Origin of the sequence: Pseudoduganella aquatica (assembly GCF_020865585.1) — a bacterium.
GTDB lineage: Bacteria > Pseudomonadota > Gammaproteobacteria > Burkholderiales > Burkholderiaceae_D > Rugamonas > Rugamonas aquatica_A.
This window is the reverse complement of the sequence record NZ_CP086370.1, coordinates 2,732,776-2,959,945: the sequence shown is the minus strand read 5'-3', so window position 1 is coordinate 2,959,945 and position 227,170 is coordinate 2,732,776. Positions and strand designations below refer to the sequence as shown.

At 65.2% G+C, this 227,170-nt stretch carries 205 protein-coding genes and 10 tRNA genes (2 of these 215 running past the window's edge); 107 read left to right on the top strand and 108 right to left on the bottom strand.

Annotated elements, in window-relative coordinates; genetic code table 11:
• Window positions 1-758, top strand: partial view of a DUF4955 domain-containing protein gene (locus KT882_RS13185; protein ID WP_161072082.1) — the final stretch only. The gene continues 862 nt to the left of window position 1, outside the view; only the last 758 of its 1,620 coding nucleotides appear in the window; the start codon falls outside the window, past its left edge; it ends in the stop codon at window positions 756-758.
• A gap of 8 nt (window positions 759-766) precedes the next feature.
• Here the strand turns inward: KT882_RS13185 and KT882_RS13180 are convergent, their stop codons facing one another.
• From KT882_RS13180 to KT882_RS13170, 3 genes are all read right to left on the bottom strand, one after another.
• A complete protein-coding gene (locus KT882_RS13180; RefSeq protein ID WP_228896091.1) occupies window positions 767-1,213 on the bottom strand; it encodes an acyl-CoA thioesterase in 447 nt (148 codons plus the stop codon).
• A gap of 19 nt (window positions 1,214-1,232) precedes the next feature.
• Window positions 1,233-2,360 (bottom strand): acyltransferase family protein, encoded by a 1,128-nt coding sequence (locus KT882_RS13175; protein ID WP_161072084.1) that lies wholly within the window; start codon window positions 2,358-2,360, stop codon window positions 1,233-1,235.
• Between the two features lie 119 nt (window positions 2,361-2,479).
• On the bottom strand, window positions 2,480-3,301 hold the full coding sequence (locus KT882_RS13170; protein WP_161072085.1) for an IclR family transcriptional regulator domain-containing protein: 822 nt from the start codon (window positions 3,299-3,301) through the stop codon (window positions 2,480-2,482).
• A 174-nt stretch (window positions 3,302-3,475) separates the two neighbouring features.
• Between KT882_RS13170 and KT882_RS13165 the strand changes: the two genes are divergently transcribed.
• The 3 genes from KT882_RS13165 to pcaF are packed head-to-tail and all read left to right on the top strand — an operon-like array spanning window position 3,476 to window position 5,996.
• Window positions 3,476-4,141, top strand: coding sequence for a 3-oxoacid CoA-transferase subunit A (locus KT882_RS13165; RefSeq protein WP_107870255.1), 666 nt, complete (start codon window positions 3,476-3,478; stop codon window positions 4,139-4,141).
• On the top strand, window positions 4,141-4,782 hold the full coding sequence (locus KT882_RS13160; RefSeq protein WP_228896624.1) for a CoA transferase subunit B: 642 nt from the start codon (window positions 4,141-4,143) through the stop codon (window positions 4,780-4,782). Before KT882_RS13165 ends, KT882_RS13160 begins: the two co-directional genes overlap by 1 nt.
• A gap of 11 nt (window positions 4,783-4,793) precedes the next feature.
• On the top strand, window positions 4,794-5,996 hold the full coding sequence (gene pcaF / locus KT882_RS13155) for a 3-oxoadipyl-CoA thiolase (RefSeq protein WP_161072086.1): 1,203 nt from the start codon (window positions 4,794-4,796) through the stop codon (window positions 5,994-5,996).
• Window positions 5,997-6,160: 164 nt separating this feature from the next.
• Here pcaF and KT882_RS13150 read toward each other — a convergent pair.
• From KT882_RS13150 to cysS, 9 genes are all read right to left on the bottom strand, one after another.
• Window positions 6,161-6,253 (bottom strand) — tRNA-Ser (locus tag KT882_RS13150).
• Window positions 6,254-6,339: 86 nt separating this feature from the next.
• A complete protein-coding gene (locus KT882_RS13145) occupies window positions 6,340-10,239 on the bottom strand; it encodes a beta-galactosidase (RefSeq protein WP_228896089.1) in 3,900 nt (1,299 codons plus the stop codon).
• Between the two features lie 256 nt (window positions 10,240-10,495).
• Window positions 10,496-10,936 carry a KGG domain-containing protein gene (locus tag KT882_RS13140; protein ID WP_228896087.1) on the bottom strand — a complete coding sequence of 147 codons (441 nt, stop codon included), beginning with the start codon at window positions 10,934-10,936 and terminating at the stop codon, window positions 10,496-10,498.
• Window positions 10,937-11,280: 344 nt separating this feature from the next.
• Window positions 11,281-11,373: transfer RNA gene (locus KT882_RS13135), tRNA-Ser, on the bottom strand.
• A gap of 110 nt (window positions 11,374-11,483) precedes the next feature.
• Complete coding sequence (locus tag KT882_RS13130; RefSeq protein ID WP_161072088.1) at window positions 11,484-12,731, bottom strand: aspartate kinase; 1,248 nt, start codon at window positions 12,729-12,731, stop codon at window positions 11,484-11,486.
• Window positions 12,732-12,873: 142 nt separating this feature from the next.
• Window positions 12,874-14,262 carry a tRNA lysidine(34) synthetase TilS gene (tilS, locus tag KT882_RS13125; RefSeq protein WP_161072089.1) on the bottom strand — a complete coding sequence of 463 codons (1,389 nt, stop codon included), beginning with the start codon at window positions 14,260-14,262 and terminating at the stop codon, window positions 12,874-12,876.
• A gap of 117 nt (window positions 14,263-14,379) precedes the next feature.
• Window positions 14,380-15,354: an acetyl-CoA carboxylase carboxyltransferase subunit alpha gene (locus KT882_RS13120; protein WP_161072090.1), complete on the bottom strand. Its 975-nt coding sequence runs from the start codon at window positions 15,352-15,354 to the stop codon at window positions 14,380-14,382.
• A gap of 69 nt (window positions 15,355-15,423) precedes the next feature.
• The gene (locus tag KT882_RS13115) at window positions 15,424-16,083 is read right to left on the bottom strand and encodes a DNA-3-methyladenine glycosylase family protein (RefSeq protein ID WP_161072091.1); all 660 of its coding nucleotides are present in this window, start codon (window positions 16,081-16,083) and stop codon (window positions 15,424-15,426) included.
• The gene (gene cysS / locus KT882_RS13110) at window positions 16,083-17,489 is read right to left on the bottom strand and encodes a cysteine--tRNA ligase (RefSeq protein WP_228896086.1); all 1,407 of its coding nucleotides are present in this window, start codon (window positions 17,487-17,489) and stop codon (window positions 16,083-16,085) included. Before cysS ends, KT882_RS13115 begins: the two co-directional genes overlap by 1 nt.
• Before the next feature lie 240 nt (window positions 17,490-17,729).
• Here cysS and KT882_RS13105 point away from each other — a divergent pair, with 240 nt between their 5' ends.
• The 6 genes from KT882_RS13105 to KT882_RS13080 all read left to right on the top strand — a co-directional run bounded on the left by KT882_RS13105 (window position 17,730) and on the right by KT882_RS13080 (window position 22,171).
• The gene (locus KT882_RS13105) at window positions 17,730-18,344 is read left to right on the top strand and encodes a peptidylprolyl isomerase (RefSeq protein ID WP_187358671.1); all 615 of its coding nucleotides are present in this window, start codon (window positions 17,730-17,732) and stop codon (window positions 18,342-18,344) included.
• A 74-nt stretch (window positions 18,345-18,418) separates the two neighbouring features.
• Window positions 18,419-18,910 carry a peptidylprolyl isomerase gene (locus KT882_RS13100; RefSeq protein WP_161072093.1) on the top strand — a complete coding sequence of 164 codons (492 nt, stop codon included), beginning with the start codon at window positions 18,419-18,421 and terminating at the stop codon, window positions 18,908-18,910.
• Window positions 18,911-18,924: 14 nt separating this feature from the next.
• Entirely contained in the window at window positions 18,925-19,692 is a 768-nt protein-coding gene (locus tag KT882_RS13095; protein ID WP_228896084.1) for a UDP-2,3-diacylglucosamine diphosphatase, read from the top strand.
• Between the two features lie 84 nt (window positions 19,693-19,776).
• Window positions 19,777-20,523 carry a substrate-binding periplasmic protein gene (locus tag KT882_RS13090; protein WP_161072095.1) on the top strand — a complete coding sequence of 249 codons (747 nt, stop codon included), beginning with the start codon at window positions 19,777-19,779 and terminating at the stop codon, window positions 20,521-20,523.
• A 120-nt stretch (window positions 20,524-20,643) separates the two neighbouring features.
• Window positions 20,644-20,886, top strand: coding sequence for a hypothetical protein (locus KT882_RS13085; protein ID WP_161072096.1), 243 nt, complete (start codon window positions 20,644-20,646; stop codon window positions 20,884-20,886).
• 7 nt (window positions 20,887-20,893) lie between these two features.
• Window positions 20,894-22,171: a hypothetical protein gene (locus KT882_RS13080; protein ID WP_161072097.1), complete on the top strand. Its 1,278-nt coding sequence runs from the start codon at window positions 20,894-20,896 to the stop codon at window positions 22,169-22,171.
• Between the two features lie 10 nt (window positions 22,172-22,181).
• On the opposite strand, the gene gudD is transcribed toward KT882_RS13080, so the two are convergent.
• Window positions 22,182-23,513: a glucarate dehydratase gene (gene gudD / locus KT882_RS13075; protein WP_228896082.1), complete on the bottom strand. Its 1,332-nt coding sequence runs from the start codon at window positions 23,511-23,513 to the stop codon at window positions 22,182-22,184.
• Window positions 23,514-23,599: 86 nt separating this feature from the next.
• Here gudD and KT882_RS13070 point away from each other — a divergent pair, with 86 nt between their 5' ends.
• A complete protein-coding gene (locus KT882_RS13070) occupies window positions 23,600-24,652 on the top strand; it encodes a LacI family DNA-binding transcriptional regulator (RefSeq protein WP_161072099.1) in 1,053 nt (350 codons plus the stop codon).
• Window positions 24,653-24,748: 96 nt separating this feature from the next.
• On the opposite strand, the gene KT882_RS13065 is transcribed toward KT882_RS13070, so the two are convergent.
• The 4 genes from KT882_RS13065 to KT882_RS13050 form a co-directional block, all read right to left on the bottom strand.
• Complete coding sequence (locus KT882_RS13065; RefSeq protein WP_228896080.1) at window positions 24,749-25,327, bottom strand: DinB family protein; 579 nt, start codon at window positions 25,325-25,327, stop codon at window positions 24,749-24,751.
• Window positions 25,324-25,647 (bottom strand): toll/interleukin-1 receptor domain-containing protein, encoded by a 324-nt coding sequence (locus KT882_RS13060; protein ID WP_228896078.1) that lies wholly within the window; start codon window positions 25,645-25,647, stop codon window positions 25,324-25,326. The genes KT882_RS13065 and KT882_RS13060 overlap by 4 nt, the downstream gene beginning before the upstream one ends.
• Before the next feature lie 146 nt (window positions 25,648-25,793).
• Window positions 25,794-26,486 carry a hypothetical protein gene (locus tag KT882_RS13055; protein ID WP_321170358.1) on the bottom strand — a complete coding sequence of 231 codons (693 nt, stop codon included), beginning with the start codon at window positions 26,484-26,486 and terminating at the stop codon, window positions 25,794-25,796.
• 134 nt (window positions 26,487-26,620) lie between these two features.
• Window positions 26,621-27,190, bottom strand: coding sequence for a DUF1439 domain-containing protein (locus KT882_RS13050; RefSeq protein WP_161072102.1), 570 nt, complete (start codon window positions 27,188-27,190; stop codon window positions 26,621-26,623).
• Window positions 27,191-27,264: 74 nt separating this feature from the next.
• Between KT882_RS13050 and KT882_RS13045 the strand changes: the two genes are divergently transcribed.
• The 4 genes from KT882_RS13045 (at window position 27,265) to KT882_RS13030 (ending at window position 30,255) form a co-directional block, all read left to right on the top strand.
• Window positions 27,265-27,987, top strand: a complete 723-nt coding sequence (locus KT882_RS13045; RefSeq protein WP_161072103.1) for a DUF72 domain-containing protein — start codon at window positions 27,265-27,267, stop codon at window positions 27,985-27,987.
• Between the two features lie 92 nt (window positions 27,988-28,079).
• The gene (locus KT882_RS13040) at window positions 28,080-28,454 is read left to right on the top strand and encodes a GntR family transcriptional regulator (protein ID WP_161072104.1); all 375 of its coding nucleotides are present in this window, start codon (window positions 28,080-28,082) and stop codon (window positions 28,452-28,454) included.
• Entirely contained in the window at window positions 28,451-29,308 is an 858-nt protein-coding gene (locus tag KT882_RS13035) for an ABC transporter ATP-binding protein (protein ID WP_228896074.1), read from the top strand. Before KT882_RS13040 ends, KT882_RS13035 begins: the two co-directional genes overlap by 4 nt.
• Window positions 29,305-30,255: a hypothetical protein gene (locus KT882_RS13030; protein ID WP_228896073.1), complete on the top strand. Its 951-nt coding sequence runs from the start codon at window positions 29,305-29,307 to the stop codon at window positions 30,253-30,255. Before KT882_RS13035 ends, KT882_RS13030 begins: the two co-directional genes overlap by 4 nt.
• Before the next feature lie 75 nt (window positions 30,256-30,330).
• On the opposite strand, the gene KT882_RS13025 is transcribed toward KT882_RS13030, so the two are convergent.
• Window positions 30,331-31,083: an AraC family transcriptional regulator gene (locus KT882_RS13025; protein WP_161072107.1), complete on the bottom strand. Its 753-nt coding sequence runs from the start codon at window positions 31,081-31,083 to the stop codon at window positions 30,331-30,333.
• A gap of 112 nt (window positions 31,084-31,195) precedes the next feature.
• On the opposite strand from KT882_RS13025, the gene KT882_RS13020 reads away from it, so the two are divergent.
• The 6 genes from KT882_RS13020 (at window position 31,196) to KT882_RS12995 (ending at window position 37,555) form a co-directional block, all read left to right on the top strand.
• A complete protein-coding gene (locus KT882_RS13020) occupies window positions 31,196-32,128 on the top strand; it encodes a 4-hydroxyproline epimerase (protein ID WP_161072202.1) in 933 nt (310 codons plus the stop codon).
• On the top strand, window positions 32,125-33,258 hold the full coding sequence (locus KT882_RS13015; RefSeq protein WP_371869346.1) for an NAD(P)/FAD-dependent oxidoreductase: 1,134 nt from the start codon (window positions 32,125-32,127) through the stop codon (window positions 33,256-33,258). The genes KT882_RS13020 and KT882_RS13015 overlap by 4 nt, the downstream gene beginning before the upstream one ends.
• Window positions 33,251-33,526 carry a (2Fe-2S)-binding protein gene (locus KT882_RS13010; RefSeq protein WP_161072109.1) on the top strand — a complete coding sequence of 92 codons (276 nt, stop codon included), beginning with the start codon at window positions 33,251-33,253 and terminating at the stop codon, window positions 33,524-33,526. The genes KT882_RS13015 and KT882_RS13010 overlap by 8 nt, the downstream gene beginning before the upstream one ends.
• Entirely contained in the window at window positions 33,523-34,788 is a 1,266-nt protein-coding gene (locus tag KT882_RS13005) for an FAD-dependent oxidoreductase (protein ID WP_161072110.1), read from the top strand. Before KT882_RS13010 ends, KT882_RS13005 begins: the two co-directional genes overlap by 4 nt.
• Window positions 34,789-34,803: 15 nt before the next feature.
• Window positions 34,804-35,715, top strand: a complete 912-nt coding sequence (locus KT882_RS13000; RefSeq protein WP_228896070.1) for a dihydrodipicolinate synthase family protein — start codon at window positions 34,804-34,806, stop codon at window positions 35,713-35,715.
• A 157-nt stretch (window positions 35,716-35,872) separates the two neighbouring features.
• Entirely contained in the window at window positions 35,873-37,555 is a 1,683-nt protein-coding gene (locus KT882_RS12995; protein WP_228896068.1) for a PQQ-dependent sugar dehydrogenase, read from the top strand.
• A 1-nt stretch (window position 37,556) separates the two neighbouring features.
• On the opposite strand, the gene KT882_RS12990 is transcribed toward KT882_RS12995, so the two are convergent.
• Both KT882_RS12990 and KT882_RS12985 read right to left on the bottom strand, forming a co-directional pair.
• Window positions 37,557-39,482 carry a methyl-accepting chemotaxis protein gene (locus tag KT882_RS12990; RefSeq protein WP_228896066.1) on the bottom strand — a complete coding sequence of 642 codons (1,926 nt, stop codon included), beginning with the start codon at window positions 39,480-39,482 and terminating at the stop codon, window positions 37,557-37,559.
• Window positions 39,483-39,574: 92 nt separating this feature from the next.
• Window positions 39,575-40,486, bottom strand: coding sequence for a LysR family transcriptional regulator (locus KT882_RS12985; protein ID WP_161072114.1), 912 nt, complete (start codon window positions 40,484-40,486; stop codon window positions 39,575-39,577).
• Between the two features lie 125 nt (window positions 40,487-40,611).
• Between KT882_RS12985 and gcl the strand changes: the two genes are divergently transcribed.
• From gcl to pyk, 5 genes are all read left to right on the top strand, one after another.
• A complete protein-coding gene (gene gcl / locus KT882_RS12980; RefSeq protein ID WP_161072115.1) occupies window positions 40,612-42,354 on the top strand; it encodes a glyoxylate carboligase in 1,743 nt (580 codons plus the stop codon).
• 10 nt (window positions 42,355-42,364) lie between these two features.
• A complete protein-coding gene (gene hyi, locus KT882_RS12975) occupies window positions 42,365-43,144 on the top strand; it encodes a hydroxypyruvate isomerase (RefSeq protein ID WP_161072116.1) in 780 nt (259 codons plus the stop codon).
• Between the two features lie 25 nt (window positions 43,145-43,169).
• Window positions 43,170-44,057, top strand: a complete 888-nt coding sequence (locus tag KT882_RS12970) for a 2-hydroxy-3-oxopropionate reductase (protein ID WP_161072117.1) — start codon at window positions 43,170-43,172, stop codon at window positions 44,055-44,057.
• A gap of 110 nt (window positions 44,058-44,167) precedes the next feature.
• Window positions 44,168-45,436: a glycerate kinase type-2 family protein gene (locus tag KT882_RS12965; RefSeq protein ID WP_228896063.1), complete on the top strand. Its 1,269-nt coding sequence runs from the start codon at window positions 44,168-44,170 to the stop codon at window positions 45,434-45,436.
• A 12-nt stretch (window positions 45,437-45,448) separates the two neighbouring features.
• A complete protein-coding gene (gene pyk, locus KT882_RS12960) occupies window positions 45,449-46,870 on the top strand; it encodes a pyruvate kinase (protein ID WP_161072119.1) in 1,422 nt (473 codons plus the stop codon).
• Between the two features lie 90 nt (window positions 46,871-46,960).
• On the opposite strand, the gene guaD is transcribed toward pyk, so the two are convergent.
• Window positions 46,961-48,274 carry a guanine deaminase gene (guaD, locus tag KT882_RS12955; RefSeq protein WP_228896061.1) on the bottom strand — a complete coding sequence of 438 codons (1,314 nt, stop codon included), beginning with the start codon at window positions 48,272-48,274 and terminating at the stop codon, window positions 46,961-46,963.
• Window positions 48,275-48,458: 184 nt separating this feature from the next.
• Here guaD and purF point away from each other — a divergent pair, with 184 nt between their 5' ends.
• Window positions 48,459-49,862: an amidophosphoribosyltransferase gene (purF, locus tag KT882_RS12950; RefSeq protein ID WP_228896059.1), complete on the top strand. Its 1,404-nt coding sequence runs from the start codon at window positions 48,459-48,461 to the stop codon at window positions 49,860-49,862.
• Here purF and uraH read toward each other — a convergent pair.
• Window positions 49,859-50,212: a hydroxyisourate hydrolase gene (gene uraH / locus KT882_RS12945; protein WP_161072122.1), complete on the bottom strand. Its 354-nt coding sequence runs from the start codon at window positions 50,210-50,212 to the stop codon at window positions 49,859-49,861. The genes purF and uraH overlap by 4 nt on opposite strands.
• A gap of 153 nt (window positions 50,213-50,365) precedes the next feature.
• Between uraH and KT882_RS12940 the strand changes: the two genes are divergently transcribed.
• The 5 genes from KT882_RS12940 to KT882_RS30650 all read left to right on the top strand — a co-directional run bounded on the left by KT882_RS12940 (window position 50,366) and on the right by KT882_RS30650 (window position 52,955).
• Window positions 50,366-51,187 (top strand): outer envelope protein, encoded by an 822-nt coding sequence (locus KT882_RS12940; RefSeq protein WP_407682038.1) that lies wholly within the window; start codon window positions 50,366-50,368, stop codon window positions 51,185-51,187.
• Between the two features lie 109 nt (window positions 51,188-51,296).
• Window positions 51,297-51,902, top strand: coding sequence for a YdeI/OmpD-associated family protein (locus KT882_RS12935; protein WP_228896058.1), 606 nt, complete (start codon window positions 51,297-51,299; stop codon window positions 51,900-51,902).
• A complete protein-coding gene (locus KT882_RS12930) occupies window positions 51,896-52,486 on the top strand; it encodes a GNAT family N-acetyltransferase (RefSeq protein ID WP_228896055.1) in 591 nt (196 codons plus the stop codon). The genes KT882_RS12935 and KT882_RS12930 overlap by 7 nt, the downstream gene beginning before the upstream one ends.
• A gap of 25 nt (window positions 52,487-52,511) precedes the next feature.
• Window positions 52,512-52,775 (top strand): hypothetical protein, encoded by a 264-nt coding sequence (locus KT882_RS12925; protein WP_228896054.1) that lies wholly within the window; start codon window positions 52,512-52,514, stop codon window positions 52,773-52,775.
• 48 nt (window positions 52,776-52,823) lie between these two features.
• A complete protein-coding gene (locus tag KT882_RS30650; RefSeq protein ID WP_260048707.1) occupies window positions 52,824-52,955 on the top strand; it encodes a hypothetical protein in 132 nt (43 codons plus the stop codon).
• 65 nt (window positions 52,956-53,020) lie between these two features.
• Here KT882_RS30650 and KT882_RS12920 read toward each other — a convergent pair whose 3' ends face one another.
• Window positions 53,021-53,338 (bottom strand): DUF6624 domain-containing protein, encoded by a 318-nt coding sequence (locus KT882_RS12920; RefSeq protein ID WP_228896052.1) that lies wholly within the window; start codon window positions 53,336-53,338, stop codon window positions 53,021-53,023.
• Window positions 53,339-53,460: 122 nt separating this feature from the next.
• Here KT882_RS12920 and KT882_RS12915 point away from each other — a divergent pair, with 122 nt between their 5' ends.
• Entirely contained in the window at window positions 53,461-54,000 is a 540-nt protein-coding gene (locus KT882_RS12915) for a cyanophycin synthetase family protein (RefSeq protein WP_228896050.1), read from the top strand.
• Here KT882_RS12915 and KT882_RS12910 read toward each other — a convergent pair.
• The gene (locus tag KT882_RS12910) at window positions 53,997-55,631 is read right to left on the bottom strand and encodes an HAL/PAL/TAL family ammonia-lyase (RefSeq protein WP_161072127.1); all 1,635 of its coding nucleotides are present in this window, start codon (window positions 55,629-55,631) and stop codon (window positions 53,997-53,999) included. The genes KT882_RS12915 and KT882_RS12910 overlap by 4 nt on opposite strands.
• Before the next feature lie 24 nt (window positions 55,632-55,655).
• Window positions 55,656-56,909 (bottom strand): urate hydroxylase PuuD, encoded by a 1,254-nt coding sequence (locus KT882_RS12905; RefSeq protein WP_161072128.1) that lies wholly within the window; start codon window positions 56,907-56,909, stop codon window positions 55,656-55,658.
• Window positions 56,910-57,213: 304 nt separating this feature from the next.
• Here KT882_RS12905 and KT882_RS12900 point away from each other — a divergent pair, with 304 nt between their 5' ends.
• From KT882_RS12900 to xdhB, 4 genes are all read left to right on the top strand, one after another.
• The gene (locus tag KT882_RS12900) at window positions 57,214-58,149 is read left to right on the top strand and encodes a LysR family transcriptional regulator (RefSeq protein WP_161072129.1); all 936 of its coding nucleotides are present in this window, start codon (window positions 57,214-57,216) and stop codon (window positions 58,147-58,149) included.
• A gap of 112 nt (window positions 58,150-58,261) precedes the next feature.
• Window positions 58,262-59,563 carry an NCS2 family permease gene (locus KT882_RS12895; protein WP_161072130.1) on the top strand — a complete coding sequence of 434 codons (1,302 nt, stop codon included), beginning with the start codon at window positions 58,262-58,264 and terminating at the stop codon, window positions 59,561-59,563.
• A gap of 12 nt (window positions 59,564-59,575) precedes the next feature.
• Window positions 59,576-61,063: a xanthine dehydrogenase small subunit gene (xdhA, locus tag KT882_RS12890; RefSeq protein ID WP_228896043.1), complete on the top strand. Its 1,488-nt coding sequence runs from the start codon at window positions 59,576-59,578 to the stop codon at window positions 61,061-61,063.
• Window positions 61,060-63,414, top strand: coding sequence for a xanthine dehydrogenase molybdopterin binding subunit (xdhB, locus tag KT882_RS12885; RefSeq protein ID WP_228896041.1), 2,355 nt, complete (start codon window positions 61,060-61,062; stop codon window positions 63,412-63,414). Before xdhA ends, xdhB begins: the two co-directional genes overlap by 4 nt.
• On the opposite strand, the gene KT882_RS12880 is transcribed toward xdhB, so the two are convergent.
• Both KT882_RS12880 and KT882_RS12875 read right to left on the bottom strand, forming a co-directional pair.
• Window positions 63,415-63,795 (bottom strand): carboxymuconolactone decarboxylase family protein, encoded by a 381-nt coding sequence (locus KT882_RS12880; RefSeq protein ID WP_161072133.1) that lies wholly within the window; start codon window positions 63,793-63,795, stop codon window positions 63,415-63,417.
• Window positions 63,776-64,189: a MerR family transcriptional regulator gene (locus KT882_RS12875; protein WP_161072134.1), complete on the bottom strand. Its 414-nt coding sequence runs from the start codon at window positions 64,187-64,189 to the stop codon at window positions 63,776-63,778. Before KT882_RS12875 ends, KT882_RS12880 begins: the two co-directional genes overlap by 20 nt.
• 186 nt (window positions 64,190-64,375) lie before the next feature.
• On the opposite strand from KT882_RS12875, the gene KT882_RS12870 reads away from it, so the two are divergent.
• Window positions 64,376-64,762 (top strand): BPSL0067 family protein, encoded by a 387-nt coding sequence (locus tag KT882_RS12870; protein ID WP_228896039.1) that lies wholly within the window; start codon window positions 64,376-64,378, stop codon window positions 64,760-64,762.
• A gap of 3 nt (window positions 64,763-64,765) precedes the next feature.
• Window positions 64,766-65,224, top strand: coding sequence for an STY0301 family protein (locus KT882_RS12865; RefSeq protein WP_161072136.1), 459 nt, complete (start codon window positions 64,766-64,768; stop codon window positions 65,222-65,224).
• 17 nt (window positions 65,225-65,241) lie between these two features.
• On the opposite strand, the gene KT882_RS12860 is transcribed toward KT882_RS12865, so the two are convergent.
• The 4 genes from KT882_RS12860 to KT882_RS12845 all read right to left on the bottom strand — a co-directional run bounded on the left by KT882_RS12860 (window position 65,242) and on the right by KT882_RS12845 (window position 69,731).
• The gene (locus tag KT882_RS12860) at window positions 65,242-65,919 is read right to left on the bottom strand and encodes a YceH family protein (protein WP_161072137.1); all 678 of its coding nucleotides are present in this window, start codon (window positions 65,917-65,919) and stop codon (window positions 65,242-65,244) included.
• Window positions 65,920-65,970: 51 nt separating this feature from the next.
• Complete coding sequence (locus KT882_RS12855; RefSeq protein ID WP_228896037.1) at window positions 65,971-67,242, bottom strand: glycerate kinase type-2 family protein; 1,272 nt, start codon at window positions 67,240-67,242, stop codon at window positions 65,971-65,973.
• Complete coding sequence (locus KT882_RS12850) at window positions 67,235-68,599, bottom strand: dicarboxylate/amino acid:cation symporter (RefSeq protein ID WP_161072139.1); 1,365 nt, start codon at window positions 68,597-68,599, stop codon at window positions 67,235-67,237. Before KT882_RS12850 ends, KT882_RS12855 begins: the two co-directional genes overlap by 8 nt.
• A 67-nt stretch (window positions 68,600-68,666) precedes the next feature.
• On the bottom strand, window positions 68,667-69,731 hold the full coding sequence (locus tag KT882_RS12845; protein ID WP_161072140.1) for a tartrate dehydrogenase: 1,065 nt from the start codon (window positions 69,729-69,731) through the stop codon (window positions 68,667-68,669).
• Window positions 69,732-69,845: 114 nt separating this feature from the next.
• Here KT882_RS12845 and KT882_RS12840 point away from each other — a divergent pair, with 114 nt between their 5' ends.
• On the top strand, window positions 69,846-70,763 hold the full coding sequence (locus KT882_RS12840) for a LysR substrate-binding domain-containing protein (RefSeq protein WP_161072141.1): 918 nt from the start codon (window positions 69,846-69,848) through the stop codon (window positions 70,761-70,763).
• Here KT882_RS12840 and cysE read toward each other — a convergent pair whose 3' ends face one another.
• The 3 genes from cysE to rnr all read right to left on the bottom strand — a co-directional run bounded on the left by cysE (window position 70,764) and on the right by rnr (window position 74,887).
• Window positions 70,764-71,507 (bottom strand): serine O-acetyltransferase, encoded by a 744-nt coding sequence (cysE, locus tag KT882_RS12835; RefSeq protein WP_228896035.1) that lies wholly within the window; start codon window positions 71,505-71,507, stop codon window positions 70,764-70,766. It lies immediately after the preceding gene.
• A gap of 109 nt (window positions 71,508-71,616) precedes the next feature.
• On the bottom strand, window positions 71,617-72,363 hold the full coding sequence (gene rlmB / locus KT882_RS12830) for a 23S rRNA (guanosine(2251)-2'-O)-methyltransferase RlmB (RefSeq protein ID WP_057155534.1): 747 nt from the start codon (window positions 72,361-72,363) through the stop codon (window positions 71,617-71,619).
• A gap of 52 nt (window positions 72,364-72,415) precedes the next feature.
• Window positions 72,416-74,887 (bottom strand): ribonuclease R, encoded by a 2,472-nt coding sequence (gene rnr, locus KT882_RS12825; protein ID WP_228896033.1) that lies wholly within the window; start codon window positions 74,885-74,887, stop codon window positions 72,416-72,418.
• A gap of 332 nt (window positions 74,888-75,219) precedes the next feature.
• Between rnr and KT882_RS12820 the strand changes: the two genes are divergently transcribed.
• The 7 genes from KT882_RS12820 (at window position 75,220) to KT882_RS12790 (ending at window position 78,434) form a co-directional block, all read left to right on the top strand.
• Window positions 75,220-75,304 (top strand) — tRNA-Leu (locus KT882_RS12820).
• A gap of 98 nt (window positions 75,305-75,402) precedes the next feature.
• The gene (locus KT882_RS12815; protein WP_267478652.1) at window positions 75,403-76,107 is read left to right on the top strand and encodes an NF038122 family metalloprotease; all 705 of its coding nucleotides are present in this window, start codon (window positions 75,403-75,405) and stop codon (window positions 76,105-76,107) included.
• 78 nt (window positions 76,108-76,185) lie between these two features.
• Window positions 76,186-76,270, top strand: a tRNA-Leu gene (locus KT882_RS12810).
• Window positions 76,271-76,424: 154 nt separating this feature from the next.
• Window positions 76,425-76,509, top strand: a tRNA-Leu gene (locus tag KT882_RS12805).
• Window positions 76,510-76,547: 38 nt separating this feature from the next.
• Window positions 76,548-76,632, top strand: a tRNA-Leu gene (locus KT882_RS12800).
• Window positions 76,633-76,747: 115 nt separating this feature from the next.
• Window positions 76,748-78,277, top strand: a complete 1,530-nt coding sequence (locus KT882_RS12795) for a S41 family peptidase (protein ID WP_161072145.1) — start codon at window positions 76,748-76,750, stop codon at window positions 78,275-78,277.
• Between the two features lie 72 nt (window positions 78,278-78,349).
• Window positions 78,350-78,434 (top strand) — tRNA-Leu (locus tag KT882_RS12790).
• Between the two features lie 54 nt (window positions 78,435-78,488).
• On the opposite strand, the gene KT882_RS12785 is transcribed toward KT882_RS12790, so the two are convergent.
• Window positions 78,489-79,340, bottom strand: coding sequence for an SDR family oxidoreductase (locus tag KT882_RS12785; RefSeq protein WP_161072204.1), 852 nt, complete (start codon window positions 79,338-79,340; stop codon window positions 78,489-78,491).
• Between the two features lie 99 nt (window positions 79,341-79,439).
• On the opposite strand from KT882_RS12785, the gene KT882_RS12780 reads away from it, so the two are divergent.
• From KT882_RS12780 to KT882_RS12755, 6 genes are all read left to right on the top strand, one after another.
• Window positions 79,440-79,850 (top strand): winged helix-turn-helix transcriptional regulator, encoded by a 411-nt coding sequence (locus KT882_RS12780; RefSeq protein WP_161072146.1) that lies wholly within the window; start codon window positions 79,440-79,442, stop codon window positions 79,848-79,850.
• A 93-nt stretch (window positions 79,851-79,943) separates the two neighbouring features.
• Window positions 79,944-81,818: a hybrid sensor histidine kinase/response regulator gene (locus tag KT882_RS12775; protein ID WP_187358674.1), complete on the top strand. Its 1,875-nt coding sequence runs from the start codon at window positions 79,944-79,946 to the stop codon at window positions 81,816-81,818.
• 8 nt (window positions 81,819-81,826) lie between these two features.
• Entirely contained in the window at window positions 81,827-82,021 is a 195-nt protein-coding gene (locus KT882_RS12770; RefSeq protein ID WP_161072147.1) for a hypothetical protein, read from the top strand.
• A gap of 71 nt (window positions 82,022-82,092) precedes the next feature.
• Window positions 82,093-82,632 carry a phasin family protein gene (locus tag KT882_RS12765; protein ID WP_161072148.1) on the top strand — a complete coding sequence of 180 codons (540 nt, stop codon included), beginning with the start codon at window positions 82,093-82,095 and terminating at the stop codon, window positions 82,630-82,632.
• Window positions 82,633-82,732: 100 nt separating this feature from the next.
• Window positions 82,733-84,376, top strand: coding sequence for a VRR-NUC domain-containing protein (locus tag KT882_RS12760; RefSeq protein WP_228896031.1), 1,644 nt, complete (start codon window positions 82,733-82,735; stop codon window positions 84,374-84,376).
• Complete coding sequence (locus KT882_RS12755) at window positions 84,373-86,640, top strand: helicase C-terminal domain-containing protein (protein ID WP_228896029.1); 2,268 nt, start codon at window positions 84,373-84,375, stop codon at window positions 86,638-86,640. Before KT882_RS12760 ends, KT882_RS12755 begins: the two co-directional genes overlap by 4 nt.
• 4 nt (window positions 86,641-86,644) lie before the next feature.
• Here the strand turns inward: KT882_RS12755 and KT882_RS12750 are convergent, their stop codons facing one another.
• The 7 genes from KT882_RS12750 to KT882_RS12720 all read right to left on the bottom strand — a co-directional run bounded on the left by KT882_RS12750 (window position 86,645) and on the right by KT882_RS12720 (window position 91,698).
• Window positions 86,645-87,280: a hypothetical protein gene (locus KT882_RS12750; RefSeq protein WP_228896027.1), complete on the bottom strand. Its 636-nt coding sequence runs from the start codon at window positions 87,278-87,280 to the stop codon at window positions 86,645-86,647.
• Window positions 87,277-88,029 (bottom strand): LytR/AlgR family response regulator transcription factor, encoded by a 753-nt coding sequence (locus tag KT882_RS12745; RefSeq protein ID WP_161072152.1) that lies wholly within the window; start codon window positions 88,027-88,029, stop codon window positions 87,277-87,279. The genes KT882_RS12750 and KT882_RS12745 overlap by 4 nt, the downstream gene beginning before the upstream one ends.
• Window positions 88,030-88,031: 2 nt before the next feature.
• Complete coding sequence (locus KT882_RS12740) at window positions 88,032-89,108, bottom strand: sensor histidine kinase (protein WP_161072153.1); 1,077 nt, start codon at window positions 89,106-89,108, stop codon at window positions 88,032-88,034.
• A gap of 15 nt (window positions 89,109-89,123) precedes the next feature.
• Window positions 89,124-89,843: a LiaF transmembrane domain-containing protein gene (locus KT882_RS12735; protein WP_228896025.1), complete on the bottom strand. Its 720-nt coding sequence runs from the start codon at window positions 89,841-89,843 to the stop codon at window positions 89,124-89,126.
• Window positions 89,830-90,204 carry a LiaI-LiaF-like domain-containing protein gene (locus KT882_RS12730; protein ID WP_161072154.1) on the bottom strand — a complete coding sequence of 125 codons (375 nt, stop codon included), beginning with the start codon at window positions 90,202-90,204 and terminating at the stop codon, window positions 89,830-89,832. The genes KT882_RS12735 and KT882_RS12730 overlap by 14 nt, the downstream gene beginning before the upstream one ends.
• A gap of 194 nt (window positions 90,205-90,398) precedes the next feature.
• Complete coding sequence (locus KT882_RS12725; RefSeq protein ID WP_187358675.1) at window positions 90,399-90,560, bottom strand: hypothetical protein; 162 nt, start codon at window positions 90,558-90,560, stop codon at window positions 90,399-90,401.
• A 256-nt stretch (window positions 90,561-90,816) separates the two neighbouring features.
• Window positions 90,817-91,698 (bottom strand): LysR family transcriptional regulator, encoded by an 882-nt coding sequence (locus tag KT882_RS12720; protein WP_161072155.1) that lies wholly within the window; start codon window positions 91,696-91,698, stop codon window positions 90,817-90,819.
• A gap of 121 nt (window positions 91,699-91,819) precedes the next feature.
• Between KT882_RS12720 and KT882_RS12715 the strand changes: the two genes are divergently transcribed.
• The 3 genes from KT882_RS12715 (at window position 91,820) to KT882_RS12705 (ending at window position 94,883) form a co-directional block, all read left to right on the top strand.
• Complete coding sequence (locus KT882_RS12715) at window positions 91,820-92,356, top strand: FxDxF family PEP-CTERM protein (protein ID WP_161072156.1); 537 nt, start codon at window positions 91,820-91,822, stop codon at window positions 92,354-92,356.
• A 110-nt stretch (window positions 92,357-92,466) separates the two neighbouring features.
• The gene (locus tag KT882_RS12710; protein ID WP_407682047.1) at window positions 92,467-93,510 is read left to right on the top strand and encodes a type II asparaginase; all 1,044 of its coding nucleotides are present in this window, start codon (window positions 92,467-92,469) and stop codon (window positions 93,508-93,510) included.
• Between the two features lie 251 nt (window positions 93,511-93,761).
• The gene (locus KT882_RS12705; RefSeq protein ID WP_228896021.1) at window positions 93,762-94,883 is read left to right on the top strand and encodes an HFCD family protein; all 1,122 of its coding nucleotides are present in this window, start codon (window positions 93,762-93,764) and stop codon (window positions 94,881-94,883) included.
• Window positions 94,884-94,890: 7 nt separating this feature from the next.
• On the opposite strand, the gene KT882_RS12700 is transcribed toward KT882_RS12705, so the two are convergent.
• The 6 genes from KT882_RS12700 to KT882_RS12675 all read right to left on the bottom strand — a co-directional run bounded on the left by KT882_RS12700 (window position 94,891) and on the right by KT882_RS12675 (window position 100,211).
• Window positions 94,891-94,967, bottom strand: a tRNA-Arg gene (locus KT882_RS12700).
• Window positions 94,968-95,047: 80 nt separating this feature from the next.
• Window positions 95,048-95,124, bottom strand: a tRNA-Pro gene (locus tag KT882_RS12695).
• Between the two features lie 71 nt (window positions 95,125-95,195).
• Window positions 95,196-96,545 (bottom strand): phosphoglucosamine mutase, encoded by a 1,350-nt coding sequence (glmM, locus tag KT882_RS12690; protein WP_161072159.1) that lies wholly within the window; start codon window positions 96,543-96,545, stop codon window positions 95,196-95,198.
• A gap of 17 nt (window positions 96,546-96,562) precedes the next feature.
• Complete coding sequence (gene folP / locus KT882_RS12685; RefSeq protein ID WP_161072160.1) at window positions 96,563-97,396, bottom strand: dihydropteroate synthase; 834 nt, start codon at window positions 97,394-97,396, stop codon at window positions 96,563-96,565.
• Window positions 97,397-97,470: 74 nt separating this feature from the next.
• Window positions 97,471-99,354: an ATP-dependent zinc metalloprotease FtsH gene (gene ftsH / locus KT882_RS12680; RefSeq protein ID WP_161072161.1), complete on the bottom strand. Its 1,884-nt coding sequence runs from the start codon at window positions 99,352-99,354 to the stop codon at window positions 97,471-97,473.
• Window positions 99,355-99,542: 188 nt separating this feature from the next.
• Window positions 99,543-100,211 carry an RlmE family RNA methyltransferase gene (locus tag KT882_RS12675; protein WP_161072162.1) on the bottom strand — a complete coding sequence of 223 codons (669 nt, stop codon included), beginning with the start codon at window positions 100,209-100,211 and terminating at the stop codon, window positions 99,543-99,545.
• A gap of 43 nt (window positions 100,212-100,254) precedes the next feature.
• Between KT882_RS12675 and KT882_RS12670 the strand changes: the two genes are divergently transcribed.
• Entirely contained in the window at window positions 100,255-100,722 is a 468-nt protein-coding gene (locus KT882_RS12670) for a YhbY family RNA-binding protein (protein WP_161072163.1), read from the top strand.
• Between the two features lie 111 nt (window positions 100,723-100,833).
• On the opposite strand, the gene KT882_RS12665 is transcribed toward KT882_RS12670, so the two are convergent.
• The 4 genes from KT882_RS12665 to carA all read right to left on the bottom strand — a co-directional run bounded on the left by KT882_RS12665 (window position 100,834) and on the right by carA (window position 106,242).
• The gene (locus tag KT882_RS12665) at window positions 100,834-101,286 is read right to left on the bottom strand and encodes a DUF4149 domain-containing protein (protein WP_161072164.1); all 453 of its coding nucleotides are present in this window, start codon (window positions 101,284-101,286) and stop codon (window positions 100,834-100,836) included.
• A complete protein-coding gene (gene greA, locus KT882_RS12660) occupies window positions 101,286-101,762 on the bottom strand; it encodes a transcription elongation factor GreA (RefSeq protein ID WP_132137431.1) in 477 nt (158 codons plus the stop codon). Before greA ends, KT882_RS12665 begins: the two co-directional genes overlap by 1 nt.
• Before the next feature lie 96 nt (window positions 101,763-101,858).
• Window positions 101,859-105,077, bottom strand: coding sequence for a carbamoyl-phosphate synthase large subunit (carB, locus tag KT882_RS12655; RefSeq protein WP_228896019.1), 3,219 nt, complete (start codon window positions 105,075-105,077; stop codon window positions 101,859-101,861).
• Window positions 105,078-105,081: 4 nt separating this feature from the next.
• Window positions 105,082-106,242, bottom strand: coding sequence for a glutamine-hydrolyzing carbamoyl-phosphate synthase small subunit (carA, locus tag KT882_RS12650; protein ID WP_161072166.1), 1,161 nt, complete (start codon window positions 106,240-106,242; stop codon window positions 105,082-105,084).
• Window positions 106,243-106,488: 246 nt separating this feature from the next.
• On the opposite strand from carA, the gene KT882_RS12645 reads away from it, so the two are divergent.
• Entirely contained in the window at window positions 106,489-107,676 is a 1,188-nt protein-coding gene (locus KT882_RS12645) for a DUF4351 domain-containing protein (protein WP_228896017.1), read from the top strand.
• A 77-nt stretch (window positions 107,677-107,753) separates the two neighbouring features.
• Here KT882_RS12645 and KT882_RS12640 read toward each other — a convergent pair whose 3' ends face one another.
• The 9 genes from KT882_RS12640 to pstS all read right to left on the bottom strand — a co-directional run bounded on the left by KT882_RS12640 (window position 107,754) and on the right by pstS (window position 115,797).
• Window positions 107,754-108,158 carry a heme-binding protein gene (locus tag KT882_RS12640; protein ID WP_161072168.1) on the bottom strand — a complete coding sequence of 135 codons (405 nt, stop codon included), beginning with the start codon at window positions 108,156-108,158 and terminating at the stop codon, window positions 107,754-107,756.
• Between the two features lie 33 nt (window positions 108,159-108,191).
• Window positions 108,192-109,175 (bottom strand): patatin-like phospholipase family protein, encoded by a 984-nt coding sequence (locus KT882_RS12635; RefSeq protein WP_161072169.1) that lies wholly within the window; start codon window positions 109,173-109,175, stop codon window positions 108,192-108,194.
• Window positions 109,176-109,245: 70 nt separating this feature from the next.
• Window positions 109,246-110,523 carry a phosphate regulon sensor histidine kinase PhoR gene (gene phoR / locus KT882_RS12630; protein ID WP_161072170.1) on the bottom strand — a complete coding sequence of 426 codons (1,278 nt, stop codon included), beginning with the start codon at window positions 110,521-110,523 and terminating at the stop codon, window positions 109,246-109,248.
• A gap of 4 nt (window positions 110,524-110,527) precedes the next feature.
• Window positions 110,528-111,217 carry a phosphate regulon transcriptional regulator PhoB gene (phoB, locus tag KT882_RS12625; protein WP_161072171.1) on the bottom strand — a complete coding sequence of 230 codons (690 nt, stop codon included), beginning with the start codon at window positions 111,215-111,217 and terminating at the stop codon, window positions 110,528-110,530.
• 9 nt (window positions 111,218-111,226) lie between these two features.
• The gene (gene phoU / locus KT882_RS12620; RefSeq protein WP_228896015.1) at window positions 111,227-111,931 is read right to left on the bottom strand and encodes a phosphate signaling complex protein PhoU; all 705 of its coding nucleotides are present in this window, start codon (window positions 111,929-111,931) and stop codon (window positions 111,227-111,229) included.
• Window positions 111,932-111,959: 28 nt separating this feature from the next.
• On the bottom strand, window positions 111,960-112,760 hold the full coding sequence (gene pstB / locus KT882_RS12615; RefSeq protein WP_161072172.1) for a phosphate ABC transporter ATP-binding protein PstB: 801 nt from the start codon (window positions 112,758-112,760) through the stop codon (window positions 111,960-111,962).
• An 18-nt stretch (window positions 112,761-112,778) separates the two neighbouring features.
• A complete protein-coding gene (gene pstA / locus KT882_RS12610; protein WP_228896010.1) occupies window positions 112,779-113,642 on the bottom strand; it encodes a phosphate ABC transporter permease PstA in 864 nt (287 codons plus the stop codon).
• Window positions 113,639-114,607, bottom strand: coding sequence for a phosphate ABC transporter permease subunit PstC (pstC, locus tag KT882_RS12605; protein WP_228896008.1), 969 nt, complete (start codon window positions 114,605-114,607; stop codon window positions 113,639-113,641). The genes pstA and pstC overlap by 4 nt, the downstream gene beginning before the upstream one ends.
• Before the next feature lie 152 nt (window positions 114,608-114,759).
• Entirely contained in the window at window positions 114,760-115,797 is a 1,038-nt protein-coding gene (gene pstS / locus KT882_RS12600; protein ID WP_407682037.1) for a phosphate ABC transporter substrate-binding protein PstS, read from the bottom strand.
• Window positions 115,798-116,074: 277 nt separating this feature from the next.
• Here pstS and ppk1 point away from each other — a divergent pair, with 277 nt between their 5' ends.
• Together ppk1 and sixA are read left to right on the top strand one after the other, a co-directional pair.
• Window positions 116,075-118,174 (top strand): polyphosphate kinase 1, encoded by a 2,100-nt coding sequence (gene ppk1 / locus KT882_RS12595; RefSeq protein WP_228896004.1) that lies wholly within the window; start codon window positions 116,075-116,077, stop codon window positions 118,172-118,174.
• 19 nt (window positions 118,175-118,193) lie between these two features.
• A complete protein-coding gene (sixA, locus tag KT882_RS12590) occupies window positions 118,194-118,661 on the top strand; it encodes a phosphohistidine phosphatase SixA (RefSeq protein ID WP_161072207.1) in 468 nt (155 codons plus the stop codon).
• Between the two features lie 269 nt (window positions 118,662-118,930).
• Here the strand turns inward: sixA and KT882_RS12585 are convergent, their stop codons facing one another.
• From KT882_RS12585 to alr, 5 genes are all read right to left on the bottom strand, one after another.
• Window positions 118,931-120,049: a polyamine ABC transporter substrate-binding protein gene (locus KT882_RS12585; RefSeq protein ID WP_228896003.1), complete on the bottom strand. Its 1,119-nt coding sequence runs from the start codon at window positions 120,047-120,049 to the stop codon at window positions 118,931-118,933.
• 110 nt (window positions 120,050-120,159) lie between these two features.
• Window positions 120,160-121,566 (bottom strand): flagellar filament capping protein FliD, encoded by a 1,407-nt coding sequence (gene fliD, locus KT882_RS12580; RefSeq protein WP_228896002.1) that lies wholly within the window; start codon window positions 121,564-121,566, stop codon window positions 120,160-120,162.
• Between the two features lie 75 nt (window positions 121,567-121,641).
• Window positions 121,642-121,962 (bottom strand): PilZ domain-containing protein, encoded by a 321-nt coding sequence (locus KT882_RS12575; protein WP_161072179.1) that lies wholly within the window; start codon window positions 121,960-121,962, stop codon window positions 121,642-121,644.
• 147 nt (window positions 121,963-122,109) lie between these two features.
• Complete coding sequence (gene radA, locus KT882_RS12570) at window positions 122,110-123,489, bottom strand: DNA repair protein RadA (protein ID WP_161072180.1); 1,380 nt, start codon at window positions 123,487-123,489, stop codon at window positions 122,110-122,112.
• A 2-nt stretch (window positions 123,490-123,491) separates the two neighbouring features.
• Window positions 123,492-124,589, bottom strand: coding sequence for an alanine racemase (gene alr / locus KT882_RS12565; protein ID WP_161072181.1), 1,098 nt, complete (start codon window positions 124,587-124,589; stop codon window positions 123,492-123,494).
• Between the two features lie 228 nt (window positions 124,590-124,817).
• Between alr and lplT the strand changes: the two genes are divergently transcribed.
• A complete protein-coding gene (gene lplT / locus KT882_RS12560; protein ID WP_161072182.1) occupies window positions 124,818-126,080 on the top strand; it encodes a lysophospholipid transporter LplT in 1,263 nt (420 codons plus the stop codon).
• A gap of 3 nt (window positions 126,081-126,083) precedes the next feature.
• Here the strand turns inward: lplT and KT882_RS12555 are convergent, their stop codons facing one another.
• From KT882_RS12555 to tsaB, 4 genes are read right to left on the bottom strand one after another with little or no spacing between them, the layout of a single operon-like run.
• Entirely contained in the window at window positions 126,084-127,193 is a 1,110-nt protein-coding gene (locus tag KT882_RS12555) for a DUF1853 family protein (protein WP_228895999.1), read from the bottom strand.
• On the bottom strand, window positions 127,177-128,208 hold the full coding sequence (locus KT882_RS12550) for a uracil-DNA glycosylase (RefSeq protein ID WP_161072184.1): 1,032 nt from the start codon (window positions 128,206-128,208) through the stop codon (window positions 127,177-127,179). Before KT882_RS12550 ends, KT882_RS12555 begins: the two co-directional genes overlap by 17 nt.
• On the bottom strand, window positions 128,205-128,675 hold the full coding sequence (rimI, locus tag KT882_RS12545) for a ribosomal protein S18-alanine N-acetyltransferase (RefSeq protein WP_228895998.1): 471 nt from the start codon (window positions 128,673-128,675) through the stop codon (window positions 128,205-128,207). The genes KT882_RS12550 and rimI overlap by 4 nt, the downstream gene beginning before the upstream one ends.
• The gene (gene tsaB, locus KT882_RS12540) at window positions 128,672-129,385 is read right to left on the bottom strand and encodes a tRNA (adenosine(37)-N6)-threonylcarbamoyltransferase complex dimerization subunit type 1 TsaB (protein WP_228895996.1); all 714 of its coding nucleotides are present in this window, start codon (window positions 129,383-129,385) and stop codon (window positions 128,672-128,674) included. Before tsaB ends, rimI begins: the two co-directional genes overlap by 4 nt.
• A 76-nt stretch (window positions 129,386-129,461) precedes the next feature.
• Between tsaB and KT882_RS12535 the strand changes: the two genes are divergently transcribed.
• The gene (locus KT882_RS12535; RefSeq protein ID WP_228895995.1) at window positions 129,462-129,887 is read left to right on the top strand and encodes a thioredoxin family protein; all 426 of its coding nucleotides are present in this window, start codon (window positions 129,462-129,464) and stop codon (window positions 129,885-129,887) included.
• Window positions 129,888-129,893: 6 nt separating this feature from the next.
• Here the strand turns inward: KT882_RS12535 and KT882_RS12530 are convergent, their stop codons facing one another.
• The gene (locus KT882_RS12530; protein ID WP_228895993.1) at window positions 129,894-132,155 is read right to left on the bottom strand and encodes a xanthine dehydrogenase family protein molybdopterin-binding subunit; all 2,262 of its coding nucleotides are present in this window, start codon (window positions 132,153-132,155) and stop codon (window positions 129,894-129,896) included.
• Window positions 132,156-132,183: 28 nt separating this feature from the next.
• The gene (locus KT882_RS12525; protein WP_228895992.1) at window positions 132,184-135,303 is read right to left on the bottom strand and encodes an EAL domain-containing protein; all 3,120 of its coding nucleotides are present in this window, start codon (window positions 135,301-135,303) and stop codon (window positions 132,184-132,186) included.
• Window positions 135,304-135,479: 176 nt separating this feature from the next.
• Between KT882_RS12525 and KT882_RS12520 the strand changes: the two genes are divergently transcribed.
• Complete coding sequence (locus KT882_RS12520) at window positions 135,480-135,986, top strand: DUF1993 domain-containing protein (protein ID WP_161072190.1); 507 nt, start codon at window positions 135,480-135,482, stop codon at window positions 135,984-135,986.
• Window positions 135,987-135,995: 9 nt separating this feature from the next.
• Here the strand turns inward: KT882_RS12520 and KT882_RS12515 are convergent, their stop codons facing one another.
• On the bottom strand, window positions 135,996-136,217 hold the full coding sequence (locus KT882_RS12515; protein WP_161072208.1) for a DUF1289 domain-containing protein: 222 nt from the start codon (window positions 136,215-136,217) through the stop codon (window positions 135,996-135,998).
• Window positions 136,218-136,237: 20 nt separating this feature from the next.
• Window positions 136,238-136,813: a DUF1415 domain-containing protein gene (locus tag KT882_RS12510; RefSeq protein ID WP_161072191.1), complete on the bottom strand. Its 576-nt coding sequence runs from the start codon at window positions 136,811-136,813 to the stop codon at window positions 136,238-136,240.
• Window positions 136,814-137,031: 218 nt separating this feature from the next.
• Here KT882_RS12510 and KT882_RS12505 point away from each other — a divergent pair, with 218 nt between their 5' ends.
• The 4 genes from KT882_RS12505 (at window position 137,032) to KT882_RS12490 (ending at window position 141,049) form a co-directional block, all read left to right on the top strand.
• Entirely contained in the window at window positions 137,032-138,420 is a 1,389-nt protein-coding gene (locus KT882_RS12505) for a transglycosylase SLT domain-containing protein (protein WP_161072192.1), read from the top strand.
• 247 nt (window positions 138,421-138,667) lie between these two features.
• On the top strand, window positions 138,668-139,459 hold the full coding sequence (gene fabI / locus KT882_RS12500; protein ID WP_161072193.1) for an enoyl-ACP reductase FabI: 792 nt from the start codon (window positions 138,668-138,670) through the stop codon (window positions 139,457-139,459).
• A gap of 19 nt (window positions 139,460-139,478) precedes the next feature.
• On the top strand, window positions 139,479-140,024 hold the full coding sequence (locus KT882_RS12495) for a sigma-70 family RNA polymerase sigma factor (protein WP_228895991.1): 546 nt from the start codon (window positions 139,479-139,481) through the stop codon (window positions 140,022-140,024).
• The gene (locus KT882_RS12490) at window positions 140,021-141,049 is read left to right on the top strand and encodes a hypothetical protein (protein ID WP_228895990.1); all 1,029 of its coding nucleotides are present in this window, start codon (window positions 140,021-140,023) and stop codon (window positions 141,047-141,049) included. The genes KT882_RS12495 and KT882_RS12490 overlap by 4 nt, the downstream gene beginning before the upstream one ends.
• Before the next feature lie 7 nt (window positions 141,050-141,056).
• On the opposite strand, the gene KT882_RS12485 is transcribed toward KT882_RS12490, so the two are convergent.
• Together KT882_RS12485 and KT882_RS12480 are read right to left on the bottom strand one after the other, a co-directional pair.
• Entirely contained in the window at window positions 141,057-144,083 is a 3,027-nt protein-coding gene (locus tag KT882_RS12485) for a VIT domain-containing protein (RefSeq protein WP_228895989.1), read from the bottom strand.
• A 117-nt stretch (window positions 144,084-144,200) separates the two neighbouring features.
• Window positions 144,201-145,340 carry a helix-turn-helix transcriptional regulator gene (locus KT882_RS12480; RefSeq protein WP_228895988.1) on the bottom strand — a complete coding sequence of 380 codons (1,140 nt, stop codon included), beginning with the start codon at window positions 145,338-145,340 and terminating at the stop codon, window positions 144,201-144,203.
• A gap of 378 nt (window positions 145,341-145,718) precedes the next feature.
• Between KT882_RS12480 and KT882_RS12475 the strand changes: the two genes are divergently transcribed.
• From KT882_RS12475 to KT882_RS12460, 4 genes are all read left to right on the top strand, one after another.
• The gene (locus KT882_RS12475) at window positions 145,719-147,179 is read left to right on the top strand and encodes a DEAD/DEAH box helicase (RefSeq protein ID WP_161074031.1); all 1,461 of its coding nucleotides are present in this window, start codon (window positions 145,719-145,721) and stop codon (window positions 147,177-147,179) included.
• Window positions 147,180-147,382: 203 nt separating this feature from the next.
• Window positions 147,383-147,835: a MarR family winged helix-turn-helix transcriptional regulator gene (locus KT882_RS12470; protein WP_161074030.1), complete on the top strand. Its 453-nt coding sequence runs from the start codon at window positions 147,383-147,385 to the stop codon at window positions 147,833-147,835.
• Window positions 147,836-147,845: 10 nt separating this feature from the next.
• A complete protein-coding gene (locus KT882_RS12465; RefSeq protein ID WP_228895987.1) occupies window positions 147,846-149,180 on the top strand; it encodes an MFS transporter in 1,335 nt (444 codons plus the stop codon).
• A 125-nt stretch (window positions 149,181-149,305) separates the two neighbouring features.
• Window positions 149,306-150,154, top strand: coding sequence for an outer envelope protein (locus KT882_RS12460; protein WP_228895986.1), 849 nt, complete (start codon window positions 149,306-149,308; stop codon window positions 150,152-150,154).
• On the opposite strand, the gene KT882_RS12455 is transcribed toward KT882_RS12460, so the two are convergent.
• From KT882_RS12455 to KT882_RS12445, 3 genes are read right to left on the bottom strand one after another with little or no spacing between them, the layout of a single operon-like run.
• On the bottom strand, window positions 150,155-151,462 hold the full coding sequence (locus tag KT882_RS12455) for a glycerate kinase type-2 family protein (RefSeq protein WP_228895984.1): 1,308 nt from the start codon (window positions 151,460-151,462) through the stop codon (window positions 150,155-150,157).
• An 8-nt stretch (window positions 151,463-151,470) separates the two neighbouring features.
• On the bottom strand, window positions 151,471-152,367 hold the full coding sequence (glxR, locus tag KT882_RS12450) for a 2-hydroxy-3-oxopropionate reductase (RefSeq protein WP_161074027.1): 897 nt from the start codon (window positions 152,365-152,367) through the stop codon (window positions 151,471-151,473).
• A 27-nt stretch (window positions 152,368-152,394) separates the two neighbouring features.
• The gene (locus KT882_RS12445; protein WP_161074026.1) at window positions 152,395-153,165 is read right to left on the bottom strand and encodes an aldolase/citrate lyase family protein; all 771 of its coding nucleotides are present in this window, start codon (window positions 153,163-153,165) and stop codon (window positions 152,395-152,397) included.
• A 145-nt stretch (window positions 153,166-153,310) separates the two neighbouring features.
• Between KT882_RS12445 and KT882_RS12440 the strand changes: the two genes are divergently transcribed.
• The 4 genes from KT882_RS12440 (at window position 153,311) to KT882_RS12425 (ending at window position 158,026) form a co-directional block, all read left to right on the top strand.
• Complete coding sequence (locus KT882_RS12440) at window positions 153,311-154,273, top strand: LysR family transcriptional regulator (protein WP_161074025.1); 963 nt, start codon at window positions 153,311-153,313, stop codon at window positions 154,271-154,273.
• Between the two features lie 161 nt (window positions 154,274-154,434).
• Window positions 154,435-155,721 carry a Glu/Leu/Phe/Val family dehydrogenase gene (locus tag KT882_RS12435; protein ID WP_161074024.1) on the top strand — a complete coding sequence of 429 codons (1,287 nt, stop codon included), beginning with the start codon at window positions 154,435-154,437 and terminating at the stop codon, window positions 155,719-155,721.
• An 82-nt stretch (window positions 155,722-155,803) separates the two neighbouring features.
• Window positions 155,804-157,036 carry a malic enzyme-like NAD(P)-binding protein gene (locus KT882_RS12430; protein WP_321170357.1) on the top strand — a complete coding sequence of 411 codons (1,233 nt, stop codon included), beginning with the start codon at window positions 155,804-155,806 and terminating at the stop codon, window positions 157,034-157,036.
• Between the two features lie 210 nt (window positions 157,037-157,246).
• Complete coding sequence (locus tag KT882_RS12425) at window positions 157,247-158,026, top strand: glycosyltransferase family 2 protein (protein ID WP_161074022.1); 780 nt, start codon at window positions 157,247-157,249, stop codon at window positions 158,024-158,026.
• A 4-nt stretch (window positions 158,027-158,030) separates the two neighbouring features.
• Here the strand turns inward: KT882_RS12425 and senA are convergent, their stop codons facing one another.
• Window positions 158,031-159,242, bottom strand: a complete 1,212-nt coding sequence (senA, locus tag KT882_RS12420) for a selenoneine synthase SenA (RefSeq protein WP_228895982.1) — start codon at window positions 159,240-159,242, stop codon at window positions 158,031-158,033.
• Between the two features lie 89 nt (window positions 159,243-159,331).
• Here senA and selD point away from each other — a divergent pair, with 89 nt between their 5' ends.
• From selD to KT882_RS12380, 8 genes are all read left to right on the top strand, one after another.
• Window positions 159,332-160,375 (top strand): selenide, water dikinase SelD, encoded by a 1,044-nt coding sequence (selD, locus tag KT882_RS12415; protein WP_228895981.1) that lies wholly within the window; start codon window positions 159,332-159,334, stop codon window positions 160,373-160,375.
• Window positions 160,376-160,535: 160 nt separating this feature from the next.
• The gene (locus KT882_RS12410) at window positions 160,536-160,802 is read left to right on the top strand and encodes a class I SAM-dependent methyltransferase (protein WP_228895978.1); all 267 of its coding nucleotides are present in this window, start codon (window positions 160,536-160,538) and stop codon (window positions 160,800-160,802) included.
• A gap of 131 nt (window positions 160,803-160,933) precedes the next feature.
• Entirely contained in the window at window positions 160,934-161,218 is a 285-nt protein-coding gene (locus tag KT882_RS12405) for an acyl carrier protein (RefSeq protein ID WP_161074019.1), read from the top strand.
• Complete coding sequence (locus tag KT882_RS12400) at window positions 161,215-161,892, top strand: SDR family NAD(P)-dependent oxidoreductase (protein ID WP_161074018.1); 678 nt, start codon at window positions 161,215-161,217, stop codon at window positions 161,890-161,892. Before KT882_RS12405 ends, KT882_RS12400 begins: the two co-directional genes overlap by 4 nt.
• Complete coding sequence (locus tag KT882_RS12395; RefSeq protein WP_161074017.1) at window positions 161,892-163,187, top strand: class I adenylate-forming enzyme family protein; 1,296 nt, start codon at window positions 161,892-161,894, stop codon at window positions 163,185-163,187. The genes KT882_RS12400 and KT882_RS12395 overlap by 1 nt, the downstream gene beginning before the upstream one ends.
• Window positions 163,187-163,810, top strand: coding sequence for an acetyltransferase (locus tag KT882_RS12390; RefSeq protein ID WP_161074016.1), 624 nt, complete (start codon window positions 163,187-163,189; stop codon window positions 163,808-163,810). Before KT882_RS12395 ends, KT882_RS12390 begins: the two co-directional genes overlap by 1 nt.
• Entirely contained in the window at window positions 163,810-165,801 is a 1,992-nt protein-coding gene (locus KT882_RS12385; protein WP_161074015.1) for a glycosyltransferase family 4 protein, read from the top strand. Before KT882_RS12390 ends, KT882_RS12385 begins: the two co-directional genes overlap by 1 nt.
• A gap of 48 nt (window positions 165,802-165,849) precedes the next feature.
• On the top strand, window positions 165,850-166,995 hold the full coding sequence (locus KT882_RS12380; RefSeq protein ID WP_161074037.1) for a DegT/DnrJ/EryC1/StrS family aminotransferase: 1,146 nt from the start codon (window positions 165,850-165,852) through the stop codon (window positions 166,993-166,995).
• A gap of 18 nt (window positions 166,996-167,013) precedes the next feature.
• On the opposite strand, the gene KT882_RS12375 is transcribed toward KT882_RS12380, so the two are convergent.
• The 3 genes from KT882_RS12375 to KT882_RS12365 all read right to left on the bottom strand — a co-directional run bounded on the left by KT882_RS12375 (window position 167,014) and on the right by KT882_RS12365 (window position 170,970).
• Window positions 167,014-168,339, bottom strand: a complete 1,326-nt coding sequence (locus KT882_RS12375; RefSeq protein ID WP_161074014.1) for a glycosyltransferase — start codon at window positions 168,337-168,339, stop codon at window positions 167,014-167,016.
• A gap of 105 nt (window positions 168,340-168,444) precedes the next feature.
• A complete protein-coding gene (locus KT882_RS12370; RefSeq protein ID WP_228895973.1) occupies window positions 168,445-170,100 on the bottom strand; it encodes a glycosyltransferase family 4 protein in 1,656 nt (551 codons plus the stop codon).
• A 48-nt stretch (window positions 170,101-170,148) separates the two neighbouring features.
• Complete coding sequence (locus tag KT882_RS12365) at window positions 170,149-170,970, bottom strand: glycosyltransferase family 2 protein (protein ID WP_161074012.1); 822 nt, start codon at window positions 170,968-170,970, stop codon at window positions 170,149-170,151.
• A 486-nt stretch (window positions 170,971-171,456) separates the two neighbouring features.
• Between KT882_RS12365 and leuA the strand changes: the two genes are divergently transcribed.
• The 3 genes from leuA to KT882_RS12350 all read left to right on the top strand — a co-directional run bounded on the left by leuA (window position 171,457) and on the right by KT882_RS12350 (window position 175,373).
• The gene (gene leuA, locus KT882_RS12360) at window positions 171,457-173,157 is read left to right on the top strand and encodes a 2-isopropylmalate synthase (RefSeq protein ID WP_161074011.1); all 1,701 of its coding nucleotides are present in this window, start codon (window positions 171,457-171,459) and stop codon (window positions 173,155-173,157) included.
• Between the two features lie 69 nt (window positions 173,158-173,226).
• Entirely contained in the window at window positions 173,227-173,688 is a 462-nt protein-coding gene (locus KT882_RS12355; protein ID WP_228895971.1) for a hypothetical protein, read from the top strand.
• An 89-nt stretch (window positions 173,689-173,777) separates the two neighbouring features.
• Complete coding sequence (locus tag KT882_RS12350) at window positions 173,778-175,373, top strand: methyl-accepting chemotaxis protein (RefSeq protein WP_161074009.1); 1,596 nt, start codon at window positions 173,778-173,780, stop codon at window positions 175,371-175,373.
• Between the two features lie 107 nt (window positions 175,374-175,480).
• Here KT882_RS12350 and egtB read toward each other — a convergent pair whose 3' ends face one another.
• Together egtB and egtD are read right to left on the bottom strand one after the other, a co-directional pair.
• Complete coding sequence (gene egtB / locus KT882_RS12345) at window positions 175,481-176,689, bottom strand: ergothioneine biosynthesis protein EgtB (protein WP_228895968.1); 1,209 nt, start codon at window positions 176,687-176,689, stop codon at window positions 175,481-175,483.
• A gap of 24 nt (window positions 176,690-176,713) precedes the next feature.
• Window positions 176,714-177,730, bottom strand: a complete 1,017-nt coding sequence (gene egtD / locus KT882_RS12340) for an L-histidine N(alpha)-methyltransferase (protein ID WP_228895966.1) — start codon at window positions 177,728-177,730, stop codon at window positions 176,714-176,716.
• Window positions 177,731-177,893: 163 nt separating this feature from the next.
• On the opposite strand from egtD, the gene KT882_RS12335 reads away from it, so the two are divergent.
• From KT882_RS12335 to KT882_RS12290, 10 genes are all read left to right on the top strand, one after another.
• Window positions 177,894-178,760, top strand: a complete 867-nt coding sequence (locus KT882_RS12335; RefSeq protein ID WP_161074006.1) for a putative selenate ABC transporter substrate-binding protein — start codon at window positions 177,894-177,896, stop codon at window positions 178,758-178,760.
• A gap of 10 nt (window positions 178,761-178,770) precedes the next feature.
• Window positions 178,771-179,601 carry a phosphonate ABC transporter ATP-binding protein gene (locus KT882_RS12330; protein ID WP_228895964.1) on the top strand — a complete coding sequence of 277 codons (831 nt, stop codon included), beginning with the start codon at window positions 178,771-178,773 and terminating at the stop codon, window positions 179,599-179,601.
• A gap of 8 nt (window positions 179,602-179,609) precedes the next feature.
• Window positions 179,610-180,464, top strand: a complete 855-nt coding sequence (locus KT882_RS12325) for a PhnE/PtxC family ABC transporter permease (RefSeq protein ID WP_161074004.1) — start codon at window positions 179,610-179,612, stop codon at window positions 180,462-180,464.
• On the top strand, window positions 180,461-181,276 hold the full coding sequence (gene phnE / locus KT882_RS12320) for a phosphonate ABC transporter, permease protein PhnE (RefSeq protein ID WP_371869379.1): 816 nt from the start codon (window positions 180,461-180,463) through the stop codon (window positions 181,274-181,276). The genes KT882_RS12325 and phnE overlap by 4 nt, the downstream gene beginning before the upstream one ends.
• Before the next feature lie 6 nt (window positions 181,277-181,282).
• Window positions 181,283-181,966 carry an ABC transporter ATP-binding protein gene (locus KT882_RS12315; RefSeq protein ID WP_228895962.1) on the top strand — a complete coding sequence of 228 codons (684 nt, stop codon included), beginning with the start codon at window positions 181,283-181,285 and terminating at the stop codon, window positions 181,964-181,966.
• 171 nt (window positions 181,967-182,137) lie between these two features.
• Entirely contained in the window at window positions 182,138-182,425 is a 288-nt protein-coding gene (locus tag KT882_RS12310) for a hypothetical protein (RefSeq protein ID WP_056404796.1), read from the top strand.
• Between the two features lie 131 nt (window positions 182,426-182,556).
• Window positions 182,557-183,993 (top strand): hypothetical protein, encoded by a 1,437-nt coding sequence (locus tag KT882_RS12305; protein WP_161074002.1) that lies wholly within the window; start codon window positions 182,557-182,559, stop codon window positions 183,991-183,993.
• Entirely contained in the window at window positions 183,990-185,885 is a 1,896-nt protein-coding gene (locus KT882_RS12300) for a phospholipase D-like domain-containing protein (protein WP_228895960.1), read from the top strand. The genes KT882_RS12305 and KT882_RS12300 overlap by 4 nt, the downstream gene beginning before the upstream one ends.
• A complete protein-coding gene (locus KT882_RS12295; RefSeq protein WP_228895957.1) occupies window positions 185,878-188,619 on the top strand; it encodes a DEAD/DEAH box helicase in 2,742 nt (913 codons plus the stop codon). Before KT882_RS12300 ends, KT882_RS12295 begins: the two co-directional genes overlap by 8 nt.
• Before the next feature lie 93 nt (window positions 188,620-188,712).
• Complete coding sequence (locus KT882_RS12290; RefSeq protein ID WP_228895955.1) at window positions 188,713-190,278, top strand: methyl-accepting chemotaxis protein; 1,566 nt, start codon at window positions 188,713-188,715, stop codon at window positions 190,276-190,278.
• Here KT882_RS12290 and KT882_RS12285 read toward each other — a convergent pair.
• The 11 genes from KT882_RS12285 to KT882_RS12235 form a co-directional block, all read right to left on the bottom strand.
• Window positions 190,262-190,825, bottom strand: coding sequence for a TetR/AcrR family transcriptional regulator (locus KT882_RS12285; RefSeq protein WP_161073998.1), 564 nt, complete (start codon window positions 190,823-190,825; stop codon window positions 190,262-190,264). The two genes, KT882_RS12290 and KT882_RS12285, sit on opposite strands and share 17 nt — an antisense overlap.
• Before the next feature lie 16 nt (window positions 190,826-190,841).
• Window positions 190,842-191,312, bottom strand: coding sequence for a nuclear transport factor 2 family protein (locus tag KT882_RS12280; RefSeq protein ID WP_161073997.1), 471 nt, complete (start codon window positions 191,310-191,312; stop codon window positions 190,842-190,844).
• Window positions 191,313-191,380: 68 nt separating this feature from the next.
• Window positions 191,381-191,872 carry a molybdenum cofactor synthesis domain-containing protein gene (locus KT882_RS12275; RefSeq protein WP_228895954.1) on the bottom strand — a complete coding sequence of 164 codons (492 nt, stop codon included), beginning with the start codon at window positions 191,870-191,872 and terminating at the stop codon, window positions 191,381-191,383.
• A gap of 2 nt (window positions 191,873-191,874) precedes the next feature.
• Complete coding sequence (locus KT882_RS12270; protein ID WP_161073996.1) at window positions 191,875-192,633, bottom strand: GNAT family N-acetyltransferase; 759 nt, start codon at window positions 192,631-192,633, stop codon at window positions 191,875-191,877.
• A 94-nt stretch (window positions 192,634-192,727) separates the two neighbouring features.
• Window positions 192,728-193,342: a hypothetical protein gene (locus KT882_RS12265; RefSeq protein ID WP_228895951.1), complete on the bottom strand. Its 615-nt coding sequence runs from the start codon at window positions 193,340-193,342 to the stop codon at window positions 192,728-192,730.
• 38 nt (window positions 193,343-193,380) lie between these two features.
• Entirely contained in the window at window positions 193,381-194,520 is a 1,140-nt protein-coding gene (locus KT882_RS12260) for a response regulator (RefSeq protein ID WP_161073994.1), read from the bottom strand.
• 7 nt (window positions 194,521-194,527) lie between these two features.
• Entirely contained in the window at window positions 194,528-197,713 is a 3,186-nt protein-coding gene (locus KT882_RS12255; protein ID WP_228895949.1) for a hybrid sensor histidine kinase/response regulator, read from the bottom strand.
• On the bottom strand, window positions 197,713-198,537 hold the full coding sequence (locus tag KT882_RS12250) for a substrate-binding periplasmic protein (protein WP_228895947.1): 825 nt from the start codon (window positions 198,535-198,537) through the stop codon (window positions 197,713-197,715). The genes KT882_RS12255 and KT882_RS12250 overlap by 1 nt, the downstream gene beginning before the upstream one ends.
• 2 nt (window positions 198,538-198,539) lie before the next feature.
• Window positions 198,540-199,994, bottom strand: a complete 1,455-nt coding sequence (locus KT882_RS12245) for a Ppx/GppA phosphatase family protein (RefSeq protein ID WP_161073992.1) — start codon at window positions 199,992-199,994, stop codon at window positions 198,540-198,542.
• 147 nt (window positions 199,995-200,141) lie between these two features.
• Complete coding sequence (locus tag KT882_RS12240) at window positions 200,142-201,305, bottom strand: GGDEF domain-containing protein (protein ID WP_161073991.1); 1,164 nt, start codon at window positions 201,303-201,305, stop codon at window positions 200,142-200,144.
• A gap of 33 nt (window positions 201,306-201,338) precedes the next feature.
• Window positions 201,339-201,614 carry a hypothetical protein gene (locus KT882_RS12235; protein ID WP_161073990.1) on the bottom strand — a complete coding sequence of 92 codons (276 nt, stop codon included), beginning with the start codon at window positions 201,612-201,614 and terminating at the stop codon, window positions 201,339-201,341.
• 149 nt (window positions 201,615-201,763) lie between these two features.
• Between KT882_RS12235 and KT882_RS12230 the strand changes: the two genes are divergently transcribed.
• Both KT882_RS12230 and KT882_RS12225 read left to right on the top strand, forming a co-directional pair.
• Window positions 201,764-202,555 carry a spermine/spermidine synthase domain-containing protein gene (locus tag KT882_RS12230; RefSeq protein ID WP_228895945.1) on the top strand — a complete coding sequence of 264 codons (792 nt, stop codon included), beginning with the start codon at window positions 201,764-201,766 and terminating at the stop codon, window positions 202,553-202,555.
• 125 nt (window positions 202,556-202,680) lie between these two features.
• A complete protein-coding gene (locus KT882_RS12225) occupies window positions 202,681-205,548 on the top strand; it encodes a bifunctional diguanylate cyclase/phosphodiesterase (RefSeq protein ID WP_228895943.1) in 2,868 nt (955 codons plus the stop codon).
• A 41-nt stretch (window positions 205,549-205,589) separates the two neighbouring features.
• On the opposite strand, the gene KT882_RS12220 is transcribed toward KT882_RS12225, so the two are convergent.
• From KT882_RS12220 to KT882_RS12205, 4 genes are all read right to left on the bottom strand, one after another.
• A complete protein-coding gene (locus tag KT882_RS12220) occupies window positions 205,590-206,054 on the bottom strand; it encodes an acyl-CoA thioesterase (protein WP_161073987.1) in 465 nt (154 codons plus the stop codon).
• Window positions 206,055-206,087: 33 nt separating this feature from the next.
• Window positions 206,088-206,456 (bottom strand): hypothetical protein, encoded by a 369-nt coding sequence (locus KT882_RS12215; protein WP_161073986.1) that lies wholly within the window; start codon window positions 206,454-206,456, stop codon window positions 206,088-206,090.
• 111 nt (window positions 206,457-206,567) lie between these two features.
• Window positions 206,568-206,717, bottom strand: coding sequence for a hypothetical protein (locus tag KT882_RS12210; RefSeq protein ID WP_187358784.1), 150 nt, complete (start codon window positions 206,715-206,717; stop codon window positions 206,568-206,570).
• Between the two features lie 157 nt (window positions 206,718-206,874).
• Window positions 206,875-207,027 (bottom strand): hypothetical protein, encoded by a 153-nt coding sequence (locus tag KT882_RS12205; protein WP_187358783.1) that lies wholly within the window; start codon window positions 207,025-207,027, stop codon window positions 206,875-206,877.
• Between the two features lie 134 nt (window positions 207,028-207,161).
• Here KT882_RS12205 and KT882_RS12200 point away from each other — a divergent pair, with 134 nt between their 5' ends.
• From KT882_RS12200 to KT882_RS12175, 6 genes are all read left to right on the top strand, one after another.
• Window positions 207,162-208,019 carry an FAS1-like dehydratase domain-containing protein gene (locus KT882_RS12200; protein ID WP_228895941.1) on the top strand — a complete coding sequence of 286 codons (858 nt, stop codon included), beginning with the start codon at window positions 207,162-207,164 and terminating at the stop codon, window positions 208,017-208,019.
• A 13-nt stretch (window positions 208,020-208,032) separates the two neighbouring features.
• Complete coding sequence (locus KT882_RS12195; protein WP_161073984.1) at window positions 208,033-209,193, top strand: acyl-CoA dehydrogenase family protein; 1,161 nt, start codon at window positions 208,033-208,035, stop codon at window positions 209,191-209,193.
• Between the two features lie 10 nt (window positions 209,194-209,203).
• Complete coding sequence (locus KT882_RS12190; RefSeq protein WP_161073983.1) at window positions 209,204-210,382, top strand: CaiB/BaiF CoA transferase family protein; 1,179 nt, start codon at window positions 209,204-209,206, stop codon at window positions 210,380-210,382.
• Between the two features lie 118 nt (window positions 210,383-210,500).
• Window positions 210,501-211,856, top strand: coding sequence for an MmgE/PrpD family protein (locus KT882_RS12185; RefSeq protein ID WP_228895939.1), 1,356 nt, complete (start codon window positions 210,501-210,503; stop codon window positions 211,854-211,856).
• Window positions 211,853-212,713: an HpcH/HpaI aldolase/citrate lyase family protein gene (locus KT882_RS12180; RefSeq protein ID WP_228895937.1), complete on the top strand. Its 861-nt coding sequence runs from the start codon at window positions 211,853-211,855 to the stop codon at window positions 212,711-212,713. Before KT882_RS12185 ends, KT882_RS12180 begins: the two co-directional genes overlap by 4 nt.
• 45 nt (window positions 212,714-212,758) lie before the next feature.
• Window positions 212,759-213,757 (top strand): TRAP transporter substrate-binding protein, encoded by a 999-nt coding sequence (locus KT882_RS12175; RefSeq protein ID WP_161073980.1) that lies wholly within the window; start codon window positions 212,759-212,761, stop codon window positions 213,755-213,757.
• A 40-nt stretch (window positions 213,758-213,797) separates the two neighbouring features.
• On the opposite strand, the gene KT882_RS12170 is transcribed toward KT882_RS12175, so the two are convergent.
• From KT882_RS12170 to KT882_RS12145, 6 genes are all read right to left on the bottom strand, one after another.
• On the bottom strand, window positions 213,798-214,730 hold the full coding sequence (locus KT882_RS12170; protein ID WP_228895935.1) for a LysR family transcriptional regulator: 933 nt from the start codon (window positions 214,728-214,730) through the stop codon (window positions 213,798-213,800).
• 35 nt (window positions 214,731-214,765) lie between these two features.
• A complete protein-coding gene (locus KT882_RS12165; RefSeq protein WP_161073978.1) occupies window positions 214,766-216,439 on the bottom strand; it encodes a glycoside hydrolase family 30 protein in 1,674 nt (557 codons plus the stop codon).
• Window positions 216,440-216,443: 4 nt separating this feature from the next.
• Window positions 216,444-217,169 (bottom strand): SIMPL domain-containing protein, encoded by a 726-nt coding sequence (locus KT882_RS12160; RefSeq protein WP_228895934.1) that lies wholly within the window; start codon window positions 217,167-217,169, stop codon window positions 216,444-216,446.
• Window positions 217,170-217,241: 72 nt separating this feature from the next.
• Window positions 217,242-219,119 carry a hybrid sensor histidine kinase/response regulator gene (locus KT882_RS12155; RefSeq protein WP_228895932.1) on the bottom strand — a complete coding sequence of 626 codons (1,878 nt, stop codon included), beginning with the start codon at window positions 219,117-219,119 and terminating at the stop codon, window positions 217,242-217,244.
• Complete coding sequence (locus KT882_RS12150; protein WP_228895931.1) at window positions 219,119-219,760, bottom strand: YfiR family protein; 642 nt, start codon at window positions 219,758-219,760, stop codon at window positions 219,119-219,121. The genes KT882_RS12155 and KT882_RS12150 overlap by 1 nt, the downstream gene beginning before the upstream one ends.
• The gene (locus KT882_RS12145; protein WP_228895929.1) at window positions 219,748-221,667 is read right to left on the bottom strand and encodes a TonB-dependent receptor plug domain-containing protein; all 1,920 of its coding nucleotides are present in this window, start codon (window positions 221,665-221,667) and stop codon (window positions 219,748-219,750) included. Before KT882_RS12145 ends, KT882_RS12150 begins: the two co-directional genes overlap by 13 nt.
• A 552-nt stretch (window positions 221,668-222,219) precedes the next feature.
• On the opposite strand from KT882_RS12145, the gene KT882_RS12140 reads away from it, so the two are divergent.
• Both KT882_RS12140 and KT882_RS12135 read left to right on the top strand, forming a co-directional pair.
• Window positions 222,220-224,001: an ABC transporter permease gene (locus tag KT882_RS12140; RefSeq protein ID WP_228895927.1), complete on the top strand. Its 1,782-nt coding sequence runs from the start codon at window positions 222,220-222,222 to the stop codon at window positions 223,999-224,001.
• Between the two features lie 10 nt (window positions 224,002-224,011).
• Entirely contained in the window at window positions 224,012-225,322 is a 1,311-nt protein-coding gene (locus tag KT882_RS12135) for an ABC transporter ATP-binding protein (protein WP_161073972.1), read from the top strand.
• A 138-nt stretch (window positions 225,323-225,460) separates the two neighbouring features.
• Here the strand turns inward: KT882_RS12135 and KT882_RS12130 are convergent.
• Both KT882_RS12130 and KT882_RS12125 read right to left on the bottom strand, forming a co-directional pair.
• Window positions 225,461-225,550, bottom strand: a tRNA-Ser gene (locus tag KT882_RS12130).
• 61 nt (window positions 225,551-225,611) lie between these two features.
• Window positions 225,612-226,745 (bottom strand): FAD-dependent monooxygenase, encoded by a 1,134-nt coding sequence (locus KT882_RS12125; RefSeq protein WP_228895925.1) that lies wholly within the window; start codon window positions 226,743-226,745, stop codon window positions 225,612-225,614.
• Window positions 226,746-226,853: 108 nt separating this feature from the next.
• On the opposite strand from KT882_RS12125, the gene KT882_RS12120 reads away from it, so the two are divergent.
• A protein-coding gene (locus KT882_RS12120) for an IclR family transcriptional regulator (protein WP_161073970.1) crosses the window boundary here: on the top strand, window positions 226,854-227,170 show its 5' portion. 439 nt of this gene lie beyond the right edge of the window; the window shows 317 of its 756 coding nt (coding positions 1-317); it begins with the start codon at window positions 226,854-226,856; its stop codon lies beyond the right edge, outside the window.

Below are 227,170 nucleotides of genomic sequence, written 5' to 3'. Positions count from 1 at the left end.
ATCACGACTCCGGTTTCTGCGGCGTCGAACTGGATCAAACCGTCCACTCCTGGGTGCGCGGCAATCAGTTCGAGAACGTGACGCAGCCGGCAGTCATCCACGCCGGGGCGGCCAACACGATAATGCTGAACACCATTGCCGGCAATAGCGGCCACCTCAGCTTTGCCGCCACGTTTTCCACCTACAGCCTGATCGGACTGAACCTTGATGTCACGGCGGAGGGCCAGTGGCACGGGGTCGGCGCCTCGCACCAGTCCGCCGGCTCGGTCTTCTGGCGGAATATAGCGCCGGCCTCGCGCGGCATCGATTCCCACGCCAACTTCCCGCGCCACACGCTGTTTGATGCGATTGAGAGCCGTGGCATGTGGGGTTCGGGCGGCAATTATGCCGATCTGCCCAACCATCTGGCGGGGCTGGTTATCTGGAATTTCCACCAGACCGGGCAGCTGGAACGTGGCGAGAGCCGCATCCTGGACCTGTGGAGTCTGCCTGACTCGGACGCGAAGCAGTACGGTCCATACACGGCGGTCAATCCGGTTCTGGTCGGCTATGTCGGGCCGTATTCCGATGTGAACAGCGCGAACATGCGGCTGGTGGAAAGCATGGGCCGCCACGTCGCGCCCGAATCGCTCTACGAGGCGATGCTGGAGAAGCGGCTAGGCCGGCTCCCGGCCTGGCTGTTGTCCGCCAAGCGAGAATGGGCGGCGCTGCTCAAGGCCAGGCTGGGCCGGGACAACCCGGCGCTTGGCGGGCAGTAAGCCAGCCGCTAGGGCGCGTCCGCCTGGCCCACCATGGCGGGCAGATAGATGGCGCTGAACTCGGGCGGGAAGCGGCGCGCGCGGCCGGCGCTGATGTCCACGCAGATCAGTTCCCAGCGGCCGCGCAGCACGGTGGCCTGGTCGCTGTTGCGTATCAGCTGGAAGCGGCGCTCCATGGTCATCTTGCCGTCGCTGGCGGTAAGCCAGGTGCCCAGGGTGAGCGGCTCGCCCAGGCGCGTGGCCTGCAGGTAGTCGTAGGAGGCGCTGCGGATGGCCATGGCGCGGTCGAGGCGGTGGTAGTCGGCCAGCGCCAGCCCCAGGGCTTCCGAATGGGACCAGCCTATCGCCTCGCACCAGCGCACGTAGACGGCGTTGTTGGTGTGCTGCAGGCCGTCGATGTCCTGCTCCTGCGGCTGCAGCGGTAAGGTGTAGGCTTGCGGATAGTCCCAGGGCACGGATGCTTTCCTCTTTCAGTTAGGCCGGTACTGGGCGCGCGCCGAGATGCTGCACCGCCAGTGTAACCACGCGGCCCAGCGGCACTTCCACCCAGCGGTGGAACACGGCGCCCGCCGCCAGGCTTCCGCTCCACGCGATCAGCATGCCCGCTGCCTGCCAGTAAGGTTCGGCCGGCGCGTAGCGGGTGAAGGCCGCGTTCACGATCAGGCAGACCGGAAAGTGTATCAGGAATACCGAGTACGACGTCCGCGCCAGCGCGTTGACCGCCTGCCATGCGCGGCCGGCGTCTGCTGCCAGCCTGGCGCGGCCGAAGGCGAACAGCACGCAGGCCACGGCCAGCGCCACGGCGATGCGGATGCGGAAGTCCAGCACCAGCGCGGCCAGCGTAGGCAGCACGAGGACGGCCAGCAGCAGGGCCACCGCGCCGGGTTTGCGCCTGGCGTCGCTGGCCCACCAGGCCAGCACGCCGAGGCCGTAGCTGCCGAAGAAGTACGGCGCCCAGTTGTCCCAGCTGCTGTCCAGGTTGAAATGCAGCAGCGAGCTGCTGACGGCGGCGAGCATCACGGCGGGCATCAACCATGGGCGCTGGCCGCCGCCGGCCAGGCGGCCGGCCAGCCACAGCATCAGCACCATGGCGGCGTAGAGCTGGAAGTCGATGGCCACATACCAGGCGCCGGCCGACAGGGCTTCGTAACCGAGCACGCCGTGCAGCAGCAAGGCGTGCGCGCCGAGCTGGCCGAAAGTGGGCGGCGCGGAAATGGAGTCGTGCGTCATCCAGGCGCCGGCCACCACGTTGGCGCCGGCGGCCAGCAGTGTGGCGGCCAGGAAGGGCGGCGCCAGCTTTGCGTAGCGGCGCCAGATGGTGTTCAGCGGCGCGGCCACGCCGGGGCGGCCGGAAGGCGACAGCGATTTGGCGGCCAGGAAGCCGCCTGCCACGAGGAAGACCTGCACGGCGATGCGCGCGTGGTCGGTGAGCCAGGCCATCAGTTCAGGCGCCAGCGCACTCACGTGGCCGGACATGGGGCCGTAGAAGGCCAGGTGGTGCAGCACAATCAGCTGCGCCGCGCCGGCTTTCAACAGGTTGATCAGGCCGAATTGTGCGGGGGCCGTGCCCGCACTCCCCTGGCGTGCTGCTACTGCATTCATTACCATCCCTTGCTTGCGTTTGTTTTCCTACAATGCTTCTACACGCAAGACAAGCTGGCGGTAATATTGCGGACCGGGCGGTATGATAGCCGAACTTGGGCGAGGCGGTCGTCTGATTGCTACGGCAGCAGCACCGACAGCTCGCCGGCGCCCTCCCGCAGCACCGGCAAGAATGTCTCGATCATCCGGGCCGCGCTGACACGGCTGGCCTGCACGCCCACGTTCAGCGCCGCCAGCACATTGCCCGACGCGCCGCGCACCGGCACCGCCAGCGAGCGCAGGCCCTCCTCCAGTTCCTGGTCGTTCAGCGCGTAGCCCGCGACGCGCACTTCATCAAGTATGGTGCGCAGCCGCGCGGCCGACACCACGGTCTTGTCCGTATAGGCCTTCAGCTTCACGCGCGCCAGGTAGGCGTCCAGTTCCTCCGGCGCCAGCTGCGCCAGCATCACCCTGCCCAGCGAGGTGCAATACGCCGGCAGCCGGCTGCCGGTGTTGAGCGACACAGACATGATGCGCGACGTGGCCGAACGCGCCACGTACAGGATCTCGTCCTCCTGCAGCACCGCCAGCGAGCACGATTCATTCAGCGTGCGGCTGATGCGGTTCAGATAAGGCGCGGTCGATACCGTCAGCGGCGTGGAGGACAAATAGGAGTAGCCCAGCGTCAGCACCTTGGACTGCAGCGTGAACTGGTTGCCGTCCGCCTCCGCGTAGCCCAGCGCGCACAGGGTATGCAGGCAGCGCCGCACTGCGGCGCGCGAGATGCCGGTGCGGTGGCTGATCTGGGCAATGGTCAGGCTGCGGCGCTGGTCGCTGAAGGCGCGCAGCACAGACAGGCCGCGCGCCAGCGACGTCATGAAATCGGGACTGGTCAGCGCATCGATTTCCTCGGCCTCGCTCACGCGTTCCGGCGCTTCCAGGCTGGCGGGGGTTTTAGGCATGCAGGCGCGCTCCGTGAAAAGTCGTTCGATTACCGCACAGCTTCGTTTCCAGCCGGTTGCCCGGTAAATCAGGGCTGGATACACTGAACTGGTAGCAAATTCGGCCAATTGTTCGATTATCGCACACAGGCCTGGACCCAACAAGCGCGGCGCTCCGCCGCTGGAAAGCATATCGTGATCAACAAAATCTCTCCCTCGCTGCAGGCCGCGGTGGCCGACATCGGCGACGGCGCCACGGTGATGATAGGCGGCTTCGGCAACGCCGGCATGCCCTCGGCGCTGATCGACGCGCTGATCGAACAAGGCGCGCGCGAACTCACCATCGTCAACAACAACGCCGGCAACGGCGACACCGGCCTGGCCGCCCTGCTGGCCGCAGGCCGCGTGCGCAAGATCATCTGCTCCTTCCCGCGCCAGGCCGACTCGCACCATTTCGACGCCCTGTACCGCGCCGGCAAGGTGGAACTGGAACTGACCCCGCAAGGCAACCTGGCCGAGCGCATCCGCGCCGCCGGCGCCGGCATCGGCGGCTTCTTCTCCCCCACCGGCTACGGCACCCTGCTGGCCGAGGGCAAGGAAACCCGCGAAATCAACGGCCGCATGTACGTGCTGGAGTCGCCCATCCATGCCGACTTCGCGCTCATCAAGGCGCTGCGCGGCGACCGCTGGGGCAACCTGGTGTACCGCAAGGCGGCCCGCAATTTCGGCCCCATCATGGCCATGGCGGCCAAGACCACCATCGCCCAGGTGCGCGACGTGGTGGCGCTGGGCGAACTCGATCCCGAAGTGATCATCACGCCCGGCATTTTCGTCCAGCGCGTGGTAAAGGAGGCAGCATGATGAACCGTTACAGCCGCGACCAGATCGCCGCCCGCGTGGCGCAGGACATTCCCGAAGGCGCTTACGTCAACCTGGGCATCGGCCTGCCGACCAAGGTGGCCAACTACCTGCCCGCCGAGCGCGAAGTATTCCTGCATAGCGAGAACGGCCTGCTGGGCATGGGGCCCGCACCCGCCGAGGGCGAGGAAGACGAAGACCTGATCAACGCCGGCAAGCAGCCGGTGACCCTGCTGACCGGCGGCGCCTACTTCCACCACGGCGATTCGTTCGCCATGATGCGCGGCGGGCACCTCGACATCTGCGTGCTGGGCGCGTTCCAGGTGGCGGCCAATGGCGACCTGGCCAACTGGCACACCGGCGCGCCGGATGCGATCCCCGCCGTCGGCGGCGCGATGGACCTGGCGATAGGCGCCAAGCAGGTGTTCGTGATGATGGACCACCAGACCAAGACCGGCGAGAGCAAGATCGTGGCGCAATGCAGCTACCCGCTCACCGGCGTGGGCTGCGTGAACCGCATCTACACCGACCTGGCGGTGCTGGACGTGACCCCGCAGGGCCTGCGCGTGCTGGAAATGGCGCCCGGCCTGAGCTTTGAAGAACTGCAGGCAGCAACGGCCGCGCCGCTGCTGCAAGGCGAATGAAGGAGACAAGCATGAACGATGCATACATCTGCGACGCGGTGCGCACCCCGATAGGCCGCTACGGCGGCGCGCTGAAGGACGTGCGCGCCGACGACCTGGGCGCCATCCCCCTGCGCGAACTGATGCGCCGCCACCCGGACCTGCCCTGGGACCTGGTGGACGATGTGATCTACGGCTGCGCCAACCAGGCCGGCGAGGACAATCGCAACGTGGCGCGCATGTCCTCGCTGCTGGCCGGCCTGCCGGTTGAAGTGCCCGGCACCACCGTCAACCGCCTGTGCGGCTCGGGCATGGACGCCGTGGGCACGGCGGCGCGCGCCATCCAGTCCGGCGCTGCGTCCCTGATGATCGCCGGCGGCGTGGAGTCGATGACGCGCGCGCCCTTCGTCATGGGCAAGGCGGATACGGCCTTCAGCCGCAACGCGTCGCTGCAGGACACGACCATGGGCTGGCGCTTTATCAACAAGGCGCTGAAGGAAGCCTACGGCGTGGAGACCATGCCGGAGACGGCGGAGAACGTGGCGCAGGACTACGGCATCAGCCGCGCGGACCAGGATGCGTTTGCGCTGGCGAGCCAGAACAAGACGGCGGTGGCCATCGCCGAGGGCATTTTCGAGCGCGAGATTGTGCCGGTGACGCTGCCGCAAAAGAAAGGCGATCCGATCGTCTTCAGCCAGGACGAGCACCCGCGCGCCACCACGCCGGAAGCGCTGGCGAAGCTGAAAGGCGTGGTGCGGCCGGATGGCAGTGTCACGGCAGGCAATGCGTCGGGCATCAATGACGGCGCCTGCGCGCTGCTGCTGGCGAGCGCGGAAGCGGCGCGGGAGCACGGCCTGAAGCCGCTGGCCCGCGTGGTGGGCATGGCCACCGCCGGCGTGGCGCCGCGCGTGATGGGCATCGGGCCGGTGCCTGCGGTGCGCAAGCTGCTGCGACAGACCGGACTGACGCTGGAGCAGATGGATTTGATCGAGCTGAATGAGGCGTTTGCTGCGCAGGGGCTGGCGGTGCTGCGCGAGCTGGGCTTGCGCGATGATGATACGCGCGTGAATCCGAACGGCGGCGCGATTGCGCTGGGCCACCCGCTGGGGATGAGCGGGGCGAGGCTGGTGACGACGGCTACTTACCAGCTGCATCGTACTGGCGGCAGGTATGCGCTGTGTACCATGTGTATTGGAGTGGGACAGGGAATTGCCATCCTGATTGAGCGGGTGTGATGCGTGCGTCGCGCGCCCACGGCGCGCGGGGCTGCGCGCGGAGCGCGCAGCAGATGGGCGATTCGGAGAGGGCTGGGCCGGTAGGCCCAGCCCTTCGAATCCCACCGGCTCCGTCCGAACAAATAAAAACGGGCTCCCGCAGGGGAGCCCGTTTTTATTTGTTCTGGCGGAGACGGTGGGATTCGAACCCACGATACAGGTATAAGCCGTATGCATCCTTAGCAGGGATGTGCCTTCGGCCACTCGGCCACGTCTCCTAGCTGATTACTCAACTATTGCCTTCCCTTCCACGTTGCCGCTTCAGTTCGGACGAGCGTTATAGTACTGGCCCGCCGCGATTTGGTCAAGGCCGCGCGCCGGGCATTATTTCAAGCGGCACGCCGCCGCGCGCGGTGCGCAGGTTGACCAGCTTGACCGGCTCCAGCGCGTTCTCCGCCTTGCCGTCCGTGGTCACGGCCAGCGCAACGGTGTTCTGCCCGTTCGGGTTCAGTATCCCCGGCGGGATGATGAAAGTGCGCTGCGGACCGACGTTGGCGGCAAACTGCCCCATATTCCAGCCGTTGACGAAGATCAGCGCGCGGTTGCTGCGCTCCGAACGCGGCTTGCCGGCGTCGCCAAAGGCCAGGCCCAGCTGCACGTCATGCCCTTTCGGCAGGTCCAGCGCGAAGCTGGTGCGCAGCCAGTAGGTGCCGGCCGCCGGCGGCGCGTCCGTAGGCTGCGCCGCTTGCCAGCCGTCCTGCTTGCCCGGCAGATGCCAGCCCTGGCGCTCGCCGTACAGGCCGCCGTTGTTGAGCGGGCCGCGCACCGTGTCGGGATTCGCTTCCCCGCCCTGGTTGCCCTGGATGCGCCACGCGATAGGCACGGCGAAGCGGTTGCCGCCGCGCGAGGTCAGCGAGGCCGAGATCAGGCCGCGCGCTTCGCGGTGGTAGTCGTCCGCCATCAGGTTCCAGTTGTGCGAGTTGTTGCGCACCATGACGGAAATGACGTGCTCGCCCGGCTTCAGGTCCGCGAAAGAGAACTTCACGCTGTCGGTGGTTTCGGGAAAGGAGCGGCCCGTGTCCATCTCGTCCTGGCCGAGGAATTTGCCATCGACCCAGACCTGGATCAGGCCTGCCCCGCCGGCGCCGTAGAACAGCTCCAGTTGGTTGGCTTTGGTCGCGCCCACCTTGACGCGGCCGCGATACCACACGTCGCCGTGATGGAAGCCGTAGTCGCTCATGCTCAGCGTGGGCTGGCCGCGTTCCGGCATGGTCCAGGTCTGCGCGGCGGAGGCGCGGCTGTCGGCCTTCACCCACTGGCTGTCGTCGAAACCGGGCTGCGCTTCCGGGCTGTCCATGCGGCGCGTCCACTTCTGCGCGGCCAGGCTCGGCAAGGAGACAGTCTCCGGACCGCGCACGGCGCTGGTCTTGATGCTGCCGTCCGGCTGCGCGCTCACGCTCAGCGCCACGCCGTTGAACGTAACGGCCGACGCGTCCGCGCCCCAGATTTCCAGCGCGCTATCTTTAGTGGTATCGCCCTCCAGCGCCAGCTTGCCGCCGTCCAGCTTGGCCGAGCGCACCAGCGCCGGGGTCAGTTCCAGCATCACGCCATGCGGCGTGTCCTGGCGCCACATATTGAAGCTGGTTTTCTCGTCCGCCAGCAACAGCAGCATGGGTGCGCGCCCGCCGCCGCTGATGCGCACGCGCGCCAGGCCGTCATGCATGTATGACAGTTTGAGGTCGCCCTTGGCGGCGTCGAACACGGAGCCAACCTGGCCGGACAGCACCTCGACCTTGGGTGCGGACGCGTAGCGCAGCACGGTCTCGCCCGCTTCCTTGTCGCGGCCATGCAGCAGCACGATGTCGCGCTCGCCATTGCGGAAGTGGGTCTGGATTTCGGAATTCGAGTACACCAGGTGCTGGCGTTCCATGGCGTAGGAAGCCAGCAGCAGCTTGCCGTCCTGGCCGTTGATGCGCACCGGGATCTGGTAGCTGCCGTCCTTGGTGGCCAGCTCGAAGCTGGCGCTGTCGTCCGTCAGCGCGTCCGATGGACTGTGCACGGCGAACAGGACATGCGTGCCCGATTTCGGATTGACGTTGTGGTAGACCTTGAGCTTGGCGTTGCTGGTCTTCAGCTCCGGCCCCTTGTCCATCTCGGCCAGCGCCTGCTCCGCCGCCTGCACGAACATGCCCTGCTGCTTGAGCGCATAGGCTTTCTCGCGCAGGCCGCGGTCCTCGGAAATGGCCGCGCCGTAGTCGTAGGACGTGTACACCACCGGCCCGGCCAGCCAGCCCCAGGAGGTGCCGCCGAAGGTCATGTAGATGTTGTGGATGGTGATGCGGTTGATCAGGTTGGTGCCGTAGAACACGCGCTGGTAGCCCTTGCCCTGGCGCTGCGCGGTGCAATCGTAGGTGCCGTTCGAGCCCCAGTAGTCGAACCAGCCGCCGCCCAGTTCTGCGGCGAAGCCCGGCGTCTTGGGCGAGGTCAGCGCGCCGGACTTGGGACCGGGCTTGCCGTGCATGCCCCAGTCGGGCGCCTTGTTGGGGCCGGACGGATCCGCGAAGACATTGCAGGTGCCGCCCGGGTAGCCGTCGAAGGCATACAGCTCGGTCGGGCCGGAATTGGCCCACGGCGCAGTGGAGCCCTTCGGCGCCCAGTCCGGCAGGCGGCCTGCCGCGTTGTGGAAGAACGGCACGGTGATGCCGTCGGCGCGCGCCTTCTGCGCCAGGTGCTCCATGTGCCGCACATGCTTGGGCTCGACCTTGCCCAGCTCGTTTTCCAGCTGGTAGGCGACCACATTGCCGCCGCCCGTGGTGGCCTGGTGGCGCGCGATGATGGCGTTAATCTGCGTCATCCACTCGTCGGTGGCGGCGGTGTAGACCGGATCGTCGGTGCGCGCCTCGGCGCGGTTGCGGAACATCCAGCCGGGGTAGCCGCCGCCGGTCAGCTCGGCGTTCACGTAAGGACCGGTGCGGGCGATGATGTACATGCCCTCTTCCTCGGCAATCTGCAGCGCGCGCTCGACGTTGCGCACGCTGGAGAAGTCGTACACGCCCTGCTCCGGCGAGTGGTAGCCCCAGTCGAAGTAAAACGCCACGCCGTTGAAGCCGGACGCCTTCATCTTCTGGATCACGTCGCGCCACAGCGAAGGATTGGGCAGTCGGAAGGGATGGACTTCGCCCGACCATACCACCACGCGCTTGCCGTCCACCATCAGCGAATGCTCGTCCCAGCTGATCTGCTTGGGCTGGCCTTTGGGCTTGGTGGCCTGGGCATAGGCTTGCGCATCCTCGGCCAGCACGGTGAAGTGGCGCGCCACGGTGGAGACGCCGCCGACTTCCTTCTTCGGCGTCCAGCTGGCGAAATTGTCCTGGCTGTCCGAGTACCAGGAGCGCTTGCTGGCGCTGTCGCCGAAGTAGATGCGCCAGCCGCCGCCCGGCAGCTTGACCAGCGCCGGGGCTTCCTTGCCCGCGCCCCAGCCGGCCCAGTCGCCTTTGTTCTGCACCGCCCACGGCCCCGCGAGGGAGCCTGCGGTGGCCAGTTCGATAAAGCCGCTTTGCTGGTTGCGCGCGAAGGCGGCGTAGCCCTCGCCGCTTGCGACCACGAAGGTGTCCGCATAGCCTTGCAGGCCTTGCAGTGGCTTGGGTGCGGACCACTGGCTGAAGTCGGCGTTCGGCTCCACGATATAGGTGCTGAACGCGCCCTTGGCGCCATCCTTGGACAGCGACACGGCCACCTTCAGGCTGCCGTCCTTGTCGCGCACCCACTCCGGCGCAGAGACGCTGCTCACGCCCGGCAGCGCAATGCCCGCCTCGCGCATGGGCTCCCAGTTTTTCAGATCCCGCGAACGCGTAATGCCGAAGGCCGCGCCATCCTGGCCGCTGGTGTAGACGACGTAGTAGTAGCCGTCCGTATGGCGGACGATGGACGGATCGCGCAGCAGGCGCTGCGGCGCCGTGTAGGTCTCGGAGGCGAGCGTGGCGAAGCTGGCGCCGTCCGGCGACGAGAACACGCTGAGGCTGTTCTGCGAGCCCGCCGTAAAGCTGGACATCAGGTAGACCTGCTGGTTCTGTCCGGCGCTGGCCTTGCTCTTGGCCTCGGCAGCCTTCAGCGCCGCGTCGGACGCCTGCGGTATGCCCAGCTCCTGCGCCATGCCGGGGCCGGCCAGCGTACCGCAGGCGACGGCAACGGCGGCGGCGAGCCTGCCGAGATAAGGGACACGCGGCTGGGTGGCGCGGCGGCGGGCTTTGTTCGTCTGGACCAAGGTTGACTCCTACTTTTATTATCGGGACGTTCGCCCGACATCCTAATGCGCGCAGCAGCGCGGCAGGCGTCAACAATGTGATTGTTTGGGAAGCGGAATTAATCTCGGCAAGCGAGGGGAAAGCCCGCGTCCGGACTGTGGACGCGGGAAGTGCGGAAGTGGCCCCTGCAGCACGTGAAATTCGGCACTACGGGCCAGGATGCAAGGCCGGGCTGCGCGCCAGGCTGGCGGTGCGCAGGCGGGCTAGGCCAGCGGCTCAGGTCCGGTCGTTCTTGTGGCTTTGGCGGCCGGCCTCGGCATGCTGCTCGGGCGTGCCGCCGCGCGTGCCCGTGCTGCCCTGGCTGCTGCCCTGCGTGCTGCCCTTGCTGCCGCTGCGGCTGCCGCTGGACTCGTCCTCGTCGCTGCCGCTGCGGGAACCGCTACGGCTGCCGCTTTGCTGGTTGCCGTCGTTCTTGTGGCTCATGCTGCCGGCTTTGCGCGCTTCTTCCGAGGTGAACTCGTGCGCAGTGCCTGCGGCGTGCGCGGCACGGCCGCCTTCGGCCGCGATTTCACGCTGGCGGTCCGGGTCCATGGAGGCGAAGCCACGGTTGCTGGTGTCGCCGCTCTGGCTGCTTCCCTGGCTGCCGGACTGCTTGCTGCTGCTTTGATCGCTGCTTTGTTTGCTGCCTTGGTTGCTGCCTTGATTCGAGCTTGCCATGATGGTCTCCTGTTTGGAACGTTTGTGGAGTGATCATGGTAGGCGGCTGCGGGCATTTTCGCGTCGGCCACCGTAGGGTGCTTTTGTAGGATGTGACTGGCTTTGTTGGACCGGGATTTAATGCGGGGTGTGACTGGAATTACTCGACCGTTGGGTGGCGCTGCGCGTGCTTGTTAGATGACGCTTGCGTCGCGCGCCCTCGGCGCGCGGTGCTGCCGCGCAGCGGCAGCAGATGGGCGATTCGGAGAGGGTTTGCGCGGCACGCGCAAACCCTTCGAATCCCACCGTCTCCGTCCGAACAAATAAAAACGGGCTCCCGCAGGGGAGCCCGTTTTTATTTGTTCTGGCGGAGACGGTGGGATTCGAACCCACGATACAGGTATAAGCCGTATGCATCCTTAGCAGGGATGTGCCTTCGGCCACTCGGCCACGTCTCCTAGCTGATTACTCAACTATTTGCCTTCTCCTCTACGTTGCCGCTTCGGATCAGACGAGCGCTATATTAATGGCCCGCCCCTCGTTTGGTCAAGGAAACGGGCCATCTTTTTTACTCTTTTTCCAGTTCGAACGCTTTGTGCAGCGCGCGCACGGCCAGTTCCATGTACTTTTCGTCGATCAGCACCGAAATCTTGATCTCGGAAGTCGAAATCATCATGATGTTGATGTTTTCTTCGGACAAGGTGCGGAACATCTGCGAGGCTACGCCGACGTGCGAACGCATGCCTACGCCGACCACGGAGATCTTCGATACCTTGGCGTCGCCCACCAGGGTGCTGTAGCCGATTTCGGCTTTCTGGCCTTCGAGCACGTCGATGGCTTTCTGGTATTCGCCGCGCGAAACGGTGAAGGTGAAGTCGGTTTTGCCGTCCACGGACTGATTCTGGATGATCATGTCCACTTCGATATTGGCGTCGGCCACCGGGCCGAGGATGTGGTAGGCCACGCCCGGACGGTCTGGCACGCCCAGCACGGTGATTTTGGCTTCATCGCGGTTGAAGGCGATGCCGGAGATGACTGCTTGTTCCATGTTGGTGTCTTCCTCAAACGAAATCAGGGTGCCGGAGTTGGCTTCGGTCTCGAGATCCATCAGCGGATCGGTCAGCGACGACAGCACGCGCGTCGGCACGCGGTAGTTGCCCGCGAATTCCACGGAGCGCGTCTGCAGCACTTTCGAGCCCAGCGAGGCCAGTTCCAGCATTTCTTCGAACGTGATCGCCTTCAGGCGGCGCGCTTCCGAGACCACGCGCGGGTCGGTGGTGTAGACGCCGTCCACGTCGGTGTAGATCAGGCATTCGGCTGCCTTCAGCGCGGCGGCGATCGCCACGGCGGAGGTGTCCGAGCCGCCACGGCCCAGCGTGGCGATGTTGTCGTTGTCATCCACGCCCTGGAAGCCGGTGATGATGACGATCTTGCCGCCGTCGAGGTCTTTGCGCACGCGCACGTCGTCGATGGACTGGATGCGGGCCTTGGTGAAGGCGGAGTCGGTTTTAATCGCCACTTGCCAGCCGGCGTAGGACACCGCGTCCTTGCCGATCGCTTGCAGCGCCATCGACAGCAAGCCCACGGAGACCTGCTCGCCGGTGGAGGCAATCATGTCCAGTTCACGCGGGTCGGGCGGGTTTTGAATTTCCTTTGCCATCGCAATCAGACGGTTGGTCTCGCCGGACATGGCCGACGGCACTACAACGATCTGGTGTCCTGCGTCGTGCCATTTGGCGACGCGGCGCGCGACGTTCTTGATGCGGTCGGTCGATCCCATCGACGTTCCGCCATATTTGTGAACGATTAAAGCCATAACAGTGATGTTTCCGCTCGAAGATTGAAAAAAGGGAGGGCTTGTTACTCTACATGTTGCAGTGCGAAACGACAAGCCAAAAAAGTTATGACGTCATACAGTATTGGCATATGGACATACTAAATCGCCGCAGTACCGACTTTTATTTGGCTTCCCAGCGGAATACCACCCTTTCGCCTGCCCCCTGCCCTATTTGCTGGCAGTCCATGCCGATACCGGCGGCGAACAGCAATTGTGCGGGCGTTTTCACCACCGGCAGGCGGCCGCGCTCCCAGGCCGGGATGCCCAGCGTCTGGTAGTGGTATTTCAGGGCGCGCGTGGGGCGGTTGCCGGCGGGTTTCAGGCGCTCGCCGCCGCGGCGGAACTCGATGGTGAGGTACTGGCCACGCAGCCAGGCGCCGTCCAGGCCCGCTTCGGCCCGCTCGATGTGCAGCACGCCGCCGTAGTCCGGGAAGTCCAGCGAGGCTTCGCCGTTCCAGCGGAAGTCCTGGCCGGGGGTGTCGTCGAACTGGTCTTCGCGGGTGCCGGCGATCTCGGGCAGCTTGGGGATCAGGTGCAGGCGGTCGCGGTGGCGGCGCACGTCCACTTCGGGGTGCACCACCAGCATTTGCGTGTCGTGCCGCGCTTCCAGCAGCTGCACCAGCATTTCGGACAGCCAGGCGGTGGACGGCATGCTCAGGCCGCGCAGCGCGAACCAGTGGCGCAGCAGGTTGCAGGCGCGGTCTGTGCTCATTTCGCGCAGCTTGGCCACCTGCAGGCAGTCGCCGTCCAAGGCGGCGGCCAGGTCCTGCTCGGCCAGCTCGTTCAGCAGGCGCTGGGCGGACTGCGCGTGCTGCGCGCTGCGCGCGAAGCGCTCCTGGAAGCCGGGGAAGTACTGCGCCAGCGCGGGCATGACGGTGTGGCGCAGCGCGTTGCGGGCGTAGCGCGGGTCGTCGTTCGACTCGTCTTCGATGTGGCTGATGCCGTGTGCGGCGGCGTAGGCTTCCAACTGCTTGCGCGAGGCCGGCAGCAAGGGGCGCATCATGACCAGGTCCGGATTGGCCAGCAGCTCGGGCGCGGTGTTGGCCGCGTCCATGCCGGACAGGCCGGCGGTGCCGGAGCCGCGCAGCAGCTGCAACAGCACGGTTTCGGCCTGGTCGTCCTGGTGGTGGGCGGTGAGCAGCAGGTTCACGCCGTGTTCCGCGCACATGGCGCCCAGGGCGGCGTAGCGGGCCTTGCGCGCGGCCGCTTCGGTGCCGCTCTTGCGCACGTTTTCCAGCGTGATGCGGCGCGCTTCAAAGCTCACGCCCAGGGCGGCGCATTGCTGCTCGCAGTGCGCCAGCCAGGCGTCCGCGTTGGGGCTGATGCCGTGATGGACGTGGAAGGCGTACAGCGCAATGCCCTGCGCCGCCGCGTGCGCGTGGGCCAGGTGCAGCAGCGCCGAGGAATCAAGGCCGCCGCTCAGGGCGATGGCGATGCGGCCGCCGTGCCGGGCGGAGGCCAGCGCCTCGGTGTAGATGCTGGCGAGGGTGGCGGTTTGCTGCTTTTTCATGGGGACTCCGGATGACAAACGGGGACAGGCGCTGGCGCGGCTGTCCCCTTTTTTGAACCACAGGCGAAAAACCGGGGTCAGACCCGTTGGCTCCGACCCCGGCATTTTGCACTGGTTTTATTCTTGCGGCGTGGTTTCCTTGAACTTGCCGTAGCCCATCAGCTTCTCGTGGCGGGCGGCGATCAGGTCCTTGGTTTTGACGCCGTGGAACTGGCGCAGCGAGTCGGCCAGGGCGCGCTTGAGCATGGTGGCCATGGCTTTCGGGTCGCGGTGGGCGCCGCCCAGCGGCTCGGAGACGATCTTGTCGATCAGGCCGATGGCTTTCAGGCGGTGCGCGGTCAGGCCCAGGGCTTCGGCGGCGTCGGCCGCGCGTTCGCTGGTCTTCCACAGGATGGAGGCGCAGCCTTCCGGCGAGATCACCGAGTAGGTGGCGTATTGCAGCATCAGCACCTGGTCGCCCACGGCGATCGCCAGCGCGCCGCCGGAGCCGCCTTCGCCGATGATGGTGGCGATCAGCGGCACTTTCAGTTCCGCCATCACGTACAGGTTGTGGCCGATGGCTTCGGACTGGCCGCGCTCTTCGGCGTCGATGCCGGGGAACGCGCCCGGGGTGTCGACGAAGGTGAAGATGGGCAGGTTGAACTTCTCGGCCAGCTTCATCAGGCGCATGGCCTTGCGGTAGCCTTCCGGCTTGGGCATGCCGAAGTTGCGCATGGCGCGTTCTTTGGTGTCGCGGCCCTTCTGGTGGCCGATCACCATGCAAGCCTGGCCGTTGAAGCGCGCCAGGCCGCCGACGATGGACTGGTCGTCCGCATAGGTGCGGTCGCCGTGCAGTTCATGGAAGTCGGTGAAGATTTCGTTCACATAATCCATGGTGTATGGACGCTGCGGGTGGCGCGCGATCTGCGCCACTTGCCAGGGGGTCAGCTTGGCGTAGATGTCTTTGGTCAGCTGCTGGCTCTTCTTGGCCAGGCGGTCGATCTCCTCGGAGATGTCGACTGCCGAATCGTCTTGCACGAAACGCAGTTCTTCAATTTTGGAATCGAGTTCCGCAATCGGTTGCTCAAAATTGAGGAAAGTTGTCTTGGTCATTGTACCTCCGTGTTGTAACCCGGACGGCGGGCGGCCCGTGGGCCAGCCTCGCGCAGGGCGAATTTTTCGCTATTCTACCGGAACCGGGTCCAGACTACGCCATAAATACCAGGTGGCGACGGTCCGATAGGGTTCCCAGTTGGCCGAGACTTCGCGCGCATCGCTGCGGGAAACCGGCTCGCCGGAGAAGTAGTTCTGGCTGATGCCCTGGATCAGACCGGGGTCGTCCAGCGGCAAAACATTGGGACGGAGCAGATTAAATATCAAAAACATCTCCGCTGTCCAGCGGGTGATGCCGCGTATCTGCACCAGTTCGGCGATGACGGCTTCGTCATCCATCTGGTCCCACTGGCTGGCGTGGACCTTCTTGGTCTTGAAGTTGTCGGCCAGGTCCAGGATGTATTCGGTCTTGCGCTTGGACAGGCCGCAGGCGGACAGCTCCTCGGCGCCGGCCTTGAGCACGGCGGCCGGGGTGAATTTCGGGCAGGCCGCCAGCAGCTTCTGCCAGGCGGCAGCGGCGGCCTTGGGCGTGACCTGCTGCTTGACGATGGAGCGGGCCAGGGTCGTGAACGGGTCGTCGTGGCCGACCAGGTGCAGGTCGCCAAACTGCGGGATGAGCTTTTTCATGATGCGGTCGCGCTTCATGAGCTCCTGCTTGGCTTCTTCCCAGTACGGCGGCACTGCTACCGCTGGGGACTGCGCCCCCATCATGTCCGTGGCCTTCACCATTATGCGCGGCGCCAGTTGGTGCTGCCGTCAGGCTTGTCTTCGAGGACGATGCCTTCGGCCAGCAGCTCGGCGCGGATCTGGTCCGACAGCGCGAAGTCGCGCGCCTTCTTGGCGGCGGCGCGCGCGGCGATGCGCTGCTCGATGGCGGCGGCGTCGCCGCCGCTGGTCATGTCTATGCCCACGCCCGCCTGCAGGAAGGCCTGCGGCGCGCGTTCCAGCAGGCCCAGTACGGCGGCCAGTGCTTTCAGCTGGCGCGCCACGGCGGGCGATTTGGATTTATTCAGTTCCGTGGCCAGGTCGAACAGCACCGACACGGCCATGGGCGTGTTGAAGTCGTCGTCCATGGCTTCGGCGAAGCGCTTGGCGTTGGCTTCGGTCCAGTCCAGGGGCTGGCCGTCGCCCGCATCGGCTTGCACGCCGTCCAGCGCCGTGTACAAGCGCGTCAGCGCGCCCTTGGCGTCGTCCAGGTGGGCGTCCGAGTAGTTCAGCGGGCTGCGGTAGTGGGCGCGCAGGATGAAGAAGCGCACCACTTCGGCGTCGTACTTTTTCAGCACGTCGCGGATGGTGAAGAAGTTGCCCAGCGATTTGGACATCTTCTCGTTGTCCACGCGCACAAAGCCGTTGTGGATCCAGTAGTTGGCCAGCGCGTGGCCGTGCGCGCCTTCCGACTGCGCGATCTCGTTCTCGTGGTGCGGGAACTGCAGGTCCGCGCCGCCGCCGTGGATGTCGAACTGCTCGCCCAGCAGCGCCGAGCACATGGCCGAGCACTCGATATGCCAGCCCGGACGGCCCTTGCCCCACTTGGAGTCCCACTTCACTTCTTCCGGCTCGGATTCCTTGGAGGCTTTCCACAGCACGAAGTCCAGCGGATCGCGCTTGCCGGTGTTGACGTCCACGCGCTCGCCGGCGCGCAAGTCGTCCAGCGACTTGCCCGACAGCTTGCCGTAGCCTTCGAAATTGCGCACGGCGTAGTTCACGTCGCCGTCCTCGCCCTGATAGGCCAGGTCTTTCGCCTCCAGCTTTTCGATCAGCGCCAGCATCTGCGGCACGTATTCGGTGGCGCGCGGCACCAGCGTCGGCGGCTGGATGCCCAGCGCGGCGGTGTCCTCGTCCATGTACTTGGTGAAGCGCGAGGTGAGCTGGCCTATGGTCTCGCCGTTTTCAACCGCGCGCTTGATGATCTTGTCGTCGATGTCCGTGATGTTGCGGGCGTAGGTGACTTCGTAGCCGGATGCCTTCAGCCAGCGGTAGACCACGTCGAACGCCATCATCATGCGGCCGTGGCCGATGTGGCAGTAGTCGTAGATCGTCATGCCGCAAACATACATGCGGACCTTGCCCGCTTCCATCGGTACGAATGTTTGCTTGTCGCGTGCCAGCGTGTTGTAAATCTTTAAATTGCTCATCGGACTCTTGCGTTTTTGTTAAGTGCAAGCCAGCCGGACAATACGAGAACCGGGCGCGGGCACTTCTGGTGCCGCACCGGGCTCTCAAGCATTTCCGTGGAGACTGACCGACCCTCGGTATCTTGTTGTTCTAGTTTGCTAGAATGAAACGTCAACGCTTAGTATAGCATTGATAAAAACCGGACTGCCCCGATCTTGGACTGGTTTTAACAGAACATCCACAAAAAAAGGACCGACCCTATGCAAGACACCAAGACCCTGCTGGCAAAATTCATGAGCCTGTTCGCCGGCGTGGCCCTGTCCGGCGCCGTGGCCGCCGCGCCCGCCGCCCCCAACCTGACGCCCCAGGTCTCGCTGAAAACCACCGAAGGCGAGATCGTGCTGGAGCTGAACCAGGAAAAAGCGCCCAAGTCCGTGGCCAACTTCCTGTCCTACGTGAAAAGCGGCCATTACAAGGGCACCATCTTCCACCGCGTGATCGACGGCTTCATGATACAGGCCGGCGGCTACACCGTGGACCTGAAGGGCAAGCCGACCCGCCCGCCCGTGGTGAGCGAATCGCAGAACGGCCTGAAGAATGAAACCTATAGCGTGGCCATGGCCCGCACCGGCAACCCGAACTCGGCCACCGCCCAGTTCTTCATCAACGTGGTGGACAACACCGGCCTGGACTACCCCGGCCAGGACGGCTTCGGCTACACCGTGTTCGGCAAGGTGGTGAAGGGCCAGGAGGTGGTGGACAAGATCAAGGGCGTGCTGGTGGACGACAAGGGCATCTTCCAGAATATCCCGGTCAAACCCATCGTGATCACGTCCGCCACGGTACTGAAAACGCCGGTCGCCGCGACGCAGTAAAATAGCGCTTTGGCCGCGCCTGATGTATAGTCCCGGCCCTGTACAGAACACACATAACTACCTCAAGGAAAATCATGACCAAAATCGTCATCACCACCAACCTGGGCAAGATCACCGCTGAGCTGGATGCTGAAAAAGCGCCGAAAACGGTTGAGAACTTCCTGGCCTACATGAACGCCGGCCACTACAGCAACACCATCTTCCACCGCGTGATTGACGGTTTCATGATCCAGGGCGGCGGTTTCGAGCCAGGCATGAAGCAGAAGCCGGCCGACACCACCGTGGAAAACGAAGCCAAGAACGGCCTGAAAAACGAGCCCTACACCCTGGCCATGGCCCGCACCTCGGCGCCGCACTCGGCATCGGCCCAGTTCTTCATCAACGTGAAGAACAACTCCTTCCTGGACTACCCAGGCCAGGACGGCTGGGGCTACGCCGTGTTCGGTAAAGTGACCGAAGGCACCGAAGTCGTCGACGCGATGAAAAAAGTGAAAACCACCCGCAGCGGCATGTTCGCCGACGTGCCAGTGGAAGACATCATCATCGAGAAAGTCGAAGCTGTTTAATTAAGCACCACCCGATGCAGGCCGACGACACCAAGCGCATTCGCGCCCTTTTCATCTCCGACCTGCATCTGCAGCCGGCCCAGCCCGCCATCACGGCGGCCTTCCATGCCTTCATGGAACAGCAGGCGCCGGCTGCCGACGCCCTTTACCTGCTCGGCGACCTGTTCGAGTACTGGGCCGGCGACGACGACCTCGCCGAACCTTTCCATCGAGAAATTACCGCAGCCATCCGCCGTGTCAGCGATGCGGGTGTGGCCGTCTACTGGATAGCGGGCAACCGCGACTTCCTGGCGGGCGACGGCTTTGCCGCCGCTTCCGGCGCCACCATCCTGCCCGAGACCTGGGTGGCCGACATTGCCGGCCTGCGCGTGGTGCTGCTGCACGGCGACGCCCAGTGCACCGACGACGTGAAATACATGGAATTCCGCGCCCAGGTGCGCCAGCCCGCGTGGCAGCAGCAATTCCTGGCCATGCCGCTGGCGCAGCGCAAGGCCATCATCGCCGGCCTGCGCGACAACAGCCGCAAGGCCCACGGCGAGAAGTCCTACGAGATCATGGACGTGACGCCGCAGGCGATTGCGGACATCTTCGACCAGACCGGCGCCACCGTCATGATCCACGGCCATACGCACCGCCCTGCCCTGCACGATGTGGACGGCAAGCGCCGCTACGTGCTGCCCGACTGGGAGCCTGCGGCCACGCCGCCGCGCGGCGGCTGGATCGCCATCGGCGCCGATGGCGCCGTCACGCGCCACCAGCTGGATGGGGCCTTTATCGGCTGATGCCACCCGTTGCCTACTTTTTGTTACATGTTAGAACCAAGCCAGCGCGTATAATCTTTTCATCAATGTGAAATCGCAGTCCCGATGAAATTTGCTTTACTACTGGCCACGCCCTTGCAGCTGGCTGCAACGCTGGCCTTCGCCGCGCCGCCCATTACGGTCGCCTGGTCGGAGAAGCCGCCCTATTACTACATTGAAGACGGCATGGACAAAGGCTTCATGCTGGCTTATGGCAAAACCGTGTTTGCCGCAGCGGGCATCGACGCGTCTTTTGTGCGCGAACCGCAAAAACGCATCTGGTCACGCTTCCGCACCGGCACGCGCAACTACTGCTCCATTGGCTGGTACCACCTGGCGGAACGCACCGCCATCGCGCAATACTCGCTGCCGATCTACACCGACCCAAGCCAGATGGTGCTGATCGCGCCCAAGTCCGTGGCGCAAGTGCAAGCGCACGCCACGCTGGCGTCCATGCTGGCCGACCCCACGCTGACGCTGGGCCTGCTGGACGGTTCGTCCTACGGCGCGGAGCTGGACGCGCGCATCAAGGACAGCGCCAACCGCAAGATGCTCAGCAGCGTGAACAGCGTGGGCATGATGCAGATGGTGGCGGCGGACCGCGTGTCCTACATGCTGTCCGACCGCACCGACTGGAACTACACGCGCATCCGCCACCGCAGCCTGGACAACGTGGTGCAGTATGAGGTGCCGGACGTGCCGCCCGGCCTCAAGCGCCATATCGTGTGCAGCAAAGACATCCCCGCCGCCACGATGGAAAAGCTGAACCAGGCCATCCGCATTACGCCCAAGCCGGTTCCGCAGGAACGATAGCCGCCGCGCCGGCCTTGGGCTGTGGTTTTTTTGACAATCATAATCGCAGCAATTTACATGCAGCCTTTTTTGCAGCAGTATTGGATATCTTATTGATAACAAAATCAAGAAAGGTATCCCATGTCGCTGTTCGCCCTCATCATCGACGATGAATATAGCCACTCTCCCACCCCGCGCCTGATCGTAACCGGCCCTACGGCGGCGTCGGTGCAGGGCGCCGGGCAGCAGTTCGACCCGTATGCCCCCTATACAAAAATTATCAAGACCGACTTCGCCATCACCCAGCAGCAGGCGGTGACGCTGACGAGCACCGTCAACAACCAGCCTGTTCCTGCACACGTCTGCAAGCTCACCGCGCTCTGAGGGAAATATGAAACAGACAACACTGTGCGCAGCGGCAGCGCTGCTGGTGGCCGGCTGCACTCCGTCGATTGAATACGGCCGCCGCTCGGTCAACGAGCCGGCCTTCCCCGTGATTTACGCCAAGCCAAAGGTCATCATCGGCTCCAGCGCCCAGCCGCCGGACAAGGGCGAGAGCGCAGCGCCGGCCGGCGGGGACGGCTCGCCCGTCAAGGCGCGCATTGACTACAGCAATATGGCGATCGAGGACGTGGCCAAGCTGCGCAAGGCGTTTGACGACGAGGCGCCGGAACCCAAATTCAATGGCAACCGGACGGTGTTCAAGCGCACGCTGGTCGCCGCCATCACGAAAGGCGAGTACCGGCCAGCCGACCGCTTCGTGAATTTCCGCCTGCGCATCACGCCGGACAATTTTGAATTCGTCGATTACAAAAGCACGGCGACCGACTACAGCGTGGTCAATATCGAAAAGCTGTCGCTGGAGAAGTCCAATAGCGCGGGCCTCGAGCTGGTTGGCGGCAAGCCGGTGGAGGCAACCATCAAGGCCGGCACCGCGCGCACCTTGACGGAAAGCGGCGACGTGTCCGTCCGTGTGGAGAACACCACCACCAATATCGACTACAGAACGCTGGACATTTACCGCGAGGCGGAGCGCGGCATCGATTTGTCCGGAAATACCCTGGTGAACGTGAGCGTGACCTCGCAGCGCCAGTTCAACGCGACCCAGACCGATGTCGACTATATCGCCACCGCGCTGAAGCTGACCGACAAAGGCAAGCTGCTTCCGCCGGCGCAGGCCGAGATTAAAACCTCGTTCCTGCAATACCTCAAGCCTCGGGACCTGACGGCAAAAATATCGTTCGACTACGTTATCCGGCGCGTGGCGGTGCGCGCCAATGAATACTCCGAGCACAACCAGACCGCGTACTACGAACTTGGCAATTGCACCCAGTCCAAGGCCGTGATCGTCCGCGCCCGCGATCTGGACATTCCGCGCTGGAGCATCGCCGCCAGGTACCCCGGCCAGGGCAGGACCGTTGTCCAGCTCCAGAATGCGTTTGGCGCCTTCCCGCTGGCATTTACCGACTACGTCAAAGCCAGGCAGCTCATGGACTGGATGCGGCTTCAAAGAGCGCGCAGCGCAGGCGAGCAACAGTTCGTTTTAGACGGCCTGGCCGGCGGCGCGCCCCCCGGCGTCTATCCCGATCTGAGCATCGTCGCGTCCAGCGAGGTCTGGACGGATGCCGCCGAAGGCGCATGGGATTGCAGTACCCGGACCGTCCAGTAAACCGGCAAATTCAACGCACGAAGCTCGGGCGCTTGTTGTCGAACTTCCAGCCGGGGAAGTAGAACTGCATGGCCACCGCGTCGTCGCGCGCGCCCAGGCCCATGCCGAGATAGGTCTGGTGCGCCGCTTCGATGGCGTCCATATCCACTTCCACGCCCAGGCCGGCCTTGGCCGGCACGCTGATCTGGCCACCCTGGATTTGCAGCGGTGCCTTGGTCAGGCGCTGGCCGTCCTGCCAGATCCAGTGCGTGTCGATGGCGGTGATGTTGCCCGGCGCCGCAGCGGCGACATGGGTGAACATGGCCAGCGAAATGTCGAAGTGGTTGTTCGAATGCGAGCCCCAGGTCAGGCCCCACTCATTGCACATCTGCGCCACGCGCACGGAACCCTGCATGGTCCAGAAATGCGGATCGGCCAGCGGAATGTCCACCGATTGCAGCTGGATGGAGTGGCCCATTTCGCGCCAGTCGGTGGCGATCATATTGGTGGCGGTGCGCAGGCCGGTGGCGCGGCGGAACTCGGCCATCACTTCGCGGCCGGAGTAGCCGTTCTCGGCGCCGCACGGGTCTTCCGCGTAGGCCAGCACGTGGTGCTGGTCGCGGCACAGGCGGATCGCGTCCTTGAGCGACCAGGCGCCGTTCGGGTCCAGGGTGATGCGCGCGTCCGGGAAGCGCTCGGCCAGCGCCGTCACCGCCTCGATCTCCTCCTCGCCGCGCAGCACGCCGCCCTTCAGCTTGAAGTCCTTGAAGCCATAGCGCGCATAGGCCGCTTCGGCCAGCGCCACCACCGCTTCCGGCGTCATCGCCTTCTCGTGGCGCAGGCGCAGCCAGTCGTCCGCCGCATCCGGCTCGCTGTTGTAAGGCAGGTCGGTCACGGTGCGGTCGCCCACGTAGAACAGATAGCCCAGCACCGGCACTACACCGCGCTGCTGGCCGTCGCCCAGCAAGGCGCACATCGGCACGTTCAGGAACTGGCCCAGCAGGTCCAGCAACGCCGATTCCAGCGCGGTGACGGCGTGGATGGCAATGCGCAGGTCGAAGGTCTGCAGGCCGCGGCCGGCCGAGTCGCGCTCGGCGAAGGCGGTGCGCGCGGCGTTCAGGACGGCTTTGTAGTTGCCGATGGATTGTCCCACCACCATGGCCTGCGCGTCTTCCAGCGTCTTGCGGATCGCCTCGCCGCCCGGCACCTCACCCACGCCGGTGTTGCCGGCGCTGTCCGTGATCAGCACGATATTGCGGGTGAAATATGGGCCGTGCGCGCCGCTCAGGTTGAGCAGCATGCCGTCGCGGCCTGCCACGGGAATGACGCGCATGGCTGTGACCACTGGGGTGGAATTCTGCATCTTTGCCTCCAAATGATTGAAAATGATATATAGTTCCAAGTACTTACATCAAATCCTACCATAATTAAGCGGAGTCGTCGTACAACATGCAAAAAGACCTGCCGGAACTTCGATTGCTGACCACCCCCACCGCGCAGCTGCAAGTGAGCGGCGCCACGCTGGTGGACGTGGCCAGGGTGGCGGGCGTGTCGCCCATCACGGTGTCGCGCGCGCTGAACCAGCCACACCTGGTGCGCCCCAACACGCTGGCCAAGGTGCAGGCGGCGGTGCAGGAAACCGGCTACGCCAAGAATATGCAGCCCGGCGCGCTGGCGTCCAGCCGCAGCAAGCTGGTGGCGCTGGTGCTGCCCACCATCTCCAACCAGATCTTTGCCGACATGGTGCAAGGCACGAGCGACACGCTGACCGAAGCGGGATACCAGCTGCTGCTGGGCTTTTCGGGCTATGAGGAATGGCGCGAGGAGATACTGGTGGAGACCATATTGAGCCGTCGCCCGGACGGCATCATCCTGACCGGCACCCTGCACACCGACAGCACGCGCCGCCGCCTGCAGCAGGCCGGCACGCCGGTGGTGGAAACCTGGGACATGACGGCCTCGCCTATCGACACGGTGATCGGCTTTTCGCACGAGGAAGTGGGCCATGCGACGGCAACCCATCTGCTGCAGCGCGGGCGCAAGCGCTTCGCCATCCTCACCGCGGGCGACCCGCGCGCCGCGCGCCGCAACCAGGGCCTGCAAGTGGCGCTGGCCAAGCAAGGCATCAGCGTGATGGCCACGCATACGGCGGCGGTGCCGGGCACCTTGCCTGCGGGGCGCGAAGGCGCGGCGCGGCTGCTGGACGCGCATCCGGACCTCGACGCCATTGTCTGCAGCTCGGACAACCTGGCGCACGGCGCCCTGATCGAGGCGGGCAGCCGGGGCCTGGACGTGCCGGGCAAGCTGGCGGTGATGGGCTTTGGCGACCTGAATTTTTCCAGCCACACCGTTCCTCCGCTGTCCACGGTGCGGGTGGACGGCGCGCGCATCGGCGCGGCGGCGGCGCAGGCCATACTCGAGCGCCTGGACGGCGCGGCCAAAGCGCAGCCTGCGCGCTCCGTCAATACGGGCTTTGAACTGATACAGCGCGGCAGCAGCTAACTCGCCGCGCGCGACACAGGCCGCAATGACCGGCCCCGATCCGGGGAGCGGTCGAACGCGGTAATGGTGATGCTCATGGCCAGTCTCCTCGGGGGATCAGCCCCATATCATTTTTTCGGTCCAGCCCAGCTCAGCAAAGTCCTGTGCGCGCTCGTCCGCTTCGCCGGCGCTGAAGAACTCGTCGAGCTGCGGCGGCGCCACGTGCGTGCCGGACAGCATGGCGTGCACCTGGCCGCGATGGTGGGTCTGGTGCTGGAACACATGCGCCAGCAGGCGGTAGCGTTTGTCGCGTTGAATCGAGCCTGTGCGCATGATGGTCACCACGCGGCCCAGCTCATCATCCTTGAGCTGCCGGCAGTACTCAATCAGGCGCCGGTCCGCGTCCTTCTGCGCGGCGCGCAATTCGGCGCAAGTGCCGCAAGGCTCGTCGCGCTCAAAGAAACTCAGGTAGTTCGGATGCGGCTCCGCGCCGCGCATCTCCCGTTCCAGCGCATCGATGTAAAACCAGTCCACGGTGAGGATGTGGTTCAGCGTTGCCTTGATCGACGGAAAAAAGCTGGTGCGCCTGGCCTCGAATTCCTCCTGGCTCAATTGCGCGCAGGCTTTCAGCAGGCGGTGATTGGCCCAGGCGTTGTTGTACGCCTCGGTCAGCAGATGGTGGGACAGTGTCGTCATGTCGCATCTTTGTTAAGCAGCGCCCGCTGATGCCGGAGCACAGATACATCAACAGGAATGATGGGGTGCCTCAGAAAACGCCCCAGCGCTAGTTCCAGCCTCACCCAGGGCGACTGCTGTACGGAAGGGGAAACAACCAGCACCACAGCACGGCTGCGCAACAGCGCCCAAAGTACAGCGAGCTGCTGGCATCTGAGGCGGGGCGCCTCAATGGCGTGAATAAAAGGACTGCCTATTCCAGCCAAGTGACGATGCAGCCCTGCAAGCAGTTCGGCAGTAACCAGGCCATCGCGCAATGTGTAGCTTACGAAGATCCTCATATTGCATACCCTGCTATGCCACTGAATCAAGAAACCAAAAACAGATTGGAATGACGAACCCTGCTATAAAAAACGCCCGGTCCAAAGCACCATCAGTCAGTTTAACAAGCAACGCCAGAATTGATCAATTCGTAGCGGATTGCGTATCAGGAACCATAAGCGGACTTCAGGCGGCGGATCATGTCGGCGTTCAGTTCGCGGTTGTGGCGGCTCCAGCGCTGCATGACGCGCTCCAGTTCGGGGCGCAGCATGGTGGCCATCGACGTGTCGCCGACCGACATGGCCCAGATGGCGTATTCGGCGCGCACATTGAAGCTGCCGAAGCGCTTCAGCGCGTCTTCGAAGGCGGCTTTGGCTTCGTCCTTGCGGCCGCTGGCGCCCAGCGCCTGCGCCCGCAGCAGCGCCACTTCTTCGGCGCGGAAGCCGCTATCGGTCCGGGCGATGAATTCGAGGTGGGCGATGGCTTCGGCTACCCGGCCGCAGGCCAGGTTGGCGCGCGCGGCGCCACGGCGGATTTCCAGGTCGTTGCCGAAGGCGCCGGACAGGCAGGCGTCGTACGTGGCGGCGGCGTCCGACGCGGCGCCCGCCTCAAGCTGGGCCTGCGCCAGGCGCATCTGGTTCTGCGCGGTGGGCGTGTATTCGAAGGCGGCGCGCGCTTCGCGCAGTTCGCGGCCGGGATCGAGCGTGCGCGCCGCTGCGGCAACGGCCCTGCGCGCGCCGTGCTCAAGCCGCGAATTGGGCAGGTAGATGGCGAGGAAGTAGACCACGCTGCCCAGCAGCGGGAAAGAGAACAGCACAAACAGCCAGTACATCTGCTGCCCGGAGCGGACGGCGTGCACGGCGAAATACAGAGCGATCAGTACGTGGATTCCAACACCAATAAACGGCATAGCAAAACCTCGGTGAACAAAAGGCTGCATTATGGCTGCAACTGGCGGGCCGAATGTACGCGCTTTGTCACAGCCCCGCTTCTTTATTTAACCGGTTCCAGCATCACCACCAAAGAACCCGGCGTGGTGCGGATGCCGGTGGCCACAAACTGCACGCCTGCGTAGCGCAGGTCTTCCGGCTTGAAGCTGTACAGCGGCACGTCACGTATCAGCTTGTCGGCCAGGATGTTGCCCGCGCCGGTGATCTGGCGCTGCTGCGACTCGGCCATGCCGTCGATGGCGAAACGGTCCACCTGCGCGTCGCTGAGGAAAACCGCGTTGCGCACATTATCCACCACCAGCCTTCCGGACAGCGCAATGTTGCCGCGCCACGTCTGCCGCACCAGTATCGGCGATACGCTCAGCTCGGCCGACAACGCCACGCGGTCGTTCTGCCCCACGCTGCTCAGTTGGGGATTGCTGAGCTGGACGTCAAACACGCCCAGTACGCGGTGGTGCACGGGGAAGCGCTGGCCCAGGTTTTTCTGCAGCCGCTCCAGCGGCAATTCAAACTGGCGCGGGCCTATCATGCCGGCGCAGGAAGCCAGCAGGCCGGCTGCCAGGGAGGCGGCCAGCACGGCGAGCAGGCGGCGGCGTTGCGGATGTAATGTCATTGCTTGTCCTGTAAAGCGGGCGACATGCTGCGCCCGGGTGCCGTAGAGTGTATTTCATCTACGGCGGAGGCGCTATGGCATTGGCACGAATCGGATGCGCGGGCTGGTCCATACCCAAGGCTGCGGGCGCCGCCTTCCCCGGCGAGGGCAGCCATTTGCAGCGCTATGCCGCCGTGCTGAACGCCGCCGAAATCAACTCGTCGTTCTACCGCCCGCACCAGCCGCAGACCTATGAACGCTGGGCCGCCAGCGTGCCGGACAGCTTCCGCTTCGCCGTCAAGGCGCCCAAGCGCATGACGCACGAGCTGCGCCTGCAAGACTGCGCCGAAGCCATGCGGCAGTTCGCCGCCGAAACAACCGGCCTGGGAGAAAAGCTGGGCTGCGTGCTGGTGCAGTTGCCGCCCAGCCTCCAGCTCGACGCAGCCACCGCAACCGGCTTCTTCGCACTGGTCCGGGAAAATTTCGGCTGCATGATCGCGTGCGAAGCGCGCCACCCAAGCTGGTTCGGCGACGAGGCCACGGCCCTGCTGCAGGCCGCGCAAGTGACCCGCGTGATCGCCGATCCGCCCAAGGGCCAGCCCGGGCCGCACGTGGCCACCACCGGCGCCACCTATGCGCGCCTGCACGGCAGCCCGCGCATCTACTACTCGTCCTACGAAGACAGTTTCCTGGACCAGGCCGCCGCCAGCCTGGCCGGCCGCGTGGGCGACGGCCGTGACGCGTGGTGCATCTTCGACAACACCGCCTCCGGCGCCGCCGCCGCCAACGCCGTCGCCCTGCTGCAACGCCTGTCCTGAAGCCATGCAAAAAAAACACTTGCGGCGCGCAAATCTAGTGTTATAGTTCACTACAACACCACTTCATCACATCACCTACGGAGGACGCATGTATGTGGAATGACAACGCGCCGATCTATCGCCAGCTCAAGGAGCGGGTGCTCGGCATGATGCTGGACGGCTTGCTCAAGCCGGGCGACGCCCTGCCCTCAGTACGGCAGATCGCCGCCGATTACCAATTGAATCCAATTACCGTATCCAAGGCCTACCAGGAACTGGTGGACGAGAGCCTGGTTGAAAAGCGAAGGGGGTTAGGCATGTACGTTACCGAAGGCGCGCACGAAAAACTGCTGGCAACCGAACGCGACCGTTTTGTACGCGAAGAATGGCCCGCCATGGTGGAGCGCATCCGCCGCCTGGGGCTGGACCTGGAGCAGCTGCTGCGCGCCGCCGCCCAGCCGGGCACGCCGCCGGGAGCATCGGCATGAGCGCCTTGATCACCGCGCGCAACCTGAGCAAGCGCTATGGAAAAAAACTGGCGCTGGACCAGGCCAGCTTCGAGATCCAGGCGGGCCGCATCATCGGCCTGATCGGTCCCAACGGCTCGGGCAAGACCACTACCCTGAAAGCCATCCTCGGCCTGACCCGGTATGAAGGCGAACTGTCCGTGCTGGGCATGAATCCGAGCACGCAGCGCGACGCGCTGATGAACGAGGTGTGCTTCATCGCCGACGTGGCCATCCTGCCGCGCTGGCTGAAGGTGACGGACGCCATCGACTTCGTGGAAGGCGTGCACCCGCGCTTCAACCGCGCCAAGGCGGAGCGCTACCTGGCGCACACCAAGCTGGAGCCGGAGATGAAGGTCAAGGCCATGTCCAAGGGCATGATCGTGCAGCTGCACCTGGCGCTGGTGATGGCCATCGACGCCAAGCTGCTGGTGCTGGACGAGCCCACGCTGGGCCTGGACATCCTGTACCGCAAGCAGTTCTACCAGAATCTGCTGGAGGACTACTTCGACGAGAACAAGACCATCATCATCACCACGCACCAGATCGAGGAAGTGGAAAACATCCTGACCGACCTGATGTTCATCCGCGACGGCAAGATCACGCTGGCGGCGTCGATGGAGGAAATCGGCGACCGCTACACGGAGGTGATGGTGGAGCCGCAGTACATCACCGCCGCCACCGCGCTGGCGCCGATGACACAGCGCAACGTGTTCGGCAAGGCCGTGATGCTGTTCGACGGCGCCTCGCGCACGCAGCTTGAAAAATTCGGCGAGATCCGCACCCCGAGCGTCGCGGACCTGTTTGTCGCCACCATGAAAGGGAGCTACGAATGAAAACGATGAAATGGCTGATCAAGCGCGAGCTGTGGGAGCACAAGGGCATGGTGCTGTGGGCGCCGGCCGTGGTGGCGGGCCTGATCGCGCTGATGACGCTGGGCGGCCTGCTCATGGGCCGCAACGTGAGCTTCGGCGGCGAAGGCGGCGGCAAATTGAGCGTGGAGCTGGGCGGCCAGGCGCGCGACACGGTGGTGGCCATGATCGCCGAGTTCTACACGCTGGCCGCGATGCCTATACTGGTGATGCTGGGCTTCCTGGTGTTCTTCTATTGCCTCGGTGCCCTGCACGATGACCGCCGCGACCGCAGCCTGCTGTTCTGGAAATCGCTGCCGGTGTCGGACCTGACGACGGTGCTGTCCAAGGTGGCCCTGGCGCTGGTGGTGCTGCCGCTGGTGGCGGCGCTGGTCGGCATCATCCTGTCGCTGGCCATTGTGCTGATGGCAGGCGCCAGCATGGCGCTGCATGGGCTGAACATGTTTGGTCCGGTCGTGTCGTCGGCCAGCTTCTACCTGTCGCCGCTGCGCCTTCTGGGCCTGCTGCCGGTGTACATGCTGTGGGCGCTGCCGACCGTCGGCTGGCTGCTGCTGGTGTCGAGCTGGGCGCGTTCGAAGGTATTCCTGTGGGCCGTGGGCGCACCGCTGGTCACTGCGGCGCTGATCGCGTGGACCAACAAGATCTTCGCACTGGGCATGCCGCAGGGCTGGTTCATGGAGCACATCGTCAGCCGCATCCTGCTGGGCGTGGCGCCGGGTTCGTGGTTCATGTTCAGCAAGGTCAATCCGCAAACCCTGGTGCGCGAAGGCGAAAACCATATCCAGGCGGCGGACCTGTTCTCGGCCTCGTGGGGCACGCTGGGCAATCCGGCGCTGTGGGTGGGCGTGGCGGCCGGCGTGGCCATGATCGCCGGCGCCGTGTGGCTGCGACGCTGGCGCGAGGAAGGCTGAGGCACTGGCGGGTTACGCTGCGCTAACCCGCCCTACGCAATGCCGAACGATATTGGCGGAACTGCGTAGGGCGGGTTAGGCGCCAGCCGTAACCCGCCGGTACTGAGTCGGCGTCACGCCCACGGTGGCGCGGAACTGCCGGGTGAAAGCGCTATGGTCTCCATAGCCGCAAGCCAGGGCAATCTCCGCCACGCTGCCCTCCCCGGCCAGCATGCGCGATGCCGCGTCCAGCCGGGTCTTGATAATCACCTGGCGCGGCGTGAGCTGGTAAATGCGCAGGAAATACCGCTCCAGCTGCGCCACCGACATATTCGCGGTGCGCGCCAGCTCCGGCAGCGGCAAGGGCTGGTCATAGCGCTCCTGTATCAGCCGCGCCGCCGCCGCCACCTTGTGGTAGGCCGAATTCTTCCTGTCCTCCATCGCCAGATCGCGTGAAATGCCGGTCAGGCCCACGATGGCGCCGGACGCGTCGCGCAAGGCCGTCTTGCGCGTCAGGCACCAGCCTGGATCCCGGTTCGGATACAGGTGCAGCTCCAGCTGGTCCGCGATCTCGGCGCCGCCCGCCAGCACCGCCTCGTCCTGCGCCAGATAGTTCTGGCCGAACGGCCGCGCAAACACTTCTGCCGACGTCCGGCCCAGCAGCGCATCCTTGTGCTTCAAGCCGCAGCGCTTCACCAGGGTCTGGTTCACCACCACGTAGCGTCCTTGCGCGTCCTTGACAAAGAACACCACGTCTGGCAGCGCGTCGAACAGCGGCTCGGCAAAGAACACGTCGGCGATATGCGCGCCCAGAGCCAGGCGGGCGCCCCCTTTTTTCGCAGTAGCCATGGCCGCATTCTCGCACGGCGCGCCTGCGCCGCGCAGCGATTGTGCCGATTTCGTCATCTTTGATGCGCAACGCCTGCAAGACGGCTGGCTGGCGAAAGCCTATCATTTCAGCATGAAAACCATCTCCATTATCGACTCCCACACGGGCGGCGAACCCACCCGCCTGGTCACCGCCGGCGGGCCGGAACTCGGCAGCGGGCCTTTGCATGAGCGCCTGGAACTGCTGCGCCGCGAACACGACAATTTCCGCTCCGCCGTGGTGTGCGAGCCGCGCGGATCGGACGTGCTGGTGGGCGCGCTGCTGTGCGAGCCGCACGCGGCCGATTGTGCAGCAGGCGTCATCTTCTTCAACAACGTGGGCTACCTCGGCATGTGCGGCCACGGCACCATAGGCCTGGTGGCGACGCTGGCCTACATGGGCCGCATCGGCGTGGGCGTGCACCGTATCGATACGCCTGTGGGAGTGGTGGAGGCGGAACTGCATGCGGACGGCAGCGTCACCGTGCAAAACGTGGCGGCCTGCCGCGCGCAGCACGCGGTGACGGTGCAGGTGCCCGGCCACGGCAGCGTGACCGGGGACGTGGCCTGGGGCGGCAACTGGTTCTTCCTGGTGGCGGACCACGGGCTGGAACTGCAGGTGTCCAACGCGGGCGCGCTGACGGCGTTCACGTCCGCCGTGCGCCAGGCACTGGTTGCGGCCGGCGTGACCGGCGACGGCGGCGCGGAGATCGACCATATTGAGCTGTTCGCCGCCTCGCGCAACGGCGCGGACAGCCAGAACTTCGTGCTCTGCCCCGGAAACGCCTATGACCGCTCGCCTTGCGGCACCGGCACCAGCGCCAAGCTGGCCTGCCTGGCGGCCGACGGCAAGCTGGCCGAAGGCGCCATCTGGCGGCAGGAAAGCATCGTCGGCAGCGTGTTCGAAGGCTCGTACCGCCTCGCCGGCGGCAAGCTGATACCGAGCATACGCGGCCAGGCCTGGGTGAACTCGCAGGCCACGCTGATACTCGATCCGTCGGACCCGCTGGTATGGGGCATACGGTGACATCTCCCTCTCCCGACGTGCTGATTATCGGCGGCGGCATCATAGGCGCCGCCTGTGCCGACGCCCTGTCCGCGCGCGGCTTGCGCGTGACCGTGGTGGAGCAGGACGTGGTGGGCTCCGGCGCCACGGCGGCGGGCATGGGACACCTCGTGGTCATGGACGACAACGAAGCGGAACTGGCGCTGTCCGCATGGTCGCTGGAGCTGTGGCGCGAGTTCGTGGCCGAGCATCCGGAACGGCACGAATACAGCCGGTGCGGCACCATCTGGGTGGCCGCTGACGACGAAGAAATGGCCGCAGCGCGCGTCAAGGCAAAGACCTTGACGGCGCATGGCCTTTCCTGCGCCATGCTGGACGCGGTCAGCCTGTACGAGCGGGAACCGCAGTTGCGGCCCGGCCTCGCAGGCGGCCTGCTGGTCAACGGCGACGGCCTGGTGTATCCGCCCAAGAGCGCGCGCCTGCTGATGGACCGCGCCGTGGCGCGCGGCGCGGCGCTTGTGAACGGCAGCGTCCACCACGTCAATGCAGACGGCAGCGTGGTTTTGGCGGACGGAACCCGTTTGCATCCCGGCCGCGTGCTGGTTGCGGCAGGTTCGCGCTCCGCCGCGCTGGTGCCGGAACTGCCGGTGCAGCCGAAGAAAGGCCACGTAGCCATCACTGACCGCTATCCCGGCTTTATCCGGCACCAGCTGGTGGAACTCGGCTACATCAAGAGCGCCCACGCGGCCAGCGGCGACTCGGTGGCCTTCAACCTGCAGCCCCGCCCCACGGGCCAGATCCTGATCGGTTCCTCGCGCCAGTTCGGCACCACCGATCCCGCAGTGGAACACGCCATGATGGCGCGCATGCTGCGTCACGCAGCAACCTTCACACCTGCGCTGGCCAATATGAACGTGCTGCGCTGCTGGACCGGCTTGCGCGCGGCGAGCCCGGACGGCCTGCCCATTATCGGCCCCCACCCGGCCCGCGCCGGCCTGTGGCTGGCTACCGGCCATGAAGGCTTGGGCATCACCACCTCGCTGGCCACGGCCCAGTTGGTGGCGGCGCAGATGTGCGGCGAAGCGGCAGCGATTCCGCACATGCCCTATCTACCCAGCCGCTTTTCGCAGATGAGGCATGCCCATGGCTGAGCCGATTTCCCTCACCATCGACGGGCAGAAGACAGAGGCGCCGGCGGGCGCCACCGTCATCGCCGCCATCGCCATGGCCGCCAATGTGCATGCGCCGGCCGTTACGCGCCGCTCCGTCAGCGGCATGCTGCGCGGGCCTTTGTGCGGCATGGGCGTGTGCCATGAATGCCGCGTCACCATCAATGGCCGCCAGCACCAGCTCTCCTGCCAGACGCTGTGCGAACCCGGCATGGTGGTGGAAACAGCACTCGCCCGGAGCGCCGCATGAAACAGCTGTTCGACGTCCTCATTATCGGCGCCGGCCCGGCAGGCCTGGCGGCGGCCCATGCGGCGGCCATGCATGCGCCCGATGCGGCCATCTGCATCGTGGACGACAATCCGCTGAGCGGCGGCCAGATCTGGCGCGGCGGCGCGGACAAGCAGCGGGACTACCGCGCCCGCAAGCTGTCGCGCGAGCTGCTGGCCGCTCCCAACGTGACCTTCATGTCCCAGTCCCGCGTGCTGTACGCGCCCGGGCCGGGCCAGTTGCTGGTGCAGTCGCCCGGCGGCGCAGCCACGCTGTGCTACCAGCGCCTGATCCTCGCCACCGGCGCACGCGAACTGCTGCTGCCCTTCCCCGGCTGGACACTGCCGGGCGTAACCGGCGCTGGCGGACTGCAGGCATTGGCCAAGGGCGGCTATCCCTTGGCGGGCAAGCGCGTCGTGGTCGCAGGCTCCGGTCCGCTGCTGCTGGCGGTTGCCGCAACGCTGGTAAAGCAAGGCGCCCACGTGGAAGCCATTGTCGAGCAGGCGCCCTTGTTCCGCCTGGCGCGCTTTGCGGCTGGGCTGCTGGCCACGCCGTCCAAGATCGCCCAGGCGCTGCGGCTGAAAGGCCGCCTGAGCGGCGTCCCCTACTACTACGACAGCTATGTCAGCTCCGCCGCAGGCGACGGCGGCCTGCAAAGCGTAAAGCTGATGTGCCGCGAAGGCACGTCCATGACCATCGCCTGCGACTACCTCGCCTGCGGCTACGGCCTCGTTCCGAGCCCGGAACTGGCCATGGCGCTGGGCTGCGATGCCGGCCCTGCCACGCAGGCCGCGACGGTGGACGAATACCAGCAAACCAGCATGCCCGGCATCTACTGCGCCGGCGAAGGAACCGGAGCGGGCGGCGTGGACAAGGCGCTGGCGGAAGGCCGCATCGCCGGCCTGGCCGCCATCGGCCGCGAAGACCTGGCCCGGCGCCACTTCCGCCGCCGAGCGCGCTGGCAAGCCTTTGCACAGCGCCTCGCGCGCGCCTTCGCCCTGCGCCCCGAGATTGCGGCACTGGCGGACGACGCCACCATCGTTTGCCGCTGCGAGGACGTTTGTCACGGCGAACTGCGCCAGCACGGCAGCTGGCGCAGCGCCAAGCTGCATAAGCGCTGCGGCATGGGTCCATGCCAGGGACGCATCTGCGGCAACGCCACCGCCACGCTGTACGGCTGGCGGCCCGATTCGGTACGCGTTCCGATCACACCGGCACGCGTCGATAGCATCATCCACTCATAACCTCAGGAGATCAGCATGAGCGCAGCAAAATGGCAGGGCATATTCCCGGCAGTGACCACCAAATTCCACGCCAACGAGGAGCTGGACCACGCCGAGATGGAAAAGCATTTCGAGTTCCAGATCCAGAACGGCGTGCACGGCATGGTCACCTGCGGCTCGCTGGGTGAAGCCAGCACGCTGTCGCTGGAGGAAAAGCTGGCCGTGGCGAAAACCGCCGTGAAGGTATCCAACGGCCGCGTGCCGGTGCTGGCCAATGTGTCCGAAACCCGCACCACCAACGCCATCCGCTACGTGGAGCAGGCGCGCGAACTGGGTGTGGACGGCTTCATGGTCATGCCTTCGGTGCTGTACGCGGCAGACGCGCGCGAAGCGAAGGACAACCTGCGCACCATCGCCACTGCCGCCAAGCTGCCCATCATGGTCTACAACAACCCTGTGACCTACAAGGTGGACCTGACGCCGGAAGACTTCCAGGAACTGGCGGACTGCGAGCACATCGTCGCCATCAAGGAATCGACCGACAATATCCGCCGCATCACCGACCTGCGCAACGCCGTGGGCACGCGCTACCAGCTGTTCATGGGCGTGGACGACCTGTCCTTTGAAGGCCTCGCCGTGGGCGCGGACGGCCTGCTGGCCGGCCTGGTGGTGGCCTTCCCGGCCGAAACCGTGGCGCTGTACAAATTGATGAAGGCCAAGCGCTACGACGAAGCGCTGGCGCTGTATCAGTGGTTCATGCCGCTGCTGCACCTGGACGTCTCCACCAAGCTGGTACAAAACCTGAAGCTGGTGGAAGCGCTGGTCGGCGTGGGCAACGAGATGGTGCGCCGTCCGCGCCAGCCGCTGCAAGGCTCCGAACGCGCCAAGGTCACCGCCATCGTGCAGCAGGCGCTAGCCACGCGTCCGGACCTGAGCCGCCTGTTCTGAGCGCGGCCCCAGGCTTTTAATCATATTATTGACTAAAGAAAGCCGGGAGATAGGCGAGACAACTGAACTGTGAAATGATGTTTGCCCATACCGTAACGGAGCCAGGCAAGCCATGCATTCACACACCACAACCAGACTCGCCTTCTCTGTCCTCGGCATGGCACTGGCAACAGCCGCCCATGCCGCAGGCCCCAGCGCTGCCGACGGCAAGCGTATTTTCCAGAACAACTGCGCCATGTGCCACACCGCGTCGCCCGACATGGCCACGCTGGCCGGGCCGCCGCTGTTCAATGTGGTGGGACGCAAGGCCGCAGGCGTGCCGGGGTTTGCCTATTCCAATGCCCTGTCCGCCCTGGGCGCGAAAGGCGGCCACTGGACCGCGCGGGAATTGGACCTGTTCCTGAATGACCCCGCCGCTTACGTCCCCGGCACCACCATGCCCGTCGCCGTGGCGCAGCCGGATGACCGCCGCGCGCTGCTGGCCTATCTCGCTTCCGCGAAGGGCAAGGCGGTAGCGGCAAAGGCTGCGCCGGCAGCCTCAGCGCCGCCCCAGGCGGCAGCCGCCGCCGGGGAGGAACACTGGAGCGACGACAAGCCCGGACGCATGCACGAAGTGCGCGTGGCCGACCTGCCGCCGCCATTTGCCAGCGCCAGCGCCGGCAACAGTCCCCGCAACGTTCCCCGTCCCGAAGGCGCGCTGCCGTCGGTGCCTGAGAATTTCAGCGCCAGCCTGTGGGCCACCGATCCGGACCGGGGCCGCGTGATGGCGAAGGCGCCTAACGGCGATATCTTCATTTCCTCGACCACCAAGCGACTCATCAAGGTATTCCGTTCGTCGACCGGAGAAAAGGCGGACACGGTGACCGTGTTCGCGTCCAAGCTGGACCGCCCTTTCGGCTTCGCCTTCTGGCCCGTGGGACCGAATCCGCGATACCTGTACGTGGCTAACGTGAACTCCATCGTGCGCTTCCCCTACCGCAACGGCGACCTTGTGGCCAGCGGCGAGCCGGAAGTAGTGGTGCCTACCCTGACGGCGGAAACCGGCAGCCATTCGTCGCGCACCCTGGTGTTCTCGGCCGACAGCAAGACCATGTACCTGTCCATCGGCTCGGCCTCGAATGTGGCCGAAGGCATAGGCGCCACGCCGCCGGAGCCGCTGGCGCAATGGGAAGCCAAGCACGGGTTGGGCGCCGCCTGGGGTACGGAGCTCGACCGCGCGCTGGTGCTGGCGTTCGACGCGGACGGCAAGAACAAGCGCACCCACGCCACCGGCTTGCGCAACTGCGTGGGCATGTATCTGCATCCGCGCACCGGCGAACTGCTGTGCAGCGTGAACGAGCGCGATATGCTGGGTGATAACCTGCCGCCGGACTATCTGACGCGCGTAAAGGGCGGCGCCCACTACGGCTGGCCGTGGCACTACATCGGCGGCCACGAGGAACCGCGCCTGCAAAGACAGCGGCCCGACTTGAAAGCCAAAGTCACCGCACCCGACCTGCTGCTCACCGCGCATTCCGCGCCGCTCGGCATGGTGATGTACCAGGCTCCGGCCGCAGCCCGCGCGGCCTTCCCTGCCGCCTACGACGGCGACCTGTTCCTCGCCCTGCATGGATCGTGGAACCGCGCCACGCGTACGGGCTCGAAAGTCGTGCGCGTGTTCATGAAGAACGGCGTGCCCACCGGGCAGTACCAGGACTTCATGACGGGATTTGTCATCAGCGACAAGGAAGTGTGGGGACGGCCGTCGTCCGTGATGGTACAGAACGACGGCTCGCTGCTGGTGGACGACGACGTGACGGGCGAGATCTGGCGGGTAGCTCCCAAGTCCGCGCCGAAATAAGCTAGCGCAGCGCCAGCGCGCTGCTCGGAGCCCCCCCGTGCGAGCGCGTGGCGCCGGCTTCGTCCAGCTTGAAGATGCCCACCACCTGATCCAGCATCGCCGCCTGCTCCTGCAGCGACTGCGCGGCGGCGGCGGCCTGCTCGACCAGCGCGGCGTTCTGCTGCGTGGCGTCGTCCATCTGGATAATGGACTGGTTGACCTGGCCGATGCCGTCGCTCTGTTCGTGGCTGGCCGACGTGATCTCCACCATCAGCGTGGCGACGTGCTGCACCGACGCCACGATCTCGGTCATGGCGGCGCCCGCCGTGTCGGCCAGCTTGCCGCCCGCCTCCACCTTGGCCACCGAATCAACGATCAGCTCCTTGATCTCCTTGGCCGCAGCGGCCGAGCGCTGCGCCAGGTTGCGCACTTCGGACGCCACCACCGCAAACCCGCGCCCCTGCTCGCCCGCGCGCGCCGCTTCCACCGCCGCGTTCAAGGCCAGGATATTGGTCTGGAAGGCGATCCCGTCGATAACGCCGATAATGTCCGACATCTTGCGCGAGCTGGCCGTAATCTCGCCCATCATGTCCACCACCTGCGTCACCACCGTGCCGCCCTTGACCGCTGCGGACGTGGTGGCCGACACCAGCTTGTTGGCCTCCTCCGCGTTGGCGGTGTTCTGCTTGACGGTGGACGTGAGCTGCTCCATCGCGGCGGCGGTTTCCTCCAGGTTGGACGCCTGGTGCTCGGTGCGCGCGGACAGGTCGAAATTGCCGGTGGCGATTTCGCTCGAAGCAGTGCTGATCAGCTGCGTGCTGTCGCGCACCTTGAGGATGGTGCCGTTCAGCGACGACACGAAGCGGTTGAACGCCGACGCCAGCGCGCCGATTTCGTCCTCCGACTCCACCGGCATGCGGCGGCTCAAGTCGCCGTCGCCGCTGGCGATATCGCCCAGCATTTCGGCGGCGCGCATCACCGGCGCGGCGATGGCCCGGGCGATCAGGTAGATGGCGAACAGGCCTATGCCGCCGCCCACCAGCGCCGCAATCAGCGAGGAAATGGTGGCCGAGCGCACAATATTGCCCAATACTTCATGTTCCGGCACTTCCGCCAGCACGTACAGGTTCAGCTCCGGAATGAAGGAGGACGCCACAAACTGCGTGCCTTCCGCGCTCTTGTAGGTGGCGTGCGCAAACTTCTCGCCGTTCAGCAGCGTCTTGCTCAGCTCCGGCGTGAAGCCCGGCACGTCCTTCAGCAGATGCTTGCCGTCCCCCAGCGCGGGATTGCGGTGCACCACCACCGTGCCGTTCGCGCGCACCAGGTAGACAAAGCCGGACTTGCCCAGCTTGTAGGCGCGCACGGCCTGCGCCAGCGAATTCACGCTCAGTCCCAGGCCCGCCACACCCAGCTTGCCGCCGCCCGTCTGCACGCGGGTGTTGATGAACAACATATAGCTGTCGGCGCTGACGTCCTTGTCCAGGTCCAGCGTGTAGGCCTTGCCGCTGTTGAGGAAGTCGTAGAACCACTGGTCGCTGGCCTTGTCCTTGCCCAGCGTGCGGTCATAGCCCTTGTCGGTGAAATACTTGCCGGTGCCGTGCGACACCCAGAACACCGTGGCCGCCTGGTTCTTTGCCTTCAGCTGCGCGGCCTCCTTTTGCCAACCCGCCACGCCCTCGTCCGGCGCGCCCGCCTCCTCCCAGCCATGCAGGAAGGTGTTGTTGGCCAGCGTCAGCGACACCGACAGCGGCTGCGCAATCTGGCGCTGGATGTCGTTGCGGATTTCGCCGATCTGCGCGGGCAGCTCCTGCTCCACCACGCGCTCCCGGCTGTTCTTGCTGCTCATGACGATGCTGAGCGTGGACGAGATGATAATGAACAGCAGCAGGCATAGCCCCATGCTCAGCATCAGTTTATTTTTGATCGACAGCCGGCGCAGCAAAAGCATAAGAACTCCCCAAAAGGTATTGTGGATGCCGTCTGGCGCGGCACTCTGTCGCAGTGTACCCATAAGCGGAACACGGCCGGAACTATTTTCCCTTATCTGTTGCGCGTCCAATACCCAGGTTGCGCATATACCTCTTTTAACTCATCTATAAAGAAACGTATCTTGGCAGGCAGGTGCCTTTGCTGTAGATAGACGGCCATGATGTCGTAGTCCGGCAGGGCGAAATCGTCCAGCACCGTGATCAGGCTGCCCTCGGCCAGCTGCGCCTGGATCTCCCAGGTGGAGCGCCACGCCAGCCCCAGGCCCTCGCACGCCCAGCGGTGCAGCAGTTCGCCATCGTTGCAATCCAGGTTGCCCTGCACCCGTATCGTCACCGGCTTGCCGCCCTGCTGGAAATACCAGCCGCGCTGCTGGCCGCCCTGCAGGTTGAAGGCCAGGCAGTTGTGGTGCGCCAGGTCGTCCAGCGTGCGCGGAATGCCATGGCGGTCGAAATAATCCGGCGTGCCGCAGACCACCCGGCGGTTCTTGGCCAGCTTCACCGCCACGAAACTCGGATCGATCACGCCGCCGATGCGAATGCCCAGGTCATAGCCCTCGCGCACCAGGTCTATCACCTGGTCGGTCAGGTTGAAGGACACCTGCACTTCCGGGTTGGCCGCCAAAAACGCCGGCGCATGCGGCGCCACGTGCTGGCGGCCGAACGACGCCGGCGCGGACACGATCAGGTGGCCCGTGGCCTTGTGCCGTCCCTCCGAAATATTCCGCTCCGCCACCTCGAAATCAGACAGCAGCTTGCGGCAGTCGTCGAGGAAGACATTGCCCTGTTCCGTGAGCGTGAGATGGCGCGTGGTGCGGTGCATCAGCTTCACGCCCAGGCGCTTTTCCAGCGCGTCTATGCGCCGCCCCAGCATCACCGGCGTGATGTTCTGCACCAGCGCCGCGCGCGCCAGGCTGCCCTTCTCCACCACCGCCACGAAGGCTTCGATTTGTTTGAGTTTATCCATGAATTCATTATTCCATACTCAGGGTATCGAATAAACCGATATTTTGTTGTCTTATCAAGCGCATGGATCGCCTATAGCATACAAAACATCAACAACGGTATTGCACATAACTCGAGGAGAACACCATGGCAAAGATGACGGCAGCCGAAGCGGCGGTCCATGTCCTGCAAAAAGAAGGCATCACGGTCGCATTCGGCGTGCCCGGCGCGGCCATCAATCCGCTGTATGCGGCGCTGAAGAAGAACGGCAGCATCAAGCACATCCTGGGCCGCCACGTGGAAGGCGCCTCGCACATGGCTGAAGGATACACCCGCGCCGCAGCCGGCAATATCGGCGTCTGCATCGGCACCTCCGGCCCTGCCGGCACCGACATGATCACCGGCCTGTACTCGGCCCAGGCGGACTCGATTCCCATCCTGTGCATCACCGGCCAGGCGCCGCGCGCCCGCCTGCACAAGGAAGACTTCCAGGCCGTGGACATTTCCTCCATCGCCAAGCCAGTCACCAAGATGGCCACCACCGTGCTGGAACCGGCCCAGGTGCCGCGCGTATTCCAGCAAGCCTTCCACCTGATGCGCTCCGGCCGTCCAGGTCCTGTGCTGATCGACTTGCCCTTCGACGTGATGATGGCGCAGATTGAATTCGATCCCGAAACCTACACCCCGATGGAAGTGTACAAACCGCGCGCCTCCCGCGCCCAGGTTGAAAAAGCGCTGGGCATGCTGAACGACGCGGACAAGCCTCTGATCACCGCCGGCGGCGGCATCATCAACGCCAACGCGTCCGCGCTGCTGCAGGAGTTCGCCGAAATCATCAACGTGCCGGTGATCCCGACGCTGATGGGCTGGGGCACCATCCCCGACGACCACCCGCTGATGGCGGGCATGGCCGGCTTGCAGACCTCGCACCGCTACGGCAACGCCACCGTGCTGGCCTCCGACTTCATGATAGGCATCGGCAACCGCTGGGCCAACCGCCACACCGGCTCGGTGGACGTGTTCACCGCCGACCGCACCTTCGTCCACGTGGACATCGAACCGACCCAGATCGGCCGCGTGTTCGGCCCGGACCTGGGCATCGTCTCCGACGCGGGCTACGCGCTGGAACTGTTCGTGGAAGTGGCCAAGGAGTGGAAGGCGGCGGGCAAGCTGAAAGACCGCACCGGCTGGGTACACCAATGCCAGGAACGCAAGCGCACCATGCTGCGCAAGACCCACTACGACGAAGTGCCGGTCAAGCCGCTGCGCGTGTACGAGGAAATGAACAACTACTTCGGCCGCAACACGCGCTACGTGTCCGCCATCGGCCTGTCGCAGATCGCCGCCGCGCAGTTCCTGCACGTGTACCAGCCGCGCAACTGGATCAACTGCGGCCAGGCAGGCCCGCTGGGCTGGACCATCCCCGCCGCGCTGGGCGTGCGCGCCGCCGATCCGACCACCGACATCGTGGCCATCTCGGGCGACTACGACTTCCAGTTCCTGATCGAAGAACTGGCCGTGGGCGCGCAGTTCAAGCTGCCCTACATCCACGTGCTGGTGAATAACAGCTACCTGGGCCTGATCCGCCAGTCGCAGCGCGGCTTCGACATGGACTTCTGCGTGCAGCTGGCCTTCGAAAACGTGAACGCGCCGGAACTGAACGGCTACGGCGTGGACCACGTGGCCGTGGTGGAAGGCCTGGGCTGCAAGGCCATCCGCGTGCACAAGCCGGACGACATCATCCCCGCGTTCGAAAAAGCGCGGGAACTGATGGCGCAGTTCAGCGTGCCGGTGGTGGTGGAGATCATCCTGGAACGCGTGACCAATATCGCCATGGGCACTGAGATCAACGCCATCAATGAATTCAACGACATCCTGGATGTCGCGTAAGGAGCACAACATGCCTAAATTCGCCGCCAACCTGACCATGCTGTTCAACGAGCTGCATTTCCTGGACCGCTTCGGCGCCGCCTCGCGCGCCGGCTTCAAGGGCGTGGAGTTCCTGTTCCCCTACGACTTCGAGGCGGACCAGCTGGCCGAAAAGCTGCACCAGTACCAGCTCGAGATGGTGCTGCACAACCTGCCGGCCGGCCAGTGGGCGGCGGGCGAACGCGGCATCGCCTGCCTGCCGGACCGCGTGGGCGAGTTCGAGCAGGGCGTGGAGAACGCGCTGCGCTACGCCAAGGTGCTCGGCACGCGGCGCATCAACTGCCTGGTGGGCATCCTGCCATCCAACGTGGAGCGCGCCAAGGCGCAGGACACGCTGGTGCGCAACCTGAAGTTCGCGGCCGCCGCGCTGAAGAAGGCCGGCATTCCGCTGCTGATCGAGCCTATCAACACCTTCGATATTCCGGGCTTCTTCCTGTCGGGCACCCGCCAGGGCCTGGAACTGATCGAAGCCGTGGGCTCGGACAACCTGTTCCTGCAGTACGACATCTACCACATGCAGCGCATGGAGGGCGAACTGGCCAACACCATCAAGGCCAACCAGTCCGTCATCAAGCATATCCAGCTGGCCGACAATCCGGGCCGCTTCGAGCCAGGCACCGGCGAGATCAACTACCGCTACCTGCTGAACTACCTGGACCAGATCGGCTACGACGGCTGGGTGGGCTGCGAATACAAGCCGCAAAACGGCACGGAAGAAGGCCTGGGCTGGATCCAGAAGCTGGCAGCATAACTACTAACTATCAAGGAGAATCAACATGGCAAACCTCGGATTCATCGGCCTGGGCATCATGGGCGCCCCTATGGCGGGCCATCTGCAAGCCGGCGGCCACAAGCTCTATCTGCACGACATCAAAAACCCGCCCGCCAACCTGATCGACGGCGGCGCCACCGTGTGCACCTCGGCCGCCGAAGTGGCCAAGCGCGCCGACATCATCTTCCTGATGGTGCCAGACACCCCGCACGTGGAAGAAGCGCTGTTCGCCGACAACGGCGTGGCCGCTGGCCTCACGGCAGGCAAGATCGTGGTCGACATGAGCTCCATCTCGCCCATCGCCACCAAGGAATTCGCCAAGAAGATCAACAAGAAAAGCTGCGCCTACCTGGACGCTCCGGTGTCGGGCGGCGAAGTGGGCGCCAAGGCGGCGTCCCTGACCATCATGGTCGGCGGCCCTGCCGAGGCCTTCGACACCGTCAAGCCGCTGTTCGAAATGATGGGCAAGAACATCACCCTGGTCGGCGGCAACGGCGACGGCCAGACCACCAAGGTGGCCAACCAGATCATCGTGGCGCTGAACATCCAGGCCGTGGCCGAAGCGCTGCTGTTCGCCTCCAAGGCCGGCGCGGACCCGGCCAAGGTGCGCGAAGCGCTGATGGGCGGCTTTGCCTCGTCGCGCATCCTGGAAGTGCACGGCGAACGCATGGTCAAGCGCGCATTCAACCCGGGCTTCCGCATCCAGCTGCACCAGAAAGACCTGAACCTGGCGCTGCAAGGGGCCAAGCAGCTGGGCGTATCGCTGCCCAACACCGCCAACACCCAGGAACTGATGAACGCCTGCGCCGCCAACGGCCTGTCCGGCCTCGACCACTCCGCGCTGTGCCAGGCCATCGAGCTGATGTCCAACCACAAGATAGCGCAGGGTTGACGCAACGCCATCGACGTCACGGTTGCGTAAAGCATCGTAGGGCGGGTTAGGCCGCAGGCCGTAACCCGCCGGCTCCACCGTTTCAGCATCAACGAAGAAAGAACCCCATCATGTCCGTCCCAGACCCTCGCCAGTTCTTGCTCGACCTGTACAACGCAGCCATCAGCGCCGTCCACCCGCGCACGCTGCTGTCCGAATTCCTGCCCCAGCCTCCCGCCAACGGCAAAACCCTCGTCATCGGCGCAGGCAAAGGCGCGGCAGCGATGGCGGAAGCGGTCGAACGCAACTGGAACGGCCCCTTATCCGGCCTGGTGGTCACCCGCTACGGCCACGGCGCCAAGACCGAACATATCGAAGTCGTGGAAGCCTCCCACCCCGTCCCCGACGAAGCCGGCCAAAAAGCCGCCGCGCGCATGCTGGACATGGTGCAAGACCTCACCGAAAACGACCTGGTGCTCTGCCTGATCTCCGGCGGCGGCTCCGCCTTGCTCGCCCTGCCCGCAGAAGGCATCACGCTGGCCGAAAAACAGGCCCTGAACAAAGCCCTGCTGCGCAGCGGCGCCGCCATCGGCGAAATGAACTGCGTGCGCAAGCACCTCTCCGCCATCAAGGGCGGCCGCCTGGCGCTGGCCTGCGGCAAGGCGCGCGTGGTCACCCTGCTGATCTCCGACGTGCCCGGCGACGACCCGCGCGTGATCGCCAGCGGCCCCACGCTGCCCGACGCCACCACCAGCGCCCAGGCCCTCGCCATCCTGCGCAAATACAAGATCGACATTCCACAAAGCGTGCACGCCCATCTGGAATCGCCCGCCAGCGAAACGCCCAAGCCGGGCGACGCCCGCTTCGAGCGCAATAGCCACCACGTCATCGCCACCGCGCAGGACGCGCTGGAAGCAGCCGCCGACAAAGCCCGCGACGCCGGCATCACGCCCTACATCCTGTCCGACGGCATAGAAGGCGAAGCGCGCGACATCGGCCTGATGCATGCCGCGCTGGCGCGCCAGGTCATCGCGCGCGGCCAGCCGTTCGAGCGGCCCTGCGTCATCCTCTCCGGCGGCGAAACCACGGTCACGGTGCGCGGCAACGGGCGCGGCGGCCGCAACGTCGAATTCCTGCTCAGCCTCGCCCTGGCGCTGGAGGGGGCGTCCGGCGTGCACGCCATCGCCTGCGACACCGACGGCATCGACGGCTCGGAAGACAACGCCGGCGCCCTCTACGCGCCCACCACGCTGGCCCGCGCCGAAGCCCTGGGCGTGAGCGGCAAGGCGCACCTGGCCAACAACGACGGCTACAGCTTCTTCAGCGCGCTGGATGACCTGGTGGTGAGCGGCCCGACCCGCACCAACGTCAACGACTTCCGCGCCATCCTCATCCTTTGAAAGAGACCAACTATGCGCCGTGAACGCAAAGCCAAAATAGTGGCCACCCTGGGGCCAGCCAGCTCCGAACGCAGCACCATCCAGGCGCTGTTCGAAGCGGGCGCCGACGTCTTCCGCTTCAACTTCAGCCACGGCAGCCACGCCGACCACCAGCGCCGCCACGCCCTCGTGCGTGAAATTGAAAAAGACCTCGGCCGCCCCATCGCCATACTGGCCGACCTGCAGGGCCCCAAGCTGCGCATCGGCCAGTTCAGCGGCGGCAAGGTGAACGTGAGCGCCGGCGCCGAATTCGTGCTGGACCAGAATCCGGACCAGGGCGACGCCACGCGCGTCTGCCTGCCCCACCCCGAACTGTTCGCCGCCGTCACGGCCGGCCAATCGCTGCTGCTGGACGACGGCAAGATCCGCCTGGAAGTGCTGGCCAGCAGCGACACCGCCATCCGCACGCGCGTGGTTAACAGCGGCGTGCTGTCCGACCGCAAAGGCGTCAACGTGCCGGACGCCGTGCTGCCCATCCCCGCGCTCACCACCAAGGACAGGCAAGACCTCGAATTCGCGCTCGACCTGGGCGTGGACTGGATCGCCCTGTCCTTCGTGCAGCGGCCGGAAGACGTGAAGGAAGCGCAAGCCATCGTGAACGGGCGCGCAGGCGTGCTGTCCAAGCTGGAAAAGCCGGCCGCGCTGGACCGGCTTGAAGAAATCGTCGCCGCATCGGACGCCGTGATGGTGGCGCGCGGAGACCTCGGCGTGGAACTGCCGCCCGAGCGCGTTCCCGGCGTGCAGAAGCGCATCGTGCGCATGTGCCGCAAGCACGGCAAGCCGGTGGTGGTCGCCACGCAGATGCTCGAATCCATGATCAGCGCGCCGGTGCCAACGCGGGCCGAAGCCTCCGACGTGGCCAACGCCGTGTATGAAGGCGCGGACGCGGTCATGCTCTCGGCCGAATCGGCCAGCGGCGCCTACCCTGTGCAGGCGGTCGCCCTCATGCACCGCATCATCTCCGAAGTGGAACGCGACCCCTACTACCAGGCCCTGATCGACGCCCAGCACGAAGCGCCGCTGCCCAACAAGGGCGATGCCATCTGCGCCGCGCTGCGCGACGTTACGCAAATCATCGGCGTGGTGGCGACGGTGACCTACACCACGTCCGGCCACAGCAGCCTGCGCGCCGCGCGCGAACGGCCGGCGGCGCCCATCGTGAGCATCACACCTAACCGCGACACGGCGCGCCGCCTGGCGCTGGCCTGGGGCGTGCACAGCACGGTCAGCCCCGACGTCCACAGCGTGGACGAGATGGTAGCGGCAGCCTGCCGCATCGCCCTGCGCGAAGGTTTCGTCAAACCAGGCGACCAGATCGCCATCGCCGCCGGCACCCCGTTCGGCCAGCCCGGCACCACCAACCTCCTCCGCCTCGCCGAAATCTGGCCGCAATAGCCTTTCCGCACACCAAAAAGCACCAAAAAGGGGTCAGGGTTAATTATTTAATTAACCCTGACCCCTTTTTTTGGGTTGCTGCAATGGCGCCTATTCGCCGCGCTGGTGGACTTGCTTGCCGGCTGCGTAGGTGGCGCTGATGGCGCGGTCGTCGCCCAGCATGGCCAGCGCGAACAGCAGTTCTTCGAGGCTGTCGGTGCGCGTGGTGCGGCGCTCGAGCAGCGGCGTGGCTTTCGGGTCGAGCACGATGAAGTCGGCTTCGGCGCCATGCGCGAAATTGCCTACCGTGCCTTCGAGCTGCATGCTGCGCGCGCCGCCCAGCGTGGCAAGGTAGAACATGCGCAGCGCGGGCATGTAGGTGCCTCCCATGCGCGCAACCTTGTAGGTTTCGTTCATTGTCTGCAACATGGAGAAGGAGGTGCCGGCGCCCACGTCGGTGGCCAGCGACAGCGCGACCTGCGCTTTGTCCGCGCCGGCGAAGTCGAACAGGCCGCTGCCCAGGAACAGGTTGGATGTGGCGCACATCGATACGGCCGCGCCGGTGGCGGCCATGCGCGCGCGGTCTTCGTTGTCGAGCCAGATGCAGTGCGCGTACATGGAGCGCGGACGCAGCATGCCGTATTGGTCGTATACGTCCAGGTAGCTGCGCGCTTTCGGGAACAGGGACTGCACCCAGGCCACTTCGTCGGTGTTTTCGGCGACGTGGGTCTGCACGTAGGTGTCCGGGTAGGCTTGCGCCAGTTCGCCCGCCAGCTGCAGCTGCGCTTCGGTCGACGTGGGGGCGAAGCGCGGCGTGATGGCGTACATATTGCGGCCCTTGTTGTGCCAGCGCTTGATCAGTTCTTCGCTGTCGCGCGCGCCGCTTTCCGCGGTGTCCTGCAGGAAGCCGGGGCAGTTCCGGTCCATCATCACTTTGCCCGCCGCCATGCGCAGGTTGCGCTGCTCGCTGGCGCCGAAGAAGGCATCCACCGATTCGGGGTGCACGGTGCAATAGACCATGGCGGTGGTGGTGCCGCAGCGCAGCAGCTCGCCGAGGAAGAAGTCGGCCACGCTGCGCGCATGCTCGGGGTCCTCAAAGCGGCGCTCGGTCGGGAAGGTGTAGCTGTCCAGCCACGGCAATAGCCCCGGCGCGGGCGAGGCGATCATGTCGGTCTGCGGGTAGTGGATGTGCGTGTCGATAAAGCCGGGCATGATGATCTTGCCGCGATAGTCGCGCACCAGGGCGCCTTCCGGCAGCGTGGACTTCAGTTTGTCGTAGTCGCCTGCGGTTTTGACGCGGCCGTCCTCCAGCACCAGCAGGCCGTCTTCGTGCCAGTGGTGGGCCTGCTCGCTAAGCGCGGGGTCGGCCGTGAAGTGCAGGATGCTGGCGCGGAAGGCCTTTGGTGTCGTCTCGTTTTTGTTCATGATTGCGTAGTAGTTAAATGATAGGCGGCAGGGCTGGACGAACTCCGGCCTTATGCCATGACAGGCTATCAGCCGCTTTGCGCGGAGTCATATCTCCGTCCTTATGGCCGCTATGTGCGCGGCGGCGGCCTGCGCGAAGGCCTTGCGCGGTACTGTCTCGCTTGTATTTTCGAGGAGTCCGACCATGTGTGGCATCGTCGGCGTGCTTGCGCGCGCCCCTGCAAATCAAACCATTTACGATGCGCTGCTGTTGCTGCAGCATCGCGGCCAGCAGGCCGCAGGCATCGCTACCGATAGCGACAGCGTCTTCGCCATGCACAAGGCGAACGGCCTGGTGACGGACGTTTTCCGGACCAGGAATATGCGTTCGCTGCGCGGCAGCGCGGGCATAGGACATTGCAGCTGCGCCGCTTACGGGCCTTCTTGCGACGAGGAGGCGCAGCCGTTCTACGTGAACGCGCCGTTCGGCATCACGCTGGCGCACAACGGCTGGCTTTCCAATGGCGATGCCTTGCGCGCCGAGCTGTCCCTGGCCGGCAGGCGGCATATGAACACGGCGTCCGATGCGGAAGTGCTGCTGAACGTGCTGGCCCACGAGCTGCATGTGGCCTGCCGGGGCATGGACTTCACCGCCGAGGCATTGTTTGAGGCCGTTGGCGCCCTGCAGTCCCGCGTGCAGGGCTCCTATGCGGTAGTAGCGCTGATCGCAGGCCGGGGCCTGCTGGCCTTCCGCGATCCGCAGGGTGTGCGTCCGCTGTGCCTAGGCATGCAGCCGCCGGACGATGGCGCGGGGGTGATGGTGGCCAGCGAGTCCGTGGCGCTGGACGGCATGGGCTACAGCTTCGTGCGCGACATCGCTCCCGGCGAGGCGGTCTTCATCAACGCAGCGGGCGAACTGGAGGCGCGCCAGCTGGCGGGCGATGCCGCAGCGCGTCCCTGCGCTTTCGAGTTCGTCAGCCTGGCGCGGCCTGATTCGGTGATCGATGGCGCCTCGGTCTACGCGGCGCGGCTGAAGCTGGGGGAACTGCTGGCTGGGCAGGTATGCAGCGAACTCGATGCCGCCGCCCTGGACGTGGTGATGCCGGTGGACGACATCTCCCGTCCAGCCGCCATCCAGCTAGCGCTCAAGCTTGGTGTCAAATACCGCGAAGGTTTTATTCAGAACCGCTATCCGGGCCGCAGCTTTGACTTGCCTGCCGGCGCGGCGCGGCGCGCGCCCGGCCTGCGGCTGAACGCCATCGCAGCGGAGTTCAAGGACAAGCGCGTGCTGCTGGTGGAGGACGCCATTGTGGACGGCGCCAGCAGCCGCGAAATCGTGGAGCTGGCGCGCAGCGCAGGTGCAAGCTATGTGGCGTTGGCGTCCACCGCGCCGCCCGTGCTGCAGCCCAAGGCCTACGGCGTGGACTGGCCGGCGCGCCGCAAGCCCGCCGCGCTGGGCCGCACGCGCGAGGAGATGCGCAGCGCCGTCACGGCGGACGCGCTGGTATTCCAGACCCTGCCCGCCTTGAAGGCCGCCATCGCCGGCGCGTCCCCGGCCTTGCAGCGGCTGGAGACGTCGTGCTTCGATGCGCCCCAGGCTGATACTTAGCTGCCGCGATACGTCGAGTAGGCCCACGGCGACACCACGATAGGCACGTGGTAGTTCTGGGCCGCATCCGCAATGCCGAAGGCGATCACCACTTCGTCGATAAAGCGCGGCTCCGGCAAGGCGACGCCTTGCGCAGCAAAGTAGTCGCCTGCGCCGAACACCAGCTCGTATTTGCCGGTCTTGACCTCGTCGCCAAGCAGCAAAGGCTGTTCGCAGCGGCCGTCCTGGTTGGTGGTGTCGGTTTTTATCAACACCTTCGCGCCGCCGTCCACGCGGTACAGCTTCACCTGTACCCCCGCGCCGGGTTTGCCCTGCGTGATGTCCAAAACGTGTGTACTCAGCTTGCCCATGATGTCTCGCTTTCTAAATTGGATTGAAACAGGAACTCCTGTCTGAAAATCATATACGGCACAGGACTGTCGGATATATGCGGCGGCGGATAACAACCATGACCCCGGCGGACATAATCGGGCCTCCAATACAATAAAAGAGGGAGACGCAATATGAACGCATTCCGAGTAAGCGCCGCAGCCGCAGTGGCGGTGCTGGCTTTCGCCACGGGCATGCAGCAGGCCAGCGCGGCCGACTGGAGCGACACGTCGATAGGCTACCGCTACGGCACCCGCTACGCCGAGCCGTATAACAGCAAGGACATCGACAAGCACATCCTGAATTTCACCCACGCCAGTGCCTACAAATACGGCAGCAACTACGTGAACGTGGACTTGCTGAACTCGGACGGCAACGACGCCAACGCGCAGGAGGCCTACATCCTGTACCGCCACACGCTGGACATCGGCAAACTAAGCGGCAAGGAATTCAAATTAGGTCCGGTGCGGGGCCTGGGTGCGACGGCAGGTTTTGACTGGAACACCAAGAACGACCACAGCTACGATTCAAAGAAGCGCATGCTGGTGGCCGGTCCCACGCTGATGCTGGACGTGCCGGGCTTCCTCAACGTGAGCCTGCTGGCTGTGTGGGAAAGCAACCAGCCTATCGGCATTGCCAGCCGCTATACCTACGATACGCACGCCTTGTTGAACGCATCCTGGGGCATCCCGCTCGGCAATTCCGGCTGGGCTTTTGAGGGCTACGCCAACTGGCTGGGCCAAAAAGGCAAGAACGAATTCGGCGGCCCGACCGCGCCGGAAGTGAACATCGACGCGCAGGTGATGTACGACGTCAGCGGCGCCGCCGGCCTGAAGCCGAATACGCTGCGGGTAGGCCTGGAATACCAGTACTGGCGCAACAAATTCGGCACCCCGCACAACGTTCCCGGCGCCACCGCCAAAACGCCCATGATCCGCGCTGAGTACCATTTCTAAGCCAATACGCAACAAGCCAGCCGGTCCGGCGGGACTGGCTGGCCTTCAGGCTGGACTAGCAGCACACGCTTGGTTATATTGCTCATACTGAAAGTCACCGAGAGCTGCCATGCCTACCCTGGACCCGCGCATAGACGCCTATATCGCCAAATCCGCTGAATTCGCCCAGCCCATACTGGAGCATCTGCGTGCCGTCGTGCATGCGGCTTGTCCGGATGTGGAGGAGACCATGAAGTGGAGCTTCCCGCATTTCCAGTACAACGGCATGTTGTGCAGCATGGCCTCGTTCAAGGCGCATTGCGCGTTCGGGTTCTGGAAGGGCGAGCTGCTGGTGGCGGAGGCGGATGCGAAGACCCAGGAGGCCATGGGCCAGTTCGGGCGCATCACCGCCATCAAGGATCTGCCGTCGAAGAAGACGCTGGAATCGTATATCAAGAAGGCCATGAAGCTGAACGACGACGGTGTGAAGGCGCCCGCGCGCGCCAAGCCCGCCACGCCGCGCGAGCTGGTGGTGCCGGAATATCTGACGGCGGCGCTGGCGCAGCAGCAGCCGGCGCTGGACCATTTCAACGCCTTCAGCACCAGCAAGAAGCGCGACTACGTGGAGTGGATGGAGGAAGCCAGGACCGAGGCCACGCGCTTGCGCCGGCTGGAGCAGGCTGTCGAGTGGATCGCCGAGGGCAAGGCGCGCAACTGGAAGTACGGAAAATGCTGACCGCTGCGCAACGCGCCGCGTATGGCGCCTCCGTGGCCGAAGCCTTGGCCGAAGATCCGTTCTATGTCACGGTATGCGTGGCCGGCGGCGTGCAGCAGCTGCTGCCGCGCTACGTTGAACTGGCGCTGATCGAGGGCGAGCAGGCCGGGCGTGTCGATCTCACGGACCCAGAGGACAGCGGGGCGGCCATCTGGAGCGTACCGGGCGACGTGGAATGCAAGGCGGCAGCTTACGCCGCGCGCGAACGCGAGCTGGCCGTACTGCTGGGCGAGCAAGGCTTTGCCAACTTCCAGGCCATCGTGGCGAATATGGAGGCCAATCTGGCGCCGCATGGGCTGGCGTCGGCCTGGTACTTGTCCATCGCCGGCATCAGGCCGGACGCGCAAGGCGGCGGCATGGGCACGCGCCTGTTGGCCCACGGCCTGAACGCGGCCGACCAGGCCGGCGCCGTAAGCTTCCTGGAGACCTTCAACGAACGCAGCCTGCCCTTCTACCGGCGCCAGGGCTACGAGGTGGCGGCACAGTACTTCGAGCCCGTCACCGGCGCCGATTACTGGCTGATGACCCGCCCGCCGCGCACCTGAGCGCGGATCGCGCTACAATAGTCCCATGCTGAAAATCCGCTTCTTCCTGCTGATGCTGTTCTTCGCGATCCAGACCGCACTGGCTGGCGCCGCGCCGATACGCACCTGCTGCGATGAGGCCTGCCCGCCCACGATGTGCGCCGCCATGGGCTGCCTGCCGGCCGTGCAGCCCATGATCGCAGCAGCGTTGCCGCCATTGCCGCAGCCCGCAGCCGGCACGGATTTTCCTGAATCGGCCAGCATCGATCTTCCCTTGCCGTTAAAAGAGGTCTGGACGCCGCCGGATTGAACCCGGTCCCGCTCCCAAAACCACTTTTAAACTGATCAAGGAAATATTATGAAATCCATCGCTATCAAAGTCGCTGCAGCCGCAGCCCTGCTGGCCACTTCCGCCGTTGCCTTCGCCGCCAATATGGACTGCTGCGCGAGCATCGAATGCTGCCTGAAGATGCTGGCCTGCTGCCTGTAAGCCGCTAGCACGTTAAGAAACGGGCCGGTACTGTAAAGTGCCGGCCCGTTTTGCATTGCGGTCAGCTAGTTCGTTTTGCCTGCACAATCGGCCGGGATCATGTGCTTGCGGCCTTCAGCTTCGTATTCCTCCAGGCTGGGCATGCCAAGAGCCTGCCGGCGGCGGTTCACCTGCTCGCGGCTATCGACAGGCCGCATGATGAGCGTGCAGCGGTCCGGCATGGTGAACTGCGTGCCGTATTCCTGCGGCCTGCCCTCCGCTACGGCAATGCGGTCCGCCAGATAAGCCAGGTCGCGCGGCGCGGCCGCCCCCTTCCTGACCGCTGCCTCCAGCAAGTCCCTGGCGGCGCGCTGGAAATCCCGGTCCTGGTCCGCGTGCGGCACAAGCAGTCATGCGTGAGATGGCGTGTCAGTGTGGTCTTACATGAGAACAGGAATGCGCCGATTGAGGGAAGCGGCCGGGGCTTGCATAATGTGGCCTGCTTTAGTTTTCCAAGGTTTATGCAATGAAGATCATCGATCAACGCTTTCTGTCCCGTCAAAACCGCTATTCCAACCACCCCTGCCTGCTCAGCATACTTGAACTGGATGACGCTGCCGCATCTCCGGCGGACGTGCGCTCGACCGCGACGAAACTGAAGGGCGTGCTGGGAAATTTGCCGGGACTGGAGCGGCTGATCAATGTCATAGGGCCGGCTGGCGCCGAGACGGCGCCAGCCGGACATTTTCAACTGGCGCGCCTGATCCAGGCGGTCACGCTGGAGCTGCAGCGGCTGGCGGGCAGCGATGTGATGGTGGGCTTTGTGGGCGCGCTGCCTCGCATGCCGGGGCGCTATCGCCTGGTGCTGCCTTACCGGATGGAGCGCATCGCTGCGGCGGCTGTGAATGCGGCGCTGGATGTGGTGAATGCTGCGCGCGCCGGGCGCAAGGTGGACCTGGCGGAGGTGATGGCGCAGTTGCGGGCTGCGGGGGAACGGCGGGTTACTGCAAGGGCTGCGCCCTTGCCTAACCCGCCCTACGCGGTTTACACATCCAAGACGTCTTAGACGAATTCGCCGATCTTGTTCGTCACCGCCTCGCGCACGGAGCCGCTGGTGACGAAGGAATGGGCCACCTGGATGTCGTTGTGGAACCAGCGGTCGCCGTCCAGGCACGCAGGGATCTGCTTGCGGATCTCGTCATAGGCGGCTTGCGTGCCTTCGCCCAGCTGGAAGCCTGGCAGCAGGTCTTCCGTCATAGTGAGGGCCTGCGCTGCCAGCAGCATTTCCACGCCGATGATGTACTGGGTGTTTTGCACCACCGTCGCCGCCTTGCGCGCGCACCACGTCGAGTTGGAGATGTGGTCTTCGCTATTCCCTTTCGACGGTATGCTGTCCACGCTGCCCGGCATGCTCAGGGTGCGGTTTTCCATCACCAGTGAGCTGAGCGAGCATTGCACCACAGGGTAGCCGGTGTTCACGCCACGAATGCCGCTCATCAGGTTGCGCGGCAGGCCCCAGGACAGGGTGGGGTCGATCAGGCGCGCCACGCGGCGCTCGCAGATGCTGCCCAGGTCCGTCACCGCCATCGCCAGCAGGTCCATCGCCTGCGCCAGGTACTGGCCGTGGAAATTCCCGCCCGAGATGATTTCGAAACCGCCGCCGTCCTTGCCGAAGATGAGCGGGTTGTCGGTGGCCGAGTTGATCTCGTTTTTCACGATGGTGTCGATGTAGTCCAGCGCGTCGAACACGGGGCCGTACACTTGCGGCGTGCAGCGCAGCGAGTACACGTCCTGGATGCGGGCGGTGTACGGGATGTCGGTGCGGCGCAGCTCGTCCGGGAACTGCACGGCGCGCGCTTCGTGCGTGGTGCGGGTGGAGCCCTTGAGCAGCTTGCGCACCACTTTCGCGGTCTTGATCTGGCCGGGATGCGGGCGCGCCTGCTGGATGCGCGGGTCGAAAGCGGCCATTTCGGCGCGCATGGCTTCCAGCGTCAAGCCCAGGGACAGGCAGGCGTCGGTCAGCAGGTTGCGCGCATCGGCGGCGGCCAGCACGGCCACGGCCAGGGAGGCGGTGCAGCCGTTGATCAGGGCCGAGGCGTCTTTCGCTTTCAGGTCGAACTTCACCGGCCCGATTTCGGAACGGGTGATGGCTTCCGGCGCGGACATGCGTTTGCCGCCGTACATCACCTCCGCTTCGTCGAAGCCGGCGATGGCGGCTGCCAGATAGGCCAGCGGCGCCAGGTCGCCCGAGGCGCCGACGGAACCCTTCTGCGGCATGATGGGGTGGATACCGGCGTTGATGAAGGCCAGCAGGCGGTCCACCACTTCCACGCGCGGCGCCGAGTAGTTGGAGGCGAAGGCATTTGCGCGCAGCAGCATGGTGGCGCGGCTCACCTCTTCCGAAAACGGCTCGCCAATGCCGCCGCTGTGGGCCATGATGAGCTGCGTCTGGAACAGTTCAATATGCTCGACCTTGATGCGGGTGTCCTTCAGCAGTCCCACGCCGGTGTTAAAGCTGTACATCATGGGCGCTTCGTCGTGCATCCAGGTGGATTCGATGTAGTCGCGGCTTTCCTTCAGCGCGGCGCGCGAGGACGCGGCCAACGCCACCTGGGCGTATTGGCCTTGCTGGGCGCGCGCCACGGCGAGCACCTGCTCCGCAGTGAGGTTGAAGCCGTCGATGGTTACGGTAGTCATGTCAGTTTTCCTTCTTGTATGCGGTCAGTTGGCGCCGGATTCAAACCAGGTGCCCAGCAGCTGGCGTTCGGCGTCCGTCATTTGCGTCATGTTCGCCAGCGGCATGTCCTTGTTCTGCACGGCGCGCTGGTAGATCTTGGCAGCGTGCTGCTTGATCTGGTCCGGCGTATCGAGCATCACGCCGCCCGGAGGCGATGCGAAGCCGGCCTGCGTCGGCGTGGCCGAGTGGCACGATGCGCAACGCGCAGTGACCACTTGCTGGACGGCCGTGATGTCGTGGCCAGAACGGGCAATGTCGGCTGCGGATGGCGCGGCGGCGTGGCTGTCGGCTGCCTGCGCTGCAATGGCCTTGCGCGGTGCGGGAGCGATGGCGATCGCCACGGCCACCAACAGGATCACGCCCGCCACAGGGAAGCCCAGCGACACGCGGCCAGCATGGCGCAGGTTGAAGAAGTGGCGTATCAGCACGCCGGCCGCCATGATGGCGCCCAGTATCAGCCAGCTGTAAGAGTGGCTGTAGGTCATGGCGTAGTGGTTGCTGATCATGATCAGCAGCACCGGCAGCGTGAAGTAGTTGTTGTGCACCGAACGCACTTTGGCGCGCTTGCCATAGACAGGGTCGGGCGACTGGCCCTTCTCCATCGCTTCCACCAGCTTGCGCTGGCCGGGGATGATCACGAACAGCACGTTACCGACCATCATGGTGCCTATCATGGCGCCCACGTGGATGTAGGCGGCGCGGCCGCTCAGCGTGTGCGTGAGCACGTAGGCCGCAGCCACGATCAGCACGAACAGCACGGAGCCCAGCACGGCGGGCTTTTCGCCCAGCGGCGACTTGCACAGCAGGTCGTAGACGATCCAGCCGCCGGCCAGCGTGCCCAGGCCCACGGCCACGGCTTGCAGGGAGGACAGGTCGGCCACGTTCTTGTCGATCATCATCGCCGAGGCGTTGAAGTAGTAGACGATGAACAGCATCGCAAAGCCGCTCAGCCAGGTCGCATACGCCTCCCATTTGAACCAGTGCAGGTCGGACGGCAGTTCCGCCGGCGCCACCAGGTATTTTTGCGGGTTGTAGAAACCGCCGCCATGCACGGCCCACAGTTCACCCGACACGCCGGCCTTGGCCAGCGGGCTGCCGGGCTTGGGCGGCCGGATCGAGTTGTCCAGCCAGACGAAGTAAAACGACGCGCCGATCCACGCTATGCCGGTAATCAAATGCAGCCAGCGCACCAGCAGATTCAACCACTCCACCCCATACGATCCGAATAAAGCTTCCATGAATTTTCCAATTAGTCTGTTCATCTGCCTCTGGCGGGCACTTCAGATGAGCGAGGCTGTCACCTCCGGAACGATCGTTATCCTGCCGCCGCTACGATCGTGATGGCATCGAAGCCATCAACCTGCCCCCGGCCATGGAAGGTGTCTCCTCTCTTGCCGGGATGATGGAACGATAGCCGTACCGGGCGCGCGAGTCCTGCGTTTGCACATATAACTTGCATACGTTTTGAGGTATAGCTGTTACGGCCCCGGATATGCGACTCTGTTATGCATAAGTTCAAATATCCAACCATGGGAGACCGATATGTCACGCTTGCCAGACCACCTGGACATCCACCTGATCCGCATTCTTTACCTGCTGCTATGCGAGAAAAACGTTTCGCGCGTGGCGCTGAAACTGAATCAGCCGCAGCCCTCCATTTCCGCCTCGCTGCGCAAGCTGCGCGAGCTGACGGGCGATCCGCTGCTGGTGCGCGGCGGACGCGGCATGGTGCCCACGCAACACGGCGAGAGCCTGCTCAAGCCGGCCAAGCGCATCCTCGATGAAACCGAAAACCTGTTCAGTCCCAAGACGGCCTTCGTGCCGCAGGAGGAAGCGCGCACCTTCCACATCGCCGCGCCGGACTATATGAACACGCAGTTCTTCACCGAGGTGATTGCGCGCGTGCGGCGCGAGTCGCCCAAGAGCCGGCTGGTGATCCACGCGCTGGGGCCGGACGCCGACTATGTGCGCCTGCTGTCGGACGGCGAGCTGGATCTGGTGGTGGCCAACTGGGACGAGCCGCCGCACCACCTGCACATCTCCAAGCTGTTCGACGATCCGATTGTGTGCCTGATGCGCGCCAACAGCGCCTACGCGCGCCGCACGCCCAAGGACGGTATGACGATGGAGGATTATCTGAGCCTGCCGCACGCGGCGCCGGCGCAGATCCTGCCTGGCTACCACGGCAACATCGACGCCTTCCTGGAGCAGCAGAATATGGAACGCAATATTGTGGTGGAATCAGCACACTTCCGCATGCTGCCCTACATCGTGGCGCAGACCGATCTGGTGCTCACTGCGGGCCAGCAGTTCGCCAGTTTTTACGAAAATACGCTGGGGCTGAAGTCCTACAAGGTGCCCGTGAAGTTCCCGCCACTGCGCTTCTACCAGCTATGGCACGAGCGCGCGCACCACGCCACCGAGCACAAATGGTTGCGCGCACAAGTCAGCACGGCGGCGCGGCTGCTGGTGAAGTAGGAATAGATGATATCTCCCTGGCGATATGACTCCGGCCGCGCGCCGCACTAATATCAAAATGCCACGTCTGTGCCACGTCTGGCGTATAAAAACTAAACCCGAGACAAACATCATGAACTTCCTGGATAACTACTTCAAGTTGAGTGAGAACGGCAGCAACGTTCGCACCGAGGTGCTGGCCGGCCTCACCACCTTCCTGACGATGGCTTACATCATCTTCGTCAACCCTTCCATCCTCGGCGACGCCGGCATGCCCAAGGACTCGGTCTTTGTGGCTACCTGCGTGGCTGCGGCCGTGGGCACGCTCATCATGGGCCTGTACGCCAATTTCCCTATCGGCCTGGCGCCGGGCATGGGCTTGAACGCCTACTTCGCCTACGGCGTGGTGAAAGGCATGGGCTTCCCATGGGAGGCGGCGCTGGGCGCGGTGTTCATTTCGGGCTGCTGCTTCCTGGTGGTGAGCCTGCTGCGCGTGCGCGAGAAGATCATGAACGCCATCCCCGCCTCGCTGCGCACCGCCATTCCGGCCGGCGTGGGCCTGTTCCTGGCGCTGATCTCGCTGAAGAATTCCGGCATCGTCGTCTCCAGCCCCGCCACCTTCGTCACCATGGGCAATCTGCACGAACCGGCGCCCATCCTGGCCATCGTCGGTTTCCTGGTGATCGTCGCGCTGGACCGCCTGAAAGTCACCGGCGCCCTTCTGATCGGCATCATGACCGTGACGGTGCTGAGCTTCTTCTTTGCCGGGAACCAGTTCCACGGCGTAGTGTCCGCACCGCCGTCGATCGAGCCTACCCTGTTCAAGCTGGACATCATGGGCGCCATCTCGCACGGTCTGCTCAACGTGGTGCTGGTGTTCTTCCTGGTTGAACTGTTCGACGCCACCGGCACCCTGATGGGCGTGGCGCAGCGCGCCGGCCTGATGAAGGACGGCAAACTGCCGCCCGCCATGAACAAGGCCCTGCTGGCCGACTCCGGCGCCATCATCGCCGGTTCCGTGATGGGCACCTCGAGCACCACCGCCTTTATCGAAAGCGCCGCCGGCGTGCAAGCGGGCGGCCGCACCGGCCTCACCGCCGTCACCGTAGCCGTACTGTTCCTGCTGGCGCTGTTCATTGCGCCGCTGGCCGGCGTGGTGCCGCAATACGCCACCGCCCCTGCCCTGTTCTTCGTCGCCTGCCTGATGCTGCGCGAGCTGGCCGAGATCAACTGGAGCGAAACCACGGAAAGCATTCCCGCCGTGATCACCGCGCTGGTGATGCCGTTCACCTACTCCATCGCCAACGGCCTGGCGCTGGGCTTTATCAGCTACGCCGCACTGAAACTGCTGACCGGCAAGCACAAGGAAGTCAGCGGCATGATCTGGGGCATCGCAGGCGTGTTCCTGTTCAAGACTATTTATATCGCAGGTTGAAGGAGTAGCACCATGTCTCACCCGATTCGTTTTTACTACCAGGGGCGCGTGCAGGAAGTCGCTTCGGCATCGCCCACCCGCACGCTGCTTCAGCATTTGCGCGAAGACCAGCACTGCACCGGCACCAAGGAAGGCTGTGCCGAAGGCGACTGCGGCGCCTGCACCGTCGTCATCGGCTCGCTGGTGGACGGTGAACTGGAAATGCGCAACGTTAACTCGTGCATCCAGTTCCTGCCCACGCTGGACGGCAAGGCCGTGTTCTCGGTGGAGGACCTGAAGCAGAAGGACGGCGGCCTGCACCCGGTGCAGGAAGCACTGGTCGAATGCCACGGTTCGCAATGCGGCTTCTGTACGCCGGGCTTCGCCATGTCCTTGTGGAGCTTGTACCTGAAACAGGAGAGCCAAGCGGAACCCCTGTGCCGAAAACAAATCGACGAGACCCTGTCCGGTAACCTGTGCCGCTGCACGGGCTACCGCCCCATTATCGGCGCCGCGCACCGCATGGGCGAACTGCCCGCCGTGCATTTCGACCGGGAGGCACTGGTGGCCGCCCTGCGCGGCCTGCAACGCGACACCATGTTCAGCTACACCCACGACGGCCAGACCTTCCACGCGCCGCGCACCCTGGCCGAGCTGGCCGAACTGCGCGCCGCCAAGCCCACCGCCACCATCCTGGCCGGTTCCACCGACGTGGGCCTGTGGGTGACCAAGCAGATGCGCAACCTGGGCGACGTGATCTACGTGCGCCAGGTGCAGGAGCTGCACCAGCTGGGCATGGTGGACGGCATGCTGGAAATCGGCGCGGCCGTGTCGCTGGACGACGCCTACCGTTCCGTGGGCGACTTGTACAAGAACGCCTCGCTGCATGAACTATGGCAGCGCTTCGCCTCGCAGCCCATCCGCAGCACCGGCACGCTGGGCGGCAGCGTGGCCAACGGTTCGCCCATCGGCGACTCCGCGCCCTGGCTCATCGTGCTGGGCGCCGAGATTGTGCTGAACGGCTCGCAAGGCCGCCGCAGCATGCTGCTGCAGGACTTCTATCTGGACTACATGAAGAAGAACTGGCAGCCGGGCGAGTTCGTCGAAGCCGTGCGCGTGCCGCTGCCGCAGCCAAAGCAGCAGTTCCGCACCTACAAGCTGGCCAAGCGCTACGACCAGGATATTTCCGCCGTCGCCGCCGCCTACTGCATCACACTGGAGGACGGCGTGGTGCGCAACGCGCACATCGCCTACGGCGGCATGGCAGCCACTTCCAGGCGTGCTCCGCTCGCGGAAGCCGCCATCAACGGCAAGCCGTGGAATGAAGACACGCTGAAAGCAGGCATGGCAGCGCTGGCGCAGGACTACACGCCGCTGACCGACATGCGCGCCACGGCCAGCTACCGCATGAAGACCGCGCAGAACCTGCTGCGCCGCTTCTGGCTCGAATCGCGTCCCGACGACGCGCTGCCGGCCACCTCGATCAACGCGTTTGCATACAAAGAAAGGACCGCCGCATGAACAGCAAATCGGAAGCGTTCATGACTATCGGCGCAGCCCAGGGCTGGGCCGAAGTCGGCCAGAACCACCCGCACGAATCGGCCATCCTGCACGTGCTGGGCGAAGCTACCTACACCGACGACATCCCCGAGGCGCAAGGCACGCTGCACGCCGCGCTGGGCTTGTCGCCGAAAGCGCACGCGCGCATCTTGTCCATCAACCTGGAGCCGGTGAAAGCCATGCCGGGCGTGGTGGCCGTCTACACCTACAAGGACATACCCGGCACCAATGACTGCGGCCCGATTATCCACGACGATCCGATCCTGGCAGAGGAAAAGGTTGAATACGTGGGCCAGCCCATCTTTATCGTGGTGGCGGAAAGCCACGACCAGGCGCGCCACGCCGCGCGTAAGGCCGACATCCAGTACGAGGAACTGCCCGCCATCCTGACGCCGGAAGCGGCGCGCGACGCCGAGTCCTTCGTGGTGCCGCCCATGCGCCTCACGCGCGGCGACGCCAAGGCTGCGTTCGAGCGCTCCAAGCACATACTGAAGGGCAAACTGCACGTGGGCGGCCAGGAGCAGTTCTACCTGGAGGGCCAGATCTCGTATGCCCTGCCGAAGGAAGCGGGCGGCATGCACGTCTACTGCTCCACCCAGCACCCCACCGAGATGCAGCACGTGGTGGCGCACGCCCTGCACATCGCGTCGCACGCGGTGGTGATTGAATGCCGCCGCATGGGCGGTGCGTTCGGCGGCAAGGAATCGCAGTCCGCGCTGTGGGCAGCCTGCGCCGCCGTCTGCGCCGCGCACCTGAAACGCCCGGTCAAGCTGCGCGCCGACCGCGACGACGACATGATGGTGACCGGCAAGCGCCACTGCTTCTACTACGAATACGAGATGGGCTATGACGACAACGGCCTGATCACCGCCGCCAAGGTGGAGATGGTGTCGCGCGCCGGCTTCTCGGCCGACCTGTCCGCGCCCGTCGCCACGCGCGCCATCTGCCACTTCGACAACACCTACTATTTGTCGGATGTGGACATCCGCGCCATGGCGGGCAAGACCAACACGCAGTCCAACACGGCCTTCCGGGGCTTCGGCGGACCGCAGGGCGCCATCGCCATCGAATACATCGTCGACGAGATCGCGCGCAACCTGGGCAAGGACGCGCTGGACGTCCGCAAGACCAACTTCTACGGCCGCAACGACGAGGAAGGCCGCAACTACACGCAGTACGGCCAGAAGGTGGTCGACAACGTGATCCACGAACTGGTGGCCCAGCTGGAAAACGACAGCGCCTACCGCGCGCGCCGCGAAGCCATCCAGGCGTTCAACGCCGGCAGCCCTGTGCTGAAAAAAGGCCTGGCGCTCACGCCGGTGAAGTTCGGCATCGCATTCAACGTCACCCACTTCAACCAGGCGGGCGCGCTGGTGCACATCTACACAGACGGCTCGGTGCTGGTGAACCACGGCGGCACCGAGATGGGCCAAGGCATCAACACCAAGGTGTGCCAGGTGGTGGCGCATGAACTGGGCATCCCGCTGGCCCGCGTGCGCGCCAGCGCCACGGACACCAGCAAGGTCGCCAATACTTCGGCCACGGCCGCATCCACCGGCGCTGACCTGAATGGCAAGGCCGCGCAGGACGCCGCCGCCACGCTGAACCGCCGCCTGCGCGAGTTCGCCGCCAAGACCTATGGCTGCGAGCCTGCCGCCGTGGTGTTCGCCAACGGCGTGGTCTATGCGGGCAGTACCACGCTGAGCTTCCCGGACCTGGTGCAGAAAGCCTACCTGGCGCGCGTGCAGCTGTGGTCCGACGGCTTCTACGCCACGCCGGGCCTGAGCTGGGACCGCGAGTCCATGACCGGCAACCCTTTCGGCTACTACGCTTATGGCGCCTCGGTGTCCGAAGTGGTGGTCGACACGCTGACCGGCGAATGGAAGCTGCTGAAGGTGAACGCCCTGTACGACGCGGGCAACTCGCTGAACCCGGCCATCGACGTGGGCCAGGTGGAAGGCGCATTCATCCAGGGCATGGGCTGGCTGACGACGGAAGAACTGTGGTGGAACAAGGCGGGCAAGCTGATGACGCATGCGCCGTCGACGTACAAGATTCCGGGCGTGTCCGACTGCCCGGAAGACTTCGACGTGCAGCTTTTCAAGAACCGCAACCCCTTCGACAGCATCCACCGCTCCAAGGCGGTGGGCGAGCCGCCGCTGCTGCTGCCCTTCTCCGTGTTCCTGGCGATCCGCGACGCGGTGGCCTCGGTGGGCGGCTACCGCATCAACCCGCCCCTGCGCGCGCCCGCCACCAGCGAAGCGATCCTGGATGCAGTTGACGCGGTGCGCGAGCTGGCCGACGCCATGTAGTCACGCCGGTTCGTGCGACGCGAACACTTCCTTGGCTGCGAACACGCCGTTCAGCGCAGCCGGGAAGCCCGCGTAGAGGCTCATTTGCAGCATGGTCTCGATGATCTCGGTGCGGGAGAGGCCGACGTTCAGCGCTGCGGCGATGTGCACCTTGAGCTGCGGCTGCGCCGTGCCCAGCGCGGTGAGCGCGGCGACGGTGGCCAGTTCGCGCTGCTGCAGCGTCAGGCCGGGGCGGGAATAGATGTCGCCGAAGCCGAATTCAATGATGTATTTGCCCAGGTCCGGGCTGATGTCCGCCAGCGACTCGATCACCTTGTCGCCGGCGCTGCCGTCTACTTCGCGCAGGCGCGCCAATCCCCGTTCATATCGCGTGCTTTCCATGCTGTTTCTCCTTTGATTGCAGTTCGGATTCCAAAGTGGAGTACAGCGCAATTTTCTGGTGCAGATAGGCCAGCGTCTCCTGCATCGCCCTTACCTCTTCCTCGACGGCGGCGGTGTGCCGGGCCAGCATGGCTTTGCGTTCGGCCACGCTGGACAGCAGTTCGCCCTGCTCCCGCAATTGCGCATAACGCTGCATCTCTTCGATCGACATGCCGGTGGCGCGCAGCCGCAGCAGGAAGGCTATCCAGTTGAGGTCTTCCGCCCGGTAGAGCCGGTGCCCATTGCTACGGCGCGGAATCGGCTTGATCAAGCCGATCCGCTCGTAGTAGCGCAGCGTATGGACGCTCAGTCCGCACGCCTCGGCCGTCTGTTGTATCGTGAGTGAAGCTGTCATGAAGCCATGGTAGAAGTTGGAGTGCACTCCAAGTCAAGCGCAATTTTCCATAGCTTACCCCATCGGCAACTCCTCGGCCGCCAGTTTCCTGCCGCTGCCACGCAGCGCTTTTGAGGTAGCACAAGAAGTCATTCCCACCCCGAACGTAAGGTGTCAGCACATCCACTTTTTTGATTGGAGTTGCATATGCCATACACTTACTCAAAAGTTGACGAACTTGAAGGCTCAGCCCTGGTTGGATCGCATCAATGCGTCGCACTGGTCCAGGAATATGCTGGCGCTCCAGTTACTTCAGTCTGGCGGCAAGGTGACGCAGTACTCGGCAATACTTTGCTAAAAAAAGGAACTGCGATCGCTACCTTTTTAGATGGCCGATATGCGAACAACAGCCACGGCAACCATGCAGCCCTGTATCTGCGGCAAGGCATCAACTGTATTTATGTGATGGATCAGTGGAAGAATGAGAAGAAAACGGAAGTGAACGCAAGGTTCATACGAGCACAGGGCAAGGACAAGAAGGGGCGGTTCATCCGCCCTAGCGACAATGCAAACGCATTCTTTGTGATTGAATAAAATATGCGCATCCCTTCCCCCCTATGGATACGATCAACGCGCCGCCTGACCGTATGGGGCTCATCCATCTTTGTCGCACATGCTGCAATAGCAGCGGCGCAGCAAATCGACTGCCCTGCGGCGATACCGGCGGCATCGATCAAAGTCATCGGAGTACCTGCTGAATGGCAGCCGGATGTCACAAAGCCCTTGTATCTGCACGCCGCAGCCCCTATCGACGGACCACCCGGAAAGTTTGGAGAGCTTGCGGAGTTCACGACTCATCGCGGCAAAATGGAGTGGTCTTATACCTATCCGTTGGAAGGAAATTTCCCCGACGGGAAATGGATGCAGTGCGCCTACGGAGCGATGAACGAAGTAACGCTGTCGAAAAAAATCGATGACAGCGTTACCAAATGCAAGCTCACTTATCGCAAGGGGAAAAATCCGGCCCAGCACGAGATCCAGATACTTTGCCAATAGCCTGAATCGCCAGCAAATTACTCGAACTGTTTCTTGAACTGCTCGAACTGGGCGGCCAGGTCGGTGAAGTCCTGGCGCAACTGGGCGACTTCGGCTTCGAGCTGGGCGACGCGGCTGCCCTGGGCCGGGGTGCTGGTGCTGCCGCCGTAGCTGGCGGCGGTCTCTTCGCGCGCCAGCGCTTCTTCGCCTTGCAGCAGGTGGCCGTAGCGCGGCTCCTTGGTGCCCGGCGCCAGCGGCAGCTTGGCGGCCAGCGGCGGGTATTTGTCGATCAGGAATTGCAGCGCCAGTTCCACGTCGGCCACGGACTTGAAGTCGTGCAGGCGGCCCGTGCGGGTGCGGATTTCGCCGGCGGTCTGCAGGCCGCGCAGCATCAGCACCGTCAGCACTGCCACCTTGTCCTGCTCCAGCGACCACTTGATGCGCATGCGGTGCTCGTACTTGGTCACGCGCGCGCCGGCCTGCGTAATGCCGTTGACGAACTTGCGCTGCATGAGCCGCTGCAGCACGTCGGCCACGGTTTCCTCCGAAATCGACATCACCGGGTCGCGGCTGGAGAGCTGGTTGCAGCCGTTGGTGATGGCGTTCAGCGACATCGGGTAGTTGTCGGGCGTGAGGGCTTCTTTTTCTGCCAGGACGGCGAGCACGCGGGTCTCGAATGGGTCCAGCAGGTTGGCGTTGTCCGCTTCGTTAGTCATGCATATTCCTTCATTCGACAAGTTACATAGCCGAATTTACCATAATCTACCTCAGGTAATAAGGATGGCGCGGAAGTCGTTGACGTTGGTGAGCGTGGGGCCGGTCACGACGGAGTCCCCCAGGGCCTGGAAAAAGCCGTGGCCGTCGTTGTTGTCGAGGCTGAGCCGGGGCCGCAGACCTTGCGCGGCGGCGCGCGCCAAGGTGTCCGGCGTGAGGATGGCGCCGGCGATTTCCTCCACGCCGTCCACGCCGTCGGTGTCGCCGGCCAGCGCGTACACGCCCTCCTGCCCCTCCAGCGCCACGCCCAGCGCCAGCAGGAACTCGACGTTGCGCCCGCCCCGCCCCTTGCCGCGCAGCGTGACCGTGGTCTCGCCGCCGGAGAGCAGGACGCAGGGCTTTTCGAACGGTTCGCCGTACAGTGCTGCATAGCGCGCCATACCCGCCATGGCCTTGCCGACGTCGCGCGCTTCGCCTTCCAGGCTGTCGCCGAGGATGTAGGTGCGGATGCCTGCGCCGCGCGCCAGGCGGGCGCTGGCCTCCAGGGCCATGCGGGGCGTGACGGCCATGCGCAGTTCGGACGCGGCCAAGCGCCCGTCGCCGGGCTTGACGGTTTCGCCATCGCCGCTGCGCAGCAGCGCCAGCACGCTGTCCGGCGCGGCGATGCGGTAGCGGGACAGGATGGCCAACGCGTCCGCACAGGTGCTGGGGTCCGGCGCGGTGGGGCCGGAGGCGATGTCAATGGGATCGTCTCCGGGCACATCGGAGATTAGCAGTGTCACCACGCGGGCCGGCGCGCAGGCCGCCGCCAGCCTGCCGCCCTTGATGGCCGAGATGTGGCGGCGCACGCAGTTCATCTCGGAGATGGTGGCGCCGCTGGCCAGCAAAGCCTGGTTGACGGCCTGCTTTTCGGCCATCGTGACGCCGGGCGCGGGCAGCGGCAGCAGCGCGGAGCCGCCCCCGGAGATCAGGCAGATCACCAGGTCGTCCGGGCTCAGGCCCAGCACCAGGTCCAGCATGCGCTGGGCGGCGCGGTGGCCTGCTTCGTCCGGCACCGGGTGCGCGGCTTCAGCGATCTCGATGCGTTCGCACGGCACCGCGTAGCCGTAGCGTGTGACGACCAGCCCTTCCAGTTGGCCGGGCCAGTTGCGCTCGACCGCCTGCGCCATCGCAGCGCTGGCCTTGCCCGCGCCGATGACGATGGTGCGGCCCTTCGGCGCCGGCGGCAGATGCGGAGGAATGCACAGCCCCGGCTGCGCAGCGGCGATGGCGGCGTCGAACATGTCGCGCAGGAGGCGGCGTTCCCAACCGATCAGCTTAGCCATGGCGCACCGCTCCTTCCATGGCCATGCGCACGACAGGCTGCGGAGCGTCTTCGACATCCCTGGCGACTGGCTCGCCGTACAGCACTTCCATATCCGCAGTGCCGTTGAGCACAGCGTCGGCCCGCGCCCGGTCCAGGCCTCCGACCCAGCGCGCAATCGCCATGGTGCCGACCGCGTTGCCTATGGTGTTGGTGATGGCGCGCGCTTCGGACATGAAGCGGTCCACACCCAGCAGCAGCACCATGCCCTCCACCGGTATCTTGCCCATCGAGGCCAGCGTGGCGGCCAGGGTGATGAAGCCGGAACCGGTAACGCCCGCCGAGCCTTTGGAGGTCAGCATCAGCACGCCCAGCACCAGCAGCTGGTCCATCAGCGACAGATGCGTGTTGGTCGCCTGCGCAATAAAGATGGCGGCCATGGTGTAGTAGATGCACTGCCCGTCCGGGTTGAAGGTCAGCCCCGACGGCACCACCAGCCCCACCACCGGCTTGGAGCAGCCGACCTGCTCCAGCTTGTGCATCAGCTGTGGCACCACGGACTCGGACGAGCTGGTGCCCAGCACGGTGAAGATCTCGGCCCGCAGGTACTTGAGGAACTTCCACAGGCTGAAGCCCGAGATGCGCGCCACCACGCCCAGCACCACGAACACAAACAGGAAGCAGGTCAGATACATGGTGCCCATGAGCTGGGCCAGCTTGGCGATGGACGAGAAGCCGTATTTACCCACCGTGAAGGAGATGGCGCCGAACGCCGCAATCGGCGCCACCCGCATCACCAGGCCCACGATGTAGAACATGGCGTTGGAGAAGGAGTCCAGGAAGCTCACCACCGGCTTGGCGCGGCTGCCCAGGTGCGCCAACGCCACGCCGAACATGATGGAGAACACGAGGATCTGCAGGATCTCGTTCTTGGCGAAAGCGTCCACCACGCTGCCCGGTATCATGCCCAGCACGAAGTCCATGAAGGTCGCAGGCTTGGCGGCGGCCGCCGTGTAGGTGGAGATGCTCTTGGTGTCCAGCGTGTGCGGGTCGATATTCATGCCCACGCCCGGTCCCACCAAGTTCACCGCCAGCAGGCCCAGGCCCAGCGCGAAGGTGGACATCACTTCGAAGTAAATCAGCGCGCGCCCACCGACGCGGCCCAGGTCCTTCATGCTTTCCATCTTCGCGATGCCCAGCACCACGGTGGCGAAGATCACCGGCGCGAACACCATCTTGATCAGTTTGATGAAGGCGTCGCCCAGCGGTTTGAGCTTGGCGCCCATCTCGGGGTCGAGCACGCCGAGCACAATGCCTGCTGCCACGGCGATGAGGACTTGCACATATAGCGTCCCCAGGAACTTGCGGGTTCTTTTCATGATCAGTCTCCGATATGTGTGAGCGCGCGGCGGCTCTGTGGCCGCCTTGGAGCGCGGGTGGCTTGCTTTATTTGCCGGCGCGGATGAATTCGCACACTGCGCGGGTCACGTCGGCCGTGGTGGCCTTGCCGCCCAGGTCGGGCGTGTGGACCTTGTCCGCCGTGACGGCTTCTATGGCCTGCATCAGGCGCTTGGCGGCGCCCTGCTCGCCCAGGTGCTCCAGCATCATGGCGGCGGTCCAGAAGGTGGCCACCGGATTCGCGATGCCCTTGCCGGTAATGTCGAAGGCGGAGCCGTGGATAGGCTCGAACATGGACGGGAACGCGCGCTCGGGATTCAGGTTGGCCGTGGGGCCGATGCCCAGGCTGCCCGACAGCGCGGCGGCCAGGTCGGACAGGATGTCCGCGTGCAGATTGGTGGCCACGATCACGTCCAGCGTCTTCGGCTTGAGCACCATGCGGGTGGTGACGGCGTCCACTAGTTCGCGGTCCACTTTCACGTCCGGGAAATCGGCCGCCACTTCGTAGAAGATCTCGTCCCACATCACCATGCCGAAGCGCTGCGCGTTGGACTTGGTGACCAGCGTGAGGTGTTTGGCAGGACGCTTCTGCGCCAGCTCAAAGGCGAAGCGGTGGATGCGCTCCACGCCGGCGCGGGTGAACACGGCGGTCTCGGTGGCGGTTTCAATCGGCAGGCCGCGGTGCGTGCGCCCGCCGTTGCCCGCGTATTCGCCTTCCGAGTTTTCGCGCACGATCACCCAGTCGATATCCTCGCCGCCTTTCAGCGGGCTTTGCACGCCTGGCAGCACGCGCGCCGGGCGCACATTGGCGTACTGGTCGAAGCCCTGCGCGATGGGCAGGCGCAAGCCCCACAGCGACACGTGGTCCGGCACCTGCTGGCTGCCCACCGCGCCGAAGAAGATGGCGTCGAAGGCTTTCAGCTGTTCCAGGCCGCCTTCGGGGATGTAGTAGCCGTGCTCCAGGTAGTAGTCCGAGCTCCATGGGAAGTGCTCGATGTCGAACTTGAAGCCGCCGTCGTGGCTGGCGAGCGCGTTCAGCACTTCCAGACCGGCTGCGATCACTTCGGGGCCGATGCCATCGGCTGGAATCGCTGCAATTTTATGGATACGCATGGATATCTCCTTAAGATTTGTATGGGATGCAACAGCACCGTGAACACAGTGTAGTGCGGCACAAAAGTTATGGAATGCGTGTAAAGTTATGCTACTTGTTCTCTGGAGTTAAAGATGATCGATCCATCCGAACTGGCGTTTTTCGTCCAGATCGTCAAGGAAGGCAGCCTGTCCGGCGCGGCGCGCGAGCTGGGGGTCACGCCCGCCTCGGTAAGCAAGCGGCTGGGCAAACTGGAGCAGGAGCTGGGCGTGCTGCTGCTGAACCGCACCACGCGCCGCCTGAGCGTGACCGACGCGGGCGAGCTGTATTACGCCAACGCGGTGCGCATCCTGGGCGAGCTGGAGGAACTGGAACGGCAGCTGTCGCAGGACCGCGCCGCGCCCAAGGGGCTGCTGCGGGTGAATGCGCCGCTGGGTTTCGGGCGCACCTACATCACGCCCATCGTCTCCAATTTCGTGAAGCGCTATCCGGACGTGGAAGTGCAGCTGCAGCTGAGCGACCATCCGCTCAGCCTCATCGACGAGTCCTTCGATATCGGCATCCGCTTCGGCGAGGTGCCGGACGCGCGCGTGGTGGCGACCAGGATCGCGGCCAACCGGCGGCTGGTGTGCGCGGCGCCGTCCTACCTGAAGCAGCATGGCGTGCCCAAGGCGCCGAACGACCTGGCGCGCTTCAACTGCATCGTGCTGCGCCAGAACGACGCGGCCTACGGCACCTGGCGTTTCACCAAGGGGCGGCAGACGGAAACGGTGAAGGTGCGCGGCACCCTGAGCAGCAACGACGGCGAGGTAGCGCTGAACTGGGCGCTGGACGGCCACGGCCTGCTGCTGCGGGCGGAATGGGATATCGCGAAATACATCCGCTCGGGACGGCTGCAGATCGTGCTGGAGGACTACGCCACGCCGCCTGCGGACATCCACGCCATCTACCCGGAAAAGCACAAGCTGTCGCCCAAGGTGAAGGTGTTCGTGGAGTTCCTGGCGGCGAGTTTCCAGGGGCCGGCGGGCAGCAAGCCCGCGTCCGCCTGGTGATCAGTCCACCAGCCGGTTCAGCTGGGCGGAATTGAATTTATCGCACTCGGGCACGGATGGACAATCCAGCCCCGCAGCCTTCATGGTGGCGGCCATGCGTTCGATCTGCTGCTCCTGCGCCGCAGCCTGGTCTATCAGCGCGCGCAGGGCCTTGATGAGCGGATCGTCGCCATTGGCGGTGATGCCGTAGGCCGAGAACATCTTGGCGGACGGGCTGACGCTGAGCGCTTCCTTGTCGATGATGTGGGCCGGATTGCCCACCGCCGTGGCGCCCGCAGGCACGGGCTTGAGCAGCACCGCGTTGGAGCCCACCTTCGCGTATTCGCCCACCGTGAACGCGCCCAGCACCTTGGCGCCCGCGCCGATAATGACGCCGCGCTCCAGCGTGGGGTGGCGCTTGCTGCCGGTGTGCAGCGAGGTGCCACCCAGGGTCACGCCCTGGTAGATGGTGCAGTCGTCCCCCACCACGGCGGTTTCGCCTATCACCACGCCAAAGCCGTGGTCGATGAACACGCGGCGGCCGATCCGGGCGCCGGGGTGGATCTCGATGCCGGTGACGATGCGCGCCAGGTAGGAAATGAAGCGGCCCGGCCATTTCAGGCCGTGCGTCCAGCACCAGTGCGCCCAGCGGTGCATGACAATGGCCTGCAAGCCGGGATAACAGGTCAGCACCTCCCAACCGTTGCGGGCGGCGGGGTCGCGTTCGATGATGCTGTTGATGTCTTGGCGCAGGTTGCGGAACATGGCGGCAAAGGATTAAGACCGATAACGCATGGTAGCGTATTCGGTTACGGGTTGCTTGGCAGGGGGAGGTTTTGCCGGGGCGCTGCGGCGCCCCGGCGGACGGCTGGAATCAGCCTTCTTTGACGAGGCGCTGGCGGCGCGCCTCGTACAGACAGACGCCGGAGGCGACCGATACGTTCAGGCTCTCGACGGTGCCGAACATGGGGATGCTGACCAGCATGTCGCAGGTCTCGCGGGTCAGGCGGCGCATGCCCTCGCCTTCCGAACCCATCACCAGCGCCGTGGGGCCGGTGAAGTCGGACTGGTACAGGTTCTTCTCGCCGTCGTCGGAGGTGCCGATCAGCCAGATATCGCGGTCCTTCAGGTCGCGCAGCGTGCGCGCCAGATTGGTCACGGTGATGTAAGGCACGTTCTCAGCCGCGCCGGACGCCACTTTGGCGGCGGTGGCGTTCAGGCCTACCGCGCGGTCCTTCGGCACGATGACCGCGTGCGCGCCGGCGCCGTCGGCCACGCGCAGGCAGGCGCCCAGGTTGTGCGGGTCGGTAATGCCGTCCAGCACCAGCAGCAGCGGCGGGCCTTCGATGGCGTCCAGCAGCTCGTCCAGGTTGCGCGCCAGCGAAATCTGCTGCGCAAAGGCGATCACGCCCTGGTGGCGGTGGGTGCCGACGATCTTGTCGAGGCGGGTGGAATCCACGGGCATCACGCGCACGCCGAGCGACTTGGCGTTGGCCACCAGGTCGGTCATGCGGCGGTCGTTGCGGCCCACGTCGACGAAGATTTCCTCCACGGAGGAAGCTTCATGGCGCAGGCGCGAGGTGACGGCGTGGAAGCCGAAAATCATTTTATTCTTGGACATGCTTTTCTTCTGGTGATGCCGCCCGGGCCAATGCCTGGGCGGCGGTTAATGCTTAGCGCTTCTTCTTGCTCTTGGCGGCGGGCTTGGCTGCCGGTGCTGCGGATTTGCTGCGCTTGCCGCTGGAGGCGGGCTTGGCTTTCGCTTTCGGTTTGGCCACGGCCGGGGTGCGGGACTGGACTTTCGGGCCAGGCTTAACGTTGGTGCGGGTGTCGGCCTTGGTAGGCTGCTTGCGGTTGCGGCCGGTGGCCGGTTCCGCTTCCACGTCCGCGCCGGGACGCACGCCCACCGCCGCCTGCTCGGACTGCGCCAGGCGCAGGTCGATCTTGCGGGTTTCCAGGTCCACGCGCACCACTTGCACTTTGACCTTGTCGGTCAGCTGGTAGCGCTTACCGGTGCGTTCGCCTTTCAGCTCATGGCGCGCTTCGTCGAACTGGAAGTAGTCCGCGCCCAGGTCGGTGATGTGCACCAGGCCTTCAACGAACAGTTCCTGCAGCTGCACGAAGATGCCGAAGGTGGTCACGCCGGTGATCATGCCGGTGAATTCCTCGCCCAGCTTGTCTTGCATGAAGTAGCACTTCAGCCAGGATTCCACGTCGCGCGACGCTTCGTCGGCGCGGCGCTCGTTGGCCGAGCAGTGCACGCCCAGGGCGTCCCACACGGTCAGGTCGGCGGCGGCTTTCGGCGCCTTGCCCTCGGCCTTGTCCTTGGCCTGCTGGCGGCGGGTGGCGTTCGACACGGCCGTGTTCAGCACGCTGGTGTCGGCCACTTTCGGCTCGTACTTCTTGCCTTGCAGGATGGCCTTGATGGCGCGGTGCGTCAGCAAGTCCGGATAGCGGCGGATCGGGCTGGTGAAGTGGGCGTAAGCCTCGTAGGCCAGGCCGAAGTGGCCGATATTGTCCGGGCTGTAGACCGCTTGCTGCATCGAGCGCAGCAGCATGGTTTGCAGCAGGGACGCGTCCGGACGCTCCTTGATCTTGCGCATCAGCTCGGCGTAGTCGCCGGCGGCCGGCGTGTCGCCGCCGGCCAGGCTCAGGCCAACCTGCTTCAGGAAGTCGCGCACCTGCTTGAGCTTTTCCTTGGTCGGGCCGGCGTGGATGCGGTAGGTGCCGGGATGCTTGTGGCGCAGCAGCAGGTCCGCAGCGCAGACGTTGGCCGCCAGCATGCATTCCTCGATGATCTTGTGCGCGTCGTTGCGGGTGCGCGGGATGATCTTTTCGATCTTGCCGGCCGCGTTGCAGACGATATAGGTCTCGGTGGTCTCGAAGTCGATCGCGCCGCGCACATTGCGGGCTTGCACCAGGGCGTGATAGACGTCGTACAGGTTCTGCAGCAGCGGCACGATGCCGGGGCGGCGCTCCGCTTCCGGACCCTTGGTGTTGCCCAGGATGGCGGCCACTTCGTTGTAGGTCATGCGCGCGGCCGAGTGGATCACGGCCGGGTAGAACTGGTAAGCGGTGATCTCGCCCTTGGCGGTGACGACGGCGTCGCACACCAGCGTCATGCGGTCCACCGCCGGGTTCAGCGAGCACAGGCCGTTGGACAGCTTCTCCGGCAGCATGGGGATCACGCGGCGCGGGAAGTAGACCGAGGTGCTGCGTTCCAGCGCGTCGGTGTCCAGCGCGTCGTTCGGCTTCACGTAATGGCTCACGTCGGCAATCGCCACGATCAGGCGGAAGGCCTTGCTGCGGCCGACTTTCACCGGTTCGCAATAGACGGCATCGTCGAAGTCGCGCGCGTCTTCGCCGTCGATGGTGATCATCGGCACGTCGCGCAGGTCCACGCGGTCGCCCAGGTCGGCTTCGCGCACATGGTCCGGCAGCTTGGCGGCCTGTTTCAGCGCGGCGTCCGAGAAGATGTGCGGCACGCCGAACTTGCGCACGGCGATTTCGATTTCCATGCCCGGATCGTCCAGGCCGCCCAGCACTTCCACGATGCGGCCGGCCGGCTGCTTGAAGCGGCCCGGCTGCTCGGTCAGTTCGATGGAAACAATCTGGTCCACCTTGGCTTTGCCCACCGGGCCTTCCACCACGATGTCCTGCGCAATGCGCTTGTCTTCCGGCGCCACCAGCCACACGCCGTTTTCTTTCAGCAGGCGGCCGATGATGTGGGTGTTGGCGCGCTGCACCACTTCCACAATCGTGCCTTCCGGGCGGCCGCGGCGGTCCAGGCCGACCATCTTGGCCAGCACCTTGTCGCCGTTCAGCACTTTTTGCATTTCGCGTTCGGACAGGTACAGGTCCTGGCCCGGTTCATCCGGGATCACGAAGCCGAAACCGTCGCGGTGGCTCTGCACACGCCCGGCCACGAAGCCAGAGTGGTCGGCCAGGGCGTAGAAGCCTTTGTGGTCGGAAACGATCTGGCCGTCGCGCTCCATGGCGTTCAGACGGCGGGTCAATACCGCGTGGGACTCGGCTTTCACATCCAGGGTCAGCGCGAGGGCGCGCAGATCGAGCGCCGCCTTGGCGCTGCGGAAGATGCCGAGAATTTCCTCACGGCTAGGAATGATATGGGTAGATTGGCTCAAAAGTATTTCTATGGTTTTATTATTGATGGAGAAAAAATCGTGTACCGCCCTGACCAGCCACGTTGACATGGAACAAGGCGTAGTGTACCGGAGGACGGCCTATTTGCCTATTGTGCGGGAATTCGCCACAGCCCTGCTGCGCCGGCTCCGCGCCCGGAAAAAAGTTGTTCCGGGCTATTTGACTTCTCAAAAGAATCCTCTATAATTCTGGTCTTCCGCAGCGGCAACGCTGAGGAAACGGCGAGTTGATGTGCAGTATGGAACGGAAACGTTCATCTGGCGCGAAACTCTCCAAGTCGTTATAATAGCAGAAGTTGTTATGCAGTATCAGTGCCCACGTGGCGGAATTGGTAGACGCGCATGGTTCAGGTCCATGTGCCGCAAGGTGTGGGGGTTCGAGTCCCTCCGTGGGCACCACAGAATTCCGCAAAAATGCCTCCTTCGGGAGGCATTTTTCATTTCCGCTTCCGATTTTCCGATGTCGGACTTGCTGACACTCCGCCGCCGCCAGCGCCCTGCCCTATGTCGACAACAAAGGCAGCGACAATAACCGCACCGTCTTCATCACCAACGCCGAAGCCAAGGCGCTGGGCATGGGCGTGACGGAACAGTCCCTGCCCGGCTGCATAGGCAATTGCGACGGCTTTATCCAGTTCAACGGCAATCTGGCTTTCGACTTCGACGGCAGCAACGGCATCGGCGCCACGCAGTACGATTTCGTCGGCATGGCCGCGCACGAAATCGGGCACACGCTGGGCTTCATCAGCGGCGTGGACGTGCTCGACTTCAACTCGCCGCCGAACAACGGCCCCTTCAACGACAACGAATTCACCTATGCATCCGGACTGGACATGTTCCGCTATTCGCCGCTGAGCAGCGCCAGCGGCGTGATCGACTGGACGGCGGACGCGCGCGACAAATACTTCTCCGTCGACGGCGGCGCCACGCTGGGCGCGCAGTTTTCCACCGGCGCCACCTTCGGCGACGGCCGCCAGGCCAGCCACTGGAAAGACCTGATGATGCTGGGCTTGATGGATCCCACTGCCGCCCAGGGCGAACTGCTGCTCATCACCGCCAACGACCGCATGGCGATGGACGCCATCGGCTACGGCCTGGCGCCGATAACGGAGCCCTCGCAATCCGCCATGTACGGCGCGGCGGCATTGATGGCGCTGGCATGGAGTGGCCGTAGGAAATATTTTCATGGAAACATCAATTGACTCTTGACCAAGGGCGCGGCGGCCTTTAAGATTCGGGCCTCTGTTGCAGAACAACGCAAGGGAAACAGCAGTAACAGTGCCCACGTGGCGGAATTGGTAGACGCGCATGGTTCAGGTCCATGTGCCGCAAGGTGTGGGGGTTCGAGTCCCTCCGTGGGCACCACAAAATTCCGCAAAAACGCCTCCTTCGGGAGGCGTTTTTCATTTCCGGACCACTACTGCAAAAATCTTTTCAATCACGCTTGACGGCATCGCTTCCAGCCCTTACTATGCGTGCCTCTGTTGCAGAACACCGCAGCAAAGACAAAGAAAACAGAGCCCACGTGGCGGAATTGGTAGACGCGCATGGTTCAGGTCCATGTGCCGCAAGGTGTGGGGGTTCGAGTCCCTCCGTGGGCACCACAGTTCTGTTTTTGATGTCAGCTTCACCGCAGTACATTGCCCACGTGGCGGAATTGGTAGACGCGCATGGTTCAGGTCCATGTGCCGCAAGGTGTGGGGGTTCGAGTCCCTCCGTGGGCACCAAGAATTCCGCAGAAAAAGCCTCCTTCGGGAGGCTTTTTCTCATTCCGCGTCACATTTGTTGACGCGCCGGGCTTTGCGCCCTAGCATGGTTGCTCTTTCAATAAGAGAGGTATCCATGCCGCTGCCCTTCCTGCGCATCCGCTGTGCCGCACTGCTGCTCTCCGCCCTCGCCGCCCAGGCCGGCGCCGCCGATAAAACCGCCGCCGACTGGCAGGCCGCAGCCAGGGCCGACATCGAAGCCGTCCATCAACTCATTCTCACCGCGCACCCCGGCAGCATCGACGAACTCAACCCCGGCTTCAAGGACTGGACCGAGCGCGGCTACCGCGAAGCGCTGCAGCAGGTGGCGCGGGTGGACAGCTACGACTCCATGATGGCGGCCTCGCGCTACTACGTGACCGGTTTTCTCGACGGCCACCTGGTGTACTCGGACAATGCGCGCGGCAAGGACCCTATCGTCGTCAACGGCTGGAAGCTGCGCAGGCAAGGCGGCGCCTACGTGGTGCAGGGACAGCTGAAGGACTGGCCCGCCCCGCTGCCGCCGTTCGGCGCGCGCCTGCTGCAATGCGACGGGCGCAGCATGGAGGCCATCCTGGCTGAAGATGTGGCGCCGTATTACGACCGCCGCAACTTCGGCGGCACGCACGAGATCCTGCCGGAGCTGCTGTTCGCGCCTGCCATGGCGGACCTGAAACTCAAGCGCTGCCAGTTCCGCACGGCCGAAGGCGCGGAACTGGACATGCCCATCACCTATCAGGCCATCGCCATGCAACGCTATTTCGCGCGCGACAGCTGGTCCGACGCGCCACAGAAAACGCAAACGCGCCGCAGCAACCAGTTCAGCTTCCAGGACGGCGTGCTGTGGGTGAGCGCCGCCAGCTTCAACTCCCTGCCGTCCAAGGAGCAGATCGCCGCCTTCGAGACCATGCTGGCCGAGCTGAGTAAAGTGGAAGGTGCGCGCCTGATCGTCTTCGACGCGCGCGGCAACGGCGGCGGCAGCAGCGCCATCGGCAGCAAGATATTCGACGCCGCCACCGGCGGACTGGACTACGACAAGCACGGCGTCGACCAGCTGCCGCGCACCTATGCGCAGTGGCGCGTGTCCGACGTGCTGCTGGCCAACCTGGAGAAATTCAGCAAGGAGTTCGCCAGCCGCTACGGCGAGGACAGCCAGCAGGCGCGCAGCACGCGCACCTTCCTGAAACAGGTGCAGGACGCCAAGGCCGCCGGCCAGCCCTGGGTCGAGCAGCCGGCCGGCCATCTCGTCACGCGGGCCGACATCGCCAAGCGCGGCGGCAAGCTGCGCCGCCACCAGGGCGCGGTGGCGCTATTGACCGACGCGGCCTGCGCCAGCGCCTGCCTGGACTTCGCGGACCTGGTGCTGAGCGTGCCCGGCGCCGTGCATATCGGCCGCGCCACCAGTGCCGACTCGGTGTATATCGACACCGGCCGCGCCACGCTCCCCAGCGGCAATGTGCTGGTGCTGCCGCAGAAAGTCTGGCGCAACCGCCTGCGCGGCAACAACGAAACGCTCACGCCGTCCATTGCGCTGAAGGCGGACATGGCCGACGATGCTGCCGTGCGCGCGGAGGCATTGTCGGCGCTGGCGCCGATAATGAAGCCGCGTTTGCAAGCCAGCCCTTGACGGCTGCGCATCCATCCCTTACTATGCGTGCCTTCTGTTGCAGAACAACGCAAGGGAAACAGCAGTAACAGTGCCCACGTGGCGGAATTGGTAGACGCGCATGGTTCAGGTCCATGTGCCGCAAGGTGTGGGGGTTCGAGTCCCTCCGTGGGCACCACAGAATTCCGCAAAAACGCCTCCTTCGGGAGGCGTTTTTCATTTCCGGCCCGGTTTATTTGGCCAGCGCCACGCGCACCGCTTCCGCCAGCGGCGTGGTGGCGCGGCCGATCAGGCGCGACAGCGCGCCGCCGTTATCCTCCAACGCGCCCTTCGCCACGCCCGCATCCGAATCCGACAGCAGCGACGCCAGCCACTCAGGCAGGCCCGCGCCCAGCAGCGCGGCCTTGTAGTCCGCTTCCGGCATATCCTTGTACGGCACGTCCTTGCCCGCCTGGCGCGACAGTTCCGCCGCCAACTCCGGCAGCGAGAAGCTGCGGTCGCCCGCCAGCTCGTACAGCGCCTCTGGCGCGGCAGCCGTCAGCACGGCCGCTGCGGCCGCCGCATAGTCCTCGCGGGTGGCGGCGGAGACGCGGCCGTCCTGCGCGCTGCCCAGCAGCACGCCATGCGCCAGCGCGCCGCCCAGGCCCGCCGTGTAGTTCTCGAAATACCAGCCGTTGCGCAGGATGGCGGTGCGCAGGCCGGATGCGCGCAGCAGCTCCTCGGTGGCCTTGTGCTCGCCCGCCAGCGCCAGCGGCGAGCGGTCCGCGTGCAGCACGCTGGTGTACGCCAGCAGGCCGGCGCCGGCGCGCTTGGCCGCGTCGATCACATTGCGGTGCTGGTCCAGGCGCTGGCCGATTTCGCTCGACGAGATCAGCAGGATTTTTTCCGCGCCGGCAAACGCGGTGTCCAGCGTGGCCGGGTCGTTGTAGTCGGCCTTGCGGACCTGCACGCCCAGTTCGGCCAGGCCGGTAGCCTTGGCCGGGTCGCGCACGGCGGCCACGATGGAGGCGGCCGGCGTGGTGTTCAGCAGCGCTTTGACGATCAACTGGCCCAGTTGGCCGTTGGCGCCGGTGATGACGATCATGGTGTTTCCTTTCAATTCGCGGTTGGAGTAATTCATCTTAGCGCCTATACTTACTATTTGTAAGTACGCACATTTTAGTAAGTACCCCAGGAGATTCCCATGTCCCAAGCCAAGAGCCTGCGCGCCGCCCTGGCCGCCCACAACGAAGCCCGGCGCGGCCAGCTGATGGTGGCGGCCTGTCCGTCGCGCGCCGTGCTCAGCCACGTCACTAGCCGCTGGGGCGTGCTGGTGCTGGTGATCCTGCTGGACGGCATGCACCGCTTCAGCGAACTGCGGCGCGAAGTGGGCGGCGTCAGCGAGAAGATGCTGGCGCAGACGCTGGACGCGCTGGTGGGCGACGGCTTCGTGCTGCGCTACGCCCATCCGGTGATACCGCCGCGCGTGGAATACAGCCTCACACCCATGGGGCGCGAGCTGGCGGAGCGGCTGGCCGTGCTGGTGGACTGGATAGAGGAGAACTATCCGCGCATCGCGGACGCCCGCGCCGAGGCCGCTGCCGAAGCCGCCTGAGTGAATTCCGCGCACGGCGCCGCATCCTGTACTAAACTTGGCCCTGGATCCCGCATCACCTAACGGGCGGCGACGCCCATACCGCCTAATCAATTGCAAACCATACTGATTGTTACCGGCATCAGCGCAGGCCTGGCCGAGCTCGAAAGCGCGCTGGCGGCATCCGGTTTGAACCTGCTCACTGTCAGCCGCGCCGACAGCGCCCTGGACGCCGTGCGCGCAGGCGGCGTGGCGCTGGTGCTGCTCGACGCGGCCCAGGCCGGCAGCTCCAGCTATGAGCTGTGCAGCCACTTGCAGGCGGCCAGCGCCACGCCCGGCCTGCCCATCATCCTCCTCACGCAGGGGGGCTCCGGCGACTCCGCAGAGATCCGCGACGAACAGCAGCGCGCGCTGGCCTCCGGCGCCATCGCCTGCCTGCGCCGCCCTTTCAGCACCGGCGCGGTGCTGGAACTGGTGCTTGCCCACCTGCCCGCGCCGCGCTCGCCCGACGAACTAAGCGCCAGCATCGCGCAACTGCGCCAGCTGCGCCTGAGCGACGCCGCCAGCCACCAGCACGCGGAGGATCTGCGCGAAGGCCAGAACCAACTGCTGGAAATGGTGGCGCGCGGCGCCCCGCTGGCCACCACGCTGGACAAGCTGATGCTGCTGATCGAAACGCAAGCGCCCGGCGTGCTGTGCTCCACCCTGCTGCTCGACACCGACGGCCGCACCGTCCGCACCGGCGCAGGCCCCAGCCTGCCGCCCGCCTATATGGCCGCCATCGACGGCCTGCCCATAGGTCCGGTAGCCGGCTCCTGCGGCACCGCCATGTACCGCAAGGAAGCGGTGGTCGTCACCGACATCCAGACCGATCCGCTGTGGGCGCCCTACGCCGCCATCGCCGCCCAGTACGGCCTGCGCGCCTGCTGGTCCGTGCCCATCCTGCTCGACGCGGACACCGTGCTCGGCACCTTCGCCATGTACTACCGCGAAGTCCGCAGCCCCAGCGCAGCCGACATGCGGCTGATCGGCGTGGCCACCCACCTGGCCGGCATCGCCATCGCCCGCACCCGCCACGAGGACGAACTGCGCCTCCACCGCACCCAGCTGGAAACCCTGGTGGCCGAGCGCACGGCGGAACTGCGCAAGGCCAAGGACCGCGCCGAACAGGTCAACGACGAACTCGCCACGGCCTTGAGCAACCTCAGCATGACGCAGGACGAACTGGTGCGGCGCGAAAAGCTGGCCGCGCTGGGCGCCCTGGTGGCGGGCGTGGCGCACGAACTGAACACGCCCATCGGCAACGGCCTGATGGCCGCCAGCAGCATGGCCGAGCGCACCCAGGCGCTGCGCGCCGCCTTCGCCAAAGGCGCCCGCCAGTCCGACCTGGGACAGGGCCAGCTGGACGCCTATCTGGACGAGGTGGCGCAGGCCGACGAGATCGTGGTGCGCAACCTGAAGCGCGCCGCCTCGCTGCTGCACAGCTTCCGCGCCATCGCGCTTGACCAGGACAGCAGCCAGCGCAGCCGCTTCAAGCTCGAACCCCTCGTGGCCGGGCTGATTCCGCCGCTGCTGGCCACGGTCAAGAACTTGGCGATCGAGGTGGAGCTGAACATCCCCGCCCACCTGGAGCTGGACAGCTATCCCGGCCAGCTGAGCCAGGTGCTGCTGGCCCTGCTCGAGAACAGCGCGGTGCACGGCTTTGCGGGCCGCAGCGGCGGCCATGTGCGCATCAGCGCCAGCCTGAACCGCACCGGCAGCATCGAGCTGGTCTACGCAGACGACGGCAACGGCATCGCCTCCGAGCACCTGGGCCATATCTACGACCCCTTCTTCACCACGCGGCGCGGCGCCGGCGGCTCCGGCCTGGGGCTCTACATCGCGCACAACATCGTCACCAGCGTGCTCGGCGGGCGCATCAACGCCGCCAGCCAGCCCGGCCAAGGCGCCACCTTCGTCCTGTTGCTGCCGCCGGCGGCGCCGCTATAATCGGAGCCATGAAGAAGCTGACCGCCTCCCTGCTGCTGCTGTGCTGCACCGCCCTGGACGCCGCGCCCGCCCCGTTTTACTGGTGGGTGAGCAAGGTGGACGGCGCGCGCGTGTGCGCCCAAGGCCCGCTGGGCCAGGGCTGGGAGCGGGGGGCGCACGCTTACAAAGATAGCCGTTGCGAAAAATTAGCGTTTGCCAAATAATGGGGCCATAACAAGACGCTTTGTTGCAGGCCGGTATGCCGTAGTTCTATTCCAATAACCGAGGAGAACGAATGTTTACGAGTCCAGAGCAGTTCGCAGCCACCACCAAGGCCCTGTTTGAGTTTCAGCTTGAAACCTTCAATACGCTGACCAGCAAAGCCGTGCAAGGCGTGGAGCAAGTGGTGGCGCTGAATATGGCCACCGCCAAGAGCACCGTCGAGGAACAGCTGGCCGCCGGCAAGGAGCTGAGCCTGGCGCGCGATCCCAAGGCCGTCATGGCCGTGGCCGCAGCCAAAGTCCAGCCCGGCATGACCAATGCCGCCGCCTACAACGAGCAGCTGGGCGGCATCATTGCCGAAATCCGCGAGGAATTCACCCGCGCCGCCGACGCCCATATGACCGAAGCCAAAAGCACGCTGAGCGCGCTGATCTACGACGTGACCAAGAACGTGCGCCCCGGTTCCGAGAATGCGGTGCAGATCGTCAAGCAAGCCATCGACAACGCCTTCGCCGGCTACGAGCAGGTAACCAACGCCACCCGCCAGGCCGTGGCCAATGTGGAAGCGCAGGTCGCCAAGGCGGCGGCAACCGTCCAGCCAGGCAAAAAATAAGCCGCAAGGCTGTCCAACACGGGCCGGGAGCGCCGCACCGGTTGCTCCCGGCCCGCTAACGCGATACACTGTATGAACATACAGTTGGCAGCGCGTTGCAATGATCAGAGTTCTGGAAAACGAGTTTTATTACCTGGATAACTTCCACCAGGTTCTGCAGTGGATAGGCGAGCGCTACGACGACTTGCTCACTGCCGAGGAACGCGCTTTCCTCTCCCACTTCCCCGCCCTGCCCCGCGCCTCGCGCGCGCTGTTCGTGCGCATGGTCATGCGCAAAGGCGAACTGTTCCGCGCCAGCAAGCTGGTCTACGCCGAAATCGGCTGCGCGCACGAGGCGGCGCGGCCGCTGGCCGAGCTGGGCTGGATAGACGCCGACCCGGTGCTTACCCTGGAGCAGCTGTTCGCCCTGCTGCAAAAGCCCGAAATTGCGCGCGTGTTCCAGCTGGCCGGACATGAGAAAAACGCGCGCAAGCCCGAACAGCTGGCCGCACTGCGCGAGCGCCACGAGGGCGCGCACCGCTTCTCGGCCTGGTGCGGCCAGGCTTTCGACCATGTCTACCAGGTGCTGGCGCAGCCGCTGTGCGACCGCCTGCGCCTTATCTTCTTCGGCAACTACCACCAGGACTGGTCGGAATTCGTGCTGTCCGACCTGGGCGTGTACAAATACGAAAAGGTGGAGTTCTCGCCCTCCGCGCGCGGCTTCCGCAGCCGGCGCGACATCGACGACTACCTGGCCCTGCACCACTGCCGCGAACGCTTTACCGAAGGCGAAGATCCGCAGGAGGTGCTGCGCGCGCTGCCGCCCGCCATCGCCGGCAATGAATGGCTCAACAGCCGGCGCGACAAGCTGCTGTTCCAGATGGCGCAGCACTTGGAAAAACAGCAGGACTGGAACGGCGCGCACGGCATCTACGCGGCCTGCGCCTATCCGGGCGCACGGGCGCGCGCCATCCGCGTGCTGGAGAAAAGCGAGCAGGCCGGCGCCGCGCACGCGCTGCTGCTGCAAGCGCTGGCGCAGCCCGAGAGCGAGCACGAACGCCAGCAACTGCTGCGCATGCTGCCGCGCCTGCGCCGCAAGCTGGGCCATCCCAAGCCGCCCGCCGCCCAGCCCGCGCCCGTGGTGCGGCTGGACCTGACGCTGCCCATGCCCGAGGGGGAATGGTGGGTGGAAGGCGTGGTGCGCGACCACCTGGCGCGCGAGGAAGCGCCGGTGTACTACGTGGAAAACGCGCTGATCAACTCCCTGTTCGGGCTGCTGTGCTGGGACGCCATCTTCACCAGCATTCCCGGCGCCTTCTTCCATCCCTTCCACCATGGCCCGGCCGACCTGCACAGCGCCGACTTCCAGCGCCGCCGCGCGGCGCAGTTCGCCGCCTGCCTGGGCCAGCTGGACGACGGCGGCTACCAGGACACAATACGGCGCAACCTGCTTGCCAAGGACGGCATCCAGTCGCCCTTCGTCTACTGGGGCGCGCTGGACGCGGAGCTGGTGGACCTGGCGCTGGCCTGCATCCCGGCGGCGCACCTGAAGAAATGGTTCGAGCGCATCCTGCTCGACATCAAGGCCAACCGCAGCGGCTTCCCGGACCTGATCCAGTTCTGGCCCGCCGAACGGCGCTACCACATGATAGAAGTGAAAGGCCCGGGCGACCGCCTGCAGGACAACCAGCTGCGCTGGATCAGCTACTGCGCCGAACACCAGATGCCCATCACCGTCTGTTATCTGCAATGGGCGGAGGGATGACGGCCGCCTACACCGTGGCCGTGCGCGCGCTGTGCGAGTTCACCGCCAAGGCGGGCGACCTGGATCTGCGCTTCACGCCCACGCCCACCGCACAGGAAGGCATCGCCGGCCACGCGCTGGTGGCCTCGCGCCGCAACGACAGCTACGAGAAGGAAGTGAGCCTTTCCGGCGAATTCGGCCCGCTGCGCGTGCGCGGCCGCGCCGACGGCTACGACCCGCAGCAAAACCAGCTCGAAGAAATCAAGACCTTCCGTGGCGACCTGGCGCGCATGCCGGACAACCATCGCCAGCTGCACTGGGCGCAGCTGAAAATCTACGGCCACCTGCTGTGCCAGTCGCGCGGCCTCGACACGGTGCGCCTGGCGCTGGTGTATTTCGACGTGGGCAGCCAGAAGGAAACGCTGATCACCGAACAGGCCGATGCGGACAGCCTGCGCGCCTTCTACGAACTCCATTGCGGCCGCTTCCTGGCCTGGGCCGAACAGGAGATGGCGCACCGCGCGCAGCGCGACGCCGGCCTGCAGGCCATGCGCTTTCCGCACGCCGGTTTCCGCCCCGGCCAGCGGCAACTGGCGGAAGCCATGTACAAGGCCAGCACGCGCGCCTGCTCCCTATTGGCGCAGGCGCCCACCGGCATAGGCAAGACCGTCGGCAGCCTGTTCCCGCTGCTCAAGGCCAGCGCGGAGCACAAGCTGGACAAGGTGTTCTTCCTGGCCGCGAAAACCTCCGGCCGGCGCATGGCGCTGGACGCGGTGGAAACCATACGCGCATCCGCCCCGCTGCTGCCGCTGCGGGCGCTGGAACTGGTGGCGCGCAATACGGCCTGCGAACATCCGGACAAGGCCTGCCACGGCGAGTCCTGCCCGCTGGCGCGCGGCTTCTACGACCGTCTGCCCGCCGCCCGCAGCGCCGCCCTGTCGTCTCCGTCGCCCGTGCTCGACAAGGCCGCCGTGCGCGAAATCGCGCTGGCGCACCAGGTCTGCCCCTACTACCTGGGCACCGAACTGGCGCGCTGGGCCGACGTGGTGGTGGGCGACTACAACTACTACTTCGACATCAGTGCCATGCTGTACAGCCTGACGCTGCAGAACGACTGGAAAGTGAGCGTGCTGGCGGACGAGGCGCACAATATGGTCTCCCGCGCGCGCAAGATGTATTCGGCCGAACTGGAACACGCCGGCCTGCGCATGCTGCGCAAGACCGCGCCCGAGGCGCTGAAAAAGCCGCTCGACCGCGTGCATCGCCAGTGGAACACGCTGGAGAAGGAACAGGATGGCGAGTACCAGGTCCACACCTCGCTGCCCGAAAAATTCATGGCCGCGCTGCAAACGGCGGCCACCGCCATCGGCGAGTACTACGCAGAGCATCCGGCCTATGTGGATGAAGACCTGCAGCGCTTCTACTTCGACGCCTCCGGCTTTATGCGCCTGGCGGAGAGCTACGGCCAGCATTCGCTGTTCGACATCACCGTGAGCGGCGCCGGCACGCGCAGCAACTCCGTGCTCTGCCTGCGCAACATCGTCCCCGCGCCTTTCCTGAAGCCGCGCTTCGAGGCAGCCCACTCCACTGCGCTGTTCTCGGCCACGCTCAGCCCCTGGAACTACTATTGCGACACGCTGGGCATGCCGGACAACACCGCCTGGGTGGACGTGGAGTCGCCCTTTATCGCCGAGCAGCTGTCGGTGCGCCTGGCCGGCCACATCTCCACCCGCTACCAGCACCGCGACCGCTCATTGGCGCCGATAGCGGAGCTGATGGGCGAGCAGTACCAGCGCCAGCCCGGCAACTACCTGGCCTTCTTCAGCAGCTTCGACTACATGGAAAAGGCAGCCGCGCTGTTCGCGGAACGGCATCCGGGCGTGCCGGTGTGGCTGCAAACGCGGCGCATGGACGAAGCGGGCCGCGAGCAGTTCCTGGCGCGCTTCAACGCGGCCAGCAGCGGCATCGGCTTCGCGGTGCTGGGCGGTTCGTTCGGCGAAGGCATAGACCTGCCGGGCGCGCGCCTGATCGGCGCCTTTATCGCCACGCTGGGACTGCCGCAGCTCAATCCGGTGAACGAGCAGATCCGCCAGCGCATGGACGCCATCTTCGGCTCGGGCTACGACTACACCTATACTTATCCCGGCATGCAGAAGATCGTGCAGGCGGCAGGCCGCGTGATCCGCACCGAGAGCGACCGGGGCACGGTCTACCTGATCGACGACCGCTACGCGCGGCCCGAGATCCAGGCGCTGCTGCCGTCCTGGTGGCGCATAGAACAGTAGCGCATCAGCAGCGGGCCGCCCACGCCGTGAGCTCGCGAGCGCGTTTGCGCACCGTGATGACGGCGCTGCCGCCACGGTCGCTCACATAAGTCAGCTGGTAGAACTGGTCGGGCGTCACGTCGATCGCGGTGAGTTCGAACTTGTGGGCGCGCTGCGGTGCGCATTGCGTGTTGCCCGCAAAGAGCAGGCGCGCGCTTTGCAGCAGCGGGCCTTGCTGCTCCAGCACCGTCACGATGTCGCGGTCCCCCAGCGGCTGTTTGAGCAGCACGCGCTGGGGCGACACGCCGCAGTCGGACGAACGGTCCAGCCACACATGCTGGCGCTGCGCCCCGATTTCGCTCCAGCGCTGCGTCTTGGCGTCGTACACGTAGCCGTCGCTCCGGGCCAGGCACAAGCGCCAGGCGGCGCGCTGCGGCGCGCTCTCGGCCCACGCCGCCACGTTCCAGTCGCGCGCGCCCTCGCTGCGCCGCACCTCGTAGCTGGCCTTGAGCACCGCCCCGCCTGAATGCTGGCTGAACCATGTTTCGAAGGATTTGATCTCGGCGGCGCTGGGCTCGCGGGTTTCGGCCAACGCCGCGCCATGCCAGGCCAGCGGCCCGGCCAGCGCCAGCACGCGGAGGAAGTTGATAGTCCGCTTCATTGGATCACGCTGCGCACTTTCTGGTAACCGCTGCGGCTGATCGGCAAACGGGTGCCGTCCTTCAGTACCGCCACGTGGCTATCCTTGCCCGCCTGCTCGATGCGGCTCATGCATTCGATATTGAGCAGGTAGGAACGGTGTATGCGCAGGAACTTGTCCGCCTCCAGCTGGCTCTCCAGGTCGGAAAGGCGCTGGTTCTTCAGGTAGGACTTGCCCTCGGTGCGGATCTGCACGTAGTCGTCCTGCGCTTCGATGTAGTCTATCTTCTCGGCCGCGATCACGTGCACCTTGGCGCCGTCGCGTATCAGCACGCGGCCCAGCGGCTTGTTGCGGGCCGCCGCGTCGCGCACCACCTCGTCCAAACCCTCCTGCGCCACCGGCTGCGCATCGCCGACCTTGGCCAGACTGGCGCGCGCATGGGCCAGCGCCTGGTCGAAACGCTGCTGGCTGAAGGGCTTGAGCAGATAGTCCAGCGCGTGGTACTCGAAAGCCTTGATGGCGTACTGGTCGAACGCGGTGGCGAACATGAAGCGGCATTTGCCGGCGGCCAGCTCGGCCACTTCAAAGCCGTCCAGCTTGGGCATCTGGATGTCCAGTATCGCCAGGTCCGGCTCCAGTTCCGTGATGGCCTTGACGGCTTCGAAGCCGTTGGCGCATTCGGCCACCACTTCCACGTCCGCATGTTCCGCCAGGTACTCGCGCACCACGCCGCGCGCCAGTGCCTCGTCGTCCACTATGATAATGCGCATTGCTATCCTTCCTTGGTTTCTGCCGGCATGGTGATCGCCACGCTGAATACGGCGCCTGTACGCGCCCAGTGAATGCCGGCCTCGTGCCCGTAGGCGCAGGCCAGTCGCTGGCGCACGTTCTCCAGCCCTATGCCGTTGCCGTCCTTTGCAGCGCCGGACGGCGTGTCTTCATCCACCGCGTTGTCCACGCTGATGTGCAGCAGCGTGCCCGCGCGGCGTGCAGCCACCTTGATCCAGCCGCCTTCGGGCAGCTGGGCGATGCCGTGCTTGACGGCGTTTTCCACCAGCGGCTGGATGATCATGGGCGGCACCAGGCAAAAGCCTGCGCCGTCCTCCATCTCCTCCAGCAACGACAGGCGTTCACCGAAGCGGACTTTTTCTATCGCCAGGAAGTGGCGTATCAGCGCCATCTCCTGCTCCAGCGCCACCTTCTTGTGCGCTTCCATGCTCAGGCTCTGGCGGAAGAAACCCGCCAGCTGCAAGGTCATTTCGCGCGCGCCTTTCGGGTTCTGCGAGGTCAGCGCGCTGATGGAGTTCAAGCTGTTGAACAGGAAGTGGGGATCTATCTGGGTGCGCAGCATGCGCAGCTCGGCGTCCTGCGCCATCAGGCGCGATTGCAGCTCGCGGTGCTCGGCGCCGCGCGCCCTTTCGAATTCGGTCACCAGGTAGTTGATCGCGGCGAGCAGGCCATACAGCAGCACGCCCAGGCCGGAAATCAGTATCGCCATTTGCGGCGTGAACTCGATGCCGGCCCATGGCGCGTCCAGCAGGCGGCAGGCTTCGTTCCAGCCGCGCACCACCACGCTCCACAGCAGCGTGGACACGATGGCGGCCGCGCCCAGCGCCAGCAGCACATTGGCCGCGCCGCGCTCGGCCAGCGGATAGGCGCGGCACAGATAGTAGGCGGAGAATCCGGCGCTGGCCGCGTACACCAGCGTCACCGGTATCGCGAAGATCAAGGCGTTGGGCCAGGCGGCATCCTCCACCGCCACCGTCACGCCGCCCAGCGCCGCGCCCAGGAACAGCCAGACCATCAGGTACAGCGCTGCGCCCCGCCGGCTGGAAATCACGCCTTGCATTGTTGCGCCGGCCCTTTAGTTGCGCACTTCCAGGCCGCCCATGATGGCGTAGCCCCGGATGATCAGGCGCTTGCCGGCATCCTTGTTCGGGATGGTTTTCTCGCTGAAGCCGCCCAGCAGCGGTGTGCCCTGCAGGCTGACGGTCCAGTCGTCCGGCACCTTGATCTCCACGCCGCCGCACAGGGCGAACACGTTCAGCACGGCCTCGCCTTGCATATTGGCGTGGCGCAGGTCCAATTGGCAGCCGCCCATGATGGCGGTCACTTCGCCGCCGCGGAAATCGGTGGTGGTGATGCGGCGCTCCATGCCGCCCAGGATGGCCGTAACGCTGATTACGCTGTCGTCGCCGGCCTGCTCGCCCTGCTTGCCGAACTTGTCGAAGAACTGCGCAGGCATGCGGTTGTGGCTGGACTTGAAGATCACCATCAGGCCCACGCCTATCAGCACCAGCGGCCCCAGCGTGCGCCAGCTGATATACACCAGGCCGGTGCTTTTCAGGATCAGCGCCACGCCGAAGGCCAGCAGAAAGCCGCCGACAATACGGCCCCGGTTGTCGCCGGCCTGCGTCAGCTTGAGCGAGCCGGCCAGTATCAGCAGCACGGGCCAGAACTGCAGCGTGTAATCAAAATCGAGGATGCCGAAATTTTCGAGCAGGAACAGGCAGCCGAGGGCGATGACCGCCACGCCGATCAGGATCTGGCCGGCTCCGTGTTGTGGACGATTATTTTCCATCATAGTGCTCCTTGTTCGATACGAAGTAGTTTTCCAGCAGCGGTTTCAGCACCAGGGTAACGCCCCACATAATCAGCAGCAGCGGCCAGCTATTGCCGAAGGTCAGACCCCAGATATGTTCGAAGGAGCAGTAGAACCAGGCGCCGAAGAAGATGTGCGAGAAACCGTCCAGCACCAGCTTCACATTGGTCGGCGGCACCAGGTTGCTCAGGCCGGCCACGACCAGCAGCGCAGGCCAATAGCGCCAGATGGTGCCCCAGTGCAGTGCGCCGCTGCGGTCCAGCAGAAAAGCGACGCCCACGCCGGTGAGGATAATGCCCCAGCTTAGCTGTTTGCGCCAGTGTTGCCCGTTCTCGTTGCTCATCACCGCCTCCGTTTGAATGTGTGATGTAACAATACGGGGGAAGCGGGGGCGGCGATACCGCAATTCGGCGAACGGCGGGCAGCTACCGGTGAATGACGCCGTTTTCAGCGAATGGCGAAAATCGGGACGAACAAAAGGGTTCGGACCTTGCGGTGCGAACCCGGTGGATGAGACGGAGAATGTGCAGCGGCGGTTCAGAGGCGGTCGCCGGCGCTCATTTTCTGGTCATACATCATCAAGCCCCAGCCTAGCTGGCGGCGGATTTCCTCCGGCGTGGGAGGCGGTTGGACGTCCTGCGAGCGGCGTTCGAGATACTCGCGGACCACGTACTTCGATGGATGATTTGCCTGTGTCATGATGGCCTCCCAGTTTTTGCTTCGCTGTAGCTTCGAATTGGTGCCGGTACTCGAGGCGGCCGGCTAACCTGCTGAATGGCTACGGCGCTGCGCTTGATTCGCGGCGCCATGCACTTATCACGCAAGTCCATAGTAGTCCCGCGCGCCGGGAGGCACAGTACGTTAACGCACACTGGACGCACGGATTCTTTGAGACAGGTCAAAACCCTGTAGGATCAAGCGCCGTAAGGGGCGGTGCGAATTCTTACACGCGCTCTCAGAGCTTCTTTTGCAGGAATTCGAGGAAGCAGCTGATACGTTGCGAGAGCTGCGTATTGCGGTAATAGACCGCGTGAATCTGCTGCCGGAAGCCGGTGGAGTGCTGCTCCAATACCTTGACCAGGCGGCCGGCGGCGATGTCGGCGCGCGTCATGAAATCGGACAGGCAGACGATGCCCTGCCCGGCCAGCGCAAGCTGGCGCAAGGTCTCGCCGCTGGACGCAGCCAGCGCCGGCGTCACCTGCAAGGAGTTGCCGGCAGCATGGCGCAGCGGCCAGACGTTGCCCAGTTCGTATTGCGCGAAACCGAGCAGCTCGTGCCGCGCCAGGTCCTCCGGCGTGGCGGGCTCGCCGTGCCGCGCCAGATAAGCCGGGCTGGCCAGCACATGCAACGGGCTGGAACTGAGCGCGCGCGCATGCAGCGTCGAATCGCTCAGCGCGCCAATGCGGATGGCGATATCGGTGCGGTGCTCGATCAGGTCTGCAATCTGGTCGTTGCTGGTAAGTTCCAGGCGAATGTCCGGATACAGCGCGCGGAACTCGGCTACGTGGGGCACCACGCAATGCAGCATGAAGGGCGAAGCGGCGTCCACGCACAGCCTGCCGGCCGGCTTCTGGCGTCGGATGCGGATGGTTTCTTCGGCCTCTTCCATGGCGGCCAGGATGGCGCGCGCCTGTTCCAGGAATAAATGGCCCTCTTCCGTCAGCTCCATGCGGCGCGTGGTGCGCGTGAGCAAGGTCGTGGCCAGCTTCTCCTCCAGCCGCGCCAGCGCACGGCTCACGCCCGAGGTGGTCTGGCCCAGATGCACCGAGGCGGCGCTCAGGGTGCCGCTATCGACCACCGCCACGAAGATTTTCAGGTCGTCCGAATTGATATCCATGCCGGATTATAGACCGCGCACATTACATAGTTGAATTAACTCGGCCAAGCGGACTGATACATTGAAGTGCTTATCAAAGCGCAAAGATTGGCATATTTCCCACACGCACAAGGAGAGTCTTATGAACAATGCTATCTGCGGCAAGGCCATCGCTGCCCTGCTGCTGTCCGCCGGTTTGCTCGCCAGCACCACCGCCCGCGCCGGCTTGCTGGAATTCGACGGCCAGGGCAACGCCGTGTTCGGCGTGACGCACGAAGCGCCCGGCATCTACACGGACGAGTTCGTATTTTCCCTGGAGGGCGAGGAGCACTACTATGCTTCCGGCAGCGCGGTTCCAGGCTATTCCTTCTTCAACAATACGCTGTCGGCCAACTACTGGATCACCGGGGTCCAGATCTTCAGCCAGAACTCCGACAGCAGCCGCACCTATCTGCAAACGCTCACCTCCCATGACGGCCCCACCGTTTTCTATCCCTTCAACCACCTCACGCCCGGCAACTATGGCTTCATCATCAGCGGCCGCACCCTGCAAGCGGGCTCAGGCGGCTCCTTCGCGGGCAATTTCAATATCTCCCCCGTGCCGGAACCGGCGACCTACGGCATGCTGCTGGGCGGCATGGCGGTAATCGCGTTTGCAGTCCGGCGCCGGAAATCCTGAAAAACTGACAACGGGCGGCGAGATTTGTTACCATCGCCGCTTGTCAGTTCAACAGGAGAGAAAAAATGCTGCATCAAAAGACGGCCCAATTCATGGCCGCGGTATTTGGCATGTTCATTATTGCCACGGCCCAGGTTCATGCCCAGGACGCGGCCAAGCCCAAACTCGCCAATGTGACCATCCTGGCGACAGGCGGCACCATCGCAGGCAGCGGCGCGACGTCCACCACCACGGTCGGCTACACCGCCGCCACGGTTGGGGTACAGCAACTTATCAAGGCCGTGCCGGAACTGGCAAACGTGGCCAACGTCAGCGGCGAACAGGTATTCCAGATCGCCAGCGAAAGCATGACCAATGAACACTGGCTGACCCTGGCCAAGCGCGTCAATGTGCTGCTGGCTCAAAACAGCGTGGACGGCATTGTTATTACCCACGGCACCGATACGCTGGAAGAAACCGCTTATTTCCTAAACCTGGTGGTTAAAAGCCGCAAGCCGGTCGTATTGGTCGGCGCCATGCGCCCCTCCACCGCCATGTCCGCCGACGGCCCAATCAATTTGTATAACGCCGTACTGCTGGCAGCCGATCCATCCGCCGCAGGCAAAGGCGTGCTGGTAGCCATGGGCGACCAGATTCATGGCGCGCGCGATGTGAGCAAAACCAATACCTCCACTCCGGACGCATTTAAAACCACCGAATTGGGCATGCTAGGTTATATCCAGGGCAGCAAGCCATACTTTTATCGCGTATCGACCCGCAAGCACACCGTTGATAGCGAATTCGATATTTCCAACCTGAGCGCACTGCCGCAAGTGGATATCGTTTATGGCTACGCCAATATGAATACCGTGGCGCTGGACGCATTTATTGCAGCAGGCGCCAAAGGCATTATCCACGCCGGCACCGGCGACGGCAGCGTTGCCGCCAAAGTAAAACCAGGCTTGGTTGCCGCGCGCAAGGGCGGCGCTATTATCGTGCGCGCCAGCCGTGTAGGCCAGGGCATTCTGGCCCGTAATGGCGAAGCCAATGACGACGAACTGGACTTCGTGGTGGCGGACACGCTGAATCCACAAAAAGCACGCATCCTGCTGATGCTCGCGCTGACCAAAACCAATAGCACCAAGGAATTGCAGCGCATATTCTATAACTACTAAGCCTCGCAGCTCAGTGATCAGGCCTTCCCATCCGGGAAGGCCTTTTTTTGTTGCCCAGTACTAAACCGCAACTTTCCGCACCAGCCCTGCCCACGCCCAGATCGCGCCAAAGATTAGCTTATTCACACCAATTCCTGGCAGGGACGCCACAGGCGGACCACCTGCAACAAGGCGCCCAGCCCCGCACGCTTGCATTGCTTGACACTGGCAGCTTGAGTGATACCATGAGGCAACACCCTATCGAGTTCGCCATGCATACCCAAATCCAGACTGAGCGCCATATCGCCACGCCACATCGGGCGTTATTCACGCCCTGGACGGACGTGTTATTACTGGGCGGCGGCTCCGTTGCGGCGCTATTCCTATTTAAACTGCTGCACCTCGGCGCGGAAAGCGTCGCGCAATTGGCTATTGTGATGCTGATACTCGCCAATTTCGTCAATCATCCGCATTTCGCTTATTCCTACCAACTGTTTTATGGATCGTGGAAAGAGGTTAAAAATGGCGGCATGCCAGCGGATTTGACGAAACGCTGGTGGCTTGCGGGATTTATCGCACCAATTGCATTAATCCTGGCATTAACCGCTGGCGCACTGCTCTGGCTGAATGGACAACCATTGGCGCTCGGCGTCTGCCTTAATCTGATGGGATTGCTGGTCGGCTGGCATTATGTGAAACAAGGCTTTGGCATGGCGATGATGGATGCTGCTTTCAAAAAGCGCTATTGGCCTGCCACCACACGGAAGGCCATGCTGATGAATGCCTACGCTTGCTGGGTAGCCGCCTGGACGCTGGGAAACAGCACGCAAATCGCCAAGGACTTGTGGGGAATATTGGGCATTCCTATGAATGTTCCCGGCTTTATCACCATTATCGCTTGTACGATTGCAGGCGGCACCACGATCTGGTTCGTGCTTGAGGTTTATCGCGCCATTAAACAATGGCAGGCGCAGCAATTAAACTGGAAACAGCTGCCGATAGCCGGACTAACCGCCTATCTCGTCACGCTCTATATCTGGATGGGATTGATCAGCCTGGATGCGGCCTTCGTGTTGACCATCCCCTTCTTCCATTCGCTGCAATATCTGACCGTTATCGGCCGTTATAAAGCCAACGAAGCCGCTTCGGGCGGCTGGTCCAGGGGACAGTTGCTGAGCTTTGTACTGGCCGGCGCCGTACTGGGCGCGATCGGCTTCTGGGTGCTCCCCGGCGTGCTGGACTATGCCCGCACCGGCGCCCTGCCCAAGCTTGGCGGCACCGCGCTGGCCGTCGCCTGCTGCTGGATCTTCATCAACGTCCATCATTATCTGATCGACAACGTGCTGTGGCGCCAGGGAAATCCCAAGGTGAAGAAGTATTTGTTTGAGGCGTGAAGATGGTTGGCCTGCCCAGCTGGGTTCGAACCAGCGACCCTCAGCTTAGAAGGCTGATGCTCTATCCAACTGAGCTATGGGCAGTCAGGGTATTTGATGCCGGCAGAAAAACTCTGCGGAAATGAAAAACGGGCTGTCTTTCGACAGCCCGTCTTATACGTTCTTGGTCGGAGTACAAGGATTCGAACCTTGGACCCCCTGGTCCCAAACCAGGTGCGCTACCGGGCTGCGCTACACTCCGATGAACGTATTATAGGCCCTGGCCCCCTATGGCGTCAATGAAACGGCGGAAAAGTTTCAACTGATTAATACTTAGGCAGCGAGCTTGGCCTCTACTTTGTCGGCGATGCGGCGGGCGCAGCTTTGCGCGGCGGCGGCGTCGCGCGCCTCTACCATCACACGGATCAGCGGTTCGGTGCCGGAGGCGCGTATCAGCACGCGGCCGCTGTCGCCCAGTTCGCGCTCCACGGCTTCCTTCTCGGCCACCATGGCGGGATTCTTCTGCCAGTCGAAACCGGCCGGCACGCGCACATTGATCAAAGTCTGCGGGAACAGCACCAGCTCGGCTGCGCACTGCTCCAGCGACTTGCCGCTGCGCTTGAGCGCGGACAGCACTTGCAGCGCGGACACGATGCCGTCGCCGGTGGTGTGCTTGTCCAGGGCCAGCAGGTGGCCGGAGCCCTCGCCGCCCAGCAGCCAGCCGCGCTCCTGCATCACTTCCAGTACGTAGCGGTCGCCCACCTTGGCGCGCGCGAAGGGGATGTTTTTGTGCTTGAAGGCCACTTCCAGGGCCATATTCGTCATCAGCGTGCCGACGGCGCCGGCTACCGGGCCGGTGGCGCAGCGGTCCATCACCATCACGTACAGCAGCTCGTCGCCGTTGTAGAGGCGGCCCTTGGCGTCGCACATGATCAGGCGGTCGGCGTCGCCATCCAGCGCGATGCCGAGGTCGGCGCCCTGCTCGACCACCGCGGCGGCCATGGCGGCCGGCGCGGTGGCGCCAAAGCCGTCGTTGATGTTGTAGCCGGATGGCTTGTTGCCGATGGCGATCACTTCCGCGCCCAGTTCATGGAACACGTGCGGCGCGATGTTGTAGGCGGCGCCGTGGGCGCAGTCGACCACCACTTTCAGGCCGCGCAGGTCCAGCGCGTTGGGGAAGGTGCTCTTGCAGAACTCGATGTAGCGGCCTTGCGCGTCGTCCAGGCGCTTGGCGCGGCCCAGCTTCTCGGGCGCCACGCATTCCATCGGCAGGTCCAGCTGGGCTTCAATGTCCAGTTCCACCGCGTCGGGCAGCTTGGCGCCCTGGTCGGAGAAGAACTTGATGCCGTTGTCCTGATACGGGTTGTGCGAGGCGGAAATGACCACGCCTGCCTGCAGGCGCAGCGCGCGCGTCAGGTAGGCAATGGCGGGGGTCGGCATGGGGCCGGCCAGCATCACGTCCACGCCGGCGGCCGCGAAACCGGCTTCCAGCGCGGCCTCCAGCATGTAGCCGGAGATGCGGGTGTCTTTGCCGATCAGCACGGTCGAGCGGGCCGTGCCGCTCATGTTCTTGACCAGCACTTTGCCTGCGGCGTAGCCCAGGCGCATGACGAAGTCGGGGGTGATGGGCGCGACGCCCACCAGGCCGCGGACGCCGTCGGTACCAAAATATTTACGTGCCATGTCGGATCTCTTTATCGTTAGTTTGCCGCTTGCCATACTTTCAGCGCATCGACGGTTTCTGCCACGTCGTGCACCCTGACTATCTGCGCGCCATGCGCCACCGCCGCCAGCGCGCCGCCTATGCTGCCGGCCATGCGCTGCTCGACCGGCTTGCCGGTCACCGCCCCTATCATGGACTTGCGCGACAGGCCTGCCAGCAGCGGCACGCCCAGTTCTTCCACCATGCGGCGGCCAGCCTTAATCAAAGCATAATTATGCTCGACAGTCTTGCCAAAGCCAAATCCCGGATCGATCCAGATGCGACCTGGATCAATACCGGCGCCAGTCAGTGCGGCGATGCGCTCGCGCAGGAACTCCGTCACCTCGCTCACCACGTCAGTGTAATCGGGCTGCTCCTGCATGGTGGCCGGTTCGCCGCGCATGTGCATAATACACAACGCACAGTCGCTGTCGCGCACGGCTGCGATGGCGCCCTCGGCGCGGAAACCGTTGATGTCGTTGATCATGTCCACGCCGGCCAGTACCGCTTCGCGCATGACGGCGGGCTTGTAGGTGTCCACCGAAATGGCCTTGCCGCAGTCGCGCAGCGCGTAGACCACGGGCATGACGCGGCGCAGCTCGTCCTCCAGCGTGACGGCCGGAGCGCCGGGGCGGCTCGATTCGCCGCCGATGTCGATGATGTCCACGCCCTGCTCTATCATCTGCTCGGCGTGGGCAATGGCGAACTCCAGCGAGGCGTGCTGGCCGCCGTCCGAGAAGGAATCCGGGGTAACGTTGAGGATGCCCATGACCAGGGCGCCTGCGGGATGCAGCGGGAGGTTGAAACGGCCGAACGGGATAGTCTGTCGCATAAAACTGGTAAAGGGGGTAAAAAGTAAAAAAGGGCGAGGATCGCTCCTCACCCTTTCATTCTGGCACGCGGCGCTTAGGCCGGGGCGGTGGCGCTGCTAGGCGTTGCGCCGGGGCCGTCGCCGCTAGGCTGCTTGCGCAGCGTGACGCCGGCTTTCGGCGGACGCGGCTCGATGCCCGCCATGATGTCGTTGATCTGGTCGGCGTCGATGGTTTCCCATTCCAGCAGCGACTTGGTCATCACTTCCACCTTGTCGCGGTTTTCTTCCAGCAGCTTGCGGGCCAGCGCGTATTGCGTGTCCAGGATGTTGCGGATTTCCGCATCCACCTTCTGCTGCGTGGCTTCCGAAATGGTCTTGTTGGTGCCGCCCATGAAGCCTTCGTTCTGGGTGTCCTCGTAGACCATGACGCCCAGCGCGTCGGACATGCCGAAGCGCGTGACCATGGAGCGGGCCAGCTTGGTGGCCCGCGAGAAGTCGTTCGAGGCGCCGGTCGACATCTGGCCGACGAAGATTTCCTCGGCAATACGGCCGCCGAACAGGATGGAAATCTCTTCCAGCATCTTGTCCTTGTAGCCGGAGATGTTGTCGTGCTCGGGCAGCTGCCAGGTCAGGCCCAAGGCCCAGCCGCGCGGCATGATGGTCACTTTGTGCACCGGATCGGCCTTCGGCAGCAGCTTGGCCACGACGGCGTGGCCGGACTCGTGGTAGGCCGTGTTGCGGCGCTCTTCCTCGCGGATAATCATGGACTTGCGTTCCGGACCCATGAAGATCTTGTCTTTCGCGTCCTCGAAGTCCTGCATGTCGACCAGGCGCTTGTTGCGGCGCGCGGCGAACAGGGCTGCTTCATTGACCAGGTTGGCCAGGTCGGCGCCGGAGAAGCCGGGGGTGCCGCGCGCCAGGATGTCGGCCTTCACGTCGGTGCCGATAGGCACTTTGCGCATGTGCACGTTCAGAATCTGTTCGCGGCCGCGGATGTCCGGCAGGCCAACGGAAACCTGGCGGTCGAAACGGCCCGGACGCAGCAGCGCCTTGTCCAGCACGTCGGCGCGGTTGGTCGCCGCCACGACGATCACGCCGGAGCTCGCTTCAAAGCCGTCCATCTCAACCAGCAGCTGGTTCAGCGTCTGTTCGCGTTCGTCGTTGCCGCCGCCCATGCCGGCGCCGCGATGGCGGCCGACAGCGTCGATCTCGTCGATGAAGATGATGCAAGGCGAATGCTTCTTGGCGTTCTCGAACATGTCGCGCACGCGGCTTGCGCCCACGCCGACGAACATTTCCACGAAGTCCGAACCGGAAATCGAGAAGAACGGCACTTTGGCTTCGCCGGCAATGGCGCGCGCCAGCAGGGTTTTACCGGTGCCCGGAGGACCGACCATCAGCACGCCGCGTGGAATGCGGCCGCCCAGTTTCTGGAATTTGGTGGGGTCTTTCAGGAAGTCGACGATCTCGGTCACTTCCTCTTTGGCTTCGTCGCAGCCGGCCACATCGCCAAAGGTGACGGTGTTGTTGGTTTCATCGAGCATGCGCGCCTTGGACTTGCCGAAGGAGAACGCGCCGCCCTTGCCGCCGCCCTGCATCTGGCGCATGAAGAAGATCCACACGCCGATCAGCAGCAGCATCGGGAACCAGGACACGAACACCTGCTGCAGGAACGATGGTTCCTCAGGCGGTTTCACGTCGAAATGCACATTGTTGTCGCGCAGGTCGCCGATCAGGCCGCGGTCCAGGTAGGTGGACGTGGTGCGCACCTTGCTGCCGTCGTCCTTGGTCGCGGTGATGACGTTGCCTTCAATGACGACGTCCTTGACGCGCCGGCCTTTTACGTCATCCAGCAAATCGGAATAAGCAATGGTCTTCGAACCAGCGGCCGTGCCATGATTCTCGAATTGCTTAAACAGCATGAATAATAGCAGGGCAACGACTACCCAAATGGCTGATTTGGAAAACATGTTATTCACGAAAACTCCTTGAATGCGGGGCGCATCTTTGACCGATAGCTAGAAATCCGATTTTACTCGCAATACCGCCAACCGTGCCATAAACCTGCCCCGTACGGTGCACAAATCCGGCGTGCACCTGCCGCGAAGAGACGCAAAGCCGCTCCTCAACGCAAGATTTGCGGCCGGGACCGCAAATATCAAGGGCTTTACACTATGGGATTGGACTTATTTTCCACCGGATTTTTCAATCCGCGGCCCAGCAGGAAGATTTCCGACGATTTATCGCGGCTGGCCTTGGGCTTTTTCTGCGTCACGGTCTTGAACTCGGCGCGGAATTTCTCGTACACCGAGTTGAAACCCATGTCCTTGAAGCATTTGACCAGCAGCGCGCCGCCCGGTTTCAGGTGCAGCTGCGAAAATTCGATGGCCAGGTCGATCAAATCCTCCATGCGCGCCGAGTCCGCCGTGGCGATGCCGGACAGATTGGGCGCCATGTCGGACAGCACCAGGTCGCATTTGCGCCCTTGCAACACTTCGCCCAGCTGCTCCAGGATCTCGATCTCGCGGAAGTCGCCTTGTATAAAATGCATGTCGGCAATCGGCTCCATGGGCAGCATGTCCAGCCCTATCATGGTGCCGTTGATGCCGCCGCCCTCCTTGCCGGCCAGCTTGCGCCGGACGTACTGGCCCCAGCTGCCGGGAGTGCAGCCCAGGTCGACGATCACCTGCCCTGGTTTGACCAGATTCTCGTCTTCATCGATCTCCTTGAGCTTGTAAGCGGCGCGGGCGCGGTAGCCATCTTTCTGCGCTGCTTTCACGTAAGGATCGTTAATATGGTCATGCAACCAGTTTTTGTTTAATTTCTTCTTCTTCATTCGCGTAGAATACTGCCTTTAGAGAACCACCGAAAATAATATTATGATCAAACTCACTCCCGTTGAACGCGCCGCCCTGCGCGCCGAGGCCCACGGCCTGAAACCTGTCGTCATGATAGGCGAAGCGGGCTTGACGCCTGCCGTCATCAAGGAAATCGAACTGGGCCTCGACGCCCACGGCCTGATCAAGGTCCGCGTGTTCGGCGACGACCGCGAAGCCCGTGCCGGCATGTACGACACCATCTGCGAGGAGCTCAAAGCGGCTCCGGTGCAGCATATCGGCAAACTGCTGGTCCTGTACCGTCCGAAAAAGGAAGTGGAAAAGGAACGCAGCGGCAAGGTCGGCAAGGGCATGCGCATGGTTACCATCGTGAAACCTAGCGCCAGCGGCACCAAAAAGCCGTCGGTCAGCAAGGTCTTGCTGAAGGGAAATGAACGCGTTACCGAAGGCGGCACCATCAAACGTGCCAAGGTACGCCAGAAGAGCACCAAGAAGTCGTCGCTGGCTTGAGCCGGTGTGGCGGGTTACGGTGCTGCCCACCTAACCCGCCCTACAGGCCGCGCTCTGCGTAGGGCGGGTTAGGCGCAAGGCGCCGTAACCCGCCACGCAGCAAATTTCAATTCACTGCTTTAAGACCAGCCAGCCCGCCAGCAGGCTCTGGATCAGGTAGATGCCGCTCGACACACCGTGCAGCATGCCGAAACGGCTCTTCATGGCCGACTCCATCACACCCGCCGGCCCCGCCGCGGCGCGCAGCTCGGCCATCATCGGCTGCAGGCCGAAGTGGCTCACCACCGTGCACATCACCATCAGGACGATAATCGCCAGCACCGTGCGGCGGCGCTGTCCATCCCATTCCGGCGTGCCGCGCCACAGCAACAGCAGCATGGCCAGGCCGCAGCCCAGCGACAGCATGGCCATGGCGTGGAACATGCTGCCGGCGATGGTGCCGGCCAGCACGCGGTCGCTCAGGGTGGCGAACAGCGTGGGCGCCACCAGGTAGCCCACCGCCCACAGGCTGCCGGCCCACAGGACGGCTACCAGCAAACGCAGCTTGGGCAGCAAGCTCCGCATCAGATGTAGCGCACTTCCAGGATTTCGTATTCGCGCGGGCCGGACGGCGCCTGCACTTCCACCACGTCGCCGGCCGACTTGCCGATCAGCGCGCGGGCGATCGGCGAGGTCACCGACACTTTGCTCAGTTTCAGGTCGGCTTCATCCAGGCCGACGATCTGGTAGGTCACCTTGGCGCCCGATTCCAGGTCTTCCAGGTCCACGGTCGACGCGAACACCACGCGGCCTTCCGCGTCCAGCTGGGTAGGATCGATGATCTGCGCTGCGCTCAGCTTGCCTTCCAGTTCCGCGATGCGGCCTTCCACGAACGCCTGGCGCTCCTTGGCGGCATCATACTCGGCGTTTTCGGACAGGTCGCCATGCGAACGCGCTTCGGCGATCGCGTCGATCACGATGCGGCGCTCCTTGGTCTTCAACTGGTGCAGCTCCTCCTTCAGGAGTTCTGCGCCGAATTTGGTCAATGGAACTGAAGTCATATTTGTCTCTCTAGGTTACGAAAAGCACAGAGCCCGCGCCATGCATCGGCGCGGGCTCTGTGTCAGCGATTTGGATTGCGTATCGCTTAAAGGAGCTTAGTGTAAGGTTTTATGCAGACCTTGTAAATCGTACACACGCAACTCGTCCAAATGGCGGATACCGGCCACGGCCGCTTCGGCGCCGGCGATGGTGGTGTAGGTTGTCACGCGGGCCGCCAGCGAGGAGGTACGGATGGCGCGCGAGTCCGTGATGGCGCTGCGCTTTTCTTCCACCGTGTTGATCACCAGCTTGATCTCGTGGTTCTTGATCATGTCGACCACGTGCGGACGGCCTTCGGCCACCTTGTTGACCGCCGTGACCGGCACGCCGGCCGCCGAGATCACCGCTGCGGTGCCCTTGGTGGCCACCAGGGTGAAGCCCATGTCGACCAGGTCCTTCGCCACTTTCACGGCGCGCGGCTTGTCCGACGCTTTCACCGACAGGAAGACCTTGCCCGACTTCGGCAGATTCACGCCGGCGCCCAGCTGCGATTTCACGAAGGCTTCGCCGAAGGTCATGCCCACGCCCATCACTTCGCCGGTCGATTTCATCTCAGGGCCGAGGATGGTGTCCACGCCGGGGAATTTCACGAACGGGAACACGGCTTCCTTGACGCTGAAGTAAGGCGGCACGACTTCCTTGGTGATGCCTTGCGATTCCAGGGTCTGGCCGACCATGCAGCGCGCGGCGATCTTGGCCAGCTGCAGGCCGGTCGCCTTGGACACGTAGGGCACGGTGCGCGAGGCGCGCGGGTTCACTTCCAGCACGAACACGACGTCCTTGCCATCCTGCTTCTGGATGGCGAACTGCACGTTCATCAGGCCCACCACGTTCAGGCCCTTGGCCATCAGCGAGGTCTGGCGCTTCAGTTCGTCGATGGTCTCCTGCGACAGCGAGTAAGGCGGCAGCGAGCAGGCCGAGTCGCCCGAGTGCACGCCGGCTTGTTCGATGTGCTCCATCACGCCGCCGATAAAGGTGGTCACGCCGTCGGAGATGCAGTCCACGTCGCACTCGATGGCGTCGTTCAGGAAGCGATCCAGCAGCACCGGCGAGTCGTTCGACACCTTGACCGCTTCGCGCATGTAGCGCTCCAGGTCGCGCTGCTCGTGCACGATTTCCATCGCGCGGCCGCCCAGCACGTAGGAAGGACGGACCACCAGCGGGTAGCCGATTTCCTGCGCCAGCGTCAGCGCTTCGGCTTCGGTGCGCGCGGTGCGGTTTGGCGGCTGGCGCAGGCCCAGGTCCTGCAGCAGCTTCTGGAAACGCTCGCGGTCTTCTGCGGCGTCGATCATGTCCGGCGAGGTGCCGATGATAGGCACGCCGTTGGCTTCCAGGTCCAGCGCCAGCTTCAGCGGGGTCTGGCCGCCGTACTGCACGATCACGCCCACCGGTTTTTCCAGCGCCACGATTTCCAGCACGTCTTCCAGGGTCAGCGATTCGAAGTACAGGCGGTCCGAGGTGTCGTAGTCGGTCGACACGGTCTCCGGGTTGCAGTTGACCATGATGGTCTCGTAGCCGTCTTCGCGCATCGCCAGCGCCGCGTGCACGCAGCAGTAGTCGAATTCGATGCCCTGGCCGATGCGGTTAGGGCCACCGCCCAGCACCATGATCTTTTTCTTGTCCGACGGGTTGGACTCGCATTCCTCGTCGTAGGTCGAGTACATATAGGCGGTGTCGGTCGAGAACTCGGCGGCGCAGGTGTCCACGCGCTTGTACACCGGACGGATGTTCAGCTCGTGGCGCTTGTTGCGCACGGCGGTGTCGGTGGTCTGCAGCAGGAAGCCCAGGCGGCGGTCCGAGAAGCCCTTCTGTTTCAGCTTGTACAGCGTGGTCTTGTCCAGGTTGTCCAGCTTCTGCGTGTCCAGCCACAGTTCCAGGTCCACGATCTCCTTGATCTGGATCAGGAACCATGGGTCGATCTTGGTCAGGTTGTGCACTTCTTCCAGCGTGAAGCCCTGGGCGAATGCGTCGCCCACGTACCAGATGCGCTCAGGACCAGGCTCTCCCAGTTCCTCTTCGATCTTCTCGCGGTCGCGGGTTTTTTCGTTCATGCCGTCCACGCCCACTTCCAGGCCGCGCAGGGCTTTCTGGAACGATTCCTGGAAGTTGCGGCCGATAGCCATCACTTCACCGACGGATTTCATCTGGGTGGTCAGGTGGTGGTCGGCGGTCGGGAACTTCTCGAAGGTGAAGCGCGGCACCTTGGTCACGACGTAGTCGATCGAAGGTTCGAACGAGGCCGGGGTTGCGCCGCCGGTGATCTCGTTGCGCAGCTCGTCCAGCGTGAAGCCCACGGCCAGCTTGGCCGCCACTTTGGCGATCGGGAAGCCGGTGGCTTTCGACGCCAGTGCCGAGGAACGCGATACGCGCGGGTTCATCTCGATGACGATCATGCGGCCGTCGGCCGGGTTGATCGAGAACTGCACGTTGGAGCCGCCGGTGTCCACGCCGATCTCGCGCAGCACTGCCAGCGAGGCATTGCGCATGATCTGGTATTCCTTGTCGGTCAGCGTTTGCGCAGGAGCGACGGTGATGGAGTCGCCGGTGTGCACGCCCATCGGGTCCAGGTTTTCGATCGAGCAGATGATGATGCAGTTGTCCGCCTTGTCGCGCACCACTTCCATCTCGTACTCTTTCCAGCCCAGCAGCGATTCTTCAATCAGCAGCTCGTTGGTCGGCGAGGCTTCCAGGCCGCGCTTGCAGATGGCTTCGAATTCTTCTTCGTTGTAGGCGATGCCGCCGCCGCTGCCGCCCATCGTGAAGGACGGACGGATGATGGTGGGGAAGCCCACTTCGCGCTGCACCGCCCACGATTCTTCCAGCGAGTGCGCCACGCCGGAACGGGCCGAGCCCAGGCCGATCTTGGTCATCGCGTCCTTGAACTTGGCGCGGTCTTCGGCCTTGTCGATGGCTTCCGGGGTGGCGCCGATCAGCTCGACCTTGTACTTGTCCAGCACGCCGTGGCGGTGCAGGTCCAGCGCGCAGTTCAGCGCGGTCTGGCCGCCCATGGTCGGCAGGATGGCGTCCGGCTTTTCCTTGGCGATGATTTTCTCGACGACTTGCCAGGTGATCGGCTCGATGTAGGTCACATCGGCCATTTCCGGGTCGGTCATGATGGTGGCGGGATTGCTGTTCACCAGGATGACTTTGTAGCCTTCTTCGCGCAGGGCCTTGCAAGCCTGTGCGCCGGAATAGTCGAACTCGCAGGCCTGGCCGATGATGATGGGGCCGGCGCCGATGATCAGAATACTTTTAATGTCTGTACGTTTTGGCATCTTATTATTTCTCCACCGCTGCCATCATCGAGATGAAGCGGTCAAACAGGTAGGCGACGTCGGTAGGACCAGGCGATGCTTCAGGGTGGCCCTGGAAGCAGAAGGCCGGGGTGTCGGTGCGGGCGAAGCCCTGCAGCGAACCGTCGAACAGCGATTTGTGGGTGACGCGGCAGTTGGCCGGCAGCGTGTCCGCATCGACGGCGAAACCGTGGTTCTGCGAGGTGATCAGCACTTGCTTGCTGTCCAGGTCCTGCACCGGGTGGTTGGCGCCGTGGTGGCCGAACTTCATTTTCAGCGTCTTGGCGCCGGAGGCCAGCGCCATGATCTGGTGGCCCAGGCAGATGCCGAACACCGGCAGCTTTTTCGCCATGAAGACCTTGGTGGCCGCAATCGCGTAATCGCATGGCTCAGGGTCGCCGGGGCCGTTCGACAGGAACACGCCGTCCGGGTTCAGGGCCAGCACTTCTTCAGCGCTGGTCTGGGCCGGCACCACGGTCACTTTACAGCCGCGCGAGGTCAGCATGCGCAGGATGTTGCGCTTCACGCCGAAGTCGTAGGCCACCACGTGGAATTTCGGATCAGTCAGTTTGGCATAGCCTTCGCCCAGCGTCCATTCGGCTTCGGTCCACTCGTAGGCGGCTTTCACCGTCACCACCTTGGCCAGGTCCATGCCCGACAGGCCAGGGAAGGAGCGGGCCAGTTCCAGCGCCTGTTCGACCGACGGTTCCTTGCCTTGCGTGCCGGTCAGGATGGCGCCGCCCTGCGCGCCTTTTTCGCGCAGGATGCGGGTCAGCTTGCGCGTGTCGATGCCTGCGATGGCGACGATGTTCTCGGCCTTCAGGTAATCGGAGAGGGATTGGGTGGAGCGGAAATTCGAGGCCAGCAGCGGCAGGTCGCGGATCACGAGGCCTGCGGCGTGGACTTTGGTGGATTCGACGTCTTCAGGATTGACGCCATAGTTGCCGATGTGGGGATACGTCAGGGTGACGATCTGGCGGCAGTAGCTGGGGTCGGTCAGGATTTCCTGGTAACCGGTCATGGAAGTATTGAAAACTACTTCGCCTGTCGTGTGGCCGACGGCACCGATGGAAAAACCTTTGAAAATAGTTCCGTCAGCAAGAGCCAGGATGGCTGGGACGGCAGGGCCAGAAAAAAATGGCGGCAAGGGCAACTCCTGATAAAGTTACCGTAGCTGCGCCACGTCAGACGACCGCACAATCCCGGGCTGTTCGCCGGGTTTGCAAGTCAGATTGATGATGGATGAGTGGTAGTCGCTACGGCAGATGTGAGATTGGCTAAACCTTTGAATTATAACCCAAAGATCGCCATTCGGCAATGCCGTCCGGCAGTTGTCCGGCCACTATTTGCGCCAGATCCAAACGCCCCGCCGCCGCCCCGCTAGACTGGGCTGATGCCCGCCATCACCCTGCCCCTTCCGCCCGAGACCTACGACGCGCCCTGGAAAGGCGCACTGGCCGCTTATTTCCCGGAGTTCATGGCGTTCTACTTTCCGGACATGTGGGAGGCCATCGACTGGTCGCAGCCACCGGCCTTTCTGGACAAGGAATTGCGCCAGGTAGCGGGCGACGCCGCGCTGGGCACGCGCCTGGCCGATCACCTGGTGCAGATCCACACGCGGACTGGCCGCAAGCGGTGGATGCTGATCCATATCGAAGTGCAGGCCCAGCGCGACGCCAGCCTGCCGGAGCGCATGTATATCTACCAGTACCGCATCTACGACCGCTTCCGGCACCCGGTCGCCTGCCTGGTGGTACTGGCCGACCGCAGCGGCAGTTGGCGGCCTGCCGGCTACCGCTACCGGTGGTGCGGCTGCGGCGTGCACCTGGCGTTCCGCAGTGTGAAGCTGCTGGACTATGCCACGCGCATCAACGAACTGCTGGCGCAGGACAACCCGTTCGCGCTGCTGACTGCAGCGCATCTGCTCACGCAGCAAACCCGTGGCCAGCCGCAGCAGCGCCACGCCGCCAAATGGAAGCTCGCACGCTTGCTGTTCGCGCGTGACTGGGAGCGGCAACGTGTCATAAACTTATTTCATGTCATAGACTGGATCATGCGCCTGCCAGAGGAGCTGGAGGACCAGTTATGGCAGGACATTATCGATCTGGAAGGGAGGCATGCCATGGATACCTACGTCCCGCGCGGCGCACGCGTAGCAATGATGCGAGAACTGAACGCGGCGCGCGAAAAGGCGCAGAGAGAGGGGTGGCTGGAAGGGCAGCAAAAAGGCTGGGCGGATGGGCAAGCACAAGGCCGCCAGCAAGGGCTTTTTGATGGGCTACTCGAAGGCCGGCAGGAGGGCCGTCGAGAAGGCCGTCGAGAGGGCCGTCAAGAGGGCCGTCGAGAGGGCCGTCAAGAGGGCCGTCGAGAGGGGCGTCAAGAGGGGCGCCAGGAAGGCTTGGCCGATGGGTTGCGAATGGGGCAGGCGGCATTGCTCGTCAGGCTGCTGACCAAGCGCTTCGGCGAACTACCGACGGATGTGGAAACGCAAATAGGCGGAGCGGACTTGGGCCAACTGCAGGCATGGGCCGAGGCGGCGCTGGAGGCGCGCACGCTGGACGAGGTCATGCCGCGCCACTGAGCACCGCACCGCCACCTCCGGCCACGCCCTGTCCAAGCTTCGCCGACCTTGGACCGCCAGCCCCTGCCCTGATACGCTTAGCCCAGGGCGGCGATGCCCACCTTGGCCACTTGCGCGTCTTCGTTCGACTTGACGCCGGAAACGCCCACCGCGCCCACCACGTGGCCGTCCACGATCACCGGCACGCCGCCTTCCAGCATACCTTCCATTTCCGGCGCGCTCAGGAAGGATACGCGGCCGTTGTTGATCATTTCCTCGTACACGCGCGATTCGCGGCGGCCCAGCGCGGCCACGCGCGCCTTTTTCGGGGCGATGTGCGACGAGATCGGCGCAGCGCCGTCCAGGCGCTGGAACCACAGCGCATGGCCGCCGTCATCCACGATGGAGATCGACACCGCCCACTTGTTGGCCACGGCCTCCGCTTCCGCAGCGGCAGCGATCTTTTTCACGTCTTCGATGGTCAGTACTGGTTTGGTTTGCATGGAACGTCCCGATAAGTATATTTAAAAACAAGCTCACTGCTCGCGCATGGCTTTCAGTTTCTGCTTCAGCTGCGCCATGATGGCGTTGGTGGCGCGCTCCCCGGCCTGGATGGCCTTGTTGCGGTTGCCAAAATCATTGCCCGCCATGCGGCCCAGCGGCGGCTGGATCACGATGTCGGCGTCCTTCAGTTCATACTGGTTGATGCGCTGGCCCATGATGCTGAAGGTCTGCAAAATCACCTCCAGCGAGCTGATCGCCGCCTGGGAATCGGTCTGGGTGGAGATATTGACGGCAATAATGAAGTCGGCGCCCATTTCGCGCGCGAAGCGCACCGGCACCGGCGCCACCAGGCCGCCGTCGACATAAGTATGGCTGCCGATCACCACCGGCTGGAACACGCCGGGAACGGACGAGCTGGCGCGCACCGCCATGCCGGTATTACCGCGCTGGAACAGGATGGGCTGGCCGTTTTTCAGGTCGGCCGCCACCGCGCCGAAAGGAATCTTGAGTTTTTCCATGGGGCGGTTGTGCACCGCCTTGTTGACGTAAGCCTGCAGGGCCTCGCCCTTCAGCACCCCGGACGACTTGCCGAACAGCGGCATGGCCCAGTCCGAAATGGCGGCCTCGTCCATTTCATAGGCCATTTTCTGCAGCGCCACGCCGGAATTGCCGGCCGCATACAGCGCGCCGACCACGCTGCCCGCGCTGGTGCCCACCACCACGTCCGGCACAATGCCTTGCGCCTCCAGCGCCTTGATCACGCCGATATGGGCGAAGCCGCGCGCAGCGCCGCCGCCCAGGGCCAGGCCGATCTTGACTTTACGTTGAGGCGCGGCAGGCGCGACGGCAGCCGCCGGCGGCGCCAGCGGATTGGCGGGCACGGCGGCAGGCGTGGTCACGGTGGCGGCCGGCGTGGCGGCCACCACGGGCGGGGCCACCGGCGCCAGCGGCGTGGATGCGCAGCCGGCCAGCGCAGCGGCAGCCAGGACGGAAGCGAGGGTACGTTTCAGGGACATGTATTTACTATCTGCACAGTTAAAGCGGGCAGATTGTAACGCAAGCCGGCCCCGGCCCTGCAATTCCGGTTCAAATCTTGGGCAGGCACACCGTAAAACTGCTGCCCTTGCCGGCCTCGGACTTGATGGACAGATTGCCGCCGTGCCGCAGCAGCACGTGCTTGACGATGGCCAGGCCCAGCCCCGTGCCCTGGGTTTCACGCGAGCGGCTCTTATCGACCCGGTAGAAGCGCTCGGTCAGCCGCGAGATATGCTCCGGGCTGATGCCGATGCCGGTATCCTCGACCACGAACTTGGCGCCCTTCTCGCTGTCGCTCCAGCTCAGGCGTATGCTGCCGCCGGCCGGGGTGTAGCGCACCGCGTTCGAGGCCAGGTTGCCGAAGGCGCTGTGCAGCTCGTCGTAATTGCCCTGCACCGCCACGTCCTCCATCTCCAGCGAGATCTCGTGCTTGCCGGACGACAGCGCGCGCGCGTCGCGCAGCACCTGCTCAAGCAAGGTGCGGGTGTCGATCTTTTCCGGCCGCAGCGGATGATCCACCGACTCCAGGCGCGACAGCGTCAGCATGTCCTCGATCAAATGCTGCATGCGGTGGCCCTGCTCCGTCATCAGCTTCAAATGCGCCATGCGGGTGGCTGCATCGAGGTCCTCGGACGCGGCGATCTCCAGGAAGCCCACGATCACCGTCAGCGGCGTGCGCAGCTCGTGCGAGGCGTTGGCGATGAAGTCGCGCCGCATCATCTCGGTGCGCTCGGTTTCCGTCACGTCGTGCGTGACCAGGATCTGGCGCCGGTTCTCGAAGGGAATGATGTGCACGATCAGCTTGCGCTCGCGGAACGACAGCGTCAGCGGCTGGTCGTAGCGGCCCAGGATGATGTAATCCATGAATTCCGGGCTGCGTATCAGATTGGTGACGCGCATGCCCTTGTCGCGGTCGTTGCGCAGGCCCAGATGCGCCTCGGCGGCCGGATTGCACCACTCCAGGAACAGCACGTCGTCCATGATGACCACGCCGTCCGGCAGCAGATGCATGGCCTGGCGGAAACGCGCCAGCCATTCGGTCAGTTCGGCCTGGTTTTTCTCGTCGTCGCGCCGCAGGCGGTACAGGCGCGAGAAGATGCCTGTCCACGCGCCCCAGCCGTCCGGCAGCTTGGCGCTTTGCGGATCGTCCAGCCAGTCGCTCAGCTGGTAGAGATAATTCAGCTGCGCGAACACCATCGCGCCCATCATGATGACGGCCACGATCAGCGCCGGCGTGGCGCCGAACAGCCACCACAGGATGGCCACGCCCGCCAGGATCAGCCCCATGCGCAGCGCCGCCGGCACCCAGAACACCAGTTTGGGATTCATGGGCTTACTTTTCCGACAGCATATAGCCGACGCTGCGTACCGTCCGGATCAGGTGCTCGGCCTCTTTCAAGGCCTTGCGCAGGCGCAGCACGTGCACGTCCACGGTGCGCTCCTCGATCACCACGTGGTCGCCCCACACCTTGTCGAGCAGCTGGCTGCGCGAGAACACGCGCTCGGGGTGGGCCATGAAGAATTTCAGCAGCTTGTACTCGGCGTGGCCGATGTCGATCTTCTGCTCGTTCATCAGCACGGTGCAGCTGACCGGGTCCAGCGTCACGCCGCCCACGTTCATGGCCGCCTGCGCATGCTCCGGGCTCTTGCGGCGCAGCAGCGCCTTGGCGCGCGCCAGCAGCTCGCGCGGCGAGAACGGCTTGGTGATGTAGTCGTCGGCGCCGCTGTTCAGGCCGGCCAGCTTGTCTTCTTCCATGCTCTTGGCGGTGAGCATGATGATGGGGATGTCCTGGAACTGGCGGTCCGAACGGATGCGCGACAGCAGGCGCAAGCCGGTCTGGTCGGGCAGCATCCAGTCCAGCAGCAGCAGTTGCGGCGTGCGCCGGGTGATGAAGTCCCAGGCGTCGGCCACGGTGGAGACCGAACACACATTCCAGCCCGCGTCGCGCAGCGAAAAGCTGACCAGCTCGACGATCGCGGGCTCGTCCTCCACTATCAATACAGTCGTTTTATCAGATGCCATGGTGCCGCTTTATTCTGGAAGATCGTCCGGCAGAGAAACGGTCTTGGTATGGCGGATGTCCTTGCCTTCCACCACGTAAATCACGTACTCGGCGATGTTCTTCGCATGGTCGCCGATGCGCTCGATTGCCTTGGCCACCCACAGGGTGTCCAGCGCGGCAGAGATTGTACGCGGATCTTCCATCATGAAGGTGATCAGATTGCGCATGATGGAACGGAACTCGTGGTCGATCACCGCGTCCTGGGCGATCAGCTGCAGCGCCTGCTTGCCGTCGTTGCGCGCGAACGCGTCCAGCGCGTCGTGCAGCATGTCGCTGGTGGCGTTGGCGATGCTGCGCACCATCTCGTAGTGGCTCACGGTCACGGCGCCGCGGCTGTGCAGGCTTTTCGCGGTGCGCGCGATCTTGGTGGCCTCGTCGCCGATGCGCTCGAGGTCGGTAATCACCTTGATGGTGGCCATCACGGTGCGCAGGTCGTTCGCGGTCGGCTGGCGGCGCACGATCAAATGGCTGCAGGCGTCGTCCAGCTGCACTTCCAGTTGATTGACCGTGTCATCTTCGCGCATCACGCGCTCGGCGCGTTCCAGGTTGCCGATGCGGAAGCAGGTCATGGCGTCGAGGAACTGCGTCTCGACGATGCCGCCCATCAGCAGGACCTTGGAGCGGATCGCTTCCAGTTCTTCGTCGTACTTTTTGGATGAATGTTCGCCCATCATATTATTTTCTCTCTTTCTGGTCCGAAGCTTAGCCGAAGCGGCCGGTAATGTAGTCCTGGGTTTCCTTGCGGGCCGGATTCATGAAGATCTGGTCGGTCTCGCCGAACTCCACCAGCTCGCCCAGGTACATATAGGCGGTGTAGTCGGAGCAGCGCGCGGCCTGCTGCATATTGTGGGTCACGATGGCGATGGTGTAGTCCTGCTTCAGCTCGCTGATCAGCTCCTCCACTTTCGAGGTCGAGATCGGGTCCAGCGCCGAGGTCGGTTCATCGAGCAGCAGCACGTCCGGCTTCACCGCCACGCCGCGCGCGATGCACAGGCGCTGCTGCTGACCGCCCGACAGCGACAGGCCGCTCTTGCTCAGCTTGTCCTTCACCTCGCCCCACAGCGCGGCCTTTTTCAGCGCCCATTCCACGCGCTCGTCCATCTCGCCTTTCGACAGGTCTTCATACAGGCGCACGCCGAAAGCGATATTGTCGTAGATCGACATCGGGAACGGGGTCGGCTTCTGGAACACCATGCCCACCTTGGCGCGCAGCATGTTCACGTCCTGGCCCGGCTCGAGGATGTTGGTGCCGCGGTACATGATGGAACCTTCGGCGCGCTGGCCCGGATACAGGTCATACATGCGGTTGAGCGTGCGCAGCAGGGTCGACTTGCCGCAGCCGGACGGGCCGATAAAGGCCGTCACCTGCTTCTCGTGCACGTCCAGGTTGACGTTGTGCAGGCTCTGGGTTTTGCCGTAGAAGAAATTCAGGCCCGAGATCTCGATGGTCTTGCGCTTGGCCGCAGCCGGGGCTTTGATGTCATTGCTCATTTGCGTATTCATCTTGTATGGTCTGTTGGATTAATTCGGGGCTTTTTGGCTGAACACCGTGCGCGACAGGATGTTCAGGCCCAGCACGCTGAACGTTACCAGCAGTGCGCCGCCCCAGGCCAGCGAGCGCCAGTTGTCGTAAGGGCTCATGGCGAACTGGTAAATCACCACCGGCAGATTGGCCACCGGCGCATTCATGTCGGCGCTGAAGAACTGGTTGTTCAGCGCGGTGAACAGCAGCGGCGCGGTTTCGCCCGAAATGCGGGCCACGGCCAGCAGCACGCCGGTCACCACGCCAGCCTTGACGGCGCGCAGGCGCACGGTCATGGCCACTTTCCAGCGCGGCGCGCCGAGGGCGAAAGCCGCTTCCAGCAGGCTGTTGGGCACCAGCTTGAGCATATTGTCGGTGGTGCGCACCACCACCGGCACCGCGATCAGCGACAGCGCGATGGAGCCGGCGTAGCCCGAGAAGTGCTTCACATTGGCCACGTACAGCGCGTACACGAACAGGCCGATCACGATGGACGGGGCCGACAGCATGATGTCGGTCACGAAGCGCGTCACTTGCGCCACCTTGTTTTCTTCGCCGTACTCGGCCAGGTAGATGCCGGCCAGGATGCCGATCGGGGTGGATACCAGGGTGGCCACGCCCACCATCATCAGGCTGCCGACGATGGCGTTCAGCAAACCGCCGCCTTCGCTGCCGGGGGCCGGCGTATTGGCGGTGAACATGGTGTAATGCAGCGCCGAGAAGCCGTTGATCAGCAGCGTGGCCAGGATCCACAGCAGCACCAGCAGGCCGATCGACATCGCCATCACCGACAGCGCGATGCCGACGCGGTGCACCAGCAGGCGCTTGCGGTAGACCGGGTTCATAGGGGTAGCTACTTTCATTTCACGCCTTCCTTGCGGGACATGCCGGCCAGCATCAGCTTGGCGGCGGACAGGACAATCAGGGTAATCACGAACAGGATCAGCGCCAGCGCGTACAGCGAGGACACGTGCAGCGTGCTTTCCGCTTCGGCAAATTCATTGGCCAGCGTGGAGGCGATCGAGTTGCCGGCGGCGAACAGCGACCAGGACAGCTTGTTGGCGTTGCCGATCACAAAAGTCACCGCCATGGTCTCGCCCAGCGCGCGGCCCAGGCCCAGCATCACGCCGCCGACCACGCCGGTCTTGGTGTATGGCAGCACCACCTTGCGCACCACTTCCCACTTGGTGCAGCCCAGGCCGTATGCCGATTCCTTCAGCACGGCCGGCACGATCTCGAACACGTCGCGCATCACCGAGGAGATAAAGGGGATGATCATCACGGCCAGGATCAGGCCGGCGGTCAGGATGCCGATGCCCATCGTCGGGCCGCTGAAGAAGCTGCCGATCACCGGCAGCTGGCCCAGCGTGGCTTTCAGCAGCGGCTGCACGTGGTCGCCGAACAGCGGCGCGAACACGAACAGGCCCCACATGCCGTAGATAATCGACGGCACGCCGGCCAGCAGCTCGACCGCCGTGCCCAGTGGACGGCGCAGCCAGGCCGGGCAGATCTCGGTCAGGAACAGGGCGATGCCGAAGCTCACCGGAAAGGCGATCAGCAGCGCGATGCCGGCCGTGGCCAGGGTGCCGACGATGGCGATCAGCGCGCCGTACTGGTCATTGACGGGGTCCCACTCGACGGTGGTGATAAAGGCCGGGCCGAAGTGCTCCAGCGCCGGCATGGCGCCCAGCACCAGGGAAACGATAATCCCTATCAGCACGAACAGCACTGACAGGGAAAAGCCCATGGTGACTTTGTGGAAGATGAAATCCTGGATGCGCTGCTTGCGCATCGTCGAGAGCATGGCTGCATGGGACACTTCTGTCATGGCGGGCTCCGACAGGGTGATCGGCGGGGAAGTAATATCTGCGCTCATAGGTTGGTCTTATTCTGGGTGTGGGCTAGCCGGGTGCGCCGCGCAGCGGGGCTGCGCAGCGCGCCCGGCTAGCCCCCTTGGCCAGGCCAAGGAGGCTGAAGCGATTAGTAGACTGCCTTGCCCGAAGCGTCTTTCAGGTTGGCTTTCCACGAGTCCTGCACCAGTTTCACAACCGAAGCCGGCAGTGGCACGTAGTCCAGTTCAGCAGCGGCGGCGCCGCCGTTCTTGAAGGCCCAGTCGAAGAACTTCACGACTTCCTTGCCCTTGGCTGCGTCAGCCTGGGTTTTGTGCATCAGGATGAAGGACACGCCGGTGATAGGCCAGGAAGCTTTGCCGGCCTGGTCGGTCAGCACCACGCCGAAGCCTGGGGTCTTGGTCCACTCGGCGTTGGCGGCGGCAGCTTTGAAGTTGTCGTCGTCAGGCTGGACGAACTGGCCGTCCTTGTTTTTCAGCTGGGTGTGCGCAATCTTGTTTTTCTTGGCGAACGCCCACTCCACGTAGCCGATCGCGCCCTTGATACGCTGCACGTTCGCGGCCACGCCTTCGTTGCCCTTGCCGCCCACGCCCACCACCCACTTCACAGCGGTGCCGGCGCCAACCTTGGTCTTGAATTCGGCGTTGGTCTTGGACAGGTAGTCGGTCCACAGGAAGGAAGTGCCGGAGCCGTCGGCGCGGTGCACCACGGTGATTTCGTCGGCCGGCAGTTTCAGGCCTGGGTTCAGGGCCACGATTTCAGCCGCGTTCCACTTGGTGATCTTGCCCAGGTAGATGTCGCCGATGACCTGGCCGGTCAGCTTCATTGCGCCGGGAGCCACGCCGTCCAGGTTCACCACGGCAACCACGCCGCCCATGATGGCCGGGAACTGGGTCAGGCCTTCCGCTTCCAGCTCTTCGCCTTTCAGCGGGCTGTCGGTGGCGCCGAAGTCAACGGTCTTGGCTTTGATCTGCTTCACGCCGGCGCCGGAACCTACCGATTGGTAGTTCAGGCCGTTGCCGGTGGCTGCCTTGTACGATTCCGCCCATTTGGCGTAAATCGGGTAAGGGAACGTTGCGCCTGCGCCGGTCATGTCCGCAGCGGAGGCGGTGGAGAAGGCCACGGCTGCGGTTGCGCCGATAACCAGGGAGGTGAACAACTGTTTCATACGCATATCAATGTCCTTAGGGGTTGTGACGGTTTGAATGCTGCGCAGTCTACCGAGCCAATATGACAGCTTTATGACATGTGTGAAAATAATTGAAGTACCCGCTTCAGAGGGGATAGTACCGCGATTTGGGCCGAATTTGGCCCGATTATGACAAGCGTAGCAATCGCCCTGTCATCAGTTTGTCATGGACTTGTCACAATTTACATCTACACTTGGCCGCGTCCAAAGTGGGCTAGAATTAACCATCTGCAAAGATAAAGCGATAGATAACATCATGAAGCCTGACCTGCGTTCGGAAACAAACAAGCACGGTATATTCCTCGACCGCGAACTGTCCCAGCTGGCTTTCAACCGCCGCGTCATGGCGCAGGCGGCCGACCCGGCGGTGCCGCTGCTGGAGCGCCTGCGCTATTTATGCATCGTCAGCAGCAACCTGGACGAGTTTTTTGAAGTGCGCGTGGCCAGCCTGCTGGCGGCCGCCGCCACCGACGGCAGCCCCACCGCGCTGCACCCTGCCCTGGCCGCCAATCTGCGCCGCATTTGCGACGAGTGCCACGAGCTGGTGAAAGTGCAGTACGACTTATTAAATACCGAAGTGCTGCCGCAGCTGCAGCAAGCCGGCATCCACCTGCTGCGCCACAACCAGCGCAACGAGGCGCAGCGCGCCTGGGTCAAGCAGTATTTCGAGCGCGAAGTGCGGCCCCTGCTCACGCCTATCGGCCTGGACCCGGCCCACCCCTTCCCCCAGGTGGTTAACAAGAGCCTCAATTTCATCGTCTCGCTGACCGGCAAGGACGCCTTCGGGCGCGGCACGGCCATCGCCATCGTCAAGGCGCCGCGCGTGCTGCCGCGCGTGATACGGCTGCCGGATGAGTTGTCGGACAACGGCGGCGTGTCGTTCTGCCTGCTCTCCTCCGTGATCCACTCGCATATTTCCGACCTGTTCGCCGGCCGCGAAGTGATCGCCTATTCCCAGTTCCGCGTCACGCGCGACTCCGACCTGTGGGTGGACGAGGAAGAAGTGAAAAACCTGCGCCAGGCGCTCAAGGGCGAGCTGCAGGGGCGCCAGTTCGGCACCTCGGTGCGGCTGGAAGTGGCGAAGAACTGCCCGCCCGAGCTGTCCCAGTTCCTGCTCGACCAGTTCGCCCTCGACCACAGCCGCCTGTACGAAGTGGACGGCCCGGTCAACCTGGTGCGCCTGACCGAGATCATCAACAACGTGGCCCACCCCGAGCTGCGCTTCCCGCCCTTCTTCCCGGGCGTGGCCAGCAAGGCCGCCAACACCGACATCTTCGGCGCGCTGCGCCAGCAGGACATCCTGCTGCACCATCCCTACCAGTCCTTCCAGACCGTCATCGACTTCATCCGCGCCGCCGCGCTGGACGCGAGTGTGGTCGCCATCAAGCAGACCATCTACCGCACCGGCATGAACTCGGACCTGATGGAATCGCTGATCATGGCGGCCCGCGCCGGCAAGGAAGTGACCGTCATCGTGGAGCTGATGGCGCGCTTCGACGAGGAAGCCAACATCAACTGGGCGGACAAGCTGGAACAGGCCGGCGCGCAGGTGGTGTACGGCGTGGTGGGCCTGAAGACGCACGCCAAGGTGGCCCTGGTGATACGCCGCGAGGAAAGCGGCCTGCGCTACTACGCCCACCTGGGCACCGGCAACTACCACCCCACCACCACCAAGCTCTACACCGACTTCGGCCTGCTGACCAGCAATCCCGAGCTGGGACGCGACGTAAACGAAGTGTTCATGCACCTGACCAGCCTGACCAAGCCGCAGAAGCTGAACCACCTGTGGCTGGCGCCGTTCGCGCTGCAGAACGAAGTGATCAAGGCCATCCGCAACGAGGCCAAGATTGCGCGCGCCGGACGGCCCGGCCGGATTATCGCTAAAATGAATGCGCTGGTGGACGAATCGGTGATACGGGCCTTGTACGCCGCCTCCAAGGACGGCGTGAAGATCGACGTGATCGTGCGCGGCGCCTGCACGCTCAAGCCGGGCGTGCCCAGCCTGTCGGAAAACATCCGCGTGCGCTCCATCATCGGGCGCTTCCTGGAGCACAGCCGCATCTACTACTTCCGCAACGACCTGACGCACGACGTCTACCTGGGCAGCGCGGACTGGATGAGCCGCAATCTGTTCCGCCGCATCGAGGTGGCCTTCCCCGTGCTGGACCGCTCGCTGAAGCGGCGCGTGATCGCGGAAGGCTTGAATCCCTACCTGAAGGACAACAGCAACGCCTGGGAACTGGAAGCGACCGGCCACTATCAGCGCCGCCGTCCGCGCGGCAAGCAAACCCTGTTCAGCGGCCAGCAGTACCTGATGCACACGCTGGGCACGCCAGCGGGCGAGGACAGCGAGTAAACCACGAAAGGGGAAGATGATGGACCTGATCTTGTGGCGTCACGCCGAGGCCGAGGACGCCGGCCCCGGCCAGTCGGATTTGGAACGGGCCCTCACCGCAAAAGGACAGAAGCAGGCGCGGCGCATGGGCCAGTGGCTCAATTCCCAGTTGCCGGAAAGCTGCCGCGTGCTGTCCAGCCCCGCCCTGCGCACCCTGCAGACGGTGGAAGGCCTGGGCCGAAAATTCAAGATCCACAACGACCTGGCGCCGGGCGCGGACGCGGCCGACGTGCTGAAAGCGGCCAACTGGCCGGCCGGCAGGGAAACCGTGCTGGTGGTGGGCCACCAGCCCACGCTGGGCCAGGCGGCGGCGCTGCTGATGACGGGGGAAGACCTGGACTGGGACATCCGCAAGGCCAGCGCCTGGTGGTTTTCCCAGCGTGAGCCGGGCGATCCGGACAGCCTTTACCTGAAGGCGGTGATGGCGTCCGACCTGGTGGTGAAATGAATCGCCCGGCGGGGCTTGAAAAGCAAATCGCTTCTGCTACAGTTTAGTTGTATCAACTCTAGGGAGCGGCCGTCCGAAAGGCGGTTGAAGACATATGTTTACCCTCCTCACCATTGGCATTTTCGGCGGCATGATTGCTCTGGTCGTATATGAGCTGATCCAGGAATCCAGTGGGAGTCATCACAAACTATCCGATCGCTATCACGAATAGCAAAACCGCAATGCGGAACCGGGCGCCTTAAGCTGTCAACTTAAGGCGCCTTTGTTGTTTACATCCCCGTCTTGAACTTGGTGTAGATGCGGGTGATCGAGCGCCGCACGTCGGCCGGCACCGCTTCCGGGGCGATCATGCGCTGCATGTCGGCCGGCGGCAGGAACACCGTCTTGTTCTCGGCGATATCCTTGCGCACGAACTTGATGGCCGCCGTGTTCGGATTGGCATAGAACACCTTGTTGGTCAGGCTGGCATGCACTTGCGGGCGCAGGATGTAGTTGATGAACAGGTGGGCATTGTTCGGGTGCGGCGCGTCGGCAGGAATGGCCATGGTGTCGAACACCAGCGCGGCCGAGGTCTTCGGCACCAGCACCTGGATCTGGTTGCCGTTCTTCGCTTCGATGGCGCGCTGGCGCGCGATATTGATGTCGCCGGACCAGCCGAAGGCCACGCAGATGGCGCCGTTGGCCATGTCGTTGATATAGCCGGACGAGCTGAACAGCGTAACGTAAGGACGGATGGCGCTCAGCACCTTGCCCGCGTCGGCGTAGTCGGCCGCCTTGGCCGAATAGGGCGGCTTGCCGATGTATTGCAGCGCGGCCGGCAGCACCTCGGAGGGCGAGTCCAGGAAGGACACGCCGCAGGACTTCAGCTTGGCCGCGTATTTCGGATTGAAGATCAGGTCCCAGGCGTTGTCCGGCATCGGTTCGCTACCCAGCGCCGCCTTCACCTTGGCCACATTGATGCCCACGGTGGCGTAGCCCCACAGCCAGTCCACCAGGTACTCATTGCTGGGGTCGATCTTGGCCAGCTTGGCCTGGATCTGAGGGTCCAGGTTGGACAGGTTGGAGAGCTTGGACTTGTCCAGCTTGCGCAGCTGCTTGGCATCGATCTGCAGCTTGGCCCACGGGGCGGTCGGCACCACGATGTCGTAGCCGGACTTGCCGGCGGCCAGCTTGGAGTTCAGGATTTCGTTGTTATCAAAAACGTCATAGCGGACCTTGATGCCGGTCTCTTTCTCGAAGTTCTTGATGGTGTCTTCAGCGATATAGTCCGACCAGTTGTAGATGTTCAGGACTTTTTCTTCCTGCTGCGCCTGCGCCTGGCCGGCGATGGCCGCCACCGCCAGCGTACATGCCGCTACCGCCAAATTTCCCCAACGCTTCCCCGCCATATGCATGCCCCCAAATAAAAGAAGAAATACTCACGAAAACCCACGAAGGCGAGATGATCGGGCATTGCGGCACTTAATGCAAGCACACCCCGGCAAGCACCCGGCAAACCTCAGACCAGGAAGTCGAACAGCGAGCGCGCGCCGGTGTAGCCGGGCAGCGCGTCGCTGGCGGCAGATTGTTCCTGCTGGGTATAGAAGGCCACCAGCGCATTGGCCTGGGTGGTCAGCGCCTTGGCCAGGTCGGCCTTCTTCGACGACAGCGCCGTGATGTCCTTGCCCACCTGCTGCGCCTCGCGCTGGATGCTGCCGGTCTTCCCGGTCAGGGTGTCGATCTTGGCGTCGAACTGGTCGGCCAGGCCCTTGCCGTCCTTGGTGAACAGGCCGGCCACGGCGCCGGCGTCGGCCGCGATGGCGCTTTTCAGCTTCTTGTCGTCCAGCACCAGCTTGCCGCTGCTGTCGACCGTCACGCCCACCGCCGCCAGCGCTGACTTGGACACGCCGCTATTGCCCTGCACCAGCGCGTTCAGCTCGCGGCTGACCTGGCCCAACGCCTGGTCGGACTTCAGGTCGCCCTTCTGCAGCGCGGTCAGCTTGCTGTTCAGGTCGTTGAAGGCGTTGACGAACAGGCTCACGTTCTGGGCAATCTGGCCGCTGTCCTGGCTCACGGTGACGTCGGTCTTGCCTGCGCCGGTCAGCGTCAGGCTGACGCCGTCGATGGCGTCCTTCAGCGTATTGCTGGCGCTTTTGACTTCCTTGCCGGCCACGGTGGCCACCGCATCCTGCGCCGCCGCAGCCTGGGTCAGGCCTTGCGCCGTGGGACTGTTGTTGGATGCCGGGTTGTAGGCCACCAGGTTCTTCAGCGCCGCGTCGCCGGACACGCTGATGCGCAGGCTGTTCGCTTCGCCGTTCTCGCCCTTGATCTGCAAGGCATAGCCGGTGCCGCTCTTGACCACGCTGGCGTTGATGCCGGCGTCCTTGAATGCGGATGCAATGCCGTCCAGCGTATTGTTCTTGCTGTCGATGGTAATCGTCTTGGCGGAGGTCTTGCCGGGAGTAAAGGTGTTGCCGCCGTCGGTGCCGAACTCCACCTTGATGGTGGCGGGCGAACCGGTGCCGATCTTGGCGCTGGACGAGGCCTGCTGGTCGCTATTGAGGATCTGGCCCTGCGCCAGCTGTTTCACGTCCACCGCATAGGTGCCGGCCTTGGCGGTGCCGGCCGCGCTGGCGGTCAGCACGCCCTTGCCGGACGAGGTGGCCGTGGTGCTCAGCCCGCTACCGGCGAGGCGCTCGGCAATGGACTGGAAGCCGGTCAGCGCGCTTTGCAGCTGGCCCAGGCCGGACAGCTTGGCCTGGCCGCTGGCCAGGCTGGTATTCAGTTTGGCAACCGATCCGGTCTGGCTGGCCAGCGTGCGCTCCACCTTGGCCAATACCGACGCGGACGGCGTACTGGACGTGCCCAGCCCGTAAGCCGAGGCGCCCGTCAGGTTGCCGTAATTGCCGATTGTCGTATTTGCCATTTTGTGTCATCCGGATAAAGTAGAAGACATGATAAGGTCTTCGCCTGTCCACCCATGCGGAAAACAAAGCTGGAATTACCGCATGAATTTACCGATGGCGGCCACAGCGGCGGCATCAGGACTGATAAATTGTAGGCCGACTTTCACGTCGTCGCCGCTAAAGATGCAATATGTTACTTTTGAACGGCAGCTAATGATGACAGGCTTGCCATCGACAAACATCTCAAACGAGATCTGGCCGAGCTGGCCGGACGGCACCATATGGCTCATGGTGACCGACATGCCGGTCGGGCCGAGGTCGATGGTGCGGGCTGGCGCCGGCTGGGCGCCGTCCATCACCACTACTGCTTTGGCACGCAAAATTTTACGGGTTGTCTGCCTTTGGTCTACTAGCACTCTGTTACTTCCTGATTCATGATTGTCTGTCAAGAGCGCAAGCCCAGGCTGCGCTCTGCAAGCTGTCATTCTACTGCGCATTCATTTTTCATGCAGGACAGGATTGCCGTGCGGACAAACTTGCAGAAAAAAAGTCAATGCGGATGGTTATTGCAATTCGCGCAATTTGTTAAACGCGTCGTCGATGCGCTCCACCGCCACGATGGTCATGCCTTCGATGGCCTGCTTGGGCGCGTTCGCCTTCGGTATCATTGCAATCGAGAAACCCAGCTTGGCCGCTTCGCGCAGGCGCTCCTGGCCGCGCGGCGCGGGCCGGATCTCGCCCGCCAGGCCCACTTCGCCAAACACCACGAAACCGCGCGGCAGCGCCTTGCTGCGCATGGACGAGTTAATCGCCAGCAGCACGGCCAGGTCGGCCGCCGGTTCGGTGATCTTCACGCCGCCGACGGCGTTGATGAACACGTCCTGGTCGAAGGCGGCGATGCCGGCGTGGCGGTGCAGCACCGCCAGCAGCATGGCCAGGCGGTTCTGCTCCAGCCCCACCGACAGGCGGCGCGCGTTCGGCAGGTGGCTGGCGTCCACCAGCGCCTGGATTTCCACCAGCAGCGGGCGGGTGCCCTCCTGCGTCACCATCACGCAGGAGCCCGGCACCTGGTTGTCATGCTGGGACAGGAATAGCGCGGACGGGTTGGACACGCCCTTCAGGCCCTTGTCCGTCATGGCGAACACGCCCAGCTCGTTGACCGCGCCGAAGCGGTTCTTGATGGCGCGCACCAGGCGGTAGCTGGAATGGGTGTCGCCCTCGAAGTACAGCACCGTGTCGACGATGTGCTCGAGCACGCGCGGGCCAGCCAGCGCCCCCTCCTTCGTCACATGGCCCACCAGGATGATGGTGATGCCGCTCTGCTTGGCCATGCGGGTCAGCTGGGCCGCGCACTCGCGCACCTGGGCCACCGATCCGGGCGCGCTGCTGAGCGCGTCCGAATACATGGTCTGGATGGAGTCGATCACCGCCACCTGCGGTTTCAAGTCGGCCAGCGTGCCCAGCACCTTCTCCAGCTGGATCTCGGCCTGCAGCTTCAGCTCGCGCGCGTCGATCGCCAGGCGCTTGGCGCGCAGCGCGATCTGGGCGCCGGACTCCTCGCCGCTCACGTACAGCACGCTTTTCGCGTGCGACATATGGGCCAGCGCCTGCAGCAGCAGGGTCGACTTGCCGATGCCGGGGTCGCCGCCGATCAGCACCACGCCGCCGGCCACCAGGCCGCCGCCCAGCACACGGTCGAATTCCTCGATGCCGGTGGGGAAGCGCGGCACGTCCAGCGCCTCGATGTCCTGCAGCGACAGCACCGGCGCGGTCTGCGCCAGCGACAAATGCTGCGGGTTGGAATAGCGGTTATTGCCCGCGCCGGACTCGATCACGGTTTCCACCATGGTGTTCCACTGCTGGCAGGCGCCGCACTGGCCGGTCCATTTGCTGCTGGTGCCGCCGCATTCGGTGCAGGTGTAGTTGGTTTTTGCCTTGGCCACGGTCAGCCCTCCTGCACGCGCACGCGGGGCGCCACGGCGCACATCAGCTCGTAGCCTATGGTGCCGGCGGCGGTGGCCACCTCGTCGATCGGCATGCCCACGCCCCACAGCACCACCTTGCTGCCCACGCGCGCCTGCGGCACATTGCTCAGGTCCACGGTCAGCATGTCCATCGACACGCGGCCGACCAGTCGGGTGCGCACGCCGTCCACCAGCACCGGCGTGTCCTGCGGCGCGTGGCGCGGATAGCCGTCGGCATAGCCGCAGGCAACCACGCCGATGCGCATGGGGCCATCGGCCTGGAAGCGGCTGCCGTAGCCGACGCAGTCGCCCGCCCCGATCTCCTGCACGCTGATCAGTTCGCTGGCCAGCGTCATGGTGGGCAGCAGGCCGAATTCCTCGGCGCTCTTGCCGCCCGGCGAGCCGCCGTACAGCATGATGCCGGGACGCACCCAGTCGCTGGCCAGCTCGCCGCCCAGCTCCTGCATATGCAGTATGCCGGCCGAATTGGCCAGGCTGACCGGTCCCGGCAGGCCGGCAGCGCCGGCGTTGAAGCGGCGGATCTGCTCGCGGATGGGCAGGCGCGGATGCGCCGTCTCGTCGGCGTTGGCAAAGTGCGTCATCAGCGTGATCTCGCCCACATGCGGCAGCGCGCGCAGGCGCGCGTGGGCGGCGGCGAACTGCTCCGGCTTGAAACCGAGGCGGTTCATGCCGGTGTTCATCTTCAGGTGCAGGTTCAGCGGGCGCGCATTGGCGGGCAGCCGCGCCGCCTCGATCAGCGCAAGCTGCTCCTCGCAGTGCACGGCGCCGTTGATGCCGTGCTCGGCCATCATGGCCACGTCGGCCGCGTCGAAACCGCCCTCGAGCAGCAGGATGGGCTTGGTCCAGCCCAGTTCACGCAGGCGCAAGGCGTTGTCCGGCTCGATCAGCGCCAGGCCGTCGGCGGCGGCAAAGCCGCGCATGGCGCGTTCCAGGCCGTGGCCGTAGCCATTCGCCTTCAGCACCCCCCACACCTTCGCCCCCGGCGCGCAAGCCCTGGCCCGTGCCAGATTGTGTTTCATGGACTCTATATGGATGGTAGCGGCGATCGGCCTTGGCATAGTGGAATCTGGAGCGGTTGAGCGAAGCCGGTATTCTACCGGAAGCCGCCTCCCCCGCTTAGCGCCAAATCAAACAGGGCTGAAACAGCACTGAGGGATGTTATTTTCCACCGGGAAACATTGTACTTTTAGGCTTTTTGGCCTATCCCATACATCCAGTTGATTTCTTGGGAATACCAGTTATTCATGGTATAAAGCAAACCGAGATTAGTTTCCAGGCCTTCCAGTATGAATCGTGGTTTTTATACCATTATGGCAGCGCAGTTCTTTTCGTCACTGGCAGACAATGCACTGCTGTTTGTGGCTATCGACCTGCTGATTTCCATGAAATCCCCGGCGTGGCTGACGCCGCTGCTGAAATTGTCGTTTGTGCTGTTCTATGTGCTGCTGGCCGCTTTCGTCGGCGCTTTCTCGGACGCCCTGCCCAAGGGCCGCGTCATGTTCATCGCCAACATGATCAAGATCCTGGGCTGCGCCATGATCTTCTTCCACGTCCATCCTTTACTGGCTTACGCCGTGGTGGGCTTCGGCGCGGCCGTGTACTCGCCCGCCAAATACGGCATCCTGACCGAGCTGCTGCCGGCTGAAAAACTGGTGGCCGCCAATGGCTGGATCGAAGGCCTGACCGTCACCTCCATCATCCTGGGCACCGTCATGGGCGGCGCGCTGGTGACCGGGCGCCTGTCGACCATGCTGCTCAATATCGACATTCCGCTGATCGACACCGGCATCGACACCAGCACCGAAGCGGCGCTGTGCGTGCTGGGCCTGACCTACGTGCTGGCCGCCATCTTCAACCTGCGCATCCCGGACACCGGCTGCGTCTACCCGCACCAGGAACGCAATCCGATCAAGCTGGTCGTCGATTTCTCGAACTGCTTCACGCTGCTGTGGAAGGACAAGCTGGGCCAGATTTCACTGGCGGTCACCACGCTGTTCTGGGGCGCCGGCGCCACCTTGCAGCTGATCGTGCTGGAATGGGCGCAGAAATCGCTGGGCATGCGCTACGACCAGGCCACCAGCCTGGTGGGCATGGTGGCCATCGGCATCGCCATCGGCGCGGTGCTGTCGGCGCGCTTCGTCACGCTGCGCAAATCGCTGTCGGTGATCCCGCTGGGCATCCTGATGGGCGTGATCGTGATGGGCATGACGCTGGTGTATTCGACCTGGATCGCCTATCCGCTGCTGGTGCTGATCGGCGCAATCGGCGGCTTCTTCGTGGTGCCCATGAACGCGCTGCTGCAGCACCGCGGCCACGTGCTGATGAGCGCGGGCCACTCGATCGCGGTGCAAAACTTCAACGAGAACCTGTCCATCCTGACCATGCTGGCGCTGTACTCGCTGATGATACGCCTGCACCTGGGCCTGAACACCATCATCATCCTGTTCGGCCTGTTCATGGCGGGCATCATGGTGTGCATCATGCAGATGCACAAGGCCAACCAGCGCGAACACGATTCGCTCGCGCTGATCGGCGAAGCCAAGCACTAGGAATCAAGGGGGCAGCAGCCCCTGCTCGCGGCGCGCGGCGGCACGCGCGCGCCAGTCGTCCGGCGCCACAAAGCCGCGCTCGCGCTCCACCAGCCAGCCATCCCGCTCCACCACCGACGCCACCATCACCGGCGACATCTCCTGTTCAAAACGGGCCAGCACGGCCTGCGCCACCTGCGCAGCATCCAGCGGCGCGGCGCTGTCCACGGCCGCGATGGAGTTGATGCGTGCGGGGCCGGCGGCAGGCGCGGCGGCGGGTGTGGCGGGTGTGGCGGGCGTGGCGGTCGCGGCGCGGACCTTCAGCGGCGCCAGCCATTGCAGGCGCGGCATCACCACGTATTGCTGGTCCGGCTGCGCAGCGCCATCGCGACCGGCGGCGAATTCGCTCAAGGTGCTCCAGTAGCCCAGGCAGTGGGCGGGCGAAATGCCCGCCACGGCGTGCGGCGAGCCTTGCGGGTAGAACAGCCAGCCCTTGACCAGCGCCTGCGCCCTGTCCACCGGCTGCGGCAGCAGCGGCTGCGCGGCCGGATGGTAGGCCAGCTCCAGCTGCTTGGCAAAGGTCTTGCGCATCTTCACGCCCAGCGTGTCCGCCAGATTGGGGCCGACCAGGTGGTTGAAGCTGGCCGCGCCGGCCGTGTCGTCCAGCAGATAGAACTTGGTGGCGAACTCCCAGTGCAGCAGTTCGCTGCCATGCCGCAGCAGGAAGTCGAACTCGCCCACCGTGTCATTGCGGTTGGCGCGCACTTGCAGGCCGTGGGCCACCAGCGTGCCCTGTTGCTCGAAATAGAAAGCCATCAGCTTCTCGGCGTACAGGCCGAGGCGCGAATAGAAACGGCTGCCCAGTGCGGCTTCCAGCGGCGCGGGGTCGCGCTCCAATGCGGCCAGCCAGCCTGCGGCGGCCTGCGCCGCCGGGCCCAGCGTGGCGATGCGGCCTTGCCAGTGCGGAGAGTCGGGATCGAGCAGGTCGGGCGCTTCCAGCAGCCAGGCCAGCGCGCGCACATGGGGACGGGTCAGATGACCCCATGTGCGCTCAAAGCGCTCCTGGTAGGTTTCCGCGCCTGCGGCGCGGGAAAAGATGCCAGCGCCAGCCAGGGCGTCAGGCCCGGCCGGCATGGGCCGCTTTCGCCAGGCACAGGTCGGACCACGCCTTGGCCTTGTCCGCCGGCTTGCGCAGCAGGTCGGCCGGGTGGTAGGTGGCAATGGTGGGTATGCCGTCGTAGCGCAGCACCTTGCCGCGCGCGGCCGCGCCCAGCAGGCCCTTGCCGGCCGTATGGCCCAGCGTGACGATCATGCGGCTGCCGGCCAGCTCCAGCTCGCGCTGCAGGTAGGGGCGGCAGGCCGCGAGCTGCTCGGCGGTAGGCAGGCTGTCGCTGCCGTCCTCCGCTACCGGCGGGCGGCATTTCACCAGCGTGGTCACGTAGGCGTCTTCCTCCGGCGCCACGGAGATGGCTTTCAGCATATTGTCCAGCAGCTGGCCGGGCTCGCCGGTGATGGCGCGCACTTCCTGCTCGTCCGCCGCGCCGGGCGCGGTGCCGAGCACCAGCCATTGCGCGCGCGGATCGCCGCGTCCGGGGACGGCGGCCTGGCGGCTGTGGCACAGATCGCAGCGCGTGCAGGTGGCAACGGCGGCCTGCAGCGCGGGCCAGTCCATATCGGCGATCTGCTGGCCGGCGGCTTGTGGCGCGTGGACAGCCGGAACGCTGGCTTCGGGCACGGGAACATCATCGAACCACGCGGTCGATTCAGGCTCCTCCGCGCCTGCGCCTTGCGGGCGCGGGGGCGCGGGCTGCACCGGCTTGGCGGGCGACTTCGTCACCGTGGGCGGCGGCGTGGCGGGCAGCGGCGTATTGTCGAACCAGGCGTTGTCGGCGTCTGCAGCAGGGGGAGCAGCGGGCGCGGGGCTCGCGGCAGGCGGCTGCGGCTGCGCAGCCACAGCTGCGACCGGCGCGACCTCGATTGGCGCGGGCGCAAACACTGGCGGCGGTGCGGCGTGCGGCGCGGGCTCCGGCTCGGCGGCGAAGGCCTCAACCTCCGGCGCATCGACATCGTCCATGCTCGCCACCGGATTGCGCAAGCGCCATTGCACGCCTACACCCATCTCCTGCAGGAAGACCTCGTTGCGGTTCATAAGGTATAACGCATGACGATCGCGTCCTCGCGTTGCTGGCTGCCTGCCGGGTAGTAGCCCTTGCGGCGGCCTATCTGTTCAAATCCGTAGCGCTCGTACAATTCCAGCGCGCGCGTGTTCGACGGCCGCACTTCCAGCAGCATCGATTCCATCCCCAGTCCGCGCGAGCAGGCCACCGACTGGTTCAGCAGGAAGCGTCCCAGCCCCTGCCCTTGCCATTCCTGCGCCACCGCCACGTTCAGCAAATGCGCCTCGTCGACCATCTGCATCACCAGGAAATAGCCCATCAGCCGCATGTCCTGGCTGCGCAGCACCCAGGCCTGGTAGCCGCTGGCCAGCGAGTCGGCGAAATTGCCCCGGGTCCAGGGGTAAGGATAAACACTCTCCTCCAGCGCCACCACTTCGTCGATATCGCTGTCGCGCATCGGTTCATAGTTCAGCCGAGCCAGATCCCACACAGGCTTCATGCGGCGGCCTTTGCGGCATTGATCTCGCGCCGCTCGGCGCTGGTGTAGGCGATCTTGTTGCGCAGGTAGAGCGGCTGCGCATCCGCCGCCTTCACGCCCTGCCCTGCCTCGAAGGCAATGCGGCCCAGCTGCGCGATCTGCGCCGCGTGCGGCATCACATCCGCATGCGCGCCGGCCGCGAAAGGCTTGCCCGCCAGCGCTTCGGCATACGCCGCAAAGCCGTTGCCGCAAGCCGTCACTTCGCCCTGCGGCGCCACCGCGTCCGGCGCCGACAATGCGGGCGCCAGCACGGCCAGAGGCGCGGCCTGCGGGCCGCCGTCGAAGCGGTACTGCGCCCAATAGACTTCGCTCATGCGCGCGTCCAGCACGGCCAGGATCTCGCTGCCGCCGTGCTGCTGGTGGCAAGCCAGCGCCATCGCGTCCAGCGTCACCACCGGCACCAGCGGCAGGGCGGCGCCATAGCCCAGGCCCTGCGCGATGCCGCACGCGGTGCGCACGCCGGTGAAGGAGCCGGGACCGGAACCGTAGGCGATCGCGTCGCAATCGCGCAGCGCCACGCCGGCTTCGGCCAGCAGCTCCTGGATCATGGGCAGGATGGCCTGCGAATGGGTGCGCACGCCGGACGACGAGCGGGTGATGACTTCCTCGCCGCGCAGCAGCGCGCAGGAAGCCATTTCGGAAGATGTTTCAATTGCAAGTATGGTAGACATGCCGTATTTTAACCCGGCGCGGCCCCAACAACCCAGCCTGCTGCCTTGCTTTCCGGCTCGGGGTACAATACCGCGCATGCACAGCACTACCTTACATTCAGATAACCGCGCCGACGTTGCCGGCGCACTGGCGCAAGACCGTTGGATCGTGGCCTGCCTGTGCGCGGCCTGGTGCGGCACTTGCGCAGGCTACCGCGCCACCTTCGACGAACTGGCCGCGCGCCATCCGGACAAATACTTCCTGTGGGTGGACATCGAAGACCATGCCGACGTGGTCGGCGACCTCGACGTGGAAAACTTCCCCACCCTGCTGATCCAGCGCCACGAGGATGTGGCCTTTTTCGGCACCATGCTGCCCGACCCGAACGTGGCGCACCGCCTGATCCAGGCCCAGTCCAGCATGGACGACGCGGAACTGGCGCGCTATGCGCAAAGCAGCGAGGAGCGCCGCCACTGGCAGCGCGACTGCAATCTGCGCGCACTGCTGGCCGGCGCCTCCTAGTCCGCCTTAAGCCAGGCGCAGCGGCAGGCTGCGCAGGCGCTGCCCGGTCAGCGTGAACACCGCGTTGGCCACGGCAGGCGCCACCGGCGGCACCGCAGGCTCGCCCATGCCCTCCGGCGGCTCGGCGCTCAGCATGATGATGGTTTCCACCTTCGGAGCCTGCGGCATCCGCAGCACTTCGTACTGGTGGAAATTGCTCTGCTCGACCTTGCCGTCCTTGATGGTGATTTCCCCGCTCAGCGCAGCCGACAGCCCGAACACCACCGCCGACTCCACCTGCTGCGAAATAATGCCGGGATTGACGGCAATGCCGCAATCGACCGCGCACACCACGCGGTGCACGATAATCTGCTTGTCCTGCACCGATACCTCCGCCACCTGGGCCACGATGGTGCCGAAGGACTGGTGCAGCGCCACGCCGTGTGCGCGCCCCGGCGGCGGCTGGCCTGCCTTGTCCACCGCCGCGTTCAGCACCGCCAGGTGGCGCGGATGGCGGTGCAGCAGCCCGCGCCGGAAGCTGGCGCCGCTCTGGCCTACAGCATGCGCCAGCTCGTCGATGAAGCTCTCCTTGAAGAAGGCGTTGTGCGAGTGGCCCACGGAGCGGAAATAGCCGATCGGCACGGCGCTGTCGGCAGTGACATGCCGGACGCGCTGGTTGGGAATCTCGTACTGCATGTCGAACGCGCCTTCGGCCGTGGTCTTGTCCGGCCCTGCCCCCGGCAAGCCGAGGTTGCGCTTGAAGAACTGGTGGCCGATGGCGCCGCTGACGGACTTGCTGTCCCACGCGGCGATATTGCCCGCCGCATCCAGGCTGGCGGCAAAGCGGGCCAGCGCGGCCGGGCGGTATACATCATGCGTGGTGTCGTCTTCGCGCGACCAGATCATCTGCACCGGGACGCCGTTGCACTCCTTCGCCACCGCCACCGCCTGCGCGATGAAGTCGGTCTCCAGGCGACGGCCGAAGCCTCCGCCCAGCATGCCGACTTCCAGCGTCACATCGGCCGCGCTCACGCCCGCCACCTTGGCGGCAGCGTCGATGGCCAGCCCCGGCGCCTGCGTCGATACCCACAGCCTGACCTTGCCGTCCTTGACCTGGGCCGTGCAATTGAGCGGTTCCAGCGCGGCGTGCGCCAGGAAGGGCGCACGGTATTCCGCCTTGAGCGTCTTCACGGCGCCCGCAGCTTGGGCCACGTCGTCCACCTCGCCGAGAGTGTAGTAGGCATGGCCGTCCTCGTCGTCCAGCTGCTGCGCGAACTGCTTGAACACGCCTTCGCTCGACAGCTTGCCGTGCGCGCCCTCATTCCAGGTGACCGGCAGCGCGGCCGCAGCCTGCTTCGCCTGCCAGTAATGGGCCGCCACCACGGCCAGGCCCGCGCTGGCGCCTGTCTTTTCCGCCAGCGCCGAGGAGAAATCGACCACGCGCGCCACGCCCGGCATCTTCAGTACCGCTGCCGTATCCACGCTGGCCACGGCGCCGCCGATCACGGGCGACATCTTCACTGCCGCGTACAGCATGCCTTCCGGCCGCGCGTCCAGGCCGAACCTGGCGCTGCCGTTGACCTTGGACGGCGTATCGAGGCGCGGCGCGGCCGTGCCGATCAGACGGAACTGGCCCACCGATTTCAGCCGCACCGTGCCCGGCGTCATGCCCGCGGCAGCGGCTACCAGCGCGCCGTAGGCGGCCCGCTTGCCGTTCGGGTGCGCCACAAAGCCCGCCTCCGTAAAGCACTCGGCCGGCTTCACTTTCCACTCTCGCGCGGCGGCCTCGATCAGCAAGGCACGCGCGGTGGCGCCGGCTTCCCGCATCGGCAGCCACAAGTCCTTCACGCTGGACGAGCCGCCCGTCATATTGATGCCCAGCTCGCGCCCCAGCTTGGACACCAGCCACCCGGCCAGGCGCTTGCCGCGCCCCTCTTCGTCCGGATGGAAAGGCAGGCTGTCGACCAGGATGGAGACGTTGCCGTAGATTTTGTCGTTCGGCGCCTGCACCAGCTTCACCTGCGCCAGCGGCACGTCCAGTTCCTCGGCCAGCAGCATGGGCAGCGCGGTATGCACGCCCTGTCCCATTTCGCTGCGCGCCATCACCACCGACACGGTGTTGTCCGGTGCGATGGCGACCCAGCCGTTAAGCGGCACGGCGCCGCCGCTCACGGGCAGCGGCAGCTTGCCGCGCACGCGCTGGCGCGGCGGCAGTGCCCCCCAGCCAACCACCATGGCGCCGGCCACCGCAGTGGCGCTCAGCAGAAAACGGCGGCGCGACAACTTCATAACTTCCTTTCGGTTGGGGAGATGCGGATCAGGACTGCCAGCGCTGCAGCAAATCGTCCGGCAGCACAGGCTTGCTGTAGAAGTAGCCCTGCGCCAGGTTGCAGCCGTGGCGCAACAGGAAGGCGGCTTGCTGCTCGGTCTCCACGCCTTCGGCAATGACGGACAGATTCATGCTCTTGCCCAGCTGGATAATGGCGATGGCAATGGCCTCGTCGTTGGCGTCGGTGGAAATGTCCTTGATGAAGGAACGGTCGATCTTCAGCGTCTGTACCGGCATCTGCTTCAGGTAGGCCAGCGAGGAATAGCCGGTGCCGAAATCGTCGATCGCCAGGCCCACGCCGATGGAATGCAGGTCATTGATGAAGACCATGGCGTCGCCGGTGTTCATGATGACGGACTCGGTCACTTCCAGCTGCAGGCGGTGCGGCTCCAGGCCCGTCTCGCGCAGGATATCGCCCACCATGGAGGCGATGCTGCCGCGCTCGAACTGCTTGGCCGACAGGTTGACGGCCATCTTCGGCACCCACAGGCCGGCCTCCTGCCAGCGCACCATCTGCAGGCAAGCCTGGTACAGCACCCACTTGCCCAGCTGGTTGATGTAGCCGGTGTCCTCGGCCAGCGAGATAAAGCGGTTCGGCGGCACCAGGCCCAGTTCCGGGTGGTTCCAGCGCACCAGCGCCTCCACGCCCACCAGGCGGCCGGTGTCGATCTCCACCTGCGGCTGGTAGTTCAGGAACATCTCGTCCTTCTCCAGCGAGCGGCGCAGGAAGGTCTCCAGGCGCAAGCGCTCCACGCCCTCGCCCGACATGGACGGCGCATAGAAGCGGTAGCCGTTGCGGCCGCGCGCCTTGGCCTGGTACATGGCCACATCGGCATTGCGGATCAGCATATTCAGATCGGTGGCGTCGGCCGGCGACAGGCTGATGCCCACGCTGCAGGTGATGAACAGCTCGTGCCCGGCCACCATGAAGGGCTGCTCGAACATGCCCACCAGTTTTTCAGCCACCTGGCTGGCGCCGTACTGGCCGTCCACGTTCTCGAGCAGCACAATGAATTCGTCGCCGCCCAGGCGGGCCAGCGTGTCGCCGTCGCGCAGCTTGTCCTGCAGCGCCGTGGCCACCTGCTTGAGCAGCTCGTCGCCGATATGGTGGCCCAGCGTGTCGTTGACGTTCTTGAAGCGGTCCAGGTCGATGAACAGCAGCGCCAGCTGCTCATGCTCGCGCGTGGCGCGCTGCAAGGCGTGGTGCAGGCGGTCGTGGAACAGCAGGCGGTTCGGCAGCGCGGTCAGCGGGTCGTGGTGGGCCAGGTGGTCCAGCTTTTCCTGCGACTGCTTGACCAGGGTGATGTCGCTGAACACGCAGACGTAGTGCGTGGTCACGCCGCGCGTATCGCGCACCGCGCTCACCGTCAGCCACTCCAGATACAGCTCGCCGGTTTTGCGCAGGCTCCAGATTTCACCACGCCAGAAACCGGTGTTTTCCAGTTCCTGCCACATGTCGTCGTAGAAGGCTTCCTCGTGGCGCCCGGAGCGCGTCAGCGAGCGGTCCTTGCCCAGCGCGTCCTGCTCGCTGTAGCCGGTGATCTGCGTGAAGGCCGGGTTCACGGCCACGATGGTGCCCTTGTCGTCGATCACCATCACGCCGTCGGCGATGTGCTCGAGCACCGTGGCCGACAGGCGCAGCTTCTCTTCCGCCTCCTTGCGCGCGGTCACGTCGGCGTAGACCCAGATACTGCCCTCGTTGGCGCGGCTCTGGTCGATGGCGCAGCCGCTCACCATGCACCAGAACAGCGTGCCGTCCTTGCGCCGGTAGTGGCGTTCCTCGCTGAAGTACTCACCGGCCGACAGCGTGGGGTACTGGCGCGCGCCGGCCGATTCGAACTCGAAGGCGGTGGGGAAGACAATGGCGGTGGAGGCGCCGGCCATGTCGCCCGGCTCGTAGCCGAACAGCTCTTCGCAGCGCCGGTTGACGGACACGATCTGGCGGTTGCGCACGAACATCACGCCGAACATCACGTTGTCCAGGATGGCGCTCTGCTCGGCCAGCAGGCCTTCGATGCGCATTTCATTGTGCTTGCGCTGGCTGATATCGGAAATAATGCCGTCCACCCAGGGCGCCTTGTCGCCCGGCTCGGACACCTGCGGCTGGCCGTTCTCGGCCACCCAGCGCTCGGTGCCGCTAGCGTCCGTGATGCGGTATTCCACCGCATAGGGCTTGCCGTCGCGGATGGCCTGGCTCACCACGCGGCGCTGCATGCGGCGGTCCTCGGGGCAGATCAGGTTGGCCCAGGAATGGCTGGTGCTGCGCATGAACTGCGCGGCCGAGTAGCCGGAGATGTCTTCGATGGCGTCGCTGACGAAATCGACCGGGCCGTCCGGGCGGAAGCGGAACACCGCGCCCGGCACCTGGGTCACGATGGTGCGGAAGCGCTCCTCGCGCTGGCCGATGTCCTCGAACAGATGCTTGATCGCCACCCGCATCTGCTCGAGCTGGCCGGACAGGCGTCCCAGCTCGTCGCTGCCGGTCAGTTCCAGCCGGGTTTCGAAGTCGCCGTGCGACAGGCGGTCGGAGAAGCGCATCAGCTTGCGCAGCGGCTTGATCAGGCGCTTGTTCAGGAACAGCACGATGAGCAGCAGCGACACGGTCAGCTGCGCCGCCAGCACGAAGACGTAGGACAGCTGCTTCTCGCGCAGCTCCTGCTGGCTGCGGGCGTCGTCCATCTCCACCATGATGCGGCCGATCTTCTCGCCGCGCACCAGGATTTCGCGCTCGGCGCGGTAGACGTTGCCGGTGGTCTGGCGCGGCGACTGCAAGTGCATGAACTGGGTTTCAGCCTGGCCGGTGACCTGCACCTGCAGCACCGAACGGTCGCGCATGACCGATTCGACCAGCGAATGGGCCGACTCGGCGTTCATATTCCACAGCGATTCCTGCATGCCGAGCGCCAGGATGTCGGCATTGCGCTGCAGCGACTCGTTGAGCGCCATCTTGGCCGACTGCTGCTCGTGCACGCCGATCAGCAGATAACTGCCTATCATTGCAGGAATCACAAGGCCGCCAAACACCACCAATAGCAAAGCGCCATAGATGGATAGGCCGTACAGCGCGCTCAGACGGGAACGCATCCTTCTGTATAAAGAACTAATCATGCACCACGGGGACTTGGTCTTACGCTTGTTTGCTAATACAGGATTCTTCGTTTGCAACAATTATGCACGCAAACAAGTGTCCGAGTCATCAGAATACATTTCGCCGCACGCCATGGGCGCAAGCAGGAATGCCGCAAGCTTGCTATTATCGCCCCTCTTTCAACGAGGAGCCTGCCATGACTTTTAATACCTATACCGCATCCATCCCAGTGTTCAAGCAGATTCTGAACAGCCTGCTGGCCATCCTCGACAAGGCCGAAGCCCATGTAACCGACAAGAAACTTGACGCTAATGCCCTGTTGCAATTCCGTCTGTTCCCGGACATGCTGCCATTCTCGCGCCAGATCCAGATCGCCACCGACTTCGCCAAGGGCGCGGGCGCGCGCCTGGCCGGCCAGGAAGTGCCGCCGTATGAAGACACCGAAAAGAGCTTTGCCGAACTGAAAGCGCGCATCGCCAAGACCATCGCCTTCCTGGACAGCCTGAACGCGGCCGACTTCGGCGGCGCCGAAGACCGCGCCATCACCACCGGCAGCGGCGAGAAGACCAAGCACTTCACCGGCAGCACCTATCTGCTGCACTACGCGCTGCCGCACTTCTTCTTCCACGCCACCACCGCCTACGACATCCTGCGCCACAACGGCCTGGAAATCGGCAAGAAGGACTACATCGGCACCTATTGATGCCTTGAACTAGCTGTTGCGGCGCGGGTAGCCCTGCGCCGTGATGCGCTGCCACACCAGCTCCTTTTCCGCCTCCCCCATCGACACCCAGTGCGCCACTTCCATATAAGTGCGGCCGCAGCCGCGGCAGATGTCGTCGAAGGTGGTGGAGCAGACGGCCACGCAGGGCGTGTCCGGGCGCTGCGGCGCGGGCGCGGACGGGCTTGCCGCCTCGTGCACCGCCGCCGCCATGCGCTTCAGTTCCATTTCCGTCATTCCTTCACCTGGCGCTTCACGTCGAGATCCAGTGCGTCCCAGCCCTCGTGGCCCAGTTTTTCCATGGTTTCGAGATTCTTTTCGAAAATGTCTTCCGCTTCCGGGAAGGCTTCCACCGCGCGGTCCACGCTTTCCTCGCGCAGCAGGTGCAGCGTGGGGTAAGGCGAACGGTTGGTGTAGTTGCCGATGTCGTTCTTGTCGGTGTCGGCGAACTGGTAGTCCGGGTGGAAGCTGGCCACCTGCAGGATGCCGTCCAGGTCCATTTCCTCCAGCGCGCCGTCGGCCACGTCCAGGAAGTCGTTATAGTCCTCGAAGTCGTTCAGCACCTGCGGATGGATAATCAGCGTGGTGTCGATCTTTTCCGGGTTCGTTTCGGCCAGCAGCTCCAGCTCGTCCATCAGCACTTCCATCAGTTCCTCGTCGGTGGCGGCGTCCGTCACCACGTAGCGGATCTGGTTCTTGATATGCACGGCCTTGGCGAAGGGGCACAGATTGAGGCCGATAACGGCTTTTTCCAGCCATTTCTGGGTCTGGGCGATAACGGTGGCGTGGTCGGCGATGGGCTTGCTCATAGGGGTCTTCCTTGTAAATGCTTGCGGCGAGCGCGCATTGTACGCACTCCGGCAAAATGCCGTCTACTTCCGTCAACTGCGATATATTTGCCGACATTATTACATTAAAGAAACTGTCATCCGGACGACATAATTCTTGACTCAGCCGGTCCAACCTACGTACACTGCCCCATTATTCATGGTTCGTCCGTGTTTCTCGACGACAACAATGGAATACTATGCAAGCACGATTTAAATTCCTACCCTTGCTGGCGGCGCTGATTGGCCTGGCGCCGGCGATCAGCCAGGCACTCGACAGCGCGCCCCCGGCGGCGCCATCGGCCAGCCTCCCCCTGATCCCGCTGACCACGCCCGCCACGGCAAAACTGCCGACCTCCGAACTGCTCCCCGCCTCCAAAGTTGTAGCCAAACCCGCCGTCAGCGAAGACGCGTTCCGGGAAACCGACGTTTGGGGCCGCATCCGCACCGGCTACGCCATCCCTGATATTAACAACGAACTGGTGCACAAGCACGTTACCTGGTACGCCACGCGTCCGGACTACATTGCCCGCACCACGCAGCGTGCCTCGCGCTACCTGTTCCACGTCGTCACCGAGCTGGAAAAGCGCAGCATGCCCACCGAACTGGCGCTGCTGCCCTTTATTGAATCGGCCTTCAACCCGCAAGCCCTGTCCAGCGCCAACGCGGCCGGCATGTGGCAGTTCGTGCCCGGCACTGGGCGCGACTACAACCTGAAGCAGGACGCCTTCAAGGACGAACGGCGCGGCATCCTGGCCTCGACCGACGCCGCCCTCAGCTATCTGCAGCGCCTGTACGATATGTTCGGCGACTGGCAGCTGGCCCTGGCCGCCTACAACTGGGGCGAAGGCAATGTGCAGAAAGCCATCAAGCGCAACCAGGCAGCCGGCAAGCCCACCGATTTCGAAAGCCTGGCCGAGCTGATGCCGGCCGAAACCCGCAACTACGTGCCAAAACTGCAAGCCGTGAAGAACATCGTGGCCAATCCTGCCCAGTTCAGCCTGCATTTGCCCGTGATCGACAACCAGCCTTATTTTACCGCCGTCGACAAGACCAGCGATATCGACCTGGCCATCGCCGCCCAGCTGGCGGAAATGCCGGTGGACGAGTTCAAGGCGCTCAATCCGCAGTTCAACCGCCCTGTCATCACCGGCGGCGAACAGACCCGCATCCTGCTGCCCAAGGCCAACGCCGAAAAGTTCAACCTGAACCTGGCGCAATGGGGCCGCGCGCTGTCGAGCTGGACCACGCACAAGATCACCAGCGCGCGCGAGCGCATCGAAACGCTGGCGTCCAAGTTCCACACCACGCCGGAAGTGATACGCCAGGCCAACAATATTCCGAGCAAATCGGTGCTGAAAGCCGGTTCCACCATCCTGGTGCCGAAGACTTCGTCCTCGCTGCACATGGACATCGCGCCGGAAGTGGCGGACAACGCCGTGGTGGCCTTCGAAGCCGACCGTGGCGGCAAGCGCGCCAGCAATTACAAACAAGCCAAATCCGGCACCGCCAAGGATGCTCCGGTAGCCCTGGTCAAGGCCCGCGTCCCGCGCGACGCCGCCGGCAAAAAGAAAACCAAGCAGAATTAAGCGGGTTGGCGGGTTACGCTGCGCTAACCCGCCCTACGCATACCGATGCGATACCGTAGGGCGGGTTAGCACGCAGTGCGTAACCCGCCACGCGGTGCCACAAAAGTTGCAGTCCCGGCAGCTACCCCCTACAATCTCGATCTCACGGTATCGGGTCTCCCGCCCACCACTAGAATAAACAACCCATACTGTCGCTAACGCCGCCCCGCGCGCGCGTGCCATCGCAGCAGTAGCAATTGGAGTGAACATGGCGTTCTTACAAGGCAAGAAAATCCTCATCACCGGCCTGCTGTCCAACCGGTCCATCGCCTACGGCATCGCCAAGGCCTGCCAGCGCGAAGGCGCGGAACTGGCATTCACCTATGTCGGCGAGCGTTTCAAAGACCGCATCACCGAGTTCGCCGCTGAATTCAACAGCAAACTGGTGTTCGATTGCGACGTCAGCAGCGATGAGCAGATCGAAGCCCTGTTTGCCGACCTGGGCAAAGAGTGGAGCCAGCTGGACGGCCTGGTGCACGCCATCGGCTTCGCGCCGCGCGAAGCCATCGCCGGCGAATTCCTGGACGGCCTGACCCGCGAGAACTTCCGCATCGCGCACGACATCTCCGCCTACAGCTTCCCGGCCATGACCAAGGCCGCGCTGCCGCTGCTCAAGCCGGGGTCGTCGGTGCTGACCCTGTCCTACCTGGGCGCGGTACGTGCGATTCCTTACTACAACACCATGGGCCTGGCCAAAGCCTCGCTGGAAGCGTCGGTACGCTACCTGGCGGAAAACCTGGGCCAGATGGGTATCCGCGCCAACGGCATCTCGGCCGGTCCGATCAAGACCCTGGCCGCGTCCGGCATCAAGGACTTCAGCAAGCTGCTGGGCTTCGCGTCCTCGCACGCCCCGCTGCGCCGCAACGTGACGATTGAAGAAGTGGGCAACACCGCCGCCTTCATGCTGTCCGACCTGGCCTCCGGCATCACCGGCGAAATCACCTATGTGGACGGCGGCTTCTCGCACGTGATGGGCCTGAACGCCAGCGACTACCAGTAAGTTGCGCTCACCGCGCAGCATGAGCGATCTTTCCGACGAAGCGCTGATGCTGCGCTACTGCGAAGGCGACCTGTCCGCCTTCCAGGAGCTCTACGGCCGCCATAGCCGCGGCCTGTACCGTTTTCTCTGCTGGCGCTCCCCGCGCCGCGACTGGGTCGACGAAATCGCCCAGGACAGCTGGTTCAGCCTGCACCAGGCGCGCGCCAGCTACACCCCGCAAGCCACTTTCCGCACTTTTCTGTACCAGATCGCCCGCAACCGCCTGATCGACCTGCTGCGCCAGCCGCAAGCGGCGGTAGAGGACGAGCTGACGGCGCCGGTCATTGACGCATCCGCCGCGCCCGACGCGGCGATGGAGTCGCGCCAGCAGAACAGCGCGCTGCACGCGGCCATCCATGCGCTGCCCGGCGAACAGAAGGAAGCGCTTATACTGCAACAATTCAGCGGCATGTCGCTGGAGGAAATCGCCCTGCTGGTGGCGGCGCCGGTGGAAACCGTGAAGAGCCGCTTGCGCTATGCGATGAAGAAATTGCGCGGGCAGTATGCGCAGGAGGAGCAGGCATGAGCGGCAAGGACCACGATCAACTCGACGATGCGGAATTCGCAGCCTTCCTGCAAGGCGACGATGCGCTGGCGCGCGATCTGGCCGCGCTTGAACAGCCTGCGCCGCCGCCGGCGCTGGACGCTGCCATCCAGGCCCGCATCGCCGCCGCCCTCGCCGCCGAGCGCCTTGCCGCGCAGCCGGCCGCGAACGATCCCGTTGTGGACACTGCCGCAAGCGGCGGCGCCGCGCCCACGGTACTCAGCCGAAAATCGCGCTGGCAATCGCGCTGGCAGCTGCCGCTGGCGCTGGCCGCCGGCGTAGCGGCCATCTCCGTCGCGCTGCCATTGTGGCAAACGCACGATCCAGTCACCGAGGCCATGGTGGCTGCGGCGCCAGCCCAGCCTGCAGCGCCTCCTCCGCCCGCCGCGCCTACCGTGCCCGCCGCCTCCACCGCGCCGGCCGTCGCCACGCCTTCCGCCGAGCCCAGGCAGGAGCCCGTGCCGGCAAAGGCGGCGAAGCGGGAACAGGCGGCGCCGGTGGCCAAAAAAGCATCCGAACCGAGGGACGCCGTGGTTGCCGAGGACGTCGGCCTGCCGCCCATATTCATTCCCGAGCCCGCCCCCGTGACGCCGCGCCCTCCCGCGCTTATGTTTGCGCCGCCACCCGCGCCTGCGCCGGCAGCGCCGCCTATGCCTGCGCCTGCGCCAGTCGTTGCACCAGCAACGGCACCGGCGCCTCCTGCGCCTCCTGCCCCAGCGCCGGCTGGCTATGCGCCTGGCACGGTCATCGCCAACGCCACAAACGTGCGTCCCGAATCACTGCGCCGCGCGCCGCAAACCGTGTCCGTCACGGGATCGCGCATCATGGCCCCCGGCGAAGCACAGGGTGAGATCCCGCCCCAGGCCTGGCTGCAGAAAATTGAAGAACTGCTGAAGCAAAACGAAAGCGGCGCGGCCCTCGCCGAATGGCGAAAGTTCCGCGCCGCGTATCCAGCCTATCCGGTGCCGGACAAGCTGTCCTCCAATTTCCCGCCAGCCGCCGAATAGCCCAGGACTAGCTGCCGGGCACTTCGAACTCGCCCACCAGCACCGTGCTGCCGCGCCCGCTCAGGCGCACCGTCACCATCTCCTCTTTCGCGTCCGGCGTACCGAACGCCGTCGTCAGGCGCAGCTGGACCGTGGTGGCGCCCGCAACCAGCTGCTGCCGGTGGCCAAAGAAATTGGCATGCACCTGGTACTTGCCCGGCTTGGCTTTGCGCAGCGAGAATTCCTCCGGGCCATAGCCGCCCGTGAAGTCGCGCGAAATGCGGCCGCCCTGCGCGGTAATCATCTGCGCGTAGTAGCAGCGCTCGCCGTTCGGGTCCGTCACCCACAAGTCCATATCGCTGTTGTCCGCATCCCAGGTCAGCACCGCGCGCAAATCGAGCGGCAGGTTTTTCAGCAGACGGCCATCGATACGGCCGGTGTCAACCGTGCCTTTGGGCGCAGCCGCGATAATGGCGTTCATCTCGGCCAGCGCAATCAGCTCGATATCCGCAAAGCGCCCATCCCATGGCCGCAGCACCACTTCATACAGCTGGTCCACCGCCTGCTGCGGCTTGCCTGCCGCGGCATATGCCAGCCCCAGATCGCGATAGGACTGCGGCTCCTCGCCCGCCAGCAGCAGCACCTGCTCAAACAGCGGCACGGCCAGCTGCGGCAAGCCCGCCTGCAAAAGCCGGTAGCCCAGTATGCGCAGCACATGGCGGTTCTCCAGTTCCAGCTCGGCCAGATTGGACAGCACCCGCAAGCCCAGGTCGCGCTGGCCGCGCTCGATCAGCATGTCCGCCACATCCAGGTAGAAGGCGCTGCTGCCGCTCCATGACGGCCGCTCGTCCAGATAGATCGCATACAGCGCGTCGCTGCTCGCCGCCTTCATGCGCGCAATGTAGGGCGCGTTCGCGGACCATTTTTTCATCGAGATCGTGCCCGCGCCGGCCGTGCCGGCCTGCGGCGTTGCCGAAGCCGGGGCCGAAGTTTGGGCGGGGGCATAAGCCAAAGCAGGAGCCGGGGCCGAAAAAGGGGCCGGAGGCGGGGGTGGTCGCGGAGAGACTGGCGCCGGAGCTGGCACCTCAGGCGCGCGCTCAAACGCCAGCGGTGCGGATGCCCGCCGCGCCGCGTTGGTGGCGTTGGCAATGACGTTACCGGGCGCCGCCCCGATATCCTCGGCGACCACGACGTCCCGCAATGGCCCGACGCTGCTACCCGTCACCTTGATCGGCCCCAGGCCCGCGCCGCTATCAGTGCGTGGCAGCACTTGCGCAAGTTTGGCAGCGGCCTCTTTCGGGTAATCCTTGTTCCACCAGGCCTCCTTCTGCTGGAAGCGACGCACCACGTCATCAAGCTGCTTGACGCGCCGCTGCGCAAGCTGGGCGCCGAAGCGTGCCTTCATCTTCTCGTAGTCGGCCAGCAATTCGGCAGGCGGCGTTACGTCGTAGCGCACGTAGTCGTCCAGGCGCTCCAGCACCAGCAGAGAGGTCTCGCGCGTCGGCAGGCCAAACTGCGCGCCCAGGCGGCGGATGGCGCCGCGATGCAGATCGAACTCCGCCTCCAGCTCGCGCAGCTTGTAGCCTGCCCACACCAGGGCCGCCTGCGGATGCAGCGGCGCTTTCTCCCCGACCGCCAGTTTGATCTCGGTGGCTTTCCCCTGCTGCACGATGGTCAAAGCCACTTGCGCCGACGGCTGCGTGAGCTTGCCCGCCACGCGCAGCATGCCTTGCCGCGCACCGGACAGGTCGGCCAGCAGGTCCTTGGCGCCGTCCGCGTGCAGATCATGCAGCTGCGGGCCGTCGGTCAGCAGCATCTCCGCCGCCGCGCCGGGGCGGTCCGCCTGCACCTGCACCAGCTGGCCGCCGCTGCGCTCAGCCAGCGCCGCCAGCCTGCCGGTGTCCGCACTGGCGGCGGAGTTCATGGCATACAGCCGCTGGCCGGACGCCAGCACGGGAAACTTCGCGCCGCCGTAGTTCAGCAAACCGTCGCTCACCAGCAGGTATTCGTCCACGCCGCGCTGCGGCTGCCAGTCCGCCAGCGCGCTGGCGCCGTCGTACACGGTGGACAGCAAGTCCTTGCGCAAAGCGCTCCAGTTGCCACGCTCGATTTGATAAGCGACCGCCGCCTCCGGCCTGTCCCGCAGGCGCTGCAGCCGCACTTCGGCCCGGCCCAGCGCCTTGAAATAGCGGTCCAGCTCAGCCAGTTCCGCGTCGATATGGCGGTTGGCGCCGGAGCCCGAGCTATCCCACAGCAGGCCCACCACCTTGGGGAGCGTGCGCGCCACGCGCCGCGCCGCCACCGGAATCTCCGCCACAAAATAGCGTTCGCCGTCGAATTGCTGGACATAGGCTTGCGGCTGCGCGCTGCCCGGCAGGCGCAGCGCCAGCGCAGCGTTGGCCGCGCCGGTGTAATCCTGCTTTGCCACCTGCGCGCGGTAGCCGTTGCGCATGCCTTCGAAATGCAGCTCGCCCAGGGCGCCGCTGGTGCTCGGCGCGGCGCTGGCGCCGTTCACTTGCAGGCTCAGGCCAAAATCCCGCACCCGCTCGCCGTAAGCCAGCGGCAGGCGGTAGATCCAGCCTGTACCGTCGCGCGCCAGCGTCTCGCTGTATTTCACTTCCACCGTGCGCGTTCCCTGCGCGGGTATCGGGTACACCCGCAGCCGGAAGTGATTGCCCTCGGTGCGCTCCAGCAGGCCCGGGTCGATGCCGCGCCGCTCCACCGCCTCCAGTATCTCGCGTCCCCGGCTCTTTTCAACCGGCACGGCAGGCCGCAGCTTGCCGTCGATATCCAGCGCGAAAGCGCTGATCTGCTGGCCTTCCAGCAGCGGGAAATGCAGATGCCCCTCCAGCGCGCGGCCGTTCGGATTGAAGAACACCATGCGCACCGTGGTTTCCGCCATGCCGCCGCTGACGGCGCCGGCTATGCTCACGCTTTGCAGCCGCACAGGGCGCTCGCCGTTCAGGGTTTCCATGCGCGGCATGGGGACAGCTGCGCCGGCGCCGCATGGCAGCGCGCACAGCATCAATAACAGGACTAGCAATCGCAACAGCATGGCACTCTCCTTGACCCGGCTTCTTCCGGCATGGGAGTGAAACGGTGCGATGCGCCGAACGGGGTTAAAAAGGCAAAAATATTTCAAACCCGGCGGCCCGGGCGCCGGATGCGGTATCTATTCCTGCCCGCGCTGCGCCAGGAAATAGGCGGGGCTGGTGAGCAACAAGGACACCAGATCGGCCTGGCGGCGCGTGCCGGTCTTGTTAAAGATGCTTTTGAGCTGGCTGCGCGCCGTGCTGATGGCCGTGCCGCGCTCGCCGGCCGCCTCTTCCAGCGTTTTGCCGCCGCACAGTGCCGACGCCAGCGCCGCCTCGGCGGCCGACAGGCCGAACAGCTGGCGCAGCAGGTCCGCCTGCACCACCGGCGTACTGAGCGGATCATAGGCCAGTACCAGCGCCGCGCCGGGCAGCGCGCTTCCCTCGCCCATCTGCAGCGGCGTCACCAGCAGCGACAGCGGCGCGGCGCCGGCGCGCGGCAGCAGCACCACGCCCGGCTCCGGCGATCCGTCGCCATGGCTGGCGCGCACCGCCCCGCACAGCGCCAGCGCCAGCTGCCGCGCCACCGGTTCGCTGCGCGCGCGCAGCAGGCCGCCGTCCAGCCACAAGCCGCCGCCCGCCTCCAGCAGCGCGCGGCCGCTGCGGTTGCAATGGGCCATGCGGCCGCGTTCATCGCACAGCAGCGCCGGCATGGCCAATACATCCAGGCTGCCGGCCAGCATGTCGCGTCCCAGCCGCAGCTCGGCAAAGCGCTGGCGCATCTGCAGCGCGCGTTGAAGATGCGGCACCAGCCGCTCCAGCTGCACCATGGTGCGCCGCGAGAACGGCGGCTGGGCGGTGGAACGCTGCAGGAAAATCTGGGTCAGCCATTGGCCCTCGCGCAGGATCACGCAGCCGGCCGCATACGCCATGCCTTGCGGCTGCACCCAATCCCGGTAAAACGGCAGCTCGTGGTAGTGCGCGCGTTCGGGCACATCGAGGTTGCTGGCGTAGAAGCGTCCAATGGGCGAGTGCTCCATGTGCAGCGCCAGCACGTCCTCGCCGGCATAGCGCAGCGCATAGCTTTGCAGGTAAGCCGGATCCATGCCCACCACCCACACCCCCTGCAACTCCTGCGAAACAACATGACGCATAATCAGCAGCACACCGCTGGCGCCCGCTGCGGCGCTGAATTCGGCTATAAATTGCTGGAAGCCACTGGCGGCGGTCACGGCGGCATAGATGCTGCCGATCAGGGCGTCGATGGTCGACTGTTTCACGCGCAGACTCCTGGATAGCAAGGAGCCAACACTATTGCCCAATGGACAATTGCTGTCAATCCGAGGCAATAACGCCGCGACAACAGATCGCGCGCAATTAAGCGTGCAAATTGGCCGGAAATACGTTATAGTGTCGGCTTGTGCGCTGCAACACGCAGTCGGCACTAAGAATAACAGCAGCTACGCAAGCCTTAGCGCATCGTCCCTGATGACGCTTATAAAGCCCCCCGCCTTGTGTGTCGAATAAGACACCGTCCCGGCGCAAAGCTTTTGTGCCGAAATTTCTAATCTAGTTTGTTAGAGTCATTTCGTTTGGTTGGCGTTGCTATTTTGCGTTCTGCGTTTTTGCATGAACGCTGATTTTTACGAAAGATAAGAATGACTTTTGAAGCACTTGGTATCAACACGTCCGTACTCAAAGCCCTGACCGATGCCGGCTACACCAAGCCGACCCCAGTACAGGAGCAAGCTGTGCCTGCCGCTATCGCAGGCAAGGATCTGTTGGTATCCTCCCAGACCGGTTCCGGCAAGACCGCAGCATTCATGCTGCCGTCGCTGACCCGTCTGGCCGCACTGCCGCCGGCCGCCGCCGGCAAGACCCCTAATCAGGAAATGCAAGCCGCCAAAGCGCGCGGCGAGCGTCCGCGCTTCAAGGCCGCCCAGCCAAAAATGCTGGTGCTGACCCCGACCCGTGAACTGGCCCTGCAAGTTACCACCAACACCGACAAGTACGCCGTGAACCTGCGCGGCATCAAGGCTGTGTCCATCCTGGGCGGCATGCCTTATCCAAAGCAGATGCAACTGCTGTCGCGCAATCCTGAAATCCTGGTGGCGACCCCTGGCCGCCTGATCGACCATATGGAATCGGGCAAGATCGACTTCTCCCAGCTGCAGATCCTGGTGCTGGACGAAGCCGACCGCATGCTGGACATGGGCTTCATCGACGACATCGAGAAAATCGTCGCCGCCACCCCGGACAGCCGCCAGACCATGCTGTTCTCGGCCACCCTGGACGGCGTGGTGGGCAATATGGCCCGCCGCATCACCAAGGATCCGATGGTCATCCAGATCGTCAGCGCCGCCAACAAGCATGAGAACATCACCCAGCGCGTGCACTTCGTGGACGACCTGTCGCACAAGAACCGCCTGCTGGACCACCTGCTGCGCGACGAGTCGATGGACCAGGCCGTGGTGTTCACCGCCACCAAGCGCGACGCGGACACCATCGCCGACCGCCTGAACATCGCCGGTTTCTCGGCTGCCGCGCTGCACGGCGACATGCACCAGGGCGCGCGCAACCGCACCCTGGACAGCATGCGCCGCGGCCAGGTCAAAGTGCTGGTGGCAACCGACGTCGCCGCGCGCGGCATCGACGTGCCGACCATCACCCACGTGGTCAACTACGACCTGCCGAAATTCGCTGAAGACTATGTGCACCGCATTGGCCGTACCGGCCGCGCCGGCCGCAATGGCCTGGCGGTATCGCTGGTGAACCACGCCGAAGGCATGAACGTGAAGCGCATCGAGCGTTTCACCAAGCAGCTGATCCCTGTCACCACGATCGAAGGTTTCGAGCCTAAGCGCACCGCGCCTCCGCGCTCGGCTTCGCGTCCAGGCGGCTGGAAACCAGGCGACAACCGTGGCGGCAAGCCAGCGCAGCGCAGCTTCAGTAAGCCAGGCGCACCGCGCAAGGAAGGCGGCGGCTACCCGCGTGAAGGCGCGAGCACCGGCGGCTACCCGCGCGAAGGCGCCAGCACCGGCGGCGGCTTCAACCGCGAAGGCGGCGGCGGCTACAAAGGCCGTACCGACGGCGCCCGCCGCACCTACGGCGACCGTTAATCCGTCGCGCATGCACGGCGGGTTACGCGCGGCCATGCCGCGCTAACCCGCCCTACGGTACCGTTTCGGCGCGCATCGTAGGGCGGGTTAGCAGCGCAGCTGCGTAACCCGCCGGAGCCGCACCAAGCCATCGAAAATTTCGGTGGCTTTTTTTTCGCCTCCAGCATATACTTGATCACTCAAGTATATATCAAGGACAAATCATGGAAACCATCACCGGCGACGCCGCCCTCGATTTCTGCCTGCGCCTGGCGCGCGCCCAAGCGGCCATGGTGCGCCGCCTGGACGCCGCGCTGGGCGGCCATTTCGGCCTGAGCTTCAGCGACTTCATGCTGCTGCATCATCTGGCCAAGGCGCCCGGCGGCCGCCTGCGCCGCGTGGACCTGGCCGAGCGCCAGGGCCTGACCGCGTCCGGCGTGACGCGCACCCTGCTGCCGCTGGAGAAAAACGGCATGGTGGCGCGCCAGCCCGACCCGCGCGACGCCCGCGTCGGCTACGCCGTCATCACCTCCGCCGGGCACGAGATGCTGGACAACGCCCTCGTCACCGCGCGCGAAGTGAGCGCCGAACTGCTGCGCAGCTCCGCCCCGGACCAGCTGGACGCGCTGGCCGCCGTGCTGGGCAGCGTGGCCGGCATGAACCTCACCAACAGCTAAGGCGCAGCCCATGAACAAGCAACGCTCCCCCATCTTGCAAGACGCCAATTTCCGCTGGCTGCTCGGCGGCGGCGTCATCTCCGGTCTTGGCGACCAGTTCACCATGATCGCCCTGCCCTGGCTGGTGCTCACTATGACGGGCGATCCGCTCGCGCTGGGCGCCGTCATCGCCATCATGAGCGTGCCGCGCGCGGTGTTCATGCTGCTCGGCGGCGCGCTGGTGGACCGCTACTCGCCCAAGCGCGTGATGATGGTGACCAAATACGTCAACGCCGCGCTGCTCGGCGTGCTGGCCGGGCTGGTGCTGTTCGCGCCCGCGCTGCTGTCGCTGCCGCTGCTGTACGCGCTGGCGCTGGGACTGGGGCTGGCGCAGGCCTTCGCCATCCCGTCCGGCACCTCCATCATGCCGCAGGTGGTGCCGCCCGAGCATCTGCAAGCCGCCAACGGCGCCATGATGGGCATGCGCCAGCTCACCATGCTGGCCGGCCCGGTCCTGGCCGCGCTGCTGATCGCAATCGCCGGCGACGGCGGCGCGGCTGCAGCGGCAACAACGGCGGCCGGCGCAGGCGGCCACCCTGCCTTGCACGCTCCGGCGGGCGCCTTCGGCATCGGCATCGCTTTCGCATTCGACTGCTTCACCTTCCTGTTCACCGCCTGGACGCTGGCGCAGGTACGCATGCGCGCCGGGGCCGCGCGGCCGGCCGGTCCGCCGCAGTCCATATTCAGCTCGGTGGGCGAAGGCCTGATGACGGTCTGGCGCGACGTGGCGCTGCGCACCTGCTTTATGTACTGGTCCGTGGTGGCGGTGTTCGTCGGCGGCGCCATGCAGGTTGCCCTGCCCCTGCTCGCCAGCCAGAACCTGCACGGCGCCGGCTCGCTTGGCCTGCTGACCGGCGCGCACGGCACCGGCATGCTGCTCGGCATGGCGCTCTCCAGCGCCGGGGTGAAGCTGCGCTTCGGCGGTTTCGGCGCCACGCTGCTCGCCATCGACGCCATCGTGGCGCTGCTGCTTGCGCCGCTGGGCGCGATCACCGCCACCTGGCAAGGCGCGGCCTTGCTGCTCCTGGCGGGATCGCTGGCGGGCTTTATGCAGATTGCCGTCTTCACCTTTATACAGGGCAGCGTTCCGCCCCGCATGCTGGGCCGCGCCATGAGCATCTTCATGTTTATTTTCATGGGGCTGGCGCCGCTGTCGGCCGCCGCCATCGGCGCGCTGCTCAAGGTGATCACGCTGGCGCAGCTGTTCGCGGGCGGCAGCGCGCTGCTGCTGGCCATATCCGCGCTGGCGTGGTGGCTGACGCCGATGCGCAGCATCGGCACCGGCGGGTTACGCTCGGAGAGCTAACCCGCCCTACGCGCGCCCAGCCGGCAGCGTGTCGCTTTAGCCACGCCTGCGCCCGGTGGCCGGTGTTTTGGGAGACAATGCAGGCACACCAACAAGGAGAGCGCAGCATGCACAGGCAAACGACGATGAAAACCTTTCTTGCTGCGCTGGCCTTGCTGGGCGCGGGCGCCGCGCAGGCCGTGGACTGGAGCGACACGGCGCTGAGCTACCGCTACGGCACGCACTACGCCGAACCGTTCAACCCGGCGGACATCCGGAAGAACATCGTCAACCTGAGCCACGTCAACGGCTACGCCTACGGCAAAAACTTCATCAGCGCGGACCTGCTGCTGTCGGATAAAAAAGATCCGGACAGCGCCGGTTCCGGCAGCGGCGCGCGCGAGCTGTACGTGCTGTACCGGCACACGCTGGACTTGGGTAAAGTAACAGGAAAAGACTTCAAGGCTGGCCCCGTGCGCGGCCTGGGCTTCACCGCCGGATTCGACTTCAACGTCAAGCACGACGCGGGCTACAACTCCAGGAAGCGCATGCTGGTGGCCGGCCCCACGCTCAACCTGGACGTGCCGGGCTTCCTCGACATCAGCCTGCTGGCCCTGTGGGAAAGCAACGCGCCCTACAACGGCTTCTCCAGAACCGCCACGCCGCGCTACGACTACGACGTGCATCCCATGCTCAACGCGGTGTGGGGCATTCCCTTCAGCGCGGGCGTGCCGCTATCCTTCGAAGGCTATGCCAACTTCATCGGCAGCAAAGGCCGCAACGAATTCGGCGGCGCCACCAAGCCGGAGACCAATATCGACATGCAGATCATGTACGACATGAGCGCCGCCGTGGGCGCCGCCAAGAACACCTTCAAAGTCGGCGTCGAGTACCAGTACTGGAAAAACAAGTTCGGCAACAGCACGAAGGGCAACCCCGGCAACCCCGGCGCAACGGCGCGCACGCCCATGGTGCGCGCCGAATACCATTTCTGATCAGGGAAGCGGCTCCACGTAGACCGCGCGGAAGTCGTTCACATTGGTCAGCGTGGGGCCGCACACCACGGACGCGCCCAGCGCCTGGAAGAAACCGTGGCCGTCGTTGTTGGCCAGACTGCGGCGCGGGTTGATGCCCAGCGCCCAGGCCTGCTCCAGCGTTTCCGGCGTCAGCACGGCGCCGGCGATTTCCTCCTGCCCGTCCACGCCGTCCGTATCGCAGGCGATGGCGTAAATGCCGGGGTGGCTGTTCAGCGCCACGCCCAGCGACAGCAGGAACTCCACGTTGCGTCCTCCCCTGCCTTCGCCGCGCACCGTAACCGTGGTTTCGCCGCCGGACAGCAGCACGCACGGCGCCGCGAACGGCTGCCCGCGCCTGGCCACCTGGCGCGCAATCCCTGCGACGACAATGCCCACGTCGCGCGCCTCGCCCTCGATGCTGTCGCCGAGGATATGCGGCACCACGCCGGCCTGGCGCGCCACTTCGGCGGCCGCTTCCAGCGCAATTTGCGGCGCGGCGATCATGCGCACCTCGCTGCGCGCCAGCCGCGCATCGCCCGGCTTGATGCTTTCTCCGGCGCCCGATTCCAGCAGCCGCGTCACCGCCTCCGGAACGGCGATGCGGTAGCGCTGCAGGATGGCCAGCGCGTCGGCGCAGGTGCTGGCGTCCGCGCAGGTGGGGCCGGAAGCGATGTCGGACGGGCTGTCTCCCGGCACGTCCGATATCACCAGCGTCACCACGCGCGCCGGATGGCATGCGGCGGCGAGCCGCCCACCCTTGATGGCCGAAAGATGGCGCCGCACGCAATTCATCTCGCTGATGGTGGCGCCGCTCTGCAGCAGCGCGCGGTTGATCTCCTGCTTCACCGCCAGGTCCAGCGAGGAATCGGACAGTGGCAGCGGCAAGGCCATCAGCGCCGAGCCGCCGCCGGAAATCAGGCAGATCACCAGGTCGTCCTCGCTCAGTCCCTGCACCATGGCGAGGATGCGCCGCGCAGCCGCCATGCCGTTTTCATCCGGCACCGGGTGCGCGGCCTCCACAATCTCGATGCGTTCGCACGGCACCGCGTAGCCGTAGCGCGTGACCACCAGCCCGGTGAGCTCGCCCGGCCAGTGCTGCTCCAGCACGCGCGCCATTTCGGCCGACGCCTTGCCGGCGCCTATCACCAGCGTGCGCCCGCGCGGCGGCTCCGGCAAGTGCGCAGGCAGGCACAGCGCGGGCTGCGCCGCCGCCACCGCCGCGTCGAACATGCGGCGCAGCAGGGCCGGCATGTCGGCGCCGGCAGGCAAAGTCGCTTGGGTTGTCATGGCTACTCCTATTCAGGCAGTTTGGCGCCGATCTCGAAGTTTGCCATGATCTCCAGCGCGCGCACCAGAGCCGAATGGTCCCAGGCCTTGCCGCCGTGCGCCGAGCAGGTGTTGAACAGCTCCTGCGCCGTCGCGGTGTTCGGCAGGCTCACGCCGATGGCGCGCGCGCTGCTCAGCGCCAGGTTCAAGTCCTTCTGGTGCAGCTCGATGCGGAAGCCCGGATCGAAGGTGCGTTTGATCATGCGTTCGCCGTGCACTTCCAGGATGCGCGAGGCCGCGAAGCCGCCCATCAGCGCCTGGCGCACCTTGGACGGGTCCGCGCCCATGCGCGAGGCGAACAGCAGCGCCTCGCCCACCGCTTCAATGTTCAGCGCCACGATGATCTGGTTCGCCACCTTGGTGGTCTGGCCGTCGCCGTTGCCGCCCACCAGCGTAATGTTCTTGCCCATCAGCTCAAACAGCGGCTTGACGGCGTTGAAGGCCTGCTCGCTGCCGCCCACCATGATGGTCAGCGTGGCCGCCTTGGCGCCCACCTCGCCGCCGGACACCGGCGCGTCCAGGTACTCGCAGCCCAGCGCGTTGATGCGGGCCGCGAACTTCTTGGTTTCCAGCGGCGAGATCGAGCTCATGTCGACCACGATCTTGCCCGCGCTCAGGCCCTGCGCCACGCCGCCCTCGTCGAACAGCACCTCGGCCACTTGCGGGGTGTCCGGCACCATCATGATGATGATGTCCGCGTTCTGCGCCACTTCCTTGCTGGTGGCGCAGCCTACGGCGCCCAGTTCCACCAGCTGCGGCGGCAGCGGCTTGCGCTGCTGCACAAACAGCTGGTGGCCGCCTTTCAGCAGATTCGCCGCCATCGGCGCGCCCATGATGCCCAGTCCGATAAAGCCCACTTTACTCATATCCACTCCTTCGATGATGGTCCGCGCTCAGGCGGCGATTTTGAATTTGGCGGCCAGCGCTTCGGCGCCGCGCGCCAGCAGGCCGATGTCGCTGCCCACGGCAGTGTAGGTGCAGCCCGCCGCGATATAGCGGCGCGCCAGTGCTTCGTCGCCCATCAGCACCCCGGCCGCCTTGCCGGTGGCGACAATGCGGCGCACCGCGCCCTCGATGGCTTCCACCACTTCCGGGTGCTTCAGGTTGGCCAGGTGGCCCATGGACGCGGCCAGGTCGCCCGGCCCGATGAAGATGCCGTCCACCCCGTCCACCGCCGCGATTTCCTCGATATTGGCGATGGCCAGCGGCGTTTCCACCTGCAGCAGCACGCAGATATCATCCGAGCTGGTGGCCCAGTAGTCGCTCACGCGGCCATAGTCGGAAGCGCGCGCCGCCGTGGAAAAGCCGCGCACGCCCAGCGGCGGATAACGCGTGGCGGCCACCGCCTGGCGCGCCTCCTCCGCGTTCTGCACAAAGGGAATCAGCAGGGTTTGCGCGCCCACGTCCAGCAGGCGCTTGATCACCACAGTGTCGTTCCACGGCGGCCGCACGATGGGGTGGGCCGTGCCCTGCGCGGCGGCCTGGAGCTGGGAATGCACCATGGGCAGCTCGTTGGGGGAATGCTCCATGTCCAGCAGCAGCCAGTCGAAGCCCGCATTGGCCAGCACCTCCACCGTGACGTTGCTCGACAGCCCGGACCATAGCCCGATCTGCAAAGTGCCCTGCTTGAGGGTGCGCTTGAAATGATTGATGCGTTTGCTCATGCCACTGCTCCTGTCCAGGTTAGTGATATTTACAAAAAACACAAGAGGTCAGACGTCGTATAACTCAGTCCAGTATAGGCCGGTTTGCGAAAGAAAGGCAAGAAATGAAATACAATCGCACTCTCTCGTTTGCGCTGGATCAAGCATGGAAACCAAATGGCTGGAAGACTTCATCTCGCTGGCCGAGACCAATAACTTCAGCCGTTCCGCCTCGCAGCGGCACGTCACGCAGCCGGCCTTCTCGCGCCGCATCCAGTCGCTGGAAAACTGGCTGGGCACCGACCTGGTGGACCGCACCTCCTACCCCACCCGCTTGACCCCGGCCGGCCTGGTGTTCTACGAGCAGGCGCTGGAAATGCTGGGCCAGATCAACGGCGTGCGCGAACTGCTGCGCAACAAGCGCGCCGCCGCCATGACCAGCATCGACCTGGCCGTGCCGCACACGCTGTCGCTGACCTTCATCCCGAAATGGATCACGCAGCTGGAGACGGATTTCGCGCCCATCAACAGCCGCCTGATGGCGCTCAACGTGCACGACGCCGTGCTGCAGCTGGTGGAAGGCGGCTGCGACCTGCTGCTGTGCTACCACCATCCGCGCCAGCCGGTGCAGCTCGATCCGGGCCGCTACGACATGCTGGTGCTGGGCCGCGAAGCGCTGCGCGCCTACGCCCGCTGCGACAAGACCAGGACTCCGGAGTTCACGCTGCCCGGCACCAAACAGGATCCGCTGCCCTTCCTTTCCTACACCAACAACGCCTACCTGGGCCGCATGGTGGAGCTGATCCTGGCCGACACCAAGACCGCGCTGCACCTGGAAAACCATTACGAAACCGACATGGCCGAGGGCCTGAAAATGATGGCGCTGGAAGGACGCGGCATCGCCTTCCTGCCCGAATCGGCGGTCACGCGCGAGCTGAAACAGAAGCTGCTGGCGCCCGCCGACGGCGGCGTGTCGGACTGGCAGATCGAGATGGAAATCCGGCTCTACCGCGAGCGCCCTTCGCCCGCGCGGCCGGGGAAAATGATCGTCTCGCGGCTGTGGGACTACCTCGAAAGCCAGCAGAAAACCTCCGCCAAAAAGCAGCGCGTGCCCGCCTCGGAACGTTAAACTTCTGGCATCAATTGTGAGACTATGCATTTTTTGCATAGCCGGATGCGGATACAGCATTAGCCGCCCTGCGGGGCTCCAGCCTATGATTCGCTTCGCTAACGCAGCGCCACGAGCGCAGCGCCCAACGAAGCCTTAGACGAACAACAGGAGCCAACAGCATGACCACCGAACACGCACTGCCGTCCTACCTCAACCCCGACGATCTCGGTCCATGGGGCCAGTACCTGAAGCAGATCGACCGCGTCACCCCGCACCTGGGCAACCTGTCGCGCTGGGTGGAAACGCTGAAGCGTCCCAAGCGCATCCTGACCGTTGACGTGCCTATCGAGCGCGACGACGGCTCCATCGCCCACTACGAAGGCTACCGCGTGCAGCACAATATGTCGCGCGGCCCGGGCAAAGGCGGCGTGCGCTTCCACCAGGACGTGACCCTGTCCGAAGTGATGGCCCTGTCGGCATGGATGACCGTGAAAAACGCGGCCGTCAACGTGCCATACGGCGGCGCCAAAGGCGGTATCCGCGTTGATCCAAAGACCCTGTCGCGTGGCGAACTGCAGCGCCTGACCCGCCGCTACACCAGCGAAATCTCGCTGATCATCGGCCCAAACAAGGACATCCCGGCACCGGACGTCAACACCAATGAACAGGTGATGGCCTGGATGATGGACTCCTACGCCATGATCGAAGGCAACCTGTCGACCGGCGTGGTCACCGGCAAGCCAATCTCGCTGGGCGGCTCGCTGGGCCGCCGCGAAGCCACCGGCCGCGGCGTGTTCGTGGTTGGCCAGGCGGCAGCGGCCAAGCGCGGCGTGGCGATCCAGGGTGCGCGTGTCGCCATCCAGGGCTTCGGCAACGTCGGCGGCGTGGCAGCGACCATGTTCGCAGAGGCGGGCGCCAAAGTCATCGCCGTGCAGGACCACACCGGCACCGTGGTGCACTCGAACGGCCTGGACGTGGCACAGCTGCACAAGCACGTGGCTGAAGCGGGCGGCGTGAAAGGCTTCCCCGGCATCGAGCAGTTCATGGACCGCGACGCGTTCTGGGGCATTGAATCGGACATCCTGATTCCGGCCGCCCTGGAACAGCAGATCACCGCCGCCAACGCGCCGCTGATCCGCACCAAAATCATCCTCGAAGGCGCTAACGGCCCAACCACGCCGGAAGCTGACGACATCCTGTCCGACAAGGACATCCTGATCGTTCCGGACGTGCTGGCAAACGCCGGCGGCGTAACCGTGTCATACTTTGAGTGGGTGCAGGATTTCTCCAGCTTCTTCTGGAGCGAGGACGAGATCAACGCCCGCCTGACGCGCATCATGCAGGACGCGTTCAATTCGGTCTGGGAAGTCTCGCAGGACAAGAAGGTAACGCTGCGTACCGCGACCTTCATCCTGGCTTGCACCCGCGTGCTGCAAGCACGTGAAGTACGTGGCCTGTATCCATAATCCGATACGGCCCTAGCCATTACCGCGCCTGCCCCGGCTTTCAGCCTGGGCAGGCGTTTTTCGCATATAAAAGGATTTTTTCATGAGTAATCTGGAACAGAAAGCGCTGGACTATCACCAGGCCGGCGCACCGGGCAAAATCGCCATCGCCGTCACCAAGAGCGTCGCCAGCCAGGACGACCTGTCGCTGGCCTATTCGCCCGGCGTGGCCGTGCCTTGCGTGGAAATCCAGCGCGACCCGTCGCTGGCCTACAAATACACCGCCAAGGGCAACCTGGTGGCCGTCATCACCAACGGCACCGCCGTGCTGGGCCTGGGCAATATCGGCGCGCTGGCCGGCAAGCCTGTGATGGAAGGCAAAGTGGTGCTGTTCAAGAAATTCGCCGGCATCGACTCCTTCGACATCGAAATCGACGAAACCGATCCGGACAAGCTGGTCGACATCATCGCCGCCCTGCACCCCACCTTCGGCGGTATCAACCTGGAGGACATCAAGGCGCCGGAGTGCTTCTACATCGAGCGCAAGCTGCGCGAGCGCCTGTCGATTCCCGTGTTCCACGACGACCAGCACGGCACCGCCATCGTGGTCGGTTCCGGCCTGCTGAACGCCATTGAAATGACCGGCCGCGACATCGCCGACGTGAAAATCGTCTGCTCCGGCGCCGGCGCCGCCGCCATCGCCTGCCTGGAACTGATCCTGTCGCTGGGCGCGCGCCGCGAGAACATCTTCGTCTGCGACAGCAAAGGCGTGCTGACCACCGCGCGCGAACTGGACGGCGAGAAGAAAGCCTGGGCGCGCGACACCCCGGCCACCAGGCTGTCGCAAGTGATCGAGGGCGCGGACGTGTTCCTGGGCCTGTCCGGCCCCGGCCTGCTGTCGCAGGCGGACGTGAAATCGATGGCCAAGCAGCCGATTATTTTCGCGCTGGCCAATCCGGAGCCTGAGCTGCGCCCTGAACTGGTGCGCGAAGTGGCGCCGGACGCCATTATCGCCACCGGCCGTTCGGACTATCCCAACCAGATCAACAACGCGCTGTGCTTCCCTTACCTGTTCCGCGCGGCGCTGGATTCGGGCGCCAGCACCATCAACCAGGAGATGAAGATCGCCTGCGTGGTGGCGCTGGCCGGCATGGCCCGCAGCGACGAGCGCTTCGGCAAGGACTACGTGGTGCCAGGCCTGCTGGACCCGCGCCTGCTGGTCGGCGTCACGCCCAAGATCGCGCAGGCTGCCTTCCGCAGCGGCGTTGCGCGCAAGAAGCTGGACCTGGAAGCCTACGCGGCCCACCTGGCCAAGCTGGGCGAGTCGCTGATCTGAAGCAGGCCGGCGGGTTACGCGGCTTTGCCGCTAACCCGCCCTACGCAAGGAATCAGCGCGCGGGTTCGCAATGCGCGGGGGCACGTAGGGCGGGTTAGCCGCGCAGCGGCGTAACCCGCCAACAACTGCCGCCCATCGCAACCTTTACAAGCGGCGGCGGGCGTGTGATATTGGCAGGCATTTCACAGCCCAGCCATCCAGGAGCACCGTTTGTTTACCATCATCATCCCGACGCATGAGCGCCCATTGCTGCTGCGCCGCGCCCTGCAGTCCCTGATCGCGCAGACCTATAAAGACTTCCAGGTGATCGTTGTCGACGATACCGGAGGCTATATTCCGCCATTCCCTGAACTGGCGGCCTTGGCCGGGCGCTACACCTACGTCATCCGCAGCGGCCAGAACGGCCCGGCTGAAAGCCGCAACATGGCGCTGGACCTGGCCAAGACGCCTTACGTGATGTTTTTGGACGACGACGACACCTTCGAGCCCGGCCACCTGCAGGCGTTGGCCGACCATATCGGCACGCGCACGCCGGAAATCGTCCACTGCGACTTCCGCGTGCTGCGCGAGGACCGCCGGCACAATCCGCCGCAGTTCCTGGGCAGCGACGACATGTCCACCGCCGGCATCACCGCCGACAGCATTTTCATCCTCAACCGCATTCCGAACAACTGCCTGGTGTACCGCCGCGACGTGGTGCAGAACGTGCGCCACGCCGGCGATATGCGCATCTACGAGGACTGGGACTTCCTGCTGGCCGCGCTGGCCGGACGCACGCTGGAGCATGTGGCCACCAACGGTGTGAACATCTACAAGAGCACTGCGGACTCGCCGGAAAACGAACGCCGCGGCAATACCCGCGACGACCTGCTGGTGCCCACCATGCTGTATTTGTACAAAAAGCACCCGGCGCCGAACATGGCCACCCGCCTGGGCCGCCAGGAACTGATGGCCCATGCCGGCCACCCCATCACACTGGAGCAGTGCTGATCCCTCACCAGGCGCAGGTGCGCAGGCCCGCAAACACGTGGTCTGTGCCCGGCAGCTGGAAATTGCGGAACTTGGCCGACCCCAGCCTCGACGGCGTGGCGAACGACGCGCCGCGCAGTACCTGGCTGGCGGCAAAGTGCGGCGCCGAATATTCGCGCCAAGGGCCTGGCTGGAAACCCGGGTAGGCTTCGAACGGCGTCGAAGTCCACTCCCACAGCTGGCCCCAGCTGAACGCAGCATGTCCGGACAGGGCCGCATATTCCCATTCCGCCTCGGTCGGCAAGCGCCGTTCGGCCCAGGCGCAATACGCCTGCGCCTCGTACAGGCTGATATGGCGCACCGGCTCCGGCCCGGCCAGGGTGCACAAATGCCCGAAGCGCATGGTGCGCCACACGCTCCCTGAACCACCGCCACCCTCGCGCTGCCAGTAGCGCGGCGCGGAACGCTCCTGCCGCATCAGCCAGGCATTGCCGGCCGCGCTCCAGAACTGGCGCCGCTGGTAGCCGCCGTCCTCCACAAAGTCGGCGAACTGGGCGTTGCTGACCAGGGCCGCGTCCATGCGGAACGGCGCCACCCGGCAGGCGTGGGCCTGCAATTCATTATCAAAGACGAAACCGCCGTCGTCCGCGCTGCCCATCTGCAGCGTGCCGCCGGGGAAGCCGATCTCGGACTGCTGCGGCCAGGACGGCTCGTCGCGCGCCACGCCGGGCGGCACCGCCAGGCCCAGCGTCTGCAAGGCCGACAGCATGGCTTCGCCCTGCATATCCTCGTGCGCCAGCGCCAGCCGGTAGGGATACAGCTCGGCGTCGCTGCCGCCGCAGCGCGACAGGCGGTCCAGCACCCGGTCCAGCACTTCATGGCAATAGGTTTTCAGCGCGCCCGCGCCGGGCAGGTCCAGGTTCCAGCGCGCGCCGTGCGGCACGGTGTTGGCGTCGAACCAGTCATCGCCCTTGCTCAGCAAGGCGTTGGCCTCGGCGTCTGCCGGGTGGCTGGAGGCGGCCTCGCGCAACACGAACCACTCGGCGAACCAGGCCGTGCGGCCCAGTTCCCACAGCGGCGGATTCAGGCTGCGCAGCTGCGGCACGCGGATCGCCGCGTCCAGCCCGGCGGCCGCCGCGCAGTCGAACAGCGCCAGCGTATGCGCCCGCGCATGCAGCAAGGCCTCGGCCAGCTGTTGCGGCCGGGCGCTGCGGAATGATGCATGAATTGAACTCATGGCCGATTGTAACCGGAAAGCATGGGCGTCCGGCCTTTACAAGCGGCTGCCGCCGTGTGATATTCTGCAGCACCTATATTGGCGGGCCTATGCAAACACCTATCAAACTCACCTCCTTTTCCCACGGCGGCGGCTGCGGCTGCAAGATCGCGCCCGGCGTGCTGTCGGAAATCCTGAAAAACTCCCACGGCTTCCCGGTTCCCAAGGAACTGATGGTCGGCATCGAGACCTCGGACGATGCGGCGGTCTACAAGCTCAACGACGAGCAGGCCCTGATCGCCACCACCGACTTCTTCATGCCCATCGTCGACGATCCTTTCGACTTCGGCCGCATTGCCGCCACCAACGCCATTTCGGACGTGTACGCCATGGGCGGCACCCCCATCATGGCGCTGGCCCTGGTCGGCATGCCGGTCAACAAGCTGCCGATCGAGACCATAGGCCAGATTATCCGGGGCGGCGAATCCATCTGCGCCGAAGCCGGCATCCCCATCGCCGGCGGCCACACCATCGATTCGGTGGAGCCCATCTACGGCCTGGTGGTGCTGGGCCTGGTGCATCCGTCCAAGGTCAAGCGCAACAGCGGTGCGCAGGCCGGCGACGTGCTGGTGCTGGGCAAGCCGCTGGGCGTGGGCGTGCTGTCGGCCGCGCTGAAGAAGGACAAGCTGGACGCGGACGGCTACGCCGCCATGATCGCCAACACCACCAAGCTGAACAAGCCGGGCCAGGCGCTGTCGGCCATGCCGGGCGTGCACGCCATGACCGACGTGACCGGATTCGGCCTGCTGGGACATCTGCTGGAGCTGGCGCGCGGCGCCGGCCTGGAAGCGCAGCTGGAGATGGCGCGCATTCCGCTGCTGCCCGGCGTGGAGCAGCTGGCCAAGGACGGCTATTTCACCGGCGCCTCCGGCCGCAACTGGGACGCCTACGGCCAGGACGTGGCGCTGGACGCCGCCATCACCCCGGCGCAGCAGGCGCTGCTGACCGACCCGCAAACCTCCGGCGGCCTGCTGGTGGCCTGCGACGCGGCGAGCGTGGACGAGGTGCTGGCGCTGTTCGCGCGCGAGGGCTTCGAGGGCGCGGCCGTCATCGGCCGCACTGCGGCGGGCGCGGCGCGCGTGACGGTGGCGTAACCGCAGCGCAAACGCCGCACCGGGCATCCGGCGTCGTGCCAAGGAAACAGAGCTCTGCCTTTGCTTTTGAAAATGGCCTGCAGCCTGTACGATGGGGGCTGTACGCGGAGCCTGTCTCCGCGCTCCGCCAACCTTCACAACTTTTTTGAGAGACCGGTCGATGACCCCAGAACTGCGCCAATTGATTGATACCGCGCTGCAACACCTGCCGGCCGACGGCATCGGCGTGCTGCACATCGACGGCAACCATGACATTGAATTCGTCGCCAAGGACCTCCAGTACTACCTGCCCAAGATCAAGAGCAACGGCCCGATCATCATGGACGACACGGACTGGGATTCGGTGCGCAGCTGCCTGCCGCTGCTGGCGGCGCAGTGCAAACTGGAGTCCGAGCACGGCACCTGGCAGGTCTGGCGCAAGGCCTGAGGCCGGCCGTACCAGGCTGTGGCAGCCCTCCCCCGCCCTTTGAAAATTGCCGGGGAAGCTGTACCATGACTACTTGAGCTGCCGCGCGCCAAATCACCATCCTGATCCACCTGCTTCCCTTAGGAGTCTCCATGCAGGAGCAAGAACTTAAACAGAAAATCTACGCGACGATCCTGGAATTATCCGAAGGAATGTTGCAGCAAGTAGGTGACGACACCCCCCTGATAGGCGATGCCAGCGCGCTCGATTCCATGAAGCTGGTGGAACTGTGCCTGGCGCTGGAAGACCTGGGCGGCGACCTCGGCTTCGACTTCGACTGGACTTCCGACGCCGCCATGTCGCGCTCGCGCAGCATGTTCCGCGCGGCGGGCGCCCTGGCCGATGAATTCCTCGCGCAGATGCGCGGCAAACAATGATCGTCGTCACCGGCGCCAGCCGTGGCCTGGGGCGGGCGATCTGCGACCGCCTCCTGCAAAGCAATATCGAGGTATTCGGACTGGCGCGCGACACCAGCGGCCTGCCCTTCCCGGCCCAGGATTGCGACGTCGCGTCCTACGACACGGTGAAACAGGCGGCGAAAGCCATACGCCGCACCGGCCAGCCGGTGCACGGGCTGATCAACGCAGCCGGCATCGCCTCCATGAATCTGGCGCTGACCACGCCGGAGAGCGTCTCGCAGCGCATCATGGCAACCAATCTGCTCGGCACCATCTATTGCTGCCAGCATTTTGCGCCGCTGATGATACGCAACCGCGGCGGCGCCATCATCAATTTCTCGACCATTGCGGTGGCGCTGGGCTTGAAGGGCGAGTCGATCTACGCGGCCTCGAAAGCCGGCGTTGAAGGCTTTACGCGGGCATTTGCGCGCGAAATGGCGGACTTCGGCGTCAACGTCAATTGCATCGCGCCGGGTCCCATCGACACCAGCCTGCTCAAGGGCATCACCCCTGCGCAGATTGCCAATATCGTGGCCCAGCAAATTATCCCGACCCAGTTCACGGCGGACGCGGTGTGCGACTTGACGGAACTGCTGCTCGATCCCAAAAGCCGATCGCTGTCGGGCCAGATTCTCAACGTGGGGGGTGTCTGATGGAACTGATTGCCAAGTTAAGCAAAGTCTGGGACGGCTGCGATACCCCGTTCTTCATCCATCAGAACGGCGCGCTGCGCTTTGCGGACATCCTGGCCCAGCCTGCGGCCGACCTGTCGGGGGTCCGGCCCGGCGACGTGGTGGCCCTGATCGGCGATTTCACGCCCGCCTCCATCCTCACCCTGCTGCGCCTGATCGACCTCGACACCATCGTGGTGCCGTTGACGGCCGAAACGGCGCACGAGCATGAATATTTTTTCGATACGGCCCAGGTCGATGTCGTGATCGAAGGCGGCCAGGTGCGGCGCCGCCCCGGCACCCGCCACCATGAATTGATCGCGGCCCTGCGCGAGCGCGGGCACGCCGGCCTGGTCCTGTTCTCCACCGGCACCACCGGGCGGCCCAAAGCCATACTGCACGATCTGGCCCTGTTCCTGCAGCGCTTCGAGACGCCGCGCCCGACGCTGCGCACCATTAATTTCCTGCTGTTCGACCATATCGGCGGCATCAACACCCTGTTGCACACGCTATTCAACCGCGGCGTGGTGGTGGCGCCGGGCAGCCGCACCGTGCACGCCATTCTGGACACTTGCCGCGAGCACGCGGTCGAAGTGCTGCCGACCACGCCCACTTTCCTGCGCATGATGCTCATGAGCGGCGCCATTCCGGACCAGGTGCCGGCCTGCCTGAACGTGATCACCTACGGCACCGAGCGCATGGACCAGCCCACCTTGAGCGAATTGTGCCGCCTGTTGCCGGACGTCGATTTCCGCCAGACCTTCGGCATGTCCGAACTCGGCATCGTGCGCGTGAAATCGGAGCGGCGCGACAGTCTGTTCATGAAAGTCGGCGGCGAAGGCGTGGAAACCAAGGTGGTGGACGGCGTGCTGAAGATCCGCTCGCAGTCGCGCATGCTGGGCTACCTGAACGCCCCCTCGCCGTTCGACGCCGAGGGCTGGTATGACACCAAGGACGTGGTCGAAAGCAAGGACGGCCACTACAAGGTGGTGGGCCGCATCAGCGACGTGATCAACGTGGCCGGGCTGAAGTTCATGGCGTCCGAAGTCGAGCGCGCGGTGCTGGAGTATCCCGGCGTGTCGCTGGTGACGGCGCATGCGCGCAGCAATCCCATTACGGGCCAGCACGTGGAACTGAGCGTGCAGGCGGCCGACGGCCAGGAGGTCGACAAGGATGCGCTGATGGCCTTCCTGAAGTCGCGCCTGCAGCCGCACATGGTCCCCAAGCGCATCAAGATCGGCCAGGTGGCGGTGGGCCACCGTTTTAAGAAAGCATAATGGAATCTGTCCTGATCATCGGCACCGGCGGCCTGGCACGTGAATTCACCGCCTGGTGCGCCGCGCGCTACACGGTCGCCGGCTATCTCAGCAATAATGCAGAAGAACACGCGGCCTACCGGCTGCCGGGCCGCATCTTCATCGACCAGGTCACGCCGGAGCAGGCCGGCACGCGGCTCGCGTTCCTGGCGATCGGCTCCCCGGCGGTGAAACGGCAGATGCATGAGCGCCTGCTGCAGGCCGGCTTCAGCTTCCCGAGTTTTGTCCATCCGTCCAGCAGCGTGGCGCCGGCCAGCCAGCTGGGCGACGGCGTCATCGTGGCGCCGAACTGCACCGTCGGCCCCGGCGTGGTGGTGGGCCGGTGCAGCTATCTGAACTTCGGCTGCGGCATCGGCCACGACGCCGTCCTCGGCGACTACTGCCAGGTCAATCCCGGCGCGCAGATCGGCGGCAATGCCGCCCTCGACAGCGCCGTGCTGGTGGGCTCGAACGCCACCATCCTGCAGAAAGTGCGGGTCGGGGCGGATGCCACCATCGCGTCGGGCGCGCTGGTCATGGCCCGCGTGACGGCGGGCGCCACCATGATGGGCAATCCGGCCAAACGCATGCGCGCGTTCGAATAATGGCAAGAAAAAATATCGGTGTCTTGCTGGACGAGCACGATCCGGGCACGCACAGCGTCGCCCGCTGCCTGATGGCCGCGCTGGAGCAGGAGTTCCAGTTCACCGTGCTGGCCGCCGGCAATGAACCAGCTGTGCCGCCGTTCGAGCTGCTGCTCGATTTCCGCCCCGCCGGGGCGGCATCGCCCGCCGCCGGTGCCGCCAGCACGCTGCGCTACCTGACCGCCGCTGCCTCTGCCGCCGGGCCGGAGGCGCTGCTGGGCGCCAGGTCGTTTATCGTTGACCGCCATACCGCCGCCGCGCAGCAGGCCGATATTTTCCCGGCCCTGCGCCCCATGGCGCGCGGCGTGGATTTCTCTATCTTCAACGTGCAAGCCCACCGCACCGGCGCGCTGCGCCTGGGCTGGGTGGGCGATGCCGGCGCGCCGGGCAAGGCCGAACTGGCGCTGCTGGCCGAGGCGCTGGGCGACGCCTACCAAATCAGCGTCATCAGCGGCCAGTCCAGCCCGCAGATGCTGGCTGCCTTTTACAACTCCATCGATGTCCTGATCGTGCTGTCGGACCTGGAGCTGGCGGCGCAGCAACTGCTGGAGGCGGCCGCCTGTGGCGCCTTTGCGCTGTGCCTCAGCCCGGTGGTCCTGCCCGCCTGTATCGCCGGCCACCTGGGCGGCCTGGTGCTGGCTCCTTCCGCGCCGGCGCTGCGGGCGGGCCTGAACTGGTGCGGCCAGCAGGTGGAGCACATCCGCGTGGCCGGGATGCGCAACGCGCAGCGCGTGGCGATGGAACACAACTGGGCGCTGCTGGCGCCGGCCTGGAGCGCGCTGCTGCACCGGGAAATGGCGCAGTGCCCGCCGCAGGCTGCCGCCGCGCCGCTGGACCTGCTGATACTGGACGATATCTTCCCGCTGCTGACATCGGCCTTCCGCATCGCCGAATACAATTGCTATCTCAGCCATTTCGAGCGGGCGGCGGTCCACTCGACCGCCACGTCCTTCCCGCCGCATCGCCAGCAGGAAGGCATGGGGCCGGCGCGCCAGGAGTACGAAACCCGGTATCCCGAACACGCCGGCAAGGTCAGGCTAGGCGATCCGCGCTGGCTCGAGCCGGCCAGGGTGGCGTACATGGTGTTCATCAACAACGCCTACACTTTCTGTCCGGCGCTGGAACGGGCCGGAACGCCCTTCATTTTTTGCCTGTACCCCGGCGGCGGCTTCGCCATCGACGGCGAGGAGTCCGACCGCAAGCTGCGCCGGGTGTTGTCGTCGCCCTGCTTCCGCAAGGTGCTGTGCACACAGAAAATCACCTACGATTACCTGATCCGCAAGCAATTCTGCCGTGCCGAGCAAATTGAATTTGTCTACGGCGGCGTCAACTCGGTGCCCGAGACCTATCCGGCGCCCAAGCTGAAGTTCCCGGCGCAAAAGGCGCAATTCGACATCTGCTTTTCGGCCTACCAATACAGTCCGCAAGGCATCGACAAGGGCTACGATGTGTTCGTCGCCGTGGCCAAGCTGCTGCACGCACGGCACGCCGACATGGTGTTCCATGTGATCGGCAACTTCACGCCGGACGTCATCGACGTCAGCGAACTGGGCCGCAGCATCGTGTTTCACGGCTCGCTGCACACCGAGGCGCTGCACCAGCTCTACCGCTCGATGGACATCCTGCTCTCGCCCAACCGGCCCTTTATCCTGTCGCCAGGCAGTTTCGACGGTTTCCCCACCGGCGCCGCCCTGGAGGCGGGCGTCAACGAGGTGGCCTTGTTCGTTTCCGACCCGTTGCAGCTCAATCCCTTCGCCGACGGCACCGACTTGGTGATAGTCCAGCCCGAGCCACACAGCATTGTGCAGCAGATCGCGGCGTACTATCGCGACCCGGGGGCGCTCTACGCGCTGTCCGCACAGGGCGCGGCCAGTTTGCGGCGGGTACTGAACCTCGATACCCAAATGGCGCCAAGGCTGAGTCTACTGGAACACGCGATCTCGGCAAGCTGAGCCCGGTAGCCAGGGATTGCTTGCCAAAACAACTTGCCGTGGGAGATGATGACGCTAAGCCCATTGCCCCACCGCCCCACCATACGCCCTATGAAACCTATCTACGTCACCGAGCCCACCCTGCCGCCCCTGGAAGAATTCATTCCCTACCTGCAGCAGATCTGGGACAGCAAAACGCTGACCAACGGCGGCCCCTTCCACCAGCAGCTGGAAGCCGAGCTGTGCCGTCACCTGGGCGTGCGGCACGTGTCCCTGTTCACCAACGCCACCATCGCGCTGATCACCGCCTTGCAGGCCCTGCGTATCACCGGCGAAGTGATCACCACGCCGTATTCCTTCGTCGCCACCGCGCACTCGCTGCTGTGGACCGGGGTGAAGCCGGTGTTCGTCGACGTCGACCCGGTCACGCTAAACCTCGACCCGCGCAACATCGAAGCGGCCATCACGCCGCAGACCACGGCCATCATGCCGGTGCACTGCTACGGCACGCCCTGCGACGTCGATGAAATCCAGCGCATCGCCGACACTTACGGGCTGAAAGTGATCTACGACGCGGCCCATGCCTTTGGCGTGCGCAACCAGTCTGGCAGCATCCTCAACTACGGCGACCTGGCGGTGCTGAGCTTCCACGCCACCAAGGTGTTCAACACCTTCGAGGGCGGCGCCATCATCTGCCCGGACGCCAAGACCAAGCAGCGCATCGACCATCTGAAGAACTTCGGCTTTGTGGACGAGGTGACGGTGGTGGCGCCCGGCATCAACGGCAAGATGAGCGAGTTCAACGCCGCGCTGGGACTGCTGCAGCTGAAGGATCTGGAACAGGCGATCCAGAAGCGCCAGCTGATCGACGCGCGCTACCGTCGCGAACTGGCCGGCGTGGCCGGCATCCACTGCGTGCCGCGCGGACACGAGGGCGTGTCCAACTACGCCTACTTCCCCATCATGGTGGGTCCGCAATACAGCCGTAGCCGGGACGACTTGTACCGCAGGCTCAAGGAGCACGGCATCCATGCGCGGCGCTATTTCTATCCGCTCATCAGCGACTTCCCCATGTACCGGGGCCTGCCGTCGGCCGCGCGCTCGACGCTGCCGCTGGCGCGCCAGGCCGCCGACCAGGTGATCTGCCTGCCGATCTACCCGACGCTGCCGGAAGAAGCCCTGGAACGCATCATCTCGCTAATACGCGCAGGCTGAGCCCAGTCCCCGGCAGCGCTAAATGCCGCGCTTGATCTTCAGGTTGGTGTCCGCGGGCATCAGCCCGAGGCGGCGGCCGTGATGTTTCAGGAACATCCAGCTGTTGCGCTCGTGGGCGAAGATGGCCGGATCGCTGGAGGTGTGGTTGTCGTGCACGCGGAACTCGCTCAGCAGGTCGGCCAGGAACACGCACTCGCCCCTGCCCAGCATGTGCAGATAGAGCGCCACGTCGCCCGCCCCCTTGGTTTCAAAGCCGCTGAAACTCATCACCGAGGGCGCCATGGTCAGCGCGTCCGCGCGCCGCAGCATGACCGACGACGGCGGCCCGATGAAATTGCGGCCGGTGGCCAGCGTGAAGGCCGCCAGACTCAAGCCGCTGATTTCGCAGCTGGCATTGGCTACCGCCAGCAGCTGTTCCTCGAACCGCTCTCCAGCCGCGTTGATGGTGTAGCGGCGCGAAATGGCCAGCGCGGCGTCCGGGCAGGCCTGCATGCCTTGCACCATGCGTTCCACGCAGTGCGGCAGCAGCACATCGTCGTCGTACAGCGGCTTGATCAGTTCACCGCGCGCCTCGTGGATGCCGCGCGTCAGGCTTTTCACCTCGCCCAGCGGCGGAGTGTTCTTCAGGTAGCGCACCCGGCCGGCGCCCGCGCTGGCCTCGATCAGCTGGCGGATGTCGCCATCGCCGCTGTCGTCCAGTACGAGGATCTCGGTATGGGCATAAGTCTGCGCCAGCGCACTTGACAAGGCGGCCTCGAAATAGCGCGCGCGGTAGCCGGGAATCACGATGCTCACCAGGGGCTGGGCGTCCAGCACCGGCTTGCACGGCAAGAATTCCATAATCAGCTGGCCGGGCGCGCCGGCCACCTGGCCAGCCAGCGGCGCCATGCCGCTTTCTCCGGGCTGGCGCCGCACCGCGCTGTCCAGTCCGGCAAGCATGGCGGCGCGCTGCAGGTCCTGCGCGCTGTAGGTCCACTGGCGCCCCTCCATCCGCATCTGCAGATTGAGCGCCTCGGCCGGATTGTTGATCCACTGGTGCTCCGGCGCGCCGGGCGCGCTTTGCGCGGCAAACGTGGCCAGCATGGCGCCCAGATCCGGCGTGGCAACGCGCAGAATGGCGCCGCGCGCCAACACCCGCCGGCACTCGCGCAGGAACAACAGGCCCTGCTCCTGGCTCAGGTATTCAAGATGGTTCTGGCAGTGGATGCCGGCAATGCTGTGATCCGCGAACGGCAGGCCTTGCGACAGGTCGAGCTGCAAGTCCGCGCCGGGCGCCTGGGATACCGACGCGAAGCCGGCCAAGGCGGCATTGCCGGCCCCGATGTTCAGGAAGTGTTGCGTCATATCAGGCTGCGGCACGGCGGCTAGGTGTTGAAAAGAGTACGACCTTATGCAATCTGGCAGGCAATGTCAATCATGCCGGCGCCGCCGCAACAGCCGGCCCGGACACTACGGGGCGGCTCCGGCGGCGCGCAGCGCCACCTGCTGCGCCTGCTTGTAGCCGCGCCGCCGCAGTTCCGCGCCGTTCCCGCTGCACCAGTTCATGGCCTCGTGCAGCGCGGCGCCGGACGGCGCCGCCAGCTGCGCGCCGGGCTGCCGCTCCAGCAGTTCGGCCAGGCGGCCCTGGCGCACGCCCAGCAGGTACACGCCGCAGGCCATGGCGGCAACGGCGGCGGACAGCGCATAGTCCTGCTCCGACGTCAGCAGCAGCACATCGATGGACTGGAAGAAGGCCGCCGCCTGGGCCGGCGCCGCCTGCTCGTCCAGGATGGCCATCTGGTGCCGGCTGCCCATGGCGGGAATCAGCAGGCTGTTCACTTCATCCGGCCGCTCGGGCACCGTGCCCACCCAGCCGAAACGCACCGGGCCTTCACGGTAGGCATCCACATGGAAGGCGCCGAAATCGATGCGGCGCGCAAACTCGCCCAGCAGCGCTTCCGGCGCATTGCCCGCAGGGACAGCCGCATCCCCCAGCGCCGCGCGGACCTGCCGCATGCGCTCGACCAGGGCGGCGCCCGGCTCGAAGGAGCGCTGCAGGCGGCCGGTTTCGATCAGGTCCGTCCAGCCGCGCAGCACCACGGGCCAGGCATAGCATTCGCTCCAGTGCGCGCGGCTGATCTCGCCCAGCTCCTTGCGCAGCGCCCGGTTCGCTGCCAGCTGCCGCAGGCGCGGCATAAAGCCGGGCAGGTCCGTGATGAAGCCGCCCAGGTGGTCGTTGGCGGCGCCGCACTGGGGCGTGGCCAGCCAGGGCTTGCCGTGGGACATGGCCTCCAGCAGGGTGATGGGAGAGCCCTCGCCGTGCGAAGCCAGCACCACCACGTCCGCCGCGCGCATGGCGGCCGACACCCATTCCGGCGGCAGGCCGGGGATGTATTTGATTTCCGGGCGGCTGGCCAGCTTGGCCTGCACCGCCGCCACGCAGTCGGTGGCGCCGGTGGGCGTGCCTATCATCACCAGCTGCCAGTTGGCCGGCATGTCGGGCAAGGCGTCGATCAGGCCGATGTGGTTCTTCACCCAGTACAGATTGGCCACATGCAGGATTACGAAGCGGTCGGCCGGAATGCCGAGCTGCTGGCGGAAATCGCCGGCCGGCACGGCCTGGCTGCTGGCGTTGGGCAGGTAGACCGGCTCCACGCCGGCTTCCCGCATAAAGCGGTGGTCCGGCCCGCTCTTGGTCATGGTCAGCGCGGCGGTGGACGATTTCAGGATGGCGGCCAGGCGCTGGCGGAAGTCCTGCTTGTCCTTCCAGCGCGCGTAGCCGTCCTCGTTGATGATGGGCTGCACCAGCACCCGCGTATGCGCCGGCGGCGCGAGCTGCTCCACGCTCCAGACGATGGTGCCCAGCGGATCCTGGATCAGCAAGCAGGTGTCGTAGGCGCCGGAGGCCACCGCCGCGCGGATGGCGTGCTGGAAAGCCGGCATGTCCACGCTGATGATGGCCACGCCCTCATGGCTGTCCGCGCTGCGGCCCGGAAAAGCCAGCGTCATCACGCTGACGTCGTAGCCGGCCGCCACCAGTTCGCCGCCCAGCTGCCCCATGCTCGTCTCCAGCCCTCCGATGGAAGGCCAGAAATGGCTGCAGGCGATCAGTATTTTTTTGCGCATTGGGGTCGCTGTCGTAAATGGTCCGGGCCGCCGGGGCGGCAGCCGCGCTTAGGCCTCCATGGCCAGGCGCAGCTCCTCCATGGTAGCGCGCAAGCGGGCGTTGTAGCGCGCCATGGAGTCGTCCATCTGGTGGTTGGTGTTGAAGCCGTTCCACCATTCCTCCTCGCGGATGGCGGCGGCGCTGGCGTCGGCATGGCCGCTGGCGCGCTTGTGCTTCTCGTAGTATTCGCGGCTCTGGCAGACGTAGTGGTTCATGCGGAACTGGCGGTAGCTGGGCACGTAGTCAGGCATAAAGCCCCAGGTGATGGGCCGCATCTGCTCGTCGACGGTGCCGCCGGGCGTGGCGAACACGTGGCCGCTGGACGAAATCGCCGTCTGCTGGCGGCCCTTGACCAGGCTTTTCACGCGGCTGTGCGCGTAGAAGCTGTCCTCGGCGCGCATGCGGAAGTTCTCGGTGATCAGGCCTTCCGGTTCGGCCACGTGGCCCGAGCTGCCGAAGTTCACGTTGTAGACCCCGAGCGCCGACGCCGGCATGCTGTCGTACTGCCACAGCGCTTCCTGCATGGTGTAGGCCTTGGTCGGGAACAGGAACTCGTCGCCGTCGATGAAGCCCATCCAGTCGACTTCGTTCATATAATTCTGGCAAGCGTGCTGGTAGGCCTGCAGCTGGATGCGGTCGCCCGGCGAGGGCAAGGCGATGATGTTGATGTCGAGCCGTTTTTTCAGCTTCAGCAGGATCTCTACCGTGTCGTCCTGGCACATGTGGGCGTAAAAGTAGAACTTGCGGAAGCCAACCAGGTAATGAAACGCAAACCACTCCAGCAGCCAGGGGCCGCGGTCGCGCTGTATGGTAACTAGCCCTAATATCATTCCCGACCTTCCCGGCCCTATAGCCTTATAGCAACACAGACCATTGTACGAGTCGCCAATTCGGCTGGTCAAGCGCTAATCGGCCTGCCCGCCGCCGCAAATTCGCTTGACAAGCGGGAAGCAGCTCCCTTACATTAAAGCCCATGTTCCCGCATCCGCACCTATCCGCTTTCCTGCTGCCGGCTCCTAGCGCCCTATCGCTAGCGCTGCGCCTACTAGCACGCGCCTAAAAAGCACGTCTCAGTTGTACCCCTGCGCCGGCCACAAGCTGCGCAAGTCTCCCAAAAAATCAGGAAAGTTTGCACCGATGTCCACCACGGCTATTCACACGCACCGTAGCACCGCACGCACCTCTCAAGGTTTCGCGCTGCTACTGCTATCGCTACCGACCGGTTGCCAGGCCTAGCGTCCCGTGGCCGTCTGGCAGCCCGCGCCACATCGAATGCGCTTTACCTTCCAAAAATTCAGAAGACTCAGGAGTACCACATGATGTTGCAAAACCCAGCAGCGAAATACCGCGCCTTCCCGGCTGTCCAATTGACCGACCGCACCTGGCCGAACGCCGTCATCAGCAAGCCGCCGATCTGGATGAGCACCGACCTGCGCGACGGCAACCAGGCGCTGATCGAGCCAATGAGCCCGGAGAAAAAGCTGCGCTTCTTTGACATGCTGATCAAGATCGGCATCAAGGAAATCGAAGTGGGCTTCCCTTCGGCCTCGCAGACCGACTTCGACTTCGTGCGCAAGCTGATCGACGAAGACCGCATTCCGGACGACGTCACCATCATCGTGCTGACCCAGTCGCGCGAAGAACTGATACGCCGCACCGTGGAAGCGGCGGCGGGCGCCAAGCGCGCCATTGTCCACCTGTACAACTCGGTGGCGCCGGTGTTTCGCAAAGTGGTGTTCGGCATGTCGCGCGAAGAGATCACCAACATCGCCACCACCGGCACCACGCTGGTGAAAGAGCTGGTGGCCCAGCATCCGCAGACCGACTGGGGCTTTGAATACACGCCGGAATCGTTCTCCACCACCGAACTCGATTTCTCCAAGCATATCTGCGACGCCGTTTCCGCCATCTGGAAACCGACCCCGCAGAAGAAAATGATCATCAACATGCCGTCGACGGTGGAGTGCAGCACGCCTAACGTGTATGCCGACCAGATCGAATGGATGTCGCGCAAGCTGGAGCGCCGCGATTCGCTGATCCTGTCCGTGCACCCGCATAACGACCGCGGCACCGCCATCGCCGCCGCCGAACTGGCCGTCATGGCCGGCGCCGACCGCGTGGAAGGCTGCCTGTTCGGCAACGGCGAGCGCACCGGCAACGTGGACCTGGTGACGCTGGCATTGAACCTGTACACCCAGGGCGTGCACCCTGGCCTGGACTTCTCCGACATCGACAGCGTGCGCAAGCTGGTGGAGGAATGCAACCAGCTGCCGGTGCACCCGCGCCACCCATACGTGGGCGACCTGGTGTTCACCGCCTTCTCCGGTTCGCACCAGGATGCGATCAAGAAGGGCTTCGCCAAGCAGCAGCCGGACCAGCCTTGGGAAATCCCTTACCTGCCTATCGACCCGCAAGATCTGGGCCGCAGCTACGACGCGGTGATCCGCGTGAACAGCCAGTCCGGCAAAGGCGGCATGGCCTATCTGCTCGAGCAGGACTTCGGCCTGGTGCTGCCGCGCCGCCTGCAGATCGAGTTCAGCCGCGCCGTTCAGGCCGTGGCCGACCAGACCGGCCTGGAGATCACCTCCGAAGGCATCCACCAGATCTTCAGCCAGGAATACCTGGAGCAGACCGCGCCTTACGCCTACAGCTCGCACAAGATGCAGGAAGACACCACCAGCGACGAGCCGGTGCAGATCGACATCGCCCTTAGCCACCGTGGCGCCAGCATGGCGCTGCAAGGCGGCGGCAACGGCCCGATCGACGCCTTCGTCGACGCGCTCGGCCTGGACATCAAGCTGATGGACTACCACGAGCACTCGATCGGCTCCGGCGCCAACGCCAAGGCGGCCTGCTATGTTGAACTGCGCCTGGAAAACGGCCCCACCCTGTTCGGCGCGGGCATAGACAGCAACATCGTCACCGCCTCCTTCAAGGCCGTGCTGAGCGCCGTCAACCGCCAGATCAAGCAGCGCGAAGCCGCCTCCGCCCCGGCGGACGCCGGCGCCGCCGCATAAAAAACGTCCCGGCCAGCCGCCGCCAGAGCCGGATATTGAAGGGCGCCCCAGGAGGGCGCCCTTGTACCGGTGGATCCGCCGCTGGACGAGGCCCTGGCCGCCCCGCAAGCGGCGGCCCTCGATACCGCACTGGCCTGCCTGGACGCAGCAAGCAGCGGCAAGATAACCGCAGCGCCGGCTTGCGCCTACGCCCCCGGCGGCGAAACCGGCGTCAAGCTGGCTGCCGCGCAGGCGGCGCAAATAGCCAAGCCCGCCTACTGGCGCTCGCGCGCCTCCGAAATCGACAACCTGCCCGCCAGCGCCAGCCAGCTGCGCACCGCGCGCAAAACCTTCGGCGACCTGCCGCTGGTGGTGCTGGCGCGCAGCGACGCTGCACAGGCCACCGCAGCGCAGCATCTGGCCAGCCTGTCCACGCGCGGACGCAGCGTGGCGCTGCCGGACACCGGCCTGCCCCTCCTGTTCGCGCAGCCCGAAGCCGTCAGCGCCGCCGTGCTGCAAGTGCTGGAGGCGCTGGAAAAACCACAGCCCTGAACGCCGGCCTGCGGCCCGCCGCCAGTTTCCGGCAGTCCTCGAAATATATTGATATACTATTTTTGCACTGCAACAATTTGGAGAATGGCATGAAACTGGCGAATCTGAACATCGGCGCCCGGCTTGGACTGGGATTTGGCATGGTACTGCTGCTGATGGCGGTGCTGATCGGCATCGGTCTGCAGCGGCTGGCGCAGATAGGCGACCTGAACGCCACCATGGTGGACCAGGACTGGCGCAAGGCCGACGCCGCCGCCATCATCGCCGCCACCACGCGCGCCAACTCGGCGCTGGTGCTGGAAATGTTCATCGCCACCGACAAGGCGGCCGAAGCGCGCATCCTGGAGCAGATCGACGGCAACAAGAAAATCATCTCCGCCGAACTGGAAGTGCTGGACAAACTGGTCTTCCGCGACGAAGGCAAGACGCTGCTGGCGGCCATCAAGACCCAGCGCGCGCAATACGTGCAGTCCTTCAGCAAGGTGGCAAAAATGCTCGCCGACGGCCAGCGCGACGAGGCCGCCCAGTTCATGCGCAGCGACACCCTGCCCGCGCTGGGCAGTCTGCAAAACAGCGTCAAACAGCTCAACGATCTGCAGCGCGGCATCGTCGTCGAGCACAGCGGCCTGGTGAAAGACAATATCAGCATGGCGGGCCGCATGATGGCAGGCCTGGGCGCGCTGGCGCTGCTGCTGGGCGTGGCCTTCGCCTGGCGCGTCACGCGCTCCATCACCGCCCCTATCGGCCATGCGCTGCAAGTGGCGCGCGCCGTGGCGGCGGGCGACCTGACCAGCCAGATCAAGGCCGACACGCGCTGCGAAGCCGGCCAGCTGCTGGGGGCGCTGGGTGAAATGAACAGCAGCCTGGCGCGCATCGTCGGCGAGGTGCGCAACGGCACCGGCGCCATCGCCAGCGCCTCCAGCCAGATCGCCAGCGGCAATATGGATTTGTCCTCGCGCACCGAAGCGCAGGCCAGCGCCCTGGAACAGACCGCCTCCTCGATGATAGAACTCACCACCACCGTGCGCAACAACAGCGACAACGCGCGCCAGGCCAACGAACTGGCGCGCAGCGCGTCGGCCGTGGCGCAGCGCGGCGGCAGCGTCGTGTCGCAAGTGGTCGACACCATGGGCTCGATCAACGCCTCCTCGCGCAAGATCGTGGACATTATCGCCGTCATCGACGGCATCGCCTTCCAGACCAATATCCTGGCGCTGAACGCGGCGGTCGAAGCGGCGCGCGCGGGTGAACAGGGGCGCGGCTTCGCCGTGGTGGCGTCCGAAGTGCGCAACCTGGCGCAGCGCTCGGCCAGCGCCGCCAAGGAAATCAAGGAGCTGATCGCCGATTCGGTCGAGAAAGTCGATGTGGGCGCCAAGCTGGTGGAGCAGGCCGGCAGCACCATGGACGAAGTGGTGGCCAGCGTCCAGCGCGTGAGCGACATCGTGGGTGAAATCACGCTCGCCAACAACGAGCAGACCGACGGCATCGAGCAGATCAACGTCGCCATCTCGCAAATGGACCAGACCACGCAGCAGAACGCCGCGCTGGTGGAAGAAGCCGCCGCCGCTGCAGCCGCCATGCAGGACCAGGCCGGCGCGCTGAAAGACGTGGTCAGCCAGTTCCGCCTGGCGGAAGGCCCGGCCCAGGCGCGCCACCGCCCCGCCCCGCGCCGCCTTGCGGCATAAGCCGTCCAGCCGCAGGACGTCGCAACCTCGCAACCTCGCAACCGCGTAGGGCGGGTTAGCGGAAACCGCGTAACCCGCCAAGAGCCGCCGGCAGCACGGCCAAGCCGCTACTTGCGCGCCAGGCGGATACCGGTGAACTGCCAGCGCGCGCCGGCCGGGAAAAAGTTGCGGTAGCTGGCGCGCGCATGCCCGGCCGGCGTGGCGCACGACGAGCCGCGCAGCACATACTGGTTCAGCATGAACTTGCCGTTGTACTCGCCCAGCGCGCCCGGCGCCGTCTCATAGCCCGGATAAGGCGCATAGCTGCTGCTGGTCCATTGCCAGCAGTGTCCAAACATCTGCCTTAACCCACCCTGCTCCTGTGCGTCCTGCTGCGCAGCGAACTCCCACTCCCCCTCCGTCGGCAAGCGCGCGCCGCGCCAATGGGCGTAAGCGTCCGCCTCGAACAGCGACAAATGCATGGCCGGCGCATCGAGGTCCAGCGCCTGCAAGCCCGCCAGCGTGAACTCCAGCCACTGCCCGTCCTCGCCGCGCCGCCAGTACATCGGCATGCGCAACCCCTGCGTGCAAACCCAGTCCCAGCCCTCGGCCAGCCACAGCGACGCCGTCTCATAGCCGCCCGCCTCGATAAAAGCCAGGTACTCGCCATTGCTCACCAGCCGCGAAGCCAGCGCGAACGGCGCCACATACTGGCGGTGGCGCGGCAGCTCGTTGTCAAAGCAGAAGCCGTCGCCGCCGTAACCGATATCGGCCAGCCCGCCGTCAAACGCCACCCACTCCATCGCGCCGGCCTCGCTGCGCGCCCCGGCCTGCTGCGCATAGGCCGGCTGCAAAGGATTCTGCGCCAGCAAATGCTTCACATCCGTCAGCATCAGTTCCTGGTGCTGCTGCTCGTGCTCCAGGCCCAGCGTGGCCATCATCTCCAGCTGCGCGCGCTGCGCCGCATCCAGCGCGAGGCCGAACAGGCGCGCCATGCGTGCATCCACATTCGCGCGGAAGGCTTTCACCTCGGCCAGCGACGGCCGCGTGAGCAGGCCGCGCTGCGGACGCGGATGCTTTTCGCCGATGCCGTTGTAATAGGAATTGAACAGCACCCGGAACGCGGGATGGAAGGGCTCGAAGTCCGCCTCCATGCGCTCCAGGATAAAGGTCTCGAAGAACCAGGTAGTATGCGCCAGGTGCCATTTGATGGGGCTCGCATCCGGCATGGACTGGGCGCAGCAGTCCTCGTCCGACAAGGGCTCGGCCAGCGCCAGCGAGCGTTCGCGTACCGAGTTGTAGCGCGCTATCCAGTGCGCGGGGCCGCTCATATGCATAGCTTATTCATCTTGATAGTCACTTTATTCACCGATCGCCCTGGCATGCAGCACGGCGTACCATTCCGCGTCGTCGGTCCAGGTATGCGTGGCGGCGAAACCGGCTTCCTGCAGCAGGTCGATAAAACCGCGCCGCGTGTATTTGTAGCTGTCTTCCGTGTGTATGCGCTCGCCGCGCGCAAAGTGGCGCTCGTAGCGCTGGCGCCCCTCGGCCGGCCAGCTCACCGACAGCGCCTCGCGCGCTTCCAGGTGCATTTCCACCCTGCTCTCTTCGGCGTTGAAGAAGGCGCGGTGCTGCCACTGCGTGACGTCGAAATCCGCGCCTGTCAGGTGGTTCAGGTGGCGCAGCATGTTCAGGTTGAAGGACGAGGTGACGCCGATCGCATCGTCATACGCCGCGTCCAGCACGGCGCCGTCCTTGACCAGGTCCACGCCGATCAGCAGGCCGCCGTCGCCCTGCTCGTTGGCGCGCATGCGGCGCAGGAAGGCGATCGCCTCGTGCGGCGCGAAATTGCCTATCGACGAACCAGGATAGAAGAACACGCGCCGCTCGGGCCGCACGCTGGCCGGCAAATGGAAACTGCGCGAGAAATCCAGTCCCAGCGCCGTCATTTCAATATGCGGGAAGCGCTGCTGCAGCCGGCTCACCGCCTCGTTCAGGAAGTCGCGCGAAATATCGATGGGCACGTACTGCGCCGGGTGCAGCAACGGGAACAGGCCGGCCGCCTTGGCGCAATTGCCCGCGCCCAGGTCGATCAGCGTGGAACCCAGCCCCACCGCCTGCGCGATTTCGCTGCCGTAACGCTCAAAGATGGACGCTTCGGTGCGCGTGGGATAGTATTCGGGCAGCTCGCATATCGCTTCGAACAGCTTGGAGCCCAGGCTGTCATATAAATACTTGGGCGAAGTGTAAGCCCGCTCCGCCAGCAAGCCAGTACTGATCTCGGCGATGGTGGCTGGGCTGCCCTGCGGAACGCTGGACGACCGGCTGGGAATATCAGGCGAAATCACGCGGATCGCCGCAGTACGGGACATAGGCATAGTGTGCTCAGTCAAGTTGATGGGCCATCACCGAGCCTGCTGCCGATGACAGTTTTGCTATCATAGCTGAATATCATATTTTCAGTGTCGCCGCGCCCAAGCCGTGCATTCTTGCGTTAGCCGCTTAACATTGGCTGCTTAACAACTACAAAAAGGAACTTCCATGAAATGCTCTCCATTGACCCTCGTCAAATCCCTGATGGCCGCCAGCCTGCTGTTCGCCGCCGCCCAGGCGCCGGCCCAGCAAGTGCTGCGCGTGTCCGCCATTCCGGACGAAGCGCCGACCGAACTGCAGCGCAAGTTCAAGCCGCTGGGCGAGTACCTGGAGAAGAAACTGAACATGAAGGTCGAGTTCACCCCGGTGACCGACTACGCCGCCTCGGTGGAAGGCCTGATCAACCACAAGCTGGACATGGTGTGGTTCGGCGGCTTCACTTTCGTGCAAGCCAAGGACCGCAGCAAGGGCCAGGTGGTGCCGCTGGTGCAGCGCGCCGAGGACGAGAAATTCCGCTCGGTGTTCGTCACCACCAGCAAAACCATCAACAAGCTCGATGACCTGAAGGGCAAGACCCTGAGCTTCGGCTCGGAGTCGTCCACCTCCGGCCACCTGATGCCGCGCTCCTTCCTGCTGGCCGCGAAGATCAATCCGGACACCGACCTGAAACGCATCGCCTTCTCCGGCGCGCACGACGCCACCGTGGCGGCCGTTGCCGGCGGCAAGGTGGACGCGGGCGCGCTGAACATCTCGGTATGGGAAAAGCTGGTGGCCGAGAAAAAGGTCGACCCGGCCGCCGTGCGCGTGTTCTACACTACCCCCGGCTACTATGACTACAACTGGACCGTGCGCGCCGACATGAACCCGGAACTGAAGAAGAAGATCACCGACGCCTTCCTGGCGCTGGACGCATCCAAGCCGGAAGACAAAGCCATCCTGGACCTGCAGCGCGCCTCCAAGTTCATTCCGACCAAGGCCGAGAACTACACCGCCATCGAAGCGGCCGCCGTCAACGCGGGCCTGCTGAAGAAATAAGATTCGATCCATGTCCGCTCCTTTGTACCTGCTCGAGCGCCTGACGGTGCGCCATGCCGGCGCCGCCAGCGCGCCCGCGCTGCACGCCATCGACCTGGCCGTTGCGCCGGGCGAGCAGCTTGCGCTGATCGGCCCTTCCGGGGCCGGCAAGACCACGCTGCTGGCCACGCTGGCCTGCAACCACCAGCCGCAATCGGACGACGGCGGCCGCTACACGGCCTTCGGCGCCGACCCGTGGGCGCTGGACAACGCGGCCCGCCACCGTTTGCGCGCGCGCCTGTTCCTGGCGCCGCAGACGCCGCCGCTGCCGCCGCGCCAGCGCGTGGTGACGGCGGTGCTGGCCGCGCGCCTGCCGCACTGGAGCTTGTGGCGCGCCCTGCGTTCGCTGGTCAAGCCGGTGGAGCCGGAAGCGGCCTACCGCGCGCTGGCCCGCTTCAACCTGGGCGACAAGCTGTATAGCCGTGTGGACCGCCTGTCCGGCGGCGAGCGCCAGCGCTGCGGCCTGGCGCGCCTGATGCTGTCGGACGCGCAGGCGCTGCTGGTGGACGAGCCGCTGTCCGCGCTCGACCCCGCGCTGTCGCAATTGACGCTGTCCACGCTGCAGCAGGAAGCCCGCGAACGCAACGCCGCGCTGGTGTGCAGCCTGCACCAGGTGGAACTGGCGCTGGCCAACTTCCCCCGCATCGTGGCGCTGAAACAGGGCAGCATCGCCTTCGACCTGCCGCGCGAGCAGGTCACCGAGGCCATGATCGCCGAACTGTACCTGGGCGAGCAGCCGCCGGCCAATGCGCCCTCGCTGCACGAGTCGGCGGAAAAACTGGCCATCGGCGCCTGCCTCTGAAACACCGTATGCGCAATCTCCCCGCAGTCCCTTATACCAGCCCGGCCGACCGCCACCCCGACCCCGCCTGGCGCGGCCGGATGACGTTCGCCGTGCTTGCTCTCATTGTGCTCTGGCCCATGGTGGTGGCCAGCGAATTCAAGCCCTTCGAACTGCTGGACTGGCAAAGCCTGACTGCCACCGGCCGCTTCCTGGCCGGCTTCGTGCCGCCGGCGCACGACGCGGAATTCCTGTCCATGCTGCTGCGCGAGACCTGGCTCACCATCGCCATCGCCACCGCCGGGCTCACGCTCGCGCTGCTGGGCGCCATCCCCGCCACGCTGCTGGTGACCGAGCGCCTGTCGATCTCGCGCCTGGGCAGCGGCCGCATGGCGCTGCCTTCGCGCCTGCTGCGCCAGGCCGTGCGCTGGCTGCTGATCTTGCTGCGCAGCGTGCCCGAACTGGTGTGGGCGCTGCTGTTCGTGCGCATCGTCGGCCTGGGGCCGACGGCCGGCGTGCTGGCCATCGCCCTGACCTACTGCGGCATGCTGGGCAAGGTCTACGCCGAGATCCTGGAATCGTCCGACGCCCACGCGGCCGACACGCTGCTGGCCAACGGCAGCGGCAGGCTGGCGGCGCTGCTGTACGGCGCGCTGCCGGAGGCGGCGTCCGAGCTGGTGTCCTATACCGTGTACCGCTGGGAGTGCGCGATACGCGGCTCGGTGGTGATGGGCTTTGTCGGCGCGGGCGGGCTGGGCCAGCGCATGGACGAATCCATGAAGGCCATGAGCGGCGGCGAAGTGTCGTCCATGCTGCTGGTGTTCGTGCTGCTGGTTGCCGCCGCCGACCTGGTGTCGAAATACCTGCGGAGGCGCCTCGGATGACGCAGACTGCATTGAAAGAGGCGCCGGCCGGGATGCCGCCGCCCCCCGCTCGCTCCTGGTCCGCCTGGCTCATGGCGCTGGCCCTGGCCATGCTGGTGGCGGCCAGTTTCGCCACGTTGCCGCTCAACTGGTCGGCCCTGCTGAGCGCCGACGCGGTGCGCAGCAGCAGTGAATTCCTGGCCGGCTTCGCGCCCCCGGAACTGGCCGTGCCCTTCCTGGTCAAGACCGCCAACGCCACGCTGGAAACGCTGGCCATGTCCGCCCTCGGCACCCTGCTGGCGGTGGCGGGCGGCCTGCTGCTGGCACTGCCCGGCGCGGGCCGCTTCGGCCGCCCAGCGCGCGCCGCCGTGCGCGCCGTGCTGAACGTGCTGCGCTCGGTGCCGGAGCTGGTGTGGGCCTCCATCCTGATGATCGCCGCCGGACTGGGGCCGTTCGCCGGCACCATGGCGCTGGCCGTGCACACCGCCGGCGTGCTGGGACGGCTGTTTGCCGACGCGCTGGAAAACGCCGCGCCGCTGCCGGAGCAAAGCCTGCGCATCAACGGCGTCTCGCCCATGGCGGCCTTCCTCTACGCCACCTTGCCGCAAACGCTGCCGCAAATGCTGTCCTACACCTTGTACCGGTGGGAGAACAATATCCGCGCCGCCGCCATTCTCGGCGTGGTGGGCGCGGGCGGGCTGGGGCAGATGCTGAAATACCATTTATCGCTATTCCAGATGCAAGCCGCAGCCACCGTCATCATCGCCATGCTGCTGCTGGTGGCGCTGGTGGATGCGGCCAGCTTCGCCACCCGCCGCGCCCTCACCCGCTGATTGCCTATGCTCGCCCTGAACAAGCTGTCCAAGACCTATGCCGGCCGGCCGGTGCTGAGCGAGCTGAGCTGGCTTTTCCGCGCCGGCGAATTTGTCGCCATCATGGGCGAATCGGGCGTGGGCAAATCCACCCTGCTGAACCTGATCGCGGGCCTGGACCAGCCGGATATCGCCCCGGCGTCCGGACCTCCCATCGTGCTGGACGGCGTGGCCATGTCAGCGCTGGACGACGACGCCGCCACCCGCTTGCGGCGCCAAAAAATGGGCTTTGTTTTCCAGGCCTTCCACGTGCTGCCGCATCTGACCCTGCTGCAAAACGTGGCTCTGCCGCTGCTGCTGAACGGCCTGCCGCAGCAGCGCGCGCTGGACATGCTGGAGGCGGTCGGCCTGCAGGGGCGCGGCGGCGACTATCCGCACCAGCTGTCCGGCGGCCAGCTCCAGCGCGTGGCCATCGCCCGCGCACTGGTGCACCAGCCGGCCCTGGTGCTGGCGGACGAACCCACCGGCAACCTCGACCCGGAGACCGCGCACGGCATACTTTTGCTGCTGCGCAACGAAATAAAATCCAGCGGCGCTTGCACCATTATGGTGACCCATTCCCACGCCGCCGCCGCGATGGCGGACCGCACGCTCGTACTGACCAGCTCGGGACTACAAGAAACAACATCCGTCAACCGCTTTGCTCAATAAATAAGAATATTTTTTGTCCTAGACCTACCAATAATCTACCGTTGCAGTATCATACATACAACTTGCTTGGTTATTAATAGTTGAGTGATCCGCCTGTTTACGCCGTTTGGGCGGTAGAACACAAGCCAGGAGACGCCAATCTATCCACGTTTTCTAACTAAGGAGGAAAAAATGAGCGTGCGGCAAAAGAAACTGGAACTGATCGAGGCAATGAATCGAGCAAGGGCGTTGGAACCCTCCAGCTTTGTGCCCAACAAGCTGCTCGATACGCTGATTGAGAAGATGCACCTTAAAAATGATGCTGAACTCTGCCGCGTACTGGAGGTACAACCTCCTATCATCAGCAAAATCCGCCACCGAAAACTAGCTGTCGGAGCTACCATTTTGCTGCGTATGCACGAAAAATCCGAACTGAGCATACGCGAACTTAAAGATCTATCGACTGCCTCGATGCATTGACCGAATTCTGGTCGTGCAATGCCAGGCGCCGGCATCGCGGTCACCGGCGCCAATCTACAGCCTAGCCCCCGCTGTTACCCTCCCTGCAATCCCCCCTCCAAGCTGCCACCTGTTTCCGTATAGAATGTTGCATGTCCAGTATCAGGAATGCGCCATTGGAAATCCGCGACTTTTTCACCGAGTACAACGACGCCATCAGCGGCGACAGCAACACAGATCCACTGGGACTGACCGTCATCTGGGCTTCGCTGGGCCAGCGCATCTTCAGCAACCGCATCAGCTCCATTTCCTATGACGTGCGCAGCTACACGCTGAACCTGTTTCACCACCATATGGTGCGCGCGCTGGCGGATGACGCCGCCATCGTGCAGCACTATGCCGCGCTGGATTTGCCCAACAGCATGGACAGCCTGGCCTTCAAGAACAGCTGCCTGATCCATTTCGAAAACCTGTTCACCTACGCCATGGCGCAGCACGGCTCCGCCGCCCAGGCCAGCGGCGTGCTGGGCATCTCCAAGGCACGCCGCAAGCTGCGCGAAGCAGGCGGGGCGGCGCTGGGATTCGGCCACAGCCAGGCGCACCAGATCCTGCGCCGCCAGCTGCTGCTCGGAGTAAGCGGCCGCTACAAGACGCCCATGATAGAAATGCGCTTCTTCGACCGTGCCTACCGCTACCAGCTGCCCAAACAGCCCGCCGGCCTATGGCCGGCTGCCGACGCCCTGATCCGCAGGGTGCCGGAACTGTCGCGCTTGAAAAGCAAACTGCTGGCGCACTTCCTCCAGTTTCTGCAGCATGGACCGCAGCTGTCCATGCCGCTGGACAGCGTGGACCCCGAACTCAAGCTCGCCTATATAGGCGCGTTCCGCACGCCGGCCCACGTAGGCAGCTACGCGCGCAGCTTCTGGCTGGAAGCAACCGGCCTGAGCGGGGGCATCGCCGGTGCGGTCCTGGCGCAGCTGGACGGGGCGGAAAGGGCCGGCACGGCTCCGTCTCCGCCGCAACCGCCGCGCACAGTACTGGCCCAGGCGCGCGCGGCGATGGAGCAGGCCTCTCCGGCCGCGCCCGGCAGCGCCGAACTGGAGGCGGCGCTGCTGCCCATCCGCCACATAGAACAGGTGGAACCCTTCATTGCGGACCTGGACTTGCTGTTCCAGCTGGCGCTGCGGCGGCCGCACAGCAGCATGGCGCAGATCGAAGAGGACTGGACCCGCTACGGGCGCAACAGCGGCACCCTGCCCGCTCAGGCCGCCGCGCTGCAAGCCTCGCCGCAGCTGATGCCGTCCTTGCCGGGCACCGCGCAGCGCCGCCTGAGGAAACTGCTGGAGATTGCCGCCTGTCCGGACCTGGAAACGCAACTGGCCCACCTGCTGCGCTACCATGGCGGCATCATGCAGCAGCGCGGCCAGGGCGCCTGGCTGAACGTCAACGCAGCCGGGGCTTATGCGGTATCGGTCCGCACCAGCAAACCGCCCGCTGCGGAGAAACGCCCTCCCGGCGCCTGGATACACGGCTACTACATCGGCGAATTCAAGCAGTTCGCCCAAGGCCTGCGTGGAGGCGCCGCATGAAGCTGCTGGACGAATTCCAGCGCCAGCTGGACAAGACCGGGCCGCCGCGCCGCGTCTTCCTCACCACCTTCAACATGGGCATCGAACTGGTCGAGACTCATCTGCTGCCCGCCATCCTCGGCATGGAGACGCCGCGCTCCGCGATGGAATTCGAGCAGATGCAGCAGGAGCTGGCGCTGCGGCAGGCAGCCGCCGACAATGCCGAAACGGACGGCGACGCCGCCCCGCCCCCGCTCGACCTGCGCGTATTCGCCGACCGCCGCATGCTGTTCAACAGCGTGGAGCGCAAGCGCACGTCGCTACCCGTGAGCCCCGTGTCACCGCTGCGGCTGGGCTTCGGAACGGCCAGCCTGTTCCATCCCAAGGTCATCTATATTGAAGGCGCCGAGGGCGCCATTCTCGGCTGCGGCAGCGCCAACCTGTCCGTGGGCGGCTGGGCCAACAACCAGGAAGTGTTTGTCTTCCGCAAGATCAGCAGCGCGGCGCAAGCGGCGCAGGTGCAGGCCTTCTTCGCACCGCTGCTGACGGCTGCGGGCCAGCCGGAGACGGCGCTTGGCGCCAGGCTGTGGGGCGATGACGCCGGCTGGTCGTTCTGCCACAGCTTCCAGCCGGCCGGACTGCTGCCGCAACTGGCGGCGCACCAGCCGCCGGGCACACCCATGGAAGGGCTGGGCGTATGGTCGCCCTACTTTTCCGACGACCTGGCGCACATGCTGGACGCGGTGCGCCGGCAAGCGGGCCATCCCGGAATGCCAGTCAGCTTGGTGGCAGACCGGAACGAGACCGGCCAGATCCGCACCCGCTGGAGCGGTGGGCTGGCCGAGCAATTGCAGGAGGGCCGGCTGGCCTTCCACGCGGGCAGCCGCCAGGTACGCCGGGACGAGCGCATCAAGATGAGCCACGCCAAGGTGTGGCTCACGCCGCACGCGATCGCCATCGGCTCCTGGAACTGCTCCATGCCGGGCGCCCAGCTGCAAGGCCGGGACAACAATATCGAAGCCGGCATGCTGCTGCCGGACCCGCCCGATTTCAAGAGCGCGCTGGGCGACGCCATCCCCGTGGATGAAGGCCACTTCTGCAGCCCGGCGCAGCTGCTCGAAGACGAGCTGCAGTTGCCGCCCCTGCCGCCGTTCGACCTGGCCGTCTCCTTCGACTGGCGCACGCTGAACTACAGCGTCCGGCTGGACTGGCCGGATGACTGCAGCGCACCGGACTACGTGCTGCACCTGCCCGATCTGCCCGGCATCCCGCTGCAGCCCGGCATGCCGGCGCAAGCGCACTACCCGGTAGCGGAGCCGCAGCGCATCCTCACCAACCGCTACTACACCGTGGAGCTGAATGGCGGCACGGTGGCGCGCGGCATCGTGAATGAACAGCATGCGCAGCTGCGCCGCGGCGAGCGCTTCGCATCGCTCGACGACCTGCTCGAGGCGCTGGTGCTGGGCTTCGACTCGGCCAGCTGCCCTGCCACCGAACTGCGCGGGACCGCCACGCTGGACCTGGACGCCGCCGACGCAGCCGATCTGGAGCCGCCGTCCAACGCTGCGCTGTCCAGCTACTTCCGCCTGTTCAACGCCTTCGACCAGTTCCGCAGCCTGATCGCCAAGTGCGATAGCGCCGTGAGCCTGCACATCTGCGTGCTGGCGCGGCCCGGCTGCGTGAAGGAGCTGCACGAGAAAATCCAGCAGCATCCCGAGGGCGGCAACGCGATCTACCACTGGTTCCTGGTCCAGGAATTCAACACGCTGCTGCTCGCCGCGCAGAAAAAAGCCGCCGCGCTGGGGGCGGGCCTGCCGCTGGACCTGGACCGCCTGCGCCTGGCCAGCGCCGCGCCCGACGGCAATGCCGCCCGCTACATGGAACTGATACGGAAAGAATGCAGCTATGCGTGACTGGAGCACCCTGCGCCCTGAGCAAATCAGCCAAGAAATGAATTTCGAGCTGGCGACGCCAGCGTGGCAGTACCAGCCCGGCCACGTATCGATGGCGAACAAGCAGGCCGAGGGCGTGGCCTATCTGTGCCGGCTGCTCGAGCGCGAAGGCCTGGCGCTGCTGGCCGACGAAGTAGGTATGGGCAAGACCTTCCAGGCGCTGGGCGTCATGCATCTGCTATGGCAGGCCAAGCCGGAAGCGCGCGTGCTGGTCATGGCGCCCAACAAAAGCATCTGCAGGCACTGGCAAAACGAGCACCAGCAGTTCCTGCAGGAACATTGCCGGCCGCCGGTTCCGGCCGACACGGCCGCTGCCGGCGCCGCCACCATCTGCGGCAATCTCGCCGCCCTGTGCGAACAGGTGCGCGATCCGGACAAGCGCTTCTTCCTGGTCACTACCCACTCGCTCAGCATGCTGGGTGACGGCAATGTGGAAGGCGGCGATGCAGGCGCAGGGAACAGCGAGGATCCGGCTGTCAGGGCCAAGCGCATCGCGGACGGCATGCGCCTCGACATCCACGCAGCGCTGCCCGGCGGCTTCGACCTGCTGGTGATCGACGAAGCGCACTACTTCCGCAACATCCACGGCGGCTCGCAGCGCGTGGCCGCAGGCGAAGGGTTCTTCGGCAAGGCCGCCGCGCCGCTGGCGCGCAAGGCATTGCTGCTGACCGCCACGCCCAGCCACAAGGGCATGCAGGACGTGCGCAACATTCTTGGCTTCTTCAAGGATATCGCACCACAGCCCGCTCCCGAACTGTTGCGGCGCTACGCCCTGCGCCGCCTGCGCCTGATGCCAACGCAGGACAACAACTACGTCACCAAGCACAGCTACCGGCGCGAACTGGCGGTGCCGGCCAGCTTCGGCGCCAACTCCCTGTCCGAGCTGTTCTTCGCCTTCTACCAGAAACGCCTGGGCAAGAAAATGGGCCGGAAGATACTGTACGGCTATCTGGAAGGCTTCGAATCGCTGGGGGCGGCCACCCTGCCCGAGGCGCAGGCCGCCGGCGGCGACACCAGCAGCAAGGACTTCCATAAAGCGCCCGACTCCGAACTGCTCAGTGCCATGTCGGCCGAGTTCCACGGCCTGTTCGGCCGCCTGCCGGACCACCCCAAGTACGACGCCACGATCGCCAAGCTGGTGCCGCGCGCCTTGCGGGATTCGGATGTGCCCCTGCACCACAACAAGCACCTGGTATTTGTGCGCCGCATCCCCTCGGTGCGGGAGCTGACGCAGCGCGTGAACCGCGCCTATGATGAACTGTACATTCCGCTACTGCTGCAAGCATGGGGCTTGAAAGCGAACGACCCCGTTGCGCAGAATTGGAAGGCCAGCAACTGGAGCCGTTCCGGCTTCGCGGCGCTGACCAGGGAAGTCACCGAGCGATACAGCAAACGCGGCGAACAGCTGGAAGCGCCGCCCGCGCTGGACGATGCCGGCGGGGAGCAGCCTGCCGCGCCGCACGACGACAGGCTGGGCTCCGTGGTCGCCAACCTGTTTGTGGTCAAGCGCCACGCCGGCAAGGAGGACGGCCAGGACGGCGGCAAGGAAGGCGGCAGCGAGCGCACCGACTGCGCCAACGTGCGGCTGCGCTTCCGCAAACCGGAATCGGTCTTCTCGCTATTCCTGGAACCCGCGGCCGACTACCGCGGCGCGGGCTACAGCGCCTGCTACGACAGCATCGACGGCCACAAAAGCCTGTATGCCACCGCCGCGCGGGATACACGCCTGCACCGCCACAAGCTAGCCGGTGAACCGCAGCCGCCCGAGCACTATGTACCGGCGCAGATCACCCCGACAGCGCAGGAGCTGGAAACGGCCTGGGGCCTGATCCACCCGCTACTGACCGACAGCGAGCGCGAGATACTCGACGGCTGGCGATGCCGCATTGGCGTGGCGGAAAACTTTGCCAACTACCTGCGCGAAGGCTTCCTGCAGGCGAGCCCGGTCATGGTGGAGCTGTACTGCTGGTTCACCGCTTTCCGGCTCGAACAGTGGAAGAATCAGGGGAAGGAAAAAACACGCAGCTATGACCACGCCAGCGCGCCCGAGCGCTACCGCATGTTCGTGGAGTACGCCAAGCTCCGCATGCCCGGTTCACTCATGCTGGCGTATTTCCGCGAAGCGCTGCCCAGCTTTGAGACGCTGTGCAAAAAGATCGCCGGCTACAAGCCTGCCGACTACAAGAAAAAATGGACCGTGCTCACGCAAATGCACAACCCGGCCTGGTACGCCAGCGGCGCCTCGGGCGACCGCGATCGTCTCATTATCGGCTTCAACAGCCCCTTCTTCCCCAACGTGCTGGTGGCCACGTCCGTGTTCCAGGAAGGCGTGAACCTGCATCTGCAATGCCGCCAGGTGCACCACTACGGCATTGCGTGGACGCCGGGCGACAATGAACAGCGCGTCGGACGGGTGGATCGCTTGTTCGGCCGCGTCTACAAGGAACTGGCGCAGCCTGGATCCACCACGCTGGACATCCATTTCCCCTATCTGGAGCGCTCTTTCGACGAAGACCAGGTCGGCTCATTCGTCCGCCACAAGCACGGCGTGGAAGCGGCGATGGATTTCTGCCTCCAGGATGCCTTCGACAAGGCCATCGACACCACCCTCGCGCCGGGCGAATGGAAGCAATACCTGCGCACGCCCGCAAGCGGCGCCGGGCAGCGGCCCGATCCCTATGGAGCGCACTTCTAGCCACGCGCCTGGACTGACTGCAATCGTCAAATTTCGCATAAGCTAATTCACTTTCGGCATATACTGATGGTTTCTCTTCAGCATATACCAGGCATGCAATCCCCTCGCTTCAAGCTCTCCCACCGTTTCGCCCTCCTCCTCGGCATTTTCGTGTTCGGCTTCGCCGCCTATGGCTACTGGTCCTTCCACACGCTCAGCGAACTGAAGGTGAACGGGCCGCTGTATCAGAATATTGTCCAGAATAAGGATCTGGTGGCGGACGTGCTGCCGCCGCCCGAATACATTATTGAATCCTATCTGGTAGCGCTACAGCTGGACCGTGCCGCCGACGGCGCCGGGCAGCAGGCGCTGGCCACGCGCCTGCAGGCACTGAAGAAGGACTACGACACCCGCCACACCTACTGGCAGCAAGCCGGCCTGGACGCCACGCTGGGCGACATCCTGCTGCGCCGGGCGCACGAGCCGGCACTGGCCTTTTACGCGCTGGCCTTCGACAGCTACCTGCCCGCCCTGCGCAGCGGCGACCGGGACGCCGCCGCCGCCGTACTGGCGCGCATGGGCGCGCAGTACGAGCTGCACCGCAAGGCGGTCGACGAGGTGGTGCAGCTCGCCGTCAAGCGCACCGAAGACGACGAGGTGGCCGCCCGCACCAGCATTGCCTCGGCCCATGCCGGGCTGCTGGCACTGTTCCTGCTGTCGCTGGGCGCGGCCGTGGCGGTGGCGGTGGTGATCTTGCGCGGCCTGCTCAAGCGCCTTGGCGGCGAGCCGGACTACGCCGCCAGCGTGTGCAAGGAAATCGCCGCCGGCAAGCTCAATGTGCCCATCGCCCTCCGCACCGGCGACAGCGGCAGCCTGCTGGCCGACATGCACGCCATGCAGGAGCGCCTGGCGCGCACCGTTTCCGGCATCAAGACCGCGGTGGACACGCTGGGCACCGGCGCGGCGCAGATTTCCGCCGGCAACCTGGACCTGTCGGTGCGCACCGAGCAGCAGACCGCCTCGCTGGGCCAGACCACGGCGGCCATGCAGGCCCTGACCGACCATGTGCGCAGCAACGCCGGCAACGCGCGCGAAGCCAACCAGCTGGCGCAGTCGGCCTCCAGCATCGCCGAACAGGGCGGCGCGGTGGTGGCGCAGGTGGTGGACACCATGGCGGCCATCAACGCCTCGTCGGCCCGGATTGTGGATATTATCGGCGTCATCGACGGCATCGCCTTCCAGACCAATATCCTGGCGCTGAACGCCGCCGTGGAAGCGGCGCGCGCCGGCGAACAGGGGCGAGGCTTTGCCGTGGTGGCGGGCGAGGTGCGCAGCCTGGCGCAGCGCAGCGCCACCGCCGCGCACGAAATCAAGCAGTTGATCGACGACTCGGTGCAGAAAATGGCCAGCGGCAGCAAGCTGGTGAGCCAGGCCGGCGGCACCATGGTGGACGTGGTGGACAGCGTGCGCCGCGTCACCGGCATCATGGCCGACATCGCCGCCGCCAGCGAGCAGCAGCAAGGCGGCATCGAGAACGTGCACAGCGCCATCGCGCAGATGGAAGACGTGACGCAGCAGAACGCGGCGCTGGTGGAGGAAGCCGCAGCCGCGGCCGCGTCGCTGCAGGATCAGGCCGAGCAGCTGGCGGCGGCCGTGAGCATCTTCAGGCTGGCGCGCTAAGCCGCGCGCGCATGCGCTGCAGCGCGGACACAAACACCTCCGGGCGGTCGAGGGCGCGGGCCAGCACCAGCGCACCCTGGATGCCGCCCACCGCCTCCTCCGACAGCGCCGCCGCCTGCGCGCCGTCCATGCCGGTGCGCACCAGCGCGCTGGCCAGCGCGTCTATCCACGCGGCGAAGTAGTCCCGCACGCGGACCGAAAAGCGGTCGCGCTCGTTGCCCAGCGCGAACACGCCCACCAGGCAGACCTTGCGGCCGGACAGGAAGTAGCACTCCACCTCGTCGAACATATTGGCGATGCCGGCCGCCGGGTCGGCGCCTTCGTGCAGGGGCTCGAACACGCGCAGCCGGAACCAGGCGTCGATTTCGCCCAGCACGGCGTCGGCCATTTCCTCTTTGCCGCCGGGGAAGAAGTTATAGATACTGCCCTTTCCCAGCCGCGTACCTTCGGTAATGCGGGCCAGGCTGGCGCCCTCGAAACCAAAGGTGCGGAACACCTCCGCCACCAGCGGCACCACGTCGGCCCGCTCTGCGATCATTCTTGCCATTGCTATTCCTGTGCTATTAGAAACCCAGCTCCGTCAAGCCTGGGTGGTCGGCCGGGCGCGGGCCGCTGGCGTCCCAGAACAGCTTGCGCTCCGACTCCTTGATCGGCGTTTCGTTGATGCTGGCGTGACGGTGGTGCATCAGGCCGTTCTCGTCGAATTCCCAGTTTTCGTTGCCATAGGCGCGGAACCACTGGCCGGAGTCGTCATGGTATTCGTAGGCGAAGCGGACCGCAATGCGGGCGCCGTCGTGCGCCCACAATTCTTTCACCAGGCGGTAGTCCAGCTCGCGCGTCCATTTGCGTTTGAGCAGGCCGACGATGGCGGCGCGGCCCTGGACGAATTCGCCCCGGTTGCGCCACCAGCTGTCTTCGGTATAGGCGAGTGCGACTTTCTCGGCGTCGCGGGTGTTCCAGCCGTTTTCGGCCAGGCGGACCTTTTCTATGGCGGTTTCGCGGGTGAACGGGGGCAGAGGAGGACGAGTGGACATGATGGATTCCTATGATTGTTCCGATCGGTACGACATGTACCGATCAGTACAATCAATATAATCCGTGTTCAGGCCGGATGCAAGCTGTTTTTCCGGAGCGGGACGGCAAGCTGGGCGCTGATAATGCGGTCCCAGGCGAGCGCGCAGGCGCCCACCACGCCCGGCAGGCAAAACACCAGCGTGCCGTTGGCGTAGCCGGCCAGCGCGCGCGATTGCACGATGGTGCTGCCCACGGCGCTGTAGACCAGGTGCTGCAGCAAGTCGCCAAAGCCGCGTATTTCCTGCTCCAGCAGGCCGGCCGCCGCTTCCGGCACGGCATTGCGCCGCGCGAAGCCGCTGCCGCCGGAGCTGAGCACGACCTGGATCTCGGGGTCGGCGATGCAGTCGCTGAGCATGCGGCGCACTTCGTCCACGCCGTCGCCCACGCAGACGCGGCGCACCACGCTGTGCCCTGCCGCTTGCGCGCGCGCGGCCAGCAGCTCCCCTGCCCCGTCCCTGGCCGCGCCGTGCGCGCTGCTCACGCTGAGCACCGCGCAGCGCAGGCTGATTGCTTCAGCCACTGTCAGCCCTCCACGCCGTAGTGGCGGGCGTAGCGGCTGTCCAGATTGGCGAGCGGCATCAGCAGGAACAGGTCGGCGCTTTCGAAATCAGGATCCCAGGCCGGTTCGCCGCAGATCCATGCGCCCGAACGCATATAGCCCTTGAGCAGCGGTGGTATCTGGGGGCTTTGCGCGGCTTCCAGCTTGCTGTACGGGAAAGGCAGGTGCGGGGTGACGCGGTATTCCACCGGCGCCATATGCTTGGCCGCCAGCGAGGTGTACACCGCCACCGCGTTGTGGCCGCCGTCGGCCAGGCTGATGCTGGCGCAGCCGGCCAGGAAGTCGCAGCGCTCGCGGCGCATGTATTCGGCCAGGCCGGACCACAGCAGCATGATGACGCTGCCGCCACGGTAGTCCGGGTGGATGCAGGCGCGGCCCGCTTCCACGATGCGGCTGCGCACGTTGTTCAGGCGGCTGAGGTCGAATTCATTCTCGGAGTAGACGCGGCCCAGCTTGTGGGCGCGCGCGGCGCTCAGCAGGCGGTAGGTGCCCACCACGCGCAGGGTGTTGGTGTCGCGCACGATCAGGTGGTCGCAGTGTTCGTCGAACTCGTCGCTGTCCAGGCCGTCTTCGCTGGCCAGCGCGGTCAGGCCCATCGTTTCGATGAAGACCTTGTAGCGCAGGCGCTGCACCTCGCGCAGCTCCTCGGCCGTGCTGGCCATGCTGAGCGACAGCTTGGCGGAGGAAGTGCGGATTTCCGTCTGTAAGATAGGCTGTTGCATGCTTCGTCCTTGTGAGTTGAGAACGAAGCAAGCGTAGCCGGGGAATACTTCAAGACTGTGACAAAGCTATGTCACTTTGGTTACATGCAACGGCTCAGGCCTTTTTCGGACGGCCGGTTTTCAGTTGCGGCAGGGAAGCCAGCACGCCTTTCAGGGTGGCCATGTCGACCTTGCTGATCAAGGCAACACCAACGCGCAGCAGCTCGCTCTTCTTGATCTCGAAACCGGCTTTCAGGGCGGCTTTTTTCACCTGGCCCAGCACGGCGTATTCGGTTTCCGGCATGGTGAAGCTGTCGCGCACCAGTTTTTCCTTGCGCGCTTTGTCCTTGGCCGGCGCTTCGGCGGACTTGGCGGCGGCTTTAGGAGCAGCGGCTTTGGCGGCCTTGGGAGCAGCGGCTTTGGCAGCGGATGCTTTAGGAGCGGCGGCCTTGGGGGCGGCGGCTTTCGGAGCTGCTGCCTTGGCGGCGGCCTTGGGCGCGGCCGGCTTGGCGGCTGGCTTCGGCACTGCTGCTTTCGCGGCGGCGGCCTTCGGTGCGGCCTTGGCGGCAACGGCTTTCACAGCGGCCGGCTTGGCGCCATTGGCCTTGGCTGCCGCGGCTTTAGGCGCAGCTGCCTTGGCTGCAGCCGCCGGAGCGGCAGGAGCGGCAGGAGCGGCCACGGTTTTCGGGGTGGTTTCCGCCGGTTTGACAGCGCTAACAGTTTTGGTCATTTCAACTCCAGAATATTCAACAATATAAACAATATATACTATTTCTCGCCGGCGTGCTCGTTCTTGCCGTTTTCCGCGTCGCGGAACTGCGCCGCAATGTCGGCGAAACTGGCCTCTATGGCGAGGAATGCGTCCAATATGTCCGGATCGAAGTGGCTGCCGCGCCCGTCCTGCATGATCTCGACCGCCTCCGCATGGCTGTAGGGCAGCTTGTAAAGGCGCCGCGAAATCAGCGCGTCGTACACGTCCGCCACCGCCATCAGCCGCGCCGACAACGGTATCGCCTCCCCCGCCAGTTTTTCCGGATAGCCCGAACCGTCCCACTTCTCCTGGTGCGAATGCGCAATCTCGCGGGCATAAGTCAGGAAGCCGTTGCTGCCGCCGATGTACTCCTCCACCTGGCGTATCGTGTCGCGCCCGCGCACGGCGTGCAGCTTCATGATTTCAAATTCTTCCTGGTCCAGCTTGCCCGGCTTGAGCAGGATCGCCTCCGGCATGCCGGCCTTGCCTATGTCGTGCAGCGGCACGGACTTGTACAGCAGCGTGATGTTCTCGTCGGTCAGGTCGGCGGCGAAGCGCGGATGGCTTTGCAGCTTGCGCGCCAGCGCGGCCACGTAGTTCTGCGTGCGGCGGATGTGGTTGCCGGTTTTCTCCCCCGTCTCGCTGTCGCGCGTTTCCGCCATGGTGGCCATGGCCATGACCGTTGCATCGTGCAGCAGCGAGAGCTGGCCGGTGCGCTCCTGCACCAGGCTCTCCAGGGCGGCGTTCTCCGCTTTCAGGCTCAGGTTGGCGGCGCGCAGCTTCAGGTGCGTGGCCACGCGCGCGAACAGGATGGGCGGGCTGATAGGCTTGGTCAGGTAGTCGGCCGCGCCGGCCCGCAGGCCCATCGCCTCGTCCTCGGGCTGGCTTTTGGCGGTCAGGAACAGGACCGGGACGTCCGCACTGGCGGGATTCTGCTTGAGGCGGCGGCAGGTTTCGTAGCCGTCCATGCCGGGCATCATCACGTCCAGCAGGATCAGGTCGACCTTGGAAGCCTCCACGATCTGCAGCGCGGTGGCGCCGTCCTTGGCGACCTTGGTGGTGTATTTGTCCTTCAGCAGACTGGAAAGCAGCGTGATGTTGTCCGGGGTGTCGTCAACAATCAGAATAACTGGGCGGGCGGTCTGTTTGGCGTTCATATGGCGTTCATTCAGGATCCAGTTGGTTGGCGGCGGCGGCCAGCAATTGGCTGGCGGCGGCGAAGTCATAGTGTGCCATGTATGCGGCCAGGCGGTCCATCGCGGACTGCGACAGCAGCGTGGCCAGCGCGGGGCGCGCGCTGTCGAAACAGTCGGTGCTGTCGCCGCTGAATTCGGCGAGCAGCGATTGCAGCTTGCGCAGCGCGGCGACGGCGTCGGCCAAGGCCAGCGCCGGGTCTGGGCCACTGCCTGGGCCGCCGTCATGGCTGAAGCGCTGCTGCGCCGGCGGGACGGAAAGGAAGTGGCGGTCGAGCGCGGCGCGCGCGCCGGTCAGGGCCTGCTCCATGGCGGCCAGTTGGGGCGCGGCGTCCTGCATGGACTCGTCCTGCGCCAGGAAGGCATCCAGCGCGGCGGCCTCGCGTTCAAGCACGGTGGCGCCCAAGCTGCCAGCAACGCCGCGCAGGGTATGCGAGATGCGGCGCGCCTCGTCCCTGTCGCCGCGCTCAAGGGCCGCCTGCACTTCGGCCACCGTTCCGGCCTGGGACTGGCGGAAGCTGTCCAGCAGTTGCAGGTAAAGCGCGGCATTGCCTGCAACGTGGTGCAGGCCAAGCGCCGTGTCGAATCCTTCAAGCACCGGCGGCACGATGGCGAACTGCGCGCCGGCGGAAGGCTTGCCGGCGGCACGGTAGCGCTCCGCCGCGCCGGGCGCCAGCGCTGTTTCAGCCGCCGGCGGCTGTGCCGGCGCCAGGCGGGCGATGCCCAGCCAGCGCGCCAGCAAGGCATACAGCCGGTCCGGCTCTATCGGCTTGGTGATGTAGTCCTGCATGCCTTCGGCCAGGCAGCGCTCGCGGATGTCGGGCAGCGCGTGCGCCGTCATCGCCACCACCGGCAGCGCGTCGAAATCCTTGTCCTCGCGCAGGCGCCGGGTGGCGGCGTGGCCGTCCAGCAGCGGCATTTCCAGGTCCATCAGCACCAGGGCATAGCCTTCCGGCCCGGCCTCGCGCAGCATCTCCAGCGCCTGCTCGCCGTTGCCGGCCATGTCCACGCAGATGCCCAGGGTGGCCATCAGCTCCGCGCCGATCTGCTGGTTCACCGCGTTGTCCTCGACCAGCAGCACGCGCGCGGCATAGCGCTGGCCCGGCAGGGCTTCGGCGGCGGAAGCCTGCCCATGGCGCCGGTCGCCCATGCGGCGGTCGCGCTCCGACCTGCGGTCCGCGCCGCGCTGGGTGAAGCCGGGCGACAGCAGCGACACGAGCGTGTCCACCAGCGCCGACTGCCCGATAGGCTTGAACAGGAAGCCCACCACGCCGGCCTGCTCGGCCTCGCGCTGCACTTCCTCGCGTCCGAACGCCGTCACCAGCACAATGCGGGGCCGTTCCTTCAACGCCGCATCCTGCTGCACCCGGCGCGCCAATTCAACGCCGTCCATGTCCGGCATCCGCCAGTCGCTCAGCACCAGCCGGTAGGGGTCGCCCGCCTTGTCGGCCGCCGCGATGCAGGCCAGCGCCTCGGCGCCGCTGGCGGCTGTCTCGGTGCGCAGCGGCAGCGCGCGCATGGACTCGGCCAGGATCTCCAGCGCCGCCGGGCTGTCGTCCACCAGCAGCAGGCGCACGCCATTGAGCGCGGCGGGCGCCACTTCGGCGTGTTCGAGATATTCGGGCTGCGCGGTCAGCGGGAATTCCAGGTCGAAGCGGAAGATGGAGCCCTGCCCCGGCACGCTTTCCACGGTGATCTCTCCGCCCATCAGCCGCACCAGCTGCTGCGAGATCGACAGCCCCAGGCCGGTGCCGCCGTACTCGCGGGTGGTGGAGCCGTTGGCCTGGCTGAAGGCCCGGAACAGCTTGGCCATCTGCTCGGGCGTCATGCCGATGCCGGTGTCGCGCACCGAGAAACGCAGCAGCGCGGTATGCTCGCCCGGGACCGCGTCGCGCCGCATGCAGGTCATTTCCAGTTCGCCTGCGGGCGTGAATTTGACGGCGTTGTTGACCAGGTTGATCAGCACCTGCTCCAGCCGCAGCGGATCGCCCACCAGGTGGCGCGGTATGGACGGCGGCACGTGGAACAGGTACTCAAGCCGCTTGTCCGCCGCCAGCTGGCTCGTCACGCTGGCCACGTTGGCCAGCACGTCGTCCAGGAAGAAAGGCACGTGCTCCACGTCCAGCCGGCCCGCTTCGATCTTGGAGAAATCCAGGATGTCGTTGATGATGGCCAGCAGCGACATGGCGGCGCGGTGGATCTTGCTCACGTAGTCGTGCTGCTTGGGCGTGAGCCCGGTGCGCAGGGCCAGGTAGGCCATGCCGATGATGGCGCTCATGGGCGTGCGGATCTCGTGGCTCATATTGGCCAGGAATTCGGACTTGGCCACATTGGCCGCCTCGGCCGCCTGGTTGGCCTTCACCAGCTGCTTCTGGCTGTCGCTGGCCAGCTGCACGGCCCGGGTCAGTTCGGCCGTGCGCTCGGCGATCTTCAGCTCCAGGTGGCTATTGAGTTCGCGCAGCTCATGCTCGGCCTGGCCCAGCCGGGCCAGCGTGTCGCGGAAACTGTACACGGCTTTGGACAGGCGGCCCACCTGGTCGGCGCGGTCTATGCCGGAGAGCTTGATGTCGGCCTCGCCCGCCGTCAGTTTTTCCAGCGCGTTCTGGATGTCGGCGAAGGGCCGTATCACCTTGCGCCCCACCAGCAGGATGGACCCCACGATGGCCAGCGCCAGCAGCAGGTTGGCCACCACCGTATGCGTGATCTGGCGCCGCAGCTGCAAGTCCACCTGCTGGCGCGAGAACGCCAGCTCCAGCGTGCCGACCGGGTAGTTCCGCTTGCCGTATTCGAAGTCGACGGCGCGCCGCACGTGGATGGCGTCCAGCGCTACCCCGCGCCCGGCGTGCAGGCGGGCCAGCTCCTCGCCGCCCGGCCCCAGCACCCGCAGGTCCAGCACTTCGGGACTGGCCTGCATGGCCTCCACCACGCCGGCCACGGCGGTGCTGTTGATGTCGAACAGCGGCCGCGCCAGGGTTTGCGCCAGCACGCTGGCCAGGTGATCGGCGCGCTCGCGCAGATGCTGCTCCGCCTCCGCGCGCAGGGTGTGCGCGGCGTAGGTGGTGTAGACCGCCGTGGTGAGCACCACCGCCAGCAAAATGCCCGTGGCAAGGCGCAGCAGGATGTCCTCGCGCCAGGCCCTGAGCAGGAAGCGGCGCATCAGTTGTTCCCGCCTTCCAGCGCCGCCTGTTCGATTTTCTTGTAGGCCGGACTATTGCGCACCTGCGCCATCGCCGTCCAGATGCGCTGAGCCAGTTCCGGCCGCCGTTCCGCCATGCCGTGAGACAGTACCAGGTAATAAGGTTTTTCGATCAGCGGCAGCGGCAGCACTTCCAGCTCGGCCGCCAGCGGGCCGCGCATGATGGCGGCGGTGTCGCTGCCACCCATGGCTGCCGCGCCAAGGCGGCCCAGTATCAGCTTGCGCGCCAGTTCGTCGGCCCGCTGGCTGCCTTCGTCCACTTCCACATGCAGGCCGCGCAGCACCTCGCCCACCGAGTAGCCGAGCTGGAAGCCGACCGGCCCTTGCAGCTTGCGCAAGGCCTTGCCGTCCCACTCCACGGCGCTGCCCTTGCGCCGCAACAGCATGTAGCGGTCCACGTGCATGCGCTTGGCGCTGTCGGCGCTGCCCGTGCCGGTGCTGCCCGTGCCGGGAAACACGCCCAGCGCGCGCCGCTCGGGCACATAGCTGACGGCGAAAGCGCCGTCGTAGGCGTTGGCCTGCAGCTGCGCCAGGCAGCGCTTCCAGGGCACGCTTTGGAAATCGAAATGGATGTTGAGGCGCTGCTCCACCATGCGCAGCAGCTCGAAATTCAGGCCGCCCAGTTGCTCGGTGCGCCAGGGGGGGACGTTGGCGCGCTCAAAGCACAGGGTGACGGTTTCCACCGGGGCCGCAGGTTCGGCGGCAGCGGCGGGGACGGATGCGGCGGAAAGCGCGCAACAGGACAGGACAGCCAGCGTGCGTACGGCGCGGCGGCGGCCCATCATGGTCAGGCCGTGGCCCGTATGCTGAAATCCACGCCCACCTCGTCCCATAGCTCCTGCTCCTTCTCCATCCAGTAGGATACGGTCGGATGGCCGGTCACCCATTCGCGCCGCAGCTCCAGTTCGATACGGTTTTTCATGCGCAGCCTCAGCTCCGTGAAATCGATCTCTATGCGCGAATGCATGAACAGGATGGCCAGGCGCAGCGCCACCACGGCCTTGGCGAAGTCCGCGTCGGCCAGGAACTCGCCCACCTTGCGCAGATTGCCCTTCTGCGCCACGATCAGGCGCCCCATGGTTTTCTGGTCGCGCGTGGTGAAGCCCGGCAGGTCCGCGTTCTCCACCATATAGCAGGCGTGCTTGTGGTAGCCGGTTTGCGACACCGCCATGCCCACCTCGTGCAGCAGGGCGCTCCAGGACAGCAGGCGCGTGTAGTTGTCGGTGACGGGTTTCATCTGCGCGTACAGCGCGCCGGCGTATTCGGCCACGCGGTCGGCGCGCGCCTCGTCGACCTGGAAGCGCTGCAGGAAGGCGCGCACCGACTGGTCGCGCCGGTCGCGCTTGGTCGAGCGCAGGTGCAGGTCCCACATCACGCCCACGCGCAGGCCGGCCTCTATCGGCGTGAGCGTAGCCACGCCCAGTTCATGCACCAGCGCGATCAGCACGGCCAGGCCGCCGACGATGGTGCCGGCGCGGTCCGGGCGAAGGCCCGGCATGTCCATCTTGCTCACGTGGCCGGCCGCGATGAAGCGCTTTTTCAGCGCCTCCAGGCTGACCGCCGTCACGCCGTTGCCCAGCTTGTTCTTCTCGATGATGTCCGCAATGGCGCGGATGGTGCCGGACGAGCCGTAGCACTTCTTCCAGTATTCGGGATGGTATGGCGGCGCCGCGTCCTCGAAATGGCTGCGCGCCGACAGGATGGCCGCCTCGAACGAAGGCCCGTCCACCCGGCCGCCGACGAAGAAGGACAGGCTTTGCTTGACGCTGCCGATGGAGAAGGACTCGACGCGCTCGATGTCGCTGCCGCGCCCCAGTATCAGCTCGGTGGAGCCGCCGCCGATGTCGATCACCAGGCGCCGCTCGCCCGGCAGGTTGAGGGCGTTGGACACGCCCATATAGATCAGCCGCCCCTCCTCCTCGCCGGAGATGATTTCGATGGGCTGGCCGATGGCCTGCTCGGCGGCGGGCAGGAAGGCGGCGGCGTTGCGCGCCAGCCGCAGGGTGGAGGTGGCCACCACGCGCACCGCTTCCAGCTCGTAGGCTTCCAGCACGGCGCGGAAGTTCTTCAGGCAGGACAGGGCCGACTGCATGGCCGCCTCGGTCAGGTTGCCGGAGGCGTCCAGGCCGGCCGCCAGGCGGATCGGCTCGCGCGCCGTCTTGACGACGCGGATCTCGTCGCCGTCGTGCCTGCCGATGGCGAGGCGAAAACTATTGGAACCCAGGTCTACCGCTGCGTACATGCTGACTGCTCCAGGTGTGGGTCCGTGTATTGATTCCAGCATCGATTTATACTGTTTATATGAAAATGCTACCACAGTACGGCTCGATTATGACGCGATGATGACAGTCTGTCTCCCGTGCGCGACGAAGGGCCTGGCCGGCAAGCGCTACACTTCGGCCATGGTCACGTCCGGCGCTTCCATCACCCGGTTGGCGCCGGCCAGCATGGCTTGCTGCAAGGCGCCGTCGGCGCGCTTGAACAGGGTGACGGTGCTGTCGTCGGCGCGGATGGTGGTCACGCCCATGCTGGCGGTGACGCTGATCATGGCCTTGTCGGCCCGCACCGGCTGCTCGGCGATGGCGGCGCGGATGCGCTCGGCCACCATGGCGGCGTCCTGCTGCGTGGTGCGCGGCAGCTGGATGGCGAATTCGGCGCCGCCCAGGCGGCCCATCAGGTCGCTGTCGCGCAGCTGCTTCTTGCAGATGTCGGCCATGGCCTTCAGCACCACGTCGCCCACGGTGTGGCCGTAGCTGTCGTTGACGCGCTTGAACTGGTCCATATTGAGGATGATCAGGGCGGTGGGCATGCCGGGGCGGCGCGCCAGCGCCATCCACGGCGCCAGCGCCTGGTAGAAGCCGCGCCGGTTCGGCACGTCCGTCAGCGCATCCATCACCTCCAGGCGCGCCAGCTCCGACTGCAGCTTTTCGCGCGACAGCAGCAGATAGCCGAAGGCGTTGGTCAGCATCATCAGGTACAGCGCGCCGAAGCCCACGCCCTGCAGCACGCCGGGGCCGATCCAGGACCAGCCCTCGGGATGCACGGCGGCCAGCAGGCCGCGCCCGGCCACCAGCACGCTCAGCGCCGCCATGGTGACCACCAGGTAGCGCCGCAGCATGGAGCCGCCGCGCCAGGCCAGCGCCAGCGCGGCCACGCCGGACAGGAAGAAGCCGCTGACAATGAGGAAGCCGGCGGCCGCGCGCGCGCCCGGCTCCACTTCCAGGAAATGGCAGGCCAGGTAGACGAAGGCGGCGCCGGCCAGCGCAGGCAGCAGCAGGCGGCGCCAGCCCGTCCGGCCGGCCGCCTCCCACAGCGCGCCCGCGTCCAGCGCCATGCCGGCGAACAGCAGCACATTGGCCAGGGGGCCGGTCAGCATGTCCGGCAGCACGCCGCGCAGGTACAGCAGGAACCAGGCCGCCGCCTGCAATTGCTTGGCGACCGCCCAGGTGGACAGGCTGAGGGACTTCTTGCTTTCGTACTGGAAGAAGAACAGCGCGGCGCACAGGCTCAGATTGCCCAGCGCCAGAGCCAATACCAGGGTTTTTATATCCATGTCGGGGACACCGGGCCGCGCCTGCGGCCCCGCTTAGACTTCGTGTTCGACGTTGGCGCTGCCGTCGCCGATCTTGCTGGCCCAGGCCTTGGAGAAGAATTCCTTCTCGTCCTCGGTGGGGGCGTCGTGCCAGAACACGATCAGCGTGCCCTTGTGGTCGTGGATTTGCGAAAATTTCTCGATAAAGCTGGATTTGCCGGCGATATCAGCCAGCGCCGCCACATAGCCATAAACGCGGCCCAGACGCTCGATGCGGTCAGGTTCGGTGAAGCTGTTTGTGGCGGTAATGGTCGGGTGATCTAAAAACATGGTGTGCTCTCTCCGCGGTGGCCGCTGCCTATGACGGCAATGTACCGATAAATAGTGTGCGTGTAAATGAATATGCGCGGGCGCATGCTCTCCGCTACAATTCCCCGAGCTTATCAGAACTTAATGGTTGACAACAAGGCCAGCGCCCCATGCAGTCCACTCCCGACCCCGCGCCAGCAACAACGGCAGCAGCGCCGCGCGTGCTCACGCGCGGCGGCCTGCGCACGCTGGAATTCCAGCCCGGCTTGATCCAGAGCGAAATGTGCTTGGCCGACCCCGACCGGCTGGTGCTGGCCTACGCGCGCGCCATGATGTGCTTTGTGCTGTTCCAGCCGCGTCCAGCCCACATCGTCATGGTCGGCCTGGGCGGCGGTTCGCTGGCCAAGTTCTGCTACCGCTACCTGCCGCACAGCCGCATCACCGTGGTCGAACTGCGCGCCGACGTGATCGCGCTGCGCGCGCAATTCGCCATTCCGCCGGACGACGAGCGCTTCCGCGTGGTGCACGCCGACGCCAGCCGCTACCTGGCCGGGCTGCGCGCGGCGGCCGACGTGCTGCTGGTGGACGGCTTCGACGGCGACGGCCTGCCGCCCGCGCTGAGCAGCGCCAGCTTCTACGCGGACTGCCGCCGCGCCCTGCGTCCCGGCGGCGTGCTGGTGGCCAATGTGTTCAGCTACGACCCGCAATACCCCGCCGTGCTGCGCCGCCTGCGGGCCTGCTTCCAGCAGCGCGTGGGCAGCTTCTACGGCATCGCCGGCAACAACCGCCTGCTGTTCGCGCTGAAAACCAGCCCCGGCGCCCCGCCTTCCCCGGCCCAGCGCGCGCTGCAGCGCACCGTGCACCGCAGGGGGCCGGCCTGGGGCCTGGCGCACCGCGTGCTGGCGCGCTGGACCGTGTTCCGGCTGCGCTGGCCCGGCCAGTTCGGAAGTATTACCAAATAGTAATAGTTGTTGTTCTTGGGAATTATTTTTGCGTGAAATTATGCCATGTGGCAAGATTCTGTGACAAACTAGCGGCGGCCCCTCATGGGCCGGGTTCCGCCAATTTTTCACTGAACAGGAAAGTAATGACACGTCGCCGCAAATCCACCCTGACTGTTGCGGCGGCCTGCACCCTGGCCGTGGGCCTGCTAATCTCCTGCGTGCTGTTCGCCGCCGTGGGGGCGCTGGAATACGGCAAGATGCAACTCGATTTCGAACAGCGCGCCAACCTGCGCACCAGCGCCATCCAGCGCGGCCTGAACGAGGCGGTGCAGGTGCTGAAAGTGACCAACCAGCTGTTCGTGGCCGCCGCGCCGGTCAGCCGCCAGCAGTTCCACGACTTCACCGCGCCGCTGCTGCAGCAATACCCGTTTATCCAGGCCTTCAACTACCACCGCATCGTGACGCTGGCCGAGCGCCCGGCCTACGAGGCCGACATGCGGCGCGAGTTCCCCGGCTTTGCCATCACCGAGCATGACAACGGCGTGCTGCGCCCGGCCGGCGAGCGGCCCTCTTACGACGTGGTGCATCTCCTGGAACCCATGGACGCCAACCGGCGCGCCTTCGGCCTCGATTCCGGCTACACCCCGCAAATGCAGCGCGCCATCGACGAGATCCTCACCACCGGCGAACCGCGTTCCACCGGCCTGCTCAAGCTGGCCCAGTCCAAGGGCAACGAACCCGGCCTGGTGATGGTGACGCCGGTCTACCGTGCCGGCGCGCCGGTGGGCAGCGCGGTCGAGCGCAAGGCCGCCTGGCAGGGCGACACCGCCACCGTGATCCGGGCCACCTCGCTGGTGAGCAAAATCCTGCAGTCGGCCGGCCTGCTGGCCGACAGCGGCCTGGCGCTGCGCGTCTACATCGGCGCGCCGGCGCAGGCCGGCAACCTGGTCTTCAGCCACGGCGAGCTGCCCGACGCGCCCGGCGCCGCCAATCCGCTGGCGCGCTGGCTGGCCTTCCACCAGCACGCGCTGTACCGCCAGACCTACACCGTGCTGGGCCAGCCGTGGGAGATGCGCGTGACCGCCCTGCCCCAGCCCTTTATCGACACCCACCTCGGCTCGCTGTGCACGCTGCTGGGCGGCGTGCTGTTCAGCGTGCTGATGGCGGCGCTGGTGCAAAGCCTGGTGCTGCGCTCGCGCCGCGTGCAGATGCTGGTGGACGCGCGCACCACCGAACTGCGCCTGTCCAATGAGCGCCTGGCCGCCGACGTGGCCATGCGCAAGCACACCGAACGCGCCTTGCTCGACAGCGAGCAGCGCTTCCGCCGCCTGCTGGCGCTGTCATCGGACTGGTACTGGGAGCAGGACGCCTTCTTCCGCTTCACCAGCATCACCGATGGCTTCTTTGAAAAAGGCCACATCAGCCCGGGCCGCTTCATCGGCCGGACCCGCTGGGACAGCACGCCGGAGATGCTGAGCACGCGCTGGGGCCGCGACCATATCGCCCGCCTGGAGGCGCGCCTGCCCTTCTCCAACCTCGAATACGCCATCACCGGCGACGACGGCGTGCTGCGCTGGTACAACACCAGCGGCGAGCCGGTGTACGACGCGCGAGGCGAGTTCAAGGGCTACCGCGGCACCGGCAGCGAGATCACCGAGCGCAAGCTGTCCGAGCAGCGCATCCAGCACATCGCCCACCACGACGTGCTGACCGGCCTGCCCAACCGCGCGCTGCTGCAGGACCGCCTGGGCCAGGCCATCGCCTACGCCAACCGCAGCGGTCATCCGATGTGGGTGCTGCTGATCGACCTGGACCGCTTCAAGTTCGTCAACGACAGCCTGGGCCACAAGGCCGGCGACCAGCTGCTCAAGACCGTGGCAGAGCGCCTGCAGACGGCGGTGCGCAGCAGCGACACGGTGGCGCGCCTGTCGGGCGACGAGTTCGTGGCCATCCTGGGCGAATCGAACGACGCGGCGCTGTCGCCGGACATCGTGCAGCGCGTGATGCAGGCGGTGGCCCAGCCGGTGCTCCTGGAGGGCAAGGAATTCTTCGTCACCTGCAGCATCGGCGTGGCGTCCTACGACGGCAACGGCAACGCCCAGCACCTGATCGAGCACGCCGACATCGCCATGTACGCGGCCAAGAAAATGGGCCGCAATATGTTCCAGTTCTACGAGCCGGCCATGAACGAGGAAGCGCAGGAGCGGCTGCGCATCGAGAACGCGATGCGCAAGGCGCTCGAGCGCGGCGAGTTCGCGCTGCACTACCAGCCGCAGGTGGACCTGGAGAGCGGCCGCATTATCGGCGCCGAGGCGCTGCTGCGCTGGCAGCATCCGGAGCTGGGGCTGGTGTCGCCGGCGCGCTTTATCGGCCTGGCCGAGGAAACAGGGCTGATCGTGCCGATCGGCGCCTGGGTGCTGCGCACCGCCTGCGCGCAGGCCAGGGAATGGCTGGAGCACAGCCACGGCCATGCGCCGATGCGGATGGCGGTCAACCTGTCGGCCCGCCAGTTCAGCCAGCCGGACCTGGTGCAGACCATCGCGGCGGTGCTGGCCGAGACCGGCCTGCCGCCGGCCTGTCTGGAACTGGAGCTGACCGAGAGCGTGTTCATGAATGATGTGGCGCAGGCCGTCAGCCTGCTGCGCCAGCTCAAGGCGCTGGGCGTGACCCTGTCCATCGACGACTTCGGCACCGGCTACTCCAGCCTGGCCTACCTGCGCGACTTCCCTATCGACGTGCTGAAGATAGACCGCTCCTTCGTGAACGACATCGTCACCGATCCGGACGACGCGGCCATCGTGGTGTCCGTGATCGCGCTGGCGCACAACCTGAAGCTACGCGTGGTGGCCGAAGGCGTGGAAAACCGCGAACAGCTGGACTTCCTGCAGCAGCACGGCTGCGACGCCATCCAGGGCTACTACTTCAGCCGCCCCGTGGCGCCGGAGCAGTTCGAACACATGGCGCGCCAGGGCCGCCATCTCGATTCCGCCAGTTCCACCATGGCCGCCTGAGCGCGGCGCGAATCAGCTAGCAACGCCGCGCATTGCTTTTGCTATTTGCGCTTGGGCGCGATCTGCTGGCGCGCGGCCTTGCGCAGCTTGGCCTGCTCGTAGCGGGCTTTTTGCTCGTCCGTCTCCGGCACCAGCGGCGGCACGGCGACCGGCTTGCGGTCCTTGTCCACCGCCACCATGGTGAAGTAGCAGCTGTTCGCGTGGCGCACCAGGCGCTGCTGGATGTTTTCCGTCACCACCCGGATTCCCACTTCCATCGAGGTGTTGCCGGTGTAGTTGATCGAGGCCAGGAAGGTCACCAGCTCGCCCACGTGGATAGGCTGCAAAAACATCACCTGGTCCACCGACAGCGTCACCACATACGCGCCCGAGTAGCGGCTGGCGCAGGCGTAGGCCACGCTGTCGAGATACTTCAGGATGGTGCCGCCGTGCACATTGCCGGAAAAGTTGGCCATGTCAGGGGTCATCAGTACGGTCATCGTCAGCTCGTGGGCCGACCAGTGCATTGCGCTATCCATAGCGAACCTTGAAGTGGTGGGTTAGATGCCTTGGGCTTCGATATCGGCCAGCGACTCGCGGCCCTTGTCGGTGATGTCGTAGCCGCCCGCTTCGCGCGGCACGATATGGGCTTTCTTGCCGAGGAAGGTGGCCACTTCGCTGTCCAGCTTGACGTCGCCGCCTTCGGCCACGGCGCGCAGGCCGAGCACGCAGCGGCGCAGGAACAGCGCTTGCTGGCCTTTTTCGGTCAGGGTGATGTGGCCGTTGCGGGCGATGCTGAACATCTTCAGCCCGGACAGGCGTTTGGTGTTGCGGCCGACGCATGCACTGATGCGCTCGCCCAGCTTGAGGCCGCGCGACACTTCTTTCAAAGCGTCATATTCATCGGCGGAGAGTTTTTCGTTTTTCATTGCCTAAATTCCAAAAGAGACTTGCGGCCCTCATGGTACGCGCCTGGCAGCGCCAGGGCAAGGCAATGCGGCCGCGAGCTTGCGCCCGGCGGCCTTTTCAGCGCGGAGAAATCAGTTCAACGCCTGGATCGCGAACCACGCGATGGCGGCGCCCGCCACTGCGGTAAACAGCAAGACAGCCTGTGCCCGCTTGGTGCCCAGGGCGCTCAGGGCGGCGTGACGGCGGCCAAGATAAATTTTATTGTGTAAGGAATTGCCCATGATGGCCTCCGAGATCAATAAACCGAATGTCGATGATTCATTATATGAATAGATTCGTGACGCTACTGTGACGGTGGGCACAAACATCGAAATTTGTAGCTGATCAGCAACGGCGTTTCTCGTCGATCAATATTGTCCGCGCAGCTACGCCCCGCCGTTACAGGCGCGCTTTGATGGGCGGCTGTGGCGGTTCCGGTTCTTCTATGGGCGGCGTCTCCGGCAAGGGCGTGTTGTCGGGCGGCGGATCCTTCTCCGGCTTGGGCGCCGGAATGTCCGGCTCGGGCGTGCTGTGCGCGTGGATGCGGCTCATGGTCTTCTCCTTCTGTTCCCGAAACGGAGCACTTGCCTCAAGCTGAAGCGAAGCCCCCCTTCCGAAATGGCAAATTGTGGCGTGCCTGCGCGCGGCCTACACTGGCTCATCGCTTCAATCTTGATGGGCCGACAATGAAACCCGACACCGACGACATCACCCTGTTGCAACAGTGGACCGGAAAAACGGAAACCCTGCATGACGTGGTGCGGCCCGAAGCGGTTGCCGCGCTGGCTGCCACGCTAGACTATCCGAGCGCGCCGCAGCACGGCGCACCCTTGCCGCCGCTGTGGCACTGGATTAATTTCTGGAGCACGGCGCCGCAGTCCGGCCTGGGGCCGGACGGCCATACGCGCCGGGGCGGCTTCCTGCCGCCGGTGCCGCAGCCGCGCCGCATGTGGGCCGGCGGACGCCTGACCTTCCCCGGCAGCGTGCCGGTCGGCGCCGCCATCAGCCGCACCTCCACCATCCAGGACATCACGCAGAAATACGGCGCAGGCGGCCAGCTCACTTTCGTCACCGTGCGCCATGACATCCACCACGCTGGCCTGCTGGCCATTACCGAAGAACACGACATCGTCTACCGCGACCTGCCCGCGCCGGGCAGCGCCGGCCCCGCGCCCAAGATGCCGCCAGGCGAAGCGCAGTGGACGCGCAAGATCACGCCCGACCCGGTGCTGCTGTTCCGCTACTCCGCCCTCACCTTCAATGGCCACCGCATCCATTACGACCGCAGCTACACCACCGAAGTGGAAGGCTACCCCGGCCTGATCGTGCACGGCCCGCTGATCGCGACCCTGCTGATGGAGTTGCTGCGCGCCGAACTGCCGCAGGCGCGCGTGGCCGAATTCAGCTTCCGCGCCGTCTCGCCGCTGTTCGACATTGCCCCCTTCACCGTCAACGGCCGCCGCAACGCCGACGGCACCGCCACGCTGTGGGCCGCCAACAGCAAGGGCGAACTGGCCATGCAGGCCGAAGCCAAACTGGATTAAAAGAGGAGACACCATGCACACACCAAGCCAGGACCACCAGGACATCCGCGACGCCGTGCGCGCGCTGTGCGCCGAATTCCCGTCCTCCTATTTCCGCGACATCGACCAGCAGCGCGGCTACCCGGAAGCCTTTGTGGACGCGCTGACCAAGGCCGGCTGGCTGGCCGCGCTGATCCCGCAGGAATACGGCGGTTCCGGGCTGGGGCTGACGGAAGCCTCCGTCATCATGGAAGAAATCAACCGCTCGGGCGGCAATTCCGGCGCCTGCCACGGCCAGATGTACAACATGGGCACCCTGCTGCGGCACGGCTCCAAGGCGCAAAAGGAGTTCTACCTGCCCAGGATCGCCAGCGGCGAACTGCGTTTGCAATCGATGGCCGTGACCGAGCCCACCACCGGCACCGACACCACCAAGATCAAGACCACCGCCGTGAAAAAGGGCGACCGCTACGTGGTCAACGGCCAGAAGGTGTGGATCTCGCGCGTGCAGCACTCGGACCTGATGATACTGCTGGCGCGCACCACGCCGCTGGCGGACGTGACCAGGAAATCCGAAGGCATGTCCATCTTCATCGTCGACATCAAGGACGCCATGAAGCAAGGCATGTCGGTGGTGCCCATCCTGAACATGGTGAACCACGAGACCAATGAACTGTTCTTCGAAAACCTGGAGATCCCGGCCGAGAACCTGATCGGCGAGGAAGGCAAGGGATTCAAATACATCCTCGACGGCCTGAACGCCGAGCGCACGCTGATCGCCGCCGAGTGCATAGGCGACGGCTACTGGTTCATCGACAAGGTCACCAAATACGTCAACGAGCGCGTGGTGTTCGGCCGCCCGATCGGCCAGAACCAGGGCGTGCAGTTCCCTATCGCGAAAGCCTATGTGAACCTGGAAGCGGCCAACCTGATGCGCTACAAGGCCTGCGAGCTGTTCGACGCGCACCAGCCCTGCGGCACGCAGGCCAACATGGCCAAGATGCTGGCGGCGGACGCGTCGTGGGAGGCGGCCAACGCCTGCCTGCAGTTCCACGGCGGCTTCGGCTTCGCCCACGAGTACGACGTGGAGCGCAAGTTCCGCGAGACGCGCTTGTACCAGGTGGCGCCCATCTCCACCAATCTGATCCTGTCCTTCGTGGCCGAGCACGTGCTTGGCATGCCACGCTCGTTCTGAGGAGAGCACCATGCGCCCACTCGACGGCATCACCGTCATCACGCTGGAACACGCGATCGCCGCGCCCTTCTGCACCCGCCAGCTGGCCGACCTCGGTGCGCGCGTCATCAAGGTGGAGCGGCCCGGCGTGGGCGATTTCGCCCGCGCCTACGACGCCCGCGCGCGCGGCCTGGCCTCGCACTTCGTCTGGACCAACCGCTCCAAGGAAAGCCTGACGCTGGACGTGAAGCACGGCGAGGCCGCCGTCATCCTGGACAAGCTGCTGGCCGATGCCGACGTGCTGGTGCAGAACCTGGCGCCCGGCGCGGCGGCGCGGCTGGGCCTGTCCTACGAGGCGCTAAAGGACAAGTATCCGCGCCTGGTCGTGTGCGACATTTCCGGCTACGGCGCGGACGGGCCATACCGCGACAAGAAGGCCTACGACCTGCTGATCCAGAGCGAATCGGGCTTCCTGTCGATTACCGGTTCGCCGGACGAACCGGCCAAGGCGGGCTGCTCGATCGCCGACATCGCCGCCGGCATGTACGCCTACACCAACATCCTGGCGGCGCTGATCCAGCGCGGCAAGACCGGGCAAGGCTGCAATATCGACGTGTCCATGCTGGAGAGCATGGCCGAGTGGATGAGCTATCCGCTGTACTACGCGATGGACGGCGCCGCCCCGCCGCCGCGCGCCGGAGCCGCGCACGCCACCATCTACCCGTATGGCCCCTTCCCTGCCGGCGACGGCAAGACGGTGATGCTGGGCTTGCAAAATGAACGCGAGTGGGAGCTGTTCTGCGCCAAGGTGCTGCTGCAGCCGGAGCTGGCCAAGGATCCGCGCTACTCCTCCAATGCGGTGCGCACGGCGGCGCGGCAGGAACTGAGGGAAATGATCGTCAAGGTGTTCTCGGCCCTGAGCGCCGAGCAGGTGATAGCGCGGCTCGACAGCGCGCAGATCGCCAACGCCCACATGAACGACATGCACGACCTGTGGCAGCACGCGCAGCTCAAGGCGCGCGAGCGCTGGGTGGAAGTGGGCACGCCCGCCGGCCCCATGCCCGCGCTGCTGCCGCCGGGCGTGCCGAACACGTATGAAGCGCGCATGGACAGCGTGCCCGCGCTGGGGCAGCACACGGACGCGATCCTGGCCGGGCTGGGATACAGCCAGGACGCCATCGCCACCCTGCGCGCCGCCAGCGCCGTCTAAGCCGGCGGGTTACGGCTTTCAGCCTAACCCGCCCTACGCAGCCGCAGCCGCCAACGCCATCGAGAGCACGTAGGGCGGGTTAGGCCGAAGGCCGTAACCCGCCGAAACAGGAGACACAATGAACGCCATCAACCACCCCAGCCTGGCCCTGGCGACCTTCGCCGCCACGCTGCAATTCGAAACCATCCCCCACGAGGTGCTGCGCCGGGCCGAAGACCTGATGCTGGACTGGGCCGGTTCCGCGCTGGCCGGCAAGGGCGCGCGCCCGGTGGAAACCATCGCGCGCTACGCCGAACAGATGGGCGGCCCCGGTCCCTGCGAAATCCTGATCTCCCGCACCCGTGCCACGCCCATGTTCGCCGCCATGGTGAACGCCGCCGCGTCCCACTACGCCGAACAGGACGACGTCCACAACGGCTCCGTGTTCCACCCCGCCGCCGTGGTCTTCCCGGCCGCGCTGGCCGTGGCGCAGGCGCTGGGCCGCTCCGGCCGCGAACTGCTGACCGCCGTGGTGGCCGGCTACGAAGTGGGCATCCGCGTGGGCGAATTCCTCGGCCGCGCGCACTACAAGATCTTCCACACCACCGGCACCGCCGGCACCATCGCCGCCGCCGCCGCCGCGGGCCGCCTGCTCAACCTCACGCCCGAGCAGATGCTGCACGCCTTCGGCTCGGCCGGCACGCAGGCCGCCGGCCTGTGGGAGTTCCTGCGCGACGCCGCCGACTCCAAACAGCTGCATACCGCCAAAGGCGCCAGCGACGGCCTGATGTCCGCCTACCTCGCCCAGGCCGGCTTCACCGGCGCGCGCCGCATCCTCGAAGGCGCGCAGGGCATGGGCGCCGGCATGACGCGCGACGCCGACCCGGCAAAACTGACCGACCGCCTGGGCTTCCGCTGGACGCTGGCCGAAACCTCCTTCAAATTCCACGCCAGCTGCCGCCACACCCACCCCGCCGCCGACGCGCTGCTGCAAGTGATGCGCGAGCACAGCCTGGCGCCGGAGCAGATCGCCCATGTGGACTGCCATGTGCACCAGGGCGCCATCGACGTGCTCGGCCCCATGGTCAATCCGCAGACGGTGCACCAGGCCAAATTCTCCATGGGCACAGTGCTGGGCCTGATCGCCGAATTCGGCAGCGCCGGCTTGACCGAATTCGACTCCAGCTTCAATGCGCAGCGCGTGGCCCAATTCCGTGGCAAAGTACACATGGTGCTGGACAAAGAAGTGGACCAGGCCTACCCGGCGCGCTGGATAGGCAAGGTCAGCGTCCGCACCACGGATGGCCGCACGCTGCACGGCCGCGTCGACGAACCCAAAGGAGACCCCGGCAATACCCTGAGCCGCACCGAGCTGGAAGACAAAGCCGCGCGCCTGGCCGCCTTCAGCGGGGCCGCCAGCCCGGCTGAAATGGCCGCCCTGGCCGACAAAATCTGGTCCATAAGCCGCATCACCAATATGGGAGACTTGTTATGAGCACTGCCGTACATGCTGCCCCACCCGACGCCAGGCTGGCCCTGGCCCATTCCTTCCTGTTTGTCCCCGGCGACCGGCCCGAGCGCTACGCCAAGGCCTGCGCCTCGGGCGCGGACGTGGTCATCATCGACCTGGAGGACGCCGTGGCCCCCGCAGCCAAGGGCGCGGCGCGCGACGCGCTGGAAAACTGGCTGTCCAGCCCCGAAGGCCGGGCGCCCCATGTGCCGGTGCTGGTGCGCGTCAATTGCGTGAACTCCGGCTGCTTTGGCGACGACCTGATCCTGTGCCACCGGCCCGGCATCGCCGGCATCGTGCTGCCCAAGGCCGAGCGGGTGGCCGACGTGGCCAGCGCCTCGTCCAGCGCGCCGCTGTTTCCGCTGATCGAAACCGCACAGGGCTTCGCCAACCTGAGCCAGATCGTGACCGCGCCGCGCGTGCAGCGGCTCATGTTCGGTTCCATCGACTTCAAGCTCGACATGGGCATCCACGGCGACCGCGACGAGCTGCTCGTTTTCCGCTCGCAGATTGTGCTGGCCTCGCGCCTTGCCGGCCTGCGCCCGCCGGTGGACGGCGTGACGCTGGACCTGGGCGACGGCAGCGCTACCGAGGACGACGCCCGCTACGCGCACCGCATCGGCTTCGGCGGCAAGCTGTGCGTGCATCCCGGCCAGCTGGAGGCGGTGAACCGCGCCTTCCTGCCATCCGATGAGGAAGTGGCGTGGGCGCGGCGCGTGCTGGCCGCCGCCGAGGACGCGCGCGGCGCGGCCGTGGCGGTGGACGGCAAGATGATAGACAAGCCGGTACTGCTGCTGGCCCAGCGCATCGCCTCCGAGGCGGCGCGCAAGAATCTGCATTAAAAACCCCCAGGGGCCGGCAAGAGCCCTTCACCATCTGGAGACACCATGAAACTGCAATCCCTGCTGTTTGCGGCCGCCACTGTATTCGCGGCCAGCGCCTTTGCGCAAAATCCCATCATCATCAAGTTCAGCCACGTGGTCGCGACCGACACGCCGAAAGGCAAAGGTGCGCAGAAGTTCAAGGAGCTGGCGGAAGCGGCCACCAAGGGCCGCGTGAAGGTGGAGATTTATCCGAACAGCCAGCTGTACAAGGACAAGGAGGAGCTGGAGGCGCTGCAGCTGGGATCGGTGCAGATGCTGGCGCCGTCGCTGTCCAAGTTCGGCCCGCTGGGCGTGAAGGAGTTCGAGGTCTACGACCTGCCCTACATCCTTCCCAGCAAGGCGGCGCTGGAGCGCGTGAACGACGGTCCGGTGGGCAAGGCGCTGCTGAAGAAGCTGGAGGCCAAGGGCATCGTCGGGCTGGCGTTCTGGGACAACGGCTTCAAGGAAATGACGGCCAACAAGCCGCTGCGCACGCCGGCCGATTTCAAGGGCACCAAGATGCGCATCCAGTCGTCCAAGGTGCTGGACGCGCAGATGCGCGCGCTGGGCGCCAATCCGCAGGTGCTGGCCTTCTCCGAGGTCTACCAGGCCATGCAGACCGGCGTGGTGGACGGCAGCGAGAACACGCCGTCCAATATCTACACGCAGAAGGTGCATGAGGTGCAGAAGCACCTGACCGTGTCCGACCACGGCTACATCGGCTACGCCGTCATCGTGAACAAGAAATTCTGGGACGCGCTGCCGGCCGACGTGCGCACCGCGCTGGACGGCGCCATGAAGGAATCCACCAAGTACGCCAACGACATTGCGCAGAAGGAGAACGACGCCGCGCTGGAAGCGATCAAGAAGTCCGGCAAGACCGAGGTCTACACGCTCACGGCGCAGGAAAAAGCGGCCTGGCGCGCGGCCATGCAGCCGGTGCAGAAAACCATGGAAGAGCGCATCGGCAAGGAACTGATCGCTGCCTTCAACAAGGAAGCTGCGGCGGCGGAAGGCAAATAAGCTGCGGGCATGCCGGCGGGTTACGCTACGCTAACCCGCCCTACGCGCCCAATGTTCCTGTGGTCCCGCGTAAGCCGCCGTGCTCGGCCTCCATCGTACAAATGAAGTCGACCAGCTCGCGCGCATACAGCGGCAATGCGTCGAGCTTCTGCACCACCACGCTGCGTTCGCGCACCGCCCACGGCTCCGTCAATTCCACCAGCGCCAGCTTCATGCTGCGGCTCAGCCGCAACGCCGACGAATGCGGCAGGATGGCCACGCCCACATTGTTCTCCACCATCCGGCACATGGCCTCGAAGCCGCGCACCTGGATGCGCAATTGCAGCCGCTGCCCGGCTTCGTGCGCGGCGCGCGCCAGGAAGTGCTGCAACGTGCTGCCTTCGTGCAGGCCGATGTGCTGGTAGTCCAGCGTTTCCGCAAAACCTATCTGCCCGCGCGTTGCGAGCGGATGGTCTTGCGCCGTCGCCAGCACCAGGCGGTCGGTGGAAAACGGAATGATCTCCAGCCCGGCGCCCTGCACCGGGCCGGCCGCGATGCCGATATCGGCCGTCCCCTCCTGCACGCCGCGCACGATGTCCTGGTTGAGCCGCTCCTCCAGCGCCACGTTCACCTGCGGATGCACGCCCAGGAAGCGGCCCAGCACTTCGGGCATGAATTCGGTGACGGCGGTGGTGTTGGCGAAGATGCGGATATGGCCCTTGATGCCGTTGTTATATTGCTGCATCTCGCTTTTCAGGCGCTCCACCATCTGCATGAACTGCTGCGCGTGGGCCAGCAGCGTTTCGCCCGCGGGGGACAGCTGCACGCCCTTGTTCTCGCGGTACAGCAGCCGCGTGCCGAAGCGCGCCTCCAGCTCCTTGACCCGGTTGCTCGCCGCCGCCAGCGACATATGCATGCGCTCGGCGCTGCGGGTCAGGCTTTTCAGTTCGGCGATATGGATAAACAGGCGTAAATCAGTCAGGTCGAACAGCATGGCGCTCCTCTGGGCTAAGCGCCGATTCTACGCCATTATGGCCCGTCCCGAGGGGCAGCTGGCGTGGCGGCGGGACGCCAGACGTAGGTGGCGACGCTGGCGGGCGGGAGGGTGGCGGTGAAGGCTAGCGCGGCGGCCTGGATGGTGAAGGTGCGCGGCTCGGCGGCGGAGTTGACGGCGATGAGCGCCAGCGTGCCGTCGGGGTTGTCGAAGGCGGCGCTGTCGACGCCGTCCTTGGCCGCGCCGGAGGCGATGCGCCAGGCGCCGGCGCGCGCGAAGCGGCTGGCGTGTGCCAGCGCGTAGTATTCTGGATTGCGCGTGACCACGCCGCCCTCGCCCACCGTGACCACGCCCCGGCAGCCACGGCAGCCGCCTATGCGCGGGCCGCCCTGCCCGTCCAGCGCCAAGTTGCCCAGCATGATGCCCTTGGCCGCGCCGCGCGCCGCGCCCTGCACCAGCGTGCGCGCGAAATGGGTGAGGTTGTCGCTCCAGGCCGGAGCCCAGGCGCCGCCGGAGCATTCGGTGATGTAGCTGTCCTGGCCCGGATGGGCGGCCGCCACAGCGGCCTGCGCGCCCACGTCGCCGGCGTAGCAGTGCCAGGCCACGCCGGCCACGTACTGGCCTGCTGCCTTGTCGGCCAATACCTTGAGCGGGGCTTGCGGAGTGTCGCGGTTGCCGTCCCAGTCCAGTATCAGCGGGCCTTCGTCTTCCAGCAGCGGGCCGAGGTGCTTGCCTATCAGCTGCGCGCGGGCGGCGTCGTCCAGGCGCATGCCGGGGGCGTCGGCGGGCTCGGCGGATGGCTCGTTCTGCACGGTGATGGCGTGGATGGGAATGCCTTCCTCCAGGTAGACGTCCACGTAGCGTTTCAGGTAGCGGGCGTAGGCGTCGAAGGCCTCCGGCTTGAGCGTGCCTTGCAGCAGGCTGCCGCTGGTCTTCATCCAGCCGGGCGCGCTGGCGGGGCTGGCGATCAGTTCCAGCTCGGGGTTGTAGGCCAGCGCTTCCTGCAGCAGCGGCAGCAGGTGGGCGCGGTCGGGGTCGATGGAGAACTGGGCCAGGCCGTCGTCGGTCTGCCCGGGCGGCAGGTCGTTGTAGCTGTAACGGCCGAGGGCGAATTCGTTGGCGCCCAGCGGCAGCCTGGCCACGCTCAGGGCGATGCCGGGCGGCGGGCCGAACAGCTCGGCCAGCAGGGCCTTGCGCTGGGCGGGGTCCAGTTTTTCCGTCAGCAGCCAGGCGGACGAGGCGCTGATGGCGGCGCCGAAGCCGGACATGCGCTGCCGGCGCGCGCTGCGGTCGACGGTGATCACGAGCGGCGAAGCAGGCAGCGGGCCGGCGGTTTCCACGCCGGGCGACCAGGGCGTGAGCGCGCGCGGCGCAGCGCCCAGCGCGATGTCCGGCTGGCGCTGGAGCAGGCGGGACTGGTCGCCGGTGGTGAGCCAGGAGGCCACCATGCCGGGCGCAGGCTGGTCGATGGTGGATTGAGGCGGGACGGCAGCGGCTCCAGAAACGGCGTCCACGGCAACAGGCGCGGCGGCGCGGACGGCGGAGGCCTTGGCGGCTGGCGAGACTGCGGCTGGGGGAGCCGCGGCGGTGGGAGCGGCGGCTTTCGGCTCGGGACGCTGGGCGCCGGGCAGCCCGCCCAGGCCGCCCGCGCAGCCGCTGAGCGCCAGGACGGCGGCGGCGATCAGGGCGGGGGCGGCACGGCGCGCCATGGGCTTACTTGAAGCGGAACAGCACATCGACCGACTGCGACATCTTCATCGCCGTCACCAGCAGCAGATCCGCCGGGTCCGTGTCGTTGCGCTTGGTGTTGGCGCTGTTGCTGTTGCGCGGCCAGTCCACCGGGGCCAGGCCTATAGCCCGGGTGATGTTCTTGATCTCGTCCGACGACACGCCGGCCACCGGACCCACGCGCTTGCCGAAGCCCTTCGCGATCGAGTCCGCCTTGACGGTCGCTTCCTGCACGGCCTGCATCATCAGTTCCGCCTCCACCTTGGCGCGGTCTTTCAGGCCGAAGGTGGCGGCGAAGGCATCCAGGTTCTGCTTTTTCAGCAGCGGCATCATGATGTCGCGCCACTTGCCCAGGTCGCGCACCACGATGTGGATCGAGCATTTGATATCGTACTCAGGCTCGGAGGCGTTAGCGCTGGCCTTGCGGATCTGGCGGCGCATGTCGCGCACGTCCACGTCCGCGTCCGTCACGCCCTGCTCGGCCAGCAGCGCGCGGATCTCCAGCACGCGCTCCTGTATCACGGCCACCGCTTTTTCGGCCACCTGATCGTAGGCCGACACGTCGAAATCAATCTCGCCCATGTCCGGCCCCACGTACATGAAACCGGTGCCGCGCGCGTGGATGAAGGGATAGGACGGCAGCTCGGCAGCGACGGCGCCTTGCAGGGTAGCCAGCGCAAGCGCTGCGGCCAACAGGGATTTTTTCAGCATGGCAAAGTTATAAAATAGTAAATCACAAGTATTGCCGAATGGATAAACTTTAGCAACCGAAATGTGCGCCGCCTAGCCGCCGCCATCCAGTATGGCGAGGAACTGCTCCAGCCCCACCGGCTTCACCAGGTGGACCTGGAAGCCCGCCTCGAAGGCCAGTTGCCGGTCCTTCTGCTGGCCCCAGCCGGTGACGGCCACCAGCACCGTGCTGTGCAGGCCGGGAAGCTGGCGCAGCGCACGCGCCAGGTCGTAGCCGTTCAGTTGCGGCAGGCCGATGTCGAGGAAGGCGAAATCGGGCGCAAAGCCCGCCGCCAGATCCAGCGCCTCCTGCCCGCCGTGGCAGACGCGCACCGTGTGCCCGGCCGCGCTCAGCAGGATGCCGATGCCGTCGACGAAATCGGCATTGTCGTCCACCAGCAGGATGCGGTGCCGCCGCCGCTGGCCGTCCGCGCGCGGCGCCACGACGGCGTCGGCGGGCGGCGGCGGCATCAGCGGCAAGGTCACGGTGAACTCGCTGCCCTGCCCCAGGCCCGCGCTGGCCGCCGCCAGGCTGCCGCCGTGCAGCTCCACCAGCTTGCGCGCCAGCGACAGGCCCACGCCCAGCCCGGCCGTGCTGCGCTCGAGCGACGTGTCCGCCTGCACAAACATCTCGAAGATTTCGCCCAGCATATGCGGCGCCACGCCGATGCCGTTGTCGCGCACGCGGATGCGCAGGCTGTCCCCGTCCAGTTCGGCCAGCAGCGCCAGCTTGCCGCCCCGGTCGGTGTACTTGGCCGCGTTGTTCAGCAGGTTGGACAGCACCTGCGCCAGGCGCGTGCCGTCGCCATGCACGCACACGGGCGGCGGCGGCAGCACCACCTGCAGCTCGTGGCCCAGCGCGGACAGATAGGGCCGCACCAGCTCCAGCGCGTCGCCCACCACCGCGTGCAGCTGCACCGGCTCGCGCCGTATCGCCAGCTTGCCGGTATTGATGCGCGACACGTCCAGCAGGTCATCCACCAGCCGCACCATCTGCTTGAGCTGGCGCTCCATGATGGCGCGCGCCTTGGCGCCGGCGGCCAGGTCGTCCGGGTTCACGCGCAGCATGTCCAGCCCGGTGCGGATGGGCGCCAGCGGATTGCGCAATTCGTGCGCCAGCGTGGCCAGGAATTCGTCCTTGCGCCGGTCCGCCAGCAGCAGCGCGCGCTCGGCGCCCTGGCGCACCGCCATCTCGCGCTCCAGCGTCTGGTTGGCCTCCTGCAGCGCATAGGCGCGCCGTCCCACTTCGGCCAGCATATTGTTGAAGGCCCCCACCAGGGTGCCGATCTCGCCGCTGCCGGAAGGCGGCACGCGCAGGCTGAAATCGCGCTTCTGCATCACTTCGCGCGCCACGCCGGTCACCGCCGCCAGCGGCTCGGTGATGCCGCGCTGCAGCCGGCTGGCCACCAGCGCCGCCAGCAGCAGGCTCAGCACCATGACCCCGCCCAGGATGGCGGCATAGCTGCGCACCCGGTCTATCAGCCGGTAGCGCGCGCTCAGGTAGATGCTGCCGATGACCTCGCCGTTCTCGACGATGGGATGGTTGACCACCAGCCGCCCGCTCTCGATGCTGTAGCCCGGCCGTCCCGGCTTGTCGGGGAACACCGGCGTGTCCTGCACCGACTGCGCGTAGGCGGCGAACAGCTTGCCGTTGGCGGCGTAGATGGCGCCGGCCTGGATTTGCGGGCGCACCCGCAGCAGCGACAGGTTCTGCCGCGCCGCCGTCTGGTCGTTGAAGCTGAGCGCGGGCATGCTGACCGCCGCCACGATTTCCGCCTGCGTGGTCATGTCGTCCACCCAGTACTGCTGGAATGAGTCGAGGTCGTACAGCAGCATGGCGGCGGAGGACGCAACCAGCGCCACGAAGGTGGTTGCCAGGGCCATCAGTATCAGCTTGCCGCGCACCGTGCCTGGCTTCAGGCGCGCCAGCATCAAGAGCCGCCCTTGTTCACATGGTAGGCCACCGACAGCAGGCGCGAGCTGAGCTTGAGCCTGCTTTTCTCGGCCGCCGGCAGCGACACTTCAAAGCGCACGCGGTCTTCCACCAGCAGGAAATTGATGGTGCCGCCCTGCTGCAGGCCGTCGCTGTTTTCCGTCACACCGAGCGCGCCTGCCTGCTGCGCCGCGCGCAGCATGGCGCCCGGCCGCTCGGCTTCCCTGCCGACAAACAGCATGTGCAGGCCGGCGGGCGGGTCGCCCTCGTGCAGCACGCGCACGGCGATGGCGCGCGCACCGACCTGGCGGCCGGCGGTGATGCGGGACAGTTCGGCGGCGATATCGTCCGCGTCCAGCACGCCCACCACCAGCGGGCCGGCCGCGTCCACGCCGGCGCCGAATTCAACATAGCCGAGGAATTTGTACAGGAAGGCCGCTTTCACGCTGCGCTCCACATTGGCCGGCGCCTGCACGGGCGCGTCCGCCCCGCCGGCCAGGCAGTGCAGGGCCAGGCACAGATAGGCGGCCAGCAGCAGCCAGCGCGCGCTTGACAGGCCGCGCCAGGGCCGGGTCCAGCGTTGCGCCAGGGGCAGCGCAAAGCAGACGGCGCCGGCGGCGGCAGGAATCAGAATCGCCATGTTACTTTCAGCAATGCGCTGCGCTCGAGTACGCTGCGGTTAGGCGCGGCGGCCCATTCGGCATGCCTGGCATGCAGCAGGTTCTGGCCTATCAGCGCCACGTCGACGTCGGGCCGCACACGCCATAGCCATTGCACGTCCATTTCATAATAGGACGGCACCACGGGATGCGGCAGTTTCCCATTGTAGCGCAGCGTCAGGTCCAGTTGCTGGGCATCGGACAGCTCATGCGAGGAGCGCAGCAGCCAGTGCAGGCGCGGGTCATTGGGCAGGAAGATGCCGGCCTGCAGGCTGTCGCGGCTGCCCGGCTTGAGGCCCAGCTTGACGTTCTGCGCGGTCAGCCCGCCGCTCAGGCGCCAGTTGGGCGTGGCCTGCCAGCGCGCCCACAGCTCCAGGCCGCGCGTGGTGGCCTGGCCCAGGTTGCGGAATTCGCTGCCCAGCACCGGCAACGGTTCCATGGTGCGCAGCTTGTCGTAGTCGGCATAGAACAAGGTGCCGGAATAGCTCCAGCGCGCGCTGGGCTGCGCGCGGTAGCCCAGCTCGGCCACATTGGCCACCTCGGATTCGAACTGCTGGCCGCCGCCGATAACAAAGCGCGGCTGGCCCGCGATGATGATGGGCGTGCCCGGCACATACCAGTCGCGGTCGATGCGCGACGGTGCGCGCACGGTACGCGCCAGGCTGGCCCACAGCAGCTGGGCCGCGTCCGGCATCCACGCCGCGCGCAGGCTGGGCAGGTATTCGGCGCCGGTATAGTTGTTGTGCTCGGCCTTCAGGCCGGCGGTCAGCTTGAACTGCGGCGTGACGGCGATCTCGTCCTGCGCGAACAGATTCCCCCAGTGCATATTGAGCTTGCCGGGCAGGAAGGCGTAGCCGCCGGGTGTGACCTGGTCGCGGCTGTGGCGGTAGCCGCCGCCCCACACCAGGCTGTGCACGCGGCCGAAGCGCACGCCGTGCTGCGCCTCCAGCTCCGCCGTGTCCAGCCGTTCGATAAAGTTGGCCGGCTGGTTGCGCTCGGTATGGTCCAGCACCAGCTGCACGCGCAGGTCGGCATCGCCGGGCAGCTTGCGGGTGTAGCGGCTCACCAGGTTGGCGCCCGAGATGTAGATGTCGCGCGTGGTGGCCTGGCCGAGCGCGCCCTGGTAGGCGTTGCCCAGCATGGTGAAGCCGCCCTGCAGCACATCCATGTCGGCGCGGAAGCCGGCCAGGCGCCGCCGCATGCCGGTGACGGTATCCTTGCCGGCGGCCGAGGTAGTGGCGTCCACATCCATGTAGCGTGCGTACAGCCGGTAGTGGGCGCCGTTGTCCAGCTTGCCGCCGTAGCGCAGCGTGCCGTCCTTTTCGTCCGCGCCGCCCGCCACGCTGGCCAGGCCGCCCTGCGTGTCCTTGGCCGAACGCGTAATGACGTTGATGACGCCATTGACCGCATTCACGCCCCAGATGGTGGCGCCCGCGCCGCTGATGACCTCGATGCGTTCCACGTCCTCCATCACCACGTCCTGCGCGTCCCAGTACACGCCGGAGAACAGTGGCGAATAAACGCTGCGGCCGTCTATCAGCACCAGCAGCTTGTTTTCGAAGGCGTTGTTGAAGCCGCGCGCGGTGACCGCGTAGTTGCGCGCGTCGATGCGCGCCACCTGCAGATTGGGCGCCAGGCGCAACGCCTCGGGCAGGCTGCGCACGCCGCTGCGGCGCAGCTCGCTGCCGGTGATGATGAAGACGGACGCGGCCGCATTGCTCAGCCTTTCGTCCTGGCGCGACACGGAGGTGATGACGATATTGCTCAGCTGTTCAATCGACAGGTCGGCCAGGTCGCTGTCCGCCAGGACTGCGGCGTGGGCTGCCGGGCCGGCAAGCGAAAGGGAAAGCAGCAAGGGGAGCAAGCTCTGCGGGGCGCGTTTTGTCATGGCCGGACTCTCCAGTGGCTGGTCTGAAAAGATTATAAACATTTCCCTCGGGCCCACCCGTTAGATTTGCAGATTTGCAATTGTTCAGGACAGCGAGTGGGGGCGGATGCAACAGTCATTCCGCGTTAAGGACATGTTAAGAAGCGCTTAGGACGGCCTTAGGCTGGTCAACATTCAACCATCAATGTATTGACCAGCCGCAAGTAGCTGGATAGACTCGCGCTGTTTACGTTTTATGGAGCCCCTTCATGGGCACTTGTTCGAGTGGTAGTTGTAGCCAGGCCCGCCCTGGCTCCGCCCCGGCAAGATAACGCAGGCCTCCCCTGCCGTCATCCTGCCTTGCGCGGATGATGGTGTCTTTCCCGCCCCGGAACCGTTCCGGCGCAGGACTTTCCCCACACTGATTTGTTTGCATGCCCTGCCGGCCCAGCCGCGCGCTGCCCATGCCTACGCATGCCGGCGCGCCGCCGCTGGCCGCAGGCTTCGTGGCCCGCGCGCGACCGCGCAGGCCGGAACCCGGCTGCCCCCGCGCAGCCCGTATCGGGATTGCTTATGGTTGAACTGTTCTTCCCCCGCCGCGCCGGCGCGGCCGCCACCGTCGCAGCGTGGCGCGCATCCGGCCCCAACCGCTGGGACTGGGCCTTGCTGCCGCTGGTGCTGGCCGTGCTGGCCGCCGCCGGCTTCGGCGCCTCGCAGATGGCGCGCCCCTTCACGCTGGGCCAGCCCGCCGTGATCGCGCTGGACGCCGCCTGGCTGCCCTACTACCTGCTGCGCACCATGCTGCGCATGTTCATGGCGCTCGGCTGTTCGCTGCTGTTCGCCTTCGTGTTCGCTGCGGTGGCGGTCAAGTCCCGCGCCGCCGAAAAGGTGCTGCTGCCGCTGCTCGACGTGCTGCAGTCGGTGCCCATCCTCGGCTTCCAGGCGATTGCCATCGCGCCCTTTATCGCGCTCTTCCCCGGCAATCTGCTGGGCGTGGAATGCGCCGCCGTCTTCGCCATCTTCACCTCGCAGGCGTGGAATATGGCGTTCAGCCTGTACCAGTCCATGCGCAACGTGCCGGCCGAACTGAACGAGGCCGCGCGCGTGTTCTGCCTGTCCGGCTGGCAGCGCTTCTGGCGCCTGGAGCTGCCCTTCGCCATGCCCAACCTGCTGTGGAATATGATGATGTCCATGTCCGGCGGCTGGTTCTTCCTGGTGGCGGCCGAGGCCATCTCGGTGGCGGGCCAGGACATCAAGCTGCCCGGCATCGGCGCCTATATCGCCGTGGCCATCGAGCAGGAAAACGGGCGCGCGATCGCGCTTGCCATCGCGGCCATGCTGGCCGGGATCGTGCTGTACGACCAGCTGTTTTTCCGCCCGCTGCTGGCCTGGGCCGACAAATTCCGCTTCGAGGACACCCAGGGCGACACGGCGCAGCGCTCCTGGCTGCTGGACTGGGGCCGCCGCAGCCGCTGGACGCGCAAGCTGACCGGCCAGTTCTGGACCGCCATGCACAGCACGCTGGGCTGGTTCGCTGCCGCTCCCGCAGGCGAGCGCCCCGCAGCCGCGCCGCCCGCGCCACGCGGAGCGCAGGCATGGCTGCGCGGCCTGCTGGCGCGGCACGGCGCATGCGCCTGGGACGTAGCCATTGTCCTGGCCGCGCTGCTGGCGGCCTGGCAGCTGCTCATGTTCGTGCACGGCACGGTGGGCTGGGCCGAGGTGGCGCACGTGGGCGGGCTCGGTTTCATCACCCTGCTGCGCGTGATGGTGCTGATCGCGCTGGCGTCCCTGCTGTGGGTGCCGGTGGCGGTATGGATAGGCCTGCGGCCGCGCTGGGCGCAAGGCGTGCAGGCGGTGGCGCAGTTCCTGGCCGCCTTCCCGGTCAACCTGATGTTCCCGGTGGTGGTCTACCTGATGGTGGCATTGGAGCTCCAGCCCAATATCTGGCTCAGTCCCTTGATGGTGTTCGGCACGCAGTGGTACATCCTGTTCAACGTGGTGGCGGGCGCCTCCACCATACCGAACGAGCTGCGCCTGGCGGCGGACAACCTGGGCCTGAAAGGCTGGCTGAAATGGAAGCGCGTGTACCTGCCCGCCGTGTTCCCGGCTTACCTGACGGGCGCCATCACCGCCTGCGGCGGCTCGTGGAACGCCAGCATCGTGGCCGAATACGTCACCTGGGGCAAAACCACGCTGGCGGCCGATGGCCTGGGCAGCTATATCAAGCAGATGACCGACGCGGGCGACTTCCACCGCATCGCGCTGGGCGTGAGCGTCATGTGCATCTTCGTGATGCTGTTGAACCGATTCTTCTGGACCCGCATGTACCGGCTGGCCGAAAACCGTGGACTGTAAGGAGTAGAACATGGCTGAAAATATTCTGATGGAGCTGGCCGGCGTCGGCAAATCCTTCAACAAGGCGGACGGCGCGCCGCGCGTGATCCTGGACGGCGTGGACTTCTCGCTGCGCAAGGGCGAGATCGTGTCCCTGCTGGGAAAATCCGGCTCCGGCAAGTCCACGCTGCTGCGCATCATGGCCGGGCTGATCGCGGCGGACAAGGGCCGCGCGGCCTATCGCGGCGCGCAGATCAGCGGCCCGGCCGGCGGCGTGGCCATGGTGTTCCAGTCCTTTGCGCTGTTCCCCTGGCTGACGGTGCAGCAGAACGTGGAGCTGGGCCTGGAGGCGCAGGGCGTGCCGCCTGCGGAGCGCGAGCGGCGCGCGGACGAGATGCTGGAGCTGATAGGCCTGGCGGGCTTTGGCGGCGCGCTGCCGCGCGAGCTGTCCGGCGGCATGCGTCAGCGCGTAGGCATCGCGCGCGCGCTGGTCACTAATCCCGATGTGCTGCTGATGGACGAAGCCTTTTCGGCGCTGGACGTGCTGACCGGCGAAACGCTGCGCAACGATATCCTGGACCTGTGGGACAGCGGCCGCATCCCCACGCGCGGCATCCTGGTGGTGTCCCACAATATCGAGGAAGCGGTGATGATGTCGGACCGTATCGTGATCCTGTCCAGCGACCCGGGACGCGTGCGGCACGAGATCGCCATCAATCTGCCGCGCCCGCGCAACGCGGACTCGCAAGAGGTGCGCGACCTGATCGACGAGGTGTACGGCCTGATGACGATGCGCAGCGCGCCCGCCGCCATGCCGGCGGCGCCCGCAGCAGGAGCCGCCACGCCGCCGGACTACCGCCTGCCGGAAACGGACATCAGCCGCATCGAATCGGTGCTGGAGCTGGTGGCCGCCGCGCCCTTCAGCGGCCGCGCCGATTTGCCGCAGCTGGCCGAGGAAACCGAGCTGCCGGACGAGGAACTGTTCCCCACCTGCGAAGCGCTGGCCATGCTGGACCTGGCCGTGGTGGAGAAAGGCGACATCACGCTCACCGCGCTGGGCCAGCGCTACGCGCAGGCGGACCAGCAGCAGCGCCAGGAGCTGTTCGGCCAGCAACTGCTCAAGCACGTGCCGCTCGCCGCCCGCATCCATGCGCAACTGGCGCAGGCGGATGGCGGGTCGGTGGCGGAGGAGCCGTTTATCGAATTGCTGGAGGCGATGCTGGAGGCGGAACAGGCCAAGCGCACGCTGGAGATTGCTGTGGAGTGGGGGCGGTATGGGGAGGTTTATGAGTATGATTTTCATACGCGGAGGCTGATGCTGCCGGAGCGGAGCTCACTTTAAAGGCGAAGTCAAAAGCAACTGCAGAATGGGCGATTCGGAGAGGGCTGGGCGAAGTACGCCCAGCCCTTCGAATCCCACCCTCTCCGTCCAAACAAATAAAAACGGGCTCCCGCAGGGGAGCCCGTTTTTATTTGTTTCTGGCGGAGAGGGTGGGATTCGAACCCACGGTAGGGTCGCCCCTACGCTTGATTTCGAGTCAAGTACATTCGACCACTCTGCCACCTCTCCTGGTCTCGCACTTTCGCGAAGGCTGGATTATAGGTGCCCGCACGGGAAATAGATAGCCCCTTCAGGCAACTTTCCACGCGTCGTATCCGTACACCCAATCAGCGTTCCCTCCTTCGCGCAGCCAGTTGTTGCCGCGCGAGCCGAGCTGGATCTTGGAGGTGCGCTCGATGCGCAGCTCTTCGAACCGGCGCAGCGCGGCGGGAATGCCGCCGGATTGCGTCACGCCGCGCAGAACCCGCGCCAGCACCACGCCGTCTTCGATGGCCATGCCGGCGCCTTGCGCCATGAAGGGCATCATGGGATGCGCGGCGTCGCCCAGCACCACCAGGTGGCCGCTGGCCCAGGCCGGCAATGGGTCGCGTTCGTAGAGGGCGGTCTTGAGCACTTCGTCGCAGGCATCCAGCAAGGCGCGCGCGTCCGGGTGGAAGCCGGCGTAGCTGTCGCGCAGTTCCTGCACGCTGCCTTGCGTGGTCCAGGATTCGAGGTGCCAGCTTTCCTGCGCGGTGGTGGCGAAGATGAAGATGTCTTTGCCTGCGTTGAGCGGGAAGGTGACGATCTGGCTTTCCGGCGTGGGTCCCCACCATTTGGTGAACGCCTGCAGATTGGGCACCCCTGCCAGGCTCTCGGCCGGGACCACGGCGCGGTAGGCGACCACGCCGGTGAAGCGCGGACGCTCCTGGCCGAACATGGCGCTGCGCACGGCGGAGTGGATGCCGTCGGCGCCGACCAGCAGGTCCAGCTTGTGGCTGCTGCCATCGTCGAAGGAGACAGTGGCGCCCTGCTCTTCGGCCTGGATGTGCTCCACGTGCTTGCCGAACAGGACGCGCTCGGCCGGGAAGGCGGCGGCCAGCGCGGCCAGGAGGTCGGCGCGGTGGATGGTCAGTTGCGGGGCGCCGTATTTTTGTTCGGCGGTGTCGCCCATTTCGAGGCGGGAGGTTTCTTCGCCGTTGTCCCAGGTGCGGCTGATGCGGTGCGTGGGACGCGCGGCCGTGCGGCGCACGGCTGCGGCCACGTCGGCGCCCAGGCCGTCCAGCGCGCGCACGGCGTTGGGGGTGAGGTTGATGTCGGCGCCGACGCGCAGGAATTGTTTGGTGTGCTCGAAGACCACGACGTCGTGGCCCATTTCGCGCAGGGCGATGGCGGCGGCCAGGCCGCCTATGCCGGCGCCGGCGATGCCGATTTTCAGTTTGCTCATGGTGTTGTCTCCGCTGGGGGTTGCAAGGTGGGTTGACTATAGCAATGCGGATTTTTCTTGTGCGATTTTTGTTCAATGTGTTCAAATATGAACAGATTGGGAGGATGTATGGCGGATGGAGATGGTTCGGTGTCGCGTGCGTTCAGGCTGCTGGCTTTTGTGGCCGGAGGCGGGTCGACGGGGAATTTGAGCGCGCTGGCGCGCGAGGTGGGGATTAACCGCATCACGGCGGCGCGCTTGCTGGCGACGCTGGAGGCGGAGGGGGTACTGGAGGCGCTGCCGCAGGGCGGACACAGGATAGGCGTGCGCTTTTTGGGGCTGGCGGCCGATGCGCTGGGGCAGGATGATTTGATCGGCCATGGGCGGCGCCTGGTTGCGCTGCTGAGCAAGCAGGTGCGCTGGTCGGGGTATATGGTGGAGCTGGA

Bases quoted from the DNA above. Each gene is read 5' to 3' on its own strand.
- KT882_RS13175 (WP_161072084.1), bottom strand. From the start codon at position 2,360: ATGAATGCAGTAGCAGCACGCCAGGGGAGTGCGGGCACGGCCCCCGCA.
- KT882_RS13170 (WP_161072085.1), bottom strand. From the start codon at position 3,301: ATGCCTAAAACCCCCGCCAGCCTGGAAGCGCCGGAACGCGTGAGCGAG.
- KT882_RS13160 (WP_228896624.1), top strand. From the start codon at position 4,141: ATGAACCGTTACAGCCGCGACCAGATCGCCGCCCGCGTGGCGCAGGAC.
- pcaF (WP_161072086.1), top strand. From the start codon at position 4,794: ATGAACGATGCATACATCTGCGACGCGGTGCGCACCCCGATAGGCCGC.
- KT882_RS13140 (WP_228896087.1), bottom strand. From the start codon at position 10,936: ATGGCAAGCTCGAATCAAGGCAGCAACCAAGGCAGCAAACAAAGCAGC.
- KT882_RS13130 (WP_161072088.1), bottom strand. From the start codon at position 12,731: ATGGCTTTAATCGTTCACAAATATGGCGGAACGTCGATGGGATCGACC.
- tilS (WP_161072089.1), bottom strand. From the start codon at position 14,262: ATGAAAAAGCAGCAAACCGCCACCCTCGCCAGCATCTACACCGAGGCG.
- KT882_RS13120 (WP_161072090.1), bottom strand. From the start codon at position 15,354: ATGACCAAGACAACTTTCCTCAATTTTGAGCAACCGATTGCGGAACTC.
- KT882_RS13115 (WP_161072091.1), bottom strand. From the start codon at position 16,083: ATGGTGAAGGCCACGGACATGATGGGGGCGCAGTCCCCAGCGGTAGCA.
- cysS (WP_228896086.1), bottom strand. From the start codon at position 17,489: ATGAGCAATTTAAAGATTTACAACACGCTGGCACGCGACAAGCAAACA.
- KT882_RS13105 (WP_187358671.1), top strand. From the start codon at position 17,730: ATGCAAGACACCAAGACCCTGCTGGCAAAATTCATGAGCCTGTTCGCC.
- KT882_RS13100 (WP_161072093.1), top strand. From the start codon at position 18,419: ATGACCAAAATCGTCATCACCACCAACCTGGGCAAGATCACCGCTGAG.
- KT882_RS13095 (WP_228896084.1), top strand. From the start codon at position 18,925: ATGCAGGCCGACGACACCAAGCGCATTCGCGCCCTTTTCATCTCCGAC.
- KT882_RS13090 (WP_161072095.1), top strand. From the start codon at position 19,777: ATGAAATTTGCTTTACTACTGGCCACGCCCTTGCAGCTGGCTGCAACG.
- KT882_RS13085 (WP_161072096.1), top strand. From the start codon at position 20,644: ATGTCGCTGTTCGCCCTCATCATCGACGATGAATATAGCCACTCTCCC.
- KT882_RS13080 (WP_161072097.1), top strand. From the start codon at position 20,894: ATGAAACAGACAACACTGTGCGCAGCGGCAGCGCTGCTGGTGGCCGGC.
- gudD (WP_228896082.1), bottom strand. From the start codon at position 23,513: ATGCAGAATTCCACCCCAGTGGTCACAGCCATGCGCGTCATTCCCGTG.
- KT882_RS13070 (WP_161072099.1), top strand. From the start codon at position 23,600: ATGCAAAAAGACCTGCCGGAACTTCGATTGCTGACCACCCCCACCGCG.
- KT882_RS13065 (WP_228896080.1), bottom strand. From the start codon at position 25,327: ATGACGACACTGTCCCACCATCTGCTGACCGAGGCGTACAACAACGCC.
- KT882_RS13060 (WP_228896078.1), bottom strand. From the start codon at position 25,647: ATGAGGATCTTCGTAAGCTACACATTGCGCGATGGCCTGGTTACTGCC.
- KT882_RS13050 (WP_161072102.1), bottom strand. From the start codon at position 27,190: ATGACATTACATCCGCAACGCCGCCGCCTGCTCGCCGTGCTGGCCGCC.
- KT882_RS13045 (WP_161072103.1), top strand. From the start codon at position 27,265: ATGGCATTGGCACGAATCGGATGCGCGGGCTGGTCCATACCCAAGGCT.
- KT882_RS13040 (WP_161072104.1), top strand. From the start codon at position 28,080: ATGTGGAATGACAACGCGCCGATCTATCGCCAGCTCAAGGAGCGGGTG.
- KT882_RS13035 (WP_228896074.1), top strand. From the start codon at position 28,451: ATGAGCGCCTTGATCACCGCGCGCAACCTGAGCAAGCGCTATGGAAAA.
- KT882_RS13030 (WP_228896073.1), top strand. From the start codon at position 29,305: ATGAAAACGATGAAATGGCTGATCAAGCGCGAGCTGTGGGAGCACAAG.
- KT882_RS13025 (WP_161072107.1), bottom strand. From the start codon at position 31,083: ATGGCTACTGCGAAAAAAGGGGGCGCCCGCCTGGCTCTGGGCGCGCAT.
- KT882_RS13020 (WP_161072202.1), top strand. From the start codon at position 31,196: ATGAAAACCATCTCCATTATCGACTCCCACACGGGCGGCGAACCCACC.
- KT882_RS13010 (WP_161072109.1), top strand. From the start codon at position 33,251: ATGGCTGAGCCGATTTCCCTCACCATCGACGGGCAGAAGACAGAGGCG.
- KT882_RS13005 (WP_161072110.1), top strand. From the start codon at position 33,523: ATGAAACAGCTGTTCGACGTCCTCATTATCGGCGCCGGCCCGGCAGGC.
- KT882_RS13000 (WP_228896070.1), top strand. From the start codon at position 34,804: ATGAGCGCAGCAAAATGGCAGGGCATATTCCCGGCAGTGACCACCAAA.
- KT882_RS12995 (WP_228896068.1), top strand. From the start codon at position 35,873: ATGGCACTGGCAACAGCCGCCCATGCCGCAGGCCCCAGCGCTGCCGAC.
- KT882_RS12990 (WP_228896066.1), bottom strand. From the start codon at position 39,482: ATGCTTTTGCTGCGCCGGCTGTCGATCAAAAATAAACTGATGCTGAGC.
- KT882_RS12985 (WP_161072114.1), bottom strand. From the start codon at position 40,486: ATGGATAAACTCAAACAAATCGAAGCCTTCGTGGCGGTGGTGGAGAAG.
- gcl (WP_161072115.1), top strand. From the start codon at position 40,612: ATGGCAAAGATGACGGCAGCCGAAGCGGCGGTCCATGTCCTGCAAAAA.
- hyi (WP_161072116.1), top strand. From the start codon at position 42,365: ATGCCTAAATTCGCCGCCAACCTGACCATGCTGTTCAACGAGCTGCAT.
- KT882_RS12970 (WP_161072117.1), top strand. From the start codon at position 43,170: ATGGCAAACCTCGGATTCATCGGCCTGGGCATCATGGGCGCCCCTATG.
- KT882_RS12965 (WP_228896063.1), top strand. From the start codon at position 44,168: ATGTCCGTCCCAGACCCTCGCCAGTTCTTGCTCGACCTGTACAACGCA.
- pyk (WP_161072119.1), top strand. From the start codon at position 45,449: ATGCGCCGTGAACGCAAAGCCAAAATAGTGGCCACCCTGGGGCCAGCC.
- guaD (WP_228896061.1), bottom strand. From the start codon at position 48,274: ATGAACAAAAACGAGACGACACCAAAGGCCTTCCGCGCCAGCATCCTG.
- purF (WP_228896059.1), top strand. From the start codon at position 48,459: ATGTGTGGCATCGTCGGCGTGCTTGCGCGCGCCCCTGCAAATCAAACC.
- uraH (WP_161072122.1), bottom strand. From the start codon at position 50,212: ATGGGCAAGCTGAGTACACACGTTTTGGACATCACGCAGGGCAAACCC.
- KT882_RS12940 (WP_407682038.1), top strand. From the start codon at position 50,366: ATGAACGCATTCCGAGTAAGCGCCGCAGCCGCAGTGGCGGTGCTGGCT.
- KT882_RS12935 (WP_228896058.1), top strand. From the start codon at position 51,297: ATGCCTACCCTGGACCCGCGCATAGACGCCTATATCGCCAAATCCGCT.
- KT882_RS12930 (WP_228896055.1), top strand. From the start codon at position 51,896: ATGCTGACCGCTGCGCAACGCGCCGCGTATGGCGCCTCCGTGGCCGAA.
- KT882_RS12925 (WP_228896054.1), top strand. From the start codon at position 52,512: ATGCTGAAAATCCGCTTCTTCCTGCTGATGCTGTTCTTCGCGATCCAG.
- KT882_RS30650 (WP_260048707.1), top strand. From the start codon at position 52,824: ATGAAATCCATCGCTATCAAAGTCGCTGCAGCCGCAGCCCTGCTGGCC.
- KT882_RS12915 (WP_228896050.1), top strand. From the start codon at position 53,461: ATGAAGATCATCGATCAACGCTTTCTGTCCCGTCAAAACCGCTATTCC.
- KT882_RS12910 (WP_161072127.1), bottom strand. From the start codon at position 55,631: ATGACTACCGTAACCATCGACGGCTTCAACCTCACTGCGGAGCAGGTG.
- KT882_RS12905 (WP_161072128.1), bottom strand. From the start codon at position 56,909: ATGGAAGCTTTATTCGGATCGTATGGGGTGGAGTGGTTGAATCTGCTG.
- KT882_RS12900 (WP_161072129.1), top strand. From the start codon at position 57,214: ATGTCACGCTTGCCAGACCACCTGGACATCCACCTGATCCGCATTCTT.
- KT882_RS12895 (WP_161072130.1), top strand. From the start codon at position 58,262: ATGAACTTCCTGGATAACTACTTCAAGTTGAGTGAGAACGGCAGCAAC.
- xdhA (WP_228896043.1), top strand. From the start codon at position 59,576: ATGTCTCACCCGATTCGTTTTTACTACCAGGGGCGCGTGCAGGAAGTC.
- xdhB (WP_228896041.1), top strand. From the start codon at position 61,060: ATGAACAGCAAATCGGAAGCGTTCATGACTATCGGCGCAGCCCAGGGC.
- KT882_RS12880 (WP_161072133.1), bottom strand. From the start codon at position 63,795: ATGGAAAGCACGCGATATGAACGGGGATTGGCGCGCCTGCGCGAAGTA.
- KT882_RS12875 (WP_161072134.1), bottom strand. From the start codon at position 64,189: ATGACAGCTTCACTCACGATACAACAGACGGCCGAGGCGTGCGGACTG.
- KT882_RS12870 (WP_228896039.1), top strand. From the start codon at position 64,376: ATGCCATACACTTACTCAAAAGTTGACGAACTTGAAGGCTCAGCCCTG.
- KT882_RS12865 (WP_161072136.1), top strand. From the start codon at position 64,766: ATGCGCATCCCTTCCCCCCTATGGATACGATCAACGCGCCGCCTGACC.
- KT882_RS12860 (WP_161072137.1), bottom strand. From the start codon at position 65,919: ATGACTAACGAAGCGGACAACGCCAACCTGCTGGACCCATTCGAGACC.
- KT882_RS12855 (WP_228896037.1), bottom strand. From the start codon at position 67,242: ATGGCTAAGCTGATCGGTTGGGAACGCCGCCTCCTGCGCGACATGTTC.
- KT882_RS12850 (WP_161072139.1), bottom strand. From the start codon at position 68,599: ATGAAAAGAACCCGCAAGTTCCTGGGGACGCTATATGTGCAAGTCCTC.
- KT882_RS12845 (WP_161072140.1), bottom strand. From the start codon at position 69,731: ATGCGTATCCATAAAATTGCAGCGATTCCAGCCGATGGCATCGGCCCC.
- KT882_RS12840 (WP_161072141.1), top strand. From the start codon at position 69,846: ATGATCGATCCATCCGAACTGGCGTTTTTCGTCCAGATCGTCAAGGAA.
- cysE (WP_228896035.1), bottom strand. From the start codon at position 71,507: ATGTTCCGCAACCTGCGCCAAGACATCAACAGCATCATCGAACGCGAC.
- rlmB (WP_057155534.1), bottom strand. From the start codon at position 72,363: ATGTCCAAGAATAAAATGATTTTCGGCTTCCACGCCGTCACCTCGCGC.
- KT882_RS12795 (WP_161072145.1), top strand. From the start codon at position 76,748: ATGCCGCTGCCCTTCCTGCGCATCCGCTGTGCCGCACTGCTGCTCTCC.
- KT882_RS12785 (WP_161072204.1), bottom strand. From the start codon at position 79,340: ATGATCGTCATCACCGGCGCCAACGGCCAACTGGGCCAGTTGATCGTC.
- KT882_RS12780 (WP_161072146.1), top strand. From the start codon at position 79,440: ATGTCCCAAGCCAAGAGCCTGCGCGCCGCCCTGGCCGCCCACAACGAA.
- KT882_RS12770 (WP_161072147.1), top strand. From the start codon at position 81,827: ATGAAGAAGCTGACCGCCTCCCTGCTGCTGCTGTGCTGCACCGCCCTG.
- KT882_RS12765 (WP_161072148.1), top strand. From the start codon at position 82,093: ATGTTTACGAGTCCAGAGCAGTTCGCAGCCACCACCAAGGCCCTGTTT.
- KT882_RS12760 (WP_228896031.1), top strand. From the start codon at position 82,733: ATGATCAGAGTTCTGGAAAACGAGTTTTATTACCTGGATAACTTCCAC.
- KT882_RS12755 (WP_228896029.1), top strand. From the start codon at position 84,373: ATGACGGCCGCCTACACCGTGGCCGTGCGCGCGCTGTGCGAGTTCACC.
- KT882_RS12750 (WP_228896027.1), bottom strand. From the start codon at position 87,280: ATGAAGCGGACTATCAACTTCCTCCGCGTGCTGGCGCTGGCCGGGCCG.
- KT882_RS12745 (WP_161072152.1), bottom strand. From the start codon at position 88,029: ATGCGCATTATCATAGTGGACGACGAGGCACTGGCGCGCGGCGTGGTG.
- KT882_RS12740 (WP_161072153.1), bottom strand. From the start codon at position 89,108: ATGCAAGGCGTGATTTCCAGCCGGCGGGGCGCAGCGCTGTACCTGATG.
- KT882_RS12735 (WP_228896025.1), bottom strand. From the start codon at position 89,843: ATGATGGAAAATAATCGTCCACAACACGGAGCCGGCCAGATCCTGATC.
- KT882_RS12730 (WP_161072154.1), bottom strand. From the start codon at position 90,204: ATGAGCAACGAGAACGGGCAACACTGGCGCAAACAGCTAAGCTGGGGC.
- KT882_RS12725 (WP_187358675.1), bottom strand. From the start codon at position 90,560: ATGACACAGGCAAATCATCCATCGAAGTACGTGGTCCGCGAGTATCTC.
- KT882_RS12720 (WP_161072155.1), bottom strand. From the start codon at position 91,698: ATGGATATCAATTCGGACGACCTGAAAATCTTCGTGGCGGTGGTCGAT.
- KT882_RS12715 (WP_161072156.1), top strand. From the start codon at position 91,820: ATGAACAATGCTATCTGCGGCAAGGCCATCGCTGCCCTGCTGCTGTCC.
- KT882_RS12710 (WP_407682047.1), top strand. From the start codon at position 92,467: ATGTTCATTATTGCCACGGCCCAGGTTCATGCCCAGGACGCGGCCAAG.
- KT882_RS12705 (WP_228896021.1), top strand. From the start codon at position 93,762: ATGCATACCCAAATCCAGACTGAGCGCCATATCGCCACGCCACATCGG.
- glmM (WP_161072159.1), bottom strand. From the start codon at position 96,545: ATGGCACGTAAATATTTTGGTACCGACGGCGTCCGCGGCCTGGTGGGC.
- folP (WP_161072160.1), bottom strand. From the start codon at position 97,396: ATGCGACAGACTATCCCGTTCGGCCGTTTCAACCTCCCGCTGCATCCC.
- KT882_RS12675 (WP_161072162.1), bottom strand. From the start codon at position 100,211: ATGAAGAAGAAGAAATTAAACAAAAACTGGTTGCATGACCATATTAAC.
- KT882_RS12670 (WP_161072163.1), top strand. From the start codon at position 100,255: ATGATCAAACTCACTCCCGTTGAACGCGCCGCCCTGCGCGCCGAGGCC.
- KT882_RS12665 (WP_161072164.1), bottom strand. From the start codon at position 101,286: ATGCGGAGCTTGCTGCCCAAGCTGCGTTTGCTGGTAGCCGTCCTGTGG.
- greA (WP_132137431.1), bottom strand. From the start codon at position 101,762: ATGACTTCAGTTCCATTGACCAAATTCGGCGCAGAACTCCTGAAGGAG.
- carB (WP_228896019.1), bottom strand. From the start codon at position 105,077: ATGCCAAAACGTACAGACATTAAAAGTATTCTGATCATCGGCGCCGGC.
- KT882_RS12645 (WP_228896017.1), top strand. From the start codon at position 106,489: ATGCCCGCCATCACCCTGCCCCTTCCGCCCGAGACCTACGACGCGCCC.
- KT882_RS12640 (WP_161072168.1), bottom strand. From the start codon at position 108,158: ATGCAAACCAAACCAGTACTGACCATCGAAGACGTGAAAAAGATCGCT.
- KT882_RS12635 (WP_161072169.1), bottom strand. From the start codon at position 109,175: ATGTCCCTGAAACGTACCCTCGCTTCCGTCCTGGCTGCCGCTGCGCTG.
- phoR (WP_161072170.1), bottom strand. From the start codon at position 110,523: ATGAATCCCAAACTGGTGTTCTGGGTGCCGGCGGCGCTGCGCATGGGG.
- phoB (WP_161072171.1), bottom strand. From the start codon at position 111,217: ATGGCATCTGATAAAACGACTGTATTGATAGTGGAGGACGAGCCCGCG.
- phoU (WP_228896015.1), bottom strand. From the start codon at position 111,931: ATGATGGGCGAACATTCATCCAAAAAGTACGACGAAGAACTGGAAGCG.
- pstB (WP_161072172.1), bottom strand. From the start codon at position 112,760: ATGAATACGCAAATGAGCAATGACATCAAAGCCCCGGCTGCGGCCAAG.
- pstA (WP_228896010.1), bottom strand. From the start codon at position 113,642: ATGAAAGTAGCTACCCCTATGAACCCGGTCTACCGCAAGCGCCTGCTG.
- pstC (WP_228896008.1), bottom strand. From the start codon at position 114,607: ATGACAGAAGTGTCCCATGCAGCCATGCTCTCGACGATGCGCAAGCAG.
- pstS (WP_407682037.1), bottom strand. From the start codon at position 115,797: ATGAAACAGTTGTTCACCTCCCTGGTTATCGGCGCAACCGCAGCCGTG.
- ppk1 (WP_228896004.1), top strand. From the start codon at position 116,075: ATGAAGCCTGACCTGCGTTCGGAAACAAACAAGCACGGTATATTCCTC.
- sixA (WP_161072207.1), top strand. From the start codon at position 118,194: ATGGACCTGATCTTGTGGCGTCACGCCGAGGCCGAGGACGCCGGCCCC.
- KT882_RS12585 (WP_228896003.1), bottom strand. From the start codon at position 120,049: ATGGCGGGGAAGCGTTGGGGAAATTTGGCGGTAGCGGCATGTACGCTG.
- fliD (WP_228896002.1), bottom strand. From the start codon at position 121,566: ATGGCAAATACGACAATCGGCAATTACGGCAACCTGACGGGCGCCTCG.
- alr (WP_161072181.1), bottom strand. From the start codon at position 124,589: ATGCCAAGGCCGATCGCCGCTACCATCCATATAGAGTCCATGAAACAC.
- lplT (WP_161072182.1), top strand. From the start codon at position 124,818: ATGAATCGTGGTTTTTATACCATTATGGCAGCGCAGTTCTTTTCGTCA.
- KT882_RS12555 (WP_228895999.1), bottom strand. From the start codon at position 127,193: ATGCCGGCCGGGCCTGACGCCCTGGCTGGCGCTGGCATCTTTTCCCGC.
- KT882_RS12550 (WP_161072184.1), bottom strand. From the start codon at position 128,208: ATGAACCGCAACGAGGTCTTCCTGCAGGAGATGGGTGTAGGCGTGCAA.
- rimI (WP_228895998.1), bottom strand. From the start codon at position 128,675: ATGAAGCCTGTGTGGGATCTGGCTCGGCTGAACTATGAACCGATGCGC.
- tsaB (WP_228895996.1), bottom strand. From the start codon at position 129,385: ATGTCTACCATACTTGCAATTGAAACATCTTCCGAAATGGCTTCCTGC.
- KT882_RS12535 (WP_228895995.1), top strand. From the start codon at position 129,462: ATGCACAGCACTACCTTACATTCAGATAACCGCGCCGACGTTGCCGGC.
- KT882_RS12530 (WP_228895993.1), bottom strand. From the start codon at position 132,155: ATGAAGTTGTCGCGCCGCCGTTTTCTGCTGAGCGCCACTGCGGTGGCC.
- KT882_RS12525 (WP_228895992.1), bottom strand. From the start codon at position 135,303: ATGATTAGTTCTTTATACAGAAGGATGCGTTCCCGTCTGAGCGCGCTG.
- KT882_RS12520 (WP_161072190.1), top strand. From the start codon at position 135,480: ATGACTTTTAATACCTATACCGCATCCATCCCAGTGTTCAAGCAGATT.
- KT882_RS12515 (WP_161072208.1), bottom strand. From the start codon at position 136,217: ATGGCGGCGGCGGTGCACGAGGCGGCAAGCCCGTCCGCGCCCGCGCCG.
- KT882_RS12510 (WP_161072191.1), bottom strand. From the start codon at position 136,813: ATGAGCAAGCCCATCGCCGACCACGCCACCGTTATCGCCCAGACCCAG.
- KT882_RS12505 (WP_161072192.1), top strand. From the start codon at position 137,032: ATGCAAGCACGATTTAAATTCCTACCCTTGCTGGCGGCGCTGATTGGC.
- fabI (WP_161072193.1), top strand. From the start codon at position 138,668: ATGGCGTTCTTACAAGGCAAGAAAATCCTCATCACCGGCCTGCTGTCC.
- KT882_RS12495 (WP_228895991.1), top strand. From the start codon at position 139,479: ATGAGCGATCTTTCCGACGAAGCGCTGATGCTGCGCTACTGCGAAGGC.
- KT882_RS12490 (WP_228895990.1), top strand. From the start codon at position 140,021: ATGAGCGGCAAGGACCACGATCAACTCGACGATGCGGAATTCGCAGCC.
- KT882_RS12485 (WP_228895989.1), bottom strand. From the start codon at position 144,083: ATGCTGTTGCGATTGCTAGTCCTGTTATTGATGCTGTGCGCGCTGCCA.
- KT882_RS12475 (WP_161074031.1), top strand. From the start codon at position 145,719: ATGACTTTTGAAGCACTTGGTATCAACACGTCCGTACTCAAAGCCCTG.
- KT882_RS12470 (WP_161074030.1), top strand. From the start codon at position 147,383: ATGGAAACCATCACCGGCGACGCCGCCCTCGATTTCTGCCTGCGCCTG.
- KT882_RS12465 (WP_228895987.1), top strand. From the start codon at position 147,846: ATGAACAAGCAACGCTCCCCCATCTTGCAAGACGCCAATTTCCGCTGG.
- KT882_RS12460 (WP_228895986.1), top strand. From the start codon at position 149,306: ATGAAAACCTTTCTTGCTGCGCTGGCCTTGCTGGGCGCGGGCGCCGCG.
- KT882_RS12455 (WP_228895984.1), bottom strand. From the start codon at position 151,462: ATGACAACCCAAGCGACTTTGCCTGCCGGCGCCGACATGCCGGCCCTG.
- glxR (WP_161074027.1), bottom strand. From the start codon at position 152,367: ATGAGTAAAGTGGGCTTTATCGGACTGGGCATCATGGGCGCGCCGATG.
- KT882_RS12445 (WP_161074026.1), bottom strand. From the start codon at position 153,165: ATGAGCAAACGCATCAATCATTTCAAGCGCACCCTCAAGCAGGGCACT.
- KT882_RS12440 (WP_161074025.1), top strand. From the start codon at position 153,311: ATGGAAACCAAATGGCTGGAAGACTTCATCTCGCTGGCCGAGACCAAT.
- KT882_RS12435 (WP_161074024.1), top strand. From the start codon at position 154,435: ATGACCACCGAACACGCACTGCCGTCCTACCTCAACCCCGACGATCTC.
- KT882_RS12430 (WP_321170357.1), top strand. From the start codon at position 155,804: ATGAGTAATCTGGAACAGAAAGCGCTGGACTATCACCAGGCCGGCGCA.
- senA (WP_228895982.1), bottom strand. From the start codon at position 159,242: ATGAGTTCAATTCATGCATCATTCCGCAGCGCCCGGCCGCAACAGCTG.
- selD (WP_228895981.1), top strand. From the start codon at position 159,332: ATGCAAACACCTATCAAACTCACCTCCTTTTCCCACGGCGGCGGCTGC.
- KT882_RS12410 (WP_228895978.1), top strand. From the start codon at position 160,536: ATGACCCCAGAACTGCGCCAATTGATTGATACCGCGCTGCAACACCTG.
- KT882_RS12405 (WP_161074019.1), top strand. From the start codon at position 160,934: ATGCAGGAGCAAGAACTTAAACAGAAAATCTACGCGACGATCCTGGAA.
- KT882_RS12400 (WP_161074018.1), top strand. From the start codon at position 161,215: ATGATCGTCGTCACCGGCGCCAGCCGTGGCCTGGGGCGGGCGATCTGC.
- KT882_RS12395 (WP_161074017.1), top strand. From the start codon at position 161,892: ATGGAACTGATTGCCAAGTTAAGCAAAGTCTGGGACGGCTGCGATACC.
- KT882_RS12390 (WP_161074016.1), top strand. From the start codon at position 163,187: ATGGAATCTGTCCTGATCATCGGCACCGGCGGCCTGGCACGTGAATTC.
- KT882_RS12385 (WP_161074015.1), top strand. From the start codon at position 163,810: ATGGCAAGAAAAAATATCGGTGTCTTGCTGGACGAGCACGATCCGGGC.
- KT882_RS12380 (WP_161074037.1), top strand. From the start codon at position 165,850: ATGACGCTAAGCCCATTGCCCCACCGCCCCACCATACGCCCTATGAAA.
- KT882_RS12375 (WP_161074014.1), bottom strand. From the start codon at position 168,339: ATGACGCAACACTTCCTGAACATCGGGGCCGGCAATGCCGCCTTGGCC.
- KT882_RS12370 (WP_228895973.1), bottom strand. From the start codon at position 170,100: ATGCGCAAAAAAATACTGATCGCCTGCAGCCATTTCTGGCCTTCCATC.
- KT882_RS12365 (WP_161074012.1), bottom strand. From the start codon at position 170,970: ATGATATTAGGGCTAGTTACCATACAGCGCGACCGCGGCCCCTGGCTG.
- leuA (WP_161074011.1), top strand. From the start codon at position 171,457: ATGATGTTGCAAAACCCAGCAGCGAAATACCGCGCCTTCCCGGCTGTC.
- KT882_RS12350 (WP_161074009.1), top strand. From the start codon at position 173,778: ATGAAACTGGCGAATCTGAACATCGGCGCCCGGCTTGGACTGGGATTT.
- egtB (WP_228895968.1), bottom strand. From the start codon at position 176,689: ATGCATATGAGCGGCCCCGCGCACTGGATAGCGCGCTACAACTCGGTA.
- egtD (WP_228895966.1), bottom strand. From the start codon at position 177,730: ATGCCTATGTCCCGTACTGCGGCGATCCGCGTGATTTCGCCTGATATT.
- KT882_RS12335 (WP_161074006.1), top strand. From the start codon at position 177,894: ATGAAATGCTCTCCATTGACCCTCGTCAAATCCCTGATGGCCGCCAGC.
- KT882_RS12330 (WP_228895964.1), top strand. From the start codon at position 178,771: ATGTCCGCTCCTTTGTACCTGCTCGAGCGCCTGACGGTGCGCCATGCC.
- KT882_RS12325 (WP_161074004.1), top strand. From the start codon at position 179,610: ATGCGCAATCTCCCCGCAGTCCCTTATACCAGCCCGGCCGACCGCCAC.
- phnE (WP_371869379.1), top strand. From the start codon at position 180,461: ATGACGCAGACTGCATTGAAAGAGGCGCCGGCCGGGATGCCGCCGCCC.
- KT882_RS12315 (WP_228895962.1), top strand. From the start codon at position 181,283: ATGCTCGCCCTGAACAAGCTGTCCAAGACCTATGCCGGCCGGCCGGTG.
- KT882_RS12310 (WP_056404796.1), top strand. From the start codon at position 182,138: ATGAGCGTGCGGCAAAAGAAACTGGAACTGATCGAGGCAATGAATCGA.
- KT882_RS12305 (WP_161074002.1), top strand. From the start codon at position 182,557: ATGTCCAGTATCAGGAATGCGCCATTGGAAATCCGCGACTTTTTCACC.
- KT882_RS12300 (WP_228895960.1), top strand. From the start codon at position 183,990: ATGAAGCTGCTGGACGAATTCCAGCGCCAGCTGGACAAGACCGGGCCG.
- KT882_RS12295 (WP_228895957.1), top strand. From the start codon at position 185,878: ATGCGTGACTGGAGCACCCTGCGCCCTGAGCAAATCAGCCAAGAAATG.
- KT882_RS12290 (WP_228895955.1), top strand. From the start codon at position 188,713: ATGCAATCCCCTCGCTTCAAGCTCTCCCACCGTTTCGCCCTCCTCCTC.
- KT882_RS12285 (WP_161073998.1), bottom strand. From the start codon at position 190,825: ATGGCAAGAATGATCGCAGAGCGGGCCGACGTGGTGCCGCTGGTGGCG.
- KT882_RS12280 (WP_161073997.1), bottom strand. From the start codon at position 191,312: ATGTCCACTCGTCCTCCTCTGCCCCCGTTCACCCGCGAAACCGCCATA.
- KT882_RS12270 (WP_161073996.1), bottom strand. From the start codon at position 192,633: ATGCAACAGCCTATCTTACAGACGGAAATCCGCACTTCCTCCGCCAAG.
- KT882_RS12265 (WP_228895951.1), bottom strand. From the start codon at position 193,342: ATGACCAAAACTGTTAGCGCTGTCAAACCGGCGGAAACCACCCCGAAA.
- KT882_RS12260 (WP_161073994.1), bottom strand. From the start codon at position 194,520: ATGAACGCCAAACAGACCGCCCGCCCAGTTATTCTGATTGTTGACGAC.
- KT882_RS12255 (WP_228895949.1), bottom strand. From the start codon at position 197,713: ATGCGCCGCTTCCTGCTCAGGGCCTGGCGCGAGGACATCCTGCTGCGC.
- KT882_RS12250 (WP_228895947.1), bottom strand. From the start codon at position 198,537: ATGATGGGCCGCCGCCGCGCCGTACGCACGCTGGCTGTCCTGTCCTGT.
- KT882_RS12245 (WP_161073992.1), bottom strand. From the start codon at position 199,994: ATGTACGCAGCGGTAGACCTGGGTTCCAATAGTTTTCGCCTCGCCATC.
- KT882_RS12240 (WP_161073991.1), bottom strand. From the start codon at position 201,305: ATGGATATAAAAACCCTGGTATTGGCTCTGGCGCTGGGCAATCTGAGC.
- KT882_RS12235 (WP_161073990.1), bottom strand. From the start codon at position 201,614: ATGTTTTTAGATCACCCGACCATTACCGCCACAAACAGCTTCACCGAA.
- KT882_RS12230 (WP_228895945.1), top strand. From the start codon at position 201,764: ATGCAGTCCACTCCCGACCCCGCGCCAGCAACAACGGCAGCAGCGCCG.
- KT882_RS12225 (WP_228895943.1), top strand. From the start codon at position 202,681: ATGACACGTCGCCGCAAATCCACCCTGACTGTTGCGGCGGCCTGCACC.
- KT882_RS12220 (WP_161073987.1), bottom strand. From the start codon at position 206,054: ATGCACTGGTCGGCCCACGAGCTGACGATGACCGTACTGATGACCCCT.
- KT882_RS12215 (WP_161073986.1), bottom strand. From the start codon at position 206,456: ATGAAAAACGAAAAACTCTCCGCCGATGAATATGACGCTTTGAAAGAA.
- KT882_RS12210 (WP_187358784.1), bottom strand. From the start codon at position 206,717: ATGGGCAATTCCTTACACAATAAAATTTATCTTGGCCGCCGTCACGCC.
- KT882_RS12205 (WP_187358783.1), bottom strand. From the start codon at position 207,027: ATGAGCCGCATCCACGCGCACAGCACGCCCGAGCCGGACATTCCGGCG.
- KT882_RS12200 (WP_228895941.1), top strand. From the start codon at position 207,162: ATGAAACCCGACACCGACGACATCACCCTGTTGCAACAGTGGACCGGA.
- KT882_RS12195 (WP_161073984.1), top strand. From the start codon at position 208,033: ATGCACACACCAAGCCAGGACCACCAGGACATCCGCGACGCCGTGCGC.
- KT882_RS12190 (WP_161073983.1), top strand. From the start codon at position 209,204: ATGCGCCCACTCGACGGCATCACCGTCATCACGCTGGAACACGCGATC.
- KT882_RS12185 (WP_228895939.1), top strand. From the start codon at position 210,501: ATGAACGCCATCAACCACCCCAGCCTGGCCCTGGCGACCTTCGCCGCC.
- KT882_RS12180 (WP_228895937.1), top strand. From the start codon at position 211,853: ATGAGCACTGCCGTACATGCTGCCCCACCCGACGCCAGGCTGGCCCTG.
- KT882_RS12175 (WP_161073980.1), top strand. From the start codon at position 212,759: ATGAAACTGCAATCCCTGCTGTTTGCGGCCGCCACTGTATTCGCGGCC.
- KT882_RS12170 (WP_228895935.1), bottom strand. From the start codon at position 214,730: ATGCTGTTCGACCTGACTGATTTACGCCTGTTTATCCATATCGCCGAA.
- KT882_RS12165 (WP_161073978.1), bottom strand. From the start codon at position 216,439: ATGGCGCGCCGTGCCGCCCCCGCCCTGATCGCCGCCGCCGTCCTGGCG.
- KT882_RS12160 (WP_228895934.1), bottom strand. From the start codon at position 217,169: ATGCTGAAAAAATCCCTGTTGGCCGCAGCGCTTGCGCTGGCTACCCTG.
- KT882_RS12155 (WP_228895932.1), bottom strand. From the start codon at position 219,119: ATGCTGGCGCGCCTGAAGCCAGGCACGGTGCGCGGCAAGCTGATACTG.
- KT882_RS12150 (WP_228895931.1), bottom strand. From the start codon at position 219,760: ATGGCGATTCTGATTCCTGCCGCCGCCGGCGCCGTCTGCTTTGCGCTG.
- KT882_RS12145 (WP_228895929.1), bottom strand. From the start codon at position 221,667: ATGACAAAACGCGCCCCGCAGAGCTTGCTCCCCTTGCTGCTTTCCCTT.
- KT882_RS12140 (WP_228895927.1), top strand. From the start codon at position 222,220: ATGGTTGAACTGTTCTTCCCCCGCCGCGCCGGCGCGGCCGCCACCGTC.
- KT882_RS12135 (WP_161073972.1), top strand. From the start codon at position 224,012: ATGGCTGAAAATATTCTGATGGAGCTGGCCGGCGTCGGCAAATCCTTC.
- KT882_RS12125 (WP_228895925.1), bottom strand. From the start codon at position 226,745: ATGAGCAAACTGAAAATCGGCATCGCCGGCGCCGGCATAGGCGGCCTG.